This is a genomic window from Pseudomonas sp. RL_5y_Pfl2_69 (assembly GCF_963970465.1).
In the GTDB taxonomy this organism is placed as follows: domain Bacteria; phylum Pseudomonadota; class Gammaproteobacteria; order Pseudomonadales; family Pseudomonadaceae; genus Aquipseudomonas.
Genome location: NZ_CAXAOU010000010.1, coordinates 1 through 210,778, shown reverse-complemented (window position 1 = coordinate 210,778; position 210,778 = coordinate 1). Strand labels below are relative to the sequence as shown.

Annotated in this window: 200 protein-coding genes and 4 tRNA genes; 68 read left to right on the top strand and 136 right to left on the bottom strand. The window is 58.0% G+C overall.

The features are described from left to right. Nucleotides 1-133: 133 nt before the first annotated feature. Entirely contained in the window at nucleotides 134-2,572 is a 2,439-nt protein-coding gene (locus AACY07_RS17920; RefSeq protein WP_133078599.1) for a Lon protease family protein, read from the bottom strand. Nucleotides 2,573-2,845: 273 nt separating this feature from the next. On the opposite strand from AACY07_RS17920, the gene AACY07_RS17915 reads away from it, so the two are divergent. From AACY07_RS17915 to AACY07_RS17905, 3 genes are all read left to right on the top strand, one after another. After that, nucleotides 2,846-3,334, top strand: a complete 489-nt coding sequence (locus AACY07_RS17915) for a DUF3015 domain-containing protein (RefSeq protein ID WP_019824032.1) — start codon at nucleotides 2,846-2,848, stop codon at nucleotides 3,332-3,334. A gap of 78 nt (nucleotides 3,335-3,412) precedes the next feature. After that, nucleotides 3,413-5,266 carry an Lnb N-terminal periplasmic domain-containing protein gene (locus AACY07_RS17910; RefSeq protein ID WP_339476518.1) on the top strand — a complete coding sequence of 618 codons (1,854 nt, stop codon included), beginning with the start codon at nucleotides 3,413-3,415 and terminating at the stop codon, nucleotides 5,264-5,266. Between the two features lie 15 nt (nucleotides 5,267-5,281). Continuing rightward, complete coding sequence (locus AACY07_RS17905; protein ID WP_339476516.1) at nucleotides 5,282-5,575, top strand: chorismate mutase; 294 nt, start codon at nucleotides 5,282-5,284, stop codon at nucleotides 5,573-5,575. A gap of 113 nt (nucleotides 5,576-5,688) precedes the next feature. Here the strand turns inward: AACY07_RS17905 and gdhA are convergent, their stop codons facing one another. Then, on the bottom strand, nucleotides 5,689-7,026 hold the full coding sequence (gene gdhA, locus AACY07_RS17900) for an NADP-specific glutamate dehydrogenase (protein WP_339476514.1): 1,338 nt from the start codon (nucleotides 7,024-7,026) through the stop codon (nucleotides 5,689-5,691). Nucleotides 7,027-7,306: 280 nt separating this feature from the next. Beyond that, nucleotides 7,307-8,974: an energy-dependent translational throttle protein EttA gene (gene ettA / locus AACY07_RS17895; protein WP_133078604.1), complete on the bottom strand. Its 1,668-nt coding sequence runs from the start codon at nucleotides 8,972-8,974 to the stop codon at nucleotides 7,307-7,309. 277 nt (nucleotides 8,975-9,251) lie between these two features. Between ettA and AACY07_RS17890 the strand changes: the two genes are divergently transcribed. From AACY07_RS17890 to AACY07_RS17880, 3 genes are all read left to right on the top strand, one after another. After that, complete coding sequence (locus tag AACY07_RS17890) at nucleotides 9,252-13,112, top strand: sensor domain-containing protein (RefSeq protein WP_339476511.1); 3,861 nt, start codon at nucleotides 9,252-9,254, stop codon at nucleotides 13,110-13,112. A 99-nt stretch (nucleotides 13,113-13,211) separates the two neighbouring features. Then, a complete protein-coding gene (gene glyA / locus AACY07_RS17885) occupies nucleotides 13,212-14,465 on the top strand; it encodes a serine hydroxymethyltransferase (RefSeq protein ID WP_133078606.1) in 1,254 nt (417 codons plus the stop codon). 143 nt (nucleotides 14,466-14,608) lie between these two features. Then, nucleotides 14,609-15,163, top strand: coding sequence for a hypothetical protein (locus AACY07_RS17880; protein WP_339476508.1), 555 nt, complete (start codon nucleotides 14,609-14,611; stop codon nucleotides 15,161-15,163). Between the two features lie 189 nt (nucleotides 15,164-15,352). Here the strand turns inward: AACY07_RS17880 and yjiA are convergent, their stop codons facing one another. The 4 genes from yjiA to radA all read right to left on the bottom strand — a co-directional run bounded on the left by yjiA (nucleotide 15,353) and on the right by radA (nucleotide 20,333). Then, nucleotides 15,353-16,327 (bottom strand): GTPase, encoded by a 975-nt coding sequence (yjiA, locus tag AACY07_RS17875; protein WP_339476505.1) that lies wholly within the window; start codon nucleotides 16,325-16,327, stop codon nucleotides 15,353-15,355. Nucleotides 16,328-16,470: 143 nt separating this feature from the next. Beyond that, nucleotides 16,471-16,668 carry a YbdD/YjiX family protein gene (locus AACY07_RS17870; protein ID WP_007937254.1) on the bottom strand — a complete coding sequence of 66 codons (198 nt, stop codon included), beginning with the start codon at nucleotides 16,666-16,668 and terminating at the stop codon, nucleotides 16,471-16,473. 15 nt (nucleotides 16,669-16,683) lie between these two features. Continuing rightward, nucleotides 16,684-18,750, bottom strand: a complete 2,067-nt coding sequence (locus AACY07_RS17865; RefSeq protein WP_339476502.1) for a carbon starvation CstA family protein — start codon at nucleotides 18,748-18,750, stop codon at nucleotides 16,684-16,686. Between the two features lie 215 nt (nucleotides 18,751-18,965). Then, complete coding sequence (radA, locus tag AACY07_RS17860) at nucleotides 18,966-20,333, bottom strand: DNA repair protein RadA (protein WP_019824057.1); 1,368 nt, start codon at nucleotides 20,331-20,333, stop codon at nucleotides 18,966-18,968. A gap of 122 nt (nucleotides 20,334-20,455) precedes the next feature. Here radA and mscL point away from each other — a divergent pair, with 122 nt between their 5' ends. Then, on the top strand, nucleotides 20,456-20,869 hold the full coding sequence (gene mscL, locus AACY07_RS17855) for a large-conductance mechanosensitive channel protein MscL (RefSeq protein ID WP_133078611.1): 414 nt from the start codon (nucleotides 20,456-20,458) through the stop codon (nucleotides 20,867-20,869). A gap of 72 nt (nucleotides 20,870-20,941) precedes the next feature. Here the strand turns inward: mscL and AACY07_RS17850 are convergent, their stop codons facing one another. Then, the gene (locus tag AACY07_RS17850; RefSeq protein ID WP_339476498.1) at nucleotides 20,942-21,718 is read right to left on the bottom strand and encodes a ferredoxin--NADP reductase; all 777 of its coding nucleotides are present in this window, start codon (nucleotides 21,716-21,718) and stop codon (nucleotides 20,942-20,944) included. Between the two features lie 368 nt (nucleotides 21,719-22,086). Between AACY07_RS17850 and AACY07_RS17845 the strand changes: the two genes are divergently transcribed. Continuing rightward, nucleotides 22,087-22,800 carry an autoinducer binding domain-containing protein gene (locus tag AACY07_RS17845; protein WP_339476496.1) on the top strand — a complete coding sequence of 238 codons (714 nt, stop codon included), beginning with the start codon at nucleotides 22,087-22,089 and terminating at the stop codon, nucleotides 22,798-22,800. Between the two features lie 155 nt (nucleotides 22,801-22,955). Then, entirely contained in the window at nucleotides 22,956-24,080 is a 1,125-nt protein-coding gene (locus AACY07_RS17840) for a class I SAM-dependent methyltransferase (RefSeq protein WP_339476494.1), read from the top strand. A gap of 187 nt (nucleotides 24,081-24,267) precedes the next feature. Here the strand turns inward: AACY07_RS17840 and AACY07_RS17835 are convergent, their stop codons facing one another. Genes AACY07_RS17835 through AACY07_RS17825 form a run of 3 tightly spaced genes read right to left on the bottom strand, consistent with a single transcriptional unit; the run spans nucleotide 24,268 to nucleotide 26,943 of the window. Then, a complete protein-coding gene (locus tag AACY07_RS17835; protein WP_133078615.1) occupies nucleotides 24,268-24,435 on the bottom strand; it encodes a DUF2474 domain-containing protein in 168 nt (55 codons plus the stop codon). 57 nt (nucleotides 24,436-24,492) lie between these two features. Next, entirely contained in the window at nucleotides 24,493-25,500 is a 1,008-nt protein-coding gene (gene cydB, locus AACY07_RS17830; RefSeq protein WP_133078616.1) for a cytochrome d ubiquinol oxidase subunit II, read from the bottom strand. A gap of 3 nt (nucleotides 25,501-25,503) precedes the next feature. Beyond that, nucleotides 25,504-26,943: a cytochrome ubiquinol oxidase subunit I gene (locus AACY07_RS17825; protein WP_133078617.1), complete on the bottom strand. Its 1,440-nt coding sequence runs from the start codon at nucleotides 26,941-26,943 to the stop codon at nucleotides 25,504-25,506. A 405-nt stretch (nucleotides 26,944-27,348) separates the two neighbouring features. On the opposite strand from AACY07_RS17825, the gene AACY07_RS17820 reads away from it, so the two are divergent. Then, entirely contained in the window at nucleotides 27,349-28,578 is a 1,230-nt protein-coding gene (locus AACY07_RS17820) for an MFS transporter (RefSeq protein ID WP_339476490.1), read from the top strand. A gap of 105 nt (nucleotides 28,579-28,683) precedes the next feature. On the opposite strand, the gene AACY07_RS17815 is transcribed toward AACY07_RS17820, so the two are convergent. Continuing rightward, nucleotides 28,684-29,121 carry a DUF4879 domain-containing protein gene (locus AACY07_RS17815; RefSeq protein ID WP_133078619.1) on the bottom strand — a complete coding sequence of 146 codons (438 nt, stop codon included), beginning with the start codon at nucleotides 29,119-29,121 and terminating at the stop codon, nucleotides 28,684-28,686. A gap of 210 nt (nucleotides 29,122-29,331) precedes the next feature. On the opposite strand from AACY07_RS17815, the gene AACY07_RS17810 reads away from it, so the two are divergent. Beyond that, nucleotides 29,332-30,627, top strand: coding sequence for an NCS2 family permease (locus AACY07_RS17810; protein ID WP_133078620.1), 1,296 nt, complete (start codon nucleotides 29,332-29,334; stop codon nucleotides 30,625-30,627). After that, complete coding sequence (gene trmA / locus AACY07_RS17805) at nucleotides 30,624-31,712, top strand: tRNA (uridine(54)-C5)-methyltransferase TrmA (protein ID WP_219263151.1); 1,089 nt, start codon at nucleotides 30,624-30,626, stop codon at nucleotides 31,710-31,712. Before AACY07_RS17810 ends, trmA begins: the two co-directional genes overlap by 4 nt. Before the next feature lie 118 nt (nucleotides 31,713-31,830). Here trmA and AACY07_RS17800 read toward each other — a convergent pair whose 3' ends face one another. The 9 genes from AACY07_RS17800 to quiC all read right to left on the bottom strand — a co-directional run bounded on the left by AACY07_RS17800 (nucleotide 31,831) and on the right by quiC (nucleotide 44,419). Continuing rightward, nucleotides 31,831-33,117 (bottom strand): TolC family outer membrane protein, encoded by a 1,287-nt coding sequence (locus AACY07_RS17800; protein ID WP_019824080.1) that lies wholly within the window; start codon nucleotides 33,115-33,117, stop codon nucleotides 31,831-31,833. 29 nt (nucleotides 33,118-33,146) lie between these two features. Beyond that, nucleotides 33,147-34,475, bottom strand: coding sequence for an HlyD family type I secretion periplasmic adaptor subunit (locus tag AACY07_RS17795; protein WP_339476486.1), 1,329 nt, complete (start codon nucleotides 34,473-34,475; stop codon nucleotides 33,147-33,149). Then, nucleotides 34,472-36,217 carry a type I secretion system permease/ATPase gene (locus tag AACY07_RS17790; protein ID WP_339476483.1) on the bottom strand — a complete coding sequence of 582 codons (1,746 nt, stop codon included), beginning with the start codon at nucleotides 36,215-36,217 and terminating at the stop codon, nucleotides 34,472-34,474. The genes AACY07_RS17795 and AACY07_RS17790 overlap by 4 nt, the downstream gene beginning before the upstream one ends. Nucleotides 36,218-36,330: 113 nt before the next feature. After that, nucleotides 36,331-36,960 (bottom strand): heme acquisition protein HasA, encoded by a 630-nt coding sequence (locus tag AACY07_RS17785; RefSeq protein ID WP_339476481.1) that lies wholly within the window; start codon nucleotides 36,958-36,960, stop codon nucleotides 36,331-36,333. A 106-nt stretch (nucleotides 36,961-37,066) separates the two neighbouring features. Then, nucleotides 37,067-39,847: a TonB-dependent receptor gene (locus tag AACY07_RS17780; protein ID WP_339476480.1), complete on the bottom strand. Its 2,781-nt coding sequence runs from the start codon at nucleotides 39,845-39,847 to the stop codon at nucleotides 37,067-37,069. Between the two features lie 219 nt (nucleotides 39,848-40,066). Next, nucleotides 40,067-41,068 (bottom strand): FecR family protein, encoded by a 1,002-nt coding sequence (locus tag AACY07_RS17775; protein WP_339476528.1) that lies wholly within the window; start codon nucleotides 41,066-41,068, stop codon nucleotides 40,067-40,069. 86 nt (nucleotides 41,069-41,154) lie between these two features. Continuing rightward, nucleotides 41,155-41,661: an RNA polymerase sigma factor gene (locus AACY07_RS17770; protein ID WP_046810569.1), complete on the bottom strand. Its 507-nt coding sequence runs from the start codon at nucleotides 41,659-41,661 to the stop codon at nucleotides 41,155-41,157. A 102-nt stretch (nucleotides 41,662-41,763) separates the two neighbouring features. After that, nucleotides 41,764-42,441 carry a TetR/AcrR family transcriptional regulator gene (locus AACY07_RS17765; protein ID WP_339476479.1) on the bottom strand — a complete coding sequence of 226 codons (678 nt, stop codon included), beginning with the start codon at nucleotides 42,439-42,441 and terminating at the stop codon, nucleotides 41,764-41,766. Nucleotides 42,442-42,508: 67 nt separating this feature from the next. Then, entirely contained in the window at nucleotides 42,509-44,419 is a 1,911-nt protein-coding gene (gene quiC / locus AACY07_RS17760; protein ID WP_339476478.1) for a 3-dehydroshikimate dehydratase QuiC, read from the bottom strand. Nucleotides 44,420-44,663: 244 nt separating this feature from the next. On the opposite strand from quiC, the gene AACY07_RS17755 reads away from it, so the two are divergent. The 3 genes from AACY07_RS17755 to AACY07_RS17745 all read left to right on the top strand — a co-directional run bounded on the left by AACY07_RS17755 (nucleotide 44,664) and on the right by AACY07_RS17745 (nucleotide 47,523). After that, entirely contained in the window at nucleotides 44,664-45,992 is a 1,329-nt protein-coding gene (locus AACY07_RS17755; RefSeq protein WP_339476476.1) for an MFS transporter, read from the top strand. Between the two features lie 23 nt (nucleotides 45,993-46,015). Further along, nucleotides 46,016-46,900 (top strand): DMT family transporter, encoded by an 885-nt coding sequence (locus AACY07_RS17750; protein WP_339476475.1) that lies wholly within the window; start codon nucleotides 46,016-46,018, stop codon nucleotides 46,898-46,900. 353 nt (nucleotides 46,901-47,253) lie between these two features. Next, nucleotides 47,254-47,523 carry a short-chain dehydrogenase gene (locus AACY07_RS17745; protein ID WP_339476472.1) on the top strand — a complete coding sequence of 90 codons (270 nt, stop codon included), beginning with the start codon at nucleotides 47,254-47,256 and terminating at the stop codon, nucleotides 47,521-47,523. A 114-nt stretch (nucleotides 47,524-47,637) separates the two neighbouring features. Here AACY07_RS17745 and pcaG read toward each other — a convergent pair whose 3' ends face one another. The 4 genes from pcaG to AACY07_RS17725 all read right to left on the bottom strand — a co-directional run bounded on the left by pcaG (nucleotide 47,638) and on the right by AACY07_RS17725 (nucleotide 51,055). Then, nucleotides 47,638-48,243: a protocatechuate 3,4-dioxygenase subunit alpha gene (gene pcaG, locus AACY07_RS17740; RefSeq protein ID WP_339476471.1), complete on the bottom strand. Its 606-nt coding sequence runs from the start codon at nucleotides 48,241-48,243 to the stop codon at nucleotides 47,638-47,640. An 11-nt stretch (nucleotides 48,244-48,254) separates the two neighbouring features. Next, nucleotides 48,255-48,974, bottom strand: coding sequence for a protocatechuate 3,4-dioxygenase subunit beta (gene pcaH, locus AACY07_RS17735; protein WP_326425221.1), 720 nt, complete (start codon nucleotides 48,972-48,974; stop codon nucleotides 48,255-48,257). 98 nt (nucleotides 48,975-49,072) lie between these two features. Beyond that, nucleotides 49,073-50,002, bottom strand: a complete 930-nt coding sequence (gene pcaQ, locus AACY07_RS17730; protein WP_133076966.1) for a pca operon transcription factor PcaQ — start codon at nucleotides 50,000-50,002, stop codon at nucleotides 49,073-49,075. Nucleotides 50,003-50,026: 24 nt separating this feature from the next. Further along, a complete protein-coding gene (locus tag AACY07_RS17725; RefSeq protein WP_339476466.1) occupies nucleotides 50,027-51,055 on the bottom strand; it encodes a PDDEXK nuclease domain-containing protein in 1,029 nt (342 codons plus the stop codon). A 233-nt stretch (nucleotides 51,056-51,288) separates the two neighbouring features. Here AACY07_RS17725 and ypfJ point away from each other — a divergent pair, with 233 nt between their 5' ends. Beyond that, complete coding sequence (gene ypfJ, locus AACY07_RS17720; protein WP_339476464.1) at nucleotides 51,289-52,182, top strand: KPN_02809 family neutral zinc metallopeptidase; 894 nt, start codon at nucleotides 51,289-51,291, stop codon at nucleotides 52,180-52,182. 47 nt (nucleotides 52,183-52,229) lie between these two features. Here the strand turns inward: ypfJ and AACY07_RS17715 are convergent, their stop codons facing one another. The 3 genes from AACY07_RS17715 to AACY07_RS17705 form a co-directional block, all read right to left on the bottom strand. Then, nucleotides 52,230-52,820: an HAD family hydrolase gene (locus AACY07_RS17715; protein ID WP_133076968.1), complete on the bottom strand. Its 591-nt coding sequence runs from the start codon at nucleotides 52,818-52,820 to the stop codon at nucleotides 52,230-52,232. Next, the gene (gene tesB, locus AACY07_RS17710) at nucleotides 52,817-53,686 is read right to left on the bottom strand and encodes an acyl-CoA thioesterase II (RefSeq protein ID WP_133076969.1); all 870 of its coding nucleotides are present in this window, start codon (nucleotides 53,684-53,686) and stop codon (nucleotides 52,817-52,819) included. The genes AACY07_RS17715 and tesB overlap by 4 nt, the downstream gene beginning before the upstream one ends. 87 nt (nucleotides 53,687-53,773) lie before the next feature. Beyond that, entirely contained in the window at nucleotides 53,774-54,343 is a 570-nt protein-coding gene (locus tag AACY07_RS17705; protein WP_133076970.1) for a GNAT family N-acetyltransferase, read from the bottom strand. A gap of 91 nt (nucleotides 54,344-54,434) precedes the next feature. Between AACY07_RS17705 and AACY07_RS17700 the strand changes: the two genes are divergently transcribed. Continuing rightward, a complete protein-coding gene (locus AACY07_RS17700; protein WP_133076971.1) occupies nucleotides 54,435-55,355 on the top strand; it encodes a histone deacetylase family protein in 921 nt (306 codons plus the stop codon). Nucleotides 55,356-55,633: 278 nt separating this feature from the next. Then, nucleotides 55,634-56,875 carry a TIGR03862 family flavoprotein gene (locus AACY07_RS17695; protein ID WP_339476460.1) on the top strand — a complete coding sequence of 414 codons (1,242 nt, stop codon included), beginning with the start codon at nucleotides 55,634-55,636 and terminating at the stop codon, nucleotides 56,873-56,875. A gap of 105 nt (nucleotides 56,876-56,980) precedes the next feature. On the opposite strand, the gene AACY07_RS17690 is transcribed toward AACY07_RS17695, so the two are convergent. The 4 genes from AACY07_RS17690 to AACY07_RS17675 form a co-directional block, all read right to left on the bottom strand. Then, the gene (locus AACY07_RS17690) at nucleotides 56,981-58,318 is read right to left on the bottom strand and encodes a DEAD/DEAH box helicase (RefSeq protein WP_133076973.1); all 1,338 of its coding nucleotides are present in this window, start codon (nucleotides 58,316-58,318) and stop codon (nucleotides 56,981-56,983) included. Between the two features lie 67 nt (nucleotides 58,319-58,385). Then, a complete protein-coding gene (yedA, locus tag AACY07_RS17685) occupies nucleotides 58,386-59,276 on the bottom strand; it encodes a drug/metabolite exporter YedA (RefSeq protein ID WP_339476456.1) in 891 nt (296 codons plus the stop codon). A 477-nt stretch (nucleotides 59,277-59,753) separates the two neighbouring features. Beyond that, nucleotides 59,754-60,365: a 3'-5' exonuclease gene (locus AACY07_RS17680; protein ID WP_133076975.1), complete on the bottom strand. Its 612-nt coding sequence runs from the start codon at nucleotides 60,363-60,365 to the stop codon at nucleotides 59,754-59,756. A gap of 27 nt (nucleotides 60,366-60,392) precedes the next feature. Beyond that, nucleotides 60,393-60,869, bottom strand: coding sequence for an NYN domain-containing protein (locus tag AACY07_RS17675; protein WP_133076976.1), 477 nt, complete (start codon nucleotides 60,867-60,869; stop codon nucleotides 60,393-60,395). A 192-nt stretch (nucleotides 60,870-61,061) separates the two neighbouring features. Here AACY07_RS17675 and AACY07_RS17670 point away from each other — a divergent pair, with 192 nt between their 5' ends. From AACY07_RS17670 to AACY07_RS17660, 3 genes are all read left to right on the top strand, one after another. Then, complete coding sequence (locus AACY07_RS17670; RefSeq protein WP_339476453.1) at nucleotides 61,062-61,721, top strand: YciC family protein; 660 nt, start codon at nucleotides 61,062-61,064, stop codon at nucleotides 61,719-61,721. A 90-nt stretch (nucleotides 61,722-61,811) separates the two neighbouring features. Further along, nucleotides 61,812-62,894, top strand: a complete 1,083-nt coding sequence (locus AACY07_RS17665; protein WP_339476450.1) for an endonuclease/exonuclease/phosphatase family protein — start codon at nucleotides 61,812-61,814, stop codon at nucleotides 62,892-62,894. Between the two features lie 121 nt (nucleotides 62,895-63,015). After that, entirely contained in the window at nucleotides 63,016-64,461 is a 1,446-nt protein-coding gene (locus tag AACY07_RS17660) for an aldehyde dehydrogenase family protein (protein ID WP_339476447.1), read from the top strand. Between the two features lie 187 nt (nucleotides 64,462-64,648). On the opposite strand, the gene hrpB is transcribed toward AACY07_RS17660, so the two are convergent. Next, entirely contained in the window at nucleotides 64,649-67,168 is a 2,520-nt protein-coding gene (gene hrpB, locus AACY07_RS17655; RefSeq protein WP_339476444.1) for an ATP-dependent helicase HrpB, read from the bottom strand. A gap of 98 nt (nucleotides 67,169-67,266) precedes the next feature. Between hrpB and AACY07_RS17650 the strand changes: the two genes are divergently transcribed. Then, the gene (locus tag AACY07_RS17650; RefSeq protein ID WP_339476441.1) at nucleotides 67,267-67,686 is read left to right on the top strand and encodes a polyribonucleotide nucleotidyltransferase; all 420 of its coding nucleotides are present in this window, start codon (nucleotides 67,267-67,269) and stop codon (nucleotides 67,684-67,686) included. Between the two features lie 29 nt (nucleotides 67,687-67,715). Then, nucleotides 67,716-68,609 carry a cation diffusion facilitator family transporter gene (locus tag AACY07_RS17645; RefSeq protein WP_339476438.1) on the top strand — a complete coding sequence of 298 codons (894 nt, stop codon included), beginning with the start codon at nucleotides 67,716-67,718 and terminating at the stop codon, nucleotides 68,607-68,609. A gap of 98 nt (nucleotides 68,610-68,707) precedes the next feature. Here the strand turns inward: AACY07_RS17645 and AACY07_RS17640 are convergent, their stop codons facing one another. Continuing rightward, complete coding sequence (locus tag AACY07_RS17640; protein ID WP_339476435.1) at nucleotides 68,708-69,811, bottom strand: DUF6515 family protein; 1,104 nt, start codon at nucleotides 69,809-69,811, stop codon at nucleotides 68,708-68,710. A gap of 412 nt (nucleotides 69,812-70,223) precedes the next feature. Between AACY07_RS17640 and AACY07_RS17635 the strand changes: the two genes are divergently transcribed. Together AACY07_RS17635 and AACY07_RS17630 are read left to right on the top strand one after the other, a co-directional pair. Continuing rightward, nucleotides 70,224-70,703: an Lrp/AsnC family transcriptional regulator gene (locus AACY07_RS17635; protein WP_019824171.1), complete on the top strand. Its 480-nt coding sequence runs from the start codon at nucleotides 70,224-70,226 to the stop codon at nucleotides 70,701-70,703. A gap of 185 nt (nucleotides 70,704-70,888) precedes the next feature. After that, nucleotides 70,889-71,098 (top strand): DUF2788 domain-containing protein, encoded by a 210-nt coding sequence (locus AACY07_RS17630; protein ID WP_016779292.1) that lies wholly within the window; start codon nucleotides 70,889-70,891, stop codon nucleotides 71,096-71,098. Here AACY07_RS17630 and AACY07_RS17625 read toward each other — a convergent pair. The 4 genes from AACY07_RS17625 to AACY07_RS17610 all read right to left on the bottom strand — a co-directional run bounded on the left by AACY07_RS17625 (nucleotide 71,093) and on the right by AACY07_RS17610 (nucleotide 77,496). Then, complete coding sequence (locus AACY07_RS17625; RefSeq protein ID WP_339476525.1) at nucleotides 71,093-71,659, bottom strand: pseudouridine synthase; 567 nt, start codon at nucleotides 71,657-71,659, stop codon at nucleotides 71,093-71,095. The genes AACY07_RS17630 and AACY07_RS17625 overlap by 6 nt on opposite strands. Before the next feature lie 136 nt (nucleotides 71,660-71,795). Further along, entirely contained in the window at nucleotides 71,796-73,268 is a 1,473-nt protein-coding gene (amn, locus tag AACY07_RS17620) for an AMP nucleosidase (RefSeq protein WP_219262642.1), read from the bottom strand. Between the two features lie 115 nt (nucleotides 73,269-73,383). Continuing rightward, entirely contained in the window at nucleotides 73,384-75,033 is a 1,650-nt protein-coding gene (locus AACY07_RS17615; protein ID WP_339476431.1) for an acyl-CoA dehydrogenase family protein, read from the bottom strand. A 75-nt stretch (nucleotides 75,034-75,108) separates the two neighbouring features. Beyond that, nucleotides 75,109-77,496 (bottom strand): hybrid sensor histidine kinase/response regulator, encoded by a 2,388-nt coding sequence (locus AACY07_RS17610; RefSeq protein ID WP_339476428.1) that lies wholly within the window; start codon nucleotides 77,494-77,496, stop codon nucleotides 75,109-75,111. 285 nt (nucleotides 77,497-77,781) lie between these two features. Between AACY07_RS17610 and AACY07_RS17605 the strand changes: the two genes are divergently transcribed. The 4 genes from AACY07_RS17605 to AACY07_RS17590 all read left to right on the top strand — a co-directional run bounded on the left by AACY07_RS17605 (nucleotide 77,782) and on the right by AACY07_RS17590 (nucleotide 81,308). Further along, the gene (locus AACY07_RS17605) at nucleotides 77,782-78,579 is read left to right on the top strand and encodes a hydroxymethylpyrimidine/phosphomethylpyrimidine kinase (protein WP_133077002.1); all 798 of its coding nucleotides are present in this window, start codon (nucleotides 77,782-77,784) and stop codon (nucleotides 78,577-78,579) included. Nucleotides 78,580-78,596: 17 nt separating this feature from the next. Further along, the gene (gene thiE / locus AACY07_RS17600; RefSeq protein ID WP_133077003.1) at nucleotides 78,597-79,220 is read left to right on the top strand and encodes a thiamine phosphate synthase; all 624 of its coding nucleotides are present in this window, start codon (nucleotides 78,597-78,599) and stop codon (nucleotides 79,218-79,220) included. A 31-nt stretch (nucleotides 79,221-79,251) separates the two neighbouring features. Beyond that, the gene (gene hemL, locus AACY07_RS17595; protein WP_339476426.1) at nucleotides 79,252-80,535 is read left to right on the top strand and encodes a glutamate-1-semialdehyde 2,1-aminomutase; all 1,284 of its coding nucleotides are present in this window, start codon (nucleotides 79,252-79,254) and stop codon (nucleotides 80,533-80,535) included. A 224-nt stretch (nucleotides 80,536-80,759) separates the two neighbouring features. Then, entirely contained in the window at nucleotides 80,760-81,308 is a 549-nt protein-coding gene (locus AACY07_RS17590; protein ID WP_019824185.1) for a tetratricopeptide repeat protein, read from the top strand. A gap of 75 nt (nucleotides 81,309-81,383) precedes the next feature. Here AACY07_RS17590 and AACY07_RS17585 read toward each other — a convergent pair whose 3' ends face one another. Continuing rightward, on the bottom strand, nucleotides 81,384-81,710 hold the full coding sequence (locus AACY07_RS17585) for a DUF1820 family protein (protein WP_019411970.1): 327 nt from the start codon (nucleotides 81,708-81,710) through the stop codon (nucleotides 81,384-81,386). Between the two features lie 132 nt (nucleotides 81,711-81,842). Here AACY07_RS17585 and miaB point away from each other — a divergent pair, with 132 nt between their 5' ends. The 5 genes from miaB to lnt all read left to right on the top strand — a co-directional run bounded on the left by miaB (nucleotide 81,843) and on the right by lnt (nucleotide 87,262). After that, nucleotides 81,843-83,171 (top strand): tRNA (N6-isopentenyl adenosine(37)-C2)-methylthiotransferase MiaB, encoded by a 1,329-nt coding sequence (gene miaB / locus AACY07_RS17580; RefSeq protein ID WP_133077005.1) that lies wholly within the window; start codon nucleotides 81,843-81,845, stop codon nucleotides 83,169-83,171. A 194-nt stretch (nucleotides 83,172-83,365) separates the two neighbouring features. After that, nucleotides 83,366-84,385 (top strand): PhoH family protein, encoded by a 1,020-nt coding sequence (locus AACY07_RS17575; RefSeq protein WP_019824188.1) that lies wholly within the window; start codon nucleotides 83,366-83,368, stop codon nucleotides 84,383-84,385. Further along, nucleotides 84,378-84,839 (top strand): rRNA maturation RNase YbeY, encoded by a 462-nt coding sequence (gene ybeY, locus AACY07_RS17570; RefSeq protein WP_133077007.1) that lies wholly within the window; start codon nucleotides 84,378-84,380, stop codon nucleotides 84,837-84,839. Before AACY07_RS17575 ends, ybeY begins: the two co-directional genes overlap by 8 nt. A 38-nt stretch (nucleotides 84,840-84,877) precedes the next feature. Then, nucleotides 84,878-85,717: an HlyC/CorC family transporter gene (locus AACY07_RS17565; RefSeq protein WP_019824191.1), complete on the top strand. Its 840-nt coding sequence runs from the start codon at nucleotides 84,878-84,880 to the stop codon at nucleotides 85,715-85,717. 21 nt (nucleotides 85,718-85,738) lie between these two features. Next, entirely contained in the window at nucleotides 85,739-87,262 is a 1,524-nt protein-coding gene (lnt, locus tag AACY07_RS17560; RefSeq protein ID WP_339476421.1) for an apolipoprotein N-acyltransferase, read from the top strand. 75 nt (nucleotides 87,263-87,337) lie between these two features. Here the strand turns inward: lnt and AACY07_RS17555 are convergent, their stop codons facing one another. Beyond that, entirely contained in the window at nucleotides 87,338-88,099 is a 762-nt protein-coding gene (locus tag AACY07_RS17555; RefSeq protein ID WP_339476419.1) for a YdcF family protein, read from the bottom strand. Between the two features lie 167 nt (nucleotides 88,100-88,266). Next, nucleotides 88,267-88,551, bottom strand: a complete 285-nt coding sequence (locus AACY07_RS17550) for a hypothetical protein (RefSeq protein ID WP_133077010.1) — start codon at nucleotides 88,549-88,551, stop codon at nucleotides 88,267-88,269. Nucleotides 88,552-88,785: 234 nt separating this feature from the next. Between AACY07_RS17550 and leuS the strand changes: the two genes are divergently transcribed. The 5 genes from leuS (at nucleotide 88,786) to AACY07_RS17525 (ending at nucleotide 94,766) form a co-directional block, all read left to right on the top strand. Beyond that, complete coding sequence (gene leuS, locus AACY07_RS17545) at nucleotides 88,786-91,392, top strand: leucine--tRNA ligase (RefSeq protein WP_339476417.1); 2,607 nt, start codon at nucleotides 88,786-88,788, stop codon at nucleotides 91,390-91,392. Between the two features lie 89 nt (nucleotides 91,393-91,481). After that, entirely contained in the window at nucleotides 91,482-92,087 is a 606-nt protein-coding gene (locus AACY07_RS17540) for an LPS-assembly lipoprotein LptE (protein WP_339476414.1), read from the top strand. Between the two features lie 43 nt (nucleotides 92,088-92,130). Continuing rightward, nucleotides 92,131-93,168, top strand: a complete 1,038-nt coding sequence (gene holA / locus AACY07_RS17535; RefSeq protein ID WP_219262638.1) for a DNA polymerase III subunit delta — start codon at nucleotides 92,131-92,133, stop codon at nucleotides 93,166-93,168. Nucleotides 93,169-93,255: 87 nt separating this feature from the next. Further along, nucleotides 93,256-93,405, top strand: a complete 150-nt coding sequence (gene arfA / locus AACY07_RS17530) for an alternative ribosome rescue factor ArfA (protein WP_003444166.1) — start codon at nucleotides 93,256-93,258, stop codon at nucleotides 93,403-93,405. A 50-nt stretch (nucleotides 93,406-93,455) separates the two neighbouring features. After that, nucleotides 93,456-94,766 carry a lytic murein transglycosylase gene (locus AACY07_RS17525; RefSeq protein ID WP_339476410.1) on the top strand — a complete coding sequence of 437 codons (1,311 nt, stop codon included), beginning with the start codon at nucleotides 93,456-93,458 and terminating at the stop codon, nucleotides 94,764-94,766. A 103-nt stretch (nucleotides 94,767-94,869) separates the two neighbouring features. Here AACY07_RS17525 and AACY07_RS17520 read toward each other — a convergent pair whose 3' ends face one another. The 13 genes from AACY07_RS17520 to AACY07_RS17460 all read right to left on the bottom strand — a co-directional run bounded on the left by AACY07_RS17520 (nucleotide 94,870) and on the right by AACY07_RS17460 (nucleotide 107,277). Continuing rightward, nucleotides 94,870-95,823 (bottom strand): S66 peptidase family protein, encoded by a 954-nt coding sequence (locus AACY07_RS17520; protein ID WP_339476408.1) that lies wholly within the window; start codon nucleotides 95,821-95,823, stop codon nucleotides 94,870-94,872. Nucleotides 95,824-95,827: 4 nt separating this feature from the next. After that, nucleotides 95,828-96,868, bottom strand: coding sequence for a lipoyl synthase (gene lipA, locus AACY07_RS17515; protein ID WP_133077016.1), 1,041 nt, complete (start codon nucleotides 96,866-96,868; stop codon nucleotides 95,828-95,830). A gap of 1 nt (nucleotide 96,869) precedes the next feature. Beyond that, nucleotides 96,870-97,523 (bottom strand): lipoyl(octanoyl) transferase LipB, encoded by a 654-nt coding sequence (gene lipB / locus AACY07_RS17510; protein ID WP_339476404.1) that lies wholly within the window; start codon nucleotides 97,521-97,523, stop codon nucleotides 96,870-96,872. Then, nucleotides 97,523-97,798, bottom strand: a complete 276-nt coding sequence (locus AACY07_RS17505) for a DUF493 domain-containing protein (protein ID WP_019824211.1) — start codon at nucleotides 97,796-97,798, stop codon at nucleotides 97,523-97,525. The genes lipB and AACY07_RS17505 overlap by 1 nt, the downstream gene beginning before the upstream one ends. Before the next feature lie 79 nt (nucleotides 97,799-97,877). Next, nucleotides 97,878-99,035 (bottom strand): D-alanyl-D-alanine carboxypeptidase family protein, encoded by a 1,158-nt coding sequence (locus AACY07_RS17500; protein WP_133077018.1) that lies wholly within the window; start codon nucleotides 99,033-99,035, stop codon nucleotides 97,878-97,880. Nucleotides 99,036-99,210: 175 nt separating this feature from the next. Continuing rightward, nucleotides 99,211-100,200, bottom strand: coding sequence for a septal ring lytic transglycosylase RlpA family protein (locus AACY07_RS17495; RefSeq protein ID WP_219262637.1), 990 nt, complete (start codon nucleotides 100,198-100,200; stop codon nucleotides 99,211-99,213). Further along, complete coding sequence (mltB, locus tag AACY07_RS17490; RefSeq protein WP_339476399.1) at nucleotides 100,200-101,210, bottom strand: lytic murein transglycosylase B; 1,011 nt, start codon at nucleotides 101,208-101,210, stop codon at nucleotides 100,200-100,202. The genes AACY07_RS17495 and mltB overlap by 1 nt, the downstream gene beginning before the upstream one ends. A 17-nt stretch (nucleotides 101,211-101,227) precedes the next feature. Then, the gene (gene rodA, locus AACY07_RS17485; RefSeq protein WP_219262646.1) at nucleotides 101,228-102,331 is read right to left on the bottom strand and encodes a rod shape-determining protein RodA; all 1,104 of its coding nucleotides are present in this window, start codon (nucleotides 102,329-102,331) and stop codon (nucleotides 101,228-101,230) included. Nucleotides 102,332-102,362: 31 nt separating this feature from the next. Further along, complete coding sequence (mrdA, locus tag AACY07_RS17480) at nucleotides 102,363-104,258, bottom strand: penicillin-binding protein 2 (RefSeq protein WP_219262636.1); 1,896 nt, start codon at nucleotides 104,256-104,258, stop codon at nucleotides 102,363-102,365. Nucleotides 104,259-104,271: 13 nt separating this feature from the next. Beyond that, nucleotides 104,272-104,739 carry a 23S rRNA (pseudouridine(1915)-N(3))-methyltransferase RlmH gene (rlmH, locus tag AACY07_RS17475; protein ID WP_003444191.1) on the bottom strand — a complete coding sequence of 156 codons (468 nt, stop codon included), beginning with the start codon at nucleotides 104,737-104,739 and terminating at the stop codon, nucleotides 104,272-104,274. A 9-nt stretch (nucleotides 104,740-104,748) separates the two neighbouring features. Continuing rightward, nucleotides 104,749-105,243, bottom strand: a complete 495-nt coding sequence (rsfS, locus tag AACY07_RS17470) for a ribosome silencing factor (protein WP_219262635.1) — start codon at nucleotides 105,241-105,243, stop codon at nucleotides 104,749-104,751. A gap of 71 nt (nucleotides 105,244-105,314) precedes the next feature. After that, entirely contained in the window at nucleotides 105,315-106,037 is a 723-nt protein-coding gene (nadD, locus tag AACY07_RS17465) for a nicotinate-nucleotide adenylyltransferase (RefSeq protein WP_257623002.1), read from the bottom strand. Continuing rightward, on the bottom strand, nucleotides 106,006-107,277 hold the full coding sequence (locus AACY07_RS17460) for a glutamate-5-semialdehyde dehydrogenase (RefSeq protein ID WP_219262634.1): 1,272 nt from the start codon (nucleotides 107,275-107,277) through the stop codon (nucleotides 106,006-106,008). Before AACY07_RS17460 ends, nadD begins: the two co-directional genes overlap by 32 nt. 176 nt (nucleotides 107,278-107,453) lie before the next feature. Between AACY07_RS17460 and AACY07_RS17455 the strand changes: the two genes are divergently transcribed. Beyond that, the gene (locus AACY07_RS17455) at nucleotides 107,454-108,122 is read left to right on the top strand and encodes a DNA-3-methyladenine glycosylase (RefSeq protein WP_339476522.1); all 669 of its coding nucleotides are present in this window, start codon (nucleotides 107,454-107,456) and stop codon (nucleotides 108,120-108,122) included. Between the two features lie 125 nt (nucleotides 108,123-108,247). Continuing rightward, complete coding sequence (locus AACY07_RS17450) at nucleotides 108,248-109,564, top strand: bifunctional DedA family/phosphatase PAP2 family protein (RefSeq protein WP_339476393.1); 1,317 nt, start codon at nucleotides 108,248-108,250, stop codon at nucleotides 109,562-109,564. A 31-nt stretch (nucleotides 109,565-109,595) separates the two neighbouring features. Here AACY07_RS17450 and AACY07_RS17445 read toward each other — a convergent pair whose 3' ends face one another. Genes AACY07_RS17445 through AACY07_RS17435 form a run of 3 tightly spaced genes read right to left on the bottom strand, consistent with a single transcriptional unit; the run spans nucleotide 109,596 to nucleotide 111,275 of the window. After that, nucleotides 109,596-110,189, bottom strand: coding sequence for an LON peptidase substrate-binding domain-containing protein (locus AACY07_RS17445; RefSeq protein ID WP_339476390.1), 594 nt, complete (start codon nucleotides 110,187-110,189; stop codon nucleotides 109,596-109,598). Nucleotides 110,190-110,199: 10 nt separating this feature from the next. After that, nucleotides 110,200-110,910 (bottom strand): LrgB family protein, encoded by a 711-nt coding sequence (locus AACY07_RS17440; RefSeq protein ID WP_445261390.1) that lies wholly within the window; start codon nucleotides 110,908-110,910, stop codon nucleotides 110,200-110,202. Between the two features lie 2 nt (nucleotides 110,911-110,912). Continuing rightward, nucleotides 110,913-111,275, bottom strand: coding sequence for a CidA/LrgA family protein (locus tag AACY07_RS17435; RefSeq protein ID WP_339476384.1), 363 nt, complete (start codon nucleotides 111,273-111,275; stop codon nucleotides 110,913-110,915). A gap of 166 nt (nucleotides 111,276-111,441) precedes the next feature. Here AACY07_RS17435 and AACY07_RS17430 point away from each other — a divergent pair, with 166 nt between their 5' ends. Together AACY07_RS17430 and AACY07_RS17425 are read left to right on the top strand one after the other, a co-directional pair. Next, a complete protein-coding gene (locus AACY07_RS17430) occupies nucleotides 111,442-113,124 on the top strand; it encodes a C13 family peptidase (protein WP_339476383.1) in 1,683 nt (560 codons plus the stop codon). A 49-nt stretch (nucleotides 113,125-113,173) separates the two neighbouring features. After that, nucleotides 113,174-113,815: an oxidoreductase gene (locus tag AACY07_RS17425; protein WP_133077031.1), complete on the top strand. Its 642-nt coding sequence runs from the start codon at nucleotides 113,174-113,176 to the stop codon at nucleotides 113,813-113,815. A 15-nt stretch (nucleotides 113,816-113,830) separates the two neighbouring features. Here the strand turns inward: AACY07_RS17425 and AACY07_RS17420 are convergent, their stop codons facing one another. The 4 genes from AACY07_RS17420 to AACY07_RS17405 form a co-directional block, all read right to left on the bottom strand. Further along, on the bottom strand, nucleotides 113,831-114,118 hold the full coding sequence (locus tag AACY07_RS17420) for a YceK/YidQ family lipoprotein (RefSeq protein ID WP_133077032.1): 288 nt from the start codon (nucleotides 114,116-114,118) through the stop codon (nucleotides 113,831-113,833). After that, nucleotides 114,111-114,740, bottom strand: a complete 630-nt coding sequence (gene ubiX / locus AACY07_RS17415) for a flavin prenyltransferase UbiX (protein ID WP_133077033.1) — start codon at nucleotides 114,738-114,740, stop codon at nucleotides 114,111-114,113. Before ubiX ends, AACY07_RS17420 begins: the two co-directional genes overlap by 8 nt. Beyond that, nucleotides 114,737-116,086, bottom strand: coding sequence for a UDP-N-acetylmuramate:L-alanyl-gamma-D-glutamyl-meso-diaminopimelate ligase (mpl, locus tag AACY07_RS17410; RefSeq protein ID WP_339476381.1), 1,350 nt, complete (start codon nucleotides 116,084-116,086; stop codon nucleotides 114,737-114,739). Before mpl ends, ubiX begins: the two co-directional genes overlap by 4 nt. Nucleotides 116,087-116,233: 147 nt before the next feature. Continuing rightward, nucleotides 116,234-118,120, bottom strand: coding sequence for a sigma-54-dependent Fis family transcriptional regulator (locus AACY07_RS17405; protein WP_339476379.1), 1,887 nt, complete (start codon nucleotides 118,118-118,120; stop codon nucleotides 116,234-116,236). A 346-nt stretch (nucleotides 118,121-118,466) separates the two neighbouring features. Here AACY07_RS17405 and exaC point away from each other — a divergent pair, with 346 nt between their 5' ends. The 10 genes from exaC to AACY07_RS17355 all read left to right on the top strand — a co-directional run bounded on the left by exaC (nucleotide 118,467) and on the right by AACY07_RS17355 (nucleotide 130,957). Beyond that, nucleotides 118,467-119,987: an acetaldehyde dehydrogenase ExaC gene (gene exaC, locus AACY07_RS17400; RefSeq protein ID WP_133077036.1), complete on the top strand. Its 1,521-nt coding sequence runs from the start codon at nucleotides 118,467-118,469 to the stop codon at nucleotides 119,985-119,987. A gap of 187 nt (nucleotides 119,988-120,174) precedes the next feature. Further along, nucleotides 120,175-121,620, top strand: a complete 1,446-nt coding sequence (gene eat, locus AACY07_RS17395; protein ID WP_219262629.1) for an ethanolamine permease — start codon at nucleotides 120,175-120,177, stop codon at nucleotides 121,618-121,620. Nucleotides 121,621-121,672: 52 nt separating this feature from the next. Continuing rightward, nucleotides 121,673-123,073, top strand: a complete 1,401-nt coding sequence (locus AACY07_RS17390) for an ethanolamine ammonia-lyase subunit EutB (RefSeq protein WP_133077038.1) — start codon at nucleotides 121,673-121,675, stop codon at nucleotides 123,071-123,073. Nucleotides 123,074-123,075: 2 nt separating this feature from the next. After that, nucleotides 123,076-123,885, top strand: a complete 810-nt coding sequence (gene eutC, locus AACY07_RS17385) for an ethanolamine ammonia-lyase subunit EutC (protein ID WP_339476375.1) — start codon at nucleotides 123,076-123,078, stop codon at nucleotides 123,883-123,885. 310 nt (nucleotides 123,886-124,195) lie between these two features. Then, nucleotides 124,196-124,849 (top strand): DedA family protein, encoded by a 654-nt coding sequence (locus AACY07_RS17380; protein WP_133077040.1) that lies wholly within the window; start codon nucleotides 124,196-124,198, stop codon nucleotides 124,847-124,849. A 16-nt stretch (nucleotides 124,850-124,865) separates the two neighbouring features. Further along, nucleotides 124,866-125,678, top strand: a complete 813-nt coding sequence (locus AACY07_RS17375; protein WP_133077041.1) for a M90 family metallopeptidase — start codon at nucleotides 124,866-124,868, stop codon at nucleotides 125,676-125,678. 101 nt (nucleotides 125,679-125,779) lie between these two features. Continuing rightward, nucleotides 125,780-126,307 carry an inorganic diphosphatase gene (gene ppa, locus AACY07_RS17370; RefSeq protein WP_016779241.1) on the top strand — a complete coding sequence of 176 codons (528 nt, stop codon included), beginning with the start codon at nucleotides 125,780-125,782 and terminating at the stop codon, nucleotides 126,305-126,307. 207 nt (nucleotides 126,308-126,514) lie between these two features. Beyond that, nucleotides 126,515-127,252, top strand: a complete 738-nt coding sequence (locus tag AACY07_RS17365; protein WP_339476371.1) for a LexA family transcriptional regulator — start codon at nucleotides 126,515-126,517, stop codon at nucleotides 127,250-127,252. A 1,362-nt stretch (nucleotides 127,253-128,614) separates the two neighbouring features. Then, nucleotides 128,615-129,919 (top strand): YcaO-like family protein, encoded by a 1,305-nt coding sequence (locus AACY07_RS17360; protein WP_339476368.1) that lies wholly within the window; start codon nucleotides 128,615-128,617, stop codon nucleotides 129,917-129,919. A gap of 27 nt (nucleotides 129,920-129,946) precedes the next feature. Then, entirely contained in the window at nucleotides 129,947-130,957 is a 1,011-nt protein-coding gene (locus AACY07_RS17355; protein WP_339476365.1) for a TauD/TfdA family dioxygenase, read from the top strand. 542 nt (nucleotides 130,958-131,499) lie between these two features. Here AACY07_RS17355 and dld read toward each other — a convergent pair. From dld to AACY07_RS17305, 10 genes are all read right to left on the bottom strand, one after another. Beyond that, complete coding sequence (gene dld, locus AACY07_RS17350) at nucleotides 131,500-133,224, bottom strand: D-lactate dehydrogenase (protein WP_339476362.1); 1,725 nt, start codon at nucleotides 133,222-133,224, stop codon at nucleotides 131,500-131,502. A 109-nt stretch (nucleotides 133,225-133,333) separates the two neighbouring features. Further along, nucleotides 133,334-134,128, bottom strand: a complete 795-nt coding sequence (locus AACY07_RS17345; RefSeq protein WP_133077044.1) for an SDR family NAD(P)-dependent oxidoreductase — start codon at nucleotides 134,126-134,128, stop codon at nucleotides 133,334-133,336. 13 nt (nucleotides 134,129-134,141) lie between these two features. Further along, nucleotides 134,142-136,025, bottom strand: a complete 1,884-nt coding sequence (locus AACY07_RS17340; RefSeq protein WP_133077045.1) for a TRAP transporter large permease — start codon at nucleotides 136,023-136,025, stop codon at nucleotides 134,142-134,144. Further along, nucleotides 136,022-137,053 (bottom strand): TRAP transporter substrate-binding protein, encoded by a 1,032-nt coding sequence (locus AACY07_RS17335; RefSeq protein WP_133077046.1) that lies wholly within the window; start codon nucleotides 137,051-137,053, stop codon nucleotides 136,022-136,024. Before AACY07_RS17335 ends, AACY07_RS17340 begins: the two co-directional genes overlap by 4 nt. A 487-nt stretch (nucleotides 137,054-137,540) precedes the next feature. Beyond that, nucleotides 137,541-138,869 (bottom strand): OprD family porin, encoded by a 1,329-nt coding sequence (locus AACY07_RS17330; protein ID WP_339476358.1) that lies wholly within the window; start codon nucleotides 138,867-138,869, stop codon nucleotides 137,541-137,543. 109 nt (nucleotides 138,870-138,978) lie between these two features. Continuing rightward, on the bottom strand, nucleotides 138,979-139,374 hold the full coding sequence (locus tag AACY07_RS17325) for a PPC domain-containing DNA-binding protein (protein ID WP_339476355.1): 396 nt from the start codon (nucleotides 139,372-139,374) through the stop codon (nucleotides 138,979-138,981). Then, nucleotides 139,371-139,922 (bottom strand): hypothetical protein, encoded by a 552-nt coding sequence (locus AACY07_RS17320; RefSeq protein ID WP_339476352.1) that lies wholly within the window; start codon nucleotides 139,920-139,922, stop codon nucleotides 139,371-139,373. Before AACY07_RS17320 ends, AACY07_RS17325 begins: the two co-directional genes overlap by 4 nt. After that, nucleotides 139,922-141,499, bottom strand: a complete 1,578-nt coding sequence (locus tag AACY07_RS17315) for an acyl-CoA synthetase (RefSeq protein ID WP_339476349.1) — start codon at nucleotides 141,497-141,499, stop codon at nucleotides 139,922-139,924. Before AACY07_RS17315 ends, AACY07_RS17320 begins: the two co-directional genes overlap by 1 nt. Then, nucleotides 141,496-142,665, bottom strand: coding sequence for a thiolase domain-containing protein (locus AACY07_RS17310; protein ID WP_133077051.1), 1,170 nt, complete (start codon nucleotides 142,663-142,665; stop codon nucleotides 141,496-141,498). Before AACY07_RS17310 ends, AACY07_RS17315 begins: the two co-directional genes overlap by 4 nt. A gap of 231 nt (nucleotides 142,666-142,896) precedes the next feature. Beyond that, nucleotides 142,897-143,805, bottom strand: coding sequence for a LysR family transcriptional regulator (locus AACY07_RS17305; RefSeq protein ID WP_133077052.1), 909 nt, complete (start codon nucleotides 143,803-143,805; stop codon nucleotides 142,897-142,899). A 152-nt stretch (nucleotides 143,806-143,957) separates the two neighbouring features. Between AACY07_RS17305 and AACY07_RS17300 the strand changes: the two genes are divergently transcribed. The 6 genes from AACY07_RS17300 (at nucleotide 143,958) to AACY07_RS17275 (ending at nucleotide 151,247) form a co-directional block, all read left to right on the top strand. Continuing rightward, nucleotides 143,958-145,028, top strand: coding sequence for a sigma-54-dependent Fis family transcriptional regulator (locus AACY07_RS17300; RefSeq protein ID WP_133077053.1), 1,071 nt, complete (start codon nucleotides 143,958-143,960; stop codon nucleotides 145,026-145,028). Between the two features lie 100 nt (nucleotides 145,029-145,128). After that, nucleotides 145,129-145,911: an SDR family NAD(P)-dependent oxidoreductase gene (locus AACY07_RS17295; protein ID WP_219262624.1), complete on the top strand. Its 783-nt coding sequence runs from the start codon at nucleotides 145,129-145,131 to the stop codon at nucleotides 145,909-145,911. 128 nt (nucleotides 145,912-146,039) lie between these two features. Continuing rightward, the gene (locus AACY07_RS17290; protein WP_133077055.1) at nucleotides 146,040-146,282 is read left to right on the top strand and encodes an exodeoxyribonuclease VII small subunit; all 243 of its coding nucleotides are present in this window, start codon (nucleotides 146,040-146,042) and stop codon (nucleotides 146,280-146,282) included. Next, nucleotides 146,279-147,166 carry a (2E,6E)-farnesyl diphosphate synthase gene (gene ispA, locus AACY07_RS17285; protein WP_339476344.1) on the top strand — a complete coding sequence of 296 codons (888 nt, stop codon included), beginning with the start codon at nucleotides 146,279-146,281 and terminating at the stop codon, nucleotides 147,164-147,166. The genes AACY07_RS17290 and ispA overlap by 4 nt, the downstream gene beginning before the upstream one ends. A gap of 131 nt (nucleotides 147,167-147,297) precedes the next feature. Continuing rightward, nucleotides 147,298-149,196: a 1-deoxy-D-xylulose-5-phosphate synthase gene (gene dxs / locus AACY07_RS17280; protein WP_339476342.1), complete on the top strand. Its 1,899-nt coding sequence runs from the start codon at nucleotides 147,298-147,300 to the stop codon at nucleotides 149,194-149,196. A 179-nt stretch (nucleotides 149,197-149,375) separates the two neighbouring features. Continuing rightward, nucleotides 149,376-151,247 (top strand): TonB-dependent receptor domain-containing protein, encoded by a 1,872-nt coding sequence (locus AACY07_RS17275; RefSeq protein WP_339476340.1) that lies wholly within the window; start codon nucleotides 149,376-149,378, stop codon nucleotides 151,245-151,247. Between the two features lie 98 nt (nucleotides 151,248-151,345). On the opposite strand, the gene AACY07_RS17270 is transcribed toward AACY07_RS17275, so the two are convergent. The 10 genes from AACY07_RS17270 to nrdR all read right to left on the bottom strand — a co-directional run bounded on the left by AACY07_RS17270 (nucleotide 151,346) and on the right by nrdR (nucleotide 158,851). Beyond that, nucleotides 151,346-152,140 (bottom strand): cobalamin-binding protein, encoded by a 795-nt coding sequence (locus AACY07_RS17270; protein ID WP_339476338.1) that lies wholly within the window; start codon nucleotides 152,138-152,140, stop codon nucleotides 151,346-151,348. Beyond that, complete coding sequence (locus AACY07_RS17265; RefSeq protein WP_339476336.1) at nucleotides 152,140-152,559, bottom strand: MFS transporter; 420 nt, start codon at nucleotides 152,557-152,559, stop codon at nucleotides 152,140-152,142. Before AACY07_RS17265 ends, AACY07_RS17270 begins: the two co-directional genes overlap by 1 nt. Further along, nucleotides 152,556-153,173, bottom strand: a complete 618-nt coding sequence (gene ribA, locus AACY07_RS17260; RefSeq protein WP_219262620.1) for a GTP cyclohydrolase II — start codon at nucleotides 153,171-153,173, stop codon at nucleotides 152,556-152,558. The genes AACY07_RS17265 and ribA overlap by 4 nt, the downstream gene beginning before the upstream one ends. A 225-nt stretch (nucleotides 153,174-153,398) precedes the next feature. Further along, on the bottom strand, nucleotides 153,399-154,358 hold the full coding sequence (gene thiL, locus AACY07_RS17255; RefSeq protein ID WP_339476332.1) for a thiamine-phosphate kinase: 960 nt from the start codon (nucleotides 154,356-154,358) through the stop codon (nucleotides 153,399-153,401). A gap of 15 nt (nucleotides 154,359-154,373) precedes the next feature. Further along, on the bottom strand, nucleotides 154,374-154,874 hold the full coding sequence (gene nusB / locus AACY07_RS17250; protein WP_133077063.1) for a transcription antitermination factor NusB: 501 nt from the start codon (nucleotides 154,872-154,874) through the stop codon (nucleotides 154,374-154,376). Further along, entirely contained in the window at nucleotides 154,871-155,347 is a 477-nt protein-coding gene (ribH, locus tag AACY07_RS17245; RefSeq protein ID WP_003444275.1) for a 6,7-dimethyl-8-ribityllumazine synthase, read from the bottom strand. Before ribH ends, nusB begins: the two co-directional genes overlap by 4 nt. 92 nt (nucleotides 155,348-155,439) lie before the next feature. Next, a complete protein-coding gene (gene ribBA / locus AACY07_RS17240; protein WP_339476329.1) occupies nucleotides 155,440-156,531 on the bottom strand; it encodes a bifunctional 3,4-dihydroxy-2-butanone-4-phosphate synthase/GTP cyclohydrolase II in 1,092 nt (363 codons plus the stop codon). Nucleotides 156,532-156,547: 16 nt separating this feature from the next. After that, nucleotides 156,548-157,210: a riboflavin synthase gene (locus AACY07_RS17235; RefSeq protein WP_019824314.1), complete on the bottom strand. Its 663-nt coding sequence runs from the start codon at nucleotides 157,208-157,210 to the stop codon at nucleotides 156,548-156,550. A gap of 46 nt (nucleotides 157,211-157,256) precedes the next feature. Next, nucleotides 157,257-158,390, bottom strand: coding sequence for a bifunctional diaminohydroxyphosphoribosylaminopyrimidine deaminase/5-amino-6-(5-phosphoribosylamino)uracil reductase RibD (gene ribD, locus AACY07_RS17230; protein ID WP_219262618.1), 1,134 nt, complete (start codon nucleotides 158,388-158,390; stop codon nucleotides 157,257-157,259). Next, the gene (nrdR, locus tag AACY07_RS17225) at nucleotides 158,387-158,851 is read right to left on the bottom strand and encodes a transcriptional regulator NrdR (RefSeq protein ID WP_019824317.1); all 465 of its coding nucleotides are present in this window, start codon (nucleotides 158,849-158,851) and stop codon (nucleotides 158,387-158,389) included. The genes ribD and nrdR overlap by 4 nt, the downstream gene beginning before the upstream one ends. A 139-nt stretch (nucleotides 158,852-158,990) precedes the next feature. Between nrdR and AACY07_RS17220 the strand changes: the two genes are divergently transcribed. Genes AACY07_RS17220 through trxA form a run of 3 tightly spaced genes read left to right on the top strand, consistent with a single transcriptional unit; the run spans nucleotide 158,991 to nucleotide 161,033 of the window. Beyond that, the gene (locus AACY07_RS17220; protein ID WP_219262617.1) at nucleotides 158,991-159,440 is read left to right on the top strand and encodes a hypothetical protein; all 450 of its coding nucleotides are present in this window, start codon (nucleotides 158,991-158,993) and stop codon (nucleotides 159,438-159,440) included. Next, nucleotides 159,437-160,126, top strand: a complete 690-nt coding sequence (locus AACY07_RS17215) for a class I SAM-dependent methyltransferase (protein WP_339476324.1) — start codon at nucleotides 159,437-159,439, stop codon at nucleotides 160,124-160,126. The genes AACY07_RS17220 and AACY07_RS17215 overlap by 4 nt, the downstream gene beginning before the upstream one ends. 31 nt (nucleotides 160,127-160,157) lie before the next feature. Beyond that, nucleotides 160,158-161,033, top strand: coding sequence for a thioredoxin (gene trxA, locus AACY07_RS17210; protein ID WP_133077067.1), 876 nt, complete (start codon nucleotides 160,158-160,160; stop codon nucleotides 161,031-161,033). Nucleotides 161,034-161,146: 113 nt separating this feature from the next. Here trxA and AACY07_RS17205 read toward each other — a convergent pair whose 3' ends face one another. Beyond that, nucleotides 161,147-161,488 (bottom strand): hypothetical protein, encoded by a 342-nt coding sequence (locus AACY07_RS17205; RefSeq protein ID WP_339476321.1) that lies wholly within the window; start codon nucleotides 161,486-161,488, stop codon nucleotides 161,147-161,149. A gap of 134 nt (nucleotides 161,489-161,622) precedes the next feature. Between AACY07_RS17205 and AACY07_RS17200 the strand changes: the two genes are divergently transcribed. The 5 genes from AACY07_RS17200 to AACY07_RS17180 all read left to right on the top strand — a co-directional run bounded on the left by AACY07_RS17200 (nucleotide 161,623) and on the right by AACY07_RS17180 (nucleotide 165,674). Next, nucleotides 161,623-162,186, top strand: a complete 564-nt coding sequence (locus tag AACY07_RS17200; protein WP_339476318.1) for a DUF2796 domain-containing protein — start codon at nucleotides 161,623-161,625, stop codon at nucleotides 162,184-162,186. Between the two features lie 139 nt (nucleotides 162,187-162,325). Beyond that, on the top strand, nucleotides 162,326-163,036 hold the full coding sequence (locus AACY07_RS17195) for an ABC transporter ATP-binding protein (RefSeq protein ID WP_339476315.1): 711 nt from the start codon (nucleotides 162,326-162,328) through the stop codon (nucleotides 163,034-163,036). 1 nt (nucleotide 163,037) lies between these two features. Continuing rightward, nucleotides 163,038-164,303 carry an ABC transporter permease gene (locus AACY07_RS17190; RefSeq protein ID WP_133077071.1) on the top strand — a complete coding sequence of 422 codons (1,266 nt, stop codon included), beginning with the start codon at nucleotides 163,038-163,040 and terminating at the stop codon, nucleotides 164,301-164,303. A 10-nt stretch (nucleotides 164,304-164,313) separates the two neighbouring features. Next, complete coding sequence (locus AACY07_RS17185) at nucleotides 164,314-164,838, top strand: DUF3299 domain-containing protein (RefSeq protein ID WP_133077072.1); 525 nt, start codon at nucleotides 164,314-164,316, stop codon at nucleotides 164,836-164,838. A gap of 137 nt (nucleotides 164,839-164,975) precedes the next feature. Beyond that, nucleotides 164,976-165,674, top strand: coding sequence for an OmpW/AlkL family protein (locus AACY07_RS17180; protein WP_219262613.1), 699 nt, complete (start codon nucleotides 164,976-164,978; stop codon nucleotides 165,672-165,674). Between the two features lie 57 nt (nucleotides 165,675-165,731). Here AACY07_RS17180 and AACY07_RS17175 read toward each other — a convergent pair whose 3' ends face one another. The 5 genes from AACY07_RS17175 to AACY07_RS17155 all read right to left on the bottom strand — a co-directional run bounded on the left by AACY07_RS17175 (nucleotide 165,732) and on the right by AACY07_RS17155 (nucleotide 172,000). Continuing rightward, the gene (locus AACY07_RS17175) at nucleotides 165,732-166,661 is read right to left on the bottom strand and encodes an NAD-dependent epimerase/dehydratase family protein (protein ID WP_339476311.1); all 930 of its coding nucleotides are present in this window, start codon (nucleotides 166,659-166,661) and stop codon (nucleotides 165,732-165,734) included. Beyond that, on the bottom strand, nucleotides 166,654-167,538 hold the full coding sequence (locus tag AACY07_RS17170) for a sugar nucleotide-binding protein (protein WP_219262612.1): 885 nt from the start codon (nucleotides 167,536-167,538) through the stop codon (nucleotides 166,654-166,656). Before AACY07_RS17170 ends, AACY07_RS17175 begins: the two co-directional genes overlap by 8 nt. 144 nt (nucleotides 167,539-167,682) lie before the next feature. Beyond that, nucleotides 167,683-169,797 carry a mechanosensitive ion channel family protein gene (locus AACY07_RS17165; RefSeq protein ID WP_339476308.1) on the bottom strand — a complete coding sequence of 705 codons (2,115 nt, stop codon included), beginning with the start codon at nucleotides 169,795-169,797 and terminating at the stop codon, nucleotides 167,683-167,685. 271 nt (nucleotides 169,798-170,068) lie between these two features. Further along, nucleotides 170,069-170,599, bottom strand: coding sequence for a single-stranded DNA-binding protein (locus tag AACY07_RS17160; protein WP_046810341.1), 531 nt, complete (start codon nucleotides 170,597-170,599; stop codon nucleotides 170,069-170,071). 9 nt (nucleotides 170,600-170,608) lie between these two features. Next, nucleotides 170,609-172,000, bottom strand: a complete 1,392-nt coding sequence (locus AACY07_RS17155) for an MFS transporter (protein WP_019824342.1) — start codon at nucleotides 171,998-172,000, stop codon at nucleotides 170,609-170,611. 197 nt (nucleotides 172,001-172,197) lie between these two features. Between AACY07_RS17155 and uvrA the strand changes: the two genes are divergently transcribed. Next, nucleotides 172,198-175,032 carry an excinuclease ABC subunit UvrA gene (gene uvrA / locus AACY07_RS17150; protein ID WP_339476304.1) on the top strand — a complete coding sequence of 945 codons (2,835 nt, stop codon included), beginning with the start codon at nucleotides 172,198-172,200 and terminating at the stop codon, nucleotides 175,030-175,032. Nucleotides 175,033-175,098: 66 nt separating this feature from the next. On the opposite strand, the gene bfr is transcribed toward uvrA, so the two are convergent. The 49 genes from bfr to birA form a co-directional block, all read right to left on the bottom strand. After that, the gene (gene bfr / locus AACY07_RS17145; protein ID WP_133077078.1) at nucleotides 175,099-175,563 is read right to left on the bottom strand and encodes a bacterioferritin; all 465 of its coding nucleotides are present in this window, start codon (nucleotides 175,561-175,563) and stop codon (nucleotides 175,099-175,101) included. Nucleotides 175,564-175,718: 155 nt separating this feature from the next. Further along, the gene (locus AACY07_RS17140) at nucleotides 175,719-177,167 is read right to left on the bottom strand and encodes a catalase (RefSeq protein WP_339476302.1); all 1,449 of its coding nucleotides are present in this window, start codon (nucleotides 177,165-177,167) and stop codon (nucleotides 175,719-175,721) included. A 173-nt stretch (nucleotides 177,168-177,340) separates the two neighbouring features. Beyond that, nucleotides 177,341-177,727 (bottom strand): 50S ribosomal protein L17, encoded by a 387-nt coding sequence (gene rplQ / locus AACY07_RS17135; protein WP_003444357.1) that lies wholly within the window; start codon nucleotides 177,725-177,727, stop codon nucleotides 177,341-177,343. Between the two features lie 42 nt (nucleotides 177,728-177,769). Next, on the bottom strand, nucleotides 177,770-178,771 hold the full coding sequence (locus tag AACY07_RS17130) for a DNA-directed RNA polymerase subunit alpha (RefSeq protein ID WP_003176403.1): 1,002 nt from the start codon (nucleotides 178,769-178,771) through the stop codon (nucleotides 177,770-177,772). Nucleotides 178,772-178,793: 22 nt separating this feature from the next. Next, complete coding sequence (gene rpsD / locus AACY07_RS17125; RefSeq protein ID WP_003444359.1) at nucleotides 178,794-179,414, bottom strand: 30S ribosomal protein S4; 621 nt, start codon at nucleotides 179,412-179,414, stop codon at nucleotides 178,794-178,796. An 18-nt stretch (nucleotides 179,415-179,432) separates the two neighbouring features. Beyond that, nucleotides 179,433-179,822 (bottom strand): 30S ribosomal protein S11, encoded by a 390-nt coding sequence (rpsK, locus tag AACY07_RS17120; RefSeq protein WP_007924177.1) that lies wholly within the window; start codon nucleotides 179,820-179,822, stop codon nucleotides 179,433-179,435. Between the two features lie 30 nt (nucleotides 179,823-179,852). Continuing rightward, complete coding sequence (rpsM, locus tag AACY07_RS17115; RefSeq protein ID WP_016779184.1) at nucleotides 179,853-180,209, bottom strand: 30S ribosomal protein S13; 357 nt, start codon at nucleotides 180,207-180,209, stop codon at nucleotides 179,853-179,855. Between the two features lie 129 nt (nucleotides 180,210-180,338). Continuing rightward, on the bottom strand, nucleotides 180,339-180,455 hold the full coding sequence (gene rpmJ, locus AACY07_RS17110) for a 50S ribosomal protein L36 (RefSeq protein WP_002555468.1): 117 nt from the start codon (nucleotides 180,453-180,455) through the stop codon (nucleotides 180,339-180,341). Between the two features lie 32 nt (nucleotides 180,456-180,487). Next, the gene (gene secY / locus AACY07_RS17105) at nucleotides 180,488-181,816 is read right to left on the bottom strand and encodes a preprotein translocase subunit SecY (RefSeq protein WP_019409908.1); all 1,329 of its coding nucleotides are present in this window, start codon (nucleotides 181,814-181,816) and stop codon (nucleotides 180,488-180,490) included. Further along, nucleotides 181,817-182,254 (bottom strand): 50S ribosomal protein L15, encoded by a 438-nt coding sequence (rplO, locus tag AACY07_RS17100; RefSeq protein WP_003444362.1) that lies wholly within the window; start codon nucleotides 182,252-182,254, stop codon nucleotides 181,817-181,819. It abuts the gene before it with no gap. A gap of 3 nt (nucleotides 182,255-182,257) precedes the next feature. Next, nucleotides 182,258-182,434, bottom strand: coding sequence for a 50S ribosomal protein L30 (gene rpmD, locus AACY07_RS17095; RefSeq protein WP_003444363.1), 177 nt, complete (start codon nucleotides 182,432-182,434; stop codon nucleotides 182,258-182,260). A gap of 2 nt (nucleotides 182,435-182,436) precedes the next feature. Further along, nucleotides 182,437-182,937 (bottom strand): 30S ribosomal protein S5, encoded by a 501-nt coding sequence (gene rpsE, locus AACY07_RS17090; RefSeq protein ID WP_003186035.1) that lies wholly within the window; start codon nucleotides 182,935-182,937, stop codon nucleotides 182,437-182,439. Nucleotides 182,938-182,940: 3 nt separating this feature from the next. Next, entirely contained in the window at nucleotides 182,941-183,291 is a 351-nt protein-coding gene (rplR, locus tag AACY07_RS17085) for a 50S ribosomal protein L18 (RefSeq protein WP_003444364.1), read from the bottom strand. Nucleotides 183,292-183,301: 10 nt separating this feature from the next. Beyond that, complete coding sequence (gene rplF / locus AACY07_RS17080; RefSeq protein WP_003444365.1) at nucleotides 183,302-183,835, bottom strand: 50S ribosomal protein L6; 534 nt, start codon at nucleotides 183,833-183,835, stop codon at nucleotides 183,302-183,304. Nucleotides 183,836-183,847: 12 nt separating this feature from the next. Further along, nucleotides 183,848-184,240 (bottom strand): 30S ribosomal protein S8, encoded by a 393-nt coding sequence (gene rpsH, locus AACY07_RS17075; RefSeq protein WP_003444366.1) that lies wholly within the window; start codon nucleotides 184,238-184,240, stop codon nucleotides 183,848-183,850. A gap of 212 nt (nucleotides 184,241-184,452) precedes the next feature. Continuing rightward, nucleotides 184,453-184,758 (bottom strand): 30S ribosomal protein S14, encoded by a 306-nt coding sequence (gene rpsN, locus AACY07_RS17070; protein WP_019409906.1) that lies wholly within the window; start codon nucleotides 184,756-184,758, stop codon nucleotides 184,453-184,455. Nucleotides 184,759-184,771: 13 nt separating this feature from the next. Continuing rightward, entirely contained in the window at nucleotides 184,772-185,311 is a 540-nt protein-coding gene (gene rplE / locus AACY07_RS17065; RefSeq protein ID WP_003444368.1) for a 50S ribosomal protein L5, read from the bottom strand. 22 nt (nucleotides 185,312-185,333) lie between these two features. Then, complete coding sequence (gene rplX / locus AACY07_RS17060) at nucleotides 185,334-185,648, bottom strand: 50S ribosomal protein L24 (RefSeq protein ID WP_133077080.1); 315 nt, start codon at nucleotides 185,646-185,648, stop codon at nucleotides 185,334-185,336. 11 nt (nucleotides 185,649-185,659) lie between these two features. Beyond that, complete coding sequence (gene rplN, locus AACY07_RS17055; protein ID WP_002555479.1) at nucleotides 185,660-186,028, bottom strand: 50S ribosomal protein L14; 369 nt, start codon at nucleotides 186,026-186,028, stop codon at nucleotides 185,660-185,662. A gap of 23 nt (nucleotides 186,029-186,051) precedes the next feature. After that, nucleotides 186,052-186,318, bottom strand: coding sequence for a 30S ribosomal protein S17 (gene rpsQ / locus AACY07_RS17050; RefSeq protein ID WP_003194644.1), 267 nt, complete (start codon nucleotides 186,316-186,318; stop codon nucleotides 186,052-186,054). Nucleotides 186,319-186,320: 2 nt separating this feature from the next. Next, a complete protein-coding gene (gene rpmC / locus AACY07_RS17045) occupies nucleotides 186,321-186,512 on the bottom strand; it encodes a 50S ribosomal protein L29 (protein ID WP_003444371.1) in 192 nt (63 codons plus the stop codon). Further along, nucleotides 186,512-186,925, bottom strand: coding sequence for a 50S ribosomal protein L16 (gene rplP, locus AACY07_RS17040; protein ID WP_016779178.1), 414 nt, complete (start codon nucleotides 186,923-186,925; stop codon nucleotides 186,512-186,514). Before rplP ends, rpmC begins: the two co-directional genes overlap by 1 nt. Before the next feature lie 12 nt (nucleotides 186,926-186,937). Continuing rightward, nucleotides 186,938-187,624 (bottom strand): 30S ribosomal protein S3, encoded by a 687-nt coding sequence (gene rpsC, locus AACY07_RS17035; RefSeq protein ID WP_003176422.1) that lies wholly within the window; start codon nucleotides 187,622-187,624, stop codon nucleotides 186,938-186,940. A gap of 13 nt (nucleotides 187,625-187,637) precedes the next feature. Continuing rightward, entirely contained in the window at nucleotides 187,638-187,970 is a 333-nt protein-coding gene (rplV, locus tag AACY07_RS17030; RefSeq protein ID WP_003444373.1) for a 50S ribosomal protein L22, read from the bottom strand. A gap of 13 nt (nucleotides 187,971-187,983) precedes the next feature. Further along, nucleotides 187,984-188,259 (bottom strand): 30S ribosomal protein S19, encoded by a 276-nt coding sequence (gene rpsS, locus AACY07_RS17025; RefSeq protein WP_003232420.1) that lies wholly within the window; start codon nucleotides 188,257-188,259, stop codon nucleotides 187,984-187,986. A 16-nt stretch (nucleotides 188,260-188,275) separates the two neighbouring features. Beyond that, a complete protein-coding gene (rplB, locus tag AACY07_RS17020) occupies nucleotides 188,276-189,100 on the bottom strand; it encodes a 50S ribosomal protein L2 (protein ID WP_019824364.1) in 825 nt (274 codons plus the stop codon). Between the two features lie 14 nt (nucleotides 189,101-189,114). After that, nucleotides 189,115-189,414, bottom strand: a complete 300-nt coding sequence (gene rplW, locus AACY07_RS17015; RefSeq protein WP_003444375.1) for a 50S ribosomal protein L23 — start codon at nucleotides 189,412-189,414, stop codon at nucleotides 189,115-189,117. Continuing rightward, entirely contained in the window at nucleotides 189,411-190,013 is a 603-nt protein-coding gene (gene rplD / locus AACY07_RS17010; RefSeq protein WP_003444376.1) for a 50S ribosomal protein L4, read from the bottom strand. Before rplD ends, rplW begins: the two co-directional genes overlap by 4 nt. Before the next feature lie 12 nt (nucleotides 190,014-190,025). Continuing rightward, entirely contained in the window at nucleotides 190,026-190,661 is a 636-nt protein-coding gene (rplC, locus tag AACY07_RS17005) for a 50S ribosomal protein L3 (protein ID WP_003444377.1), read from the bottom strand. Between the two features lie 81 nt (nucleotides 190,662-190,742). Then, nucleotides 190,743-191,054 carry a 30S ribosomal protein S10 gene (gene rpsJ, locus AACY07_RS17000; RefSeq protein ID WP_003186070.1) on the bottom strand — a complete coding sequence of 104 codons (312 nt, stop codon included), beginning with the start codon at nucleotides 191,052-191,054 and terminating at the stop codon, nucleotides 190,743-190,745. Between the two features lie 142 nt (nucleotides 191,055-191,196). After that, nucleotides 191,197-192,390 (bottom strand): elongation factor Tu, encoded by a 1,194-nt coding sequence (gene tuf, locus AACY07_RS16995; protein WP_003444379.1) that lies wholly within the window; start codon nucleotides 192,388-192,390, stop codon nucleotides 191,197-191,199. 35 nt (nucleotides 192,391-192,425) lie between these two features. Continuing rightward, the gene (gene fusA, locus AACY07_RS16990) at nucleotides 192,426-194,531 is read right to left on the bottom strand and encodes an elongation factor G (protein ID WP_019824367.1); all 2,106 of its coding nucleotides are present in this window, start codon (nucleotides 194,529-194,531) and stop codon (nucleotides 192,426-192,428) included. A gap of 30 nt (nucleotides 194,532-194,561) precedes the next feature. Continuing rightward, complete coding sequence (rpsG, locus tag AACY07_RS16985; RefSeq protein WP_019824369.1) at nucleotides 194,562-195,032, bottom strand: 30S ribosomal protein S7; 471 nt, start codon at nucleotides 195,030-195,032, stop codon at nucleotides 194,562-194,564. A 123-nt stretch (nucleotides 195,033-195,155) separates the two neighbouring features. Continuing rightward, nucleotides 195,156-195,527, bottom strand: coding sequence for a 30S ribosomal protein S12 (gene rpsL / locus AACY07_RS16980; RefSeq protein ID WP_002555494.1), 372 nt, complete (start codon nucleotides 195,525-195,527; stop codon nucleotides 195,156-195,158). Nucleotides 195,528-195,743: 216 nt separating this feature from the next. After that, entirely contained in the window at nucleotides 195,744-199,943 is a 4,200-nt protein-coding gene (gene rpoC / locus AACY07_RS16975; protein ID WP_019824371.1) for a DNA-directed RNA polymerase subunit beta', read from the bottom strand. A gap of 64 nt (nucleotides 199,944-200,007) precedes the next feature. Beyond that, a complete protein-coding gene (rpoB, locus tag AACY07_RS16970) occupies nucleotides 200,008-204,081 on the bottom strand; it encodes a DNA-directed RNA polymerase subunit beta (protein WP_133079711.1) in 4,074 nt (1,357 codons plus the stop codon). A 219-nt stretch (nucleotides 204,082-204,300) separates the two neighbouring features. Next, the gene (gene rplL / locus AACY07_RS16965) at nucleotides 204,301-204,666 is read right to left on the bottom strand and encodes a 50S ribosomal protein L7/L12 (RefSeq protein ID WP_003444390.1); all 366 of its coding nucleotides are present in this window, start codon (nucleotides 204,664-204,666) and stop codon (nucleotides 204,301-204,303) included. 80 nt (nucleotides 204,667-204,746) lie between these two features. Then, entirely contained in the window at nucleotides 204,747-205,247 is a 501-nt protein-coding gene (gene rplJ, locus AACY07_RS16960; protein WP_003444392.1) for a 50S ribosomal protein L10, read from the bottom strand. A 196-nt stretch (nucleotides 205,248-205,443) separates the two neighbouring features. Next, nucleotides 205,444-206,139, bottom strand: a complete 696-nt coding sequence (rplA, locus tag AACY07_RS16955) for a 50S ribosomal protein L1 (protein WP_003444394.1) — start codon at nucleotides 206,137-206,139, stop codon at nucleotides 205,444-205,446. Then, nucleotides 206,139-206,570 (bottom strand): 50S ribosomal protein L11, encoded by a 432-nt coding sequence (gene rplK / locus AACY07_RS16950; protein ID WP_008008888.1) that lies wholly within the window; start codon nucleotides 206,568-206,570, stop codon nucleotides 206,139-206,141. The genes rplA and rplK overlap by 1 nt, the downstream gene beginning before the upstream one ends. A 116-nt stretch (nucleotides 206,571-206,686) precedes the next feature. Then, nucleotides 206,687-207,220 carry a transcription termination/antitermination protein NusG gene (gene nusG / locus AACY07_RS16945; RefSeq protein WP_003444397.1) on the bottom strand — a complete coding sequence of 178 codons (534 nt, stop codon included), beginning with the start codon at nucleotides 207,218-207,220 and terminating at the stop codon, nucleotides 206,687-206,689. A 9-nt stretch (nucleotides 207,221-207,229) separates the two neighbouring features. Further along, complete coding sequence (gene secE, locus AACY07_RS16940) at nucleotides 207,230-207,598, bottom strand: preprotein translocase subunit SecE (protein WP_003444399.1); 369 nt, start codon at nucleotides 207,596-207,598, stop codon at nucleotides 207,230-207,232. Nucleotides 207,599-207,643: 45 nt separating this feature from the next. Further along, nucleotides 207,644-207,719, bottom strand: a tRNA-Trp gene (locus tag AACY07_RS16935). A 240-nt stretch (nucleotides 207,720-207,959) separates the two neighbouring features. Further along, nucleotides 207,960-208,035: transfer RNA gene (locus AACY07_RS16930), tRNA-Thr, on the bottom strand. 26 nt (nucleotides 208,036-208,061) lie between these two features. After that, nucleotides 208,062-208,135 (bottom strand) — tRNA-Gly (locus AACY07_RS16925). A gap of 25 nt (nucleotides 208,136-208,160) precedes the next feature. Further along, nucleotides 208,161-208,245, bottom strand: a tRNA-Tyr gene (locus tag AACY07_RS16920). 110 nt (nucleotides 208,246-208,355) lie between these two features. Beyond that, complete coding sequence (locus AACY07_RS16915; RefSeq protein ID WP_339476295.1) at nucleotides 208,356-208,832, bottom strand: hypothetical protein; 477 nt, start codon at nucleotides 208,830-208,832, stop codon at nucleotides 208,356-208,358. 7 nt (nucleotides 208,833-208,839) lie between these two features. Continuing rightward, on the bottom strand, nucleotides 208,840-209,583 hold the full coding sequence (locus tag AACY07_RS16910) for a pantothenate kinase (protein WP_339476293.1): 744 nt from the start codon (nucleotides 209,581-209,583) through the stop codon (nucleotides 208,840-208,842). After that, nucleotides 209,573-210,520 (bottom strand): bifunctional biotin--[acetyl-CoA-carboxylase] ligase/biotin operon repressor BirA, encoded by a 948-nt coding sequence (gene birA, locus AACY07_RS16905; RefSeq protein ID WP_133079708.1) that lies wholly within the window; start codon nucleotides 210,518-210,520, stop codon nucleotides 209,573-209,575. Before birA ends, AACY07_RS16910 begins: the two co-directional genes overlap by 11 nt. Nucleotides 210,521-210,778 lie beyond the last annotated feature (258 nt).

Sequence of the window (210,778 nt, the reverse complement as noted above, 5' to 3'; positions counted from 1 at the left end):
AAAAACCCCCAAAAAAAAACCCCCCATCCCCCCCCGGTTTTTTTGGTTGGGTTGGGGTTTTTGGGGGGGGGGGGGGGGGGGGGCGGGGGCCCCCCCCCCCCCCCCGCCCCCACACATGACATCTTTCAGGGGGTCAGGCCGGTTTCTTTGCTGCCAGGGCCTCAGCCAGCAACTCTTTCTCGGCCTCCTTGAGGTCGTCGTCGTTGATCATTTCAGCGATCACCCGCAACCGCTCTACCACGCGCGCATTGACGCTGCCTTCAGGGAACTGTCCCTCTTCATCCGGCTCACCGGCAGGCTCACCCACCAACAGGCTCAACGCCTCATCAGCCTGACGCACCGCGTACACGTGGAACTTGCCATCACGCACCGCCTGCAGCACCTTCTCATCCAGCATCAGGGTCGCCACGTTGGCCTGCGGGATAATTGCCCCCTGCTCGCCTGTAAGCCCCCGAGCTTCACAAAGTCGGAAGAAGCCCTCGATCTTCTCGTTGACCCCGCCCACCGCCTGCACTTCACCAAACTGGTTGATGGAACCGGTGATGGCAAAACACTGTTTGAGTGGCGTTTTGGACAGCGCCGAAATCAACGTACAGGCCTCACCCAGCGAGGCACTGTCGCCATCGACATAACCGTAGGACTGTTCCAGCGCGATACTGGCTGAAATCGCCAGCGGGAATTCCTGTGCATAACGGCTGCCCAGGTACCCGGTCAAAATCATCACGCCCTTGGAGTGAATCGGCTGACCCAGGTTAACTTCACGCTCGATATCGACGATACCGCTGCCTCCCGGATACACCGTGGCGGATATCCGCGCAGGTACACCAAAGGCCGAGTCGCCGACTTCCAGCACGGTCAGGCCGTTGCACTTGCCCACGGCCGCGCCATCGGTGTCGATCAGAATGATCCCTGCCAGCATGTCATCAAGAATGCGCGCAGACACTCGACCGGTACGCGTGGCCTTGGCCTTTAGCGCACGCTCGATATGGCCGGCATCGGTCATCTCATCGCCCGCCAGGTGACGAATGAAATCAGCCTCGCTGACCAGCTGGAACAGATCACCGATACGCGCCGACAAACGCCCCTGATGCTCGGCCAGGCGTGCGCTGTAGGTCGCCAGACGCGCTACCGCATCGGCGGTCAGCGGCGCCATGCCTTCTTCTGAAGTCCGGGTGGTCAGCAACTGAGCGAACTGCTCAAGGCTTTCATCGACCATCGGGATGTCTTCGTCGAAGTCCACCAGCACCCGGAACATCTCCTGGAAGTCCGGATCAAGGTCCTGCAGCGTGTAATACAGCTGGCGGGCACCAATGATCACGACCTTGACCTGCAAGGGGATGACTTGCGGGTTGAGGGTGACGGTCGCCAGACGGCCCATCTCGCCCAGCGGGGACTCCATCTTCAACTTGCGCGATTGCAGGGCACGCTTCAGGGCATCCCACACAAAGGGCTCACTGAGCATTTTCTCGGCTTCAAGAATCAAAAACCCACCGTTGGCACGATGCAGCGCGCCCGGGCGCAACTGCCGGTACGTGGTGTAAAGCGCGCCTTGGTCGGTGCTGTACTCAATACGGCCGAACAGATTGTCATACGTGGGGTGCGGCTCAAACACTACCGGCGCACCACCGCTCAGCGGCTGGCCTACCACCAGGCTGGGCAGGTACTGCTCTTCGAGCAACTTGCGGGCCTGGGCGTCGGTCTTGCTGTCGTCGACCAATTGCTCGACCACGGTTTTCAGCAAGTACACCTGCATGGCCTGCAGATAACCGCAGACCGCACCATTTTCGGCGTACTTCTGCGACAACGGCGACAGCAACGGTTGCAACGCCAGGGTGATGGTTTCTTCGTTCAGTTGGCGCAGCTGATTGTTCGACTCGCGCTTCCATTGCGGCAGGCTGGCCAGTTCTTCGTTCAGCCGCTCTTCCAGTCCGGAAATATCCTCATGGAAGCGCTCTCGCTCAACCTCAGGCAATTGCGAAAACTCGGCCTCATCCAGGGCCTTGCCATCACTCATCGGCGTGAAGGCCACGTTGCTGCTGTCGCGATACAACGCAACGCCTTTTTCCAGCGCCAGCCGCTCGATCACATCCAGCGCACGGTCGTACCGCTGATTGAAGCCACGATCGATCGCGCTCTTGCGCTGTTGATACGTCGGGTGCTCAAACACCGCCGGAAAGGTCGCCAGCAGGTTGTCGATCAGGTGGTTGATATCGGCAATAAATGCACCCGCGCTGCTCGAAGGCAATTCCAGGGCACGCGGCTCACGGGGCTCGTCAAAATTATTGACGTACACCCAATCGCTCGGGGACTTCAGGCGCTTGCCCTCGGCCTTGAGGTAGCGTTTGACGAATGAGAAGCGGCCCGTACCCGGCTCGCCCATCACAAAAACGTTGTAACCCGGACGTGGCATGGCCACGCCAAACTGCAGGGCTTCGACCGCACGCTCCTGGCCGAGAATGCCGCGAAAAGGTTCTAAATCATTGGTATTCGAGAAGCTGAACTGTTCAGCAGAGAAAGGACGGGTTAGCGCATCAGGCGCTAGACGCAAGCTGGTGGCAACAGAATCAGGCATCGGGCTTCCTTACATCGGGCGGGGCAGATGGCAGCATTCTGGCGCTGGCTGTACATCACTGGCAAGGCGTACAACACGGTAAAGCTCACCCCATCGTGTTTACGGGCAAAAAATGTGCGCCAACAGAGATTGTTTTACAAAAAACCACGGAACCTGCCGATCGAGCCTAGACTCCAAGCTGTTACGCGGCTGGAAGGCATAACCGGCTCGTACTGGCGCTTCAGGGCCAGAAACCCTTGTCCATTGGTTGCACACATATAGAGAACAAAGCTTATGAAACGGATTCTTCTCGGTACTCTCTTTACAGTTGTTTCCCTCAATGCCATGGCGCAAGCCCCGGGCGGTCCGAACTGCGGTTGGGGCAACATGCTGTTTGAAGGTCAGCGCGGCACCCCTGCTCACTTCCTGGCATCCACCACCAACGGCACGTCCGGTAACGCCACCTTCGGCATGACCTCCGGCACCAACGGCTGTACGACCAAGGACGCCCTGACCTACGGCGGCAAATCGTGGATTGCCATGAATGGCATGATCAACGAACTGTCCGAAGACATGGCCAAAGGCAATGGCGAAGCACTGACCACCTACGCGGTGGTACTGGGCGTCGCCCCTGAAGATCGCGCGCATTTTGCCGCCGTCACCCACGAGCACTTCCAGCAAATTTTCAGCAAGGCCGATGTAACGGCTGAAGATGTTCACAACAACACCCTGGCTATCCTCAAAGGCGATGCCCGCCTGGCCAAATACGCCACTGCTGCGTAGTAAATGAGATCTGCCCGCTCCTCCGGGAGCGGGTATTCTCCTGCGTCACCCCTCTTCGTCTGACAACAGTTGCCGAACATGCTCAAACGCCTTGCCTATCTGGCGCTCTGTGCCTGCGCCCCGCTGTATGCCGCACCCCATATCGACGATCAACGTGTTCAGCAGTTGGCCAACGACCCGTTCTGGATCTCTCTGGGACACTATGAAGCCGGCAAGTTGAGCGGCTGGCGCAGCTATGTCAGCGACGACAAATTCTTTCTGGCCCCCGACGGCGCCCATCACCCGGACGCCGAACTGCGTGCCACCGTCCAGGCCTTGTATTCGCCCTTGAGCCTGGGGGACAAACACCCGCAGTGCGTGTACCCGGCCCGCACCCGCTGGCTCAAGGCCCAGTTGAACCTGACCGACCTGCCCAAGGCCGAATGCGCAGAGTTCACGCAATGGTTCAAGGACGTTGCACCGCACAGCACGGTGATGATTTTCCCGGCGGCCTACCTGAACAGCCCGTCCTCGATGTTCGGCCACACCTTGTTGCGTATCGACCAGGCCGATGTGCAGAACAACAAGACCGCCCTGCTCAGCTACGCGATCAATTTCGGCGCCTACATTGAGGGTTCCGACAACAGCATTTTGTATGCCTGGAAGGGGTTGGCCGGTGGCTATCCCGGCCTGTTCGCGCTGGTGCCCTACCAGGAAAAGCTCTCCGAGTACCGCAGCCTCGAAAACCGTGACCTGTGGGAATACCGACTCAATCTGACTCCCGAAGAAACCCAGCGCATGGTCGAGCATGTGTGGGAGCTCAAACAGATCCAGTTCGACTATTTCTTCTTTGACGAAAACTGCTCGTATCGCCTGCTGGAGTTGTTGCAAGTGGCACGTCCCGGCTTGCAACTGACCACCCAGTTCCCGCTGACCGCGATCCCCACCGACACCGTGAAAGCGGTCAAGGAAGCGGGCTTGGTTGAAAGTATCGAATACCGCCCTTCCCGGGAACGTGAACTGCTGGATCGCGCCAAAACCCTCGATCCCGAGGAACAGCAATGGGTGCTGCAGATCAGCGCCGATCAGGCCCAATTGCAAAACACGACCTTCAAGGCGCTGCCAAAAGAACGCCAGGCGCTGATTATCGACGCCGCTTATCGTCTTGAACGCTACCGGGCAAACGGTCTCGAACGTGACCCGGCGCGCTCCCAGCGCAGCTTCGAACTGCTGCGCGCCATCAACCAGAATCCAGCTCCTGAACTGCAGGTCGAACAACCCGAGTTGCCCGAAAACGGACACGAATCGCGCACCTGGCAACTGGGGGCCGGTAGCCGTGACGACAAGGCCTTTGCCGAGTACGGCCTGCGCATGGCTTACCACGACTTGAACGACAACGCGCCCGGCTTTCCGCTGGGCGCGCAGATTGAAATCCTGCAACTCAAGCTGCGCCAGTACGAAGGTAACAAGTGGCAAGTTCAGCAACTGGACCTGGCCAACATTCGCTCCCTGACCCCGCGTAACGACTTGCTGCAACCCTGGTCCTGGCAAGTGGGCGGCGGGCTGGAACGGGTGCTGGGCAAGCATGGCGACGAAAGCCTGGTCAGCCACGTCAATGGGGGCGCGGGCGGCACCTGGCAGTTGGGCGAAAACCTGCTGGGCTTTGCCCTCGGCACCCTGCGCGTGGAGCACAACAACGATTTCGCCGCCTTTGTTTCACCGGCAGCGGGGTTTAACACAGGGCTTCTCTGGCGCAATCCGGTGGGTAACCTGAGTCTTGAAGCCAAAGGTGATTACTTCACCAACGGTGAAGTCCGCCGCAGCCTCAGCCTGAACCAGCAATGGGAAGTTTCGCGCAATCTGGGCCTGCGACTGAGTGCACAACGTGAGTTCAGTAAGTTGACCTCACCCGTCAACGAAGTGATGCTGGAGTTGAAGTGGTATCACTACTGAAAGGAGGTTTAAGACATGGCTGTTAACTACGATTCCCTTGAGCAGGTGCGCGAGAAAATCGACGGGCTGGATCGCCAGATTGTCGGCTTGATCGCCGAACGGGGTGCCTGCGTATCGCAAGCGGCGCGGTTCAAAAAAGACAGCGATGCGGTCAGAGCGCCGCAACGGGTTGAGCAGGTGATTGCAAAAGTCCGGGCGCTGGCCTCAGAACTGGGCGCTAACCCGAACGTCACCGAAGCAGTTTACCGCGCCATGATTGCAGCCTTTATCGAGCAGGAACTGGCTGAGCACAAGGCGCTAGCCAATTAGATAGAGACAGTCTGGGGGCGGGCTTGCTCGCGATTGGATCGACGTGATGCAACAGATACACCGCGTCGCTTGCATCGCGAGCAAGCCCGCTCCCACAGAAGAACGGAACCGGCTTACACCACGCCCTGGGCCAGCATCGCATCAGCGACTTTGACGAAGCCCGCAATGTTCGCGCCTTTGACGTAGTTGATCCGACCGTTTTCTTCGCCGTAGTGAACGCACGCATGGTGGATCGACTGCATGATGTTATGCAGCTTGCTGTCGACCTCTCCTGCCGTCCACAGCAGGCGCATGGCGTTTTGCGACATTTCCAGACCGCTCACCGCCACGCCGCCGGCATTGGATGCCTTGCCCGGTGCAAACAAGATACCGGCCTCGATAAACAGATCGACCGCTTCGAGGGTAGTCGGCATGTTCGCGCCTTCTGCCACGCACACACAGCCATTGCTCAACAGTGTACGGGCCGCTTCAGCGTCCAGTTCGTTCTGAGTGGCGCATGGCAATGCGATGTCGCACGCCAGACTCCACGGATGCTGGCCCGCCAGAAACTCCAGACCAAACTGCCCGGCCAATTCGCTGATACGACCGCGCTTGACGTTTTTGAGGTCCATCAGCGCTTCCCACTGCTCCTCGCTCAAACCGGCTTCGCAGTACAACGTGCCTTCGGAGTCCGACAACGAGATCACTTTGCCGCCCAGGTCCATGACTTTGCGCGCCGCATACTGCGCCACGTTACCGGAGCCAGAGATCGCTACGCGCTTGCCATCGATACGTTGGCCGCTGCGCTTGAGCATTTCCTGCGCGAAGTACACACAACCAAAGCCGGTGGCTTCAGGGCGGATCAGGCTGCCGCCGTAGCTCATGCCCTTGCCGGTCAGCACCGAGGTGAACTGGTTGCTCAGGCGCTTGTACTGGCCAAACATAAAGCCGATTTCACGGGCGCCTACACCGATATCGCCTGCCGGCACGTCAACGTCCGAACCAATGTGGCGGTACAGTTCGCTCATGAAGGCCTGACAGAAACGCATGACTTCAGCGTCGCTCTTGCCCTTGGGGTTGAAGTCAGAGCCGCCCTTGCCGCCGCCCATAGGCAGCGAGGTCAGGGAGTTCTTGAAGGTTTGCTCGAACGCCAGGAACTTCAGAACGCCCAGGTTCACCGACGGATGGAACCGCAGACCACCCTTGTAAGGGCCAATGGCGCTGTTCATCTGGATACGGAAACCACGGTTAACCCGCACTTTGCCTTCATCATCAACCCAGGATACGCGGAACACGATCGCGCGCTCAGGTTCACAAATGCGCTCAAGAATGCCTGAAGTGAGGTAATGGGGATTGGCTTCAAGAAACGGCCACAAACTGCGCAGGACTTCTTCTACTGCCTGGTGGAATTCAGGCTGGTCCGGGTCACGTTTTTTCAGGCGGGCAAGGAACTGGTCGACGGATTCGATCATGGTTAATTCTCGGCAAATTTATTGTCGTTAAACAGAGATTGACCGGAACTTTATCAATTCATGTGGCACCGCGACAGCGCAAAATGTCGCAGTTCTGAATTTAAATGGTGCATTTATATAAATTAAACCGATTTCACGGGCTTTTGCGCACCAAAAAAAAGCTTCTTGTACCCACTTTTGCACCACTAAAAACCCACCTACTGTTCCCACAGGGACAGTATTGCTCTGCCAAAAAAAAAACGGAGCCCCGAGGGGCTCCGTCTTTTCTTGCAAACCGGCCTTACTGGGCCAGTTTTTTGTGACGCACACGGTGCGGCTGAGTGGCCGCTTCGCCGAGGCGCTTTTTACGATCAGCTTCGTACTCGGTGTAGTTACCTTCAAAGAAGATTGCTTGCGAGTCGTCTTCGTACGCCAGGATGTGAGTCGCAACGCGGTCAAGGAACCACCGATCGTGAGAGATCACAATGGCGGCGCCAGGGAAGTCCAGCAGCGCTTCTTCGAGCGAACGCAGCGTCTCAACGTCAAGGTCGTTGGACGGTTCGTCGAGCAGCAGCACGTTGGCGCCCTCTTTCAAGGTCAGGGCCAGGTGCAGGCGACCACGCTCACCACCGGACAGGTCCTTGACGAACTTCTGCTGATCGCCACCTTTGAAGTTGAAACGACCTACATAGGTACGCGACGGGATTTCATAGTTACCGATGCGGATCACATCGGAACCGTCAGAAATCGCCTGGAATACAGTCTTGCTGCCGTCCAGATCGTCACGGCTCTGGTCCACGCACGCCAGTTGCACGGTTTCACCGACTTCGATGCTGCCTGAATCCGGCTGTTCCTTGCCCATCAGCATGCGGAACAGGGTCGACTTACCGGCACCGTTACCGCCGATCACGCCAACGATGGCGCCTTTAGGCATCGCGAACGACAGGTTGTCGATCAACACGCGATCGCCGTAACCCTTGGACACGTTCTTGAACTCGATAACCTTGTCACCCAGGCGCGGACCGGCCGGGATGTAGATTTCGTTGGTCTCGCTGCGCTTCTGGAATTCCTGCGATTGCAGTTCCTCGAAACGCTGCAGACGAGCCTTGGACTTCGACTGACGCGCCTTGGCACCTTTACGGACCCATTCCAGCTCGTCTTTCATGGCCTTTTCATGGGCCGACTGCTGCTTAGATTCGGCAGCCAGACGATCGGACTTGGCTTCAAGCCAACCCGAATAGTTGCCCTCGTAAGGAATGCCCGCGCCACGGTCAAGCTCAAGGATCCAGCCCGCCACGTTATCCAGGAAGTAACGGTCGTGCGTAATCGCAACCACGGTACCCGGGAAGTCGTGCAGGAAGTGCTCAAGCCAGGCTACCGAGTCGGCATCCAGGTGGTTGGTTGGTTCGTCGAGCAGCAGCATGTCCGGGGCCGACAGCAGCAGGCGGCACAAGGCCACACGGCGCTTCTCACCACCCGACAGGTGCTCAACCTTGGCATCCCAGGCTGGCAAACGCAGGGCGTCGGCAGCGACTTCCAGCTGGCGCTCCAGGTTGTGACCGTCGCTCGCTTGCAGGATCGACTCAAGCTTGGCCTGTTCAGCAGCCAGCTTGTCAAAATCGGCATCCGGGTCTGCGTATTCGGCGTAAACCTGATCCAGGCGCGCTTGAGCGTCCTTGATGACGCTCACGGCTTCTTCAACCACTTCGCGCACGGTTTTGCTCGGATCCAGCTGCGGTTCCTGCGGCAGGTAACCGATGTTCAGGTCGGGCATCGGACGGGCTTCGCCGTCGAACTCGGTATCGACACCCGCCATGATTTTCAACAGGGTGGATTTACCCGAACCGTTCAAGCCGAGTACGCCAATCTTGGCGCCAGGGAAAAACGACAGGGAGATGTTTTTCAGGATTTCCCGCTTCGGCGGAACAACTTTGCTCAGCCGATGCATGGTGAAAACGTATTGAGCCATGGAGAACCTAGGGTCAGAGACGAGTGAATAAGGTGCGAGCAATGCCCGGATCAGGCCATAGCAGAAAGTCAGGGACTGATCGAAATCAATGCCTGCTCGCAGAAAATGCATAAATGTAGACGCCCGAATCTACCTGAATGCGCTGAACAGGGCAAACCAGTGCAGACCAGTGCAGACCAGAGGGCTGGCACTTTGCCACAACCCAAGGCATGCTAGGCGCCCTCTGGGCGTCTTTAGGGGGCCTGGCGCCAATGCCGCCAAATTGCAGGATCACACGTTGCCCAATGTCACGCCGCCCACTCTGAATAAAGCGTCCAACCCACTTCTTGGGACGCCTGTGCGCGGAACGTTGAAAAGTGCGTTGGCCACTCTGGTTCTGTTGCTGCTGGCGATGTTGTTCTGGTTGTTGATTGAGCAGTTCCAGGAAACGCTCCAGCAAGAGCGTCAAAACAGCATCAACTACAGTGCCGATCTGGCCGACCACATCAGCCTGAGCATGGAAGTACGGGCCGAAACCGCCCTTAATCTGCTTCCTGTCGATACGCTGCCGAAAAACCTGCGCCAACAGCAGGCACTGGTCAATCAACTGCATCAATACGTACCCTCGCTCCAGAGCCTGGTCTTGCTCAGCACTGCCGGGCAGGTCGTGTTCGACAGCGCAGGCACCACCCCCGACGCCGCATTCCTGGCTGAATGGGCAAGCCTGATCCCCTCGCGAAAACGTACCGACGGCTATTACTTCAGCAATAACGCTGACGCCAGCGTGTTCTATTTGTTACTGCGCCAGCCCGCAGGCGATATCGGTGGTTACTGGCTGCTGCGCATGAGCCCGGAACTGCTGCAAAACATGACACACCAGAATGCCAGCAGCAGTCGGCCACAATGGCTGATTGAAAACGTCAAAACCCGCAAGGTCCTGAAGCGTGCCTATAGCCCCGTTTCGCCAGGCTCAACCCTGAGCCAGCAGGATGAAAGCGACACCGTACAACTGAGCCCCATCAATCACAGCGACTGGCAGTTGCGCGGGCTGTTCAATGAACGCCAGGCGGTTGAACGACTGCTGCCCGGACTGATCGTCAAATGCCTGCTCGGCTTGCTCTTTTCGTTGCTGCCGATCATTGCGCTGCTGAACATGCGCCGCCGCCAACGCCAACTGCATGAAGGCCGCCGCCGTTATCACGATATTTTCGAAGGCACCGGGGTTGCCCTGTGCGTGCTCGACCTGTCCAGCTTGCCGGGATTTCTTGAGCGCGAAAAACTCCACGACAGCAGTGACCTCAAGCAATGGCTAAGCGATCACCCCCAGCTTCGTAGTCAATTATTCGCGCAACTGCGCATCACTGAAGTCAATCAGGTCGCCATGCAGCTGCTGGAGGTCGAATCCGGGGACGGTGCCTGGCTAAAGCTGATTAACGGCTGCCCCCAAACCAGTTCGGCCATTGGCTATCAAATCGTCGAAACCGTACTGGATCAACAGCAGCAACTTGAACTGGAAGTAAAGCTGAGCGATGCCAGCGGCCGGGATCAACATGTGTGGCTGGTACTGCGCCTGCCTGAAGACCCTCAGGACTATCACGCGGTCATCCTGAGCATCAGCGACATCACAAGCCGCAAGCTGATCGAATTGTCCCTGCAAGAGCGCGAAAGTTTCTGGTCGGATGTCGTACGCACCGTACCTGACCACCTCTATGTGCAAAATGTAATCAGCCAGCGGATCATATTCAGCAACCATCACCTTGGGCAGACCCTGGGCTACAGCGCCATCGAACTTCAGGAAATGGGCGCGTATTTCTGGGAACTGTTGCTGCACCCGGATGACGCCGAACGTTATCACCAGCTGCGCCAGCAGCAACGGGAAGATGGCTATAAGCACTTGATGCAGTGCCAGTTGCGCTTTCGTCATCAGCAAGGCACCTGGCGGCGCTTTGACATCCGTGAACAGGCCTTTGCCCGTGACACCGGGGATCAAGTCACGCGCATTGTCGGGGTGGCCAAAGACATCACCGACCAGATCGAAGCCAGTGAGTCACTGCGTGACAGCGAGCAGCGCTACCGGATGCTGGCCGAAAGCATCAGCGATGTGATTTTCTCCACCGACAGCACATTGCGCATGAACTACCTCAGCCCCTCCATCCAGACCGTGCTGGGGTACGACGCACAATGGGTGTTCGACAATGGCTGGCAGTCAATTATCGCGACCCCGCAACAACTGGAGGGTATCTACAGCCTGATCGAACGTATCCGCGCCGCCCTGCACTCACCTCGACAACTCTCGGCCCTGCGCGCCCAGGTGCAAACCCAGTTGTTCCTGTTCGACTGCTTGCGCGCCGACGGGCATAAAGTCCCCATCGAGCTGCGGCTGGTACTGGTGTGGGATGAAAACGATGGCTTCGAAGGCATTCTGGGCGTTGGCCGTGATATCAGTCAGCAACGTCGTGCTGAAAAAGACCTGCGCATGGCCGCTACGGTGTTTGAGCACTCCACCTCGGCCATCCTGATTACCGACCCCGCCGGTTATATCGTGCAGGCCAACGAAGCCTTTAGCCGGGTCAGCGGCTACGCCGTGGCCCAGGTGCTTGACCAATTGCCGAGCATGTTGACCGTTGATGCCCAACAACGCGCGCACCTGACCTATGTGCTCAAGCAACTGCATGTCAATGGCACATGGGAGGGCGAAGTCTGGCTCAAGCGTCTCAACGGCGAACACTACCCGGCGTGGGTCGGCATCACTGCCGTGCTCGATGACGAGGGTGATCTGGCCAGCTACGTGTGCTTCTTCAGTGACATCAGCGAGCGCAAAGCCAGTGAACAGCGAATTCACCGCCTGGCTTACTACGACGCCCTGACCCACCTGCCTAACCGGACGCTGTTTCAGGATCGCCTGCACACTGCGTTGCAACAGGCCGAACGCAACAAGTCGTGGGTTGTGCTGATGTTCCTCGACCTCGACCGTTTCAAGCCGATCAACGATTCCCTGGGCCACGCCGCAGGCGATCGAATGCTCAAGGACATGGCCATCCGCTTGCTGGCCTGCGTCGGTGACGACGACACCGTGGCGCGTATGGGCGGTGACGAATTCACCCTGCTCCTGCAACCACGAGCCACCCGTCAACTGGCCTTGAACCGGGCCATCAGCGTGGCCGAGCACATCCTTGCCAGCCTGGTAAAACCCTTTGTACTGGAAAGTCGCGAGTTCTTTGTAACCGCCAGTATTGGCATTGCCTTGAGCCCGCAAGACGGCAACGAACTCAGCCAGTTGATGAAGAACGCCGACACCGCGATGTACCACGCCAAAGAGCGCGGCAAAAACAACTTCCAGTTCTATCAGGCAGACATGAACGCCAGCGCCCTTGAGCGACTGGAACTTGAGAGCGACCTGCGCCACGCCCTTGAACAGCAAGAGTTCATCCTTTTTTACCAGCCGCAATTCAGCGGCGACGGCAAACGGCTGACCGGGGTTGAAGCACTGCTGCGCTGGAACCACTCCAGGCGCGGACTGGTGCCGCCCGGTGACTTTATCCCGGTACTCGAAGAGCTGGGCCTGGTGGTCGAAGTGGGTGACTGGGTGCTGGCCGAGGCCTGTCGCCAGCTCAAGCTCTGGCACCAGGCCAAAGTGCGCGTGCCCAAAGTCTCGGTCAACATCTCGGCGCGCCAGTTTTCCGATGGCCAACTGGGCACGCGCATCGCCACGATCCTCAAGGAGACCGGCCTGTCCCCTGCCTGCCTGGAGCTTGAGCTGACCGAAAGTATCCTGATGCGCGAAGTCAGCGAAGCCCTGCACATTCTGGCCAGCCTGAAAAACCTCGGCCTCAGCATTGCCGTGGACGACTTTGGCACCGGTTATTCGTCGCTCAACTACCTCAAGCAATTCCCGATCGATGTCTTGAAAATCGACCGTACCTTTGTCGATGGCCTGCCCTCAGGCGAACAGGACGCGCAGATTGCCCGTGCAATCATTGCAATGGCCCATAGCCTAAACCTGGCCGTCATCGCCGAAGGCGTGGAGACCCAGGAGCAGTTGGATTTCTTGCGCGAGCATGGGTGCGATGAAGTGCAAGGCTATCTGTTTGGTCGCCCGATGCCAGCACATCTACTGGTCAAGCAACTGCAAGCGGCCAGTGATGAACTGCACATGTGAATCCTGCCTCTCATCACCGTGAATCGCATTCATATGCCAGATAAAACCCATTGAGTTAGAATGCCCTCCTTTTCTGCCCCCCGATCCCTGAGGACCGCCATGTTCAGCCGTGATTTGACACTTGCCAAGTTCGACGCCGACCTTTTTGCCGCCATGGAGCAAGAAGCTCAGCGCCAGGAAGAACATATTGAGCTGATCGCTTCGGAAAACTACACCAGCCCAGCGGTCATGGAAGCTCAAGGCTCGGTTCTGACCAACAAATACGCCGAAGGCTACCCGGGTAAGCGCTACTACGGCGGCTGCGAATACGTCGACGTCGTTGAGCAACTGGCTATCGACCGTGCAAAAGAGCTGTTCGGTGCCGATTACGCCAACGTTCAGCCACACGCCGGTTCCCAGGCCAACAGCGCTGTCTACCTGGCCCTGCTGTCGGCTGGCGACACCATCCTAGGCATGAGCCTGGCACACGGCGGTCACCTGACCCACGGCGCCAGCGTTTCGTCCTCGGGCAAGCTGTACAACGCCATCCAGTACGGCATCGACGCCAACGGCCTGATCGACTACGACGAAGTAGAGCGTCTGGCCGTTGAGCACAAGCCAAAAATGATCGTGGCCGGTTTCTCTGCCTACTCGCAGATCCTGGACTTCCCGCGTTTCCGCGCTATCGCTGACAAGGTTGGCGCCTACCTGTTCGTCGACATGGCTCACGTAGCCGGTCTGGTAGCGGCTGGCGTTTACCCTAACCCGGTTCCGTTTGCTGACGTGGTCACCACCACCACTCACAAAACCCTGCGCGGTCCACGTGGCGGCCTGATCCTGGCCAAGGCCAACGCCGACATCGAGAAGAAGCTGAACTCGGCTGTCTTCCCGGGTTCGCAAGGCGGCCCACTGGAGCACGTCATCGCCGCCAAGGCCGTGTGCTTCAAAGAAGCTCTGCAACCAGAGTTCAAGGCTTACCAGCAACAAGTCGTGAAAAACGCCCAAGCCATGGCATCGGTGTTTATCGAGCGCGGCTTTGACGTGGTATCGGGCGGTACTGAAAACCACCTGTTCCTGCTGTCGCTGATCAAGCAGGAAATCTCCGGCAAAGACGCTGACGCCGCACTGGGCAAAGCGTTCATCACCGTGAACAAAAACTCCGTGCCGAACGATCCACGCTCCCCGTTCGTGACCTCGGGTCTGCGTTTCGGTACTCCGGCTGTTACCACTCGCGGCTTCAAAGTAGAAGAGTGCCGTGAACTGGCTAACTGGATCTGCGACATCCTGGCTGATATCAACAACGAAGCCGTTATCGACGCCGTTCGCGAAAAAGTCAAAGCCATCTGCGCCAAGCTGCCGGTATACGGCAACTAAGTGTAAATAGCTGAATAAAAAGCCCGGCTCTTGAGCCGGGCTTTTTATTGTCCCAGTTATTTTGAAACATATAGCCATATGTCCATGGGTGATAACGACCTAACCTGAACTTTATGCTTTTCACCAACAGCAGAGTTCAGACAATGACTAACGATACACAACAATCATTCATCGCCACCTTACAAGTACCGAACCATAACCTTCATCTATTAGGGACGCTTCACGGCCAGCCTGTAACAGTCACAGACGTATTTGCCAGCGGCGGTTTCTTCACCGGCCGACCGCAGACCAGAGACGACTCCGCAGCCTTGGGCATTCAGGCCCACGCCACAGGCGGGGTCAAGGCGGTAGTCAAACTTTATTTCCGGCATACCGTAAAAGGGTATGAAATACATATCAAACACGCTGGCCAGTATGATCGGCACCGGCTGGCCAGAAACCATATGGATATACTCTATGCGAGAAGTCCGACACTAAAACACCCACTTACCTTCACGCTGCTTGATGAAAACAATATGACCGTTACAGCGGACAACTTAAGTCAAGCTCATACGCTGATCACTCTAAAAACTCACAACAATAAGTATATAGGGGTTAAAAGAGCCAAGGGATCGCCTCACTCATACTTGGGGGAAACCGCTGAAAACCACAAAATGGTATTTCTTTTAAGTGTGATAGAAAGAAACGGGGCTTATTAACCCACTCCGGTTCATTTTTATGTGGGAGCGGGCTTGCTCGCGATTCAGGCAATGCGGTCTTTCAGACAAACCGCGTCGATATCATCGCGAGCAAGCCCGCTCCCACACATGTAGTACGTGACGTTTTTATTCGGGTAGCAAACGCCAGCCCAATACGTTCAGCAGGTCACAACTGGCGCGAAAAACCCGCTATTTTCGTGAGGCAAGAACATCAAACCCCTCGCGAATCTTGGCTTCAGGCAAATCATCTGCAATAAACACCATCACGCTGTCGCGCACCTCACCCTCAGCCCACTCAGTGTCCCAGTCGAAGCCATAGAGCTTGAGCACGCCCTGAAACACCAACCGTCGATCTTCACCGGCAATGCTCAGCACGCCTTTGTAACGCAACAATTGCTTGCCGTGATCTTCCAGCAGTTCGTTCATGAACGCGCTGAGGCTGTCGATATCCAGCGGTGTTTCGGTGCGCAGCACAAGGCTTGAGATGCGGTCGATAGATGACGCTGGTTGCACCGGACGCAAACTCAGGCCACCGCCCAAGTCTGCGTTGAGATTGAACCCTCGGACATCCAGCAACTCGGCCAGATCTATCTTGCCGTGCTCAACCACACGTATCGGCGCCCGGCGGTTGATACGGGTCAAGCGTTCGCTTAAGGCATCAAAGGTGGCGTCATCCACCAGGTCGCGCTTGCTCACCAACAGGCGGTCAGCAAAACCGATTTGTGCCTGGGCGATGGTTTGGCTCAGGTGTACATCGGCGTGCGCGGCGTCCACCAGGGTGATGATGCCGTCCAGCAGGTAACGCTCGCGCAGTTCTTCGTCGATGAAAAAGGTTTGCGCCACCGGTGCCGGGTCGGCCAGGCCGGTGCATTCGATCACCAGGCGGTCGAACGCTATTTCGCCACTGTCCAGACGCTCCAGCAGCAGGTACAGCGCCTTGGTCAGGTCGGTGTGAATGGTGCAGCACACACAGCCATTGGCCAGTGTCATGACTTGCACGGGCTCATCACCCAACAACTGGGTATCGATCCCGGCATCGCTGAATTCGTTCTCGATCACGGCGATTTTCAGGCCATGTTCGGCCTTGAGCAGGTAACGCAACAAGGTGGTTTTACCGGCACCCAAAAAGCCACTGAGGATGGTGACGGGGATTGGAGAGGACATGCACAGTCTCCTTGAAATGACGCAAAAAAAAGTGGGAGCGTGCTTGCCCGCGACTCAAGCAGCGCGGTGTAACGGATACACCGCAGAGCACTCATCGCGAGCAAGCCCGCTCCCACAGTCAGATGCAACTTAGCCCTGACGGGCTAGCAGCACTTGGGCCCACCCTTGCCGCCGTAACGGGCTTCCTGGCGTTCGCGGAAGAACGCCTCGTAGCTCATGACAGGCTTGTCCGGGTGCTTGGTTTGCATATGCTCGACGTAGTTGTCGTAGTCGGGCATGCCGACCATCAGACGCGCGGCCTGACCGAGGTATTTACCGAGGCGACTCAGGTCATTGAACATGATTGCAACCCTCTGTTATGCATCCGGCATGACTTGGTACGGCGACTCTTTATCCGTACGTACTTTACTGCCCCATGCTGCCACGCCCACCTTGATCGCAAAGAACAGAATGCTGAACACCACGAACAGGAACAGCACGGTCAGACCGGCGTTGGTGTAGGCGTTGATGATCACGTGCTGCATCTGGTCGATGTTTTTCGCCGGGGCAATGACTTGGCCCGCTTCCAGCGCAGTGCTGTACTTTTTGGCCAGGGCCAGGAAGCCGACCGCAGGGTTGGCGTCGAACAGCTTGATAAAACCTGCAACGGTGGTGCAGATCAGCAGCCAGATCGCTGGCAGCATGGTCACCCAAATGTAGCGTTGACGCTTCATTTTGATCAGCACAACGGTTGCCAGCATCAGCGCGATACCCGCCAGCATCTGGTTAGAGATACCGAACAGCGGCCACAGGGTGTTGATGCCGCCCAATGGATCAATCACGCCCTGATACAGCAGGTAACCCCACATCGCCACACAAAGGCCTGTTGCCAGCATGTTGGCGCCCCAGGACTCGGTGCGCTTGAGTGCAGGCACAAAGCTGCCCAGCAAGTCTTGCAGCATAAAGCGACCGGCACGGGTACCGGCGTCAACCGCCGTCAAGATAAACAGGGCTTCAAACAAAATGGCGAAGTGATACCAGAACGCCATTGTGTTCTCGCCCGGCAACACGTTATGCAGGATCTGAGCGATACCCACAGCCAGTGTCGGTGCGCCGCCGGCACGGGCCAGAACGGTGGTTTCACCAATATCCTTGGCCAGTGCGGTCAGTGCATCCGGGGTAATTGCAAAGCCCCAGCTGCTAACGGTCTGCGCAACAGTCACCACATCACCGCCGACGATGGCCGCCGGGCTGTTCATGGCGAAGTACACGCCCGGCTCGATGACCGAGGCGGCAACCATCGCCATGATGGCCACGAAGGACTCCATCAACATCGCGCCGTAGCCGATGTAACGGGAGTTGCATTCGTTATCCAGCAACTTGGGTGTAGTACCCGAAGAAATCAGTGCGTGGAAACCCGATACCGCACCGCAGGCAATGGTGATGAACAGGAACGGGAACAGACCGCCTTTCCAGACGGGGCCAGTACCGTCGGTGAACTGGGTCAATGCTGGCATTTTCAGCTCAGGCATGGTGACCAGAATGCCGATGGCCAGTGCCACGATGGTGCCGATTTTAAGGAAGGTCGACAGGTAGTCACGCGGTGCCAGAACCAGCCACACCGGCAGCACGGCTGCAACAAAACCATAACCGATCAGCATCCAGGTGATCTGCGTACCGGTGAAGGTAAACACCGGAGCCCATTCAGGGCTTGCCGCAATCTGGCCCCCCAGCCAGATCGAGCCGAGCAACAGCAGCACACCGACAATGGAGATTTCACCGATGCGGCCCGGGCGGATGTAGCGCATGTAAATGCCCATGAACATCGCAATCGGGATGGTCGCCATCACGGTGAACATGCCCCACGGGCTTTCGGCCAGGGCCTTGACCACGATCAGCGCCAGCACCGCCAGGATGATGATCATGATCAGGAAGCAACCAAACAGCGCGATGGTGCCCGGGATCTTGCCCATTTCCTCACGCACCATGTCACCCAAAGAGCGACCGTTGCGGCGGGTGGACATGAACAGGACCATGAAGTCCTGCACCGCACCGGCCAGAACAACACCGGCGATCAGCCAGAGTGTGCCCGGCAGATAGCCCATTTGCGCGGCCAAAACCGGCCCCACCAACGGTCCGGCGCCAGCAATGGCGGCAAAGTGGTGACCAAAAAGAATGTGCTTGTTGGTCGGCACATAGTCCAGACCATCGTTGTTGAGCACTGCAGGGGTAGCGCGACTGGGGTCGAGCTGCATCACCTTGGTGGCAATAAACAGACTGTAATAACGGTAAGCAACCAGATAAATGGCAACCGCTGCCACTACGATCCACAAGGCGTTGATCGCCTCGCCCCGGCGTAACGCAACTACGCCAAGGGCGCAGGCTCCTACAATTGCCAGCACCAGCCACGGAATGTGGCGTAGCAGGCTATTTTTATTATTCATTTTTTAATTCCGGCCAGTTGGACAAGAAAGACTGCCCCCGGAGTTTAGCGCTCTTGGCTCTAAAGACCAGCCCCTAACGTTGGTCTAGAGCCTTCTTTTGTGGGTTTGTGCTGGATGGCGCTGCATAGTTGTCCCGTGCAACGCCACTGTCAGTTCCGGCCTCCTGGCCAAGCCCCGCGATCAAACCCTGCAGATTTTTTTACAGGTATGAAACCCTATTCAAACAACGCATCCAGTGCCTGCTCAAGGCGGGTCACACCGATGACCTTCAAGCCCGGCGGAGACTCTTTGGGGGCGTTGCCCTTGGGCACGATGGCACGCTTGAAACCGTGCTTGGCCGCTTCTTTAAGCCGCTCCTGACCGCTGGGTACCGGGCGCACTTCGCCGGACAAGCCAACCTCACCAAACACCAGCAGATCATGGGGCAGCGGGCGATTGCGCAGACTGGACATCACCGCCGCCATCAGCGCCAGGTCGGACGCGGTTTCCAGCACCTTGACCCCGCCCACCACGTTAAGGAATACATCCTGATCATGAGTGGGAATACCGCCGTGGCGATGCAGGACAGCCAGCAGCATGGCCAGTCGATTCTGATCCAGACCCAGGGTCACACGGCGCGGGTTGGACATATGGCTGTCGTCCACCAGTGCCTGCACTTCCACCAGCATCGGACGGGTGCCCTCCCAAGTGGCCATGACGACGCTGCCCGGCACTTCTTCCTGAGCACGGGTAAGAAAAATAGCTGACGGGTTAGAGACTTCTTTCAGGCCTTTGTCGGTCATGCCGAATACACCCAGCTCGTTGACCGCGCCAAAACGGTTTTTCACTGCGCGCAACAGACGCAAGCGACCGTCAGACTCCCCCTCGAAATACAGCACGGTGTCGACCATATGCTCCAGCACCCGCGGTCCGGCCAGCGCCCCCTCTTTGGTCACGTGGCCCACCAGGAAAATGGCCGTGCCGCTCGACTTGGCATAGCGCACCAGCAATGCCGCACTTTCTCGCACCTGGGACACACCGCCCGGCGCCGACTGCAGTTGCTCGGTGAAGATGGTCTGGATTGAGTCGATCACCATGACCTTGGGTTTTTCGAGCTTGGCGGTGGCGATGATGTTTTCGATACAGGTTTCGGTCATCACCTTGAGCTGATCCTGGGGCAAGCCCAGGCGTCGGGCGCGCATGGCCACTTGCTGCTGGGACTCTTCGCCGGTGACATACAGCGCAGGCATGCGCGTAGCCATCTGACACAAGGTTTGCAGCAAGATAGTGGACTTGCCGATACCCGGATCACCGCCGATCAACACCACCGAACCATCGACCAGACCGCCCCCGAGCACCCGATCCAGCTCACCGGAAGCGGTGGAGAAGCGCGGGATTTCTGCAATGCTGACTTCGGCCAGGGTTTTGATCTGGGCCTGTTGCCCTGTCCAGCCGGTACGACCACTGGGCGGCGCGGCGGCGCCGCTTTCTACAATGGTCTCGACCAGGGTGTTCCAGACGCCGCACTCGCCGCACTGCCCTGCCCACTTGGGAAAGGTTGCGCCGCACTCTGTGCAGCCGTAAATGCGCTTGGGCTTGGCCATCTGAACTCCAGGGAAAAAACGCGATGATAGCCCACTGAGCTTTGATCAGTGCGGCGCGGGCATGATCTGCCATGCTGAATTACACTGCACCCACCAACTTCATCTGTAACAAGGAATATCCAATGAGCGTGATAAGTGAGTTCAAGGCCTTCGCGGTCAAAGGGAACGTGGTCGATATGGCCGTCGGTATCATCATCGGCGCGGCATTTGGCAAAATCGTTTCGTCCTTCGTGGGTGACGTGGTCATGCCACCGCTGGGGCTGTTGATTGGCGGTGTGGACTTCAGTGACCTGGCCATTACGCTGAAAGCCGCCGTTGGCGATGCCCCGGCCGTGGTGGTGGCATATGGCAAATTCATCCAGAGCGTGATCGACTTTATCATCGTCGCGTTTGCCATCTTTATGGGTGTAAAGGCAATCAACCGCCTGAAGCGCGAAGAAGCGGTCGCACCAAGTGCCCCGCCTCTTCCGTCTAAAGAAGAAGAACTGCTGGGCGAAATTCGTGACCTGCTTAAAGTTCAAAACAACCGACCTTAACTGCCCGACATGAATAACGGCGCCCCAGGGCGCCGTTATTTATTTCATGCTGTTCGACATATAAAATTTACACTACCAGTAGTTCTCAACAGCAACTTGCCCGGGCCGACGACTCAGGCTCAACTGCATGTCACGGGCCTTCAACAACTTGCGTGTGTCATCAATCATTTGCGGATTGCCACATAACATCACCCGCGAATGTTCGCAGGTCATTTCAACACCCGCCGCCTGCTCAAGTTCACCATTTTCGATCAAGGTGGTCATGCGTCCGTTCAATGCACCGGGCACTCGCTCACGGGTGACGATCGGAACATACACAAACTTGTGTGCATACTCAGCAAGGTAATCACGGGAACATAAGCCGGCGATGAGATCCTGATAGGCCAGTTCGCGCGCTTCGCGGGCACTGTAAACCAGCACAATGCGCTCGAATTTTTCCCAGACTTCAAAATCCTGGAGGATCGACAGGAACGGTGCGATGCCGGTCCCCGTTGCCAGCAACCACAGATCACGCCCGTCAACAAAACGATCCAGGGTCAAAAAACCAAAGGCCTGGCGCTCCACCAGCAAGGTGTCACCGACCTCAAGACGACTGAGCTCACTGGTAAACTCTCCCCCGGGCACCACAATCGAAAAGAACTCCAAGAACTCGTCATGGGGTGAAGAGACCATGGAGTAGGCGCGCCAAACCGTACTGCCATCCGCCTTGGTCACGCCAAGCCTTGCAAACTGGCCCGCGGTAAAGCGAAAGCCCGGGTCGCGAGTGGTACGCAATGTGAACAGGCTGGGGGTCAGCGGTGTGACATCGAGAAGCGTCTGCTGGGTAAATTTTTCTGCGCTGGCAGTCATGGGGCACTCCATTGACGAATGCCTCTAGTGTCGCCCAAAGACGCCAGGAGAAACACCGATGGTTTGTGATGGCTTTAAGACAGCCTTCAGGGGCAAACAAGGGGTCGCCGACAAGGTGCGTGCTAATTAACGCATACAGTTCCTGGATCCAATTTATCTAAAACCGCACAACAGCTATATATATAAACCCGAAAAAGCATAATTAAACTTACTGTTTAAATTATCGTCTGCATTTATAAACACACCCTACTACCTGCCCCCCATTTATATTTTTTAATCAACAACAACATCTCAAACACCATCTAGAATAAACTTATTAACACACCATCTAGTGCCACCCACTTACTGTCGGGCCGCCGGAGCGCCTTATGACCGCACATCATTTAATCAGCCAGAACCAACACCTCGCCTGCAGAAGCGAAGCTGAATTGGGTTCCGACACACTCAAACGAATAGAAGAGTGCGGCTTTAATTATTTTTTCTTTCGTATGATCCCTCGACATGGAAACATAACAACAAATAGCAAGGTAATAACCAACTATCCAAATGATTATGTCGAGCGGTATGAAAAAGGGCCTCTTACGCAAAAAAAACCACTCATGACTCACTGCCAACTCTCGATCCTGCCCATTATTTGGAGCGCCGATGTTTTTCGTGATGCTCCCGACCAGTGGAAAGCCACCCAAACCTGCGGGCTGACCTATGGCTGGTCGCAGTCGGTGCATGACCCCAATGGCGCAGTGAGCATGTTGAGCCTTGCCAGAAAAGACCCTCCTGTGTCGCAGGACGAGTTTTCGGGCAAAGCTGCCAGCGTGCTCTGGCTGTGCAATCAGTTACACAGCGCCATGCTCGAACGCTTCCACCTGCGCCACAGGCTGACGATCAACATCATGCGTTTGTCCGAACGTGAGTTAGAAGTTCTCAAGTGGACTGCAGAAGGCAAAATCGCTTCCGACATTGCCATGATTCTGAGCCTGAGCACCCGCACCGTGAACTTCCATATCAGTGGTGCAATGAAAAAACTGGGGGCCAGCAACAAAACCTCGGCCGTGGTCATGGCGGCCAGGTTTGGCCTGCTGTAGACGGACACTGCGCTAAAGTAGATAAACCCGTCAGGCAATCTGCGGCAAAAAAAAGTAAAATCACGCCTACCTGTAAAACCACGGACTCCTCTGTTTGCCAGCCTCCCCCCTCAGGGGCAAGACATGCAGTTGTCGATTCCTCAGAGTTTGTATAAATGCCTGTGCTAGAAAGCCCCTTCGCCCAACTTCGCCTGATCCGCCAACCCGAGCAGCAAAACGAGCCCTTGCAGGCCTTTGATGCGGCAGATGAGTATTTGCTTAATCACCTGGCTGAGCAGGCGTTGCCCGCAAACAGCCGGGTGCTGGTGCTCAATGACAGTTTTGGTGCCCTGGCGGTCAGTCTGGTCAACACCCTGCATGTCACCAGCAGCAGCGACTCCTTTCTCGCCATTCAGGCGCTGGAAAAGAATCTGGTGCGCAATGGCCATGCTTACGATGCGGTATCGATCATCCCTGCCAGCCAGCCTCTGGTCGGGCCTTTCGACTGTGTACTGGTGCGTGTTCCCAAGACCCTGGCGCTGCTTGAAGAGCAACTGATCCGCCTGCAAGGCCAATTGGCACCCGGAGCACAGGTCATCGCAGGCGCGATGGTCAAACACTTGCCCCGCGCTGCAGGCGATCTGCTGGAGCGCTACATTGGCCCGGTACAGGCCTCGCTGGCGGTCAAAAAAGCCCGTTTGCTGGTGTCCACGTCCCATGCCCTGGGGCCATTTACATCGCCGTACCCCACGCGCTATCGGCTGGAAAAACCGGCCATCGAGCTGCTCAACCACGCCAACGTGTTCTGCCGCGAAGACCTCGATATCGGCACTCGGGCATTCCTGCCCCACCTGCCAAAAAACCTGGGCACTGCACGGGTTGCCGACCTGGGCTGCGGCAATGGTGTACTGGCCATTGCCAGCGCGCTGAATAACCCGCAAGCGCAGTACACGCTGGTCGATGAGTCGTTCATGGCCGTGCAGTCTGCCCGCGAAAACTGGCAGGCCGCATTGGGTGATCGCGAGGTCATTGTGCGGGCTGACGACGGTTTGGCGAGCCAGGCACCGGACTCACTGGACGTAGTGCTGTGCAATCCGCCGTTCCATCAGCAACAAGTGGTGGGAGACTTTCTGGCCTGGCGCATGTTCCAGCAAGCCCGTGAGGCGCTGGTAGTGGGGGGTGCGCTGTACATCGTCGGCAACCGTCACCTGGGCTATCACAGCAAGTTGGCCAAACTGTTTCGGGGCGTCGAACAAGTGGCCGCCACTCCCAAGTTTGTGATCCTCAAGGCGCGCAAGTAATCACTGGAAATGAGAGCTGTGGGAACGGGCTTGCTCGCGATGCAGGCGACGCGGTCAGATAGTCAAACCGCGCTGCTCCAATCGCGAGCAAGCCCGCTCCCACCAGGATCAAACCTCCCCGCTTAACCGAATGGCATTAGCCAAGGCGGGTCATAAAACCGTAGCCGCAAGGCTACGGGATGGGAAGTCAGTGGCTCTTCATGCCTGCGGCGGTCATGAACAGGCGGATCAGCCAGGCAAATACTGCCAGGCTCGCCACACTGGCGGTCCAGATCACCAGCAACCAGCCAATGCGTTGCCACAAGGGCTTTTTTTCGCACTCTTGAACGTCGTTTAGATAATCCTTGCCAGCCATGTTCGGGCCTCCTCTGGGGAAAAGGCTGTGGCCCTCAGGCCACAGCGGCATGTACGACTAGTGATAACCGTCTTCGTGAGTCACCTTGCCGCGGAACACGTAGTAGCTCCAGAAGGTGTAACCGAGAATAAACGGGATGATAAACAAGGTGCCTACCAGCATGAAGCCCTGGCTTTGAGGCGGTGCCGCTGCATCCCAGATCGAGATCGAAGGCGGAATGATGTTCGGCCACAAGCTGATACCCAGACCGCTGTAACCCAGGAAGATCAACACCAGGGTCAACAGAAACGGCGTGTAGTGAGCCTTGCGCGCTATCGCCTTGAGCAGGCCATACATCGTCACCAACACCAGGATCGGCACCGGCAAGAACCAGAACAGGTTCGGCAGTGTGAACCAGCGTGCAGCAATGTCAGTGTGCGCCAGTGGCGTCCACAGGCTGACGATGCCCATCAGCACCAGTACGGCCAACGCCAGCGGGCGACCCAACTTGTGCATGCGCTCCTGCAAGTGGCCTTCGGTTTTCATGATCAGCCAGGTGCAGCCAAGCAATGCATAGGCCACGATCAGGGCAATCCCGCAGAACACAGTGAACGGTGAAAGCCAGTCCAGCCCGCCCCCCGCATACTGACGGTTAACCACCGGGATCCCATCAATGAAGGCCCCCAGCGCCACCCCCTGGAAGAAGGTTGCCACCAGCGAGCCACCAATAAAGGACTTGTCCCAGAGATGGCGTTTTTCTGGCCGTGCCTTGAAGCGGAACTCAAAGGCGACGCCCCGAAAGATCAACCCCATCAGCATCAGCATCAGTGGCAGGTACAGTGCCGACAACACGACCGAGTAGGCCAGCGGGAAGGCACCAAACAATGCCGCGCCGCCCAGTACCAGCCAGGTTTCGTTACCGTCCCAGACAGGGGCGACCGTGTTCATCATCACATCGCGGTCGCTCTCGCCCTTGATAAAGGGAAAGAGGATGCCGATCCCTAGATCGAAACCATCCATGACCACATACATCATGATCCCGAAGATGATGATGATTGCCCAGATAAGTGGCAGATCAATACCCATGACTCAATTCCCCTTAGTCAGGCTGTCGCTGTGGCCTTCATCTGTACCCTCATGGGCCGCAGACAGAGGACGGGCAGGCGTGCGTTGCTGGCCTGGGCCACCGTGGGTGTCTTCTTCGCCTTCGTGGGTAATCGGACCTTTGCGTACCAGACGCATCATGTAACCCAGACCCGCACCAAACAGCGCGAAATACACCACGACAAACATGACCAGCGTGACGCTCATTTGCATGACGCTGTGGTTGGACGACGCATCCGAAGTGCGCATCAGCCCGTAAACCACCCACGGCTGGCGACCGATCTCGGTGGTGAACCAACCCGCAAGGATCGCGATCAGACCCGATGGTCCCATCCACAGCACCATACGCAGGAACCAGCGGTTCTCGTACAGGGTGCCGCGCCTGCGCAGCCATACGCTCCAAAGCCCGACGAAGATCATCAACATGCCCAGCGCCACCATGATGCGGAAGCTAAAGAACACGATGGTCGAGTTGGGGCGATCCTCTGGCGGGAACTCCTTCAACGCAGGGATTTGCTTGTCCAGGCTGTGCGTCAGAATCAGGCTTCCCAGGTACGGGATCTGAATCTTGTAGTCCGTGGTTTCGGTCTTCATGTTCGGGATACCAAACAGAATCAGCGGCGTTGGCTCACCGGGTTTGTTTTCCCAGTGACCTTCCATGGCCGCGATTTTTGCTGGCTGATACTTGAGGGTATTCAAACCGTGGGCATCACCGATCAGCGCCTGTACCGGCGCAACCACCAGGGCCATCCACATGGCCATCGAGAACATGCGGCGAATGGCCGGCGTGTTACGACCGCGCAACAGATGCCAGGCCGCTGACGCGCCGACAAAAAATGCCGTGGCGACAAAGGCAGCCGTGGCCATATGCGCCAGACGGTAAGGGAACGACGGGTTGAAAATGACCGCCAGCCAGTCCACCGGAATCACCCGACCATCAATGATTTCGAAGCCTTGCGGGGTTTGCATCCAGCTGTTGGAGGCCAGGATCCAGAAGGTAGAGACCAGCGTTCCCAGGGCCACCATCGCGGTCGAGAAGAAGTGCATCCCCCGGCCCACGCGATTCCAGCCAAACAGCATGACGCCCAGAAAACCCGCTTCAAGGAAGAATGCAGTCAGTACTTCATAGGTCAGCAGCGGCCCGGTAACAGCACCGGCGAAGTCCGAGAACCTCGACCAGTTCGTGCCGAACTGGTAGGCCATGACCAGGCCCGATACCACGCCCATGCCGAAGTTGACGGCGAAAATCTTCGACCAAAAGTGGTACAGGTCGCGGTAGGTATCGTCACGGGTTTTCAGCCACATGCCTTCGAGCACCATCAAATAACTGGCGAGACCGATGGTAATGGCGGGAAAAATGATGTGGAACGATATGGTAAACGCGAACTGAATTCGGGCGAGCTCGAGAGCATCCAAACCGAACATAAGTCTTCCTCTATCAGGTATCAGGTCGTTGAGGACCCAGACTTCGCGCCTGAATCCAACTACCCTGCACGCCGTGGCCACCGCGAATCGCTGCTCGCTTTCAAACCACAACACCAAGGGATCTGGCCGGCTGGCCACCCAGACAAAACCCCAAAGGCTTTGATCTGGATCAAGCATGGATGAAAGAGTAGTCCATTCCTGACACACGGCTAATGTGGTTTGTTGTCGCGTGACACGATGCCTCAGGCCTTGAAATAGACCGTTGCGAGAACCACAAGGAATCGCGCAAAAGCCCTGTTTGACCCAACGTGGGGCACTGGGGATATGTGATATATCGAGTCATTATTTGTTACAAAACAATGATAATCTCGACGCCCCCCCACCCTCGGCCACGACCTCTTTTAAATGACCAGCCAGCCCCTTCTGCTCCGCCATCACCGGCCATTTGTGGCCTTCTGGTTTGCCCGTATCTTCACCGCCAGTGCATTTCAAATGCTCACCGTGGCCATTGGCTGGAACCTCTACCAACTGACTGGCAACGTGATGGACCTGGGATGGGTGGGCTTGATCGAGTTCGCGCCGCGCCTGCTGTTTATGTTGCACACCGGGCATGTGGCCGACCGCTATGATCGTCGCAGGGTGGCGGCCCTGTGCCAGTCGGTACAGGCAATGATTGCCCTGACATTGGCCATCAGCAGTGCTGGCGATCACATTACCCGGGAAATGATCTTTATCCTGGCGTTTTTGCTGGGTGCCGCCCGCTCCTTCGAAATGCCCGCCACCCAGGCGCTGCTGCCTTCGATCGTGCCGGTTGAGCTGTTCCCGCGCGCAGTGGCGGCGGCACAAGCGGCGCAACAATCGGCCACCATTGTCGCGCCAGCGTTTGGGGGCTTGTTGTATGCGTTTGGCAGCGTCTGGGTGTATGGCCCGAGCGTTGCGCTGTATCTGATTGCGGCACTGCTGATGAGCAACCTCCCCGCCCGCCAGTTGCCGCTGAACAAAGCCAAGGCCACGCTGGACTCCCTGCTCGCGGGCATTCGCTTCATTCGCAGTCGCCCTGACGTCCTCGGCGCCATCTCCCTGGATCTGTTTGCCGTCCTGCTGGGCGGGGCCACGGCGCTGCTGCCTGTGTTTGCCAAGGATATTTTGCTGACCGGCCCCTGGGGCCTGGGCATGCTGCGCTCGGCACCGGCAGTCGGCGCCCTGCTGATGTCATTGTGGCTGGCCAGATTCGCGGTGCAGCGCAAGGTGGGGCGCGTCATGTTTACCGCGGTGGGGATATTCGGAGTCGCCACCATCGCGTTCGGCCTGTCGACCTCGTTCTGGTTTTCAATGGCAGTGCTGGTGGTACTTGGCGCGGCGGACATGATCAGCATGGTGATCCGCGCCTCGTTCGTGCAACTGGAGACCCCGGATGAAATGCGTGGCCGGGTGAGTGCGGTCAACGGATTGTTTATCGGCGCGTCCAACCAGCTGGGGGAATTCGAATCCGGAGTGACGGCCCACTGGCTGGGCACAGTGCCCGCCGTGGTGTTGGGCGGGGTTGGCACGCTGGTCGTCACCGGGCTGTGGATAAAACTGTTCCCGGGGCTGGCCAACCGGGACCGGATGGTGGAAGAGCACAAAACCCTGTAGTCGCTGCCGCAGGCTGCGATAAGGGCCGAAGGACCTTCGCTCTTTAAAAAGAGCGGCCCCTGCGGGCCCGATCGCAGCCTGCGGCAGCGACTACAGGTGAGGATCTCACTTTATATATAGCCGCACACCCAGCCGGTTGTGCGGCGGCACCAGTGAGGTGTTACTGAACTCGAACCAGCCACCGTCCTTGTTACCCAGGTCAAAGGTATACACGTGCCCCACCGTGGTGCCCGCACCGTTGCAGGCCACCAGCCCCTCGCCCTGGTTACAGACCGCAGCCCGCACACCGTCCACTTCCTGGCCATCGAGCGTGACATTCGGCTGGCCGCCGTAACCGCGCTCCAGCACATAGACCTTGATACCAGGGCCCTTGTGGTCGCAGCGGGTCTGCTCACGACCATCGGACACATCCTCTACAGCGCAGGAAACAGACGCCACTTTGAGAATTTCCAGGGTGCTCAGGGGTGTCGCGGGCGCGGCGCTGATCGCGGCACTTATAAGGAAGCCGACACAGGCTGAAATCGACGTGATGACGTGCTTCATGGATCCCTCCTAAAACTGGCACGCAGTATGCCTGCGACATCAAGGTTATAAAACAAGGCCCAGCAGGGTAACCAAAGCAGCCATATGTACGAGCTGCTGGTATGATGCGCGGCTTTTTCCGACAGACAGAAATTCTTCAGACGGTCCACGTCTGTGCTTTGCTGTTGAAAACGATTTAATCACGGCGCATTTGGCGCCACGGGGACTGGCATGCTGGAAAGGCTGTTTCAACTCAAAGCACACAACACCAATGTGCGTACCGAGATTCTTGCGGGTATCACCACCTTCCTGGCGATGGCCTACATCCTGTTCGTCAACCCGAGCATTCTCGGCGAGACGGGCATGGACAAAGGCGCCATATTTGTTGCCACCTGTCTGGCGGCGGCTATCGGTTCGGCGACCATGGGCATTATCGCCAACTACCCGATTGCACTGGCACCGGGCATGGGCCTGAACGCCTTCTTCACCTACACCGTGGTGCTGCACTTGGGCCACACCTGGCAGGTAGCGCTGGGTGCGGTGTTTATCTCGGCGGTGCTGTTCTTCCTGTTGTCGATCTTTCGCATCCGCGAATGGATCATCAACAGCATCCCCCTGCCACTGCGCTCGGCCATTGCCGCCGGTATCGGCCTGTTCCTGGCGCTGATTGCCCTGGGTAACGCCGGCATCGTGGTTGCCAACAAGGCAACCCTGGTCGGCATGGGCGATCTGGCTCAGCCAAAAGTGATCCTGGCCTCCCTGGGCTTTGCCCTGATTGTTGCCCTTGAGGCAATGAAAGTCCGTGGCGCGGTGCTGATCGGCATTCTGGCCGTGACCATTGCTTCCATTGCAATGGGCGTCACCGATTTCGGTGGCGTCGTGTCGATGCCACCTTCCCTGGCCCCGACCTTCCTGCAACTGGACATCAAGGGCGCCCTGGACATCGGCCTGATCAGCGTGATCTTCGCCTTCCTGTTCGTTGACCTGTTCGACAACTCCGGCACATTGATCGGCGTCGCCAAGCGCGCTGGCTTGATGGGCAAAGACGGCCACATGCCAAAAATGGGCCGCGCCCTGATCGCTGACAGCACCGCGGCCATGGCCGGTTCGCTGCTGGGCACCTCGACCACCACCAGCTACATCGAGTCGGCGGCAGGCGTGAGCGCCGGTGGCCGTACCGGTCTGACGGCCATCGTGGTCGGCATCATGTTCCTGCTGGCGTTGTTCTTCTCGCCATTGGCGGCCAGCGTTCCAGCCTTCGCCACCGCACCTGCGCTGATGTTTGTTGCCGTGCTGATGATGAGCGGCCTGGCCGAAATCGAATGGGACGACGTCACCGTTGCCGCACCGGTGGTGATCACCGCACTGGCCATGCCGTTTACCTACTCCATCGCCAACGGCATTGCCTTCGGCTTTATTTCCTGGACCGTGATCAAGCTGCTGTCGGGCCGCGCCCGTGAGCTGAATGCGCCGCTGATCATTCTGTCGGTTCTGTTTGTCGTCAAGCTAGGTTGGTTTCCTGCATGAGTGCTCTGCCATTTGATCCTGCTACCTACGCCGTTGAGCTTGAGGCCAAGGCCAATCGTCTGCGCGAGTTGCTGGCGCCTTTCGATGCGCCAGAACCCCAGGTGTTCGATTCGCCCCTGAAGCACTTTCGTCTGCGGGCCGAATTTCGCCTGTGGCGCGAAGGGGGCGAGCGTCACTACGCCATGTTCGCGCAAGATGACAAGCGCACACCGATCCTGATCGAAGAGTTTCCGATTGCCAGCCTGCGCATCAACCAATTGATGCCCCAACTCAAGGCCGCCTGGAAAGCCAGCTCAGCCCTGAGCCACAAGCTGTTCCAGGTTGAGTTCCAGACCACCCTGGCAGGCGATGCGATGGTCACTCTGTGCTATCACCGCCCGCTGGACGAGCACTGGCAAACCGCTGCCGAGCAGTTGGCCAAAGACCTCGATATCAGCGTGATCGGCCGTTCCAAGGGCAAACGTGTCGTGATCGGCCGCGATCATGTGGTCGAAGCGCTGGAAGTGGCGGGTCGCACCTTCACTTATCAACAGCCCGAAGGCGCGTTCACCCAGCCCAACGGCACGGTCAACCAGAAGATGCTCAATTGGGCATACGAAGCGCTGGGCGAACGTTCGGATGATCTGCTGGAACTGTATTGCGGCAACGGCAACTTCACCCTGCCGCTGGCCACTCGCGTGCGCAAAGTGCTGGCTACCGAAATAAGCAAGACATCGGTGTACGCCGCGCTCAACAACCTGCGCGACAACGCTGTGGATAACGTCACGCTGGTGCGCCTGTCGGCAGAAGAACTGACCGAAGCCCTGAATGAAGTACGCCCATTCCGTCGCTTGCAGGGCATTGACCTGAAAAGCTACGAGTTCGGCAGCGTTTTCGTTGACCCGCCGCGTGCGGGCATGGACCCGGACACCTGCGAACTGACACGCCGCTTCGATAACATCCTGTATATCTCGTGCAACCCTGCAACATTGGCCGAGAACATCGCCCAACTGCACGATACTCACCGGATTGAGCGCTGCGCAGTATTTGACCAATTCCCGTGGACTCACCACATGGAGTCGGGCGTGTTGCTGGTTCGCCGGTAAACACAGGTTCTGATACACCGTGTCGACCGAATCGCGGGCAAGCCCGCTCCCACAGGATCAGCGCAATACCTGTGGGAGCGGGCTTGCCCGCGATGGCCACACCGCAATATGGCCATGTTTAATGGGCCCGAAAATACCCCGCCACCTGCCGCAAATCCCCTTCATTCAATAACCCCGCGTAGTACTTGAGCTGCACCCGCGCCAGCAAATAGGCATAGCGCGCCTCAGCCAAATCCCGCTTGGCACTGAACAGCTGCTGTTCGGCATCCAGCACATCCAGATTGACCCGCTCGCCCCCACTCACGCTTTTCTGCGTCGCCTGCACCAGGGCACCGGCAGACTCAACTGCCATTTCATATGCCCGCACCTTGGCCGCCGCGCTGCTATTGAGGTTGTATTGCTTGCGCAGGTCCACCAGCGTGGTCGCTGTTTGCGCGTCCAGTTCGTACTGAGCCTGGGACAGTTGCCGCGCAGCCTGACGGGTCGATGCCGACACCGATCCCCCTGCAAACAACGGTACGGTGAGCTGAATGCCCACGCTGTTGGTGTCGTATTTCTGGTTGTAGGTGCTCTCCGAATCGGAGCTGGTCTGACGGCTGCTGGCATACAAGCTGAGCTTGGGCAGATGCCCGGCCCGCTTGCGCTCCACCTCATACTCGGCCGAGGTCAACGCGTGATGCTGCGACGCCAGCTCCGGGTTATTGGCCAACGCCAGTTCGCGCCAGCTTTCGAAGCGCTGAGGTTCCAGTGGCAGAATCACAAAATGCGCCACCAGCGGGGCAAGCTGCTCGACCTGCAGCGGCTCACCAAGCATCGCCTCCAGCTCACGCAAGGCTGCGTCCTGATTATCTTGCGCCTCGATTTCTTCAGCCACCGCCATGCTCAGGCGCGCCTGGGTTTCCAGCACATCGGTGCGAGTACCCTCACCGCCTTCAAGAAGCCGTTGGTTGAGTTGCAGGCGCTCGGCAAAGGCGCGCTTTTGCGCCCGGCTCAATTCGATCCGCTCCTGCGCCAGCAGCGCCTGGCTGTAGGCACTGAGCACGCGCACCGCCAGATACTGGCTTTTGCTGCGAAAGCGCTCATCCGAAAACAGCGCCTGCGCTGCCCCCTGTCGGAATCGTGCGTAGGCTTCGTAGTCCAGCAGCGGTTGCTGCAAGGTCAAGGTCGCCGCATAACTGCGGTAGTCGCGGTCGGTCCGAGTGCTGGCCTGGGTGACTTCGGACTCGTTGCGCGAATTGTTGTAGTTCCACGACAGAGTGGGCAGCAACGCCGAGCGACCCAGGGCGCGGTTCTCCTCCCCTGCCGCCCGCTCTTCAATGGCGGCCTGAAAGGTCGGGTCGTTGCGAATCGCCAGATCGTAGGCTTCCAGCAACCCCATCGCCTGTACCGGCCCAGCACACGCCATCAGTAATCCACATAAGAACTGGCGCACCGTCATTCCTCCACCAACGCCATATGCGTGCGGTCGAGCAACGGCTTGAACAGATAATTGAGCATCGAACGCTCGCCCGTGCGCACAAATGCTTCAACCGGCATGCCCGGGCGAATCTGCAGCCCGGCCAGTTGGGCCATGCCCGCATCGCTGACCTGTGCGCGCAGCGTGTAATACGGCTCGTCCGTGCGCTCATCGACCTGGCGATCCGCCGACACCAGTATCACCTCGCCCGCAACCCTTGGCGTGGTGCTTTGGCTGAAGGCCGAGAACATCAACTCCACCGGCAAGCCCGGGTGAACCTTGTCGGCCAGTTCAACCGGCACGCGCGCCTCGACCAGCAGGGGTTCTCCCTGGGGCACGATTTCCATCAGTGCCTGACCGGGCTTGATCACGCCGCCCTCCGTAAACACATCCAGCCCCACCACAATTCCGGCCACGGGAGCGCGCAACTGGCTGTTGGCCAACTCAAACTCGGCCGAAGCCAGCCGGTTGCGCAGATCCTCGGTGCGCACTCGGGTGTCGGCCAGCTGAGTACGGACTTCCTTTTGATACTCCTCGGCCAGTTGCCGAATTTTCAGACGCATCTCCAACACTTGTCGCTGCAATTGACCGATGCGACCGTAGTCTTCGCTGATGGAGCCCAGTACCTGGGCGTACACCCGCTCGCTGTCCAGCAGGCGATTGCGCGGGATATACCCTTCCCGCGCCAGCTCACGCAAACCTTGCAGTTGTTCGGCAAGGGCCGTGCGTTGCAAGACCTTGCTGGCCTGGGATTCACGCACCCCGCGCAACTGCGCCTCGGCGCCCGCGATACTCTCGTCGACCCCTTGCTGATCCAGCAGCAACGCCTGACGGCGGCTATCGAACAGTTGCCGCTGCAATACCAGATTCGATGCCACTTCCGGCTCGGTCACCAAGGCCGTCAACTCGACAGGAAAGCTCACGCTGGCGGCGCCATCGCGCTCGGCATTGAGCCGCGCCTCACTGGCCAACGAGCCATAAAACTGGCTGCGCAACGACTGGGCCTGCCCCAGCAGCGGGGTTTCCTTCAACCGGATCAAGACCTGACCGGCATCCACCTTATCGCCGTCACGCACGTCGATCCGTTCAACAATCCCTCCGCTGGGGTGTTGCACCACTTTGCGATGGCCCGAAACCATCACCTTGCCCGACACCGCGACGCCCTTGTCCAGCGGCGCCAAAGCGGCCCAGCCGAGAAACCCGAGAAAGCCGCCGAGCATCAGCAGCCAACCCAAACGCGAATAGCGGGTGTCATCCAGTTGCAGCACATTGCTGTCCCCTGGAACCTTGGCGTTCGAATACTTCATGCCTTGCCCGCCTCTGCCGTACCGAGCCGATAGCTCACATTCATGGCGGGCTTGGGCGCCGCAGGTTTCGCTGCAGCGGGCGCCCCAAGCACCTTGGCCGTCGGGCCAAAGGCTTGGAGCTGGCCTTCGCGCAGAATCAACAGGTAGTCGGTGAGGGTCAGCACATTGGGTTTGTGGGTGATCAAAATCAGTGTTCGCTTGTGCTGTTTGAGCTGGGCAATGGCCTGTAGCAAGGCCTGTTCCCCGGCTTCATCGAGGTTGGAATTGGGTTCGTCGAGCACGATTACCGCTGGCAAGCCGTAAAGTGCACGGGCCAGGCCGATGCGTTGCTTCTGCCCGCCGGACAGCCCCGCGCCGCCTTCACCCAGGCGCGTTTCATAGCCCTCGGGCAATTGCAGAATCAGCTGATGCACTCCGGCCAGTTGCGCAGCGGCCAACACCTTGTCGGCATCCACCTCGGCAAAGCGTGCGATGTTTTGCGCGATGGTCCCGGCAAACAACTGAATGTCCTGGGGCAAATACCCCAGATGCGGACCGAGCTGATGCTTGTCCCACTGCGATAACTCAGCCCCGTCCAGCCGCACCTTGCCCGCCAGCGGCTGCCACACCCCGATCAACAGCCGGGCCAGGGTCGACTTGCCGCAGCCAGAAGGCCCGATCACCCCCATCACTTGCCCGGCCGGCAGGGTGAAGCTCAGGTTGACCAGGGTGGCGCGACGGGTGCCGGGAGCGCTGGCGCTCAATTGCTCCACCGCCAGTTCGCCCCGAGGCGCAGGCAATGCCATGCGCCGGGCTCGCGGCGGATAGCTGTGCAGCAATGCTTCGAGGCGCTGATAGGCCAGCCGTGCCGACGTCCATTGCTTCCATACACCGATCAACTGGTCGATGGGGCTCAGTACCCGGCCCATCAGAATGGAGCCGGCAATCATCATCCCGGCCGTGATCTGGCCTTGCACGGCCAGGAGCGCGCCCAACCCAAGCACCAGGGATTGCAGCGCCAGGCGCACGCCTTTTGACCAGGCGCTGACGGTGGCGGTTTTTTCACTGGCCAGATTCTGCTGCGCCAAAAAGGCCGTGTGCTGTGCCAACCAACCCTCGCGCAAGGTATCGAGCATGCCCATTGCCTCGATGGCCTCGGCATTGCGCAGATGGGCGCTGGCTTGCTGGGTGGCTTGCACTGACAACTCACTGGCGGCTTTAAGTGGGGCTTGAGAGACGCGTTGATTGACCCACGCCAGTATCATCAACAGCACCGCACCGCCCAGGGCCAACAGTCCCAACCACGGGCTGAACATAAAAATCACAAACAGGTACACCGGAAACCACGGCGCATCGAAGAACGCGAACAGGGCATTGCCGGTCGCAAATTGACGCAGGCTGGTGAGGTCATTCAGCGCCTGCCCGGCCGCCGGGTTGCCGGTGCGCAATTGCGCTTCGAACGCGGCGTCGTAGACGCGCTGATTCAAGCGCATATCCATCTGCGTGCCGAGGCGGATCACCACCTGACTACGCACCCATTCCAACGCGCCCATCAGGCCAAAGAGGCCGAGGATCATCAGCGTCAGCATCAACAGGGTCATTTGATTGCCTGATGCCAGCACCCGGTCATACACCTGCAACATGTACAACGCCGGCGCCAGCATCAGTAAATTGATCACGGCCGAGAACAGGCCGATATTGAAGAAAGCACGTTTGTAGGCCGTCAAGGCAGCCAGCATCTCGTTGGCTTTGGGCCGGGTCATGGAAGGATTCCGAGGAAGTGGGCCGAAAACCCTGTGGGAGCTGGCTTGCCTGCGATGCAATCGCGGGCAAGCCCGGCTCCCACAGGATTGGAGTTCACTGAAGTGAGCGGGAGTTACGCCGCCAGAGCCCAGTCCTGAGCCACTTCTTGCACGCCCACCAGGCTGATATCAGCCGCTAGCGGTGCATCGGCGTGAGCCAGGCCAGCTGCCGCCAGTTGGTCGAAGGTTGAATCGGTGCTCAGGCCGAACCCGCTCAGCAGGTTGTTGAGCACGCCTTCCAGACCCAATACGTCGCCTTTCATCAGGCCGTAGATCACGTCCTGAACAGCGTTGCCTGCACGGCCGGCATCGCTGGCGGCGGACAGGTCGAGGCCGTTGAAGGAGACGGTGTAGTCGCCCAGGCCAAACGCGCTGCCCGAACCACCAGTCAGCACTTCACCCAAACTCACGCTGTCCAGTTCACCCCACAGGTAGTGGTTCATGTTGTCGCCAGCAGAGACTTTAGGGTCATACACATAATGCAGGCCATTGCTGGTATCGCTTCCTGCGATAAAGGCGTAGTCCGAATTATTGGCACCATGCGTCGCATACTGCTCACCATCTTGAGCACGGCCGCCACTATTGAAACCACCGGTATTGCTTAGACCGTGACCCGCAGTTTTAAAACCCTGGGCCCAATCGCTAAGCACGTCACCAATCGAATCAGAACCAACAAACGAACTATAGTTAATTGAAATAGTCATGACTTGAACTTCTTCCTTAGATAGTTTCAGTGAAGTGGCGCACAGCGATGCACGCCTTTGCTCACAACGAGCAATCTTTTATATAACGAAGCAAACAGTCCGTTATTTAGAATTTATATTCGAGCATGCCACTCAATGTCCGACCGCGCGCCATGCTCAAGTTATTGGCATCACCCATGGCCACAAAGTAGGCTTCGTCGGTAGCGTTCTCTAATGACAAGGTAATATTCAACGTGTCCGTCGGCCAGTAACTTGCATACAGGTCGTACACGCTGTATTTAGGCCAGTGTGCTTGCTCTATACCGGAGTAACTCCATTCATTCAGACCCGCGCCATTACCAGGGCTGTAGCGAAAGCGTATCCCCGTGTCCAGGCGCCGCTCAAGGAAACGAGCCCCCACTGTTAGAGACCCTCGATCTGCGGGCATATATGCCGCATTACCCATAGTAGATCCGCAATCGATTTTGTTGTTTCTGTCCGGGTCATCGAGCCATTCAGAAACTCTAGTATTGATGTAGCCAATCTTGCCATTAGGCCGGGTGTAGGGCGTCCTGATTATCTTAATAACCTCGCCCCTTTTCTTGGCGCCGCCCATATAGTACCCACTTGAGCAAAATTCATTACTGCCAATCATATGCGTGTAACTCAGGTTGGTATACAACCGTCCCATATCGTAATTCAACTGATATTCAACGCCGCGAAACCGGGTCTCCGCCTGGTTATTCACATACGCAGAGCGACCCGATGCGACGACATCCGCCGACCCTGGAAGAGAGACACCATAGTGTAAAAATGAGAAGTTCTTGATGTTATTATCAAAATAAGCAACTTTTACTCCAAGCCGGTCATTATTAAAGAACAGGGATTCTTTAAAGATATTTAAACCGAACTCCCATTCCCGGTTTTCCTCAGCTTTCAGGTATGGATTGGGGTAAACCCGCTCCGGTGCATTCCCCCCATGGGGGCGCCCGGTCATAAACACCTCAGTCACCGCCGGCGGGCGCCAGCCTTGGCCCCATCGCCCATAGAACTGCAACCAGTCAACTCCGGGCTTTATCCCTATACCAAACGTCGGTGAAAACTTGCCGTCTTCACGATCTGAATCATAGAAATAAACATTTCTTACAGAAGTCCCCGAGGTCATCACCTCGCCACCATTCTCCCCTGGAGTGACCGGCGCTTGCCATAAACTCATGCCCGTTTTGCCTTCCAGGCGATAGCGGTCATAACGCAACCCGGCATCCAGCGCCAGCCAATAGCTGTACTGGTAGTGCAGGTTATTGAACAGGCTGGCCATGGTGCGTTTGCCTTCCGGGTCTGCCCCCTCGACCCAGGGCAGATCGTTCTCGTTCTCGGCCGGCACCAGATTGTTCTTGGATTTCAAAATGTCCTGATAGCTTTCCAGGCCATAGTTCCAGCTCAGTTGCCCGTAGTTGTTGAAGTCAAACCGGGACGTGTTTTCTACCTGAAAACCCCATGTGCTGGTGCGAAACTCATCTTCGTAACCATCAAATGCATTACCACTATTAGCCGACGCTTTGTGGGGGGCATTACGCCGATCAAGCTGCGTATTGACGTAATAAAGTTTACTTTTGAAGTCGATCAGCTCGTTATCCGGGTTGTAGCTGTAATCCAGCGCCAGGTTGCCGGTATTGATATTGCTTTTACCGGTACGCACATAGTCGTAACCATCCTGCGTCGCATTGAGGTTGGTCCATGCGTCAGCGCTATCGCTGTCGGTTTCCAGGTAAGTGAACTGCGCTCGCTGGTCGTTGGGCAGGTTCAGCCCGAGCTTGACCATCTGCGAACGGGTCACGCTGCCGGTATCGCCTACTTCACTGGTCAGCCAGTCTGTCCAGGCTTCGCGATATTTGTTCTTGTTGCGAATATTTACGCCCAGGTTATCGGCGTTTTGCCGACCGGTACGGTAGTCACCAAAATGGCGTTCGCTATAAGCAACCAAAATATCGCCAAGATCATTGCCAAATGCGAAGACGCCACCGCCATTGAAATAGGTGCCGTTACCCAATTTACCGATACCGCTGCCGGCCCGGATGCGCCCGCCGTACTCTTTGCCGTCTTCCAGGAACTCGCTGGCTTGCAGGGTGTTAAAGCTGGCAATGCCCCCCAATACGCCCGCACCGCCCATGCCGGACTGGGCGCCTTTATCGATTTCAACGCTGGAGACCATTTCCGGGTCGATCAACATCACGCCGTTGCGCTGCTGGTGGCCGTTAACGTTGAAATTCTGGCGCATGCCGTCAACGTTCATGTTGACCCGGCCGTAGTCCTGAATACCGCGGATGTTGACCGACAGGCCTTGATCACGCTGATTGACGGCGGTGTACACGCCCGTGGTTTCTTCGAGCATGTCCGCTGCGTGGCGTGGGGCGCGCTTGTTGATTTGCTCGCGAGTGATGACCGCTACAGAAGATGGCGTCTGATACACCCAATCCCCACTATTGCCTTCACTGGCCGTCACCGAAGTAGTGCCCAATGCCAGTGCGCCATTGTGTTCGCCGCTGACGCGGGTCAGGGTGACCTGGCGTTCGCCGGTAAAGCGGTACTCCACCGGATTGCCACCCAGTAAACGGGCCAGACCTTCCTGTACGCCGAAGTCGCCATTGAGCGCTACGGATTTCAGGCCTTGCAGCATCTGGCTGTCAAACAGCACTTGCAGGCCAGCCTGTTCGGCAAAAATCAGCACGGCCTTGTCCAGCGGCTGAGCCGGAATATGGAAGGCGATAAATTCTTGTTGCACGGCGCTGCTGACTTTTTCAGCGGCCTGTACCGGCGCTTGCACCGCCAGCGACGCAAACAGTGCGACATGAACAGCAAAGGCTAACCGGCTTGCGGACTGCACCCCTTTGCGCTGACTACCCATCATTTTTATTTTCCCCAGGCTACGAGCTGCTTTGCGAATGAATCTCAATAGCAAGACGTAACATCGGGGTGAAGTCAGTAAAGGTTTTTGCGATTAATTTTCAAAAAGCGCTGGAGGGCCCTGTGGGAGCGGGCTTGCTCGCGATAGCCGCACTGCAGTCTGCCTGACACACCGCGCCGCCTGCATCGCCGGCAAGCCAGCGCTCACAGGATGGGTGGTGGCTCAATACACCAGGCTGACGCCCGCCAGTTCGACGCGCTGCACATGCAGCTCCTGGGTGAGGGTGTGCAGTGCGCTGTCGAGCATTTCGAGGCGGAATACGCCGCTGACCTGTCGACTGGCCAGGGCCGGGTTGGCCAATATGATCTGGCCGGGGCGATAGCGGTTGAGCTGTTCGATCACATGCCCCAATGGCTGGCGGTCAAAGACCAGTACACCACGGCGCCAGCTGGTGGCCGCGTTGAGGTCGAAGCCGGGCAGTTTTTGTACACCCTCCTGTGCGCTGTAGCGGGCGCTTTGGCCTTCTTCCAGGGTTTGCTGCGCCGCGCCTTGAACCGGCGGGGTCAACAGGCTGACCGCAACGCTGTGCTGCAACACCCCGACCCATGCCTGGTCGCTGCTTTCCCGACCAACCACAAATTGCGTGCCCAGCGCCCGGGTTCGCCCACCCGCACTCTGCACCACAAAAGGCCGGGTTTCGGCTTCGCCCATGGGCGATACGTCAAACACGGCCGATCCCGAAAGCAATCTGATCCGCCGCTCGCGGGTGTCGTAGTCGATGCTGATTGCACTGGATGCGTCCAGCTCGACCGAGCTGCCATCGGCGAGTTGAACGGTGCGGATTTCGCCTGCACCCGTGCGGTAGTCCGCCTGCATTTGAAGCAGCAGGGTTGGGCCGCTGATCCAGCCGACCGCCAGCACCAGCGACAGTACCGCCGCACGCCCGACCCAACGCAGCGGGCGCCGGCGTCGAGTCACCGGCACGGGGCGTGCGGCGGGCGGTGACAGGCGATGCCCGGCAGGCCTGGCCTCCAGCGCCAGCGCCCCCAACGCCGCCCAGGTCTGCTCGGCGAAACGTAACGCCGGGGCATGGCGCTCATCGGCTGCCAGCCACAGGTCCAGTTGCGCCCGGGCGTCTTCGCTCAACGCACCCGCGTGCAGACGCACCGCCCACTCGGCGGCCGCTTCAGTAATGATCTGCTGTTCGGGGCCTTGGCTCATCAGGTGTGAATCTCTATTTCTCGTTATATATAAGCAGTGACGTCTCGCCGGCTAAAACTCAGTAAGCCATTCATCTACATATTTGAATGTTATTTCTCAGGCTCTTGTAGGCGCTGCATGACGTAGGCCAAGGCTTTTGACAGATGCTTTTGCACTGAGCTGTCAGAAATTTCAAGATGGCGCGCAACTTGAGCATGGGTCATGCCCTCGATGCGGTTGAGACGGAAGATTTCCTGAGTCCTTTCGGGCAACTCGGACAATGCCTGCTTTAGAGCCATGCGCTGTTGTTCAGCCATCGCCTGGGCCTCCAGCCCTGCCAGTTCATCTTCGATTTCGGCCAGTGCTTCGTGGGCAACCGAGTCGGTCTTGCGTCGGGTTTCCTGGCGAATGTGATCGACCAACAGGTTGCCCGCGATGCGGTACAGATAGCCGGGGGTGTTGTCGATGTGCTCCTTGCGCCCACGCTCGGCCATGCGCAGAAAACTTTCCTGCACCAGGTCTGCGGCCAGCTGAGGGTCTCGCACCTTGCGCGCCAGATACCCGCGCAGGGTACCGGCATGCTTGAGGAACAAGCCTTTGAGATCCATATCCGACAAACCGACTCCCTGAGCATGAAGGAAAGGGGCGGCTATCTTACTTTTTGTCGAGAATGATTTTCAATTGGTATTGGATTTCATTTCCAGAAATGTGGCGCCCGGTCATGCCTGTAAATAACGCAACACTGCGTCACACATCATGTCGCGCTGACGCTGCTTGACCTGCAGATCGGAAAAGTCGACCTGGAAAATCTCACCCAGGGTGTACCGGTTCGACACTCGATAAAAACAGAATGAGCTGACCAGTAAATGAACATCCAGCGGGTTCAGCCCCGCACGGAATACCTTTTGTTCAACGCCGCGTCGCAGGATGTTTTCCAGTGCATGCACAATCGTGTCGTTCATGGCCTTGATGCCATCCGAACGCTTGATGTACTCACCCTTGTGGATATTTTCGATGCTGACAATGCGTACAAAATCCGCGTTCATGTCGTGGTGGTCGAAGGTGAACTCCACCAGCCGCAGAATGGCTTCTACCGGTTCAAGCTGATCCAGGTTCAAGCGACTTTCGATGCTGCGGATTTCGCCGTAGAGCTTCTCCAGCACCTCGACGTAGAGCTGCTCCTTACTGGTGAAGTAGTAATAGATCATGCGCTTGGAGGTCTTGGTACGCTCTGCGATGGCGTCCACGCGCGCGCCCGCCAACCCTTGTTCCACGAACTCGACAATGGCTTCTTGCAGGATATTTTCCCGCGTCTTCTCAGGGTTGTTCTTACGGCTCTTGCGCGGTTCGACGACCGGTGCCGTGGCGCCGGTGTCGAGTTCTGGAATGTCGGTCATGTAAGGTTCACGGCCATATTGGAATGCCCGCGATTATGGGGCGCCCTGCTCAATGAAGGAAGTCGCCCTACAGTTTTGCCTGACGCGCCGCGCCACTGCGCGACTTGGCCATGGCGGCCAGACGCACCGCTACGTTTGCAGCACCGTACCCGGCATAGCCATTTTTGCGCTGCAGAAGCTCGAAGAAGAAACGCCCCTCAAAGGCTTCCGTATACACATGAAACAACTCGCCGCCTTGGGCATCCCGGTCGTACAGCACGTTGAAATAGGCCAGTTCGCTCAAGAACTCATCATCAAAATCAAACCGCGCGGCCAGGTCGTCGTAGTAGTTGAGCGGGATATCCAACAGCGGCACGCCCGCAGCCTTGGCACGGCTGACTTCAGCAAACAGGTCGTCACATTCAAAGGCAATGTGATGCACACCTGAGCCACGATAACTCGACAGGGCATGTGAGATGGCGGTGTTTCTGTTCTCTGAAATATTCAACGGCAAACGAATCGAGCTGCATCGACTGCGCAATGCCCGGCTCTTGACCAGCCCATAAGGGTCCGGCAGCACCACTTCATCATCAGCCTCGAAATCCAGAAGGCTTTTATAGAACAGTACCCAGCTGTCGAGGCTGTCGGCGGGCAAAGCCATTGCCATGTGGTCGATGCGCTTGAGCCCGCCCTGGGCTGACGGAGTTGGCGTGATAGTGAAGTCCGACTCATACAGCGGCTTGCCGGCAGCGTCTTTGTCCACCAGATAAATCAGGCTGCCATCCGGTGCGCGCACCGCCGCCAGCTCCAGCTCATTGGGGCCGACCAGCCCGCGATAGGGCTGCCCCTTGTAGGCCACGGCACGGGCCAGGGCGCTGCTGCTGTCCTGCACACGCAGTGCAGTGGCGCACAACGATGGGCCGTGGGCCTCAAAAAAGTTATGGGCGAACGAATAGGGTTCAGCGTTGAGGATCAGGTTGATGTCGCCCTGGCGCAGCAAGCTCACGTTCTTTGAACGGTGCTGCCCGGCCTTGCTGAACCCCAGGCGTTCGAGCCAGTGAGTCAGCTGCGCGCCCTGGCTTTCATCCACGGCAAATTCGAGGAACTCGATACCGTCGTACTGACTGGCTTGAGGCGGTGCAAACAAGGGTTCAAGCGTGGCGGCCGGGGTCGCTTGCTGCACAAGCCGTTCGCGGGTCTTCTCTTCGAGGTACAACAACGAACGCAAGCCATCGGCCGCATTGGCCCGCGGCGGAGCAGCCCGAAAACCGTCATTGAAGATTTCCAGCGACAGAGGGCCTGTGTAGCCACTTTGTATGATCGGCGCCAAAAAGCCCGGCAGATCAAACTCGCCCTGCCCTGGGAAACAACGGAAATGACGACTCCACTCCAGCACATCCATGACCAGAATCGGTGCGTCAGCCATTTGTACAAAGAAGATCTTGTCGCCGGGAATCTGCGCAATGCCGCTTGGATCGCCCTTGAGCGACAGGGTGTGGAAGCTGTCGAGCAATACCCCAAGATTCGGATGGTCGATCTGGCGCACCAGATCCCAGACCTGTTGCCAGGTATTGACGTGACGCCCCCAGGCCAGCGCTTCGTAACCAATGCGCAGGTTGCGCGCCCCCGCACGTTCGGCGAGCAGGCTCAGGTCATCCAGCAGAATCTGGCGATCGCCCACCGAGTCGGGCGAAGCGTTACTGCACACCAGCACCAGGTCGGTGCCCAGTTCCTGCATCAGATCAAACTTGCGCTCGGCGCGATCAAGGTTGCGGGCAAGGCGATCGCGGCGGCACCCCTCGAAATCACGAAACGGCTGGAACAGGCTGATTTCAAGCCCCAGATCGGTGCACATCTGACGGACTTCACGGGGGCTGCCGTCGTAATACAGCAGGTCGTTCTCAAAGATCTCGACCCCGTCAAAACCTGCCGCCGCAATGGCGTCCAGCTTCTCTGGCAGGGTGCCGCTCAAGGAAACCGTGGCGATCGAACGCTTCATTTAAAACTCCCAGGATTGGCGCAGCCTGCAGGCGACGGCATTTCTTAATGGCTTGATTATTAAGGGCGCCCTATTATTGAGCAACCAATCTGTACCAACCGGTTAGTTTTGCGTGCGATTATCGAACATTATGGCCTATCTTGAATTGACGATTTTTTGTCCACTCGCCACCATCAACCCCGTACTTCTTGCGTCAACTGTTGTGCAACACCACATAAAAATTCCAAGAAACGGGTAAACATCCATGGTCCCTTCTCCGACTGCACGCACTACCCCTGCCCACGCTCCAAACGCAGGAATGGGTGACAAGATTCGCGGCACCCTGGCGACTGGCAAAACCCGTTGGGGCATGCTCGCACTGGTGTTTTTCGCCACCACACTGAATTTTATCGACCGCGCCGCCCTGGGCGTCATGCAACCGATCCTGGCCAAAGATATGAGCTGGACGGCGATGGACTACGCCAACATCAACTTCTGGTTTCAGGTGGGCTATGCCATTGGCTTCGTGCTGCAAGGCCGCCTGATCGACCGGGTTGGGGTCAAGCGCGTGTTCTTCTGCGCCGTGTTGCTCTGGAGCCTGGCCACCGGTGCTCATGGCCTGGCCACGTCAGCGGTGGGCTTTATGATTTGCCGCTTCATTCTCGGCCTGACTGAAGCCGCCAATTACCCGGCCTGCGTAAAAACCACGCGGCTGTGGTTCCCGGCCAGCGAGCGGGCCGTGGCCAGCGGGATCTTCAACGCCGGTACCAACGTGGGCGCCATGTTCACCCCCATGATGCTGCCATTGGTGCTGCACGTGTGGGGCTGGCAGGCAGCCTTTTTGTGCATGGCGGCCTTGGGCGGTATCTGGCTGATCTTTTGGGGCTTGAAGTACTACAACCCTGAAGATCACCCAACCGTTAGCAAAGAGGAACTGGCTTACATCCAGCAAGAGAAAGAGCCTGAGCAAACCACCGTCTCTTTCGGCACCATCCTCAAGATGCGCGGCACCTGGGCATTCGCCTTGTCCTACGCCATGACGGCTCCCGTGTTCTGGTTCTACCTGTACTGGCTGCCGCCGTTTCTCAACCAGCAATACAACCTGGGCATCAGCGTGACCCAAATGGGCATCCCGCTGATCATCATCTACATCACCGCCGACTTCGGCAGTGTGGGCGGCGGGATTCTGTCTTCGGTCCTGATCAAGCGCGGCATGGCGGCGGTCAAGGCGCGACTGGTGTCGATGCTGTTGTGCGCGATCAGCATCATCGGCGTGGTAATGGCCGCAGGCTCCAGCGAACTGTGGGTCGCCGTGGGTGCCATTGCCCTGGCACTGGGTGCGCACCAGGCCTGGACGGCCAACGTGTGGAGCATGGTGATGGACTACACGCCCAAGCACATGATGGGCACCGTGTTCGGCTTTGGTGGCATGTGCGCCGCCATCGGCGGGATGTTCATGACCCAGTTTGTGGGTTATGTGCTGACCGTCACGAACAATAACTACACCTTACTGTTCACCATGATTCCAGCGATGTACTTCATTGCGTTAGTGTGGATGTACTTCATGGCGCCGCGAAAAATCCCACAGGTTTAGCGCATAGAACAACGAGGTATTCGATGACACTACCCACACCCCTCTCGGGGGTGAACCAACCCCTGAAGGGCATCCTGCTGATTGTGACAGCCACAGCGCTGTTCTCCAGTCACGATGCGCTGTCCAAGTACCTCAGTGGTTTCTACCCGGTGGTGATGGTGGTGTGGGCACGTTACCTGGTGCATACCGTATTGATGGCGGGGATCTTTCTGCCCCAGTCCGGATTGCGTGTACTGCGCAGCAAACGGCCTTTGCTTCAGGTGTTGCGGGCTATTTGCCTGCTGGGCTCAGGGCTTTTTTTCACCTATGGGTTGCTGTTTATCCCACTGGCTGAAAATACGGCGGTCAACTTTCTGGCGCCGCTGCTGGTGGCGGCATTGTCCGGGCCATTACTGGGCGAGACAGTGACTCGCGGGCAATGGATGGCCGTGGTGTGCGGGTTTATCGGGGTGGTGATCATCATTCACCCGGGAGGCGAGTTGTTTACGCCTGCGGTGTTATTGCCCATGACGGCAGCGCTGTGTTTCAGCTGCTATCAGATCCTCACGCGCAAACTCAGTGCGTACGACAGCCCCACCACCAGCAACTTTTTTGCCGGGCTGTTCAATGTGCTGGTGATGAGTGCGCTGGTGCCGTTTTTCTGGCAAACGCCGACTCTGATCCACGGTTTGCAAATGCTGGCGCTGGGCAGCCTGGGCATGACCGCGCATTTGCTGCTGACCCAATCTTTTCGTGTGGCAGCGCCCGCATTGCTGGCGCCGTTCAGCTACTGCCAGATTGTGTTTTCAGGGGTGTTGGGCTGGTTGCTTTTTGACCACACGCCTGACCTGGCCAGCCGCATCGGCATTGCGATTATCTGCATCAGCGGGCTGGCGGCGGCATGGCAGCAGCGGCGCGCACGAGGCTGAGGTACTCATCGCAGCCTTCGTTCCTCGGCAGCGACTACAGGATCACGGGTTTTACCTATGTTTCCCACAGGCTTGCCAATTGCTGGGGCCGCGACACGATGCCTATAGTCAGCGCTCGCCAAAATGGCGACCGGGTTTGGCGATCTGGTAATGGAATCGGATACGTAATGGTTGTTGTATTGAGCTAAGCGTGTATTTTGCTCGCAATGCTTAATGGCAGCTGTGCGTGGGAGATCTTCGGGTCTGCCGGGTTTTCCTGATTCTTCCGGTTCGCCAACCCGCGCACAGCGGCCACCCTTTTCGTTTGGCGACGAAAGAACGGTGGTCATTGCCAGCAATCAGGAGCGTTAACCATGAACAACTCACCCTATATCCCCCTCACCGCCATCGACTGCCTTTCCCCCGCCTTGCTGATCGACCGCAACGCCCCCCTCGACGTGTTGCACGCCAACGCCGCCGCCCGCGTTCTGGCGGTGACTCAACTGATGGAAACCTTCTCCAGACGCGAGGTGCAAAACGCGGACTCGGTAGACCTCAAGCATCTGGCCATGACCGCGACGCTATTGCTGCGCGATGGCTGCGACCTGCTCGACGTATTGGGCTGGCGATTGCAGCCGAGGTAGGACAACGTGTGCTGTGGGAGCGGGCTTGCTCGCGATAGCATCACCGCGGTCTGTCAGAACGAGCGAGGTGGCTCAATCGCGAGCAAGCCCGCTCCCACAAGAGGCAGGGTGCGCTTAAAAGTCGAAGAACACCGTCTCCCCTTCGCCCTGAATGCGGATATCAAACTTGTAGGCTGTTTTGCCATTGAGTTCGCAACGATGGGCGATCAAGGTTTCGCGCCGTTGCGGCTGCTCGATCAGGTTGAGCACCGGGCACTTGGCATTCGCCTCGGGCTCGTCGCTGAAGTACAGGCGAGTTTGCAAATGGATGTTGATGCCACGGGCAAACAGCGACACGTTGATATGCGGCGCCATCGGCACACCGCCTGCGTTGTTCACCACCCCCGGCTTGATGGTGTTCAGCGTCCACTCACCCGCATCGAAGGTGGTGGCGGTACGACCAAAGCTGTTGAACGCTTTTTCCGAGTCAAACGCTTCGTCATAGACCCCTTCATGGTTGGCCTGCCACAGCTCCAGAAAGGAGTCGCGCACCAGATGGCCATTGCCGTCATAGACGTTGCCAAACAGCACGATAGGCTCGCCCGCAGCACCGGGCTTGGCCATCTCGCTCCAGATTTCTTCAGGTCGCGACGGGTTGCCGGCCGCAGCCAGAGCCAGGCCGATATGCACGTAGGGGCCAGCCGTTTGCGATGGGGTTTCGGGTAGCAGTTCGATAGGCATGACGGAGCTCCTCAGCAGTTTTCGAAGTGAGTCTGGCGCTGACCGCGCAGCACGATGTCAAAACGATACGCCAGACAATCCATCGGATTGGCCGCACCCATGTCCAACCGGGCGATCAGGCTTTGCACGGCATCGGCGTTGGTAATCGATTTGACGATCGGGCACATGGGGATCATCGGATCACCTTCGAAATACAGCTGGGTAATCAGCCGCGTGGCAATTGCCGGGCCACTGATGGAGACGTGGATATGCGCCGGGCGCCAGTCGTTTGGTCCGTTGCGCCAAGGATAGGGCCCCGGTTTGACGGTGCGAAAACTGTAATACCCTTCGCTATCGGTCAGGGTGCGGCCCACGCCGCCAAAGTTTGGGTCCAGCGGCGCCAGGTAACGGTCGTTTTTGTGGCGATACCGGCCGCCTGCGTTGGCCTGCCAGATTTCAACCAGGGTATGAGGAATCGGCTTGCCGTACTGATCGCGCACGCGCCCCGCCAGGATGATCCGCTCACCTATCGGCAAACCACCATTGTTGAAATTAAGCAGCAGGTCGTTGTCGAACTTGCCGAACTTCAGATGGGAAAAGTCAGGCCCGCTGGTTTCACTGACCGATTGCGGGATGCTCACCAGCGCCTGGCGCGGGGAACGGGCAATGGATGTCTTGTAATCGGGGGTCAGGGCTTTGGGGTGCCAGTTGCGGTCACGGATGATAAAGCGCCGGCTGTCTGCATCAGACATGTCGATCTCCTGTTGTTTTTATAAAGGCCAGGCGCCAGTTTCAAACAACAGGGGTGGCAGGACTACTGAAAAGGCCAGCTCCAAACATAACCATTTGGTTATGGATAAATACCTTCACCGTAGGCCTGCCCCAATTCGCGCAAGACCTCCACACAGCCCTGTGCCGCCACCGACATCGGTACATGGGCGTTACTGCAAATACCGATCGAACCGCCCGGCTCGCGCTGGCCCAGGTCGATTTCCTGGAGTTCGCCACTGGCCAGATCCAGACGCACGGCGTCCAGCGGTGCAATCCACACCGCATCGTTGCGCAGCACATAACGCCGGCTCAGAGTAATCGACAGGGTTTCCAGACGCTGGCGGGACTGGCTGATGCCGCACTGTACAAACAGGCTGTCGGCAAAGGCGCGAATGGTGGTGTTGGCCAGCGGCAAAACCAGCGGATAGTTTTCAAGCAGGGTACGGTCCAGCGGGCCCTGGGTCAGGGGATGACCCGCGCGGGCTACCAGGGTCATGGATTCGCTGTAGAGATGTTCAAAATTCATACCCTGAATTTCCGGGCTGTCGGTCATGCGCCCTACGACCAGATCGACATCGCCTACCCTTAACTGCGATAACAGATAGGCGCTTGGCCCGGTGACAACGCTGACCACCAGCGATGAATGCCGTGCATGCAGACGCTGCACCAGTTCGGGTATCAGCAGGCTTTCGACCGTCGACAAGACCCCCAGCCGCACCGTGCCGCCTACATACTCACCGCCGCGCAGGGCATTGACGCCCTCGCGCAATGCCTGCACTGAGGGCGTCGCATACCGCAGGAACGCCACGCCGGCTTCGGTCAGGGTGATCCCGCTTTTGCTGCGAACAAACAGGCTGACCGTCAGCAGCGCCTCAAGCTCCTTGAGGGTTTTGGACATGGCTGGCTGGCTGACCGCCAGCACATCGGCTGCCCGCGCCAAACTGCCCTGGCGCGCCATTTCCAGAAAGCACACAAGGTGGCGGTACTTGATGCGGGTATCAATGTTCACAGGGCTAACAACTCCGGGGCGGGGTTACGCGTCATCAACGGGGACGTTTTGCAGATAAAACTCGTGCAACTTGGCTTGCAGTATTTTCTTGTCCGGCAGCCTGGTCTGATACTCAGCGATCAAAGCGGGCGATAGTGAACGGTTCAGTGCGTATTCAACCACTTCATCTTCCTTGCTGGCACACAGTAAAACACCGATGGCCGGATTTTCGTGCGACTTGCGGTGGTCGCGGTCCAAGGCCTCGAGATAAAAGTTGAGTTTGCCCAGATGTTCGGGTTCAAAGCGCCCCACCTTCAGCTCAATCGCTACAAGAGAATTCAAGCCACGATGAAACAAAAGCAGATCAACTGCAAAGTCCCGGCACCCTACCTGCAGCGGATACTCCGAGCCCACAAAGCAGAAATCATGGCCCAACTCAGTCAAGAACTCCCTTAACCGCCCAAGCAAGCCTTGATGCAACCCAGACTCACTGTGGCCTTTAGGGAGCTGAAGAAACTCAATGCAATAAGCGTCTTTGAATACATCCGCCACACCTGCGACACGCGCCTGTAAAGCTGGGGAAAGTTTGGCTGGACGAGTCACCATCCGTTCAAACAATGCGCTCTCCAATTGACGGTTCAACTCACGACTCGACCACTTTTGAGCAATCGCGTTGCGCATGTAAAACTCTCGCTCCTGCAATGATTTACATTGGCTCAGCAGCATCAAATGGTGAGTCCATGGCATTTGTGTCAGCAGCGCTGACACAAAGTTTTCATCCTTTTTATAGACCTCGTAAAACTGACGCATGCGAAACAGATTTCGGCGGGTAAACCCCCGCAGCCCAGGCTGGGTAGCTGCGATGTGTTCGGCCAATTGATCGACTACAGAGTCACCCCATTCAGCCCGCGCCAACTTTTGATTGATAAAAGCCCCCACTTGCCAGTAGAGCCCGATGAGCTGTGTATTCACTGCAACCGCTGCATTTTGTTGGGCGTTTTTAATCAATTGCACCACATGGGCGAAATCAACGACTGGAGTCTGTTCCGATGTATCTAAAGGGCTCGAGCTCACTGAAACCTCGATAAAGCGTGCGAAATGGAGCAACACACACTACGACCCGCCTCTTCCCTCGTCAGTCAGCCCCGCCCCACAAAAAGCAGATACGTTCTGTAGTCCTCACCTGCAACCCCCAACTCTCAAATGCCATACTCTCTCACCGCTCAGTAAGCGTCTGACAGCCGGGCTGGCGCTGCCCCGACTCAGCAACAACACTTGTGACTACGATTCATCAGAGGATTACCCCCATGCTTTGGAAAAAAGGCCGACGCAGCGATAACGTCGAAGACGTGCGCGATCAAGGCACCGGTGGCGGTGGCGGCATGCGGATTGGCGGCGGCAAGGGACTGAGCCTGATGGCCGTGGTGCTGATTGTCGGCTTCGGTCTGTTAACCGGGCAGGACCCCATGCAGATACTCGGACAGTTAAGCGGTGAGTTCACCGGGCAGTCCTCGCCCCAGGTCACTCAGCAGGCCGGGCGTGCGCCTGCGGCCAATGATGAACAGGCCGATTTTGTACGCGCAGTGCTGGGCGATACGGAAGACACCTGGCGTCAGATTTTTCAGCAGGCCGGTCGCACCTATAAAAACCCGACCCTGGTGCTGTTTCGCGGCCAGGTCAATTCGGCCTGCGGCTTTGCAACGGCAGCCAGCGGGCCGTTTTATTGCCCGGCCGACCAGAAGGTCTATCTGGACATGAGTTTCTTCCAGGAAATGACGCAACGCTTCAAGGCCGGGGGTGATTTTGCCCAGGCGTATGTGATCGCTCACGAGGTGGGCCATCACGTGCAGACCCTGCTGGGTGTCTCGTCGAAAATGCAGATGGCTCGCCAGCAAGGTAAACGCATGGAAGGCGATGGCGGCCTGCTGGTGCGTCAGGAGTTGCAAGCCGACTGCCTGGCAGGGGTGTGGGCCAATCATGCGCAAAAACGCCTGAACTGGCTGGAACCCGGTGACATTGAATCGGCCTTGAATGCCGCAAACGCCATTGGCGATGATCGCTTGCAGCAACAAGGCCAGGGCCGTGTAGTGCCCGACTCCTTTACCCACGGCACATCGGCGCAACGGGTGAAGTGGTTCAAGACCGGTTTTGCGCAAGGCAATATCAATCAGTGCGATACGTTTTCGGCTGCACGGCTTTAGCGAGCAACGCTGTGGGAGCCGGGCAAGCCCGCTCCCACAGCGTCCTGTCAGTCGAGCAACTGGCGCAACTCGAAGCAGTCTTTGGCGTGCCAGTCAGTCAGTTCGGGCCACGGGTTTTCGGGGACGTTGACCAGTACGGTTTTGCTGCCGGCAGCGCGACCACAAGCCAGGTCAAAGTGATAATCCCCCACCATCACCATCTTAGCCGGGGATATGTCCCACGCCCGCGCCAGCTGTAGGAGGCCATCGGGGTCAGGTTTGTGTGCCGCGTTGTCACGGCCCAACACATCCTGTGGCGCAAAGCACTGGTCCAGGCCAATGGCCTTGAGCGTGATATGTGCCAGTTCCTGAGCGTTACGGGTCAGTACACCCAGACGACATCCCTGGGCAACCAGATCGCGCACCAGTTCGACCGCCCCCGGCGCAGGCGTTGAGGCCAGCGCCAGTTCGCGTTCGTGCTCCAGCAACCAGGCGTGCTTGGCCGCCGCCACCTCGGCGGGCAAGCCGTTGAGGTGGGTCAGGATGTCTTCACCCACGGGGATCTCCAGCTCCCGACGAATCACGGCAAAATCATGCACGGCGACGGTCAGGGTGCCGTCCATGTCGAAGACCCAGTGTTTGACGTCCTTGAGTGTCATGCCCAGTCCTTGCGGTGGCGAATCAAACCTTCCTGCGTGACCGACGCGACCAGTTGGCCTGCGCGGTTGTAGACGCTGCCACGGGAGAATCCGCGAGAATTGCCGGCCCACGGGCTGTCCATTGCATAGAGCAACCAGTCATCGGCGCGCAGGTCAGCGTGAAACCACAGTGCGTGATCAAGACTGGCGACCTGCATATCCTTTTGCCACACGCCTTTGCCGTGGGGCAGCAAGGAGGTGGTCAGCAAGCCAAAGTCCGAGGCGTAGGCCAGCAGGTATTTATGCAGCGCAGGCGTGTCGGGCAATGTGCCGTCGGCGCGAAACCATACGTACTTGATCGGGTCACTGACCTTGGGGTTGAACGGGTCTTCGCCCACCACCGGACGAAACTCGATGGGCTTGGCGCACAGCAGTTTTTCACGCATAGACTCAGGAATCAGATCCGCGCGCTGGCGAATCATGTCGAGCTCCGAAGGCAGGTTCTCAGGTCCTACAACATCAGGCATAGGGATCTGATGTTCAAAACCGCCCTCGTCGTATTGAAACGAAGCGCTGCTGGTAAAGATCGGCTGGCCCTTTTGAATGGCGGTCACCCGGCGCGTACTGAAGCTACCGCCGTCACGCACCCGGTCAACCTGATACACCACGGGCAAGCTTGCATCGCCCGGGCGCAGAAAATAGCCATGCATCGAGTGCACATGGCGGGCGTCTTCAACCGTCTGGCTCATGGCTGACAGTGATTGACCGAGTACCTGACCACCGAACAGCTGGCGAAATCCCAAGTCCTGGCTGCTGCCGCGAAAGAGGTTCTCTTCGATCGGTTCCAGGGTCAGCAAATTGACCAGATCATCCAACACTTGGCTCATTCAGATTCTCCTCACACAGAGCAATACCGTCGCAATCTTCGTTACGTCGGTCAAAAATTCCGGCTTTCGCCGCTCTACTGCACCTGCTTAACCGTGCAGGGTTTGCAACCACTGCGCCCGCGAAATGCGGTACAGCACGTGGGGCTTTAACACGTCACCTTCAAGCAGCCGTGGATGTTCAAAGTCAGCGTCGGGATCGTGCTGCATGCCAATGGCCTGCATGACTTTCTGGGAGGCCAGGTTCACCTGGCTGGTAAACGACACGACCTGATCCAGCGCCAATCGATCGAAGGCACAGCGCAATGCCGCCCATGCCGCCTCACTGGCGTAGCCCAGGCCCCAATGCTCGGGCGCCAGGCGCCAGCCGATTTCGACGGCCGGGGCGAACGAGGCGTCAAAAGAGACATTCATCAGCCCGGTAAAACCGATAAAGGCCCCCGTGTCCTTGCGCTCCAGCGCCCACAACCCGTAGCCGTATTCGGCAAAGTGGCCGCGAATCCGCCCAATCAGCGCTGCGCTTTCGAGGCGGCTCAAGGGCGCCGGAAAATAGCGCATCACCTGGGGGTCAGCACACATGGCAGCGAACTCGGGCAAGTCTGTGTCTCGCCAGGGGCGCAAGTGCAAACGGGCACTCTCGAGCTCTTTGATTTGCTCCATCGGTTCTCTCCGATTTGTTACCGGGCTTTACATATGTCGGCAGTGTACAGCGCTGTTAATATCCAGCGCTCGTTACGACGCGAAAATCCCTATGCCTGTACCGCTGATTTACCACGATGACTACAGCCCGCAGTTCCCGGCGGATCATCGATTCCCTATGGACAAATTCCGCCTGTTGCGCGATCACCTTGTGGAGTCCGGGCTGACCAGCGATGCGGCCCTGCTGCGGCCCGAGCTGTGCCCTGTGGATATCCTTGCGCTGGCCCATGACCGCGACTATATCGAGCGCTATATGGCGGGCGAACTGGCCCGCGAAGATCAGCGCCGCCTGGGTTTGCCCTGGAGCGAGGCGCTGGCGCGACGCACCATTCGTGCGGTAGGCGGCTCACTGCTGGCCGCCGAGCAGGCGCTGGAGCACGGGCTTGCCTGCCATTTGGCGGGCGGTACCCATCACGCCCACTACGATCACCCGGCCGGCTTTTGCATCTTCAATGATCTGGCCATTATCAGCCGCTATATGCTGGAAAGCGGCCGGGTCAACCGGGTGCTGATTTTTGACTGTGACGTGCATCAGGGCGATGGCACTGCGCGGATCCTTGAACATACCCCGGACGCCATTACCGTTTCCCTACACTGCGAAAAGAACTTTCCGGCGCGCAAGGCCCAAAGTGACTGGGATATCGGCCTGCCGATGGGGATGGGTGATGCCGACTATTTGCAAGTGGTCGACGAGGCGCTCAATTACCTGCTGCCCCTGTATCAGCCGGACCTGGTGCTTTACGACGCGGGCGTGGATGTGCACAAAGACGATGCCCTGGGTTATTTGAAGCTGACCGATGAAGGGGTTGGCGCCCGTGACGAGAGCGTGATGCGCCACTGTCTGGGCCGCGATATTCCGGTAGTGGGCGTGATTGGCGGTGGTTACAGCAAGGACCGCAAGGCGCTGGCCCGGCGGCACGGCATTCTGCATCACCGTGCGCAAAAGGTCTGGCTGTCATCGGGTTGTCATTAGGGTGTGATTTTTTACCCACAATGCCTGTGGAACTGCCTGTGGATAACCTGAGTGGAAACACCTGCAGGCCACAGAGCACATGGCTCTCAGAGGGCTGTATGTTTTTCGTACAACTGCAGCACATGTAGTCGCTGACGAGGCACGAGGCTGCGATAAGGGCCGACGGTCTTTTATATTTTCGGGCCTGCTTCGCAGGCCATCGCAGCCTCGTACCTCGTCAGCGACTACAGGGTTTGGGGTAGAATGGCCGGCCTATTTCGCCGATTTGCAGCCCTGCCATGACTGATTCCACTGCCTCCCTTCCCCATCACGTCGCCATTATTGGCGGTGGACCGGCCGGTTTGATGGCCGCCGAAGTGTTGAGCCAGGCTGGCGTGCGAGTTGATCTGTACGACGGCATGCCATCGGTGGGCCGCAAGTTCTTGCTGGCCGGGGTGGGCGGGATGAATATCACCCACTCCGAAGCCTACCCGGCGTTCCTGTCGCGCTACGCCGAACGTGCTCCGCAGATTGCACCGCTGCTGCGCGCCTTCAATGCCGATGCGTTGTGCCAGTGGATTCATGAACTGGGCATCGAGACCTTTGTCGGCAGCTCAGGCAGGGTGTTCCCCACCGACATGAAAGCCGCGCCGCTGCTGCGCGCCTGGCTCAAGCGCCTGCGTGAGTCCGGCGTTGTTATCCACACCCGCCATCGCTGGCTGGGCTGGGACGCCGATGGCCCGTTGCGGATCCACAGCCCTGAAGGCGAGAAGCACGTGAAGCCGGACGCGGTGTTGCTGGCGCTGGGCGGCGGCAGTTGGGCCCGACTGGGATCGGACGGTGCCTGGATGCCATTACTGGCCGAGCGCGGTGTTGAACTGGCGCCGTTGCAGCCGAGCAATTGCGGGTTTGATGTGGCGGGCTGGAGCGAGGTGCTGCGCAGCAAGTTTGCCGGTGCCCCGCTGAAAAACATCGCCATTGCCCTGGAGCACAGCCCGCCGCGCTTGGGCGAGTGCGTGATCACCGCCAGCGGGATTGAAGGGAGTTTGATTTACGCCTGGTCGGCGCCGATTCGCGAGGCGATCAATCAACGGGGTGAAGCCACGATCCTGATCGATCTGTTGCCCAACAAGCCTGTGGATAAAATCCAGGCCGCACTGGCCAAGCCCCGTGGCTCGCGCTCGATGAGCAAGCACTTGCACAGCCAGTTGGGGCTCGATGGCGTGAAAGCCGCGTTGTTGCGCGAGTTAGCGCCAGCGGAGCACTTCAACGACCCGGCGCTATTGGCCAAGGCCATCAAGGCATTGCCCCTGAAACTGATTAAGGCCCGCCCGCTGGACGAAGCCATCAGCAGCGCCGGTGGGGTGAGGTTTGAGGCTGTGGATGAAAACCTGATGCTCAAGGCATTGCCGGGGGTGTTCTGTGCGGGCGAAATGCTTGATTGGGAAGCCCCCACCGGCGGCTACTTGCTCACAGGCTGTTTTGCCAGTGGCCGTGCCGCAGGGTTGGGGGTTTTAAGCTGGCTGAAAGCACAACGCTAATCAAACGGTGGGAGCGGGCTTGCTCGCGATGGCGTCAACGCGGTGGCTCAGCCAGACCGCGTTGCCTGCATCGCGAGCAAGCCCGCTCCCACAGGTTCAGAGTGCTTAAGGCTTGCGCTTGCGCGGGCCGGTGTTGAACACAGGCACTTTACGCACCGGCTTGACCGATGGCTCGGCCGGTGCTGCTTCGCCGCTGTCCACCCATTTGCCCAGGTTGCGCTTGCCGCCACCGCCCGAGGTTTTCGGCTTTTTCGGCTTCTTCGGCTTTTTGACCACCTGACCCGAAGCATCCGTCTCGGGCACACGGTGCTCCGGCTCGAAGTCTTGCTCTTCGTGGCGCTTCAAGGTCTGGCGGGTCAGCATCTCGATCGCCGACAGCATGTTCACTTCGTCAGCACAGACCAGCGAAATGGCTTCGCCCTTCTGCCCGGCGCGACCGGTACGACCAATGCGGTGAATGTAGTCTTCGGCCACGATTGGCAAGTCGAAGTTGACCACCAGCGGCAGGTCTTCGATGTCCAGACCGCGTGCGGCGACATCGGTGGCCACCAGGATTTGCACTTCGCTGGCCTTGAAGCGGTCCAGCGCCCGTTGACGCGTGGCCTGCGGCTTGTCGCCGTGGATGCCGTCAGCGTTGATTCCCAACGCTTGCAGCTTGCCCACCAGTTCATCCACACCGTTACGGGTTTTGGCGAACACCAGTACCTGCTTCCAGTGCTGGGTGCGCAGCAAGTGCAAAAACAGCTCTGCCTTGCGCTTTTTGTCGACCGGGATAACCCATTGCTTGACGCTGCTGGCCGCCACGTTACGCGGGCTGACTTCGATGCTCAGCGGGTTGTCGAGCATCTGCTCGGCCAACAGGCGAATCGCGTCAGAAAAGGTGGCCGAAAACAGCAGGGTCTGGCGCTTTTTTGGCAAGGCGCGGTAGATGTCGCGCAGCTCTTCACTGAAGCCCAGATCGAGCATGCGATCCGCTTCGTCGAGAATCAGGGTTTGCAGCTGGTTGAACTTGATCGCCTTCTGGCGATACAGATCCAGCAGACGGCCAGGGGTGGCAACCAGCACATCAACGCCTTTACGCATTTTCATCATTTGCGGGTTGATGCTGACGCCACCGTACACCGCGTAGGTGCTCAACGGCAGGTGCTCGGCGTACTGGCGAATGCTCTCGTGAACCTGTTCGGCCAGTTCACGGGTCGGCACCAGCACCAGTGCACGCACCGAGTTGCTGGCAACTTTCGGGCCTTCCATCGTCAGCGACTGCAACAACGGCAGGGCGAAACCGCCGGTTTTGCCGGTGCCGGTCTGGGCTGCAGCCATCAGGTCGCGGCCAGCCAGTACTGCGGGAATCGCTTGGGCCTGAACCGGGGTTGGGGTCTTGTAGCCGAGCGTCTCAAGGGCGCGCAGCAGGGGTTCGATCAGGCCAAGGGTGGCGAATGTCATGGGGATACCGTCGAAAAAGGTCTGCGCAGGGGTGCATACGTTGCAATGGCGCGCAGTTTACCCTAATTCACACGGGTTTCTGCTTGCGCCACTGCGGCAACCCGATCAACACCACGGCGCTGATGATCACGGCCATGGCCAGGCACTCTTCAAAACCAATGGTCTCACCCGCAAAGGCGATCCCCAGCATCACTGCCACCGCCGGGTTGACGTAGGCGTAGCTGGTGGCTGCGGCCGGGCGCACGTTTTTGAGCAGGTACATATACGCGCTGAAGGCGATGATCGAGCCAAAGAACACCAGATACAGCAAAGCGCCCCAGCCTGCGGCCGTCGGCATTTGGGTCATGCGCTCGCCGCTGACCAGGCTGCCCACCAGCAGTACCGCACCTGCGGTGAGCATTTCAGCGGCGCTGGCCATTGGCCCGGGGGGCAGCGGCAGGTGCCGGCTCCAGACCGAACCAAACGCCCAGGCAGCGGCGGCAAAAATCACCATTGCCGCGCCCATCGGGCTGGCTTGCAGGTTGGAGCCCAGGTTGAGCATGCCGATGCCCACCAGCCCAAGGGCGATACCCGCCCATTCCAGGCGGGTGTTGCGTGCGCCCCAGAAGTAGCCGAACAGCAAGGTAAACAACGGCACGGTGGCCACGGCCAGCGCGGCGACGCCAGACGCTACTCCCGAGTGCTCGGCCAGGGTCACGCCACCATTGCCGCAGGCCAGCAGCAGAAAGCCGATCATGGCAGCCGAACGCCATTGCACCCCTGTCGGTGCAGGCGCGCCCCGCCAGCGCATGAAGGCGTACATCAAACTGCCCGCTATCAGAAACCGCACCCCGGCCATCATCAAGGGAGGCCAGGACTCAATGCCGATGCGAATGGCCAGGTAGGTCGAGCCCCAAATCACGTACAAGGCAAAAAAAGCACCAATCAGTTGTAGCGGAAAACGACGCGCGGCAGGCATGGGGCAGCTCAAGGGCAGAGGCAGGGGACTGGGGAGTTTAGACAAGGGAGTGCGTAATAATAAGTAACAGAACGCACCAAAAGTGACCGTACACTTTTATACCTGCCTGAGGGAGCAACACAAAACCCGTGGGAGATTGGCTTGCCTGCGAGGCTGGCAACGCGGTCTGACTGACACCCCGTGGCGATGCCATCGCGAGCAAGCCCGCTCCCACACCATGGCTCTGCAAGCATCGAATTCAGTGAGCGCTACAAAACCCGTGGGAGCTGGCTTGCCTGCGAGGCTGGCAACGCGGTCTGACTGACACCCCGTGGCGATGCCGTCGCGAGCAAGCCCGCTCCCACACCATGGCTCTGCAAGCATCGAATTCAGTGAGCGCTACAAAACCCGTGGGAGCTGGCTTGCCTGCGAGGCTGGCAACGCGGTCTGACTGACACCCCGTGGCGATGCCATCGCGAGCAAGCCCGCTCCCACCGTTTAAAACCCGCGATAGCGCTTCAGATGTTCGTTGACCTTCGCTGCCGGGACTTTTTGCAAACCACACAGCAGGTCGTGACTGAGCTCTTTCAACCCATGCTTCTGGCGCAGTTGCTCAGCCAGATAGGCCGTCAGGTTGGCCGCCATTTCAGCATCGGCCATGGCCCGGTGAGCCTGGCCGGTATGGGGCAAGTCGGCAAAGGTGGTCAGGGTCCCCAGCTTGTGATTGGGCGCCGCCGGCATCAGGCGTCGCGCCAGCAACAAGGAGCAGGCGAAATTCTGCAAACGGGTGCGCTTGATGCGGCCCATTTCAAAATCCCAGAATTTTTGGTCAAAGGCGGCGTTATGGGCCAGCAACGGTGTGATGCCAACGAACTCGTTAACCTCGTTCATCACCTGTTCGGCCGACGGCGCAGTGCGCAGCATGGCATTGCTGATGCCGGTCAATTGCTCGATAAAACCCGGGACGCGTACGCCCGCGTTCATCAGGCTTTGGTAACGCTCGACAATGCGACCGCGCTCAAGAATCACCACGGCAATTTCGGTGGCCCGGCAACTGCTGCTCGGTGAGATGCCGGTGGTTTCAAAGTCAATAACCGCGATGCGTTCCAAACCTGATCAATCCTGTAAAAGTGAGGGTTACTTAAGCAACAAATTGCCTTCAATCGGCACGTAGCGGCTGGCCGCGCGAATCAATGAGTTGGCGGTCAGGCCGGGCACGCCATAGGCCACGGTTTCGACGCCGTGCTTGCTGGCAATGCGTTCGAGCAACAGGTCGAAATCGCCGTCACCCGAAGCCAGCACCACTTCATCCACATGGGCGGCAACGTCCATGATGTCGATGGTGATGCCTACGTCCCAGTCGCCCTTGGCCGAGCCGTCGCTGCGCTGGATGTAGGGTTTGAGTTTTACCGTGAAGCCGAGGTTGCGCAGGATCTGTTGAAACTGCTGCTGCTTGCTGTCACCCCGGTCGATCGCATAGGCGTAGGCCTCGACGATTTCACCGCGTTTGGTGATATCTGCCCACAGGGCCGCGTAATTGAAATGGCAGCCATAGGCCTGGCGGACCGTGTAATAGAGGTTCTGCACATCCGCGAAGACCGCAATTTTTTTCACCGGCAAACCTCATGACGCCCGGGCAAGCGGGCCGCGACTGAAAACAAGCTCGCAGTATGCCAGCCTGCCAGGGGTTTGCGCGGATAAACCGCCCGGCGTGAACCCGCTGACTTTCAGCCGCGTTAACATTTGCTCATATCGACCCCTCATCGGTTAAAGTGGCGCACCGCTTTTGACTGCTGACAACTGCCAATGAATCCGCTGACCGTTATTCGCGACTCCCTGTACTTCTTCCAGCGCAATCTGAGCCAGATCGTGATGCTGTGCTTGCCGCTGGTCATCCTTGAAGCCGTGTTGCAGCACATCGTTGACAACGCCGTGGGCCCGGATCCGTCGCCCGGCTACAGCCTGATTGTCGGGCTGCTGCTCTATCCGCTGTACACCGGCGCCCTGATCCTGTTTCTCGATGCCCGCAGCCGGGGCGAAAGCCCGCGCAACCGCGACCTGCTGGCACTGGCCATCAATCTGTGGCCCAAGTTCGCCCTGCTCTCGGCAATCAGCACATTGCTGATCGTGCTGGGGCTGTCGATGTTTTTTATTCCGGGCATTTTCCTGACCGTCGTGCTGGCATTTGCCGAGTACCGGCTGGTATTGCGCGGTGATGCTCCGCTGGCAGCCATGAAGTCGAGCTTCACCCTGACCCGGGGTCATTTCTGGCGGATCTTTGTCTGCATCCTGGCCGTTCTGGGGCCGCTGATGCTGCTCAAGGAACTGAGCTACTCACTGTTTTCCAAGGACGACAACACACTGCTATCGCTGACACTCGACAGTGCGAACAGCTTTTTGCAGTTATTTGTCTCTGTAGTCCTGTTCCGTTTATTTATGTTAATTAGCGAAAAAACTGACCCATAAAAACAATCAGCTCCTACAAAAAGAGCCTTGGAGTGGCCCACTGCCGTCGGGTATGTTCGGACACTCCCTGTAACGTCATAAGCTGAGCCCATGCCACGTTTCTTGCGCCGCACCGTATTTGGTCTGCTGCTGATATCAGCATTGCTGGCATGCCTGATTTATAGCGTGACATGGCGACCCGATCCCAGGGAGGTGCTGACCTACAGTTGCCCGATCACGGCTCCCGTGCTGATGCCCGGCCAGGCACTCAAGGTCATGACGTGGAACATCCAGTACCTGGCCGGCAAGCGTTATGTGTTCTGGTACAACCTGGAAGACGACAGCGGCCCCGATACTCGCCCTACCCGTGATGACATGGCGTACAGCCTGGATGAAGTGTCGCGGGTCATTCGTGACGAACGCCCTGATCTGGTGCTGCTGCAAGAGGTCGATGACAACGCCAAGGCCAGTGACTACCAGGATCAACTGGCCCTGCTGCAAGAGCGCCTGATCGATATTTACCCCTGCAGTACCCAGGCGTTTACCTGGAAAGCCGACTTTGTGCCCGACTGGCATATTTTCGGCAGCGTCGGGCGCACCCTCGTGACCCTCAGTCGCTTCCAGATCGAACACGCCGAGCGCTTGCAATTGCCCGTGGCTGACGCCAACGTCATCAGCCGCCAGTTCCAGCCCAAACCTGCATTGCTGGTCAACTACCTGCCGCTCAACGACGGCGGGCAGCTGGCTGCGATCAACACTCAACTGGATCCCCCTTCGCACGACAACAGCAACCTTCGCGCACAGATGCAGACCGTCGCCACCCTGGTCGACAAGCTCGAAAGCCAGGGCACGCCCTGGTTGATCGGGGGGGATTTCAACCTGCTGCCCATAGGCCAGTTCTTGCGCCTGCCCGCCCCTCTGCGGCTGGGCTACTCAGCGGACAGCGAGTTGCACCTGCTGTGGGAAAAATACCCGATGATCCCCAGCAACCCCGAAGCCACCGGCATCGACCGCGAACTGTGGCTGACGCACTTCCCCAACGACCCCCGTGTCGAAGAACCCGACCGCACCCTCGACTACCTCTTCCACAGCCCAAAGCTGCAGCGCATTGAAGGCTACGTTCGCCAGGAAGACACCTTGACCATCTCGGACCACTTGCCGGTGCTGGGGCGGTTTTTGTTGCCTGCGGACTGAATCAGGATCGCCCTCGCCGTAACCTGCCATCCAGAGTGAAGTGCTGATTGTTTTGCCTGTAGTTGTACGATGACGTATAACTACAGGCACTCAACGGTTGTCCCGCGTGTGGAGAAACTTCATGACTGATTCAAAGCGTTTCGACAATTACATTGCTGGCGAATGGGTCGCAGCCCCCGCCTACAGCTCAAACATCAATCCATCTGACCTGTCCGATGTGATTGGCGAATATGCCCAGGCAGATGTCAACCAGGTTCAGGCCGCCATCGATGCTGCCCGCACAGCGTTCCCGGCCTGGTCGACGTCCGGTATTCAGGCGCGCAGCGACGCACTGGACAAGGTCGGCAGCGAAATCCTCGCGCGCAAGGAAGAGCTGGGCAACCTGCTGGCCCGTGAAGAGGGCAAGACCCTGCCTGAAGCGATCGGTGAAGTCAGCCGCGCCGGTAATATCTTCAAGTTTTTCGCCGGTGAATGCCTGCGCCTGTCGGGCGACTACCTGCCCTCGGTGCGCCCGGGCGTGCATGTGGAAGTCACCCGTGAAGCCCTGGGCGTGGTCGGTTTGATCACCCCGTGGAACTTCCCCATTGCCATCCCTGCCTGGAAAATTGCCCCGGCCCTGGCCTATGGCAACTGCGTGGTGTTCAAACCCGCCGATCTGGTACCGGGCTGTGCCTGGGCGCTGGCCGAGATCATCTCCCGCGCAGGCTTCCCGGCAGGCGTGTTCAACCTGGTGATGGGCAGTGGCCGGGTGGTGGGTGAAGCCATCGTCAGCAACCCGAAAGTGGACGGGGTCAGCTTCACCGGCTCCGTGGGCGTGGGACGCCAGATCGCGATCAGCTGTGTTTCGCGTCAGGCCAAAGTCCAGTTGGAAATGGGCGGCAAGAACCCGCAGGTTATTCTTGACGATGCCGATCTCAAACAAGCCGTCGAGCTGGCCGTGCAGAGCGCGTTTTACTCCACTGGCCAGCGTTGCACCGCGTCAAGCCGCCTGATTGTCACGGCCGGGATTCACGACAAGTTCGTCGAGGCCATGGCTGAACGCATGCGCTCGATCAAGGTTGGACATGCCTTGCAGGCGGGCATCGATATCGGTCCGGTCGTGTCCCGCGCCCAGTTGGACCAGGACCTTGGCTACATCGATATTGCCCGGAACGAAGGCGCCCGACTGGTCGCCGGTGGCAGCCTGGTGACGTGCGACACCGAGGGGTATTTCCTCGCCCCGGCCCTGTTTGCCGACAGCACGGCCAACATGCGCATCAGCCGCGAAGAAGTCTTCGGCCCGGTGGCCAACATCATCAAGGTCGCAGACTACGAAGCGGCCCTGGCGATGGCCAATGACACCGAATTTGGCCTGTCGGCGGGTATCGCGACCACCTCGCTCAAATATGCCAATCACTTCAAGCGTCACTCCCAGGCCGGGATGGTGATGGTCAATCTGCCGACGGCAGGTGTTGATTACCACGTGCCGTTTGGCGGGCGCAAAGGCTCGTCCTATGGCTCCCGTGAACAGGGCCGTTATGCGCAGGAGTTCTACACCGTGGTCAAAACCAGCTACATCGGGTCTTGATACGCTGATCCTGCACTGTAGTCGCTGACGAGGAACGAAGGCTGCGTCCGATTGCGAAGCGATCGTAAAACCTGAATGCGCGATCTAACTGAAATACCGCGCCGCCTGTTTTTACGACGGCTTCGTCGGAGTGCCGCACCACGCGGACGCAGCCTTCGTTCCTCGGCAGCGACTACAGGTAGTTGCGCTAGGCTTTACGCGGCTTGATCCGGGCCGTGGCTTCGGCCACCAACGGATCATCGGGCCAGTAGTGCTTGGGGTAACGCCCCTTCAGGTCTTTCTTCACCTCGGCATAGGTGCTGCGCCAGAAGTTGGCCAGATCCTGGGTCACTTGTACCGGTCGCCGTGCAGGCGACAACAGGTGCAATTTGACCACCTGACGCCCGCCCGCAATGCGCGGGGTATCCGCCAGGCCGAACAGTTCTTGCAGGCGTACCGCCAAAATCGGTGGGTGCTCGCTGTAGTCCAATCGCACCGATGAACCCGACGGCACCTTGATGTGATGGGGCGCCAGTTCGTCGAGGCGCTGGGGCAGCGGCCATTTGAGCAAGTTATGCACAATGCTCGACAGGTCCAGGCCGGCAAAATGACTCAGCCGCGAAACCCGTCCCAGGTAGGGCGCCAGCCACTCCTCAAGCCCGGTCAATAGCGCAGTATCGCTGACGTCCGGCCATTCGCTGTGGCCTTGAGCCTGCATCTCAAGCTGACGCAACAGGGCCACTCGCGCCTGCCATTGACGCAGTTCGGGCGTCCACGGCAACAACTCCAGGCCTTTGCGCCGCACCAGATTGATCAGCGCTTGCGTGCGCGCCGCCTCGTCCAGACCGGTCAACGGTTCGCGACTGAGTACCAGTTCGCCCACTTTGCGCTGGCGTTCAGCACGCAACACGCCTTCACGTTCATCCCAGTCAAGCTGATCGACAACGCTGACCTGCTCACTCAGCACGCCATCCAGCAGCGCGGGATCAAACTCGGCGGCCAGGTAGATACGCTCTTCGCGCTGACCCTGACGGCTGCCCAGGTCTGCGATGACCAACCAGGGCTGCTTCATCAGGCCGTCGACTTCGCTGAACAGCGCTGCCCGGCCATTGGCCAGCCGATACTCCGCACCACCGGGCTTGCGTTGCTGGGCAATTCGGTCGGGGTAGGCCAGCGCCAGCAAGGCGCCCAGCCAGCGCGGGTGGTCGGGGTCGGTCACCGGCTGAGTGGCCTTGGCCCGCAAATAGCCCCGATACTGACGGGCCAGTTGTTTGGCGCGCTGCACGCCTCCTTGACCGCCCCGTGAGGCGCGGCTTTCACCCGAGAGCAAGGCCAGGCGGCTGTGCACATCCGCCCCGGCGCCGCGCAAGATATCGCGCTCACCCAATAACGCCGCCACGTCGCTGGCCATGTCAGCCAGGCCCAAGTCTTGCCCGCGAAGTAACAGATGGGCGATACGCGGGTGCGCAGGCAGTTCGGCCATCGTTTCGCCATGCGGCGTGAGTTTTCGGTCGCGCAAGGCCCCCAGGCATTCCAGCAATTGCTGAGCCTGTGCATAACTTGCCGCGGGAGGCACATCGAGCCAGATCAATTGCTCCGGCGTCACGCCCCAGCGCGCCAACTGCAACGCCAGCCCGGCAAGGTCTGCCTGAAGGATTTCAGCACTGCCGTAGGCGGCCAGTTGCCCGTGCTGGTCTTCTGACCACAGGCGGTAACACACACCGGGTTCCAGTCGCCCGGCACGACCAGCGCGCTGGGTGGCACTGGCACGGGAGATACGCTGGGTATCGAGACGGGTCATGCCGCTGCCCGGGTCAAAACGCGGCACCCGTGCCAGCCCGGCATCGATGACCACGCGCACGCCGTCAATGGTCAGGCTGGTCTCGGCAATGTTGGTGGCCAGCACCACTTTACGCAGGCCCTTGGGCGCCGGTTCGATGGCCGCCCGCTGAGCCGCCAGATCCAGCTCACCGTGCAGCGGGCACAGCAAAATATCGCTGCGCGAGCCCAGCGCGTCAGCCAATTGCTGATTGACCCGGCGAATCTCTGCCTGCCCGGGCAAGAACACCAGCAGGCTACCGCTTTCATCGTTGATGGCATCGAGGACGGTCTGCACCACTCGCGGCTCGATAAACTCGCCGGGCACAAAGGGCCGCCCCCAGCGCATCGTTACGGGGTACATGCGCCCTTCACTGCGCAGGATCGGTGCATCGCCCAGGATGCTGGCCAGGCGCTCGCCCTCAAGGGTGGCGGACATCAGCAGGATTTTCAGCGGTTGCTCGTCGCGAAACAGCTCACGGCCATTGAGGCTCAAGGCCAACGCCAGGTCGGCATCCAGACTACGCTCATGGAACTCGTCGAAAATCACCAGGCCTACCCCTTCCAGCGCCGGGTCGTGCTGCAGGCGGCGGGTGAGGATGCCTTCGGTGACCACTTCGATACGGGTATCGGGACCGACTTTGCTGTCGAGACGAATCCGATAGCCCACGGTTTCGCCGACTTTTTCACCCAGTTCACTGGCCAAACGCTCGGCGGCTGCACGGGCAGCAAGACGCCGGGGTTCGAGCATCAGAATTTTCTGACCGGCGAGCCACGGTTCATCGAGCAGGGCCAGCGGAACACGGGTGGTTTTACCAGCGCCGGGGGGCGCTTCAAGCACGGCTTCATGGCGCTCGGCCAACGCCAGGCGCAGTGCAGGTAAAACTTCATCAATCGGCAAAGAAATCATGGTGGCTCCAGAACAGAGCGGCGAGTATAACGGCGAACAGTTGAGCATTAAGCGCGGTCTTAATGATTCAGTCCTTTAAGCGTCTTCGAGGTTTTTGTATGCGTATGTCTTCCCGTGTGATCGGCGGTGTCGTGGTTGCGGCCCTGCTCAGCCAATTGACTGCCTGCGGCAGTATTTTCTTTCCCGATCGTCGTGGACAGATCGACGGCAAGATCGATCCCATGATTGCTGTGCTCGATGCCGTAGGCCTGCTGTTTTATGTGATTCCGGGCCTGATCGCATTCGGTGTCGATTTCGCCACCGGCGCGATTTACTTCCCGCCAGGCAAAACCGCACAAATCGCCCCGGAAAAACTGCGCGAAGCCATTGGCCAAGACGGCAAGGTCGATAACGCCAAGCTTCAGGCCATTCTCGAAAGCGAGTTGGGCCGCAGTTTCCCGCTGAACGACCCGCGCCTGATCCAGCACAAGGGCAGCGCACAGCAGTTGGCCATGTACGGTTTGCAGCCCGCCGCCTGAAGCCCGTCGCCCATGAACAAGGAAGCGCCATGACTAGCAGCACGGAACACGCCCGCCTGTTACGCCTGGCCACCCGTGCGTCGGTGGCGGTGGCGAGTCTGTTGATCGTGACCAAGGCAATCGCATGGTGGCTCAGTGGCTCGATCAGCATGCTCGCCGGGCTGACCGACTCGCTGCTCGATGGCGTGACCTCGTTTCTCAATTTGCTGGCCGTGCATTACGCCTTGCGCCCCGCCGATGAAGATCACCGCTACGGTCACGGCAAGGCCGAGTCGCTGGCCGGCATGGGACAAGCACTGTTTATCGGGGTGAGTGCAGTATTGATCGCCTTTCAGGCCGTCGAACGGCTGAAAAACCCCGAGCCGGTGGGCGCACCGTGGATCGGAATTGGCGTGATCGTATTTTCGCTGGTGATGACCGTGGCACTGCTGATGCTGCAACACCGGGTGATCAAGGCCACAGGCTCCAATGCCGTGCGTGCCGACTCGCTGCACTATCGATCGGACCTGATGCTCAACGGCAGTATTTTGCTGGCGCTGGTGCTCGCCAGTGTTGGCTTTCCTCAACTGGATGCCTGGTTTGGTCTGGGGATTGCGGTGTATATCCTCTGGAGTGCGATCCAGATCGGGCGTGAGAGTTTTGCCGTGTTGATGGATCAGGAGTTACCGAGTGACATCAGCGAAAACATGCTGTCATTGGCCTGTGCCGTGCCGGGGGTACTCGGCGCTCACGACTTGCGCACACGTATCTCGGGCACTGTCTGGTTTGTGCAGTTTCACCTTGAGCTGCCGGGCGAGCTGACCCTGTCCGCAGCCCATGCCATCTGCGACCACGCCGCCGACGCCATCAAGCAGGTTTACCCCCAGGCTGAGGTGCTGGTGCACGCCGACCCGAAGGAAGTGGTTAGGGGCAAAACCTTGTAGTCGCTGCCGCAGGCTGCGAAGGGGATCGCGGAGTCTTTGAGACAACGGGTTGCTACGCAACCCTTCGCAGCCTGCGGCAGCGACTACAGGTGTTCAGGTCAATACGTCACCTGATACCCGCGGCTGCTCAGGCAATTGCCTTGCGCCTGACGATAAGCTTGCACCAGGGCCGGGTCAGGTGCGTAGGTGAGTCTGGCAGGGTCAAACCCGCTTTGATCAACAGCCCAGCGGTAGCAGTCATAGCGATCCTGATCGACTTGCGCCGGGCTCTGGCCATTCATCGGGTAAGCCACCACGTCATAGCCATTGCTCACCGGTTGCTGGGCAGTCGGGGGTTGAACCACGATGTAGTCCTGGGTTGCGGGTTGATACGCGTAGTACGCACCCGCCGCCAGGAACATCAACGTGCTGCCAAACCATACTTCCCGCGCAAACTCAGGCAAATACCCTACGCGAATCCCATAGGGCGGTTGAACCACGATGTACCGCGGGCCTTGTGGGCGATACCAGTAGCCGCCGGAAAAGAAGTAATCCTGACCGCGATAGGGCACTTGCCGGTACTGACCGGGAAAACGGTCAATCACGTAACCGGGCCTGTGTTGAGGCCCCGGACCCCAGCCATTTCCGTTCCCCGGGGGGCGCCCGACCCAACGCTGGTCGTTGGGGTGACGATTATTGGCGCCCGGGTAGTAACCGCCGCCGTGCCAATTCTGATTGCCACCCCGGTTCGGGGCCTGGGTCTGCTGCACTGTATCTGGACGAGACTGAATCGACAGGTTATTACCGGGCTGGACCGGGCGCGCTTGAACAGGGGCTGCGCCCTGTGGACGCCCTTGCCATTGACCGCCATGAGACTGCGCATTCTCTTGTGACGGCCTGTTTTCAGGGCGGGGCGAGTTGTCTGGATGACCCTGCGGGCGCCCTTGCCATTGACCGCCATGGGACTGCGAATTCTCTTGTTGCAGCCTGTTTTCAGGGCGTGGCTGGTTGTCTTGATGGCCTTGGGGGCGCCCTTGGTTGAACTCCTGGCGCGGCTGATTATTACCGCCCTGCCCTTGCTGCCCGTGTTGCTGACCACCATTGGAATGGGCGGGGCGAGCTTCTTGAGGACCGCCTTCACCTCGTTCATCGGCCAATAACTGTCCGCTGACACTCACACAGAGCACGCCAACTGTAGCCAGATGCCAGATGCGCGGTTTCATGCTGTTCCTCACTGCGGGTTAGGTCTTACAAATAAGACTAGGATTTATAGAACCAGTTCTGTGGGAAACAGCCGGGTAAAACTTATTTTTGGCAAACGAAAAAAGGGCGACCCGTCGGTCGCCCCTTGAATTTTCAGTCCTGGCTCAACACTTGTGATGTTGGCTCACCTCGCGCCGTCTTCTGGACAGTGCGTAGCCCGGGGGCCGGGACACCCCTGTGGGGTTGGCGGCCGCGGCTGGCCTGATTCGGCGGGCCGCTGTGGACTCTATGTCCGGGCAGTGATTCTGTTAATAAGAATAGGCTTGAGGGCACAGCAGGCGATTGCGAATATTGCTCGATAAAACATTACTTGCGCAATTTTTGACTTAAGGTGGATACTTTCACGCAATAGTTATGACAAAGGGTAACTTCGTGAGCAAACTCGACCGGTATGACCTGAGCATTTTGGCGGAATTGCAGCGTGACGCACGCATCTCTAACCAGGAACTGGCCGAGCGCATCGGCCTGTCGCCATCACCTTGCTCACGCCGGGTTAAACAGCTGGAGGATGATGGCTACATCAGCCGGCAGGTGGCGCTGCTCGACCGTAAGCTGCTGGGTTTAAGCCTTACGGCCTACGTGCTGATCGGCATGGACCGACACACGCCAGAGCGTTTTGAGAATTTCGAAGCCTGTATTCGCAACCTGCCCCAGGTGTTGGAGTGCAGCCTGGTGACCGGCATGGACGCGGACTACCAGCTCAAAGTGGTGGTAGCCGACATGGATCACTACCAGAAACTGCTGCTGGGGGAGCTGACCCGTATCGAAGGCGTGACCAGCGTGCGCTCGAGCTTTGTGCTCAATCAGGTGCTTAACAGCACCGAGTTGCCGTTGACTCACTTGCGCACGTAATCCTGTGGGAGCGGGCTTGCTCGCGATGCAGGCAACGCGGTTTGACTGAAAAACCGCAGCGCTCCCATCGCGAGCAAGCCCGCTCCCACAAAGGCGCTGATACCCAGTACCCAGATCAATAGCCGCGTCGGCGCCTTGACGTATACTCCTACGGCTTTTTCCCACGATGACGCCGGAGAATACCGATGGATCCTGCCGTACTTGAAGAATGGATGATGACGATTCTGGTCAGTGTGCTGATCATTTTCATGGCCTTTATCGTCTGGGATCTGGCGAAGAAGTCCAAAGCCGGGCGCTTCGGCTCAATGATTCTGTTTTTCGTACTGGGCCTGGGTGTTGCGGCGTTCATCATCAAAAGCGTGGTGATCGGGCTGATCGAATCCGGCGCGCTATAGCCGCGCTGGCACTTCCTTGTATTGCCCCTGCTCCAGCCCTTCAATCGTCCAGTCGCCAATCCGCACCCGCACCAGACGCAAGGTCGGCAGGCCCACCGCGGCCGTCATGCGCCGTACCTGACGATTGCGCCCTTCGCGAATCACCAGCTCCAGCCACGACGTGGGAATGCTTTTGCGAAAGCGCACCGGCGGGTTGCGCGGCCATAGCTTCGGCTCTTCCAGTGCCCGTGCTTCGGCTGGCAGGGTCTTGCCATCGTTGAGCTCCACACCCTCACGCAACTGCTGCAATTGCTCTGGCGTGGGCTCGCCTTCCACTTGTACCCAGTAGGTCTTGGGCAATTTGTGCTTGGGGTCGGCAATCCGCGCCTGTAGCTGGCCATCATTGGTCAGCAGCAGCAAACCTTCACTGTCCCTGTCCAGTCGACCGGCCGGGTAAATGCCCGGTATGGGGATAAAATCCTTGAGCGTCGCCCGCCCGCCTTCGTCGCTGAACTGGGTCAGCACATCGAAGGGTTTATTGAACAGATAGAGCTTGGGATCAGACGGCGGCGCCTTGGCCACACGGCGATTGGCAGTTTGAGGGTTTGGACTTTTCGAGGCCGGGCGGCGTGGGGCGGGACGAGACATGACAAAAAAGGACATCTAGCGATCAGGGCTGGCAATGCTAGTCCCCCGATCGCTAAATGACCATCACCGATCAACGGAACGGCGGTTCGTCGAAGCTGCGCAGTTTGCGCGAGTGCAGGGAGTTGAGCTGGCTGCGCATCAAGTCCACGGCGGCAATACCGATTTTCAAGTGCTGGCTCACGGCCCGCTCATAGAAAGCGTTGGCCGAGCCCGGCAGTTTGATTTCGCTGTGCAAGGGTTTGTCCGACACGCACAGCAGCGTGCCGTACGGAACGCGCAAGCGATAGCCCTGGGCCGCAATGGTGCCGCTTTCCATGTCAACGGCCACGGCGCGGGACAGGTTGATCAGCGGGCGCTCCTGAGCCCAGCGCAGTTCCCAGTTACGGTCGTCATAGGTCAGTACGGTGCCGGTGCGCAGGCGTTTTTTCAGTTCTTCGCCGCGTTCGCCGGTGACCTGTGCCGCCGCTTCCTGCAACGCCAGTTGCACTTCTGCCAGAGCCGGAATCGGAATATTGGGCGGTACGACCCGATCCAGAATCCCGTCGCGACGCATGTAGGCGTGGGCCAACACGTAGTCGCCGATGGTTTGCGACTGACGCAGGCCGCCGCAGTGACCAATCATCAACCAGCAATGGGGACGCAGCACGGCAAGGTGATCGGTGATGTTTTTCGCGTTGGACGGGCCGACGCCAATGTTCACCAAGGTCACGCCGTGACCATCGCTGGCCTGCAGGTGATACGCCGGCATCTGGTAACGATGCCACACCACTCCTGCCGCAATGGCCTGGGCTTCGCCGTAGTCCATCGATTTTTCGATGATCACGTTGCCCGGCAACACCATGCGCACAAAGCGCGGGTTGTCCCGCAGTTGCTCAAGGCCGTGCAAGATGAACTGATCGACATAGCGATGGTAGTTGGTCAGCAGAATCCACGGCTGCACATGGCGCCAGTCGCTGCCGGTGTAGTGCACCAGGCGGCGCAGCGAGAAGTCGACCCGGGCAGCGTCGAACAGCGCCAAGGGCAGCGGATCGGTGTTTTCCCAATCGTACAGGCCATCTGCGATGCCGTCGGTGGCGGCGGACAGGTCGGTGCTGGGGAATACGCGCGCCAACGCGGCCGCGGTCACTCCGGAACCGGCAAGTTCATCCCCTTGTTCGACCACATAGGGATACGGAATATTTTGCTGGCTGACACCGACTTCCACCTCAACGGTGAAATCGCGCATCAACGGCACCAACTGCTCCAGCAGGTAGTTACGGAAAGAGGCGGGATGGGTGACGGTGATGCTGTATGTGCCCGGCAATTGCACTTTGGCGTAAGCACGGGTCAGGGTGGGGATTTCACCGTGAATGGTATTGGTCAGTCGCAGTTCCGGGTAGCGGAACAGGGCGCGCTCTTCGGCACTGGGCTCGACTCGGTCTTTCAGGTAACGCTTGAGTGCCTGGCTCAACGCGGTGGTTGCGCGCTCGTGGAGGGCAGCGAGGCGATCAACGGCCTCTTCAGCGGTGGAAACGACAATAAAAGCTTCGGTCACGATAAGCATCCTGTCTTCTGAACGGGCAGGCCTTTATCTTGCCTGTATCGAGGGGCAAAGACAGCTACAAATGTAGGCATGCCACTGATTTTATGTGGGTGATTTCCTGTGGGACCTCACATGTTCAGGGGATCCCAGGGGTTGAGCGAGCAACGATCGCAGCCACATTCAAACCCCTTGGCAACGTACCGTAAACCCGGCCGCTGTTTTGCAGGCGACTGGCGATAAAGGCGTCGCTGACATCACTGTTTCCCGCTTCCAGCAATAACTTTGCCTGCAGGCCCAGGGCGATATTTTCTGTCAGTTGCCGCGCGCGGTATTGAATGTCATCGGTGTCTTTAAAGTCGGTTTTAAGCTGTGCAATGTGCTGCGCCAGACGCGCATCACCGTGCCCGTCACCCAGCTCGGCAAACAGCGCATCCAGGACTCCGGGCTCTTTGGACAGGGCTCGCAGCACGTCCAGGCATTGCACATTCCCCGAACCTTCCCACGTTGAATTCACCGGCGCTTCGCGATACAGACGCGGCAGAATGCTGTCTTCTACATACCCCGCGCCGCCCATGCATTCGGCCGCTTCGTTGATCATGGCCGGAGCCCGTTTGCAGATCCAGTACTTGCCCACCGCCGTCACCAGCCGGGAAAACCGGGCTTCTTGCGGGTCGTCCAGGTGATCCAGCGCGCGCCCCATGCGCAAGCTCAAGGCCAGCGCGGCTTCACTTTCAAGCGCCAGGTCTGCCAGTACGTTCTGCATCAACGGCTGCTCTGCCAACACCCGCCCTCCCACCAGACGGTGAGCACAATGATGGCTCGCCTGGGTCAGCGCCTGACGCATCAAGGCGCTGGAGCCGACCATGCAATCGAAGCGGGTCATGGCGACCATTTCAATAATCGTCGGCACGCCGCGCCCTTCTTCGCCGATCATCCAGGCCAGCGCCCCACGAAATTCGACTTCACTGGAGGCGTTGGAGCTGTTGCCCAGTTTGTTTTTCAGGCGCTGGATATAGAACTCATTGCGGCTGCCGTCCGGGCGATGGCGCGGCAGCAAAAAGCAGCTCAGGCCCTTGTCGGTCTGCGCCAGGGTCAGGAAGCCGTCACACATCGGCGCCGAACAAAACCATTTGTGGCCCAACAGTTCGTAGGCCTGCCCCGCTCCCTTGGCTCCCACCGGATACGCCCGCGTGGTGTTGGCGCGCACATCGGTACCGCCCTGTTTTTCAGTCATGGCCATGCCCAGGGTCACGCCGGCCTTTTGGCTGATATCGACATTGCGCGGGTCATAGTCAGTGGCCAGCACTTTGGGCAGCCAGACAGCAGCCAGCTCGGGTTGCAGGCGCAAGGCCGGCACGCTGGCGAAGGTCATGGTCAAGGGGCAGCCGCTGCCTGCTTCGGCCTGGCTGTGCAGGTAGGTCATGGCGGCGCGGGCCACATGGGCACCGGGTTGCGGGTGCGTCCAGGGCAAGGACGGCAAGCCGTGCTCAATCGCCGTGCGCATCAGTTCGTGGTACGCCGGGTGAAACTCCACCAGATCGATCCGATGCCCATAACGGTCATGGCTGACAAACTGCGGTTTGTTTTCATTGGCCAAAAAGCCCGCGACCATCAACGGGCCACCCGCCAGTGCACCGTACTCATCGATCCGCGCCTGTGCCCAGCCCGCACCAAAGTGCTGACTCCACTGTTGCAGCACCCGATCGATCCGGTACAGGTTCACGCCGTCCAGAGACGGCGGCTGATTGGTCACTTGGTGGGTTTCAGCGTATTGATGCAGGTTCATTGCGCGGGCTCCTCTGGCGCTTGCCAATAGAGCCAGTGAAGCACGCATCTGCACCTAAACAAGTGGCATAAACGCCTAAAACTCTGCGTTCTTGCTGCCTTCCTGAATCAAAAGCCGCTGTGCCAAGGCGTGTTGCAGCGCCTCAAACCGTAGCGGCTTGATCAGGTAATCGGTGATTCCGTCGACCTGATCACGGGCCTGATGGGCCTCGAGCTCGGACTCGAACAACGCCAGCACGGGTAGTTGCGCGCACGCAGCCAGTGTCAGCAACTGGCTGCCTATCGATGTACCCGACACCAGCGCCAGCGGGCACGCCAGCAACACTGCATCGACCCGCTCGCGGCGCAGTGCCTCTATCGCCGCCTGCCCGGTGTCGACACTCAGCACGCGATAACCCAGCTTGAGCAACATGCCTCGCACCATCGCAGGGTTGGAGGGTTCCTCAACCAGCAGGACAACACACTCCCCGGGGGTGCGAACCAGGGTCTGGGCGTGGGCCGATACGGGGTGCGGCTGCGGGACTTGAACCGGTGACTCAAGCTCCAGCAACAGTTGGAACTGTGAGCCCTGCCCGGGCTGTGAATGGTGAGTCAGTCGCCCGCCAAGCAGCTCCACCAGACGTCGACAAATCGCCAGGCCGATGCCTAAACCACCATATTCGCGCGTCATGGAACCATCGACCTGGAAGAAGTGCTGGTACAACTCGGCTTCCTCCTGATGTACGAAACCGATGCCGCTGTCGATGACATTGAACGCCAGCGCCCAACGCCCGGCGTCTGCGGCTTTGCCGGTAACTCGCAGGACCACGCCACCTTCACGGGTGAACTTGATGGCGTTATCCAGCAGGCACTCAAGGCACTGTCGAATTTTCTCGGCATCGCTTACCCAGTGATCGGGTAGGTTGCGTGCCACTTCGTACGAAAACTCCAGGCCTTTTCTACGCGCCGCTGGCCCGAACTGATCACTCAGCCCTTGCAGCAGTTCATTCAGACTGAACGGGCGAGGACGGGCCACCAGTCGACCCGCTTGCAGTTCTGTCAGCACCAGGATGCCATTGACCATGTGCATCATTTCGCGCGCAGAACCTTCTGCCGTCTGGGTGTACTGCGCAAGCTCAGGGCTCATGTCCAGGGTTTTGATCAGCTCCAGAGAGCCAATCACGCCGTTCATGGGGGTGCGCAACTCATGGGTAACGGTTGCCAGAAATTCATCTTTCAATTGGTTGGTACGCGCCAGCTGCTGGTTCATGGCGGCCAGCTTTTGCCCGGACTCTTGCAGCGTGCGCGCCTGCAGGTCACGCATGGCATTGATCCGGTCGGCAAGCGCCAGCGACAGCAGCCCCACCTCAATCGCCGAGCCGATCTGGCTCGCGTACATGGTCAGGAACACGTTTGGCAGATAGCCCAGCACCATCAGCGTATTGACCAGCCCCCCGAGCAAAAAGGCCGACCAGGCGATCACAAAGTAGCGCGCGACCCGCAGCCCTCGTATCCAGGCCACCACGCCGGCGGTAAAAATGGTGACGATAAACGCCAGCGCCAGGCCAGTGGCCAGGCGCAACGACACGGCATAGCTGGTGGTCAATGCCAGCACCATCACTAGGGCACCCACTGCCATCAGGAGCATCAGCGCCCGATCAAGCCAGCGACTGTGGGAGGCGGTGTGCAAAAAGGAGCGGGCAAACTGGCAACCGAAAAACGCCGACGCCCCAATCAGGAACGGTGTGGACGCATTGGCCCACCACGGGTTGTTCGGCCAGAAGTACTGCACCGCTGCGCCATTGACTGACAGCTGATACAAGCCAAAGGAGCCGATGTAGAAGATGTAGTAGAGGTAACTGGTGTCGCGCACGCTGAGGTAAATGAACAGGTTGTAAACCAGCATCCCCAGCAATACGCCATAAATCAGGCCCAGGATATAAATCCGTACGGGCTGTTCTTCGAGGTACGCCTGGGCTGACCACAGCGTTAACGGCGCCTGGACCGAGCCCTGGCTGGCCAGGCGCAAGTACAGGGTCTGGCTTTGCCCCGGGGTGAAGTTGAGTTCAAACAGGTAGTTGTTTTCTTTGATCTGACGATTGTCAAAGGGCAGCGCATCGCCCGTACGTTCGGCGAGTCGGTAGTTGCCTGCGGCATCAGCCAGGTACAGTTCGATGGAATCAAGCGGCGGATAGGCCAATTCCAGCAGCCAGGTGCGATGTACCTGCGGGTCTAGTGGCTGATAGTGCAAATCCACTTTGACCCAGAAGGCCGAGTGCGAGTAGCCCTCGTTCAGCGTGTCTTTGGTGTGTGGCTTGAACAGCTCGTCGCGGGCGGTCACCTCTGCCAGAGTCGCTTCGCCGTCCACGTCTTCGAAGACTTGCATCACGCGGCCCAAGGGCAGGCTTTGTGTGGTTTCGTCAAACGTGACTGCGCCAGCCAGCATCGGTAGCCAGCCCAACAACATCATCAACAAATAGCGCATACAGCCCCAACGTAGCTCACTCGATAAACTGCGTCAGCCCATACTCCCTCTGGGATGACGTCGCCCGAATGACCGGTTATTAATTTGAAGGCACTCTAACATAGCCATTAATGGCACATACACACCATGCCAAAAATCAATGCAAAGGCTCTAGATCGGGCATTACAGCGATAAGCGAGTTTTCAAAAGGAAAATTTGTCAGGGCAATCAAAAGCTTATAACCAACATTTAACTGCACACGGACCAAGCGCCCCAAAAAACCGTTTGGTGGTAAGCTCGCGCACCATGAATATCTACAGCTCTCGCCCCGTTGTCCTCTGTCTCTCCGGCCATGACCCCAGTGGGGGTGCCGGCTTGCAGGCAGATATCGAAGCCCTGCTGGCTCAAGGCTGTCACGCCGCCCCGGTGGTGACCGCCCTGACTGTGCAGAACACCGTCAATGTCCGCGACTTCCGCGTGCTGGATCGTGAGTGGGTGCTGGCCCAGGCCGACGCCGTGCTCAGCGACTCCACCGTTGCGGCGGTCAAGCTGGGCATGCTCGGCTCACTGGAAATGGTCGACACCGTGGTCGAACTGCTTCAGGCCCACCCGCATCTGCCAATGGTCTGCGACCCGGTGTTGCGCGCAGGCGGCGGCGGGCGACTGGGCAAGGACGAAGTGGGCTACGCAATGCGCGAACGCCTGCTGCCCCTGGCCACCATTGCCACCCCCAACCTTCCCGAAGCCCGCATCCTGGCCGAACTGCCCGAGGGCAGCGCTGATGAATGCGCAGAAAAACTCCTGCCCTTTTGCAAGCACCTGCTGATCACCGGCGGTCACGGTGATGAACACGAAGTCCATAACCGCCTGTACAGCCGCGACGGTAGCCGTCATACCTTTACCTGCCATCGCTTGCCCGGCAGCTATCACGGCTCGGGTTGCACCCTGGCCAGCACACTGGCCGGACGGCTGGCCATCGGTGAAGAACTGGTCAGCGCCGTGCAGACCGCGCTCAACTACACGTGGCGCACCCTGCGCGATGCCGAGCAACTGGGGCAGGGGCAGTTTGTACCGCGCCGCTTGCCGCTGGACTTCTGCTCGTAACGAATGAGGCACGAACCATGACACTGCGCGGCCTGTATGCAATCACTGACAGCCAACTGCTGGCCGGCAAACTGCTGCCCTACGTTGAGGCGGCCCTGGATGGCGGCCTGACGCTGTTGCAATATCGCGACAAAAGCAACGATGACGCCCGTCGCCTTCGCGAAGCCGAGGCCTTGCGCGGTTTGTGCGAGCGCTACAAGGCGCACCTGATCATCAACGACGATGCCGAGCTGGCCGCGCGCCTGGGCGTGGGCGTACACCTGGGGCAAACCGATGGCCCGCTGACACCGGCCCGGGCACTGCTCGGGCGCAATGCCATCATTGGTTCCACCTGCCATAGCCAGATTGAGCTTGCCGAGCAGGCCGCCAAGGAAGGGGCAAGTTATGTCGCCTTTGGCCGCTTTTTCAATTCCAGCACCAAGCCCGGCGCCCCGACCGCAACCCTGGACGTGCTGGACCAGGCTCGCGCCCGGCTCAACCTGCCGATTTGCGTGATTGGCGGCATTACCCTGGACAACGCGGCCCCACTGGTTGCCCACGGCGCCGACCTGCTGGCCGTGGTGCATGGCCTGTTTGGCGCCCGGGACGCCCAGGAAGTCACCCGCCGCGCCAAGGCGTTCAACACCTTGCTGTCTATTTAAATACCGAATCCTGATTCAGAGAGAGCCCACCATGTCTCGTTCCGAAACCCTGTTTGCCAATGCCCAGAAACACATCCCCGGCGGCGTGAATTCGCCTGTGCGTGCGTTCAAGAGCGTGGGCGGCACCCCGCTGTTCTTCAAGCATGCTGAAGGCGCCTACGTCACTGACGAAGACGAAAAACGCTACGTGGATTACGTCGGCTCGTGGGGCCCGATGATTCTGGGTCACAGCCACCCGCAAGTACTGGATGCGGTGCGTGCGCAACTGGAACACGGTTTGTCTTACGGTGCTCCGACCGCCATGGAAACCGAAATGGCAGACCTGGTGTGCTCCATCGTGCCGTCGATGGAAATGGTGCGCATGGTCAGCTCCGGCACCGAAGCCACCATGAGCGCCATCCGCCTGGCCCGTGGTTTCACCGGCCGCGACAATATCCTCAAGTTTGAAGGCTGCTACCACGGCCACTCCGACAGCCTGCTGGTCAAGGCTGGCTCAGGCCTGCTGACTCAGGGCGTACCGAGCTCGGCCGGGGTTCCGGCTGACTTTGCCAAACACACCCTGACCACCGCGTTCAACGACATTGAAGCGGTTGAAAAACTATTGGGTGAAGTCGGCGACACCGTGGCCTGCATCATCGTCGAGCCGGTGGCCGGCAACATGAACTGCGTACCGCCTGCGCCAGGTTTCCTGCAAGGCCTGCGCAGCCTGTGCGACAAACACGGCGTGGTGCTGATTTTTGACGAAGTGATGACCGGTTTCCGTGTTGCCCTGGGTGGCGCTCAAGCCCATTACGGCGTCACCCCGGACCTGAGCACCTTCGGCAAGATCATCGGCGGCGGCATGCCGGTTGGCTGCTTCGGCGGCAAACGCGAAATCATGCAGCACATCGCACCACTGGGCCCGGTTTACCAGGCGGGCACTCTGTCCGGCAACCCGCTGGCAATGGCTGCTGGCCTGACCACCTTGCGCCTGATCAGCCGTCCGGGCTTCCACGCCGAGCTGAGCGATTACACCACCCGTTTGCTGGATGGCTTGCAGCAGCGCGCCGACGCGGCAGGCATTCCATTTGTCACCACCCAGGCCGGTGGCATGTTCGGCCTGTACTTCAGCGGCGCCGACGACATCGTCACCTTCGATGATGTGATGGCCAGCGATGCCGATCTGTTCAAGCGTTTCTTCCACCTGATGCTCGACGGTGGCGTGTATCTGGCACCCAGTGCTTTTGAAGCCGGTTTCACCTCGATCGCCCACGGCGAGACCGAGCTGCAACTGACCCTGGATGCTGCAGAGCGTGCATTTGCCGCACTGAAGTGATCCACAAAAACGGCAAGGGTTGATGCCCTTGCCGTTTTTTTATGCCCGTAATGGCATGATCTTTTACCCCGCCCGTCCAAAATCGTCTTAAATCAATGGATATCGCGGTCACGCAGCAGAAAAACGAGTAAAGACTTTGTAAGGTTGCCTCTGCTTATTTCATAATGCGCGCCTACACATCCCACGGTCGGGTTAACCCGCCTTTCAGAGGTACGTCGATTCCCATGAACCGCACCGGCCGCGCCCTTGCACTGGGCTGCCTGTTGCTCCTACAACCGCTGCTTGTCCAGGCAGGCGGTAACTCGTTGTTGATCCCAGCGATGGGTCGCTGCACCCTCAATACTCAGCCTGAAGACCTCGCCGAGGCGCTTGCGGCATGCGTTGAAGCGGCAAAAGCCGGGGATGCAGAAGCCGAATACGAGTTAGGCGAGTTCTATTACGACGGTAAAAACACCCCTCGCGATCTTAATCAGGCACTGAGCTACTTCGAGCAAGCGTCGCTGCAAGGTCACGCCATGGCTCAATTCCAGCTCGGCACCATGTTCTTCAAGGGCGAAGGTGTACCGGCCAATAACATTCAGGCGTATATCGTGCTGAAGATGGCCGCGGTTAACGGCGCCGAAGACGCACTGGACACTGCCGACCTGGTAGCCGAGCAAATGCCTCGCGACCAGCTGGAAACCGCCACCCAGATCCTGGGGCAGATTTTCCGCAAGTACTTGCAGGAACTGCAATCGACCGATGCCCGCTCGCCGTTTTCGCCGCTGCCTTAAATCAAGGCCAGCACAAAGCCTGCAGTCGCAGCCTTAGCCCATCCCGGCAGACGATTCCCGACAGAATAAACGGCCTTACTTTTCCGGCATCGGAAACGGAAACGGCATCACGTTGCTCACGCCACGGGCTTCGCTGATTTTGGGAGTGCCCAAGCGCTCAACCTCGTCGATACGCACAATCGAGTGCATCGGCACAAAACTGCGCACCACACCTTCGAACTGGGCCTTGAGCTTTTCTTCACTCGGGTCGACGACCATTTGCGTGCGCTCACCGAAGACGAATTCCTCAACTTCCAGGAAACCCCACAGATCACTTTGATAGATCTGCTTGGCGTACATTTCGAACACCTGGCCCTGGTTAAGGAAAATCACCTTGTAGATTGGAGCTTCACGTTTGGTCATGGTGGGCGGGTAAGCATCTGGAGGTATAAAAGAGGGCGCGAACTATAGCATAGCCGTCAGACGCACAACGCTAGGAAGCAACGGCTATGACCCCTATAATGCGCGGTTCTTTGAATCACTTGATGAACACCCATGGCCAAGAAGCTTTACATCGAAACCCACGGTTGCCAGATGAATGAGTACGACAGCTCGCGCATGGTCGACCTGCTGGGTGAACATCAGGCCCTGGAAGTCACAGCGCGCGCCGAAGACGCTGATGTCATCCTGCTTAATACCTGTTCGATCCGTGAACGCGCCCAAGACCGCGTGTACTCGCAACTGGGTCGCTGGCGTGAATTGAAACTGGCCAACCCCGACATGGTGATTGCCGTGGGCGGCTGTGTTGCCAGCCAGGAAGGTGCGGCGATTCGCGATCGCGCCCCTTACGTGGATGTGGTATTTGGCCCGCAAACCCTGCATCGCCTGCCAGAAATGATCGACGCTGCGCGCATCACCAAGCTGCCGCAGGTCGACGTGTCGTTCCCCGAGATCGAGAAGTTCGACCATCTGCCAGAACCGCGCATCGACGGCCCAAGCGCCTACGTCTCGGTCATGGAAGGTTGCAGCAAATACTGCACATTCTGCGTGGTGCCTTATACCCGCGGCGAAGAAGTCAGCCGCCCGTTCGATGACGTGCTGGCCGAAGTGATTCACCTGGCCGAAAACGGCGTACGTGAAGTAACCCTGCTCGGCCAGAACGTCAACGGCTACCGCGGCCTGACCGAAGGCGGTCGTTTGGCCGATCTTGCCGAACTGATTCGCGTGGTTGCCGCGATCGACGGGATCGAGCGCATTCGCTACACCACCTCCCACCCGCTGGAGTTCTCCGACAGCCTGATCCAGGCCCACGCCGAAGTCCCGGAGCTGGTCAAACACCTGCACTTGCCGGTGCAATCGGGCTCGGACCGCATCCTGTCGGCCATGAAGCGCAACCACACGGCACTGGAATACAAGTCCAAGCTGCGCAAACTGCGCGCTGCAGTACCGGGTATCTGCATCAGTTCCGACTTTATTGTTGGTTTCCCGGGCGAGACCGAAAAAGACTTCGAACAAACCATGAAGCTGATCGAAGACGTAGGTTTCGACTTCTCCTATTCCTTTGTGTACAGCCAGCGCCCGGGCACCCCGGCAGCAGACCTGACGGACGACACGCCGGAAGAGCGCAAGAAGGAGCGCCTTAACGCGCTGCAACATCGCCTCAACCAGCAGGGTTTTGAGATCAGCCGCCAAATGGTGGGTTCCATCCAGCGGATTCTGGTGACCGACTACTCGAAAAAAGACCCTGGCGAACTGCAGGGCCGCACCGAGAACAACCGGATCGTCAACTTCCGCTGTGACAACCCGCAGTTGATCGGGCAATTCGCCGATGTGCACATCGATGCAGCCCAGCCGCACTCGTTGCGGGGCTCGCTGCTGAACTGACCACACGCAATCAACTTCTGTGGGAGCGGGCTTGCTCGCGATGCATGCAACGCGGTCCGGCTGGACCAGTGCGGTGATGCAATCGCGAGCAAGCCCGCTCCCACATCAAACATTTGGTTAAGTCCTTTCACGCTTGACCTGCTAGCGTTATCCTTAATTCCATCTCAATTGCCTAAGGGCGGCTAAATACGACCTTGAACGCACCCATCGAACCACATCGCTTTCTTCTCGAGCCATTTGAGGCTCGCCGTTTCGCCAATCTGTGCGGGCAATTCGACGAGCATTTGCGCTTGATCGAACAACGCCTGACGATCGAAATCCGCAATCGCGGTAATCAATTCGAGCTGATCGGCGACCCCAAGCTGACCTCTTCCGCAGAACATCTGCTGCGCCGTCTGTACCGTGAAACCAAGGCTTCCGAGCTTTCACCGGACATGGTGCACCTGTTCCTGCAGGAATCTGCCGTCGAAGACCTGGCCAGCAATCCGGTGGCTGAAGCCAGCGTTTCGCTGCGTACCAAAAAGGGCATGATTCGCCCCCGAGGCATCAACCAGCAGCGCTACGTCAAAGAAATCCTGGGGAACGACATCAACTTCGGGATTGGCCCAGCGGGTACGGGTAAAACCTATCTGGCCGTGGCCTGCGCCGTTGATGCCCTGGAACGCGAGCAAATCCGCCGCATCCTGCTGGTGCGCCCGGCCGTTGAGGCCGGCGAAAAACTCGGTTTCCTGCCAGGCGACCTGTCGCAAAAAATCGACCCGTACCTGCGCCCGCTCTACGACGCGCTGTACGAAATGCTGGGCTTTGAATACGTGGCCAAGCTGATCGAGCGCCAGGTGATCGAAGTTGCGCCACTGGCCTACATGCGTGGTCGTACGCTGAACAACAGCTTTATCATTCTCGACGAAAGCCAGAACACCACCGTCGAGCAAATGAAGATGTTCCTGACCCGTATCGGCTTCGGCTCGACCGCCGTGATCACCGGTGACATCACCCAGATCGACCTGCCTAAAGGCACCAAATCAGGGCTGAACCACGTCATTGAAGTGCTCAAGGATGTACCGGGCATCAGCTTTACTCACTTCCAGTCCAAAGACGTCGTGCGCCACCCGCTGGTGCAGCGCATTGTGGAAGCCTACGGGCGCTACGAACAGGAAGCCGCCGACAAGCTGGCCGCACTGCCCGCTGCAAAGGATTACCGTCACGATGCTTGAGCTTGACCTGCAACTGGCCACCGAGGCAGCCGCCCCCACCGAAGCCCAGTTCCGCCAATGGTGTGAACTGGCCCTTCGTCAGCGTACCGCCGATTCGGAAATGACCATTCGCCTGGTAGACGAAGCCGAAGGCCGCGAGCTCAATCACACCTGGCGCCAGAAAGACTACGCCACCAACGTGCTTTCCTTTCCGGCTGACGTGCCTGACGAATTCCTCGATATCCCGTTACTGGGCGATCTGGTGATTTGCGTGGCCGTGGTTGAACGCGAAGCCACCGAACAAGGCAAAAGCCTCGAGGCCCATTGGGCCCACCTGGTGATTCACGGCTGCTTGCATCTTCTGGGTTACGACCATATAGAAGACGAAGAAGCCGAAGAAATGGAAGCACTGGAACGAACGTTGCTTGCTGAACTGGGTCATCCAGACCCGTATGCAGACGACGAAACCGAATAACACCCACTGAAACGACCAAGGGATACGAGTAAATCGCTATGAGCGAAGACCGATCGAGCAACGGGCAAAAGTCATGGTTAGGTAAGCTGACCCAGGCCTTTGCCCATGAGCCGAAAAACCGCCAGGAGCTGCTTGAGCTGCTGCGCGAAGCACACCAGAACAAACTATTGGACAGTGAAGCGCTGGCCATCGTCGAAGGCGCCATTCAGGTGGCTGACCTGCAGGTACGGGACATCATGGTTCCGCGCTCGCAGATGATCAGCATCAAGGCGACCCAGACCCCCCGTGAATTTCTCCCGGCGATCATTGAGGCTGCGCACTCGCGCTACCCGGTGATCGGCGAAAGCCATGACGACGTCCTGGGCGTCCTCCTGGCCAAAGACTTGCTGCCGCTGATCCTTCAGGAGAACGGCGACAAGTTCAACATCAAGGATTTGCTGCGTCCGGCGACGTTTGTCCCTGAGTCCAAGCGTCTGAACGTGTTGCTGCGTGAGTTCCGTGCCAACCACAACCACATGGCCATCGTGATTGACGAATACGGCGGCGTGGCGGGCCTGGTAACGATTGAAGACGTTCTGGAGCAGATCGTCGGCGACATCGAAGACGAGCACGATGTCGAGGAAGACAGCTACATCAAGCCGCTGCCCAGCGGTGACTTCCTGATCAAGGCCCTCACCCCCATCGAGAACTTCAACGAGTTCTTTGACACCGAATTCTCCGACGATGAATTCGACACTGTCGGCGGCCTGGTCATGAGTGCATTCGGGCACTTGCCAAAACGCAACGAAACCACTGAAATCGGTCCTTACCGCTTCCGCATCCTCAATGCGGACAGTCGCCGGATTCATTTGATTCGCCTTACGCCTATCGCCCGCTAAACCTCAACACCAAGGATTGAAATGCGCTGGATAACCTCCCCCGGCTGGCCCGGTAACTTGCTGGCCGTGGTGGCCGGCGCACTGACAACCCTGGCGTTGGCACCTTTCGATATCTGGCCACTGGCACTGGTTGCCCTGGCCATTTTCTATCTTGGCTTGCGTGACCTGTCCCCAAGACAGGCGCTGGGCCGTGGCTGGTGCTACGGTTTTGGTCTGTTTGGCGCCGGCACCAGCTGGATCTACTACAGCATTCACCACTTCGGCGGCGCGTCTGTGCTGCTGGCCGGACTGCTGATGCTGGCGTTCACGGGAGCTATTGCATGGTTCTTCGCCCTCCCCGCCTGGCTCTGGGCACGCTGGATTCGCCGCAACGAAGCGCCACTGGCCGACACATTGGCGTTTGCGGCCCTGTGGGTCGCACAGGAAGCTTTTCGTGGCTGGTTCCTCACCGGTTTCCCCTGGTTGTACTCCGGCTACAGCCAATTGGACGGCCCACTGGCCGGCCTTGCCCCGCTGGGCGGCATGTGGCTGATCTCCTTTACCCTGGCCCTGACCGCAGCACTGCTGTGCAATCTGCCGCGCCTGATCAAGGCCAAACGCAAAGCCTTTGTAGCGGCTGGTTTAGTGTTACTGATCGGTCCGTGGTGCCTCGGCCAGGCACTCAAGCATCACGCCTGGACCAGCCCTTCGGGTGATCCACTGAGCGTCGCGGCCATCCAGGGCAATATCGAACAAAGCATGAAATGGGACCCGGCGCAGCTCAACGCGCAACTGGCCCTGTACCGCGACATGACATTGAGCTCAAAACGCGTTGATCTCATCGTTTGGCCAGAAACCGCCATTCCCGTACTCAAAGAAAACGCTGAAGGCTTCTTGAGCATGATGGGGCGGTTTGCCGCTGATCGAAACTCGGCACTGATTACAGGCGTGCCTATCCGCCAGGAAGTACGTCACGAGCCGCGCTACTTCAACGGTATTACCGCCGTTGGTGAGGGAGACGGTGTTTATCTGAAACAGAAGCTGGTGCCATTTGGCGAATACGTGCCGTTGCAGGATGTCCTGCGCGGCCTGATCGCATTCTTCGACCTGCCGATGTCGGACTTCGCCCGAGGCCCGTCTGATCAGGCCATGCTGCAAGCGAAGGGTTATCAGATCGCGCCGCTTATTTGCTATGAAGTGGTCTACCCGGACTTCGTGGCCAACCTCGCCGCCCAAAGCGATATTTTGCTCACCATCAGTAACGACACCTGGTTCGGCACGTCGATTGGCCCGCTGCAACATTTGCAGATGGCACAAATGCGCGCCCTGGAAGCAGGCCGCTGGATGATCCGGGCAACCAACAATGGCGTAACGGCTCTGATCAATCCGTTCGGCCAGATCACCACTCAGATACCGCAGTTTGAGCAGGGCATCATGTATGGCGAAGTAGTCCCCATGCACAACTTCACGCCTTACCTGCAATGGCGCTCATGGCCGCTGATCATCCTGTGCAGCCTGCTGATTGGCTGGGCACTGATCACCAGCCGGATTGCCAAGACGGTGTAGTGGCTACCAGGCTTGCTCGCGAATGCATCGCGAGCAAGCCCGCTCCCACAAACAGCCAGACGCCCCGCCTCTCAGTTACCGGTAAAAAAGCGGATAGGACATCTGCCCGACCGCTTCATTGATCAACAACCCGGACTGCCAGAACGATTTGTATTCGGGCATCCAGCCCCCCAGAGGCCGAGCGTTGTCAGCACTCAAGAACCCAACGGGGGCGGGTACAACCTCAAACCCGGCCTTTTCAAAGCTCCACACCGAACGCGGCATGTGCCAGCCGTGGGTGACTACGACCACGCGCTTGATACCCAGCGGCAGCAGAATGTCTGCAGTCATTTTGGCGTTTTCCCACGTGGTACGGCTTTGCTCTTCTTTCCAGCGCACGCTCACACCAAAGTCATCACGCAACGAGTCCGCCATCAATTGCGCCTCGCTGGGGGGCGCGCCGTAGTGCAAACCTCCCGTGGTCAGTACCGGCAAACCTGAAGCCTTGGCCAGCCGGGCCGCATATCGCTGGCGTTCCAGGCCTATTCCCGTCGGTTGATCGCTGCCCCATGCCGGGTCTCCCCGCTCACGGCCCGAGCCCAGCACCACGATTGCATCCGCCCGCTGCGCAAGCCTGGACCACTCGCTTTGGGCCAACGGCGGCTCGCTCTCGAGCACCCGCGCACCCCATTCCACCATCACGGGCAAACTCATCAGCCAAAAACCGCCCACGCCCAAGGCGAACAGGACACCCGCCAAACGCGGGCGCGAACGACGCAACCACCAGGCAAGCACCAAGAGGAGTAAAAGAATTCCAGGAGGTAATAGAAGTTGTTTTAAAAAATATCGAATAGGCATCGAGCATCTCCAAAGATGCCCGAAGCCTAAGGGGGTTGAGTGAACGCATCAACAGCGCAGGTGAGAAACCCAAACACAAACGCCTGATGCATCAACCCGGGGTACAACCTTTCTTGATGCGACTTTTTCTGAAGGCCCGGCCTGAATCGTTGAATCGCCGTAAGGCCCTAAGCTCCCTGCACCCTGTCTTTAAGCCAGATGACCTTGGCCTTGGGGGCATCCTGCATGTTCCTGCTGCCTTGCGAGCGTTCAATCGCCTCACGCCCCATCCGATTCAAATAGAGGTTGATCAACTCTAGCTCGGCACGACTCAAGCCTCGCAACTCCAACTCGACTGGACGTTCATCACGTAATTGGACAGCCGTCTTTGCTGAATCAAGAGCCACACTTAAACGATCAATCAGCCGCTCATACACTTGCGATGTTGTTGCGCTGCGTTGCAACTCTGCCATCCGTCCACCTCATTAAAGGAAATGTATCTCCCCCAAAGAGAGCTTAGCTGTGCCTGTAAAACCGGCGTGCTGCCGCGACCAACGGAGTGATGAGGCAATCAGGGTTTCCCTCGATAGAGCGGGGTCATGTATGCTACGGGACTTCCTGTAACCCCTGCTCCAACCTGACCGGGCAACACCAAAGCCGATCTATGTTGAAGAGGATTAGGCCACCCTTTATCAGTACAAGTAGCCATGCACGAACAATATCAGCCCCGTGAAATAGAAGCCGCCGCCCAATCATTCTGGGACAACCAAAAGTCCTTCGAAGTCAGCGAAGATCCAGGTAAAGAGACTTACTACTGCCTGTCGATGTTCCCGTACCCAAGCGGCAAGCTACACATGGGGCACGTGCGTAACTACACCATCGGTGACGTGATCTCCCGTTACCAGCGCATGCTCGGTAAAAACGTCCTGCAACCGATGGGTTGGGACGCCTTCGGCATGCCGGCCGAAAACGCCGCGATGAAAAACAATGTCGCCCCGGCCAAGTGGACTTACGAAAACATCGCCTACATGAAAACCCAGCTGCGCAGCCTGGGCCTGGCAGTGGACTGGTCCCGCGAAATCACGACCTGCCAGCCGGATTACTACCGCTGGGAACAATGGCTGTTCACTCGCCTGTTCGAAAAAGGTGTGATCTACCGTAAAAACGGCACCGTGAACTGGGACCCGCTGGACCAGACCGTTCTGGCCAACGAGCAGGTCATCGACGGCCGCGGCTGGCGTTCGGGCGCGCTGATCGAAAAGCGCGAAATCCCGATGTACTACTTCAAGATCACCGCTTATGCGGATGAACTGCTTGAAAGCCTCGACGACATGCCGGGTTGGCCCGAGCAGGTCAAAACCATGCAGCGTAACTGGATTGGCAAATCCCGCGGCATGGAAGTGCAGTTCCCTTACAACGTCGACTCCATCGGCGAAGCGGGCGCACTCAAGGTCTTCACCACCCGTCCCGACACCCTCATGGGCGCTACCTATGTAGCCGTGGCTGCAGAGCACCCGCTCGCCACTCTGGCTGCACAAGGCAATCCTGAGCTGCAAGCGTTTATCGCTGAATGCAAAGGCGGCAGCGTGGCCGAAGCCGATATGGCGACCCAGGAGAAAAAGGGACTGCCAACCTCGCTGTTCGTTGAGCACCCACTGACCGGTGAAAAGCTCCCGGTATGGGTCGCCAACTATGTATTGATGCATTACGGCGACGGCGCGGTGATGGCCGTTCCAGCACACGACGAGCGTGATTTCGAGTTCGCTACCAAGTACAACCTGCCGATCAAAGCAGTCGTTCGTACCAGCGCAGGCGACGAATCACCTGCTCCGTGGCAAGACGCCTACAACGAACACGGCACGCTGATCAACTCCGGCGAATTTGACGGCCTGGATTTCGACGCGGCATTCGCTGCCATCGAAGCCGCCCTGACCGCCAAAGGCCTTGGCCAGTCGCGTACCCAGTTCCGTCTGCGTGACTGGGGCATCAGCCGCCAGCGCTACTGGGGCTGCCCGATCCCGATCGTGCACTGCGACACCTGCGGTGACGTTCCGGTCCCTGAAGACCAGTTGCCCGTCATCCTGCCAGAAGACGTCGTGCCCGATGGCGCCGGCTCGCCATTGGCGCGCATGCCTGAATTCTATGAGTGCAGCTGCCCTAAATGTGGCGCACCGGCCAAACGCGAAACCGACACGATGGACACCTTCGTCGAGTCCTCGTGGTACTACGCCCGTTACGCGTCCCCGCACTATGAAGGCGGCCTGGTCGAGAAATCGGCGGCTGACCACTGGCTGCCGGTTGACCAGTACATCGGCGGTATCGAACACGCCATCTTGCACCTGCTGTACGCGCGCTTCTTCCACAAGCTGATGCGTGACGAAGGCCTTGTCAGCTCCAACGAGCCGTTCAAGAACCTGCTGACCCAAGGCATGGTGATTGCCGAGACTTACTACCGTCGCGAAGCCAACGGCGCCCTGACCTGGTTCAACCCGGCAGACGTCGAGCTGGAGCGTGACAGCAAAGCCAAGATCATCGGCGCCAAACTGATCAGCGACGGCCTGCCCGTTGAAATCGGTGGCACTGAAAAAATGGCCAAGTCCAAGAACAACGGCGTTGACCCGCAATACATGATCGAGCAATACGGCGCAGACACCTGCCGCCTGTTCATGATGTTTGCCTCGCCACCTGACGCGAGCCTGGAATGGTCCGACTCGGGTGTTGAAGGTTCTCACCGCTTCCTCAAGCGCGTATGGCGCCTGGCCTATGCCCTCGTTGGCCAAGGCCTGCCGGGCACGCTGGACATCGCCGGCCTGAACGACGAACAAAAAGTCATTCGCCGTGCTATCCACCAGGCGATCAAGCAAGCGAGCCAGGACGTCGGCCTGCATCACAAATTCAACACCGCCGTCGCCCAGGTGATGACCGTGATGAACGTGCTTGAAAAAGCACCGCAAGTGACTGAACAAGACCGCGCACTGCTGCAGGAAGGCCTTGAAACGGTTGCACTGGTACTGGCCCCCATCACTCCGCACATCAGCCATGAGTTGTGGAACAAACTGGGCCATGCGGGCGCCATCATCGACGCGCCTTGGCCAACCCTGGATGAAAGCGCACTGATTCAAGACACCCTGCAACTGGTTATCCAGGTCAACGGCAAACTGCGTGGGCATATTGAAATGCCAGCCAGTGCCAGCCGTGAAGACGTTGAAGCCGCAGCCCGCACCAACGAAAACGTACTGCGGTTTACCGAAGGCCTGACGATTCGCAAAGTCATCGTGGTGCCCGGCAAACTGGTCAATATCGTCGCGAGCTAACTGGAACAGGCGCCCGGGCCATGCCCGGGCGCCCAATAAGACCTTCAGGGCCGCCTAGTCGGCCTATCTGGTTTCAAGGGGAGCAACACATGATCAAACGCAACCTGCTGGTGATGGGTCTCGCTATTTTGTTGAGCGCCTGCGGCTTCCAGCTGCGCGGCACCGGCACCAATCAGCTGACGATCACCGAACTCGACGTGAGTGCTCGCAACGCCTATGGCGATACCGTGCGCCAACTGCGTCAGGTACTGGAAAACAGCGGCGTAAAACTGACCGCCAATGCTCCGTACAAAATGGTTCTGACCAGCGAAAAAGAAACTCAGCGCGCCGCCAGCTACTCTGGCAACGGCGGAACCGCCGAGTATCAGCTGACCAACGTGGTGAATTACGAAATCCTGGGTCACAACAATCTGACGCTGCTGAGCAATCGGGTTGAAGCGAACAAGGTTTACCTGCAGGACGGCAGCAACATCGCTGGCTCCACCCAGGAAGGCCAAATGATCCGTAAAGAGATGCGTCGCGACCTCGTACAGCAACTGGTCCTGCGCCTTGAGCAACTGACGCCTGAGCATCTGGAAAAGCTGCAACAGCAGGCCGATGCGAAGGCCAAGGCTGAAGCCGACGCCATCGAAGCTGCACGCAAGGCTCAAGAGGAAACCCCTCAACAGTCGCCTCTCGAACTGCAAAACCAGTAAGGCATACGGGGCGCTCAGGCGCCCCGCTATCGTTATAGCCCCTATGAAACTCGCCCCCGCCCAACTCGCCAAACACTTGCAAGGCAATCTCTCGCCGATCTACATCATCAGCGGCGATGACCCGTTGCTGTGCCAGGAAGCGGCAGACGCCATTCGCAGCACTGCTCGCCAACAAGGTTTTGATGAACGCCAGGTGTTCAGCGCAGACGCCAGCTTTGACTGGGGCACGTTGCTGCAAGCGGGCGCCAGCATGTCGCTGTTCGCCGAAAAGCGCCTGCTGGAACTGCGCCTGCCCTCGGGCAAACCCGGCGACAAAGGCGCCGCGGCACTGATCGAGTACAGCTCACGCCCGGCCGAAGACACCCTGTTGCTGATCAGCCTGCCCAAGCTTGATGGCAGCGCGCAGAAGACCAAGTGGGGCAAGGCGCTTGTCGAGGGACCCCATACCCAGTTCGTTCAGATCTGGCCCGTCGACGCCAACCAGTTGCCTCAATGGATTCGCCAGCGCCTGTCACAGGCAGGCTTGTCTGCCAGCCAGGACGCGGTCGAACTGATTGCCGCAAGGGTTGAGGGCAACCTGCTGGCGGCGGCCCAGGAAATCGAAAAGCTCAAATTGATGGCCGAAGACGGGCAGATCACCGTCGAAACCGTACAGGCTGCGGTGGCTGACAGTGCGCGCTTTGATGTGTTTGGCCTGGTCGATGCCGTACTTAACGGCGAGGCTTCCCACGCCTTGCGCATGCTGGAGGGTTTGCGCGGTGAAGGTGTAGAGCCTCCGGTGATCCTCTGGGCACTGGCCCGTGAACTGCGGGTTCTGGCCAATATTGCGCTGCAATACAGCCAGGGCATTCCTCTGGACAAAGCTTTCAGCCAGGCACGCCCCCCGGTCTGGGACAAGCGTAAGCCGCTGATGAGCAAGGCCTTGCAACGCTACTCGGCACAGCGCTGGGCACAGCTGTTGATGGACGCACAGCGTATCGATGCGCAAATCAAGGGTCAGGCCGCGGGCTCGGCCTGGAACAGCCTGAGTCGTCTGGCACTGCTGATGTGCGGACAACGCTTGAGTCTGCCTGCGGAGTAACCCCTGCTCTCACTCACCCGTGGCTGGACAACCGCAAAATTCTGGCCGATGATTTGCGCTTGTTCACATCAAGCGAGAGTACCTGCCATGAGCAAGCGCCCCAACAAGGCCAAATCCATCGTCGCCCAACCCCTGTTCCGCAGCCGCCAGGAACGCCCCGCCAAAGGCAAAGGCAGCTACCGCCGCGAAGCCTTCCAGTCGAGAGACCGGGAGGCTTTTTACTTTCTGGCTGCCTGACAGCGGGGATGATAAGGTCTGCATCTGATTTGCATTACCTGGACCTGCGCATGCCCTTAAGTCATAAACGTGGTTGGCCGATGCGCCAACTGATCGCTGCTTCCAGCGTCATCCTTTTAGTCGCCTGCGCCGAGAAACCTACCGCAGCCGATGCCCAACCCTTGCCTGTGACGCCTCCCGCCCCAGCGGTGACCACCAGCGCGCCAGGCACCACCGACACACCGTTTGTCCAGCCCGCCCAGAGCTTCAGCGAGTGGCAGGCCAACTTCCGCGTTCAGGCCCTCAAAGCCGGAATCAGCCCGCAGGTGTTCGATAACGCCTTTGCTGGCGTCACACCCGACATGAGCGTGATCAAGGCCGACCGCAGCCAGCCTGAATTCAGCCGCCCTGTCTGGGAATACCTCGACGGCGCCCTGTCACCCTTGCGTGTGCGTAATGGTCAGCGTTTGCTGGAGCAAAACGCCGAGTTGCTGAGCCGCATCGAACAGCGTTATGGCGTCGACCGCCAGGCACTGGTGTCGGTCTGGGGCATGGAGAGCAACTTCGGCTCGTTCCAGGGCAACAAATCCGTCATCCGATCGCTGGCCACCCTGGCCTACGAAGGGCGTCGCCCGGAATTCGCCCAAAGCCAATTGATCTCGGCGCTGAAGATCATTCAGCAAGGTGATATCAGCGCCGACAAAATGCTCGGCTCCTGGGCTGGCGCAATGGGCCAGACCCAGTTCATTCCGACGACCTATGAAACCCACGCCGTGGATTTCGACGGTGACGGTCGTCGTGACATCTGGAACAGCTCGGCCGACGCCCTGGCCTCGACTGCGCATTACCTGCAAAGCTCTGGCTGGAAACAAGGCCAGCCGTGGGGCTTTGAAGTCATGTTGCCTGCCAGCTTTGACTACGCGCTGGCGGATGGCACTGTCAAAAAGAGCGTCGCCGAATGGCAGCAACTGGGGGTATTAGTGCCCGAAAGTTCTGCAGCCGGCTCAGAGCAGTTGAGCGCCACCCTGCTGCTGCCGGCAGGCTACCGTGGCCCGGCGTTCCTGGTGCTGGATAACTTCCGCGCTATCTTGCGCTACAACAATTCATCGTCCTATGCGCTGGCCGTCGGCCTGTTGTCTCAGCGCTTCAACGGGGGCGGAACCATTTTGGCTGCGTGGCCAAAAGATGACCGACCGCTGAGCCGTTCCGAACGCGTAGAGCTGCAAACGCTGCTGAGCCAGCGCAACTACGATGCGGGCAATGCGGATGGCATTATTGGCGCCAATACCCGCAAAGCAATTCGCAGCGCGCAGCAAGCTATGGGTTGGCCAGCAGATGGCTACCCGAGTCACAAGTTGCTGGAGAGTTTGCGTAGCCGCTGAGTCGCGACTCAACCGGTAGGAGCGGGCTTGCTCGCGAGGCTATCAACTCGGTATTTCTGACTAAACGAGTCGATGCAATCGCGAGCAAGCCCGCTCCCACGGCTCAGGTTTTGACTGTGACCACAGCCTGCTCAAGTACCAATAACTGCTGATCAGCATCCAGCCGCACTTGAGCCCCCATCGGCAAGGTCAGGTTTGGATCACAATGCCCGCTGCGCCATCCGGCCAGCACGGGAATGCCAAGCCCACCCAATTCCTGTGTGAGCAACCGCTCCAGCGCCCGTACATCAACCCCAGCCACATCCCCTACAAGGACGCCACGCACCTTGTCGAGCTTGCCTGCCAGACGTAAATGCGTGAGCAGGCGGTCGACCCGGTACAGCGGCTCATTCACGTCTTCGATAAACAGGATGATGCCTTCGCCATCCAGCTCAAACGCCGTCCCGAGGGTGGCGCAGATCATGGATAGATTGCCACCCAGCAAACGGCCACTGGCGCAACCTGGCGCAAGGGTTGTCAGCGGGTAAGCTGCAGGATGCTCCAGCACAGGCAGTTGCTGCCCGCCAAGCATGCGTAGCAGTGAGGATTCTGTCGGCGGTTGCTTGTTGCCCAGCAGGTCGGCGTTCAGCATCGGCCCGTGGAAAGTCACAAAGCCTGCGTAACGTGTAATCGCCAGATGCAGCGCGGTGATATCGCTATACCCCACAAAAGGCTTGGGATGGTTGCGCAGAAGCTCGAAATCGATGCCATCAAGCAAGCGTGGGGAGCCGTAGCCACCGCGCAGGCAAAAAATGCCATCAATGCTGTCATCGGCAAAGGCGTCGTGCAGGTCGCGTAAACGCACGGCATCAGAGCCTGCGAGGTAGCCGTCCTTTTCCCACACGCCCGGAAATACGCGCAACTGATAGCCGCGGTCATGCATCCATTGGGTGGCGAGTTTCAGATCAAGTTCGGCGGGACCGGCCGGGGCGATCAGGGCGATCACCCCACCAGCGGGCAACGCGGGCACCGCGCTGTGGGTCTTGAAAGACACGGGCGCGGTGCTCCGGTTTGTCATGGAATCAGGCACTCACCAGCATGGATTTGACCAGCTTGGCTTGTTCATCCGCGTGATACGAAGAACGTACCAACGGGCCGGATGCCACGTTTTTGAAGCCCATTTTGTAGCCTTCTTCGGCGAACCAGGCGAAAACGTCCGGGTGCACGAAACGCTGTACCGGCAAGTGGTTGCGCGATGGCTGCAAGTACTGACCCAGGGTCAGCATGTCGATGTCGTGTTCGCGCATGCGCTTCATGACTTCGATGACTTCTTCATCCGTCTCGCCCAGACCCAGCATCAGGCCGGACTTGGTCGGGATGTGCGGCATCATCTGCTTGAAGCGCTGGAGCAAGGTCAGCGACCACTGGTAGTCAGAACCAGGGCGGGCGGCCTTGTACAGGCGCGGCACGGTTTCGAGGTTGTGGTTGAACACGTCAGGCGGCTCGGCTGCGGTGATTTCCAGCGCAACGTCCATGCGGCCACGGTAATCCGGCACGAGGGTTTCAAGCAGAACACCCGGCGACAGTTTGCGGATCTCGCGGATGCAATCGGCAAAGTGCTGGGCACCGCCGTCACGCAGGTCGTCGCGGTCTACCGAGGTGATCACCACGTACTTCAGGCGCAGGTCAGCAATGGCGATGGCCAGGCTTTCAGGCTCGTTGACGTCCAGTGGCTTCGGTCGACCGTGCCCCACATCGCAGAACGGGCAGCGGCGGGTGCAGATGTCGCCCATGATCATGAAGGTCGCGGTGCCACCCGAGAAGCACTCGCCCAGGTTCGGGCAGGAAGCTTCTTCGCACACGCTGTGCAGCTTGTGCTTGCGCAGCAATGACTTGATGCGGTCGACTTCAGGCGAAACCGGAATGCGTACACGAATCCAGTCAGGCTTCTTCGGCAGCTCGGTGGTCGGAATGATCTTTACCGGGATACGCGCAACCTTTTCGGCACCGCGCAACTTGACGCCGGTCTCAACCTTGGAACGGGCCTCGCTGGCGCGGGCTGCACGTTCTGAGATATCCAGCGTTGGGATCAGGGTTTGAACAGCGTCTTGCGCAGTAGTCATATCAGTCGATTCCGCCCGTCAGGGTCGTCTGCTCAGCATAGTCGAGGTGTTTGACGAGCTGCACACGCAGCCGGGCACCTACCTCGGCAAATTCAATCGGCCCTGCATGGTCACGCAGCTGGGTCATCGCCAGCCCCGCATAACCACAGGGGTTAATCCGTCGAAACGGTTCCAGGTCCATGTCCACATTCAGGGCCAGACCATGGAAGGAGCAGCCATTGCGGATCCGCAGCCCCAGAGAAGCGATTTTCGCGCCGTCAACATATACACCGGGCGCATCGGGTTTGGCCGCAGCGCTCACGCCATAGCTGGCGAGAAGGTCGATCAGGCACTGCTCCATCCGCGTGACCAGCTCACGCACGCCATAACCCAGCCGACGCACGTCAAGCATCAGGTAAGCAACCAGTTGGCCAGGGCCATGATAGGTCACCTGGCCACCGCGATCCGACTTCACCACCGGGATATCACCCGGTAACAGCAGATGCTCGGCCTTGCCTGCCTGGCCTTGGGTAAACACCGGCGGATGCTGCACCAGCCAGACTTCATCTTGCGTGTCCGGCTCAAGCTTGCGCTCATCGGTGAAGCGCTGCATCGCCAGCCAGGTGCGCTCGTAATCAAGCTGACCCAGTTCGCGAATACCCAAGACCTGCGACATCACAGCACCATGTGTACGAAGCCGGTGGCTCGCAGTTCGCTGTTGATGTTGTAGAGCTGATCCTGGTCTGTTGCCACGATGTGCAACTGGATGGTCGTGTACTTGCCGTTGGTGCTCTGGCGCTCGTCGACACGATCATCGTTGACCGTCGCGTGTTTCTTGACGATGTCGATGATCCTGTCTTTGTTGCCCACACCCGTGTCGCTGATCACCTTAACCGGGTAATCAACGTTGGGGAATTCGATCTTTGGCGCCTTTACTTCGGTATCGGTCATGGCGTATTGGCCTCGTAAGCCTTGAGCTACAGAGATAACCCCGCGCCGTGTAAGCGCGGGGCCATGCAGGTGGGTGCTATCAGTTGAACAGACCGTAGAAGAATAGACGGATGCTGTCCCAAACGCGTCGGAAAATACCGCCTTCCTCAACGGGCTCCAGTGCGATCAGGTCGGCACTGTGCACAACCTTGTCGTCCAGCTTGACCTCAACCTTGCCGATCACATCGCCTTGGGCGATAGGGGCCATCAGTTGCGGGTTCATGGTCATGCTTGCAGCCAGCTTTTTCAATTGGCCTTTAGGCAGAGTCATGGTCAAGTCTTCGGCCAGGCCGGCCTTGACTTGATTGGTGGTGCCTTTCCAGACCGGGGCCTGAGCCAGCTCTACACCCTTCTGATAGAACGTCTGGGTTTCGAAGAAGCGGAAACCGTAGGTCAGCAGTTTCTGTGTTTCGGCAGCACGGGCGACTTCGCTGTTGGTACCAAACACCACGGCAATCAGGCGCTGACCATCACGAACAGCCGACGACACCATGCAGTAGCCTGCTTCGTCGGTGTGACCGGTTTTCAGACCGTCAACGGTCTTGTCACGCCACAGCAACAGGTTGCGGTTAGGCTGCTTGATGCCGTTCCAGAAGAACTCTTTCTGCGAGTAGATCGCGTAGTGAGTCGGGTCTTCGTGAATGATGGCACGGGCCAGCAACGCCATGTCGTGGGCCGACGAGTAATGCTCAGGGTTTGGCAGGCCAGTCGGGTTCATGAAGTGGCTGTTGGACATGCCCAACTCGCCGGCGGTCTTGTTCATCATGTCGGCAAAGGCGTCTTCGCTGCCGGCGATGTGCTCGGACAAGGCCACGCTTGCGTCGTTACCCGACTGAATGATGATGCCGTGCAGCAGGTCGCTGACCGACACTTGAGTGCCGACCTTGATGAACATCCGCGAACCACCGGTACGCCAGGCGTTTTCGCTGACGGTGACAGGATCGTTTTCGCCGATCTGGCCGCGACGGATTTCCAGGGTCGCGATGTAAGCAGTCATCAGCTTGGTGAGGCTGGCTGGCGGCAGACGCTGGTCGCCGTTGTTCTCAACCAGCACGTTACCGCTGCTGGCATCCATCAGAACATAGGACTTGGCTGCAAGTTGTGGCGGCGACGGCATCATCTCGACTGCCCAGGCGGCAGGAGTGACGATCAGCGGTACAAGCAGGCACAGGCGTTTGGCTAAAGTGGTGATGTTCATCCGTCTCTCGAAGTTGTTAATTGAAACTTACCCTCACGGGCAAAACTGTACAGGCAGTCGTATGACTGACTGCCGCGTATTCAGTTGCAGTCCCGGCCCCTGGAAGGGCTTTTATTCTTGACCTCTGCAACTGCGTTTGGGCCCTTGATGCTCCGGCCCAACGCTTTGATCGGTGTTACTGATCCGACGTCACAACGCTTGGCTGACCCAAATTGGCCTGGCGCACGCTGTTTTGCGTTTGCTGTACTTCACCCGCCGAGGCAATGGGCCCCAGGCGCACTCGATGCAAGGTTTGCTGATTGCGCACAATCGAGCTGATGAATACTGGGGTGCTGACCATGCCACTGAGCTTGGAACGAAGCAACTCGGCGGCGTCCGGATTGGCAAAGGCGCCTACCTGCAAATACGTACCCTGACCCTTGGGCAGTGTGCTGACCGGTACCACATCGGCGGCGTGCTGCTGGGCCGGCGGCGTCCATTGCTCAATCTTGCCGGTAGAGACGGTCGGCCCGGTGTTCTGGGCCATTTTCGGCTCATTGAGCATCAAGGGGGCCGGGCGGCCACGCTGGGCCCACCAGGCTTGCGGGTCAATCCCTTCAACCTTGACCCTTGCCGTACCGGTTTCGGCATAGCCCAGTTTCTTGGCGGCAGCGTAGGAGAGGTCGATGATGCGATCCGAATAAAACGGGCCACGGTCGTTGACCCGCAGGACCACGGCCTTGCCGTTATCGAGGTTGGTCACTTTGACGTAGCTGGGCAACGGCAGGGTTTTGTGCGCCGCGCTCATGCCGTACAGGTCATACACTTCGCCATTGGCCGTGTTCTGACCGTGAAACTTGGTGCCGTACCAGGACGCAGTGCCAGAAGCCACATAGGTCTTGGACTCTTGCATCGGAAAGTAGGTCTTGCCCAGCACCGAATACGGCGCGGCCTTGTAAGGACCGCTGTGCAGGGTCGGCGTGGCATCCGGGATACGGGATACGTCGACATCCCACCACGGCGCACCATCTTTATGGGCGCGGTTGATGTCCAGGCCCGGCTTGGAACTGACACCGCCAGAGGTTTGCGGGGTCGTCGAACGGCTGCTGGAGCAGCTCACCACCAGCAACGCCAGGGCGGCGCAGGCAGCGAGTTTCAAAGGTGTGCGGATCGCTAGAAACGGCATTACTTGTTGCCCCGTGCTTGAACCAGCAGGTCGGACAGTTGATGCACTGCCATGGCGTACATCACGCTTCGGTTATAGCGCGTGATCGCATAAAAATTCTTCAGGCCCATCCAGTATTCAGGGCCATTGGCGCCTTCAAGACGGAACGCCGTGACCGGCATATCGTCGGGCAGCGCATCATGACTCGACCAGCCCAGCGCTCGCAACTCCCCGACGGTCTTGACCGGCTCAATGCCCTGGGTCAGACCTTCATCGGCCCGATCACCGGTCACATCGGCGCGAATCACCACCGGCTCACCGGCTACCCAGCCGTGACGCTTGAAGTAGCTGGCAACACTGCCGATGGCATCGTCCGGATTGCTCCAGATATTGATATGGCCATCACCGTCGAAGTCCACGGCATAGGCGCGAAAGCTGCTTGGCATAAACTGCGGCAAGCCCATCGCCCCGGCATAAGAGCCTTTAAGGGTGAGCGGGTCAACTTGCTCTTCGCGGGTCAGCAGCAGGAACTCACGCAGCTCCTTGCGAAAAAACTCGGCGCGCGGCGGGTAATCGAACCCCAGGGTCGACAGCGCATCGATCACCCGGTAGTTGCCGGTGTTGCGGCCATAAAAGGTTTCGACGCCGATGATCGACACAATCACCTGGGCCGGAACCCCGTACTCCTGCTCGGCGCGGGCCAGTACGGCTTCGTGTTCACGCCAAAAATCCACACCACGGGCAACCCGGGCGTCGGTCAGGAACATCGGGCCGTACTCTTTCCACTGTTTAACGCGTTCGGCCGGGCGAGAAATGGCATCGAGGATGCTCTGTTTACGCTCTGCCTCATGGAACACGCCCATCAGTTGCTCGCCGGCAAATCCGTAGTCGCGGGTCATCTCACCGACGAACTCAGCCACCTGGGGCGAGCCTTCGTAGTCACCGGCTACCGCGCCCTGCGCTGCCCCGAACAGACCCAGCAGGCCCACCCATGACGCGTATCGAGCGGCCCAGCCACGCATTGCTTGCATTGAATAATTCACCTTAATCAAACTTGTGCGATCCACTTGCGATGTGTGTGAATCGACATCAAAACCCCAAACGCTGACAACAGCGTCACGAGCGAAGTGCCGCCGTAACTGATAAATGGCAATGGCACGCCCACCACCGGTAGCAAGCCACTGACCATACCGATGTTGACGAAAACATAAACAAAAAACGTCATGGTCAGGCTGCCCGCCAGCAATTTGCCGAACAGGGTCTGCGCCTGGGCCGTGATCACCAGGCCGCGACCAATCAACAGCAAGTAAATCAGCAGTAACGCGCAGATGCCGACCAGGCCGAACTCTTCGCCCATCACCGCAATAATGAAGTCGGTGTGGCTTTCGGGAAGAAAGTCCAGGTGCGACTGGGTGCCCAGCAGCCAGCCCTTGCCAAACACCCCGCCCGAGCCGATGGCGGCCTTGGACTGGATAATGTTCCATCCGGTGCCCAGCGGATCGCTCTCAGGATCGAGGAAGGTCAGAACCCGCTGTTTCTGATAGTCGTGCATCACGAACATCCACATGGCAATCGCCACGGGCACCGTCGCTGCCAGCACGCTGAGGATCCAGCGCCAGCGCAGCCCGCCCATAAACAGCACGAACGCACCGCCCGCCAGTACCAGCAAGGCCGTCCCCAGGTCGGGCTGGCGCACAATCAGGGCAAAGGGCACCCCGATCAGCATCAGGCTGACCGCCACATGCTTGAGTTGCGGTGGCAAGGTCCGCTTGGACAGATACCAGGCGATGGTCGCCGGCATGAGGATTTTCAGGAACTCCGAGGGCTGGAAGCGAATCACACCCGGAATATTGATCCAGCGTGTGGCGCCCATGGCGTTGTGGCCCATGACGTCCACCACCACCAGCAGCAACACGCCAGCCAGATAACCGATCGGTACCCAGCGGGCCATAAAACGCGGTTCAAGCTGAGCGATGATGAACATCGACACCAGCCCGATCCCGAATGAAGTCGCCTGCTTGCTGAGCAAGTCCCAGTTCTTGCCACTGGCCGAATACAGGACAAACAGGCTGCCGGCCGCCAGGGTCAGCAGCAAAATCAGCAGCGGGCCATCCAGGTGCAGACGCTGAAGCAGCGTGGCACGCCGACGCATCACATCCTCGCTGGAGAGGATGCGGTCAAAATTACTGATCATTGGCCGTAACCTCTGCCTTTACGGGACCGCCGTACTCGGGTTTGAGTTTGCCGTCTTCACCCAGCAACCAGGCGTCCATGACCTTGCGCACCACAGGCGAGGCTACGCGGCTGCCGGCTTCGCCGTTTTCAATCATGACCGAGACCGTGATCTGCGGGTTGTTGGCCGGGGCAAAGCCGACGAACAAGGCGTGGTCTCGGTGACGCTCCTGAACCTTGGAACGGTCGTATTTTTCGCCCTGCTTGATCGCCACCACCTGTGCCGTACCGCTTTTGCCTGCAATCAGGTATTGCGCGCCAACGCCCGCAACCCGCGCCGTGCCGCGTGCGCCATGCACCACTTGCTGCATGCCGTGGTTGACCTTGGCCCAGTTGGACGGGTCACGCAGGACGATGTCCGGTACCGGATCCGGGTCCACCGGCGGCACGCCTTCGATGGTCTTGGCCAGGTGCGGACGAATCCACTTGCCTTTACTGGCAATCAGCGCCGTGGCCTGGGCCAGCTGCAGGGGCGTGGACTGCATGTAGCCCTGACCGATCCCCAGAATCAATGTCTCGCCGGGGAACCAGGCCTGACGCCGGGTGGCCCGTTTCCACTCGCGGGACGGCATCAGCCCGGCGGATTCCTCGAACATGTCCAGGGAGACCTTTCGCCCGATACCGAACTGATTCATGTAGGTCGACAGACGATCAATCCCCAGCTTGTGGGCCAGGTCATAAAAATAGGTGTCGTTGGAGCGCATGATCGCGGTGTCCAGATCGACGTAGCCGTCACCGGTGCGATTCCAGTTACGATATTTGTGATCGTAATTGGGCAACTGGTAATAGCCGGGGTCATACACGCGTGAAGTACCACTGATCACGCCACTGTCCAGCCCCGCAATTGCGACGGCGGGTTTGATGGTCGAACCAGGTGGATACAGGCCGCGCAGGATGCGGTTGAACAATGGGCGATCAATCGAATCGCGCAGCTCGGCATAAGCCTTGAAGCTGATGCCGGTCACGAACAGGTTGGGGTCGAAACTCGGCTGGCTGACCATGGCCAGCACTTCCCCCGTCATCGGGTTAAGTGCAACCACCGCGCCACGACGCCCTGCCAGGGCCTCTTCGGCCGCCTCTTGCAGCTTGATATCGAGGCTGAGCACGATGTCTTTGCCGGGGATCGGGTCGGTACGCTTAAGCACCCGCAATACCCGGCCCCGGGCATTGGTTTCGACTTCTTCGTAACCCACCTGACCGTGCAGCTCGGCTTCGTAGAAACGCTCGATGCCGGTTTTGCCGATATGGTGCGTGCCGCTGTAGTTGACCGGATCGAGGGTTTTAAGCTCTTTCTCGTTGATCCGCCCCATGTAACCCACCGAGTGCGCAAAGTGCGCGCCTTGCGGGTAATGGCGCACCAACTGCGCAACCACCTCCACCCCGGGCAGGCGGAACTGGTTTACGGCAATCCGGGCGATCTGCTCTTCGTTAAGCTCAAACAGAATGGGCACCGGCTCAAATGGCCGCCGCCCCTGCTTCATGCGCTTTTCAAACAGGGCGCGATCTTCAGGCGCAAGCTGCAGCACTTCAACAATGACGTCGAGCACTTGCTGCCAGTCGCCGGAGCGCTCGCGGGTCATGCTCAGGCTGAAGCTGGGACGGTTGTCCGCAATAACCACGCCATTACGGTCAAAGATCAAACCCCGTGTAGGCGGGATCGGCTGCACATGCACCCGGTTGTTTTCTGACAAGGTGGAGTGGTACTCGTACTGCACCACCTGCAGATAATAAAGTCGCGCGAGCAATACGCAGATCAAGCCCACCACGACAAATGCGCCGACCACGACGCGTCCGCGCACAAGGCGTGAGTCTTTCTCGTGGTCTTTAAGGCGAATCGGCTGAGACATTCAGGGCGCTGAGCTATTTGTGATACGGGTGCCCGGACAACACTGTCCAGGCGCGATACAACTGCTCACCGATCAGAATCCTTACCAACGGGTGCGGCAACGTCAATGGCGACAGCGACCAGCGCTGGTCAGCGCGGGCGCAGACTTCCGGCGCCAGCCCTTCCGGGCCACCGACCATAAAGTTCACCGTGCGCGAATCCAGGCGCCAGCGGTCGAGTTCAACCGCCAGCTGCTCGGTACTCCACGGTTTGCCGTGCACTTCCAGGGTTACGATCCGCTCACCGGGGCCGACTTTGGCCAGCATGGCCTCGCCTTCCTGACGGATGAATCGAGCCACGTCGGCATTCTTGCCACGGGTATTGAGCGGTATTTCCACCAGTTCAAGGGCCAGCTCGGATGGCAGACGCTTGGCATATTCATGCCAGCCTTCTTCCACCCATTTAGGCATACGTGAACCGACAGCGATCAAACGCAGGCGCACAGCGAACCCTTACTCTTGGTCTTTGTTGAGCTTCAGGAAGTGCTCATGGGTGTTTTCCGGGCTGTGGTGAGCAGCACTGCCAGCACGGCTTTGTTCAGCACCGGCCCACAGACGCTCCAGGTCGTAGAACTGACGGGCACTGGCGGTCATCATGTGAACGATCACGTCGTCCATGTCCAGCAGAACCCAGTCGCTGTCGCCCTTGCCTTCTTCGCCCAAAGGCTTGACGCCCAGAGCCTTGACCGCTTCACGAATCTTGTCGAGCATCGCGCCGATCTGACGGTTCGAAGTACCGGTAGCGATGATCATGAAGTCAGTGATGCTGTGCTTGTCACGAACGTCGATGACCTGAATGTCCTGGGCCTTGACGTCTTCCAGAGCGCTAACCGCTACCTTGACCAGCTCTTCGCCCTTGAGCGGCTCGTTGGTGAAGGTTTTTTCTGGCAGAGGGGCGCTTTTGAACGTGCCTTTGCGCTTTACTTTGCTTACATCTTTGTCAGTCATATAAAACTCGTTTTGCTCGTATGTTCGGGTGTTTCAATACACGTCAATTCGCGCCTTGAAACACGCCCTTTTTAGTTCGACGCACGGTAAAGCCCGTGCGCATCGATGTAGGCCAGGACCGCGTCGGGCACCAGGTAACGTACCGACTTACCGCTGGCCAGCAGTTGACGGATCTGGGTGGCGGATACCGCGAGCGGCGTCTGCCAAACGAATGCAATCTGTCCGCTTGCCCCCTTCAGGGCCAGCGGGTCGCTTACCGAGCGCGCTGCCAGCAGGTTGCGCAAGGCATCCGGCGGTTCGCTGTCGGCATCCGGGCGCTGTAGCACCAGGATATGGCAATGCTGGAGCAACTCTTCCCAGCGATGCCACGTGGGCAGGCCGCAAAAAGCGTCCCAACCCAACAGTAAAAACAACTGGTCGTGCGCGGCCAACTCGGCCCGCATCAGTTCCAGCGTATCGATCGTGTAGGACGGTTTGTCCCGCTGCAGCTCCCGGGCGTCCACTACCAGCGTAGCCACTCCTGCGACAGCACACTCGACCATCGCCAAACGGTCATGAGCCGACACCTGGGGCGTATCGCGATGGGGAGGCCTAGCGTTGGGTGTCAGACGAAGCTCGTCGAGCTCCATCATTTCAGCCACTTCAAGTCCGCCACGCAAATGCCCGATATGCACCGGATCGAAGGTTCCACCCAGCACGCCTATGCGCAGGGGTAACGCTTCGATTTTCGGTGCCGGCCCTGACGCTTTAAGAGCGACCAAGTCAGACCGGCTCCTGACCGCGCAACTGGCCATCACCGACCACAATGTACTTCTCGCAGGTCAGACCTTCGAGACCGACCGGTCCGCGGGCGTGCAGCTTATCAGTAGAAATGCCAATCTCCGCACCCAATCCGTATTCAAATCCATCGGCAAAGCAGGTTGGTGTGTTGAGCATCACGGAACTGGAGTCCACTTCGGCCATAAAACGCCGGGCTTCGCCCTGATGTTCGGTCACGATCGAGTCGGTGTGGTGGGAGCCATAGTGATTGATGTGTTCAATCGCCTGATCAAGCCCGTCGACAACACGAATCGACAAAATCGCGTCCAGGTACTCGGTGTTCCAGTCATCTTCGGTCGCCGCCACCACGTCGATCAGCGCCTGGGTGCGTTCGCAACCGCGCAGTTCGACGCCCTTGGCGCGAAATTGTTCAGCCATTGCCGGCAGAAACTCAGCAGCCACCGCCTGATCCACCAGCAGGGTTTCCATCGCCCCGCAAATGCCATAACGGTAGGTTTTGGCGTTGAACGCAATGCGTCGGGCCTTCTCCAGATCAGCATGGGCACTGACGTACACATGGCAAATCCCGTCCAGATGCTTGATCACCGGCACCCTGGCGTCACGGCTGACACGCTCGATCAGGCCTTTGCCACCCCGTGGCACGATCACGTCAACGTACTCGGGCATGGTGATCAATGCGCCCACTGCGGCGCGGTCCGTCACTTCAACCACTTGCACCACGGCTGGCGGCAGACCGGCCTCGGCCAGCCCTCGCTGAATGCAGACCGCAATGGCACGGTTGGAGTGAATGGCTTCGGAGCCACCGCGCAAGATCGTCGCATTGCCTGACTTCAGGCACAGACTGGCGGCATCAATGGTCACGTTCGGACGCGACTCATAGATGATTCCGACTACACCCAACGGCACGCGCATCTTGCCTACCTGAATACCCGAGGGGCGGTAGCTCATGTCGCGGATCGCGCCAATGGGGTCTGGCAGGCTGGCCACCTGACGCAAGCCGACAATCATGCTGTCGATGCGTGCAGGGGTCAGCGCCAGGCGCTCCAGCATGGCCGGCTCAAGGCCGTTGGCCCGGCCAGCGGCCAGGTCCAGTTCGTTGGCGGCAACAAGTTCCAGGCGAGCGGCATCCAGTGCAGCGGCAGCGCCGTGCAAGGCACGGTTTTTCTGCGCAGTGCTGGCACGGCCAATCACGCGGGAAGCTTCGCGAGCAGCGCGACCCAGGCGGGTCATGTAGTCAAGAACGGACTCAGTCATGGTCTCAAGGGTCTTGGCAGGGAGGAAAGCGGCCGATTATAGCGGTCCAACCGCCTTACGCACAGCGGTGGCAGGCGGATGGTCGAAATGGACTACAAATACACGGCGTTCAGCCCCGATTAAGCATGACTTGCTATTATCTGCCCCTTTTCAGCTATCCACTGACCGCCCTGAAAATGCCCATGATGCTGCCTGATGCCTTTTTCGACCGCGACGCCCAGCTTCTGGCCCGTGAACTGCTGGGCAAAGTCATCCGCCATCGGGTCAACGGCCTGTGGCTCAGTGCACGGATTATCGAAACCGAAGCCTATTACATGGCCGACAAGGGCAGCCACGCTTCGCTGGGGTACACCGAAAAACGCAAGGCGCTGTTTCTGGATGGCGGGCACATCTATATGTATTACGCCCGTGGAGGCGATTCTCTGAACTTTAGCGCCCACGGCCCCGGCAACGCGGTACTGATTAAATCGGCTTTCCCGTGGCTGGATGAACTGTCGGGCCCGGAAAGCCTGGCGCAGATGCAACTCAACAACCCCGATGCCCAAGGCAACCCTCGCCCCGAGCAGAAACTCTGCGCCGGGCAAACCCTGCTGTGCAAAGCACTGGGCCTCAAAGTACCCGTATGGGATGCAAAATGTTTCGACCCCGAACGTTTATGGGTCGATGACGTCAGAGAAAAACCTTCGCGGATCATCCAGACCACTCGCCTGGGCATACCCCACGGACGGGACGAGCATTTGATGTACCGCTTTGTTGACGCTGACTACGCTGGGTATTGCACCCGAAACCCCCTGCGCCGCGGTCAGGTCGAGGGGCAGGATTATTTGATTGTGCAAAACCCGTAACCCCTGTTGCGGGAGCGGGCAAGCCCGGCTCCCACCGGCTCTACACGGGTTCACACACTGACCCGAGCCCGCTTCAAGACTGCTGCTCCCACAAGAAACCAGAAAGCGAATAAGGAAATTGAAACATGGGCCCGTGGCTCGATAGCGTAACCGGCTGGCTGACAGCCAACCCGCAGTGGCTGGGCCTTGCGGTGTTTATTGTGGCGTGCGTGGAGTGCCTGGCGATTGCCGGGATCATCGTTCCCGGCACCGTACTGTTGTTCGCCATTGCCGTGATGGCTGGCAGCGGCGCCCTGTCACTGGGCCAAACGTTGCTGCTGGGATTTCTCGGCGGGCTACTGGGAGACGCGGTGTCTTACGCCTTGGGCAGACGCTTCCACCAGAACATTCGACGCTTGCCACTCTTGCGCACCCACCCTGAGTGGATGAACGGTGCCGAGAGCTATTTCCATCGCTATGGCATTGTCAGCCTGTTGATTGGTCGTTTTATCGGCCCATTGCGCCCCATGTTGCCGATGGTGGCCGGGATGTGCGACATGCCGCTGCCTCGATTCATCGGCGTCAGCCTGCTGGCGGGTGCAGGCTGGGCGGTTGCGTATCTGCTGCCAGGCTGGGCAACCGGCGCAGCCATTCGCCTGCCGCTGCCCGAGGGCTTCTGGCCTCAGGCAGCCATCGTTGCCGTGGGGCTGGTTGCCCTGCTGGGTCTGAGCATCAATGCCAGCATCCGCCGCCAACCCAGGGCCACACTCCTGATCGGTGCATTAAGCCTGACCCTGCTGCTGGCCGTTTTCATTGGCTACCCGCACATGACCGCTTTCGACCAGGGCATCACTGCGCTGGTACAAGAGCACCGCAGCAGCGCCATGGACACCGCGGCGGTATTGGTGACGCAAATCGGCAACTTCCGCACGCAGTTTTTAGCGGCGGCGCTGGTGTGCGTCATTCTGCTGTTTGCAAGGCAGTGGCGGGCGATGTGGTTCTTTGGCGGGGTCACGCTGTTTACGGCCTTGGCCAATACGGCGACCAAACACTTTTTCGCCCGGGTGCGCCCCGAAGTACTGGTCGACCCGTTGACCAGCTACAGCATGCCCAGCGGCCACAGTTCGGGAGCATTTGCGTTTTTTGTAGCCCTGGCGATTCTGGCCGGACGCAATCAGCCGCAGCGCATGCGCGTCACCTGGGTACTACTGGGGTGCTTGCTGGCAATTACCGTGGCGATGTCGCGGGTGTACCTGGGGGCTCACTGGCCAACCGATATCACCGCAGGCGCCCTGCTCGCCATCACCGTCAACGCACTTGCCCTGGCGTTGAGTCAGCGATTCATGCCGCTTGAGCCCGTGCCTCAGAAAATCTGGTGGCTGATCTTGCCATCGGTGACTGCGCTCTACGGCTTTTTCATGCTGGCCCATCTGTCCAAAGAGCTGCTGCGCTACGCCTATTGAACCGAGCACGGCATGACGCCCGCGAGGTGCTCTATAAATTGAACGCCTCGCCCTGGATCTCATCGAGCAACACTTGAATCCCGTCCAGACGCTGCTGCGGGTCATCGACCTGCAGCAGTTCGATCTTGTCCGCTTCGGCAAAAGGCAACAGGTACGCCAGTTGATTGGCCAATGACTGCTGCCCGGCCACTTCGGTATTCATGTTCAAGGCGGCGACCATCGGATGCTCGGCCAGCGCCTTGAGCAAGGCCAGCAGATCCTGATCCTCGTCCTGAAGCGGTTGCTCGGGGATCTCGCTCAGCCACTCAACCTGTGCCACCAGCAACTGGTCGCGCTGCAACTCAGTGCTCAGCACCTCAAAGCGACGCCCGCCTTCGACCCGAATCCCCAGCAGCCCATTGTCCTGCTGCTGAAAGTCGCGGATCAGCGCTTCGCAGCCGATCCCGGCGATGTCCTGGGGCGCATCACCGACTTCTCGCCCCTCAAGGATGCACACCACGCCAAAGCCTGTGCCCTGCTTCATGCAGCGGGCAATCATGTCCAGGTAGCGCGCTTCAAAAATCTGCAAATCCAGTACACACCCCGGAAATAGCACCGTCTTCAAAGGAAACAGCGGCAACGTCATACACTCACCCTTACACCACGAGGGTCACGGCCAACGGCAAGAAGACTGCCGTGGCAACGCCCATCAGACTCATCGCCAACGCCGCAAAAGCGCCGCATTCTTCACTCTCCTGCAACGCCACCGAGGTGCCGACGGCATGCGCCGTCATGCCCAGCGCCATGCCACGGGCCTCCGGGCTATGAACCCCCAAAAGCTGTAGCAGGGCCGGCCCGCAAATTGCGCCTATCACCCCTGTAATCAATACAAACACTGCTGCCAGCGCGGCGACACCGCCAATCTGTTCAGCCACCAGCATGGCAATCGGCGAGGTGACCGATTTGGGCGCAAGGGTCATCAGCATCATGTGTTCGGCCCCGAACCACCAGGCCAGCCCCACCACCAGCCCGGTGGCGAACACACCACCAATCATCAGCGTAGTAAAAATGGGCCAGAACAATTGACGAATTCGCCGCAGGTTCAAGTACAACGGCACCGCCAGCGCCACCGTCGCAGGCCCCAGCAAGATACTCAGGATGTCCGTGCTTTTGCGGTACTCGGCATAGCTCAAGCCGCAACTGAGCAATACACCGATCACCAGCAGCATCGACGCCAGTACGGGCTGCAGGAAGAGCCAGCGGGTTTTTTCGTAGGCGGCAAGTACCAACTGATAGGCACCCAAGGTGATGCCAATGCCAAACAGTGGATGGTGGATAACTGACTCCCAGGCGCCTTGCCATTGAATACTCATGGCCGCTCCTCAGGGTGGCTGTGACGCTTGAGCAGGCGCTGCATCAGCACCCCCACAAACCCCATCGAGATCAACAGCGACAGCACCAGCGCACCGACGATGGCCCAAAAGTCAGCGGCAATATCGGCGGCATACACCATGACGCCCACCGCGGGTGGCACCAGCAACAAGGGTAGATAACGCAACAGACTGCTGGCCGCCTGGCTCAATGGCTCGCCGACCTGACCCCGCACCATCAAAAAGCCCAGCAACAGCACAAGCCCAATAATGGGACCGGGCAACACAGGGACGAACAAGTGATTGAGCGCAGTGCCCAGCAATTGAAACAGCACCAGCCAAGTCAAGCCGCGTAACAACATCTCACCTCTCCAGCGATTTTTTTTGTGCCGCATTATAAGCACGTCCCGCCGACCAACGGCCCTGGCTTGCACCCTGGCATGCAATAACTGTGGATGTTTCATCCGGGCCTATAGACAGTCCCCATTGCTACGGCATACTCGGTGGCTTAATTATCCGGATCCCGTTATGCGCCCATTTGCCCCCCTTGCTTTGACCCTGCTGCTGACGGCCTGCGGTGACGGTGAATCACTGTTACCGCCAGACGCACGCCTGCCCGATGGCGGGCGTTATCGTGGCGAAGTGGTCAACGGGTTGTTGCAAGGCCAGGGCCGCATCGACTACCCGAACGGCAGTTGGTACGCAGGGGATTTCAAAAATGGCCTGTGGCAAGGCCAAGGCGAATGGCACGCCAGCAATGGCGATGTGTATCGCGGAGGCTTTGAACAAGGGCTGTTTAGCGGCCAGGGCAGCCTGACCGCTCACGACAGCACCTATGTAGGCGGGTTCAAGCAGGGCCGGCGCGAAGGTGAAGGCACTCGCAAAGAGCCAGGCTTGAGCTATCGCGGCGAGTTCAAGGATGACCAGTTCTCTGGCAACGGCCAGCTCGAACTGGAAGACGGCAGCCAGTACAAAGGCCAGTTTGCCCACGGCAAGCCCCACGGCGAAGGGATGCGCAGCGATGCCAGCGCCAATGAATTTACCGGTCAGTTCGTCAATGGCGAGCTGGAAGGCAACGGCGTGTTCAACAGCGCAGACGGCGACCAGTACGAAGGCGCGTTCAAGCACAACCAGCTGAACGGCAAAGGCCGCTATGAAAATGCCGACGGTGATGTCTGGGTCGGGGAATTCAAGGACGGTGCACTGACCGGCAAGGGCGAACTGATCGGCATCGATGGCAGCCATTACCGCGGCATGTTCAACGAATGGCGCTTCAACGGACCTGGCCATTTGAGCCTGCCCGACGCCAGCACCTATGTGGGTGAGTTTGCCGCAGACACCTATCAGGGCCAGGGCACCCTGACCCTGGCCGATGGCACGGTGCAAAGCGGTTTCTGGCTTAACGGCCAGCGGGTACGCGATGCCAATGGCAAGGTCTTGCCCGATCCGCTGGAGCTGGGGCTACTCAATCAGGGCACGCTGCTCAACGAGGCACTGGCAGGCATTGCACCCTCAACACCGGCCATTGAGCTGTACAGCCTGGTGCTGGCAGGCGACGGCAAACAGAGCGTGTTCAAGCGCGAAGCCGATTACGTCAACGACATGCTCGCCAGCCGCTTTGGAAGCCGTGGCCAGATCACGCTGGTGAACCACCGCGATCACCTGCTCGATCGCCCCATGGCTACCCGCGAGAACCTGCACCGCGCAGCCCTTACCCTGGCCGAGCGGACCGGACCGGAAGACCTGATCTTTATTTACCTGACCAGCCACGGCACCCAGGAACACGAACTGGTACTGGATCAGCCCCGTCTGGAGCTGGCAGACCTGCCCGCCGACGACCTCGCGGCGGCACTGGCCCCACTGAAAAACCGCGACAAGATCATCGTGATTTCATCCTGCTATTCAGGCGGTTTTATCCCCGCACTCAAGGATGAAAAGACCCTGATCATGACCGCCTCCAAGGCTGATCGCGTGTCCTTCGGTTGCTCGGAAGAAGCCGACTTCACTTACTTCGGCAATGCCTTGTTTGCCCAGGCGCTGAACCATACAGACGATTTGCAAAAAGCCTTCAAACTGGCCAAAGGCTATGTCGCCGAGCGCGAGGTGGCTGATGGCTACGAACCTTCTGAACCGCAGATCTGGGCGCCAAAAGGCGTTCTGAACCACTGGCAACGCTTGCGTCAGCAACAAGCAAAACAGGCTTTGCAGTAAGCAAATAACCCTGGAATGGCTACGCTGGTTGTATCAAGGGAGAAACACTATGCACTTGACGCCTTCACATATTCTGCTCGCAGGAGCCACCGGCCTTACGGGTGAGCTGTTGCTCGACCGCCTGCTTAATGAACCGACCATCACCCGAGTGCTTGCCCCTTCGCGCAAGCCTCTGGCAGCGCATCCGCACCTGGAAAACCCGGTAGGGGATCCAGCCGTATTCCTGCCCCAGCTGAGTGGGCGGGTCGATGTGGCCTTCTGCTGCCTGGGCACCACCATCAAACAGGCTGGCTCGGAAGCGGCATTCCGCGCAGTCGACCATGACATGGTGGTGGCTTTCGCCAAACGGGCACGGGAAATGGGCGCCCGGCACCTGATTGTGATCAGTGCCATTGGCGCCGATCCCAAATCTTCGGTGTTCTATAACCGGGTCAAAGGCGAGATGGAGCAATCGCTGCGCGCCCAGAACTGGCCGCAACTGACCATCGCACGCCCTTCGCTGTTACTTGGCGACCGCGTTGAACCGCGACTGGCCGAGCAGATCGCGGGGCCATTATCCAAACTGATTCCGGGCAAGTACCACGGCATCGAAGCGTGCCAACTGGCCCGGGCCCTTTGGCGCCTGGCGCTGGAAGAGCAGGACGGCATACGGGTGATTGAGTCCGATGAACTGCGCAAGCTGGGCAAATAGCCCGCAACCCGTTCGCTACAAACCGCCACTGGCCTGAAACCCGACACCCAGCACGGTCAGCACTGACAACGGCAACACCACCGTGTCGAGCAACGCACTGGCGGGCAGGTCCAGCCCGGGATATCGCGGAGCATCGGCGCCAAAGCGATCCTTGGCGCAACACCCTCCCTGCAACGCATACAGGTCAAGCCGGGTGCCCGAATAGACAATCGGAGCACCCGGCTTGGCTGCGTTAAGCGTACGTACGCTGGCGCAACCACACACCAGAGCCGCCACCAGCAAGGCCAGCAGCGCCTTATTCATCGCCGCCCACATGGTGTTCACCCCAACGCGGGAGCATGTCCTGGGGGATATTGAGCAGGTTGAGAATGCGCGCCACCACAAAATCCACCAGATCATCGATAGTCTGTGGCTGATGATAAAAGCCGGGGGACGCTGGCATGATCACCGCGCCCATATTGGACAGCTTGAGCATGTTCTCCAGATGGATGCTGGAGTACGGCGCTTCACGGGGCACCAGAATCAACTGGCGGCGCTCCTTGAGGGTCACGTCGGCCGCCCGCTCCACCAAGTTATTGCAGGCGCCAGTGGCAATCGCCGACAGCGTGCCGGTCGAACAGGGCACCACCACCATCGCTGCCGGAGCACCCGACCCCGAAGCCACCGGCGACATCCAGTCTTCCTTGCCGTACACCCGAATCTGGCCGGCAGCAGCCCCGGTGTATTCAGTCAGGAACGCCTGCATCGCCTGCGGTTTGGCCGGCAGGCTGACGTCGGTTTCAGTGGCCATCACCAACTGCGCCGCCTTTGAGATCAGGAAGTGCACTTCGCGATCCTCTCGCACCAGGCAATCGAGCAAGCGCAAGGCGTACTGCATGCCCGATGCGCCGGTGACGGCCAGGGTTATACGCTCCGGGCCGCTCATTGCAGCGCGTCCGCCAGCTTGCCATGCAGGCCGCCGAAGCCACCGTTGCTCATGATCACCACATGGGCGCCCGGCTTAACCTGAGCCTTGACCTCGGCAATGATGGCTTCCAGCGAATCGCACACCTTGGTCGGTACAGGACTCGACGCAACCGTCGCCGCCAGATCCCATCCCAGATTGGCCGGTGCGTACCAGACCACGTGATCGGCCTGCACCACACTTTGCGGCAGACCATCACGGTGGGCACCAAGCTTCATGGAATTGGAGCGCGGCTCAATCACGGCAATCAGCGGTGCGTCACCAATGCGCTTGCGCAGGCCGTCGAGGGTGGTCGCAATCGCGGTCGGGTGGTGGGCAAAGTCGTCGTAGATGGTAATGCCGTTAACTTCTGCGACTTTTTCCATACGGCGTTTCACGCTTTTGAAGGCGCTCAAGCCATCAATTGCCAGGCTCGGTACAACACCCACATGGCGTGCAGCAGCCAAGGTCGCCAAGGCATTGGCCACGTTGTGCTGGCCGGTCATGTCCCAGTCGACGGTGCCCTGCAGGACGCCGTCAAACATCACCTCAAAACGCGAACCATCGTCACTGAGCAGGCGAGCTTGCCATTGGCCGCCCTCGCCCGTGGTTTGCACCGGCGTCCAGCAACCCATCTCGATCACACGCTGCAAGGCAGGCTCTGTGGTCGGATGGATCACCAGCCCTTCGCTCGGAATGGTGCGCACCAAATGATGGAATTGACGCTCAATGGCCGGCAAGTCCGGGAAGATGTCGGCATGATCGAACTCAAGATTGTTGAGGATCGCCGTGCGCGGGCGGTAGTGAACGAATTTCGAACGCTTGTCGAAAAACGCGCTGTCATATTCGTCGGCTTCCACCACAAAGAACGGGGTGTCACCCAAACGGGCCGACACGGCGAAGTTTTGCGGCACGCCACCAATCAGGAACCCCGGCGCCATGCCCGCGTGTTCCAGGACCCAGGCCAGCATGCTGCTGGTGGTGGTTTTGCCGTGGGTGCCGGCCACGGCCAACACCCAGCGACCCTGCAGCACATGGTCGGCCAGCCATTGCGGGCCCGAGACATAGGGCAGGCCCTTGTTCAGCACGTACTCCACTGCCGGGTTGCCCCGCGACAGCGCGTTGCCGATCACCACCACATCCGGAGCCGGATCGAGCTGAGACGGGTCATAGCCCTGAGTCAATTCGATACCTTGAGCCTGCAGCTGGGTGCTCATTGGCGGATAGACGTTAGCGTCAGAGCCGGTAACGTGATGGCCCAGTTCTTTGGCCAGAACCGCCAGCGAACCCATGAAAGTGCCGCAAATACCAAGAATATGAATGTGCATAGTCGACCTCGTAAATCATCGGCGAAGGGTAGCGCAGGGGGGTTCTTTTCGCACCTGATGATTCATGTGGGAGCGGGCTTGCTCGCGATGACATCACCGCGGTTTGCCAGGCAGACCGCAGCTCCCACACACGTAAAGTCGCTCAGCTCAGCGTTCAATCCCATGCTTGCGCAGCTTTCTATAAAGGGTATTGCGGCTAACCCCCAATTGCAGCGCCGTATGGGTCATGTGCCAGCGGTGCAGTTCGAGCGCCAGCAACAAGGCCTGCTTTTCGGCATCCTCAAGCGGGTGCTCACAAGGTTCGGGGACCCTGGACGGAGCCAGGCGAATAGTGGCAGGCAAGTCGCCGAACTGGATTACGTCGTCATCACACAAAGCCGCCAGGGTGCGCAGCACATTACGCAATTGGCGCACGTTGCCCGGCCAGGCAAACTCCAGCAGCGCCTCGCGCGCTCCCTGACTGATCCGCAACGGTTGCCCGCCCGCCTCCTCTGCCAGCAAGAAGTCCAGCAACTGCGACTTGTCAGTGCGATCGCGCAACGCAGGCAGGCCGACTTCCAGCCCGTTGAGACGGTAGTACAAGTCCTCGCGAAAACTGCCGTCGGCCACCCGCTCCTGCAAGTTACGGTGAGTCGCGCTGATGATGCGCACGTTGACCTCCAGCGGTTCGCCCCCGATCGGCACCACCTGACGGTCCTCCAGCACTCTTAATAGACGGGTTTGCAGCGCCAGTGGCATATCGCCAATTTCGTCGAGGAACAAGGTGCCGCCATCGGCCTGCTGCAATTTGCCTTGCATGCCTTCCTTGCGGGCCCCGGTGAAGCTGCCGCCGCGATAACCGAACAGCTCGCTCTCGATCAGGCTCTCCGGAATCGACGCGCAATTGAGTGCCACGAAAGGCTGGCTGCTGCGCAAACTGGCCTGGTGCACGGCCTTGGCAAAGGCTTCCTTGCCGGAACCGGTTTCGCCGTTGATCAGCAGCGGCACATCCCGCTCAAACACCCGCAGCGCACGGCGAAAATCGACCTGCAGGGCCTCATCCCCCAGACAAATCCCGCTTGGGCGCGCGCGAACGGGTTCAACGTGCACGGCGACCGGGGCAGGCCCTTGTCGCGGCTGCCCGCGCAGCGCCGCAAACAGTCGGCGACCATCGCGGGTGCGCAGCGGCCAACTGGTGCTCGCATGGGCAGTGGCCCGAGAAAAAAGCTCATCACGCTGGCAATCGAAAACACTTTCAACCACGTGCCCAAGCAGCCCCCCACGTACGTGGCCCAGCAAGTTCAAAGCACTTTGGTTAACCGCGCAAATAATCCCGTCACCATCAAACGCCAGCATGCCCTCACTGAACAGCCCGACGGACTCTGCCTGCAGGTGAAAGCGCAACAGCCACTGGTTTTCGAAATGCCCCAGGAAGTAGCTGTTCTCGATGATCTTGGCCGACAGGTTGACCAGCGCCATTGTATGAAACTGGCTCTGACGCGAAGCCTCATGCCGTGCCGACGACACATCCAGCACCGCCAGCAACTCGCCCTGCGGATCAAACACAGGACTGGCCGAGCAGGTCAGCCCGGTGTGCCGACCGCGAAAGTGTTCGTCCTGGTGGATCGTCAGCGCCTGACGCTCCACCAGGCACGTGCCGATACCATTGGTGCCCTCCCGCGCCTCGCTCCAGTCAGCTCCCAGCCACAACCCGGCCTGCTCGAAGACCTTGCGTTCGGAAGGTGCGGTGACACAGTTGAGAATCACGCCACGGGCATCGGTCAGCAACACTGCGTGCCCGGCACCGGAAAGCTGCTGATGCAGGCTGTTCATTTCGTGACCGGCAATTTTCAGCACCTGCTGCAACCGCTCGCGGCCTTCGAGAATGCGCCCTTGTTCAAGCACGGTCGGGGCAATGGTCTGCGCGGGATCGAGATGGTAGTCCTCCAGGCAACGTTGCCAGGAGCGAACGATGGACGGGTCACACCCTTGAGGGCGGCCCTGGGTGACATCAATCACTTGCCGTGCATGACGGCTCAAATCGGTACTGTGCATTTCTTATTGTTCTCCGCTCTGTCTCGGTGGTCTCCCGCTCGACGGAGGCAACTCGCCCTCAGCGACTACAGAGATCCAGTCCAAACCGAACATCCAGCATCCTCTCGCCTGCAGCCCTTTGCAATCACGAACTGACCCGCCGGTCATCGGTTGCGCCAAGAACGGTACATATTGTCACAGCCACTGTGTCACAGCTGTCACAGCGCCCCTCCCCCAACCACTGGCTAAAACCTGCAAAGCCCCGGCCTGCAAGGCTTTCACAAATATGGCCCAGCCCTTGCTCCTGCTTCTGCCAGCGCCACAGCGCGTCCTCCCATAAGCACAATAAAGCCAGGAGACACACCCCATGCGTTACGCACAACCCGGTACAGAAGGCTCGATCGTCTCGTTCAAGAGCCGCTACGGTAACTACATCGGCGGCGAATTCGTGGCGCCCGTCAAAGGCCAGTACTTCACTAACACCTCGCCTGTGAACGGCAAAGCCATCGCCGAATTCCCGCGCTCGACCGCAGAAGACATCGACAAAGCCCTCGACGCCGCCCATGCCGCTGCCGATGCATGGGGCGCGACCTCCGTGCAGGCGCGCTCTCTGGTACTGCTGAAAATCGCTGACCGTATCGAACAAAACCTCGAACTGCTGGCCGTGACCGAAACCTGGGACAACGGCAAAGCCGTGCGCGAAACCCTGAACGCCGACGTGCCCCTGGCCGCCGACCACTTCCGTTACTACGCCGGTTGCATCCGCGCCCAGGAAGGCAGTGCCGCCGAAATTGACGGCAATACCGTGGCCTACCACATCCACGAGCCGCTAGGTGTGGTCGGACAGATCATCCCGTGGAATTTCCCGCTGCTGATGGCCGCCTGGAAGCTTGCGCCAGCACTGGCTGCCGGTAACTGCGTGGTGCTCAAACCCGCCGAGCAAACTCCGCTGAGCATCACCGTGCTGATGGAACTGATCGGCGACCTGCTGCCACCGGGCGTGCTCAACGTGGTGCAAGGGTTCGGCAAAGAAGCGGGCGAGGCACTGGCCACCAGCAAGCGCATTGCCAAGATCGCCTTCACCGGCTCTACGCCAGTGGGCTCGCACATCATGAAATGTGCTGCCGAGAACATCATTCCGTCGACCGTTGAGTTGGGCGGCAAATCGCCGAACATCTTCTTCGAAGACATCATGCAGGCAGAGCCAACCTTCATTGAGAAAGCCGCTGAAGGTCTGGTGCTGGCGTTTTTCAACCAGGGGGAAGTCTGCACGTGTCCGTCCCGGGCACTGATTCAAGAGTCGATCTACGACGACTTCATGAAAGTGGTGATGAAAAAGGTCGAATCGATCAAGCGTGGCGACCCGCTGGACACGGACACCATGGTCGGCGCCCAGGCGTCTGAACAGCAGTTCGATAAAATCCTCTCCTACCTTGAAATCGCCAAGAAAGAAGGCGCGCAACTGCTGACCGGCGGTGCCGTGGCCAAGCTCGAAGGCGACCTGGCTACCGGCTATTACATCCAGCCGACCCTGCTCAAGGGCACCAACAAAATGCGTGTTTTCCAGGAAGAAATCTTTGGCCCGGTGGTCAGCATCACCACCTTCAAAGACGAAGCCGAAGCACTGGCGATTGCCAACGACACCGAGTTCGGCCTGGGTGCAGGTCTGTGGACCCGCGACATCAACCGCGCCTACCGCATGGGCCGCGCAATCAAGGCCGGTCGTGTGTGGACCAACTGCTATCACCTGTACCCGGCACACGCCGCGTTCGGTGGTTACAAAAAATCCGGCGTTGGCCGTGAGACCCACAAAATGATGCTCGACCACTATCAGCAGACCAAAAACCTGCTGGTGAGCTACGACATCAACCCGCTGGGCTTCTTCTAACCCCCCCAATTCCTGTAGTCGCTGCCGCAGGCTGCGAAGGGTTGCACAGCAACCCGTTATCCGGAGCCTGCGCAGTCCAATCGCAGCCTTCGGCAGCGACTACAAGGGATGTGTCAGCTCCTGTGGCCCAGCTCTTGCTTTGCTCCCTGTCATATTTTCTCAAACTATAAAAGAACAGGTGAACCCCATGCCTAGCGAACCTACTCCCGCTTCGGCGGCATCCTCTGTCGACTTTGAAAAGGTCGGCAGCGAATATTTCCAACAACGAGAACTGAAAAAAGGCGCTGCCGGCTGGGTCCTGCTGGTGGGCCTGGGCGTGGCCTATGTGATTTCCGGCGACTATGCCGGCTGGAACTTTGGTCTGGCCCAAGGCGGCTGGGGCGGAATGTTTATCGCCACATTGCTGATGGCCACCATGTACTTGTGCATGTGCTTTTCGCTGGCTGAACTGTCTTCGATGATCCCCACCGCTGGCGGCGGCTACGGCTTCGCACGCAGCGCCTTCGGACCTTGGGGCGGGTTTCTGACCGGTACCGCGATCCTGATCGAATACGCCATCGCACCCGCGGCCATTGCCGTGTTCATTGGCGCCTATTGCGAGTCGCTCTTCGGGATTGGCGGCTGGATGATCTATCTGGCGTTCTACATCATCTTTATCGGCATCCACATTTTCGGGGTCGGTGAAGCGCTCAAGCTGATGTTTATCATCACTGCCGTGGCCGCCATTGCCCTGGGGGTATTTCTGGTCGCGATGGTGCCGCACTTCAGTGTCGCCAACCTGCTGGATATCCCGGTCACCGAAGCCAAGGGCGCCAGTCCCTTCCTGCCGTTCGGTTATGTCGGCGTCTGGGCGGCCATTCCTTACGCGATCTGGTTTTTCCTCGCGGTCGAAGGCGTGCCGCTGGCTGCTGAAGAAACCAAAAACCCCAAGCGTGACCTGCCTCGCGGCCTGATCGGCGCCATGCTGGTGCTGGCCACCTTCGCCCTGCTAATCCTGGTGATCGGTCCGGGTGGCGCGGGCGCGAACAGCTTGATGGCCTCGGGCAACCCTTTGGTTGAGGCACTGAGCAAGGCGTATGGCGGCTCCACCTGGATGGGCGGTTTTGTGAACCTGGTGGGCCTGGCCGGTTTGATCGCCAGCTTCTTCTCGATCATTTACGCCTACTCGCGCCAGATCTTCGCCTTGTCCCGCGCAGGCTACTTGCCGCGCAAACTGTCCGAAACCAACAAGAGCAAGGCCCCGGTACTGGCCTTGATCATTCCCGGCATTATCGGTTTTGGCCTGTCGCTGACCGGTCAGGGTGACTTGCTGATTCTGGTGGCGGTGTTTGGTGCAACGATTTCTTACGTGCTGATGATGGCCGCGCACATCACCCTGCGCATTCGTCGCCCCAAAATGGAGCGTCCGTATCGTACGCCGGGCGGTATTTTCACTTCAGGCATCGCTTTGGTGCTCGCCTGCGTCGCGGTCGTCGCCGGTTTCCTGGTAGACCCACGGGTGGTGATTGGCGCTGCGGTGATCTATGGAGTATTAATTGCCTACTTCGCGTTCTATAGCCGACATCACTTGGTGGCCGGTACGCCGGAAGAGGAATTCGCGGCTATTCAACAGGCTGAAAAAGCCCTGCACTAACCGCTGAGAAATCCGCCAGGCGCACTGCGCCTGGCGTCATGGAGCACCCTGAATGGCAACTTTCTCCCATGCGGTTGGCACCCAGACCTACCGTTTCGACAGCCTCAAAGACGTAATGGCCAAAGCCAGTCCGGCACGTTCCGGGGATTTTCTGGCAGGCGTGGCCGCACTCAACGACGGCGAACGCGTCGCCGCACAAATGGCGCTGGCTGATATCCCGCTCGCGTATTTCCTGCAAGAAGTGCTGATCCCTTACGAGTCCGACGAAGTCACCCGGCTGATTATCGACAGCCATGACCTGCAAGCCTTCTCTGCAGTGAGCCATCTGACCGTGGGCGGCTTTCGCGACTGGCTGCTCAGCGACGCGGCCGATGAACACAGCCTGCGTGCCCTGGCACCGGGCCTGACGCCCGAGATGGCCGCTGCCGTATCGAAGATCATGCGCGTGCAGGACCTGATCCTGGTGGCCCAAAAGATCCGGGTCGTTACCCGGTTTCGCGGCACCATGGGCCTGCGCGGCCGGCTTTCTACCCGCCTGCAGCCCAACCATCCCACCGACGACCCGGCGGGAATTGCCGCCAGCATTCTTGACGGGCTGCTGTACGGCAACGGCGACGCCATGATCGGCATCAACCCGGCCACCGACAGCATCGCCTCGATCTGCGACTTGCTGAACATGCTCGACGCGATCATCCAGCGCTATGAGATCCCCACCCAGTCTTGCGTGCTGACCCACGTCACCACGTCAATCGAGGCGATCAACCGCGGAGTGCCGCTGGATCTGGTGTTTCAGTCCATTGCAGGCACCGAAGCGGCCAACGCCAGTTTCGGCATCAACCTGAATGTTCTGCAGGAGGGCTATGAAGCGGGTTTAAGCCTCAATCGCGGCACGTTGGGCAACAACTTGATGTATTTCGAAACCGGCCAGGGCAGCGCGCTGTCAGCCAACGCCCATTTCGGCGTGGATCAACAGACCTGCGAGACGCGGGCCTACGCGGTTGCGCGACATTTCAAGCCGTTTCTGGTCAATACCGTGGTCGGCTTTATCGGCCCCGAGTACCTGTACAACGGCAAGCAGATTATCCGGGCCGGTCTTGAGGACCACTTCTGCGGCAAGCTGCTGGGTGTGCCCATGGGCTGCGACATCTGCTACACCAACCACGCCGAAGCGGACCAGGATGATATGGACAACCTGCTGACGCTGCTGGGCGTGGCCGGGATCAACTTCATCATGGGCATTCCAGGGTCGGACGACATCATGCTCAACTATCAGACCACTTCCTTCCATGATGCGTTGTATGCGCGCAAAACCCTGGGACTCAAGCCTGCACCCGAGTTTGAACAGTGGCTGAGCAAGGTCGGAATTTTCACTCAGGCTGACGGCCGGATTGAGTTCGGTCATCAATTGCCCCCCGCATTTCGCCAGGCGCTGGCTCACCTGGGAGGACGCTAGACATGGCCAACACCCCGACCGACAGCCCAAACCCGTGGCTGGAACTGCGCCGACTGACCCCGGCGCGGATTGCCCTGGGCCGCACCGGTACCAGCATGCCGACCCAGGCCCAGCTCGATTTTCAGTTTGCTCACGCCCAGGCCCGCGATGCGGTGCATTTGCCGTTTGATCACCCGGGCTTGAGCGCGCAGTTGAGCGAGCGCGGGCGCGAAAGCCTGTTGCTGCACAGCGCCGCCATTGACCGCCACAGCTACCTGCAGCGACCGGACCTGGGGCGCAAGCTTAACGACGGTTCCGCACAGCAATTGCGCGACTACGCCCAGGCCAACCCGGGGGGGATCGATGTGGCAGTGGTGGTCGCCGATGGTTTGTCGGCACTGGCCGTTCATCGCCACACCCTGCCGTTTTTGGCGCGCATGGAAGAGCACACGGCGACCGAAGGCTGGTCACTGTCCCCCGTCATATTGGTGGAGCAAGGCCGTGTGGCCGTGGCCGACGAAATTGGCGAACTGCTGGGGGCACGAATGGTGGTGATGCTGATCGGCGAACGCCCCGGTCTGAGCTCACCCGACAGCCTGGGGCTGTACTTCACCTACGGGCCCAAGATCGGCCTGACCGATGCGTATCGCAACTGCATATCCAATGTACGGCTCGAAGGCTTGAGCTATGGCATGGCCGCTCATCGGCTGGCCTACTTGATGCGCGAAGCCTGCCGTCGGCAATTGTCGGGGGTCAACTTGAAGGATGAGGCACAGGTACAGACCCTGGACGTGGACGCCCCCAGCGAAAATTTCCTGCTAAAGGGCGATTGAAACTCGCTCTGCCTGGCTGTGCCTGGCTGTGCTTGGCTGTGCTTGGCTGTGTAGTCGCTGCCGAGGAACGAAGGCTGCGAGCCTTGAATGCATAGGCCCACAACAGCTCGCAGCCTTCGTTCCTCGGCAGCGACTACAGGGTTTTGAACATCAATACACGCCTCGCTACAAACTCAATCTGCAGAATTCATCTCAATCCGTATAATCCAATTCTTTAAAAAAGTACGAAAAAACTACATTCGTTGTAGTTAACTACGCCTCCCTACCCGCACAGACCTGCAGAGCCGGGTCATCAACACAGGTGCTTTACATGGATTTCAACCCGATCGACATTATCCTGCACCTCGATGTGTACCTCGACATGCTGGTGAACAATTACGGGCCATGGATCTACGCCATCCTGTTTCTGGTGATTTTTTGCGAAACCGGCCTGGTGGTCATGCCGTTCCTGCCGGGTGATTCGCTGCTCTTTATCGCAGGCGCTGTAGCTGCAGGCGGCGGCATGGACCCTGTATTGCTCGGGGGCTTGCTGATGCTGGCTGCGATCCTGGGCGACAGCACCAACTACGTGATCGGACGAACGGCAGGGGAACGCTTGTTCAGTAACCCGGACTCGAAAATCTTCCGTCGCGACTACCTGGAAAAAACCCACGACTTCTACGAACGTCATGGCGGTAAAACCGTGACGATGGCGCGCTTCCTGCCGATTTTCCGTACCTTCGCCCCGTTTGTTGCCGGTGTGGCACGGATGTTCTACCCGCGCTTCTTCATGTTCAGCGTGTTTGGCACCATCTTGTGGGTCGGCGGCCTCGTGACCCTGGGTTACTTCTTCGGCAACGTACCTTTCATCAAGAAAAACCTGTCCCTGCTGGTAGTAGGCATCATCTTGCTGTCGCTGGTACCGATGATTATCGGCGTGATCCGCAGCCGCATGGGCCGCACTCCGGCAAAAGCCAAAGCCTGATCGGGACTCGCCTACCATGTGGTCTCTAACTGAATGGCGGCGCCAGCGGATTCTGGCGCAGCACCCGGTGGCATCCGATGTCTGGCACAGCGTGCGCCAGCGGTTGAGCATTCTCGACGGCCTGGATGACGAGCAGGACAAATGGCTGCGCGACAACAGCGTGCTGTTTCTGAAAGACAAGCACCTGACGCCGATGCCCGGTGTTGAACTGACTGAAGAAGGCCGGCTGCTGCTGGCCGCTCAGGCTCAATTGCCCCTGCTCAACTTGGGCGACCTGGACTGGTATCAGGGGTTTCACGAAATCGTGCTGTACCCCGACGACTTCATCAGCCCCCAGCGCCATCGTGACTCCAGCGGCGTAGAGCATGAATGGGAAGGCCATCACAGCGGTGAAGCCTGGGAACATGGCCCGGTGGTTCTGGCCTGGCCCGGGGTTCTGTCGAGCGGCGGCTGGGAAGGTTACAACCTGGTCATCCACGAACTGGCCCACAAACTGGACATGCTCAACGGCGCCGCAAATGGCATGCCGCCATTGCACAGCAGCATGCACGTCAGCGACTGGACCAAGGCCATGCAACAGGCCTACGACCACCTCAATCACTATCTTGATCACCACAACCCCGATCACGCACCGATCGACCCGTATGCAGCCGAAAACCCGGCGGAGTTCTTTGCGGTCACCAGCGAATACTTTTTCAGCGCGCCAGACCTGTTGAACCATGCTTACCCGCTGGTCTATCAACAACTGAGCCTGTTTTATCGCCAGGACACGCTTGCACGCCTCAAACAGCTGCAAAGCGAACACCCCGAATACCGCGCACAGCACTGATCGCCCAAGGGTGACGTCCTTATAGGAATACGCCTATAATCGCCGCCACTTTTTGGCCAAATCGGCCAACCAAACTGGCCTACTAACGGGGGCACCGCCCAATGAGCTACAGCAAGATTCCGGCTGGCAAAGACCTGCCGAATGACATCTACGTCGCTATCGAGATTCCGGCTAACCACGCGCCGATCAAATATGAAATCGACAAAGACAGCGATTGCCTGTTCGTTGACCGCTTCATGGCTACCCCGATGTTCTACCCGGCCAACTACGGCTTTATCCCGAACACCCTGGCCGACGACGGTGATCCGCTGGACGTGCTGGTTGTTACCCCTTACCCGGTAGCTCCAGGTTCGGTTATCCGTGCTCGCCCGGTTGGCATCCTGCACATGACTGACGACGGCGGCGGCGATGCCAAAGTTGTTGCAGTACCTCACGACAAGCTGTCCCAGCTGTACGTTGACGTGAAAGAGTACACCGACCTGCCACCTCTGCTGATTCAGCAAATCCAGCACTTCTTCGAGAACTACAAAGATCTCGAAAAAGGCAAATGGGTGAAGATCGAAGGTTGGGGCGATGCTGAAGCCGCCCGTGCCGAAATCACCAAATCGGTTGCTGCCTACAAAGGCTAAGCAACCCGTTAAAAAAACCTCGGCTCGCCGGGGTTTTTTTATGCCCGTATAAACGCAATGCAACAACCCGTTTACGGGATTTAAAATGCCCAGCCAAGACTTGTAGGAAATTTCGCCGAAAGACTCGGAAATTTCTTGTTTTTATAGCGCTTTTTTGAACGTTTAGTTTATTTAAACAGCCGAGTCTTGCCCGTAGACTCTGTGTTCATGAATACATCCGGTGATCGCCTGAAAGCCCTCCTGCGGGAGTGCCATTTAACCGCTTCGGACTTCGCAGCCAATCGCCGCGTTACGCCGCAGCACGTCAACAACTGGTTCAAGCGAGGCATCCCGATGGCTCGGCTGGACGAAATCGCCGAGCTGCTGTGCGTCCACAGCCGCTGGTTGCGTACCGGCGAAGGAAACAAGCATCCGGGGCTTGCCGACAGCCACGACGAAATGGCGCCCTTCCAGGCGCCGGAGCAGCACAAGCCTGCTGCCAGTCTTGAAGTTGAAGTGCCTTTCTACAGCGAAGCCCTGCACCCGGATGGCTCGGGCAGAACCCGAGTGATGCACATTCCTGGCTGTACCGTGCGATTGAGCTGCTCGGTTCTGGAGGCCATGGACGTCAGCCCCGACCACGCCCTGTGTGTTGCCATGATCGGCAACCACATGGCGCACAAGATCCAGGACGGCTCCACTGTCGCCATCGACCGCAGCCTGACCCACATCGTCGACGGCGAACTATATGCCCTCGAACAGGACGGCATGCTGCGAATCAAATACGTCTACCGCCTGCCCAACAATGGCCTGCGCTTGCGCAGCCACAACCCTCTGGAATCTGCGGACGAAGTGTTCAGCGCCGGCGAAGTTCAGGCGCAGCAGATACGCATATTGGGCTGGGTATTTTGGTGGTCCACGCTCAACCGCCGCCGCCCCCAAGTGCCATACACGCTGGAGGAATAACATTGAGGCGGGCTTTTAGTGGGAAAAGCACCTGAATCCCAGTATGATTCGCCGCACTTGCGCATCCCTCCTCGCTTCAGGCGAGCCGGAATGCAGGGCCAGACCGCAAAAAGCCGTCACGCCCCACACCCAGTCGCAACGCGCTGGATGTCCCGATTGAAGGCGAGTACGGCTTACCAAAAATAAGCCAAACCCGCCCCCGAGAAGCCGGCCACAAGCCGGCTTTTTAATGCCTTTTTTAAAGCCCTCTCCCTCAAAAACCCTATGTGGCGCTAGCGTTTCAGGGGGCATGTCGCCCTCCCTTTATACAGAAGCTACCAGGCATGAAAGACTCTCTGGAGTTCTCGCCCGTTTGACCATCATGACCTGCGGCAATTAAAGGCAACGCATTTCATTGAATTGCGCCCCTGCGTGCAGGGGGGGGGGGAACATATTTCCGCAAAAAAAGCATCTAAGAAAACGTAACGTACTCGCCTAATACTTTATTACCGCTACTTGTACGAAACAGTGGAACCGAACAGTGAAACCTGCGACTAAGAGAACATAATCTTCCGACTTAATCGTAGGATCTTGGAGTCGACCAAATGTCTAGATGTAACCAAGAAGCTGACCTCAAGTCTTTCGCTAACAAGCAGCCCCGTCGCCAATCGATCTCACGAGCCACATCAAAACGATTTCATCGCTCAGAAAAAAATCCGCCCGATGTCAGAGTCTCGCCATTGGAAGCAACTGAGCCAATAGCATTAGCCCGCTCAATATTCCAGGTGAAATGCAACCTTCGATGAATCAATAAGAGCAAACGACCGTCATATAAAGGCACTCTTTATGAGGCAGTTCACGATATTAAAAACAAATCAAAAGCACCGGCGTGGCAAGCATGTAGCCGGGCTACATCAGATCGGAAATCATCAAATACCATCGGTTAGCTTTTACTTATCAGTCCCTCTCACTCCGAGGCGGACACCTAGGGAGGATGTGCAAAAAACTATCAACCCTGAAGAAACATAAAAGGAGGGTGCACGAACCCTATTCGTGCCTACAACATTGGGAAGGTTACGACAGCACACCCAACACCTTAACAATTTACACAGCAAATTTTTATTAAAAACCCAAACGTATTGTTTCAAAAAAAGGAGAATGTAATGGGATGTCCAAATGACATATATGTCATCGCCGTAATGCAGTCCGCCCGACATAAAAAACACATGTCCGCAACCGAAAAGCAAATAGTCCGAAATATCGGAGTGGAGATCTATAAAAAAATACACCCCCTAAAAATCAAATAGCGCCCTCTCCGAAAATATATAAATACTGCCCCCCCTTTAAATAGAGAGGAGGGGGCGCTCAACACAAAGGTCAAATATGAAAAACACATTGCCATTTGAAAGAACCATAGGGCTGGATGAAGCATTGCATCTCGCACAAAAATACTTAGGCAACAAGAATATCACGCTCCAATTTGAGGCGTATGGCGAAGCTCCCGAGTCTTATATCTGTACGCTGCGCAAGGACGGGGAAGAAATCAGTACCGGTGGCGGAAAGGGCATTAATGCCATGCAGTCAATGGTCTCCGCGATATTTGAAGCCATAGAACATAGTGCCCTGCACTATGATTTTATAAAAGAACAAATAAAATTAGTAACCTCGACAGCCTTACTGAAACCTGAATGGTATGAGGATATTCCGTACTCCTTGCTTTCTGATGACGCTGGGGATGTCATGTGCACGGCGTATAGAAGACTGGGCGATCACGATGAAGTTTATCTGCCACTTGCCCTGATCAATCCGTCCTTTATCGAAGCAGAAGAGGGATACCCCAAACACCGTGCTTTTACAAAAGAACAGAGACAGGGTGATACATTTGATTACTCATCTTTAATGAAATACAGTACCACCAATGGAATTTCAGCAGGAACAAGCGCTAATGAGTGCCTCATTCATAGTATCTCCGAAATTATTGAGCGCTATACACTCGGCGAATTTATAATTAACTTTGTCGCGTTCAACAAACATAACAACTACACACGCATTCGCCCTTCAAGCCTTCCTGATGACTTAAAAGCACTGTATTTCTCTTGCAGCAAGGAGCTTCATGGAAGCAAGCTGCATATTGTCGACATCACCTCGAAGCGCTGGAAAGTTCCGACTTACCTTGCTTTCCTTGACCACCCTGAACCCGCTTTTAGAACATTCTCTGGAGGAGCGTCTCTCCATAATAAATATGCGCTTGAAAGAGCATTGACGGAAATGATGCAGCGCCGAACACATCCACACTCAATATTGAACAGCGCTGAGGAAGGAAGGCAAGCAATCATGGAGGCATGGTACGAGAAAGAATATGGAGACATGAATAAAGATGACGTGATGAAATTCTTCAACATTACAGATATTCGCGGAGACTTTTTTGATATCGTAGAGCGCGACTACACTGACAATTGCGAGAGCATTGGCGAACTGAATATCTCGCAGCACCTAGACCAACTCACTAACAAGGTGACCCAAGCAAAAGGAGAAATATATTACACCCCCCTTATAGACGATGACAGCATCAAAGTCTATTCGTGCTTTATACATCCGTTCGAGCCTGCCTTTATACTTTCAAGTGGCCGAATAGTCAGCCTTACTCGTAAAAACCTCACCATGATCAAAGAGATGAGTATTGGGTGATTAATAGCCTAACTAGGAAATAAAACAGTGAAAACGATAATTTGCCCGCCTATCTACAATGAAGACTACCAAGAGTTTAATGAGGACGCCTACTTCGCCAGCTTTTTTAAGGCCAGTAAACTAAGTGCGCCCATGATGGACATAGCCGAAAAAATCGTAAGCGAACTTGAGACAGGCAGTGGATGTGTTGTTTTAAAAAACTCATACAGCGGGCATAATCTTAATCGCGCAAAGTCTGTGCTCATCAATGTCTGCCGGCATATCGGATGGCCAGTCTCGCAAACCCCAAACCCCAACTTCTTAGAGGAGATCACCTTTAAGCCGTCGAGCAATATATTATCTACGAGCAGGGGCTACAGATCCAGAGCATCAATACCTCTTCATACCGACAGGTGTGATTTAAATGTCCTGCTTTGTTTTGCACAGGCAGGCAATGGTGGCACTACCAGAATAGTCAATTCAGTAAAGCTATATGACAAGATCAAAGAAAACATACCGACATCAAAACACAATATCATCGACAGCTACTTCCCCTTTAGTCGGCACGGAGAGACTACTGAGCGCGAGAAAGCTTTTTATCTCTCAAAAATATTTCACTCTGCCTCAAGCACTTCCAAATTTGTGGCGCATTATATTCGTTGCTTTATAGAAAACGACAATGTCAAAAAAGACTACCCGCTAAATGGACCAATGATTGAGCTTCTTGACGCCATTGACCAGCATGCTAAATGTACAGACGTTGGCTTCAATCTCACGCTTAGTAAAGGCGATATACTTTTTTTGAATAGTCATACCACTTTGCATTCGCGGGAAGCGTACCAAGATCAGAAAAACGAAAGGCTTCTATTGCGCATGTGGCTTTCGCACCCCTTTAGCCGGCCTCTGCCAGATGACTTTTCGCACGCATTCAAAAATATTGCTCCGGGTTCATACCGTGGTGGCATCTGGGACAATGATAAAGTAAGAATTTTCTATCAGACACAGTTTTTACACGCACAACATGAAGATCAACTGCTGCATGCTCAACATAGAAAGTAAATAGCGCCTACTTGATCAATGAATTATTTATTTTGTCCCGCGAGAATATAGTAGCCGCCTAATCAAGCTCGATTAAAGTCCTTCTACCAATAAATGCGGCACTCTATACAGGCTGTTGAACACATCCATTTACCCCAGCATTTAGCATCGACACGCCCCAGCATGGAGCGCACGTCGCGATGGGTTCGATGGATAGGCAGCTGACCGTCAGTTCACATTCGATCTATTCGATGCTAAGCACACACGACTGTAGCTTCGCCGCAAAGGAAACCTGCGACCAGCTAAAAACCCATCGGTCCAAGGTACTCAGGTTTAACTCTTCCAGCCTTTAGTTCACTACGGCATAGCAACGAAGTTGAGGTGATAGAACAGTAGACCGATTTAAAGCTCCCCCCTCATACATTAAAAGCACTTTTTTGCCTACAACAGCATTTGACCTGTTCCGAAAATGAAGTGGGAAGTAGCAAGGATGAGGGGGAAGTTCATCGCTAAAAAAAAGTGCCATGATGCTGATCGCCTCACCGCATTTTTGCCCGCCCCGCTCAGCCCTCCCCCTGCCAATGTCGACACTTCGAGGTCTTTCCCACGCCCGGATTGAAGGCATTGCACGGATCCAGCTGCTTGTAGAACGCCTTCAGATCGGCTTTCGCAGGATAGAGATGGCCGACATTGTGCTCTGCCGGGTATTCGGCACCACGCTCGTCCAGAAGCGCCCACATCGCATGCTCCACCGCCAGGCAATCGCTGCCCTTGCGCACGATGTAATCCTGATGGAAGACGTGACAGAAGAAATGCCCGTAGTACAACTTCAGTACCAGTTGCTGCTCAATGGATGCCGGTAGCGTCTCGAACCAGTCGCGGTCGTTGCGCGCCAGGGCGATGTCCAGCGCCACGATATCTTCAACCGTTTTGTCATGGATCGCCCGATACCGAATCGCCGCACCGGCTGCCGCGAACCGATGCAGGAACGCCTTGCTGCCCTCCTCTGCAGTGCAGCGAAAATAATCACCCTCGCGCCCCTCGAACAACTGACTCAGGTAAGCCTCGGCCGGTTCAAGGGAAGCCGCCGAGACCTTGAGCATCAAGTAATGCTCATACCGCTGACGAAAGTTGGCCATGCGCTTGGGAAGGTGATCGGGAAAGCAACGTGCGATGCCTTGCAGGACGCGGTCTGATAAGTGCGGTCGCAACCCGCTGAACCGCCCGAGAAAGTTGTCCACCCGGCTTTTGAGGGCAAACATTTTCGGCAGGCGCCGGGTGCCCAGGTGATGGATCATCAGGAAGGTGTCCTTCCCGTACTCAGCCGCCACGTCATAGGCATCGCGGTGCATGTATTCACCGGCGATGGGCAGCTCGGGAAAATGTTCGAGCATGTGCCGACGGATGTCGGTCAGGTCTGCGGAGTCGTTGGTGCCAATGTATAAGACCGCGGTATCGCATTCGGCGGCAAAGGTGTCCAGGCGCACCGCGAACACCGCCAACTTGCCCGCGCTGCCGCTGGCCTCGTGCAGGCGCTGTTTGTCGGCATTGAACCGGGCGGGTGTGGACGCGTCGATATCACGCACATGGTCCGCATAGCCATGATCGGACCCACGCCCGGCGTCGGCCTTGATATCCGCCTCGCTGTACCGACCGGCATCCAGGCTGCTCAGGATCTGCTCGGGGGTATCTCCCAGATTGACCCCCAGGTGGTTGACCAGATGCAACTGGCCCTGTGCATCGAGTTGGGCATACAGCGACATCTCGGTATAGGCCGGGCCGCGGCGTATCAACGAGCCCCCGGAGTTGTTGCAGACGCCACCGAAGACCGAGGCCCCAATGCACGACGAACCGATTACCGAGTGCGGTTCGCGGCCCAGGGGCTTGAGCACTGCTTCCAGCTGATCAAGGGTTGAGCCGGGAAAACAGATCACCTGCCGCCCCTCCTCGATCACCTGGACCTTGCGCATGCGCAGGGTATTGATGATCACGACCTTGCGATCGTATACGCCATCTGGGGTCGAGCCGCCGGTCAAGCCGGTATTGGCCGCCTGCATGATGACGATCAGGTCGGCGCCGACACAGGCTTTGACCACCTGCCATTGCTCAAGCAACGAACCCGGGCATACCACAGCGACGGCGTTGCCCTGACCAAAACGAAAGCCCTGGCGAAAACGCACCGTGTCGCTGGCTTGCGTCAGCACATGGCTGGGACCAACGATGGTTTTAAGGTGGGCAATCAGGTCGGGGATGGCAGCTTGATTCAAAGGCGTAACAATGGCGTTCATGGGTATTTCCGAAAATTCAGGCGCGATCAGGCAGGCGCAGTGCTCAGGGAGCGACGCGTTTGACAAGCAGGTGCGGCGTCCACCGAATGAGTGGACGCGCCACGGTCCCTTAGATTTCCAGAATGCCCGACGCCATGTAGCCGCCGTCCACCGGAATCACGTGACCGCTGATATACGAAGAATCGTCGGACGCCAGAAACGCAACCGCCCCTGCCATTTCCGCAGGCGTTCCGTATCGACGCATCGGCACTGACCGAGCGTAGGAGTCCCGGGTTTTGGCCGAGTGCAGCCTCTGGGTCAACGGTGTGTCCACCGGGCCAGGCGCGATGCCGTTGACGGTGATACCCAAGTCGGCCAGCTCCACGGCCATCTGCCGGGTCAGGCCGATGATCGCCGCCTTGGAGGTGCCGTAAGCCGTACGACCCATGCTCGCCCGCATTCCACTGATGGACGCGACATTGATGATCCGCCCCCAGCCGTTGGACTCCATCAGGCGGGCCGCATGCTGGCCGCACAACAGGGAGCCGGTGAGGTTGATGTTCAATACCCGCTGCCAGTCAGCCAGGTCACACTCTAGGAAGGCCTGGGTCTTGGCGATCCCGGCGTTGTTGACCAGGACATCGCAACGACCGAAGCGCTGGTGCAGCTCCTCGAATGCCGCAGCAATAGACTGCGCGTCGCCCACATCGATGGCCAGCGCCAGCGCTTCAATGCCTTGAGCCTTGAGACCGGCAACCATTTCTTCGGCCGCAGCCAGGTTGATATCGGCAACCACCACGGTATGCCCGTCGTGCCCCAGCCGTTCGGCAATGGCAGCACCAATCCCCATCGCCGCTCCCGTGACCAGGGCCACACGACCCAGCGCTGCAACAGGCGTGATTTTTCTGTTCGCTAATTGGCTCATGACAAATGCTCTCTTAAAGGAAACCGATGGAGATCCACGGGAAACAGGCAACGATGATCAACGCCACGATCAGTGCGCCGAGGTAACCCCAGACGCGGCGGATAACATGGTCCGAGGACACTTTGCTGATGGCGCAGGCAGCGTAGAAACCGACGCCCAGGGGCGGTGCGAACAGACCGATACCCATGGCCAGGATCACCACCATGGCGTAGTGCACCGGGTGGATCCCGAGCATTTCCGCCAACGGGAACATCAGCGGACCGAACAGCACGATCGCCGGGATCCCCTCCAGGACGCTGCCCAGAATCACGAACACAAGAATGGTCACGACCATGAAGCCAATCGTACCCCCCGGAATCTCGCTGATCAGGTCCACCAGCGCGGCCGAGAACCCGGACTGCGTGAGTGCCCAGGCCATTGCAGATGCCATACCGATGATCAGCAAAATCGAGCCGGACAATGCCCCTGCCTCGAGCATCATCGGGTACACCCTTCTGAACTCGATGTGGCGCATGAACAGGTGCATCACCAGTCCGACCATCACCACATAAGCCACACCGATGGTTGAGACTTCGGTGGCGGTGGCCGCGCCTTCCAGCACGGCCACTCGAATCAGCAATGGCAGCGCCAGAGCAGGCAAGGCGATCATGAACGTACGGGCGATGACCGACAGCGGTGCGCGCTTGACGGTGGGCATGGCCTCCTTGCGTGAACGCCACCAGCACACCAGCGCGATGACCACGGTGGCAACCACCGCCGGCATCAGGCCGCCGATGAACAAGGCCGTAATGGACACACTGCAGACTGCCCCGATGGTGATCAACACCAGGCTCGGCGGGATCGTCTCGGTCATGGCTCCGGTGGCTGCCAGCAACGCCGCCAGTTCTTCAGGTTCGGAGCCACGCTTCTTCATTTCAGGAAACAGCGCCGGAGCCACCGCTGCCATGTCGGCAACCTTGGAGCCGGAAATCCCCGACACCAGAAACATCGCCCCCAGCAACACATACTGCAACCCGCCCCGCACATGCCCCAGCAGTGAGGCCATGAAATCGATCAACGTCTTGGCCATGCCCGAAAGCTGCAGCACCACCCCCAGCATGACGAACAGCGGCACCGCCAGCAGCACCATGTGCGACATGCCTTCGTCCATGCGCCCGACCACGATCGACAACGGCGCGTGGGTGACCAGCGCCAGATAGGCGATGGTTGCAGTACCGAAGGCGAAGGCGATCGGGATGCCACCAAACACGCAGGCGCCCAGCAGCACCAGGAAGAAGATGATCAGGTTGTAGTTACCCATCCCCACCAGCAGCGGCTGGCTGAGCCACAAAGCAGCGGCAACGACCGCCACCACGCCGACCCCGGCCATGAACTGGCGCATCGTGGAATACCGCGCCATGCGCGACACCGCAGCCAGCAGCATCAGGATCGCGCCGACCGGCAACGCCGCAGCCCGCAAGCCGTCTGGGATGCCCAGGGCCGGAGTCGTGATCGACATCTGCTCATGGGAGTGCTCCATGGCTGGCCCGATGATCACCAGCACGAACAGGCACACCACCAGCGCCGAAAGCGTTTCACAGAATCCGCGCCAGGCCACCGGAAGCTTGTTCACCAGGGCGGACATGCGCATGTGTTCGCCGCGGTCCAGGGCCAGCACCGAGCCGAACATGGCCAGCCAGATGAACAGCGAAGAGGCCAGTTCGTCCGCCCAGATCAACGGGTTGTGCATCACGTAGCGGGAAATCACACCCGCCAGCAACACGCAGGTCTCGATCACCAGCAGAGCAACGGTGATCGCTCCGACCACATGAATGGACCAGGTATTGAGAAACACGAGCGCCCGGGCCGGCAGGCGCATGGAAGTAGTGGGGGCCACTGCCACCGACGCGCCCATCATGCGAGTTTCCCGGAGTATTTTTCGAGGATTGCCCAGGCAGCGTCGCCGAACTTTTCGTGCCAGTCGGCGTAGTAGTTGGCGGACTGCAGGCGCTCACGGAACGGCTCCGGCGGCGACTCGACCAACTCCAGGCCCTGCTGTTTCAAAGTCTCGCGGATGGTGCCTTGAAGCTTGGCGAGGTCATTGCGCTGGGACATGACGGCAGTGTTGATGTGCTTGCTGACAATGGCTTGCAAATCCGCAGGCAGGCGGCTGAACGAGGCATTGTTGCCCAGCATCCAGAAGCCATCCCATACGTGGTTGGTCAGCGAGCAGTATTTTTGCACTTCGTAGAGTTTGGCCGACGAGACCAGGGTCAGGGGGTTTTCCTGGCCTTCGACAATGCGGGTCTGCAGCGCCGAATACACTTCCGAAAAGTTGATGCTGGTGGGGGCGGCCTCAAATGCGCGGAAGATCGACATGATGATCGGGCTGGGCGGCACGCGCAGTTTCATGGCCTTCAGGTCGTCAGGGGTCACGATCGGCCGGGTACTGGTGGTGGTTACCCGAAAACCGTTGTCCCAGATCTTGTCGAAGGCGAACAGGGTATCGGTCTTGGCAATTTCAGATCGAACGTGGGCACCCAGCTCGCCGTCCATCGCGCTCCAGACTTGATCGTAATCCTTGAAGGCGAACCCCACCGCGCTGATCTGCACCGACGGCACCAGGGTGCCGAGAATCACCGGCGACAGGGCGAACATGTCGACGGCGCCAGAGCGCACCTGCGCCAGGGTGTCGGTGTCGCTGCCCAACTGGCTGCTGGGGAATACCTGGATCTGTACCGCACCGTTGGTTTCTTCGCGTACCGCTTTGGCCATTTCCCGTGCCCGCACATTCATCGAATGGGTGATAGGCAGGTTGTTGGCAAATTTAAGCTTGAACTCGGCGGCCTCACTCTTGCCGCTGTAAAGGCCAAGCCCTGCGGTCGCGACGGCAGCGGACGCAAGGGAGGCCGTTTTGAGAAAATTGCGGCGAGTAAAGTCGCTCATTTGGTTCTCCTGACTTTATTATTTTTATGGATCAATGACCGTGAAATAGGCACTGGATACGCAAGCTATAGCAATTCAGGTGCCACGAAAGACGCAGCCCTGGTGGAGGGGAACCAGGTTTGTATTCAACTGGCTGTTTTCACTAGGAAAAATATCCTACTCACTAGTGTTTCAATTTCTTACAGCACTCAGGGTAGGACGGGTGATGTGACAGGTGTCTCCCTCAACTGTCTCGCTGGCCAGCGCAACAAGTGACACCTGTCCTCATCTGATCAAATTTCAACGATGGGTAAACAACAAGGGGCTCTGGCAGCCGACAATGTTGTTCACTTAAGCGATTTTTTGCCTCTGTGGGAGCGGGCTTGCTCGCGATGGTCGTTAACGATGACGCGTATTTACTGAGTAAATGTGGCGCTCTGGAGACCATCGCGAGCAAGCCCGCTCCCACACTTGAGCAGCATTGCTCTGGCAGCCGAGCCCCTCTGGACTAGAACAACGCCAGGGTATAGTTGATAGATACCCGATTCTGATCCTGGGCATATTCGCTGGGCACGCCACTGCGCATCGTTCCGTTACGCCAGCTGAACCCGACGCCCTTGAAGGTCCCTGTCTGCACCACGTAATCCAGGGCCAGATCGCGCTCCCACTCTTTCTCGGTGCCACCGCTCGCCATGCGGATATTAGTGCCTTTGAGGTAGGTCACGGACGCCACCAGCCCCGGCATGCCCAGCCCGGCGAAGTTGTAGCCGTACTGCCCGAATGCCGTACGCTCACCTGCCCGGGTGAAGCTGGTGATCAGGCGATCGGTGAACAGGTAAATGCTGCTGCCTGCTGCCCCCTCGTTGGTATTGCCCTGGTTAAGCTGCACGAAGTTGCCGCTGTCGGACACACTCTGGTATCCGAGCAGGAAAGAGTTGCCCCCAAGGGCATAGGTAAACATCGCACTCCAGGTGTCGTTGTCGATTTTGCCAGCGGTATCACCCAGGCCACTGACCCGATAACCGGCTGCGCGACCCGAGGCCGAGTCGTTGCGACCGTCGGCGTCAGTCTTGAAGTAACGCAGATCAGTCGTCAGCGACTGCCCCTCGCCCAACGGCAGCACATGCACCAGCCCGCCAAAATGCTGCACGTAATAGTCTTCCAGCCGGGATGTGTAGTATTGCAGCGTGAGGTCCTTGGTCAGCTTGTAGTCGGCACCGGCAAACAGGAACTCATTGCTCTGCTGCGTGCCGCCAGCAACCGCGAACCCCGAGCGGTTGCTTGATCCGCGACCGGTGGCGTGTTCCAGGCGACCGCCAACCAGAGTCAGGTTGTCCACTTCTTTGGAAGTAATCATGCCGCCTTCGAAGGTTTGCGGCAGCACTCGACCATCGTTGGCCACCAGGATCGGCAACTTGGGCTGCAGCGTTCCGTAACGGGCTTCAGTCTGGGAAAAGCGCATCTTCCCGGTCAGCCCCAGGCGACTCCAGTCATCCACCGCACCGCCATCGCTGTCATCAGGGATCATCGAGCTGCCGCGGTGATTGCCTTTGCCGCCATCCAGGCGCACACCCTGCAAACCGAGCACGTCCAGTCCAAAACCGACGGTGCCTTCGGTGAAGCCGGATTTGTAATCGAGGAAGAACCCCTGAGCCCATTCCGCCGTCTTGCTTTGCCCGGCGGGACCGGCGCGATAACGGTAATCATTGTTGAAGTAGTAGTTGCGAAAACCCAGGGTGGCCTTGCTGTCCTTGACGAAGTCCGCATACGCCAAGGGCGACAGGACAATCCCCGTAGTGGCGAGCATGGACAGTCGAACGAAAGGAGTTTTTTTCATTATTGTTTTCCTGATGGGCGTGGCAATACGAACGAAAGGCCGCGAACACAGGGCTGCGGGACAACCCTGTGTGTGCGGTTTCGATTTTCTTGTTATGGGTTGCGAGGGTTCAGTCGGGCAGCCACTCCTGCAGCGTCAACTCGACCGTGATGAACGTGAGGTTTTTGCCGCGCTCCAGGCGACCGGCGTAGAGCTTGCCGTCCGCATCGGCAAGCACCGCCTGCAGACGACTTTCACCGCTGAGAATTTCGCCGCTGATGCTGAGGATTTCCACCCCCGGACCTTCGACAGGGATCTTGATCATGCCTTCGCGGCCCTGGTAGCTGAGCTGACCATCAATCAGGCTGCCCAGACCGCCGCGCACCACGGCCAGATGGATTCCGTGCTCTTTGCACAGGGCTTCGGCACTGTCGATGATGTCTTCATTGGGCTTGAGGCGTGCGATGACCAGACGGCCCAGTCGGCCGCCCTGAACTTGTGATTCCTGGACTGCAGCGACGTTCATGACACCTCCTGGAGAACGGGGTGAAGCAGGTTGAAGTGGGTTTCAGCGTCAGGCTGCACCTGATAGGCCACCTGATTGAACAGGCAAAGACTGATCGTCATGGGCTCGCTGCCCACGATGAGTTTGTCCAGTACCAGATGCCCGCCGTGCTGCTCGCCATTGCTGTCCAGAAACCCGGCATGGCCGTGCAGCAATGGAGCCCCCCGGACATCGCGCCCGACGGTGATGGCGCCGCTGATAAAGGTGATATGGCCTTCAAGAACCACCGGCTGACCGTAGTCATAGGGCCGCTCCGGCTTGTCGGTGACGATCATGCGGTGATAGCTCAGGTGCGCGGCGCCGCCACACACAATGCGACCCACGGCACTGGCGAAGCGTCGACCTTCAAGCACCTTGAGCAGGCTGGCGCCGACATTACTGCCCAGCGGCAGGACGATGCGTATCTCTTCGCTGCCGGGCACTTCCAGGTCAAGCAGTCGCGGGGCCAGGGACGGGCCTGCGTGGATGAACGTGCGCACGCCGCTGCGCTCGGCAAAATGAGCATTCATCAGGCGACCTCCTGCCGTTCTTCGAGCAGCGCACGGATCTGCTTCTTGACGATTTTGCCGTAGCCGGACTTGGGCATTTCGGCCCAGCGCACAAAGCGCTTGGGCCATTTGTAGCGCGCAATGCGTGGCTCCAGGTAGGCAAGCAGTTGTTCGTCCGTAACCTCGGCAGTGGTGACAATGACGGCGTAACCGGACTCACCCCACTTGGCGTCGGGCATGCCCAGCACCGCAGCCTCGGTTACCGCGGGATGGCTGAGCAGGGCTTCTTCGATCTCCCGTGGATACACGTTCGACCCGCCGGAAATGTACATGTCCGAAGCGCGCCCCGTGATGAACAGGTAGCCCTGTTCATCCAGATGACCGAGGTCACCCGTGTGGAACCAGCCGAACTTGAAACAGCTTTCGTTGGCCTTCGGGTTGTTGTAGTAACCGCTGAACACCGCGGGCCCGCGCACGCAGATTTCACCGTCTATGCCCGTGTCCAGTTCGTTGCCCGCTTCGTCAAGAATCGCCACTTGCATGCCGGTTCGAGGGTAGCCGCAGCTGCCGACCTTGGCGTCTGGCGAGTCTTCACTTTCATGGCGATCGGCAGGCAGCACGGTGATGTTGCCGGTCACTTCGCCCAGGCCGTAATACTGCACCAGGACCTTGCCCAGTTTGTTCAGGGCATGGCGTTGATCCGCGCGGTACATCGGCGCGCCCGCGTAGATCAGGTGTTGCAGGCTGCTGTGGTCGTAGCGGTCGACGGCATCGCTTTCGGTGAGCATTTTGACGATGGTCGGCACGGTGAACAGGTTGTCCACGCGGTACTCCTGCACCAGGCGCCAGGCCTCATCGCAATCGAGCTTGTCGCTGGCCGGCAGGACGCAGGCAGCCCCTCGGGCGACATTGACCAGCGCATGGATACCGGCGCCGTGGGAGAGCGGAGCGAGCACCAGCGAACGCGAGTGCTGGTTCAGGCCGGGCATCAGGTCGGCGATGTGGTTGGTAATGACAAAAGCCATCTGGCCGTGGGTCAGCACCCCGGCCTTGGGGTGGCCGGTGGTGCCTGAGGTGTAGAAGAACCACAGCGGGTCGTGGTACCTCACTTCGGCCGCACGGAAAGCCGCATACGAAGCGCGGCCCTCATCCAGCAACTGCTCGTAACCCAGCTCACCGCTGCGGGGCTGACCGATGGCAATGACCGTCTGCAGGCTGGGCGACGCTTCGCGCACAGCGTCGACGTAATGTTCGAGACCTTCGTCGTAAAGCATGGCCACCGCGCCGCTGGAGCTGCCCAGGTAAGCCGCCTCCACCGGGGTGATCCGCACATTGGTCGGGACCCACACAGCGCCCAGACGAAACGCGACCCAGGCACTTTCGAACAGCGGCAAGTTATTGCGCGAATGCACCAGCAGTTTGTCGCCCTTACCGATACCGCGGTCGCGCAACGCGGCGGCGACGCTATCGACCCGCATGGAAATTTCTTTCCAGGTGTATTCACGTCCACCCCGGATAAAGCCGGGCGCATCGGGATAGCGACGTGCGATCTGGTTGAGTATTTCCCCCAGGTTCATGACGTTGTCGATACCTTTCATTGCACGGTCTCCAGGATGCTCACGTAGTTGGTCACCGCCGCGCCCCCCATGTTGAACACCCCGGCGCGATCGGCCGTGGGCAGTTGCATGTCCCCCGCCTGGCCCGTGAGCTGCATGGCGGCCATGACGTGCATCGACACCCCGGTGGCGCCGATCGGGTGGCCCTTGGACTTGAGGCCGCCAGACGGGTTGATCGGCAGGCGCCCGTCCTTGCGGCTGATGCCTTCGGCGATGACACGCGCGCCCTGGCCGCGCTCGGCCAGGCCCATGGCTTCGTATTCCATCAATTCAGCGACCGTGAAGCAGTCGTGGGTCTCGACCAGCGACAGGTCGTCCAGGCTCAGACCTGCTGTTTGCAGGGCCTGCTGCCAGGCGCGGGCGGCCCCTTCGAAGAACGTCGGGTCTCGCCTGGACAGCGGCATGTAGTCGTTGACTTGCACCGCAGAACGGAAGCGCACGGCTTGACCGCGACCGCCCACCAGATCCTCGCGGCTGATCACCAGCGCGGCCGAGCCATCGGTGATCAGAGAGCAGTCGGTACGTTTCAGTGGCCCGACCACAAACGGGTTTTTCTCGGAGGGATGACGGCAGAAGTCATAGCCGAAATCCCGGCGCATGTGAGCGTACGGGTTCAGTACACCGTTGGCATGATTCTTCGCGGCAATCATCGCCAGCGCATCGGACTGGTCGCCGTAACGGTCGAAGTAACTCTGTGCAATGTTGCCGAACACGCCTGCAAAGCCGCCCTCAATGTTGGCTTCTTCCTTGGCGTAACAGCACTTGAGCAGGATCTTGCCGACCTCGGCGGTGGGCAACGTATTCATCTTTTCGAAGCCCACCACCAGGGCGTGCTTGCTCTGGCCGCTGAGCACGGCCTGCAGCGCCGAGTGGATGGCAGCGGAGCCGGTAGAGCAGGCGTTTTCCACGCGAACTGAAGGCGTGAAGCGCAATTGCGGAATGTGATTGGCCAGCAGCGCAGATGGAAAATCCTGATAGAGAAAGCCTGCGTTGAAATGGCCGACGTGAACGGAGTCGATCTGCTCCGGCGCGATATCAGCGTGAGCCAGCGCGCCCAACGCGGCCTCGGCCATCATGAGTTCAGGGTCGAGTTGGTCGAACTTGCCGAATGGCGAGTGATACCAGCCAGTAATAACAGGCGATCGCATAAGGTGTTCCTTGCATTAATTGTGTTTGCAAGGTCGATAGCAAGAGCGGTGCCAAAGCCCGGCCAAGTTGGCGCAGGCCTTATGCAGCAAGGGGTGCAGGGGAATCAGGGTTGCCGGGGCAACTGTCGCCTGAGCGCAGGCGGGAGACACTCAGGGAGACAGCTGTCACTTCAGATCCGTGTACGGGGGGGTTGCGACCGGTCGAGGCGCGCGCCCGTCAGCAACCACGGCTCAACTCACCACCTCTTCACAAGACACCAGCGCACAGGATTGTCGGGCGCTCTCGATGAAGGTCTCGATGCAGGGGTTGTGATTGTCGGCCTTCCACACCGCCACCACTTCAATCACCGGTGCAGCGCGCAACGGTTTGAAGGTGGTGGTGGTCAGGCGCATGTTGCGCATCGAGCGCGGCACGATCGCAATCCCCAGGCCTTCACCCACCAGGTTGACGATGGTTTGCTGCATATTGATTTCCAGTCCGATGTTCGGGGTAACACCGTGCTGCAGGCAGTAGCTGTAGATCATGTCGTGCAGCGCCGGGGCAATCCGCCGAGGCACGATGATGAAGGTCTCCCCGGCAAGCTCGCTCGGGTCGATGATGGCCTGTTCGAGGAGTCGATGACCCGGCGGCAGCACCACGGTCATTTCTTCCCGGTAGAGGGTCACGGATTCGAGCCCGGAGCAGTCCTGGGGGCGGTACATGATGGCAACGTCTTTGTTGCCGCTGCTGATGTCCTCGGCCAGGTCCAGGGGCAAGGTCTCGGTGAGTTTGAGGCTGACCTGGGGAAACTGCGCCGCGTAGCGCCGGGTAATCGCCGGGGTAACGCTGTAGGCCGTTGACATCATGAAGCCCACTGACAGCTCCCCCGCAGCGCCCCGCGCCGCAGCCAGGGCGTTGCGCTTGGCCTGTTCGAACGCAGCCAGCACCGTAGCGGTATCCAGGTAAAAGCGCTGGCCCGCCTCCGTCAGCTCTACCCGTCGACTCGATCGATCAAAGAGCTTTACCCCGAGTTCCTCCTCCAACATGGCAATTTGCCGCGACAGTGGCGGCTGCGAAATATGCAGGCGTTCTGCTGCGCGACCAAAGTGCAGTGTTTCGGCGAGCGTGCGGAAATAGTTCAAGTGACGGAGCTCGATCATGATGCTCTCAAAGGTATCAATGGATGATTTATTATGGATTGGAAAATATCGGTGCGCCTCGTTACTGTCATTTAACGCCATATCGACGGCTGTATCACAAGTGCGGCGAGTCGACATAGTCACAAGCTATACAATAATAAAAGGTGACGCTGATGCCTTCCGTATACGAACAACCTTCGTTTACCCAAGACCGTACAACTGCTGTCCACCCTGAATGCGACATTTCCCACGATACTGATCCGCAAGTGCGTCAGGCTTTTCGCCGCGCATTGCTCCTGATGGAGCGGGGCATTGCTGTGCTCATCCAGGGCGAAACAGGGACGGGTAAAGAAGTGCTGGCCCGTGCGCTGCACGAACACAGCCGGCGCCATGCCGCGCCGATGGTTGCCCTCAATTGCGCGTCCATCCCCGAAACCCTGATCGAAAGCGAGCTGTTCGGTTATTCCCGTGGCGCGTTTTCCGGCGCCCTGCCGGGGGGCAAAAAAGGCAAGGTCGCGCAGGCAGACGGCGGCACCTTGTTCCTCGATGAAATCGGGGACATGCCATTCGAGCAGCAGACCCGCCTTTTACGCGTGATCGCCGAACGCGAGATCACCCCCTTGGGTGCCGAGCGCAGTGTGCCGGTGAATTTCGCGCTGATCTGTGCGACCCACCAGTCCCTTACGCAACTGGTGGAGAACGGCAGCTTTCGCGAAGACCTGTTCTATCGCATTGCCACGGGCGTGGTGCAATTGCCGCCGCTGCGCGATCGCACTGACCGTGCTGAGTTGGTGTGCCGAATGGTCGCCACCGAGATCCCCGGCTGCGATCCGCGCCAGATGATAGCCAACGATGTCTGGACCTTGCTCCTCGGGCATGCCTGGCCTGGCAACCTGCGCCAGATGCGGGCCGTCATTCGCTATGCCTGTGCCGTCATGGAAGGCGCGCGCATCCAGCGCTGTGATCTGCCTGCGGATTTTCTGGCACAAACGGGAGAGCAGCCTGCGCAACCGTCCCGTGCACACCCGCACAACGTCACACCGATTCGCCTGGGCAGAATCCCCGCGCCCCCACTGGGTGAGCGCGAAGATGTACTGGGCGTACTCGTCGACTGCCGCTGGAACATGACGGCTGCGGCGCGGGCGCTGGGCATCTGCCGACCTTCGCTGTATCGCGTGCTTCGGCGGCTGAACATTGCCCCGCTCAAAGACCAGTTGGCACTGGGCCGCTACGCCCCTTCCTGACTGCTTTCACCGACTGACTCAACCGACTGACATAACCGGAGCCGGCCATTCTCCATCAAGGGGGAAGGCCGACATGCGCCCAGACCAAAGGATAATAATAATGAATGCTCCCGCCAATTTTGCGCCGATCAGCCTTTCGCTGGAGGGCCGTAACGCACTGGTCACCGGGTCTGCCCGCGGGATCGGGTATGCCATCGCCGTCGCCCTTGGCCAATGCGGAGCAAGGGTCGCGATCTGCGACCTCGACCACAGCGCCGCCGAGCGTGCCGTTGCCCAACTGGGCGAACTGGGCATCCATGCCATCGGGCTGGGGGTCGACGTGGCCGACGAACAGCAGGTGGAGGCAATGGTCAGCCAGGTTGAACGGGTCTTGGGCAGCGTCGATATCCTGGTCAACAATGCCGGGATCGTCTCGACCTTGCCCCTGCTGCAGGTGAGTGCAGCCGAGTGGAAACGGGTCATGGCCATCGACCTGAACAGTGTTTTCTACTGCGCCAAGGCGGTATTGCCAGGCATGATGGCCCGGCGGTCGGGACGCATCATCAACATAGCCTCTGTCGCCGGAAAACGTGGTGGCGGGCTGCTGGGCAACAGCTGCTACGCCGCCGCCAAAGGGGGCGTGATTGCACTGACCAAAGGCCTGGCACGTGAAGCCGGGCCGTTCAATATCACCGCCAATGCCGTTTCCCCGGCCTTGACCGATACCGACATGACCAGTGCACTGAGCCCTGAAGCACGGGCCAGGGTGCTGGCAGACATGCCCCTGGGACGTGCCGGCACACCGCGGGACATTGCCGCTGCAGTGTGTTTCCTGGCGTCGGATGCGGCCAGTTTTGTGAGCGGCGAAATCATGGACGTGGACGGTGGGTACATGCGCGACTAATGGGTCGCCATGCCGGTTTTCCGGGTTTTATCGGTCAAATTGAACCGGGGGCAAGCCGCCCCCGATTTGCCCCAAAACCCGCTGTCTGCTAGTGTCGGCCGGTTTTAACGCCTACCGAGAATGCCGCCATGGCCCGCAAAAAAGCTTCACCGGATTTCGAACAGTCGCTCTCTGACCTGCAAACACTGGTCGAGCGTCTGGAAAATGGCGAGCTGTCGCTGGAAGACTCTCTGACTGCCTTCGAACAAGGCATCCGCCTGACCCGTGACTGCCAGGGCGCATTGGCCCAGGCCGAGCAGAAAGTCCAGATCCTGCTTGAGCGTGATGGTGAGTTGGCACAAGAGCCTTTTGATGCGGAACAGTCCGAATGATTGATGCTTACCAGATCAGCAGCCAGGCCCGCGTCAATGCGGCGCTTGAATGTTTGCTTGATGCTCCGGCTCCTGAGCTGGCCCGTCTTTACGAGGCCATGCGCTACAGCGTCATGAATGGCGGCAAGCGCGTTCGCCCGCTACTGGCCTATGCCGCTTGCCAGGCCCTGGGCAGCGCCCCGGAGCAAGCCAATGGCGCGGCGTGTGCCGTCGAACTGATCCACGCCTATTCGCTGGTGCATGATGATTTGCCCGCAATGGATGATGACGATCTGCGACGCGGCCAGCCGACCACCCACAAGGCCTTCGACGAAGCCTGCGCCATTCTGGCTGGCGACGGTTTGCAAAGCCTTGCGTTCAGCGCCCTGCTCGACCCCCGACTCAACACCCTGGACGCCGAAACGCGCTTGCGCATGGTGACTGCCCTCGCACAGGCTGCAGGCCCGGCGGGCATGGTCGGCGGCCAAGCCATTGACCTGGGTTCTGTAGGCATGAAGCTCGATCAGGCGGCGCTGGAAAACATGCATCGGCACAAGACCGGGGCCCTGATCGAAGCCAGTGTGCAACTGGGCGCCCTGGCCAGCAGCAACGCGACTGCCGAAAATCTGCAGGCACTGAACATCTACTCGCGGGCCATTGGCCTGGCGTTTCAGGTTCAGGACGACATTCTGGATGTTGAAAGCGATACCGCGACGTTGGGCAAACGCCAAGGCGCCGATATCGCACGTGACAAACCGACCTACCCGGCGCTGATGGGTCTGGAGCAGGCCAAAGGCTATGCACTGGATCTGCGCGACCAGGCACTCAACGCCCTGCGGCATTTTGATGCAGGCGCCGAACCGCTGCGTGAACTGGCGCGATATATCGTTGAGCGCCGCCATTAATCGTCACACTCGGTAATTATTTCTGACAGCTCTAATGCCAAGGTCTTACTAACGAGTGCCAGACTGCGTGGGCAGCTTACGTTCCTTAAGGTAAACTGCCGCCTCTTCTTATACCTATAACGATTCGCCTGATGCCAACGACGTTTCAAGAGATTCCCCGCAACCGTCCGACTACGCCCCTGCTCGACCGGGCAGGCACGCCTGCGGGCCTGCGCCGCCTGGCCGAAGCCGAGCTGGAAACCCTGGCCGATGAGTTGCGCCTGGAATTGCTCTATACCGTCGGCCAGACGGGCGGGCATTTCGGTGCCGGCCTGGGTGTCATTGAGCTGACCATTGCGTTGCACTACGTGTTCGACACCCCGGACGACCGACTGGTGTGGGATGTGGGTCATCAGGCGTATCCGCACAAAATCCTCACGGGCCGTCGCGAGCAAATGGCGACCTTGCGCCAGAAAGACGGCGTAGCCGCTTTCCCGCGTCGCTCCGAGAGCGAGTACGACACCTTTGGCGTTGGCCACTCCAGCACCTCGATCAGCGCAGCGCTGGGCATGGCCATTGCCGCCCGCCTGCAGAACAGCGACCGCAAGGCGATCGCCGTGATCGGTGACGGCGCGCTGACCGCCGGCATGGCCTTTGAAGCCCTGAACCACGCGCCGGAAGTGGATGCCAACATGTTGGTGATCCTCAACGACAACGACATGTCGATTTCGCGCAATGTGGGGGGGTTGTCCAACTACCTGGCCAAGATCCTGTCGAGCCGCACTTACGCCAGCATGCGCGAAGGCAGCAAAAAGGTGCTCTCGCGTCTGCCTGGCGCGTGGGAAATCGCTCGCCGTACCGAAGAATATGCCAAGGGCATGTTGGTACCCGGCACGCTGTTTGAAGAGCTGGGCTGGAACTACATCGGCCCTATCGATGGCCACGACCTGCCGACCCTGATCGCGACGCTGCGCAATATGCGCGACCTCAAAGGGCCGCAGTTCCTGCATATCGTTACCAAGAAAGGCAAAGGGTTTGCTCCCGCCGAAGCTGACCCGATCGGCTATCACGCCATCACCAAGCTTGAGCCGCTGAACGCCCCGAAAGCGGCGCCAAAAGTGGCGAGCGGGCCGAAGTACTCGGCCGTCTTTGGCGAGTGGCTGTGTGACATGGCCGCCGCCGATGAACGCTTGATGGGCATCACTCCGGCCATGAAAGAAGGCTCGGACCTGATCGCTTTCAGCGAACGTTTCCCCAAGCGTTATTTCGACGTGGCGATTGCCGAACAGCACGCTGTGACGTTCGCTGCGGGCATGGCCTGCGAAGGCGCCAAGCCTGTCGTGGCTATTTATTCGACATTCCTGCAGCGCGGTTACGACCAGTTGGTGCATGACGTCGCCGTACAGAATCTGGACGTACTGTTCGCCATCGACCGTGCAGGTCTGGTGGGCGAAGACGGCCCGACCCACGCAGGCAGCTTCGACCTGTCGTTCCTGCGTTGCATCCCGGGCATGGTCATCATGACCCCGAGCGACGAGAACGAACTGCGCAAGATGCTCACCACCGGCCATCTGTACAACGGCCCGGCGGCCGTGCGCTACCCGCGCGGGACCGGCCCGAACGCACCCATCGAAAAAAACCTCGAGCCGCTGGAAATCGGCAAAGGCGTGATTCGTCGCCAGGGCTCCAAGGTCGCCATGCTGGTTTTTGGCGTGCAACTGGCCGAAGCCTTGCTCGTGGCAGAAAAAATCGACGCCACCGTGGTCGATATGCGCTTCGTCAAACCGATGGATGAAGCACTGGTACGCGAAATGGCTGCTAGCCATGAGCTGCTGGTGACCATCGAAGAAAACGCCATCATGGGTGGCGCAGGTGCGGGTGTCAGCGAGTTCCTGGCCCGTGAAAACGTGCTCAAGTCAGTCCTGCACCTGGGCCTGCCGGACATCTACGTTGAGCACGCCAAACCGAGCCAGATGCTGGCCGAGTGCGGCCTGGATGCGCCAGGCATTGAAGCCTCGGTGCGCCAGCGCATGGCATTGCTGGGGCTGTAGAAAAGCTGAAAATGTACTCGCACATGTAGCAGCTGCCGAAGGCTGCGTTCGATTGCGAAGCAATCGTAAAATCAGAACATGCGGTGTAACTGAAAAACCGCGCATGCTGATTTTACGACGGCTACGCCGCCGAACGCAGCCTCGTTCCTTCGCCAGCGGCTACGGAGTTTTTAACACCCATGAAACACCTTCGTCTGGTTTTAATCCTCAGCAGCCCGTTGCTGGCGAACGCCGCTGAGCGCGAAGACGCGCTCAAACTCCCGCAAACACTGATTACCGGCAATCGCCAGGTTGAAGCGCGCTCCGACAGCAGCAGCGCCAACAGCGTGTTCACCCGTGAAGATATCGACCGCCTGCAACCCACCAGCCTGACCGACCTGCTGGGCCGGGTACCGGGTGTTCAAGTGGCGCGCAGCGGCGGGCGCGGCGGTTTGCCGGGGATTTATATTCGCGGCACCAAGTCGGCACAAAGCCTGGTGCTGGTGGACGGCCAACGCATGGCCAATGCCACTTCGGCCGACAGCAACTTGCAGTACCTGAATATCGATCAGATCGAACGCGTGGAAGTGCTGCGCGGATCGCGATCAGTGATCTACGGTAGTGATGCGATCGGCGGGGTGATTCAGATTTTCACTCGCCGTGGCGCCAATCAGGCCCCGCAGCTTCGAGTCCGCAGCGCGATGGGCAGCTATGGCAGCTCAGACAACAGCGTCGGGATATCCGGCGGTGATGCGCAAACGCGCTACAACTTGAGCGCCAGTCTCGAACAGACTGCGGGGATCAACCGTACTCACGAGTCCTTCCCCAGCGACAACGACCATGATGCTTATCGCAACAAGTCACTCAGCCTGAACCTGAGCCACTACCTGAGCGAAGACCTTGAGGTCGGATTGACGGCGATGAAGAACATCGGCAAGACCGAACTCGACAACTCGTTCGGGCGCTGGGACCCGAGCACCATGACAGTCAGCGGCCAGCAACTTTACAGCGACTTCGATATCAGCAGCGTCGCCAGTTTTATCGACGCCCAACTCGCCGAACGCTGGAATTCACGCCTGGAGCTGGGCCACAGCGAGAACCGTGAAAAAACTCGGGACAAGCTCAGCCCGGACCTCTACAGCTTCAATACCTATCGCGACTCGCTGAACTGGCAAAACAACCTGACGCTGGACGATCAAAACACCCTGATCCTGGGCGCAGACACCTATGAAGACCGCGTGCGCAGCAGTACCGTTTTCGACGTAGACAGTCGCTGGAATCGCGCCGCCTTTATCCAGCACCGCTTTCACGGTGATTACTTTTCGACCGAGCTGGGCCTGCGTCACGACCAGAACCAGCAATTCGGCAGCCACAACACCTGGAGCGCCAGCCTGACTGTACCGCTCAACGCCGACAACGATGTGCTGCTGTCTTACAGCGAAGGATTTCGCGCACCTACGTTCAATGATTTGTACTACCCACAATTCGGTAACCCGAATCTCAAACCGGAATATTCCAAGAGCTACGAACTGCAGTGGCGCAGCCAGCTGAGTGAAACCAGCCGCCTGGAAACCTCGCTGTACCGTACCGAGATTCGTGACGCGATTGTGGCCGATGCCGACTTCATCCAGCAGAACATCGGCGCGGCACACATCACTGGTTTCGAAAATGCCTTGCAGCAGGAGTGGTTCGGCTGGCAGAGCAGTCTGGGCATCGCGATCATCGACCCTCGCGATAAAGACACCGGCCACACGTTGGGCCGTCGCGCACGCCGGACGTTGAGCCTGGATCTGGATCGGCAATTCGACAAGGTGGGTGTCGGCGCCAGCTGGCAAGCGGTGAGCCGCAGCTTCAACGATGAAGACAACAAGCAACCCATTGGCGGGTATGGCGTGCTGGGGCTGCGCGGCAACTGGCAGGCCAGTTCAGAAGTGCGGTTCGATGTGAAGGTCGACAACCTGCTGGACAAGCGCTTCACCCGCGCGCTCTACAGCTATGACGGCAACTACTACGGCTATCGCGAAGAGCAGCGTAGCTTGCAACTGGCCATCACCTGGACCCCAACGCTCTGACTTTGTGGGAGCGGGCTTGCTCGCGATTCAGGCGCCACGGTGTGCCGGGCAGAGCGGGTTGATGCTATCGCGAGCAAGCCCGCTCCCACAGGGGGTGGTTAGTGTGACGCCAGTTGTTCACACAGTTTCGCCGTCGCTTCCAGCATCTGCCCGCTTGGGCGTTCCAGGCCTTTGTCGGCCAACAACAGCAAACGCCCATGCTTGACCGCATCAATCTGCGGCCAGGCTTTCCAGGCATCCAGCTGCGCCTGGGTGCTGGCAATGATCACCTCGGGATTGCGCTGCAGAACGGACTCAATACTGACTTGCGGCGCAGGCAGCTTGAGGTCGTCAAATACATTTTTCGCCCCGCACACGGCCAGCGCATCACTGATGATTTGCCCGCCACCGATGGTGTACAGAGGCTGATCCCATACCTGATAGAACACTCGCACCGGCTTGTCGCTCTGATACTGCGCCCGTAACCCGGCAAGACGCTGACGCAACTGGCCAGCCAACTGGTGCCCCCGTGCCGGACGCCCGAGGGCAGCGGCCAGGGCTTCAACCTGATCCGCCAGTTGTTCGAGGCTGACGGGCTCAGCAATGTAGGTCGGGATCTTCAGGTTACGCAGCTGTTCGCGCTGTGCGATGCCCACACTGCCCGGCCAGAGCAACAGCAGGTCGGGTTGAAGGCTGAGCAGGCGCTCCATGTCCAATTGCCCGTAGCGGCCCACCGAGGGCACGCTGACCAGCTCCGGTAATGGCTCGCCCGCATCCAGACGCCCCACCAGTACATCGGCAGCGCCCAGTTCGACAACCATTTCAGACAAGGAAGGTGAAAGGCTGACCACACGGAGGGTGGCCAGAGAAGGCATGCTGGCGCTCAGCAGCAGAGCCGCCAGCCAGACGCGCATCAGCCGACCTGGCGGGGAATGCGGTAAAGGTAAAACAGGACCAGCGTCGACAAGGCCAGCAGCAACAGGGGCACACCTTCAAGCCCGACAAACACTGCCAGGGCGGCGATCCAGGTGGGCAAACCCGCTGCCAGCAAGGCACGATGACGCACACGGGCCAGCTCATCCCAGGCCGCCGGTTCTTGCGGGGTGTCGAGGGCTTTTTGCAGGTTGATCAGGCCATGTTTGTAAGGCCCGAACGTGCGCAGGGTCGCGAACATGGATGCCACGCCAACAATAAAGAACGGCATCGTCAGATCAGGCAACAGCGGCTCGGAGTCGCCAAAAAACCAGTTGGCCAGCACCAGCGGGAGCAGGGTCAGTATCAACTGTTGCCACCAGCTGAAGCTCAGGCGCCGACGGCGCTGACCGCGGGTCACGCCGGGTCAGCCTCGTTTTGATGCTGGTTGCCCATCATGTGACCGAGCTTGTTGGCCTTGGTCGCCAGGTACAGTTTGTTGTGCGGGTTGTGCCCCGTGTGCAGCGGAACACGCTCTGCCACGGTGATACCCATATCGGTCAAGGCTTTGACCTTGCGCGGATTGTTGGTCATCAAACGCAACGACTGCACGCCTACATGCTCAAGCATCGGCAGGCAGATGGCGTAATCGCGCTGGTCGGCAGCAAAGCCAAGACGCTCGTTGGCTTCAACGGTATCGGCGCCTCCATCTTGCAGCTCGTAGGCACGGATTTTATTCAACAAACCAATGCCACGGCCTTCCTGGCGCAGGTACAACAGCACTCCACGCCCTTCGCGGGCAATGGCCTGCAAGGCCGCTTCGAGCTGAGAACCGCAGTCACAGCGCTGGCTGAACAGGGCATCACCCGTCAGGCATTCAGAATGAACCCGCCCCAACACCGGAGCACCATCGGCCACGTCGCCCAAACTGAGCACAACGTGTTCACGGCCCGTGGTTTTCTCAAGGAAGCCATGCATGGTGAATTCGGCAAAGGGGGTAGGCAACTTGCAAGCGGCAACGAAAACGACGGGCACCGTGTGCTCCTGATCAGTTTGAGGACTGGAAATTCGCAGAGGCGGCATTGTAACAGGAGGTTCCAACAGACGCTTAGGCTGAATTACCGAGGATAAATATCTAAAAGTTTGATGACTTGTGGCACACACATTACCTGTGGGAGCGGGCTTGCTCGCGAAACAGACGATGGGGTGTATCAGGCTGAACGTGGCGATGTCATCGCGAGCAAGCCCGCTCCCACAGGGTCAAGCGTGAAAATGTTGATATCCGCGCACTGCAGGGGTGATGTCTGAGCCATCCGTATCCAGCAGAGTCACGCCCTGCCCTTCGACCACGCGGCCAATCACATGGATCGGCCAGCCATCGGCCAGCAACGTCGGCAGTTCAAGCGCGGGCAAGGTGAACGCCAGAACATAATCGTCACCCCCGCTCAACGCCGCTTGCTGCGCACCGCTATCGCCCAGGAACTCTTCCAGCGCCAATGACACGGGCACCCGGTCCAGCTCAATCACCAGACCCGCCTGTGACGCCAAGGCAATATGGCCACAGTCGGCGAGCAGGCCATCGGAGATGTCCAATGCCGAAGTGGCTTTGCCGCGCAATGCCTGACCCAGTGCCAGCTGCGGCTGCGGCGACCAGTAATGGGCCAGCAACGGCTCGCTGATGATCGGCTCGGCGGTACGCTGCCCCAACACCAGCGGCAACGCGCCAGCCCCATTGCCCAGCTCACCGCCCACACACAACAGGTCGCCGGGTCGGGCACCGCTGCGGGTCAGGGCCTGGCCGCTGGGTACCCGGCCGAACACCGTGAGCGTCAGGCATAACGGGCCGCGCGTGGTGTCGCCGCCAATCAGGCGCAGGCCACAGGCTTGGGCCATCAGGTTTAAACCGCGGGCATACGCCTCCAACCAATCGGCTTCAACCGCCGGCAAGGTCAGGGCAAGGGTAAAAGCAAGGGGTGTTGCGCCCATGGCCGCCAAATCACTGGCCGCCACCGCCAGCGAACGCTGACCGAGCAAGAAAGGGTCGCAAGGATCTGCGAAGTGCACCCCGGCTACCAGGGTGTCGGTGGAAATTGCCAGCTGTTCCCCGAAGGGAACATCCAGCAGGGCGCAGTCGTCGCCAATCCCCAGGGCAACACCCTCGCCGCGCTGCGCACAGGGCGCGGCAGCGAAGAAGTTGCGGATCAGCTCAAACTCGCCCATGGCCGACAGCGCCGTTTAGCGCTTGTAAGCCTTTACTTCAGCTTCACGCAAGCGTGGCGCCAGTTTGTCGAGCACACCGTTGACGAACTTGTGGCCGTCGGTGGAACCGAACACTTTAGCCAGCTCGATACCTTCGTTGATCACAACGCGGTAAGGCACGTCGACACGCTTGATCAGCTCCCAGGTGGACAGGCGCAGAACAGACAGCTCAACCGGGTCGAGTTCTTCGATGGTGATGTCCAGGCACGGAATCAGCGCAGCATCGATCTCGCCTTTGTGCGCAGGTACGCCGTGCAGGATTTCACGGAAGTAAGCGGCGTCAACGTCGGTGAAGTCGTTATCGACGCGAAACTGCGCTTCGATCTCGTTCAACGACTGCTTGGCCATGTGCCATTGATACAGGGCCTGAGTCGCGAGTTGACGCGCTTCACGGCGCTTGGCGCTCTTGGAGGGTTTGCCAGCGTCCGCAGGTTTTGGATCGCGCGGGTTGAAACGATCGCTTTCGTCGGAAATCACTTGGCCTCCAACTGTGCCAACAGGCTGACCATTTCAAGGGCGGACAAGGCAGCTTCAGCGCCTTTGTTGCCGGCTTTGGTGCCGGAACGCTCGATGGCTTGCTCGATCGAATCAACAGTCAGTACACCGAATGCTACCGGTACGCCGAACTGCATGGACACCTGGGACAAGCCCTTGGTGCATTCGCCAGCAACGTATTCGAAGTGCGGAGTACCGCCACGAATCACGGCGCCCAGGGCGATGATGGCGGCGAACTCGTTGCGCTGGGCAACTTTTTGCGCAACCAGCGGGATTTCGAACGCACCCGGCGCACGAATGATGGTGATGTCGCTTTCGTTCACACCGTGGCGAACCAGGGCATCAACGGCACCACTCACCAGGCTTTCGACAACAAAGCTGTTGAAACGGCCAACTACCAGAGCGTAGCGCCCTTTGGGGGCGATGAAGGTACCTTCGATGGTCTTCAGGGTCATTCGGTATGTCTCGTATTAAAGAGCCAGAACGCACTCGCGTGCGTTCTTTAAGGATATTGGGCCACGAATTTCGGACAGGACACGACCGGTCTTTATTCGGAGGGCACGTATTCTACAACTTCCAGATCGAAACCGGATATGGCATTGAACTTCATTGGTGAACTCATGAGGCGCATTTTGCGCACGCCCAGGTCACGAAGGATCTGCGAACCGGCACCGACGATGCTGTAGGTGGTCTGTTTTTTCACCGGCGCGTGGTCCGCGGTTTCGCGGATATTGGCCAGCAATACGTCGCCGTCCAGCGGATGCCCCAACAACAGCACCACACCGCTGCCCGCCTCTGCTACCGCGGTCATGGCGGCGCGCAAGCTCCAGCGGCCCGGCTGTTTGACCATCAGCAGGTCACGCAGCGGGTCCATGTTATGTACCCGAACCAGGGTCGGTTCTTCGGCGCAAATCTTGCCCAGGGTCAGGGCCATGTGCACATCGCCTTCGACTGAATCACGATAGGTCACCAAATTGAATTGGCCCAGTTCGCTGTCCAGTGGCTGCTCGGCAATCCGCTGAACGGTACGTTCATGGATCATCCGGTAGTGAATCAGGTCGGCAATGGTGCCGATCTTGATGCCGTGCTCGGCCGCAAAGGTCTCCAGTTCCGGACGACGAGCCATGGTGCCGTCATCGTTCATCACTTCGCAGATCACGCCGCTTGGCTCGAAACCGGCCATGCGCGCCAGGTCGCAGGCCGCCTCGGTGTGACCGGCGCGGGCCAGGGTGCCGCCCGCCTGGGCCATCAGCGGGAAGATGTGGCCAGGGCTGACGATGTCTTCGGCCTTGGCGTCCTTGGCCGCAGCCGCTTGCACGGTGCGCGCGCGGTCAGCGGCGGAAATGCCGGTGGTCACACCGGTAGCCGCTTCGATCGATACGGTGAACTTGGTGCCAAAGCCGGAGCCATTGCGCGGCGCCATCAATGGCAGCTTGAGCAGTTCGCAGCGCTCGCGGCTCATCGGCATGCAGATCAGCCCACGGGCGAAGCGCGCCATGAAGTTGATGTGCTCGGCCTTGCAGCACTCGGCGGCCATGATCAGGTCGCCTTCGTTCTCGCGGTCTTCGTCATCCATGAGGATGACCATCTTGCCTTGGCGGATGTCTTCAACCAGTTCTTCGATGCTGTTGAGCGCCACGCGGCACCCCCTTAAGTCAGGATTTGAGGTAGCCGTTGGCGGCCAGAAAACTTTCGCTGATGCCACCCGAGGTCGGCTCGGCGGCTTTGTCGCCCAGCAGCAGACGCTCAAGGTAACGCGCCAGCAAATCGACTTCGAGGTTGACCCGGCGACCCGGACGGTAGTCGTCCATGATGGTTTCGCTCAGGGTGTGCGGAATGATGGTCAGGGAGAACTCGGCGCCATTGACCGAGTTCACGGTCAGGCTGGTGCCGTCGACCGTGATCGAGCCTTTGTGGGCGATGTACTTGGCCAGTTCCTTGGGCGCACGGATACGAAACTCGATGGCACGGGCGTTCTCTTCACGGGAGATCACTTCACCCACGCCATCAACGTGACCGCTCACCAGATGACCACCCAGGCGCGTGGTCGGCGTCAGGGCTTTTTCCAGGTTGACCCGGCTGCCGCTTTTCAGGTCGTTGAACGCGGTGCAGTCCAGGGTTTCGCGGCTGACGTCAGCCGCAAAGCCGTTGCCCGGCAGTTCAACGGCGGTCAGGCACACGCCATTGATCGCGATGCTGTCGCCGAGTTTGACATCGCTCAGGTCGAGCTTGCCGGTGTCGATGGAAACTCGCACATCACCGCCCTTGGGGGTCAATGCACGGATGCTGCCGATGGATTCGATGATGCCGGTAAACATGGCGTTCCCCTTGAGAACAAAGCCTGCGTAAAACGAAGACTGAGAATTATACGCTCGCTGGCGGCACGGGAATGGCGGTGACTCGCCAGTCATCGCCCACCGCGCGCATTTCAGTGATTTTGAGCAATGGTGCTTCGCTCATGTGGGTCAACGGCAGCTCAAGCAGTGGCCGGGCTGTGGAGCCCAAGAACTTGGCCGCGACGAAGATCTGGTACTCATCGACCAGGCCTTGATCGGCAAATGCCCCGGCCAGGCGCGGTCCGGCCTCGACCAGCACTTCGTTGACGCCGCGTGCCGCCAGCGCAACCAGCAATTTGCGCAGATCAACCTGGCCGTTGGCACCGTGGATCACCAGGCATTCGGGCCCCGTGCGGTACTGTTCGGCAGGCGGCACGCAGGTGGCGACCAGCGCCGGGCCAGCCTTGAAAAACGGCGCATCCAGCGGCACCCGCAAACGCCCGTCGATCAGTACCCGCAGCGGCGGCCGGCTGAGCGCCAATGCCGTCAGCTCAGGGCTCAGACCCAGCTCGGGGCCACGCACGGTCAGACGCGCGCCGTCGGCCAGAACCGTGTCGGCACCGGTCAGTACGACGCTGGCCTGGGCCCGCAGACGCTGTACCGCAGAGCGCGCCTCGGGACCGGTGATCCACTGGCTTTCGCCATTGGCCATCGCGGTGCGACCATCAAGGCTCATCGCCAGCTTGACCCGCACAAACGGCAGGCCATGTTCCATGCGCTTCAGGAAGCCCGGGTTCAGCGCCCGGGCATCGGCTTCCAGCACACCGCTGAGCACTTCAATCCCGGCGTCGGCCAGACGCTTGAGGCCGCGCCCGGCGACTTCCGGATTGGGGTCCTGCATGGCCGCAACCACACGCGCCACGCCAGCCGTGATCAGGCCTTCGGCGCACGGCGGGGTGTGGCCGTGATGGCTGCACGGCTCAAGGGTGACATAGGCCGTGGCGCCACGGGCCAGCTCGCCCGCTGCGCGCAGGGCGTGGACTTCGGCATGGGGCTCGCCGGTGCGCACATGCCAGCCTTCGCCAACGATCTGCCCGTCACGCACGATCACGCAACCGACACGCGGGTTGGGATGGGTGGTGTACAAACCGTTGCGCGCCAACTCGATGGCGCGGGCCATGTAATGGATGTCTAAAATCGATTGTTCAGGGGACTGGGTCATTCTTTGGAAGGCTCACGGGCAAGTCGGTCGATCTCTTCGCGGAACTCGTTCAAGTCCTGGAAGCGTCGATAGACCGAGGCAAAGCGGATATAGGCCACTTCGTCGAGCTTTTGCAGCTCGCCCATGACCAGTTCACCAACAACCAGCGATTTGACTTCACGTTCGCCGGTGGCGCGTAGCTTGTGCTTGATTCGGGCAAGGGCGGCTTCAAGGCGCTCGACACTCACCGGGCGCTTTTCCAGCGCCCGCTGCATGCCGGCGCGCAGCTTATCTTCGTCGAAGGGCTGACGACTGCCGTCTTGCTTGATCAGACGGGGTAACACCAACTCGGCTGTTTCAAAGGTGGTGAAACGCTCACCACAGGCCAGGCATTCGCGCCGGCGACGCACCTGGTCGCCCTCGGCGACCAGACGCGAGTCGATGACTTTAGTGTCGTTGGCACCGCAGAAGGGACAGTGCATGGTGGCAGCCAACAAAAATGGGGAGCGCCATGTTAGCGCATCCCACTGGCAAGACAAGCCATAGGCTTTACGGTATACAGACGGGCTACTATGTTTTACACCATCTGTTACATCGACTGACCTGCTGCTGGAGCCGTGTATGCCGCTACGAACGCTTGTTTTGCTGTGCCTTGCCAGTTTGCTGGTGGCCTGTAGCAGTGAGCCACCCAAATCGGCACAGCCCCAAGTGCTGACGCAGCCAAAAACCGACGCCCCGGCTGACCTTGGCCCGCTACCGGCGTATCAGCGCGAGTTGAGTGGCGTACTGACTGGCGTGCCGGCAGGCGCCGAGGTTGAGCTGGCCATACTGATCGTCGACGACCGCGGACGACCCCAAGGACTGATGGCCAGCAGCAAAATCATCGGCAACAACCAGGCCCTGCCATTCAAGCTGCGATTCAACCCCGAGGCCTTCCCGGCCGGTGCACGGGTCGAACTGCGCGGACGCGCCAGCCAGTCCGGGCAACTGATCCTGCACCTGCCTTCACGGATTATCAGCCAGCCCACTACGCAGGCGCTGGGGACCCTGGCACTCGTCAAAGCGCCATGAACACACCGCTAGACCTGCAGCAGTCGCTAGGCGAGTTATTGGGTGATGCGCAACTGGTCATCACCGACTTGCCCGACACCGCGCTCAAGCTCTGGTTGATCAATGCGCACAATATGGATCGCGCCTTCACCCCTGACGAAACCCGGCGCATTCTCTACGAGCCGCCCTATTGGGCGTTTTGCTGGGCCAGCGGGTTGGCGTTGGCGCGCTTTCTGGCCGATCGGCCGCACTGGGTCAAAGGCAAGCGCGTACTGGATTTTGGTGCTGGCTCCGGCGTAGCGGGGATTGCTGCTGCCCGGGCCGGGGCGCTGGAAGTCGTGGCCTGCGACCTTGACCCGCTGGCGCTGGCAGCATGCCGGGCAAATGCGCAACTCAATGATGTGCAGCTCGGCTATTCCAGGGACTTTTTTGCCGAGGCCGACCGGTTTGACCTGATCCTGGTGGCTGACGTGCTGTATGACCGCGAAAACCTGCCGCTGCTGGATCACTTTCTCGCCCGCGGCCAACAGGCGCTGGTCGCTGATTCCCGGGTGCGTGACTTCAGGCATCCGCTGTATCGGCAGTTGGAAATGCTCAAGGCACTGACCTTGCCCGATCTGGCCGAACCCCACGAATTTCGCAACGTCAGCCTGTATCACGCGCAACGCGAACCAACGCCTTTCAGCGCTCGCGTCCAGCCTTTATAGTTGCCCTCATTTACCTGCTTCGAGACACATAATGAATCAGCCTACGCCCTCTTTCAGCTTCGACGTAACCTCCGCTGACTTCGACAAACTGGTTGTACAGGCGTCTTTCGAGCAGCCCGTGCTGGTGGATTTCTGGGCCGAGTGGTGCGCGCCCTGCAAGGTGATGCTGCCGATCCTGGAGCAAATCGCCGAGGACTATCAGGGCGAGTTGCTGCTGGCCAAGGTCAATTGCGATGTTGAGCAGGACATTGTGGGCCGTATCGGCATTCAGACTTTACCCACGGTCGTGCTGTTCAAGGACGGCAAGGTGGTCGACGGGTTCCAGGAAGCACAGCCTGAATCGGCGATCCGCGCCATGCTCGCCCCCCACGTGGTCATGCCTGAACCTGAGGTAGAAGACCCGCTGGTACAGGCCCAGGCGCTATTTGCCGAAAGCCGTTTTGCCGATGCCGAAGCCCTGCTCAAAAGTATCCTGACCGAAGACAACAGCAACGCCAAGGCACTGATCCTGTACGGCCGTTGCCTGGCCGAGCGCGGTGAGTTGACTGAAGCGCAGGCCGTGCTGGATGCCGTCAAAAGCGACGAGCACAAAGCCGAGCTGGCAGGAGCCAAGGCTCAGCTGACGTTTTTGCGTCAGGCGGCAGACTTGCCGGATGTTGCCGATTTGAAAACCCGCGTGGCGCAAAACCCGCAGGACGATGAAGCGGCGTACCAACTGGCGATTCAGCAATTGTCGCGCCAGCAATATGAAGGGGCTCTGGACGGCTTGCTGAAGTTGTTTACCCGCAACCGCAGCTATAACGAAGGCATCACCCACAAGACGTTGCTGCAAGTGTTCGACCTGCTGGGCAACGACCACCCGCTGGTCACCACGTACCGCCGCAAACTGTTTGCTGCGCTGTACTGAACCTGATCGTGGGAGCGGGCTTGTTCGCGATGGTGTCACTGCCGTTCAACTGTAAAACCTCAGCGCCTGAATCGCGAGCAAGCCCGCTCCCACCAAGCTGGGTGACAACTGTTCTACACAACCCAGCTATAGATCGGTGAGTCTGCACCGCTGATCACCTTGACCTCGGCACAATGACGCAGGCGCACCAACAAGCGCTTGCCTGCGCCCGTACTGCCGGTCAGCGCTTCAAGCTGGCCCAGCAGTTCAGGCCCGGTCATCTGGCCAGCCTTGCGCAGCAAGTCTTTGGTCGTTTCCCATACAGCATCGTCCTGACTCGCCGGCTTGGCAGGTGGCGCAGTGGCCGGCGCATCACCCACGGGCAACTGCGCACCCAGCTTCGCCCAATCGCTATCATCCAGCTCCACCGTCAAATCGACCGGCCAGTCACCTATCGTTCCGCGAATGCGCACCATCGTTGTGCTCCTGAAATTTCATGAAGCCATGCTCCCATGCGTCTTGCGTAACGCCAAGCACACGGGCAAACTCTCGCAACACTTGTTATAAGATCACATAACAAAACATTCATATTTCTTGCTGGAGTGCTCCCATGCGCCGTTTGCTTCTTGCTTTGCCGTTTGCCTTGTTGCCGCTGGCGATGGCTCACGCCGCCGACGATCACGATCACGACCATGAACACGGCAGCCTGGCGCCCCATGAGCATGGCGTGGGAAGCTTGAATGTGGCGCTGGACGGCCAGACACTGGAGCTGGACCTCGACGGTCCGTCAATGAATCTGGTGGGCTTTGAACACGTGGCCACGACCCAAGATGATAAAGCCAAGGTCAGTTTGGCCCGTAAACAACTGGAAGACCCGCTGGTACTGTTCAGCATCCCGAAGGCAGCTGGCTGCATAGCTGACGATCAGGAACTCAAGAGTCCGCTGTTCGACCCGGCTCCTGAAGAAGGCGCAGCCAAGGGCGAGCACCACCATAGCGATATCGAAGCCCATTACGCGTTTACGTGCAGCAAACCGGATGCTCTGAAAGCCCTGGACCTGACCCAGTTTTTCAAGACATTCCCCGGCACTCATAAATTCAAGGTACAACTGATCGGCCCAAGCGGTCAGCAAGCGGTGGAAGTGACGGCCAAGGCACCTACGCTGAAGTTTTAAATACCCGCCCCTCTGTGGGCGCGGGCTTGCTCGCGATGGCGTCACGGTGCTTTCACTGAAAGCCCGCAGCGTATGAATCGCGAGCAAGCCCGCTCCCACAAAAAACACCCCCCGATGACACAGGCGATTTCCTCCCCCCATGACCCAAGCACTTATCGAATTGAGCGACCTGAGTTTCAACTGGCCGGGACACCCCGTGCTGCTGGATATCCCGGCGTTTCGCCTGGAACCCGGTGAAACCCTGTTTCTCAAAGGCCCCAGCGGTAGCGGTAAAACCACTCTGCTGGGCTTGCTGGGCGGGGTGCAAAAAGCCAACCGGGGCACGATCCGCTTGCTGGGCCAGGAACTGAGCGAACTAGGCTCGGGGGCGCGCGATCGTTTTCGGGTTGATCACACGGGCTATATCTTCCAGCAGTTCAATCTGCTGCCGTTTTTATCGGTTCGCGAGAACGTTGAACTGCCTTGCCACTTTTCCAAACTACGCGCCAGCCGTGCCGTGCAGCGTCATGGCAGTGTGGATAACGCCGCTCAAACCCTGCTCGCACATTTGGGCCTCAAAGACCCGGCGCTGCTGGAGCGACGCGCAGATTCACTATCGATTGGCCAGCAGCAGCGTGTCGCCGCCGCCCGCGCATTGATCGGACAGCCCGAACTGGTGATTGCCGACGAACCCACTTCCGCGCTGGATGCCGACGCTCGTGAAGCCTTTATCCAGTTGCTGTTTACCGAGTGCCGCGAGGCTGGCGCCAGCCTGCTGTTTGTCAGTCACGATCAAAGCCTGGCCCCCCTGTTCGACCGCAACCTGTCGTTGTCGGAACTCAATCGTGCTGCAACAAAGGTAGAGGTCTGAGATGTATCTGTTTCGTCTAGCGCTGGCCAGTCTGGCTAACCGTCGCTTTACCGCACTGCTGACTGCCTTCGCCATTGCCCTTTCGGTGTGCCTGCTGCTGGCAGTCGAGCGGGTGCGCACCGAAGCCCGGGCCAGTTTTGCAAGCACCATCAGCGGCACAGACCTGATCGTTGGCGCCCGCTCGGGCTCGGTCAACCTGCTGTTGTATTCGGTGTTTCGCATCGGCAATGCCACCAACAATATTCGTTGGGACAGCTTTGAGCACTTCGCCAACAACCCGAAAGTGAAATGGGCAATTCCCATGTCCTTGGGGGATTCTCATCGTGGTTATCGGGTGATGGGCACCAACGAGAACTACTTTGAGCACTACCAGTACGGCCACAAGCAAAACTTGAAACTGGACAGTGGCCGCGCCTTTGCAACCGACCCGTTCGAGGTGGTACTGGGCGCCGAAGTCGCCGAGGCCCTGCACTACAAACTGGGGGACAAGCTGGTGCTGGCCCATGGCGTGGCAGCAATCAGCCTGGTCAAGCATGACGACAAACCGTTCACCGTGGTCGGTATTCTCAAGCGCACCGGCACCCCGGTTGACCGCACACTGCATATCAGTCTTGGCGGCATGGAAGCGATTCACATCGACTGGCATAACGGGGTGCCCGCCCAGGGTAGCGGACGTGTCAGCGCGGACCAGGCACGCAATATGGACCTCACGCCACAGGCCATCACCGCTTTCATGCTGGGCCTGAACAGCAAGATTTCAACCTTTGCCCTGCAACGTGAAATCAATGAGTTTCGCGGCGAGCCCATGATGGCCATTTTGCCGGGCGTGGCCCTGCAAGAACTCTGGAGCCTGATGAGCACCGCTGAAAAGGCGCTGTTTGTGGTTTCGCTGTTCGTGGTGTTGACCGGGTTGATCGGCATGCTCACGGCGATTTTGACCAGCCTCAATGAGCGTCGGCGCGAGATGGCGATTCTGCGCTCCGTGGGCGCACGGCCCTGGCACATCGCAACCCTGCTGATCTTCGAAGCGCTCGCGCTGGCATTGGCCGGAGTAATTGCTGGCGTTGGTTTGCTGTATGTGTGCATTGCCATTGCACAAGGCTACGTGCAATCCAATTACGGGCTGTATTTGCCACTGGCATGGCCAAGTGAATATGAATGGACGCTGCTGGGCGGTATTCTGGCGGCGGCCCTGCTGATGGGCTGCGTGCCCGCATGGCGCGCCTACCGACAATCGCTGGCCGATGGCCTGTCCATTCGTTTATGAGCTTATGTTTATGAAAAGGTCTGCACTGTCACGCGCAGTACTGGCGCTGTTACTGCTGGTGGCCACACCGCTGTGGGCGGCCGAGCCAAAAGAGCTGACATGGTCAGAGATGATCCCGGCGGATGCGCCGCCTGAAGCCCCGGACATGACGCCCTTGCACGACTTGTCTCAAATGGGTGACATGGAGACCGCACCGGCAGCCAGACAGGACTTGCCCAATGCGCCGGTGGTCCCGGCGCTGGACGGCCAACTGATCCGCCTGCCGGGCTATATCGTGCCCCTTGAAGTCAGCGAAGACGGCCGTACCACCGACTTCTTACTGGTGCCCTACTTCGGCGCCTGTATCCACGTACCACCACCACCATCCAACCAGATCGTGCATGTAACCAGCAAAGAGGGCGTCAAACTCGAGGAGCTGTACCAGCCGTACTGGATCGTAGGCGCGATGCAGGTCAAGGCCAGCACCAGCGAACTGGCCGATGCGGGCTATCAGATGGATGCGCAGAAAATCGTGGTCTACGAGTTGCCGGAGTAAATCAAAAGTGCCGGGTACTCGTGGCAACTAACGAATTTTTCACAACTTCATCTTTTCATTGAGCTGGGTCAACTGAACGGAGCTGCGGGCTCATTACCATTGGTTATATAAATTTTAAATATCCCAATGGAGCTCCCATGCACAAGTCTTTGCTCAGCGCAGCCGCCCTTGCGCTCGCTGTCGTCGCCCCTCTTGCCCACGCACACACCGAAGGCGACATCATCCTGCGTGCTGGTGCCATCACCGTAAACCCGAAAGCCGACAGCTCCAGCGTCAAGGTTGATCAGGGCCCATTGGCAGGCACCGATCTGGGCGGCAAGGCGACCATGAGCAGCGACACGCAACTGGGTCTCAACTTTGCTTACATGATTACCGATCATGTGGGTATTGAACTGCTGGCGGCAACGCCGTTTGAACATGACGTCAAACTCAAGGGCACCGGCCTGGATGCGGCCAACGGTAAGCTGGGCAGCCTCAAGCACTTGCCGCCGACCCTGAGCGTTGTTTACTACCCACTGGATTCCAAGTCGGTGTTCCAGCCTTACGTCGGTGCCGGTATCAACTACACCTGGATCTACGACGAGCACGTCGGCAGCAGCGCCAGCGCCGCAGGTTTCGACAACTTCAAGGCGAAAAACTCCTGGGGCATGGCATGGCAGCTGGGTGCTGACTACATGCTGACCGACAACATCATGATCAACGCCCAGGCGCGCTATATCGATATCGATACCCGCGCGACCGTAGAAAACAACGGCGTTGCACCGGGCACACGCGCCAAGGTCAACGTTGATGTAGACCCGTGGGTTTACATGGTAGGTCTGGGCTACAAGTTCTAAGCCAGCCACCCATAAAAAAGGCGCCCGAAAGGCGCCTTTTTTTGTGGGCAAAAACCCTTAGCGGCCCAGCAGGCGCGCCAGCCCGACACTCATCGGTGTGGTTTCGCCCAGCGTGAAGCGCTGCAACAGACGGGTGTTATCGGCACGGGAATGACGGATATCGCCAGAGCGGGCCGGACCGTGGCTGATAGGTGGTAACTCTCCAACGACTTCGCTCAGGGCTGCAAGCATCTGATTGAGCGTTGTGGCCTTGTTCAAGCCAACGTTGATCGCGCCCTCTTCAGCCGTTGTGGCTTCCACGGCCTGCACCAGAATCTTGACCAGATCACCCACGTACACGAAGTCACGTGTTTGCTCGCCATCGCCAAAAATGGTGATGGGCAGGCCCTTTTCAGCACGCTCGCTGAAAATGCTGATCACGCCGGAGTACGGCGAGGATGGATCCTGGCGTGGGCCAAAGATATTGAAGAAGCGAAAAATGACCGGTTCCAGGCCGTGTTGGCGGCGGTAGAAATCCAGGTAGTACTCGCTGGACAGCTTGTCGGCTGCGTAAGGCGTCAACGGCGCTTTTGGCGTGTCTTCGACGATCGATTCACCTTCGCCATTATTGCCGTACACCGCAGCACTGGACGCGAATACAACACGCTTGATGCCCGTTTCGCGCATGGCTTCGCACACGTTCAGGGTGCCGATGAAGTTGCTTTGATGCGTGCGTACCGGATCGTCCACCGACGCCTGTACCGAAGCGACCGCGGCCAGATGAACCACGGCACTGCAACCGGCCATGGCCTTGGTCACCAGTGCGGCATCAGCCACATCACCTTCAATCAGTTCGAGACGCGAGTTGTCCATTGGCAGATTGCTGCGCTTGCCTGTGGACATGTCATCGAGAATTCTTACGGAGTAGCCCTTGGCCAGCAAGGCGTCTACCAGATTGGAACCAATAAAACCGGCGCCGCCGGTGATTAAAACGGGAGCATCAACCATGACGATAAAACCTGTCCAGTAAAGCGGGAAGAGCCGCACGCCATGCGCGAGGCTTGATCCCGAAGGTGTGTAGAATTTTTTTGCAGGCCAGCACCGCGTGCTGGGGCTCTTCAGCCGCATCCGGCCGCGCGGCATGGGCCTGGGGCGTAGGTGCCTCGACTGCCAGCGGGTGCAGATTGCGCGCCTCGGCCAGAATCGCCTGCCCCAGCGCCAGCGGCGTCGTCGCTTCATGTCCGGCGTAGTGGTAAGTGCCCCACAGAGGCGCCGCACAATCAAGCTGCTTGAGTACAGAGATAATAACCCGTGCGGCGTCGTCCACCGGTGTCGGGTTGCCCCGTCGGTCATCGGCCATCAGCAGTTCGCCCGGCTTTTCGGCCTGGGCCAGAAACCGCCCAAGGGTGCCGTCGGGACTGTCATCAAGTAACCAGCCAAAACGCAACAGCACGTGTTGTGGGCAAATGGCCCTCACACTTTGCTCTATGCGCCACAGGGCCTGACCGCGCAATCCGAGCGGAACGGGCTCGTCTTTCTCGCTATAGGCCGTGGCTCGCGACCCATCGAAAACTCGATAGCTGGAAGGCTGCAGCAAGGTGATGCTGTGGTGCTGGCACAACTCGGCCAGACGCTCGACAGCACGCTCTTGGGCGCCAAGGCGTGCCTCGCTCACGGACTGCGCCTGAAACCAGTCGAAGTAGTACGCAAGGTTGATGACAGCATCCGGGCGGGTGTCATCGAGCAGCTGCGTGAGGCTCGCGGCGTCCCAACCGTCTTGCGGTGGACGCGGGGCAAGGAAATTAATGTCTTCCTCGGCACCCAGACGAATCAGCGCCTGCCCGAGGGCATTTCCGCCGCCCAATAACATAAGGCGCATTCGCATAAAGTATGCAGACTCAGTCTATTCAGAACGGTGATGTATACCAGAAAATCAGCCGTGAAAGCTGCTGACCATGATCAAGATAGCCGCATTTTGCGGGTTTCTGCCCCGCGCGTCACTGACAAACTGCCCCCATGCAGTTGGTCCTCACTGTGATCTCGGCGGGATGTCTGACAGCAATACCGTAGGCCGTTGAGCCAAAGAGTCCGTTTGCGATGCTTGTTCCGACTCACGCACGGGCATCAGAAACCCCTGTGGATAATGTTGCGCAAAATGCACGTCCGGCGACTTATCCACAAGCTTTTTAAGCCGGTCATTGAACGCCCGGCTAACGGTGTTCTGCGCCCCGGACAGGGTGCGGAACTGGGCAGTAATCGTCACCCCGTCCAGGGTCATGCTGTCGACACCAAAGATGGTCAACGATCCCTGCAAGCTGAGACTCAGCAATGGATCGCCAGTGATCTGATTCCCCGCCTCCCGAATCAGAGCCGTCGCTTTATCCATGTCGGTGTCGTAGGTGAACTGCACTGAAAAAAATGCGTAGGCAAACTGCCGGGAGTGGTTGATCACCGCCTTGATCTGACCAAACGGCACCGAGTGGACAAAGCCTCGCGAGTCCCGCAGGCGCAACGTACGGATGGTCAGCCCCTCGACCGTACCCGCGTGGGAAGAGTCGACCACCACCCAATCGCCGACTGAAATGGTGTCTTCAATGATGATGAACAACCCGGTAATGACATCTTGCACCAACTGTTGAGAGCCAAAGCCGATCGCCAGGCCGATAACCCCGGCCCCCGCCAGGAAGGGAGCTACGTTCACCCCCAGATTGGCCATAGTGGTGATGGTACAGATCACCACCAACACCACTTTGATCGCATTGCGGGCCAACGGCAGGATGGTTTTGATCCGCGTGCTGGGTTCGTGGGTGCCACGCCGGTTGGTCGTGGGCTCCAGTGCTTGTTGAATGGCCGTGTCGAGCACGACCCATGACAGCCAGGTCACCAGGAAAATCAGCAGGATGTGCCCCAGTGAGTCACTGATAACCCTGCCGGTGCTGCTGTCCGATGCAAAGGCCAGCAACGAGAAACCCCAGATTTTCGCCAAGAGCTCAATAAAGCTCACTGCCAGGACAATGCGCAACAAGGCGTAAACCACATTTATAAAGCGATCTTTGTAGGCTCCGGCGCTTCGAATTCTCGTGCGAAATGAATGATGCAAAATCGTACTCAGAAATACCGTGCCGATCAGCAATCCGGATGTCAGCAGCGCATTGCGCAAAGCACGCTCACTGCCCTCACCCACGCCCAGCAAGTTGAGCGCCGTTGCCAGCAGCATCAGCAACAGGGGCCAATACCAGAGCACCGAAAAAATGCGCAATGACTCTTGCAATGCGGGCTGCCCCAGACGCTGGGCCAAGGCCCTGTTACGAAACAGATGAGCGACGGGCCGGCGAAGCCGGACTGCCAAAAAGGCCAGAATGGCGCATGCCAGCAACCCTGAAAAAACCGAGAGGCAACTGGTAATGTTGCCGCCAATTTCCTGAGTGATTTGCGGGCTGTTCATGGCATCACTCAGGGCTGCCAAAAAGCCGATGAAAAATAGCGGACGCATGGCGTACTCGCGAATGATCTGGACTGCGATCCGCTTGTGTTCCACCTCAAACATCGTATTCAGTGACAGCACCAGTGCCGAGCAGAACACCCCTGCACTGCTCGCATAGGACAGGCTGAGCGCCAGCGAACGGCCAAGGGTGTCGTTCAGAAAACGACTGACATACAGCGTCAACACTATGCTCAGCAGCGCCGGCACCAGATAAGGCAGCCCGAAACCGATAAACGCTTGTATCCGCTCCCGGCTGTTAATGCGTCGGCTCTTGCCCAGATAAATTGCCAGCCAACGTCCCGCGAGCATTAATCCGGTGAACGCGCCTGCCCAGATCAAGGACAACAGGAAAAAGTCCCACACACCGTTCCACGAAGGATGAGTCGATGCCTGGATTACCAGGGCCTCAACCTCTTCTGCAGCCCGCTTGGAACGCAAACTCCAGGCGCTCAACTGCTCCACACTGGAGCCCAGCTGGCTCTGCACCTCATCCATACCGGCACCCAAGGCACCCAGCAAGCCGCCATCGACCAGAACCGGCGGCTTACCGTCAGACTCTTCGGCTTTCATGATGGAGGCCAGCGTAGGCGCTGCCTGAACAATACCGTTGCCTGTTAACAACAGGATGAGGAACAAACATGCTGTTTTGAATGTGAGCAAACCCGAAGATCCTCCTGGACAAGTCTGGCGTGCAGATCGCAACCAGCCGGAAATTCAGCTGGCAACTCGACGCGCAGTTCCCGGTACAGCGTAGTCAATACACGGATGAACCCCGCACCTTCGTGCGAAAACTCTCTCATATGTAACTCAAGCGCGCCCTGTCACGGGTCAACCGTGCCCTCCCTTCCAAATGCGCGGCACAAAAAAAGGCCCGTCGCTGTGTCAGCGACGGGCCTTTCTCAGTACTTCAATGCAGCTCGAAAGCTACAAATCAAAACGGAATATCATCATCGAAGCTGTCGAAGTCCGGAGCAGGTTGTGGTGCCTGCTGTTGCGGCGCTGGACGCGACTGCTGCTGAGGCTGCTGTTGCGGCGCAGGGCGTTGAGCCTGCTGACGCGGAGCGGATTGCTGTTGCTGGTAGTTGTTACCACCGCCCTGGTTTTGCTGGTCGCCCTGTGGACGGCCACCCAACAGCTGCATGGTGCCTTGCATGTCGACCACGATTTCGGTGGTGTAACGCTTGATACCGTCTTTTTCCCACTCGCGGGTCTGCAGCTTGCCTTCGATGTAAACCTGCGAACCCTTACGCAGGTATTCGCCAGCGATTTCGGCAACTTTGCCGAACATCGATACACGGTGCCATTCAGTCTTTTCGACTTTCTGGCCGGTCTGCTTGTCAGTCCACTGTTCGCTGGTTGCCAGACTCAGGTTGGTCACGGCATTACCGTTAGGCAAGTAGCGAACTTCGGGATCCTGGCCGCACGTGCCGACCAATATAACTTTGTTAACCCCACGGGCCATAACGTTCTCCTAGGCTTCGCACGTCGGCGCTGGGTTAACCAACTGCTCGAGTGTCGCGCGATCCAATAGTTCGGTGTCCAATTTGATATAAATCGCAGCTTCTTCAGCCACGATCACTGCATCTGTAACGCCAGCAACTGCCTTCAAACGCTCGGTCAGACCTGCTTCGCGGAGCGCCTCAGGCGATAACGGCAAGCGCAGGCTGGTTACATATGGTGGTTCACGCATGGTAACAGCAAAGGCCAACCAGAGTGCAGCCAGACCTGCGCCTCCAAGGAACACAACCGACAAACCGCCATGCTGGAATAACCAGCCGCCGAGTATGCCACCCAGTGCCGAACCCAGGAATTGGCTGGTGGAATAGACCCCCATCGCTGTGCCCTTGCCACCCGCCGGTGACACTTTGCTGATCAGCGAAGGCAATGAAGCCTCAAGCAGGTTGAACGCGGTAAAGAACACTACGGTACCAATCACCAATGCGCGCAAGCTGTCGCCAAACTGCCAGAAGAATAGCTCAGTGAGCATCAACGTCGCGACGGCACCGAGTAAAACTCGTTTCATTTTGCGTTTCTTTTCGCCATAGATAATGAACGGGATCATGGCGAAGAAAGAAATCAGCAAGGCTGTCAGGTACACCCACCAGTGCTGCTCCTTGGGCAGTCCGGCCTTTTCGACCAGAGCCAGCGGCAACGCGATAAAGCTCGACATCAACATGGCGTGCAACACAAAAATGCCAAGATCCAGACGCAGCAGGTCGGGATGGCGCAAGGTTGGCAGCAAAGCCTGCCTGGCCACGCCGGACTCGCGGTGCTGCAGGGTCCCGGTCGAGCGCGGCACCATGAACATGACAATCACGATCCCCAGCAGTGCCATGGCACCGGTCGCCAGAAACAGGCCAGACAGTCCAAAGGCACGGGTCAGCAGTGGCCCCACGACCATTGCAACCGCAAATGACAAACCAATGGTCATGCCGATCATGGCCATCGCCTTGGTGCGGTGCTGCTCACGGGTGAGGTCAGACAAAAGCGCCATAACGGCAGCAGAAATTGCACCCGCCCCCTGCAGGATTCGTCCCGCGATAACGCCCCAAATCGAATCTGAGTTAGCCGCCAGCACGCTACCCAAGGCGAAGACAATCAGCCCCAGATAAATGACCGGGCGCCGTCCAATACGGTCGGAAATCACACCAAACGGGATCTGAAAAATGGCTTGGGTCAGGCCATAAGCGCCAATTGCCAGACCTATCAGGGCGGGCGTTGCACCGGCAAGGTCCATCCCATAGGTTGCCAAAACCGGCAACACCATAAACATGCCTAGCATACGGAAGGCGAACACCAGGGCCAGACCGCTTGCCGCTCGGGTCTCGCCGCTACTCATGCGTTCGCTGTGGGGATCGTGCATGGAAAAACCTCATGTGAACCGGCGGCGATTCTATCAGTCCCATCGAGTAACAGCACATACGCGAGAGAGCCGCGACGCTTTGTCACGCAAAAGTTATAAAGGCTGCTTGAATGACATCGTGCCATCAAGGCCTGCACAGCTTTCATACAGATCCGTATACTCATTCGTTTACGTTATGCCCGCCAAGCGAGGCCGCAGTGGACAAGATCCTGATACGTGGGGCACGAACCCACAACCTGAAGAACATCGACCTGACCCTGCCAAGGGACAAACTGATCGTCATCACCGGACTGTCTGGCTCCGGCAAATCATCCCTGGCGTTTGACACTTTGTATGCTGAAGGCCAGCGCCGTTATGTCGAGTCGTTGTCCGCCTATGCGCGGCAGTTCCTTTCCATGATGGAAAAGCCTGACGTCGATACCATCGAAGGTCTGTCGCCAGCGATATCCATCGAGCAAAAATCGACTTCGCACAACCCGCGCTCCACGGTTGGCACCATTACCGAAATTTACGATTACCTGCGCTTGCTGTACGCCCGCGTCGGCATCCCCCGCTGCCCGGATCACGACATCCCCCTTGAAGCACAGACCGTCAGCCAGATGGTCGATCTGGTGCTGGCGCAGCCTGAAGGCAGCAAACTGATGTTGCTGGCTCCGGTCATTCGCGAGCGCAAGGGTGAACACCTCTCCGTATTCGAAGAGCTGCGGGCCCAGGGCTTCGTGCGGGCTCGCGTCAACGGCAAGCTCTGTGAGCTGGATGAACTGCCCAAACTCGACAAGCAGAAGAAGCACACCATCGACGTGGTGGTCGACCGCTTTAAAGTGCGGGCAGACCTGCAACAGCGCCTGGCCGAATCATTCGAGACCGCGCTGAAGCTGGCCGATGGCATTGCCCTGGTCGCGCCGATGGAAGACGAGCCGGGCGAAGAGATGATCTTCTCCGCACGCTTCGCCTGCCCGATCTGCGGCCACGCTATCAGCGAGCTGGAGCCCAAGCTGTTCTCCTTCAACAACCCGGCTGGCGCATGCCCGACCTGTGACGGGCTGGGGGTCAAGCAGTTTTTTGACATCAAGCGCCTGGTCAATGGCGAGCTAACCCTGGCAGAGGGCGCGATTCGCGGCTGGGACAGGCGTAACGTTTATTACTTCCAGATGCTGGGAGCGCTGGCCAAGCATTACGACTTCAGCCTTGAAGTACCGTTCAGCGAGCTGGCGGCTGACAAACAAAAAGTCATCCTGTACGGCAGCGGCACGCAGAATGTCGATTTCCGCTATCTGAATGACCGTGGCGACATCGTTAAACGCGCGCATCCGTTTGAAGGCATCGTGCCGAACCTTGAGCGGCGCTACCGTGAAACTGAATCGGCCACCGTGCGCGAAGAGCTGGCCAAGTTCCTTAGCACCCAAGCATGCCCGGACTGCCGCGGCACCCGTCTGCGCCGCGAAGCCCGTCATGTGTGGGTCGGTGAAAAAACCCTCCCGGCCGTGACCAATATGCCTATTGGCGACGCGACCGAGTACTTCAGCACCCTGAGCCTGACCGGGCGTCGCGGCGAAATTGCCGACAAGATTCTCAAGGAAATCCGCGAGCGTCTGCAGTTTCTGGTGAATGTGGGGCTCGACTATCTGTCACTGGATCGCAGTGCCGATACGTTGTCTGGCGGTGAAGCCCAGCGTATTCGTCTGGCCAGCCAGATTGGCGCAGGACTGGTCGGGGTGCTGTACATCCTCGATGAGCCCTCCATTGGCCTGCATCAGCGCGATAACGACCGATTGCTGGGCACCCTCAAGCATCTGCGCGATATCGGCAACACGGTGATTGTGGTGGAGCACGACGAGGATGCAATTCGTCTGGCGGACTACGTAGTGGACATTGGCCCGGGCGCGGGCGTGCATGGCGGACATATCGTCGCGCAGGGCACACCGGCCGAGGTCATGGCGCACCCTGACTCGCTGACTGGCAAGTACTTGTCGGGCCGGGTGAAGATCGCCGTGCCGGCCAAACGCACCCCACGCGACAAGAAGCTGACGCTGTCGCTCAAGGGCGCTCGCGGCAACAACTTGCGCAACGTGGACCTGGAAATCCCTATAGGCCTGCTGACCTGCGTGACCGGGGTTTCAGGCTCGGGCAAGTCGACACTGATCAACAACACGCTCTACCCGCTCAGCGCCACGGCACTCAACGGCGCAACCACGCTGGAAGCCGCGGCTCACGACAGCATCAAAGGCCTGGAGCATCTGGACAAGGTCGTCGACATCGACCAGAGCCCGATTGGCCGCACACCGCGCTCGAACCCTGCGACCTATACCGGGCTGTTCACGCCGATACGCGAGTTGTTCTCCGGCGTACCGGAATCCCGCTCGCGGGGCTATGGTCCAGGGCGTTTTTCCTTCAACGTGAAAGGTGGGCGCTGCGAGGCCTGTCAGGGTGATGGCTTGATCAAGGTAGAAATGCACTTTCTGCCTGACATCTACGTGCCTTGCGATGTGTGCAAGAGCAAGCGATATAACCGTGAGACCCTTGAAATCAAATACAAGGGCAAGAGCATTCACGAAGTGCTGGAGATGACCATTGAGGAAGCACGCGTGTTCTTCGATGCAGTGCCAGCCCTGGCGCGTAAGCTGCAAACGCTGATGGATGTAGGTCTGTCGTACATCAAGCTGGGGCAGTCCGCCACAACGCTGTCAGGCGGCGAGGCACAACGGGTGAAACTGTCCCGCGAACTGTCCAAGCGCGATACCGGCAAAACGCTGTATATCCTCGATGAACCTACAACAGGTTTGCACTTTGCCGATATTCAACAGTTGTTGGATGTGTTGCATCGTCTACGCGATCACGGCAATACCGTGGTGGTGATCGAGCACAACCTGGATGTGATCAAGACTGCTGACTGGCTGGTTGACCTGGGACCTGAAGGCGGTTCCAAGGGTGGTCAGATCATCGCAACCGGCACTCCGGAAGAAGTAGCCGAGATGTCGCAATCTCATACGGGCTTCTATCTGAAACCGTTGTTGATTCGCGACAAAGCTTAAATCGCAGTAAGAAAAAGCCCCTACCATCGTGAGATGGCAGGGGCTTTTTGTTGAGGCTTACGCCGATCAGAACTGCGATTGCAGGTAGTTCTGCAGACCTATCGTCTTGATCAGGCCCAGCTGTTTTTCCAGCCAGTAGGTGTGATCTTCTTCGGTGTCTGCCAGCTGAATGCGCAACATGTCACGGCTTACGTAGTCCTTGTGCTGCTCACACAGTGCAATACCTTTGCACAGCGCAGCGCGGACCTTGTACTCAAGGCGCAGGTCGGCCGCGAACATATCCGGCACGGTGGTGCCCACATCCAGATCATCCGGGCGCATGCGCGGAGTACCTTCAAGCATCAGAATCCGGCGCATCAACGCATCAGCGTGTTGTGCCTCTTCTTCCATTTCGTGGTTGATGCGCTCGTAGAGCTTGGTAAATCCCCAGTCCTCGTACATGCGGGAATGGACAAAGTATTGATCACGTGCAGCCAGCTCGCCGGTGAGCAACGTGTTGAGGTAATCGATTACGTCCGGGTGCCCTTGCATCGCCGCACATCTCCCTGCTTGAAAGCCTGTAGTTTGAACCAAGCTGACTGAGAGGTCACGACTCAATCGCTATAAAATCCTGTATTTGTAGAGAAAACAGACCTAAATAACGCAAAAACCGCCCTATTGAGGGCGGTTCTGCTTCTCACTTAGACTTACTTAGCCTTTACGCCCAGCGCTTTGGCGACACCGTCACCGTAAGCCTGATCGGCATTGTAGAAATGTTGCAACTGACGCTCCACGACGTCGGCCGAAACCCCGTCCATTGCCCCTGCGATGTTATTGATGAGCAGGGCTTTCTGCTCGTCATTCATCAGACGGAACAATGCACCCGCGTGACTGTAGTAATCGCTGTCAACGCGATGATCGTAACGATCCGCCGCACCACTCAGGGGCAAAGGCGGCTCGGCGAACTGCGGCGCTTGTTTTGGCGCATCAGCGTAGCTGTTGGGCTCGTAGTTCGGCGCAGCACCACCATTGTTGCCAAAAGCCATTGAGCCATCACGCTGATAGTTATGCACAGGCACCCGCGGTGCGTTGATCGGCAGGTGCTGATGGTTGGTGCCTACACGGTAGCGATGGGCATCGGCATAAGCGAACACACGGCCTTGGAGCATGCGATCCGGAGACAACCCGACACCTGGGACCATATTGCTGGGACCAAATGCGGCTTGCTCGACTTCTGCGAAGTAGTTGAGCGGATTACGGTTCAACTCAAGTTCACCGATTTCAATCAATGGAAACTCTTTCTGCGACCAGGTCTTGGTCACATCGAACGGATTTTCGTAGTGTGCGGCGGCTTGCGCTTCGGTCATGATTTGCATGCAGACACGCCATTTCGGGAAATCACCGCGCTCAATGGCACCAAACAAATCACGCTGTGCGTAGTCCGGGTCAGTACCTGCAAGTCGTGCAGCCTCGGCAGGCGGCAGGTTTTTGATCCCTTGCTTGGTCTTGTAGTGCCATTTGACCCAGTGACGCTCACCCGCTGCATTAATCAGGCTGTAGGTATGACTGCCAAACCCGTGCATGTGACGGTAGCCATCGGGAATTCCACGATCAGAGAACAGGATGGTGACCTGGTGCAGCGACTCCGGCGAGTGCGACCAGAAGTCCCACATCATCTGCGCGCTTTTCAGGTTGCTTTGCGGCAGACGCTTTTGGGTGTGGATAAAATCAGGAAACTTAAGTGGATCACGAATGAAGAACACGGGGGTGTTGTTACCCACGATGTCCCAGTTACCTTCCTCGGTGTAGAACTTAAGCGCAAAGCCGCGAGGATCGCGTTCGGTATCGGCCGAGCCACGTTCTCCACCTACGGTTGAAAAACGCAGAAAAGTGGGGGTTTGCTTGCCGATGGTGTCGAACAGCTTGGCACTGCTGTACTGAGCCATGTCACGGGTCAGTGTGAAGGTGCCGTGTGCACCTGAACCCTTGGCGTGCACACGACGCTCCGGAATGTTTTCCCGGTTGAAGTGCGCGAGCTTCTCGATCAGATGAAAATCGTCGAGTAGCAAAGGGCCGCGAGGGCCAGCAGAACGAGAATTCTGGTTATCAGCAACTGGAGCGCCGCTGGCGGTTGTAAGCGTTTTGGTCTGGCTCATGTGTTTGCTTCCTCAGTCAGTCTTTGTGCTGCCGGCTAATCGGCTGAGGAGGAGTATTGACCATGATCTACTCACGGGCAAATGCATTAAATGATCAGAATCAATAGAAAATACTAATCTAACAGGCACAAAAAACCGGGCACTAGGCCCGGTTCTTTGTAGAGATTGACGTCTTACTCAGCGGATACAGCTTCACCGCCAACTGGACGATCAACCAACTCGACGTACGCCATAGGCGCGTTGTCGCCAGCGCGGAAACCGCACTTGAGGATGCGCAGGTAGCCACCCTCACGAGTTGCATAACGCTTGCCCAGATCGTTGAACAGCTTACCAACGATGGCTTTCGAACGCGTACGGTCGAATGCCAGACGGCGGTTAGCCAGACAATCATTCTTGGCCAGAGTAATCAGCGGCTCAGCAACGCGACGCAATTCTTTGGCTTTCGGCAGAGTCGTTTTGATCAGCTCGTGCTCAAACAACGACACTGCCATGTTTTGAAACATAGCCTTGCGGTGGGAGCTAGTGCGGCTCAGGTGACGACCACTTTTACGATGACGCATGGTTCATTCCTTACCAAACACAACGTTCGGTGATTACGACGATCAGGCAGTCGCCTTGTCGTCCTTCTTAAGACTTGCAGGCGGCCAGTTGTCGAGGCGCATGCCGAGGGACAGACCACGGGAGGCCAGAACGTCCTTGATTTCAGTCAAGGATTTCTTGCCCAGGTTCGGAGTCTTCAACAGTTCTACTTCGGTGCGCTGAATCAGGTCACCGATGTAGTAAATGTTCTCCGCCTTAAGGCAGTTGGCCGAACGCACGGTCAGTTCCAGATCGTCAACCGGACGAAGCAGGATCGGATCGATCTCGTCTTCCTGTTCGATTACCACTGGTTCGCTGTCACCTTTGAGGTCGACGAATGCAGCCAACTGCTGTTGCAGGATGGTTGCAGCACGACGAATGGCCTCTTCAGGATCCAGTGTACCGTTGGTTTCCAGATCAATAACCAGCTTGTCCAGGTTAGTACGCTGCTCGACACGGGCGTTTTCCACCACGTATGCGATACGGCGAACCGGGCTGAACGAAGAGTCAAGCTGCAAGCGACCAATGCTGCGGCTTTCATCTTCATCGCTCTGACGCGAGTCTGCTGGTTCATAACCACGACCACGAGCTACGGTGAGCTTCATGTTCAAGGCGCCGTTAGACGCCAGGTTGGCGATTACGTGATCGGGATTAACGATCTCGACATCATGATCCAGCTGAATATCGGCAGCGGTAACCACCCCCGAACCCTTCTTCGACAAGGTCAGCGTAACTTCGTCACGGCCGTGCAGCTTGATAGCCAGACCTTTAAGGTTCAACAGGATTTCAATTACGTCTTCCTGTACACCTTCGATGGCGCTGTACTCGTGGAGCACACCGTCAATCTCGGCCTCGACTACTGCACAGCCTGGCATTGAGGACAACAGGATGCGGCGCAGCGCGTTGCCCAGGGTGTGGCCAAAACCACGCTCGAGAGGCTCGAGAGTGATTTTAGCGCGGGTTGGACTGACAACTTGCACATCAATATGGCGAGGTGTCAGGAACTCATTTACCGAAATCTGCATGGATGCACCTATTTTCTAGCCCTTACTTGGAGTAGAGCTCGACAATCAGGCTTTCGTTGATGTCGGCGGACAGATCACTGCGAGCAGGAACGTTCTTGAAAACGCCCGACTTCTTCTCAGTGTCTACTTCTACCCATTCTACGCGGCCACGTTGGGCACACAGATCGAGAGCTTGGACAATGCGAAGCTGGTTCTTTGCTTTCTCGCGGATAGCGACCACGTCACCAGCACGAACCTGGTAGGACGGAACGTTTACGGTCTGACCGTTAACGCTGATCGACTTGTGCGATACCAACTGACGAGATTCGGCACGAGTAGAACCGAAACCCATACGGTATACGACGTTATCCAGGCGGCATTCGAGCAGTTGCAGCAGGTTTTCACCGGTTGCACCTTTCTTGCCAGCAGCTTGTTTGTAGTAGCCGCTGAACTGACGCTCGAGAACGCCATAGATACGACGGACCTTCTGCTTTTCACGCAGTTGGGTACCGTAGTCGGATTGGCGACCGCGGCGTTGGCCGTGGATGCCTGGAGCAGCTTCAATATTGCACTTCGATTCGATAGCGCGCACACCACTCTTCAGGAAGAGATCGGTGCCTTCACGACGTGCCAGTTTGCATTTTGGACCAATGTAACGAGCCATTCTTTACAGTCTCCTGGATTACACGCGGCGCTTCTTCGGCGGACGGCACCCGTTGTGCGGGATAGGCGTCACGTCGGTGATGCTGGCGATCTTATAGCCACAGCCGTTCAAAGCACGGACAGCGGACTCACGACCTGGACCTGGGCCCTTAACGTTAACGTCAAGGTTTTTCAGGCCATATTCCAGCGCAGCTTGACCAGCACGTTCAGCAGCTACTTGAGCAGCGAACGGGGTGGACTTGCGAGAACCGCGGAAACCCGAACCACCGGAGGTAGCCCAAGAAAGCGCGTTACCCTGACGGTCGGTGATGGTCACGATGGTGTTGTTGAAAGACGCGTGGATGTGGGCGATGCCATCAACCACTGTCTTTTTAATTTTCTTACGAGGACGAGCAGCAGGTTTTGCCATGACTAAATTCCTGTCGATTCGCTGGTGCGATTACTTGCGGATCGGCTTACGCGGACCTTTGCGAGTACGCGCGTTGGTCTTGGTACGCTGACCGCGTACTGGAAGACCACGACGATGGCGCAGACCGCGGTAGCAGCCCAAGTCCATCAAGCGTTTGATTTTCATGTTGACTTCACGACGCAGGTCACCTTCAGTGGTGAACTTCGCCACTTCGCCACGCAGCAACTCAATCTGCTCGTCGCTCAGATCCTTGATCTTAGCGGCTGGGTTTACACCAGCATCCGCACAGATTTTCTGTGAGGTAGTGCGACCAACACCATAGATGTAGGTCAGCGAGATAACAGTGTGCTTGTTATCTGGAATGTTAACGCCTGCAATACGGGCCATTCAGTGGGACTCCAATTGACAGCTACCTACGCCCCGGAAGCCAAGAAATAGGGCGCGAGATAATATCGCTGTAATAACAAATAATCAACCCAGCAGCGCACTAGCTGCTGGGCTTCAAACAGATCACACTCAGCCTTGGCGCTGTTTGTGACGTGGTTCCGCGCTGCAAATTACCCGAACAACACCTTCGCGGCGAATAATCTTGCAGTTACGGCACAGCTTTTTCACCGATGCACGAACTTTCATCACCAACTCCTCTCACCTTACGGGGTAGTACTTCAGCGGAGCATGCCGCTGCCGTAGCCCTTCAGGTTGGCTTTCTTCATCAGGGATTCGTACTGGTGCGAAACGAGGTGCGATTGTACTTGGGACATGAAGTCCATAACAACCACGACCACGATCAGCAACGAGGTCCCGCCAAGGTAGAACGGAACGTTTGCCGCAACCACCAGGAACTGGGGCAACAGGCACACGGCCGTCATATAAAGAGCACCGAACAGAGTCAAACGAGTCAAAACGCCATCAATATAGCGTGCCGACTGCTCGCCTGGACGGATACCCGGAATAAAGGCACCGGACTTCTTCAGGTTTTCCGCTACGTCTTTCGGATTGAACATCAACGCCGTATAGAAGAAGCAGAAGAAAATAATCCCTGCACTAAACAGCAGAATATTCAACGGCTGACCAGGAGCGATCGACTGCGAGATGTCCTGCAACCAGCCCATACCTTCAGACTGACCGAACCAGGCACCCAGCGAAGCCGGGAACAGCAAAATGCTGCTCGCAAAAATAGCCGGAATAACACCGGCCATATTCACTTTCAGCGGTAGGTGGCTAGTCTGCGCAGCAAAAACCTTACGGCCCTGCTGACGCTTGGCGTAATGAACAGCAATACGACGCTGACCACGCTCAATGAACACCACGAAACCGATAATCGCTACTGCCAGCAAACCGATAGCAACCAAAGCGAAAATATTGATATCGCCCTGACGTGCAGACTCGAAAGACTGCCCTATTGCTCTCGGAAGACCGGCGACGATACCCGAAAAAATCAACATCGAGATACCGTTGCCAACACCACGCTCAGTAATCTGCTCACCCAGCCACATCATGAACATTGCACCCGCCACAAAAGTGGTTATTGCAACGAAATGGAAGCCTAGGTCACCAGTGAACGCTACGCCCTGCCCCGCCAAGCCAATGGACATGCCAATAGCCTGGACGAGAGCAAGAACGACAGTGAGGTAGCGGGTGTACTGGCTTATCTTGCGACGACCAGCTTCACCTTCCTTCTTCAACTGCTCCAGTTGCGGGCTGACAGCGGACATAAGCTGCATGATGATCGATGCCGAAATGTACGGCATGATCCCCAGCGCAAAAATACTCATCCGCTCCAGCGCGCCGCCGGAAAACATGTTGAACAAGCTAAGTATGGTCCCCTCATTCTGTCGAAACAGGTCCGCCAGCCGGTCCGGGTTGATACCTGGAACTGGGATGTGTGCGCCTATTCGATAGACGATAATCGCCAGGAATAGAAAACGCAGTCGAGCCCAGAGCTCGGATAACCCGCCTTTGCTGAGCGCTGAGAGAGCACCTTGCTTAGCCATTTATTCCTCGAACTTGCCGCCAGCTGCTTCGATAGCCGAACGCGCACCTTTGGTGGCGCCGATTCCCTTGCCGATTGTGACAGCGCGAGTAACTTCACCGGACAGCATGATTTTCACACGCAGCACGTTGACGTTGATCACGTTGGCATCTTTCAGGGTCTGCACAGTAACGATGTCGCCTTCCACTTTAGCCAGCTCGGACAAACGCACTTCTGCGCGATCCATGGCTTTCAGGGAAACGAAACCGAACTTAGGCAGACGGCGATGCAGCGGCTGTTGACCGCCTTCAAAGCCTGGAGCAATTGTGCCACCGGAACGGGAGGACTGACCTTTGTGACCACGGCCACCAGTCTTGCCCAAACCGCTACCGATACCACGGCCCGGACGATGCTTTTCGCGACGGGAACCCGGCGCTGGACTCAGATCATTGAGTTTCATCGATTAACCCTCTACACGCAGCATGTAGTAAGCCTTGTTGATCATCCCGCGATTCTCGGGAGTATCAAGTACTTCTACAGTGTGACCGATGCGACGCAGACCCAGACCCTTAATGCACAGTTTGTGATTAGGGATACGGCCGGTCATGCTTTTGATCAGCGTTACTTTAACGGTAGCCATGATCAGAAGATCTCCTTGACGCTTTTGCCACGCTTGGCGGCAATAGATTCAGGAGACTGCATAGCTTTCAAACCTTTAAAAGTGGCGTGAACCACGTTTACTGGGTTAGTCGAGCCGTAGCACTTGGCCAGTACGTTCTGAACGCCAGCAACTTCGAGGACAGCACGCATAGCGCCGCCAGCGATGATACCGGTACCTTCAGAAGCAGGCTGCATGTAAACCTTGGAAGCGCCGTGGGCGGATTTCATGGCGTACTGCAGAGTGGTGCCGTTCAGGTCCACTTGAATCATGTTGCGGCGAGCAGCTTCCATTGCCTTCTGGATCGCAGCAGGCACTTCACGTGACTTGCCACGGCCGAAGCCAACGCGCCCTTTACCATCACCAACCACGGTCAACGCGGTGAAAGTGAAGATACGGCCGCCTTTAACGGTTTTGGCTACGCGGTTAACTTGAACCAGCTTCTCAATGTAGCCTTCGTCGCGCTTTTGGTCGTTATTTGACATAACTTAGAACTCCAGCCCAGCTTCACGAGCAGCCTCAGCCAGCGCTTTCACGCGGCCGTGGTACTTGAAGCCAGAGCGGTCGAAAGCCACCTGCGAGACGCCAGCGGCTTTTGCACGCGTAGCGACCAGCTGGCCAACCTTTGTGGCCGCGTCGATGTTGCCAGTGGCAGCATCACGCAGTTCTTTGTCCAAAGTCGAGGCGCTTGCCAGGACTTTGCTGCCGTCGGCCGAGATGACCTGGGCGTATATATGCTGAGACGAGCGGAACACGCAGAGACGCACGACTTCTAGTTCGTGCATTTTCAGACGTGCTTTGCGAGCGCGACGCAGTCGAGTAACTTTTTTGTCGGTCATTTGCTATGCCCTACTTCTTCTTGGCTTCTTTACGACGGACGACTTCGTCCGCGTAACGTACACCCTTGCCTTTATAAGGCTCTGGCGGACGGAAACCGCGGATCTCAGCGGCCACCTGACCTACCAGCTGCTTATCAATACCCCGGATCAGGATATCGGTTTGGCTAGGAGTCTCAGCGGTGATGCCTTCCGGCAATTCGTAATCCACTGGGTGCGAGAAGCCAAGAGCCAGGTTCAGCACTGTGCCTTTTGCTTGCGCTTTGTAACCAACACCGACCAGCTGGAGCTTACGCTCGAAGCCTTGGCTTACGCCTTGGACCATGTTGTTTACCAACGCACGAGTGGTACCAGCCATTGCGCGAGTTTGTTGATCGCCATTGCGAGCAGCGAAACGCAGCTCACCAGCTTCTTCAACAATCTCAACGGACGAATGGATGTTCAGTTCTAGAGTGCCCTTGGCACCCTTCACCGAAAGCTGTTGGCCGGCGAATTTTACTTCGACACCAGCTGGCAGCTTAACGGGGTTCTTAGCGACGCGTGACATGCTTATCCCCCCTTAGAACACAGTGCAAAGAACTTCGCCGCCGACACCGGCAGCGCGCGCAGCACGATCCGTCATCACACCTTTGCTGGTGGAGACGATAGACACACCTAGACCGCCACGAACTTTCGGCAGATCTTCGGAGGACTTGTACTGACGCAGGCCTGGACGGCTAACGCGCTTAACTTCTTCGATAACCGAACGGCCTTCGAAGTATTTCAGCTCGATAGACAGCAGTGGTTTGATTTCGCTGCTGATCTGATAATCCGCGATGTAGCCTTCGTCTTTAAGAACTTTGGCTACAGCTACCTTCAACGTGGAAGATGGCATGCTTACGACGGACTTTTCAGCCATCTGGGCATTACGGATTCGAGTTAGCATGTCCGCTAACGGGTCCTGCATACTCATGGGCTAGACGCTCCTGATACAAAAAGAATTAGCCTTGCGGCTACAACTGTCGCCGAGTGACTCAATGCTTAAAAAGCACGGGCTCAGGCGAGCCGGTCATTCTAGACACACGCCAGAAATGAATCAAGCCCCAATAGGGGCTTGATTCATATTCAAGGTCACCGGCTGTCAGGATCTTACGACCCTGACAGGGGTAACTTTGCCTGTACGCCTTACCAGCTGGCTTTAACCAGACCTGGTACGTCACCGCGCATTGCTGCTTCACGCAATTTGTTACGGCCAAGGCCGAACTTGCGGTAAACACCATGCGGACGACCAGTGAGGCGGCAGCGGTTACGCATGCGCGCAGCGCTTGCGTCACGTGGCTGCTTCTGCAGAGCAACTTGAGCTTCCCAACGTGCTTCTGGACTTGCGTTCAGATCAACGATGATAGCTTTCAGCTCAGCACGCTTCTTGGCGAACTTGGCAACCGTAAGCTGACGTTTCAGCTCGCGGTTTTTCATGCTCATCTTAGCCATGGTCCTACTCCAATCAGTTGCGGAACGGGAATTTGAATGCACGCAGCAATGCGCGACCTTCATCATCCGTTCGAGCAGTGGTGGTCAGGGTAATGTCCAGACCGCGGAGGGCATCGATTTTGTCGTAGTCGATTTCCGGGAAGATGATCTGCTCTTTAACGCCCATGCTGTAGTTACCACGACCATCGAAGGACTTGGCATTCAGGCCGCGGAAGTCGCGAACCCGAGGCAGGGAGATCGACAGCAGACGATCCAGGAATTCATACATACGCTCACGGCGCAGAGTTACCTTAACGCCGATCGGCCAGCCTTCGCGAACTTTAAAGCCTGCGATGGACTTGCGAGCGTAGGTCACTACACATTTTTGACCCGTGATTTTTTCCAAATCAGCTACAGCGTGCTCGATGATTTTCTTATCACCGATCGCTTCGCCCAAACCCATGTTCAGGGTGATTTTGGTAACGCGCGGAACTTCCATCACGTTCGAAAGCTTAAGTTCTTCCTTAAGTTTCGGAGCGATTTCCTTCCGGTAAATCTCTTTTAGTCGTGCCATGGTCTCATCTACCTAGCAGTGTTCAAGCATCAACCGCTTTTTGGGTCGACTTGAAGACACGAATTTTTTTGCCGTCTTCTACTTTAAAACCAACGCGATCTGCTTTGCTGGTTTCGCTGTTGAAGATGGCCACGTTAGAAGCGTCCAGTGGAGCTTCTTTCTCGACGATACCGCCTTGTACGCCCGACATCGGGTTAGGCTTGGTATGACGCTTAACCAGGTTCAGACCGCCAATAACCAGACGGTTGTTAGCGAGAACCTTAAGCACCTTACCGCGCTTACCTTTGTCTTTGCCGGCGATCACGATGATCTCGTCGTCACGACGAATCTTTTGCATGTCGGATCTCCTTACAGCACTTCTGGGGCGAGCGAGACGATCTTCATGAACTTCTCAGTACGAAGTTCACGGGTCACTGGCCCAAAGATACGGGTGCCGATCGGCTCTTGCTTGTTGTTCAGAAGAACAGCAGCGTTGCCATCAAAGCGGATAATGGAGCCATCAGCACGACGTACGCCGTGACGAGTGCGGACTACAACAGCAGTCATCACTTGGCCTTTTTTCACTTTACCGCGAGGAATTGCTTCCTTCACGGTAACTTTGATGATGTCACCGATACCAGCGTAACGACGATGGGAGCCACCCAGCACCTTGATGCACATAACGCGGCGTGCGCCGCTGTTATCGGCCACATCGAGCATGGATTGAGTCTGAATCATATAATTTCTCCGACCCCTAGTCCTTAGACTTCCACAGCGCGTTCGAGAACATCAACCAGTGCCCAAGACTTGGTCTTGGCCATCGGACGAGTTTCACGAATAGTGACTTTGTCGCCGATGTGGCACTGATTGGTTTCGTCGTGCGCGTGCAGCTTAGTCGAACGCTTAACGTATTTACCGTAGATCGGGTGCTTAACGCGACGCTCGATCAGAACGGTGATGGTTTTGTCCATCTTGTCGCTGACAACACGGCCAGTCAGCGTACGGACAGTCTTTTCGGCTTCAGCCATGATTACTTACCTGCCTGCTGTTTGAGCACAGTCTTCACGCGAGCGATGTCACGCTTAACTTGCGAGAGCAGATGCGACTGCCCCAACTGGCCAGTTGCTTTCTGCATACGCAGATTGAACTGGTCGCGCAGCAAGCCGAGCAGTTGCTCGTTCAGCTGCTGTGCGGATTTTTCACGAAGTTCATTCGCTTTCATCACATCACCGTCCGTTTAACAAAGGAGGTGGCGAGCGGCAGCTTTGCAGCAGCCAGGGCGAAAGCCTCACGCGCCAGCTCTTCAGTAACACCCTCGATTTCATACAGGACTTTGCCTGGCTGAATCTGGGCAACCCAATATTCCACGTTACCCTTACCTTTACCCATACGAACTTCTAGGGGCTTTTTGGAAATAGGCTTGTCCGGGAATACACGGATCCAGATCTTACCGCCACGCTTAACGTGACGGGTCAGTGCACGACGCGCTGATTCGATCTGACGAGCGGTGAGACGACCACGAGCAACAGACTTCAGCGCATATTCGCCGAAGCTGACTTTGCTACCGCGCAATGCCAAGCCACGGTTGTGGCCAGTCATTTGCTTGCGGAACTTCGTACGCTTAGGTTGTAACATTTGGCGTACCCCTTACTTAGCAGCTTTTTTACGAGGCGCTGGTGCTTGTGGCTTCAGCTCTTCTTGGCGACCACCAATTACTTCGCCTTTGAAGATCCAAACCTTTACACCGATCACACCGTAAGTGGTGTGAGCTTCGTAGTTGGCATAGTCGATGTCGGCACGCAGGGTGTGCAATGGCACACGACCTTCGCGATACCATTCAGTACGTGCGATTTCAGCACCGCCGAGACGACCGCTCACTTGGATTTTGATGCCTTTGGCACCAATGCGCATAGCGTTCTGTACAGCGCGTTTCATCGCGCGACGGAACATTACACGACGCTCCAGCTGCTGAGCTACGCTCTGCGCAACCAGCATACCGTCGAGTTCCGGCTTGCGGATCTCTTCGATATTGATGTGCACAGGCACACCCATTTGCTTGGTCAGGTCCTGACGCAGTTTCTCAACATCTTCACCTTTCTTCCCGATAACGATACCTGGACGAGCGGTGTGGATGGTGATACGTGCAGTTTGGGCCGGACGATGGATATCGATACGGCTTACGGACGCGCTTTTTAGTTTGTCTTGGAGGTATTCACGCACCTTCAGATCAGCGAACAAGTAGTCCGCATAAGTCCGGCCGTCTGCGTACCAGACGGAGGTGTGCTCCTTGACGATTCCCAGGCGAATGCCAATGGGATGTACTTTCTGACCCATCTCTTCGACTCCGTTACTTGTCAGCAACCTTGACAGTGATATGGCAAGACCGCTTGACGATGCGATCAGCGCGGCCTTTGGCACGCGGCATGATGCGCTTCAGCGAACGCCCTTCGTTGACGAAAACGGTGGCGACTTTAAGGTCGTCAACGTCTGCGCCTTCGTTATGCTCGGCGTTGGCTACGGCCGACTCCAGCACTTTCTTGATGATCTCGGCGGCTTTCTTGTTGCTGAAAGCCAACAGGTTGAGCGCTTCGCCCACCTTCTTCCCGCGGATCTGGTCGGCGACCAAGCGGGCTTTCTGGGCGGAGATTCGAGCGCCCGACAACTTAGCGGCTACTTCCATCGTTCCTTACCCCTTAACGCTTGGCTTTCTTGTCTGCCACGTGCCCACGATAAGTGCGGGTACCGGCAAACTCGCCTAGTTTATGGCCAACCATGTCTTCGTTCACAAGAACTGGGACATGAAGACGACCGTTATGCACAGCGATGGTCAAACCGACCATTTGTGGCAGGATCATCGAACGACGCGACCAGGTTTTCACCGGTTTGCGATCGTTCTTTTCCGCCGCCACTTCGATCTTCTTCAGTAGGTGAAGATCAATAAAAGGACCTTTTTTCAGAGAACGTGGCACTGTCGTATCCCTCTATTTACTTGCGACGACGGACGATCATTTTGTCGGTACGCTTATTACCACGAGTCTTCGCGCCCTTAGTCGGGAAGCCCCATGGCGATACCGGATGACGACCACCAGAGGTACGACCTTCACCACCACCATGTGGGTGGTCAACCGGGTTCATGGCAACACCACGAACGGTTGGGCGAACGCCACGCCAGCGTTTGGCACCAGCTTTACCCAGCGAACGCAGGCTGTGCTCGGAGTTCGAGACTTCGCCAAGCGTTGCACGGCATTCAGCCAATACTTTACGCATTTCACCGGAACGCAGACGCAGGGTCACGTAGACACCATCACGAGCGACCAGCTGAGCCGAAGCACCAGCGGAACGAGCGATTTGTGCGCCTTTGCCCGGCTTCAATTCGATGCCGTGTACGGTGCTACCAACTGGAATGCTGCGCAGTTGCAACTGGTTGCCTGGCTTGATCGGAGCCAAAGCACCCGAAATCAGCTGGTCGCCAGCGCTCACGCCTTTAGGGGCGATGATGTAACGGCGTTCGCCGTCTGCGTACAACATAAGAGCAATGTGAGCAGTACGGTTTGGATCGTATTCGATACGCTCAACAGTGGCTGGAATGCCATCTTTGTCGTTGCGACGGAAGTCGACCAAACGATAATGCTGCTTATGACCACCACCGATGTGACGCGTGGTAATACGGCCATTGTTGTTACGACCACCAGTCTTCGATTTCTTCTCGAGCAGCGGTGCGTGAGGAGCGCCTTTATGCAGCTCCTGGTTGACCACCTTGACCACATGACGGCGGCCAGGGGAAGTCGGTTTGCATTTAACGATTGCCATGATGCACCCCTTCCTTACTCAGCACTGCTGCTGAAATCGAGATCTTGGCCTGGCTGAAGGGAGATTACTGCCTTCTTCCAGTCATTACGCTTGCCCACGCCGCGAGCGGTGCGCTTGCTCTTACCCAGAACATTCAGGGTAGTAACACGCTCAACTTTCACGCTGAACAGGCTTTCGACGGCCTTCTTGATTTCCAGCTTGGTTGCATCAGTAGCAACCTTGAAAACGAACTGGCCTTTCTTGTCTGCCAGAACCGTAGCCTTCTCGGAAACGTGCGGGCCAAGCAGAACTTTAAATACGCGTTCCTGGTTCATCCCAGCAGCTCCTCGAATTTCTTCACGGCCGACACGGTGATCAACACCTTGTCGTATGCGATCAGACTAACTGGGTCGGAACCTTGCACGTCACGTACATCAACGTGTGGCAGGTTACGAGCAGCCAGGTACAGGTTCTGATCAACAACTTCAGACACGATCAGGACGTCTGTCAGACCCATGCCATTCAGTTTGTTCAGCAGATCTTTGGTTTTCGGCGCTTCAACTGCGAAGTCCTGAACCACGATCAGACGATCAGTACGAACCAGTTCAGCAAGGATGGAACGCATTGCTGCGCGATACATCTTCTTGTTGAGCTTCTGAGAGTGATCTTGTGGACGAGCTGCGAAAGTAGTACCACCGCCACGCCAGATTGGGCTACGGATAGTACCGGCACGAGCACGGCCAGTACCTTTCTGACGCCAAGGGCGCTTACCGCCACCACGAACGTCGGAACGGGTCTTTTGCTGCTTGCTACCTTGACGACCGCCAGCCATGTAGGCCACGACTGCCTGGTGAACCAGCGTCTCGTTGAACTCGCCGCCAAACGTCAGTTCGGAAACTTCGATCGCTTGAGCATCATTTACATTTAATTGCATGTCAGCTTCCCCTTAACCGCGAGCCTTGGCCGCCGGACGTACAACCAGGTTGCCGCCAGTAGCGCCAGGAACAGCACCCTTGACCAACAACAGATTGCGTTCAGCGTCGACGCGCACTACTTCGAGGGACTGCACGGTCACGCGCTCAGCGCCCATATGACCGGACATTTTTTTGCCCTTGAATACACGACCAGGAGTCTGGCACTGGCCAATAGAGCCCGGGACGCGGTGGGAAACGGAGTTACCGTGAGTGTTATCTTGGCCACGGAAATTCCAACGCTTGATCGTACCCTGGAAGCCTTTACCTTTGGACTGACCGGTCACATCGACCATCTGACCTGCGGTGAAGATTTCAGCGTTGATCAGATCGCCTGCTTGGTACTCGCCTTCTTCAAGACGGAATTCCATTACGGTACGACCAGCTGCAACGTTTGCTTTAGCGAAGTGACCCGCTTGAGCAGCAGTTACACGCGAAGCGCGACGCTCGCCGACAGTGACTTGCACTGCACGATAGCCATCGGTTTCTTCAGTTTTGAACTGGGTGACGCGATTCGGCTCGATCTCAATGACCGTAACCGGAATGGAGACACCTTCTTCGGTGAAAATACGGGTCATACCGCATTTACGACCGACTACACCAATAGTCATGTTGTAAACCTCATGAGTGTACGGGGCTTTCACCCGCTATGGCCGCCCATTTCAGAGCGTTACACGACTAAGACCCAAGTCTTAGCCGAGGCTGATCTGCACTTCCACACCGGCCGCAAGATCAAGCTTCATAAGTGCATCAACGGTTTTATCCGTTGGCTGGACGATGTCCAGAACGCGCTTATGAGTACGGATCTCATACTGGTCACGCGCGTCTTTGTTGACGTGCGGGGAGACCAGAACGGTGAACCGCTCTTTACGGGTAGGCAGTGGAATTGGACCACGCACTTGAGCACCAGTACGTTTCGCGGTTTCCACGATTTCCTGGGTTGATTGGTCGATCAGGCGATGGTCAAAAGCCTTCAACCTGATACGGATTTGCTGATTTTGCATTGGATTTCAGACTCCGATTGCTATTCCCACCGAGCGCAATACGCCCGTTTAAAGGAGGCGCAATTCTATAGATGGCCCAACTGGGTGTCAACTCAATAAAAAAAGCCCCCGCTGAGCGGGGGCTTTTTCAGGCAATCAAAGCTTAAGCAATGATTTTGGCTACTACGCCAGCGCCGACGGTACGACCGCCTTCACGGATTGCGAAACGCAGACCGTCTTCCATTGCGATGGTTTTGATCAGGGTGACAACCATTTTGATGTTGTCGCCTGGCATTACCATTTCAACGCCTTCCGGCAGTTCGCAGTTACCGGTCACGTCAGTGGTCCGGAAGTAGAACTGTGGACGGTAGCCTTTGAAGAACGGAGTGTGACGACCGCCTTCTTCTTTGCTCAACACGTACACTTCAGCTTCGAAGGTAGTGTGCGGCTTAACCGAACCCGGCTTAACCAGAACCTGGCCACGCTCTACGTCGTCACGCTTGGTGCCGCGCAGCAGCACGCCGCAGTTCTCGCCAGCACGACCTTCGTCAAGCAGTTTACGGAACATTTCAACGCCGGTGCAGGTGGTAACAGTAGTGTCACGCAGACCAACGATTTCCAGCGGATCTTGAACGCGAACGATACCGCGCTCGATACGACCAGTTACAACAGTACCGCGACCGGAGATCGAGAATACGTCTTCGATTGGCATCAGGAACGGCTTGTCGATAACACGAACTGGGTCCGGAATGTAAGTATCCAGAGTTTCAACCAGTTTACGAACGGCAGTGGTGCCCATTTCGTTGTCGTCTTTGCCTTCCAGAGCCATACGAGCAGAACCGATGATGATCGGAGTGTCGTCGCCTGGGAAGTCGTAAGTGCTCAGCAGATCGCGCACTTCCATCTCAACCAGTTCCAGCAGCTCAGCGTCGTCTACCAGGTCAGCCTTGTTCAGGAAAACCACGATGTACGGAACGCCAACCTGACGGGACAGCAGGATGTGCTCACGGGTTTGTGGCATCGGACCATCAGCGGCCGAACAAACCAGGATAGCGCCGTCCATCTGAGCAGCACCGGTGATCATGTTCTTCACATAGTCAGCGTGACCTGGGCAGTCAACGTGAGCGTAGTGACGGATCAGCGAGTTGTATTCAACGTGCGCAGTGTTGATGGTGATACCACGAGCTTTTTCTTCTGGCGCGCTGTCGATTTTATCGAAGTCAACGATTGCCGAACCGAAAATCTCGGAGCAAACACGAGTCAGAGCTGCAGTCAGCGTGGTTTTACCATGGTCAACGTGACCGATAGTGCCAACGTTGACGTGCGGTAGGGAACGATCAAATTTTTCTTTAGCCACGACAATTAACTCCTTGCCTAAAGGACTGAACTAAATCAGCCTTGTTTTTTAGTAACAGTTTCGACGATGTGCGCCGGAGCTGTATCGTATTTTTTGAATTCCATAGAGTAGCTTGCGCGACCCTGAGACATGGAACGAACGTCGGTCGCATAACCGAACATTTCACCCAACGGAACCTCGGCACGAATAACTTTGCCGGAAACCGTATCTTCCATACCCTGGATCATGCCGCGACGACGATTCAAGTCGCCCATCACGTCACCCATATAGTCTTCAGGTGTAACAACCTCTACCGCCATGATCGGCTCAAGCAGCTCACCGCCACCTTTGGTAGCCAGTTGCTTGGTCGCCATGGAAGCAGCCACCTTAAACGCCATCTCGTTGGAGTCGACGTCGTGGTAAGAACCATCAAACACGGTAGCCTTCAGGCCGATCAGCGGATAGCCGGCAACAACACCGTTCTTCATCTGCTCTTCGATGCCCTTCTGGATAGCCGGGATGTATTCCTTAGGAACCACACCACCTACCACTTCGTTCACGAACTGCAGACCTTCCTGACCTTCGTCAGCAGGTGCAAAACGGATCCAGCAGTGACCAAACTGGCCACGACCGCCGGACTGACGAACGAACTTGCCTTCGATCTCACAGTTCTTCGTGATGCGCTCACGATACGAAACCTGAGGCTTACCGATGTTGGCTTCGACGTTGAACTCACGGCGCATCCGGTCAACCAGGATGTCCAAGTGCAGCTCGCCCATGCCCGAGATGATCGTCTGACCAGTCTCTTCATCAGTTTTAACGCGGAAAGATGGATCTTCCTGAGCAAGCTTGCCCAGTGCAACACCCATTTTTTCCTGGTCATCCTTGGTCTTAGGCTCTACGGCAACCGAAATAACCGGCTCCGGGAAGTCCATGCGAACCAGAATGATTGGCTTGTCAGCGTTGCACAAAGTCTCACCAGTGGTGACGTCCTTCATGCCGATCAAGGCCGCGATGTCACCAGCGCGTACTTCCTTGATTTCTTCACGGGCGTTTGCGTGCATTTGCACCATACGACCCACACGCTCTTTCTTGCCTTTAACCGAGTTGATCACGCCGTCGCCGGAGTTCAACACGCCCGAGTAAACACGGACGAAGGTCAAGGTACCCACGAATGGGTCGGTAGCGATCTTGAACGCCAGAGCCGAGAACGGCTCGCTGTCGTCAGCATGACGCTCCAGTTCGATGCTCTCGTCATCAGGGTCAGTACCCTTGATGGCAGGAATATCAGTCGGAGCAGGCAGGAAGTCGATAACGGCGTCGAGAACCAGGGGAACACCCTTGTTCTTGAAGGAAGAACCGCAAACAGCCAAGACGATCTCACCAGCGATAGTACGCTGACGCAGAGCAGCCTTGATTTCCGCGATGGTGAATTCTTCACCTTCGAGGTACTTGTTCATCAGCTCTTCATTGGCTTCGGCCGCAGCCTGAACCATGTTGTCGCGCCATTCGTCAGCAAGATCTTTCAGCTCAGCTGGAATTTCTTTGCGAACAGGAACCATACCCTTGTCAGCATCGTTCCAGTACACAGCTTCCATGTTGATCAGATCAATCTGACCCTGGAAGTTGTCTTCAGAACCGATAGCCAGCTGGATTGGAACCGGAGTGTGGCCCAGACGCTTCTTGATCTGCTCAATAACGCGCAGGAAGTTGGCGCCAGCACGGTCCATCTTGTTTACGTAAACAAGACGTGGAACGCCGTATTTGTTGGCTTGACGCCATACGGTTTCCGACTGAGGCTCAACGCCCGAGGTACCACAGAACACAACGACAGCGCCGTCGAGTACGCGCAGGGAACGTTCAACTTCAATAGTGAAGTCTACGTGGCCCGGGGTATCGATTACGTTGAAGCGATGCTCGTCCTTGTACTGCTTGGCAGAACCTTTCCAGAAGGCGGTGATAGCAGCAGAAGTAATGGTAATACCACGCTCCTGCTCCTGAACCATCCAGTCTGTGGTCGCGGCGCCATCATGCACCTCGCCCATTTTGTGACTTTTGCCAGTGTAAAACAGTACGCGCTCGGTGGTAGTGGTTTTACCAGCATCCACGTGAGCGACGATACCGATGTTACGGTAGCGACTAATCGGAGTAGTACGAGCCATAAAGCCCTCGCAAAATTAGTGAAGCTGAATTTAGAAGCGGTAGTGCGAGAAAGCTTTGTTAGCTTCGGCCATACGGTGCACGTCTTCACGCTTCTTAACAGCAGCACCTTTACCTTCAGCTGCGTCCAACAGTTCGCCAGCCAAACGCAGAGCCATAGACTTCTCGCCGCGCTTACGGGCGAAGTCTACCAACCAGCGCATTGCCAGGGCGTTACGACGGGACGGGCGAACTTCGACCGGAACCTGGTAAGTAGCACCGCCTACACGGCGCGACTTCACTTCGACCAGCGGAGCGATGGCGTCGAGAGCTTTCTCGAAGATTTCCAGGGGATCGCTGTTCTTGCGTTCTTTAACCTTTTCCAGCGCGCCATAAACGATACGCTCGGCAACGGCTTTTTTGCCGCTTTCCATCACGTGGTTCATGAACTTGGCCAGGATTTGGCTTCCGTATTTTGGATCGTCAAGCACATCGCGCTTGGCTGCTACGCGTCTTCTTGGCATGGATAAGCCCTCAAACGGTCTTCAGGTTAGCTCGGAACCATTACATCCAAAAGATGCACGTCCGACCTTACTCTTATCGACTCAGAAAAAAAGAAATCTGCATTTTTTACCAGCAACCGAATACTACTTCGGCTTCTTGGTACCGTACTTCGAACGACCTTGGTTACGACCTTTAACGCCGGAAGTATCCAAAGAGCCGCGAACGGTGTGATAACGAACACCTGGCAAGTCTTTTACACGACCGCCACGAATCAGTACCACGCTGTGTTCTTGCAGGTTGTGACCTTCACCACCGATGTACGAGGAAACCTCGAAACCGTTGGTCAGGCGCACACGGCATACTTTACGCAGTGCCGAGTTAGGTTTTTTCGGCGTAGTTGTATACACACGGGTGCATACGCCACGACGTTGCGGGCAGTTTTGCAGCGCAGGCACGTCGGATTTCTCGACGATACGCTTACGCGGCTGACGTACCAGCTGGTTGATAGTTGCCATCTACTAGCTCCACTGTTGTCTTGCGACGCTATTGTCTTGCAAGAAAAGCAAAATGGCAGGAACGAATTCCCGCCAAATTTAGGGGTACAAGAGTCTAAAGAGGATCTTGCCCCCAGTCAAGACAAGGCCCCGACCTTCCCACTCATCAAACCCCGACAAAATGTCTCGATTCGACGAACGGAACTGCCGGGGCCCATCTCTCATTTACCGCAGAACTCAGTTACCGCTCGAGTTCAGCGCTTCGGTCAGTGCAGCTTCCACTTCACTGGCGCTCACGCGCAACGGCTTGTCAGCTTCACGGCGGCGCTTACGCTCGCTGTGGTATGCCAAACCGGTACCTGCCGGGATCAAACGACCCACGACAACGTTTTCTTTCAGGCCACGCAGGTAGTCGCGCTTGCCGGTTACCGCTGCTTCGGTCAATACGCGGGTAGTCTCTTGGAAAGAGGCCGCGGAGATGAACGACTCAGTCGACAACGACGCCTTGGTGATACCCAGCAGGACGCGAGTGAACTTGGATACGAATTTATCTTCGCCACCCAAACGTTCGTTCTCGGTCAACACCTGGGTCAACTCCATCTGGTCGCCCTTGATGAAGGTGGAATCACCAGACTCGGCAATCTCAACTTTACGCAACATCTGACGCAGAATGGTCTCGATGTGCTTATCGTTGATTTTTACGCCTTGCAGACGGTAAACGTCCTGAATCTCGTTAACGATGTACTTGGCCAGCGCACTTACACCCAGCAGACGCAGGATGTCGTGTGGATCGCTTGGACCGTCGGAGATAACTTCGCCGCGGTTCACTTGTTCGCCTTCGAAGACGTTCAGGTGACGCCACTTTGGAATCAGCTCTTCGTACGGATCAGTACCGTCGTTCGGGGTAATAACCAGACGGCGCTTGCCTTTGGTTTCTTTACCGAACGCGATGGTGCCGCTGACTTCAGCCAGAATCGAGGCTTCTTTCGGACGACGCGCTTCGAACAAGTCAGCAACGCGTGGCAGACCACCGGTGATGTCTCGAGTTTTCGAAGTCTCTTGCGGAATACGAGCGATAACGTCACCGATCGCGATTTCCGCACCATCCGCTACACCGACCAGGGCGTTGGCTGGCAGGAAGTACTGAGCCGGTACGTCGGTACCAGGCAACAGCAGATCCTTGCCATCCACACCAACCATCTTAACGGCTGGACGGATGTCCTTGCCTGCAGCTGGACGGTCTTTGGCGTCGAGGACTTCAATGTTGGTCATACCGGTCAATTCGTCAGTCTGACGCTTGATCGTGATGCCTTCTTCCATGCCCACGTAGGTCACGGTACCTTTCATTTCGGTAACGATTGGGTGAGTGTGCGGATCCCACTTGGCTACGATCGAGCCAGCGTCAACCTTGTCACCTTCTTTAACCGAAATCACGGCGCCGTACGGCAGCTTGTAGCGCTCACGCTCACGACCGAAGTCATCAGCGATGGCCAGCTCACCGGAACGGGATACAGCTACCAGGCAGCCATCTACACGCTCAACGTGCTTGAGGTTATGAAGACGGACAGTACCGCCATTCTTCACCTGAACACTGTCAGCAGCAGAGGTCCGGCTTGCCGCACCACCGATGTGGAACGTACGCATTGTCAGCTGAGTACCCGGCTCACCGATCGACTGAGCAGCGATTACGCCGACAGCTTCACCGATGTTCACCTGGTGACCACGAGCCAAGTCACGACCGTAGCACTTGGCACAGATACCGAAGCGAGTTTCACAGCTGATTGGCGAACGCACGATTACTTCGTCGATGCTGTTCAGCTCGATGAATTCAACCCACTTCTCGTCAACCAGAGTGCCCGCAGGAACGATAATGTCCTCGGTACCCGGCTTGTACACGTCACGGGCGATTACTCGACCCAGAACGCGCTCACCCAACGGCTCTACAACGTCGCCGCCTTCGATGTGCGGAGTCATCAGCAGACCGTGTTCGGTACCGCAGTCAACTTCAGTCACAACCAAGTCTTGCGCAACGTCTACCAGACGGCGAGTCAGATAACCGGAGTTAGCTGTCTTCAAGGCGGTATCCGCCAGACCCTTACGAGCACCGTGAGTAGAGATAAAGTACTGAAGTACGCTCAGGCCTTCACGGAAGTTCGCAGTAATCGGCGTTTCAATGATGGAACCGTCCGGCTTGGCCATCAGACCACGCATACCGGCCAGCTGACGGATCTGCGCTGCAGAACCCCGTGCGCCGGAGTCGGCCATCATGTACATCGAGTTGAACGACTCTTGCTCAACCTCAACGCCGTGACGGTCGATAACCTTCTCTTTCGAGAGGTTGGACATCATTGCCTTGGATACTTCGTCGTTAGCTTTCGACCAAAGGTCGATCACTTTGTTGTACTTCTCGCCCTGGGTTACCAGGCCGGAGGCGTACTGACTTTCGATCTCTTTCACTTCATCGGTTGCAGCCGCGATGATGCGAGCTTTTTCATCCGGGATAACGAAGTCGTTAACACCGATGGAAACGCCGGAAATGGTCGAGTAAGCAAAACCTGTGTACATCAACTGGTCAGCGAAGATCACGGTCTCTTTCAAACCAACCACGCGGTAGCACTGGTTGATAAGCTTGGAGATCGCTTTTTTCTTCATCGGCAAGTTGACGACGTCGTACGACAGACCTTTTGGCACAACCTGGAACAACAGCGCACGGCCGACAGTGGTGTCGACAATCCGAGTGTTGCTCACGCTGCCGCCATCACGATCGTTGACGGTTTCGCTGATGCGAACCTTGACCTTGGCATGCAGTGCGGCTTCGCCGGCACGGAATACACGGTCAACTTCTTGCAAGTCAGCGAATACACGACCTTCGCCTTTGGCGTTGATCGCTTCACGAGTCATGTAGTACAGACCCAATACAACGTCCTGCGACGGAACGATGATTGGCTCACCGTTGGCTGGCGACAGAATGTTGTTGGTCGACATCATCAACGCGCGCGCTTCCAACTGGGCTTCCAGTGTCAGCGGTACGTGCACGGCCATTTGGTCGCCGTCGAAGTCGGCGTTGTACGCAGCACAGACCAACGGGTGCAGCTGGATAGCTTTACCTTCGATCAGAACCGGTTCAAAGGCCTGGATGCCCAGACGGTGAAGAGTCGGTGCACGGTTGAGAAGCACTGGGTGTTCGCGGATAACTTCAGCGAGAACGTCCCAAACCTCTGGCAGCTCACGCTCAACCATTTTCTTGGCTGCTTTGATGGTGGTCGCAAGACCGCGCATTTCAAGCTTGCCAAAAATGAATGGCTTGAACAGCTCGAGAGCCATTTTCTTAGGCAGACCGCACTGGTGCAGACGCAGGGTCGGACCTACGGTAATTACCGAACGACCCGAGTAGTCAACACGCTTACCGAGCAAGTTCTGACGGAAACGACCCTGCTTACCCTTGATCATGTCAGCCAAGGATTTCAGAGGGCGCTTGTTCGAGCCGGTAATAGCGCGACCACGACGGCCGTTGTCGAGCAATGCGTCGACCGCTTCTTGCAACATACGCTTTTCGTTGCGCACGATGATGTCCGGAGCGGACAGATCAAGCAGGCGCTTCAAGCGGTTGTTACGGTTGATTACCCGACGATACAGATCGTTGAGGTCGGAAGTCGCGAAACGACCACCATCAAGCGGAACCAAAGGACGCAGATCTGGCGGCAGAACCGGCAGAACGGTCAGTACCATCCACTCAGGAAGGTTGCCGGAGCCCAGGAAGGCTTCCATCAACTTCAGGCGCTTGGACAACTTCTTGATTTTGGTTTCGGAGTTGGTTTGCGGAATTTCTTCGCGCAGACGGCCAATCTCGTGCTCCAGGTCGATAGCGTGCAGCAGTTCACGGACAGCTTCAGCACCCATACGGGCATCAAAGTCGTCGCCGAACTCTTCCAGCGCTTCGAAGTACTGCTCATCGTTCAGCAGCTGACCTTTTTCCAGAGTGGTCATGCCTGGATCGATAACGACATAGCTCTCGAAGTAGAGAACGCGTTCGATATCACGCAGGGTCATGTCCATCAGCAAGCCGATACGGGACGGCAGCGATTTCAGGAACCAGATGTGAGCAACCGGCGAAGCCAGTTCGATGTGAGCCATGCGCTCGCGACGGACCTTGGCCAGTGCGACTTCAACGCCACACTTCTCACAGATCACACCACGGTGCTTCAAGCGCTTGTACTTACCGCACAGGCACTCGTAATCCTTTACCGGGCCAAAGATCTTGGCGCAGAACAGGCCGTCACGCTCAGGTTTGAACGTACGGTAGTTGATGGTTTCCGGCTTTTTAACTTCACCGAACGACCACGAACGGATCATCTCAGGCGATGCCAATCCAATACGGATGGCGTCGAACTCTTCGACTTGACCCTGGTTTTTCAGCAAATTCAGTAGGTCTTTCAAGGCCTTTCCTCCTGGCGGAGCAGAGAGCGGGCTAAACAGCCCCGCTCTCGATTCGCGTCACGTGTTATTCGGTTTCCAGATCGATATCGATGCCGAGGGAACGAATTTCTTTGATCAACACGTTGAAGGACTCGGGCATGCCCGGCTCCATACGGTGATCGCCGTCCACGATGTTTTTGTACATCTTGGTACGACCGTTCACATCGTCCGACTTCACTGTGAGCATTTCTTGCAGAGTGTATGCCGCGCCGTAGGCTTCCAGCGCCCAGACCTCCATCTCCCCGAAACGCTGACCACCGAACTGTGCCTTACCACCCAGCGGCTGCTGGGTAACCAGGCTGTAAGAACCGGTAGAACGAGCATGCATCTTGTCGTCTACCAAGTGGTTCAGCTTCAGCATGTACATGTAGCCAACGGTAACCGGACGCTCAAACTGGTTGCCGGTACGACCGTCTGTCAGCGTCATCTGGCCGCTGTCCGGCAAATCTGCCAAACGAAGCATTGCCTTGATTTCGCTTTCTTTGGCACCGTCGAACACCGGGGTAGCCATCGGCACACCGCCACGAAGGTTCTTCGCCAGATCCAGGATTTCCTGATCGGAGAAGTCATCCAGGCTTTCTTGACGACCGCCAATTTCGTTGTAGATCTCATGCAGGAACTTGCGCAGGTCAGCGACCTTGCGTTGTTCTTCAATCATGAGGTTGATCTTCTCGCCCAAACCTTTAGCCGCGAGGCCCAGGTGAGTTTCGAGAATCTGACCAACGTTCATACGCGAAGGTACGCCCAACGGGTTGAGGACCACATCAACCGGGGTGCCATTGGCATCGTACGGCATGTCTTCAACCGGCATGATCACGGAGACCACACCTTTGTTACCGTGACGACCGGCCATCTTGTCACCCGGCTGGATGCGACGGCGGATTGCTAGGTAAACCTTGACGATTTTCAGCACGCCTGGAGCCAGGTCATCGCCCTGCTGCAGTTTGCGCTTCTTGTCTTCGAACTTGTCGTCCAGCAGACGACGGCGATCGATGATGTAGGCCTGAGCCTTTTCAAGCTGCTCGTTCAGAGCATCTTCAGCCATGCGCAGTTTGAACCACTGACCATGCTCAAGACCGTCCAGGATTTCATTGGTGATTTCCTGACCTTTCTTCAGACCGGCACCACCTTCGGCAATGCGGCCAACCAGAGCAGAGCGCAGACGTTCGAAGGTAGCGCCTTCAACGATACGGAACTCTTCGTTCAGATCCTTGCGAATCTCGTCCAGCTGGGTCTTCTCGATCGACAGCGCACGAGCATCACGCTCAACGCCGTCACGGGTGAAGACCTGCACGTCGATAACAGTACCTTTGGTACCGGTAGGTACACGCAGGGAAGTGTCTTTAACGTCGCTGGCTTTTTCACCGAAGATTGCACGCAACAGCTTCTCTTCCGGAGTCAGCTGGGTCTCGCCTTTCGGAGTGACCTTACCTACCAGAATGTCGCCAGCGCCAACTTCAGCACCTACGTAAACGATACCGGCTTCGTCCAGTTTGTTCAGTGCAGCTTCACCCACGTTCGGGATGTCTGCAGTGATCTCTTCAGGCCCAAGCTTGGTGTCACGTGCCACACAGGTCAGTTCCTGGATGTGGATCGTGGTAAAGCGATCTTCTTGAACAACTCGTTCCGACAGGCAGATGGAGTCTTCGAAGTTGTAACCGTTCCAGGCCATGAACGCGATGCGCATGTTCTGACCCAACGCCAGTTCACCCATATCGGTGGACGGGCCGTCAGCCATGATGTCGCTGCGCTGTACACGGTCACCCTTGCGGACCAGCGGACGCTGGTTGATGCAAGTGTTCTGGTTGGAACGGGTGTATTTGGTCAGGTTGTAGATGTCGACACCGGCTTCGCCAGTTTCAACTTCATCATCAGCAACGCGAACAACGATACGGCTGGCATCAACAGAGTCGATCACGCCGCCACGACGAGCCACGACGCAAACGCCGGAGTCACGAGCTACGTTACGCTCCATGCCGGTACCTACCAGCGGCTTGTCAGCACGCAGGGTTGGTACAGCTTGACGCTGCATGTTGGAACCCATCAACGCACGGTTGGCGTCATCGTGTTCCAGGAACGGGATCAGCGACGCTGCTACCGAAACAACCTGCTTCGGCGAAACGTCCATCAAGGTGACGTCTTCCGGCGCCTTAACGGTGAATTCGTTCAAGTGACGAACAGCTACCAGCTCGTCGATCAGGACTTTCTTGTCGTTCATCGTGGCCGAGGCCTGAGCGATCACGTGATCGGCTTCTTCGATGGCGGACAGGAAAACGATCTCGTCAGTTACCAGTGCGTCTTTAACCACACGGTACGGGCTTTCAAGGAAGCCGTACTGGTTGGTGCGCGCATAGGCAGCCAAGGAGTTGATCAGACCAATGTTCGGACCTTCCGGCGTCTCAATCGGGCAAACACGGCCGTAGTGAGTCGGGTGTACGTCACGAACTTCAAAGCCGGCACGCTCACGCGTCAAACCGCCCGGGCCCAGTGCAGAAACACGGCGCTTGTGGGTGATCTCGGACAGAGGGTTGTTCTGGTCCATGAACTGGGACAGCTGGCTCGAACCGAAGAACTCTTTCACCGCCGCAGCCACTGGCTTGGCGTTGATCAGGTCTTGCGGCATCAGGCCTTCGCTTTCAGCCATCGACAGACGCTCTTTGACCGCACGCTCAACACGCACCAAGCCAACGCGGAACTGGTTCTCGGCCATTTCGCCTACACAGCGAACACGACGGTTACCCAGGTGGTCGATGTCATCGACGATGCCTTTACCGTTACGGATGTCGACCAGAGTCTTCAGCACAGCAACGATGTCTTCTTTGCACAACACGCCCGAACCTTCGATCTCGGTACGACCGATACGACGGTTGAACTTCATCCGGCCGACCGCAGACAGGTCATAGCGCTCAGGGCTGAAGAACAGGTTGTTGAACAGGGTCTCGGCAGCGTCTTTGGTTGGCGGCTCGCCTGGACGCATCATGCGATAGATCTCGACCAGCGCTTCCAATTGGTTGCTGGTGGAGTCGATCTTCAGAGTGTCGGAAACGAACGGACCACAGTCGATATCGTTGGTGTACAACGTCTCGATGCGAACAACCTGGCCCTTGGCGATTTTTGCCAGGATTTCAGTCGTCAGCTCGGTGTTGCACTCAGCAATGATTTCGCCGGTAGCCGGATGCACGATAGCTTTGGCCGTTGTGCGTCCCAGGACATAGTCCAGAGGCATAACGAGCTCTTTGATACCGGCTTTTTCCAGCTGGTTGATGTGGCGAGCAGTAATACGACGACCCTGCTCAACAATCACCTTACCTTTGTCATCGGTAATATCGATGGCCGCGATTTCACCGCGCAGACGATGCGGAACCAGTTCCAGGCTAATGCTTTCGCCCTGAACGTGGAACACGTTGGTCGTGTAGAACGCGTCCAGCACTTGTTCAGTGGTATAGCCCAGCGCACGCAGCAATACCGATGCAGGCAGCTTGCGACGACGGTCGATACGCACGAACACGCAGTCTTTCGGATCGAACTCAAAGTCCAACCACGAACCGCGGTAAGGAATGATACGCGCAGAATAAAGCAGCTTACCGGAGCTGTGCGTCTTGCCGCGGTCGTGGTCAAAGAACACGCCCGGGGAACGGTGCAGCTGGGAAACAATTACACGCTCGGTACCGTTGATTACGAAGGTACCGTTTTCAGTCATCAGGGGGATTTCACCCATGTAGACTTCTTGCTCTTTGATGTCCTTGATCGCTTTGTTCGACGATTCTTTGTCGAAAATGATCAAACGAACTTTTACCCGCAAAGGTACGGCGTACGTTACGCCACGCAACACGCATTCTTTGACATCAAATGCCGGCTCGCCCAAGCGATAACCGACGTACTCCAGCGCAGCATTGCCGGAGTAGCTGATGATCGGGAAAACGGATTTGAAGGCCGCATGCAGGCCCACGTCGCGGAACTTATCTTTAGTCGCTCCCGCCTGCAAGAATTCACGATACGAATCCAGCTGGATTGCCAAGAGATACGGCACATCCATGACGTCCGGCAACTTGCTAAAGTCCTTGCGGATACGTTTTTTCTCAGTATATGAGTAAGCCATCAGCGTTCCCCAGCTTGGTCACCTGCTTGTTTGGCCTCTCCCGACGGGAGCAGCCAGAAAATCGTGCAAACCCCTTGGTTTGCTCCACCGCACAGGGTGGTTACAGCACGTTAAAGGCATCGACCTAGTCGACTGCCAATAACGGAAAAAGGCCGGTGGCAAGAGCCACCAGCCATCAGCCTCAGCTTAACGCTTGGGCTGGAGACGCAAGGTCGATGCTTACTTCAGCTCGACTTTAGCGCCTGCTTCTTCCAAGGCTGCCTTGGCTTTGTCAGCTGCGTCTTTCGCAACAGCTTCCAGAACAACGCTAGGAGCGCTGTCTACAACTGCCTTGGCTTCTTTCAGGCCCAGACCAGTCAGCTCACGAACAGCCTTGATCACGTTAACTTTCTTCTCGCCAGCTTCCAGCAGCATGACGTTGAATTCAGTTTGCTCTTCAACAACAGCAGCGGCAGCAGCAGGACCAGCAGAAGCAGCAGCAGCAGAAACGCCGAATGCTTCTTCCATTGCCTTGATCAGCTCAACGATTTCCAGAACGGATTTCGAACCGATTGCGTCGATGATTTCTTGAGTAGTCAGAGACATGACTATAAATTCCTGTATTGGGGTGACAGCCTAGGCGGCCATCGAAATAAACAATAAACGCTGAAAGGAGTTGCTCAGCCTTAGGCTGCAGCTGCTTCTTTCTGGTCGCGAAGTGCCGCCAGAGTACGAGCCAACTTGCTGGTAGCGCCTTGAATCACGCTCATCAGCTGAGAAATTGCTTCGTCACGGGTCGGCAGACTTGCCAGTACGTCGATCTGATTAGCTGCGAGGAACTTGCCCTCGAACGCAGCTGCCTTGATCTCGAACTTATCCTGACCTTTAGCGAACTCTTTGAACAAACGGGCAGCAGCGCCTGGATGTTCGTTCGAGAATGCGATCAAGGTCGGGCCTGTGAACACGTCGTTGAGGACACTGTATTCAGTGTCAGCAACAGCGCGCTTTAGCAGGGTGTTACGTACAACACGTACGTAAACGCCAGCTTCACGAGCCTCTTTACGGAGTCCGGTCATAGCGCCTACTGTCACACCGCGGGCATCAGCCACAACAGCGGACAGGGCAACTTTGGCAGCCTCGTTGACTTCAGCGACGATGGCCTTCTTGTCTTCGAGTTTAATTGCCACGGGTTTAACTCCTGCATGTTACCGTTTCATCCAACCGAGGCCGGATGTCGTTTTGGTGTCTGATTCGGTAAGGAACCGGGAGCACCATCTGCGTAGGCTTGAGGTTTAAGGCTTGCGCCGCCTACGGTCTTGGATAGCCCCCGCCAGGCAGGGACCCCAATCTTTCATTGGCGAGCTAAAAGCACGCCAATTTGTCTTACGCGTCCAAAGAACCTTGGTCGATGACCAAGCCTGGGCCCATAGTGGTGCTCAGGGTAACGCGCTTAACATAAATACCTTTCGAAGAAGCTGGTTTGATACGCTTCAGATCAGCGATCAGGGCTTCAACGTTTTCCTTCAGCTTGACGGCATCAAAACCGATCTTGCCAACGGAAGTGTGGATGATACCGTTTTTGTCAGTGCGATAACGAACCTGACCAGCCTTCGCGTTCTTAACAGCGGTAGCTACGTCTGGAGTTACAGTACCAACCTTAGGGTTAGGCATCAGACCACGTGGACCAAGGATCTGACCCAACTGACCTACAACACGCATTGCGTCCGGGGAGGCAATAACTACGTCATAGTTCAGGTCGCCGCCTTTCATTTCGGCAGCCAGGTCGTCCATACCAACGCGATCAGCGCCGGCAGCCAGAGCAGCTTCAGCAGCTGGACCCTGAGTGAACACAGCTACACGTACAGTCTTGCCAGTGCCGTGTGGCAGCACAGTAGCGCTACGAACAACCTGGTCAGATTTACGTGGGTCTACGCCCAGGTTAACGGCGATGTCAAAAGACTCGCTGAATTTTACAGTCGACAGCTCAGCCAGCAAAGCAGCAGCGTCTACAAAGTTGTAAGACTTGCCAGCTTCAATTTTACCGGCGATTGCCTTTTGACGCTTAGTCAGCTTAGCCATTACACACCCTCCACGTTAAGGCCCATGCTACGAGCAGAACCGGCGATAGTACGCACGGCTGCTTCCATATCAGCTGCAGTCAGATCCGCGTTTTTGGTTTTCGCGATTTCTTCCAGCTGAGCACGAGTCACAGTGCCAACCTTAACGGTGTTTGGACGAGCGGAACCGCTAGTCAGACCAGCAGCCTTCTTCAGCAGAACCGAAGCAGGGGTCGACTTGGTTTCGAACGTAAAGCTACGGTCGCTGTATACAGTGATGATCACTGGAGTCGGCAGGCCTGGCTCAATACCCTGAGTACGGGCGTTGAAAGCTTTGCAGAATTCCATGATGTTCACGCCGTGCTGACCCAGAGCCGGGCCTACGGGTGGACTTGGGTTGGCCTGAGCGGCCTTCACTTGCAGCTTGATGTAAGCGGTAATCTTCTTAGCCATGAGGCACTCCAATTACGGGTTCAAGCGCCTAAAGAGGCTCCCCGGTTACTTGCGCGTTTATCCCAGTGACGACAAAACCCCACAGCCTAGACCATGGGGTTGGGATTCGTGTCTAACTAGACCTTTTCGACCTGGCTAAACTCTAGCTCTACCGGAGTAGAGCGACCGAAAATGAGCACTGCCACTTGGATGCGGCTCTTTTCGTAGTTAACTTCTTCGACTGTGCCATTGAAATCAGCAAATGGACCGTCGGTAACACGGACAACTTCGCCCGGTTCGAATAGTGTTTTTGGCTTAGGCTTGTCGCTACCATCAGCAACACGACGCAGAATTGCTTCTGCCTCTTTATCAGTGATCGGTGCCGGCTTGTCGGCAGTCCCACCAATGAAGCCCATTACGCGCGGAGTGTCCTTGACCAAGTGCCAAGTACCCTCGCTCATATCCATCTGGACCAGCACATAACCAGGGAAGAACTTACGCTCGCTTTTGCGTTTCTGGCCATTACGCATTTCAACCACTTCTTCAGTGGGAACCAGAATTTCGCCGAAGCCTTCTTCCATGCCTGCCAGCTTAATACGCTCAATCAAAGAGCGCATAACATGCTTTTCGTAACCCGAATAAGCATGCACTACGTACCAACGCTTAGCCACGGGACACCCTTAGCCAACAATCAAGGAAACGAGCCAACCGAGCAGGGAATCTAAACCCCACAACAGCAACGCCATAACAAGAACAACAGCCACCACGATCAACGTGGTCTGCGTAGTTTCTTGGCGAGTTGGCCATACGACTTTACGAATCTCAGTACGAGCTTCCTTCACCAACACAGAGAACGACTTGCCTTTAGCCGTCTGCAAGCCTACATAGGCAGCAACAGCAGCAATCACAAGAAGTGCAATGACGCGATACAGGATCGGCGAACCAGAATAATACTGATTCCCAACAACGCCAACCACCACAAGAGCAACCACTACAAGCCACTTGAGGAGATCGAAGCGAGAGCCTTGAACTTCAGCCTTGGGAGTCATCTAAGAGGATCCTGTGAAAAGAAAGCCAGACGCAATGAGCGAATCTGGCAGGTCAGGAGGGAATCGAACCCCCAACCTACGGTTTTGGAGACCGTCGCTCTGCCAATTGAGCTACTGACCTAAAACATTATCGAGCCGCCGATTATGCCGACACGAGAGAGACTTTTCAACAACTTATGCAATTACTTTTGCAACCAGCCCTATCAGAGCGGAGATTGCCAGCGAGCAGCAGAATGCGAGCTACTCACAACCGTAACAACCAACCAGGGCAGCAGCACCAAAAGCACCACCAGCAAACACCCCAGACAGGCTATGCACCTGTTAAAACAAAGGCAGATATTTTCATATCTGCCTTGTTATATGGAGCTCTTGAGCGGATTTGAACCGCTGACCTCACCCTTACCAAGGGTGTGCTCTACCAACTGAGCTACAAGAGCAAAACACGTTGCGAAAACAGCTAGACTGGAGCGGGTGGCGGGAATCGAACCCGCATCATTAGCTTGGAAGGCTAAGGTTCTACCACTAAACTACACCCGCAAATCTTGCTGCTCTAGCTTAAATATGGTGGAGGGGGAAGGATTCGAACCTTCGAAGTCGTAGACGTCAGATTTACAGTCTGATCCCTTTGGCCGCTCGGGAACCCCTCCTGAGCTGGCTAGAATTCTACATCATTCTAACCTTATGTCAACCGCTTTCTTCAATTAAATCAGGAAGTTAGCAACTTGACTCGCTTCACACCTAGTAGCCTGTTCGGTGTTCACTGTGGAGCGGGCGCCATTCTATGCAAACTATCGGATGGCTGCAAGCCCTCACAGCGCATTTTTTTGTAATTTAACCCATTGAATTCATTGGCAAGGTTAGCCAAAGCCATTTCAGTGGCCACAGCACCGCTTTGAGGTGAGAGTTTTAGTACATATCCACCTGAATCATCTCGAACCACTGTAGACGGCAGTGACTGCACACCCACATCAGAAAGCTTGCTCTGAAAACTGCGAAACTGCTCTTCACTGGATAAGCCGCTTATATAGAAGCACTCCAGACTTTCTACACGGTCTCCAGAAACACTGCCGCTGACGACCTTGGGTCGCGCCTCACTGAGTAGGCGTATGTCCTGCTTATTCCCCTTATACAAGGACAAGGAAATGACCTCCTTCGCCCTGGGCGGCGCCTCTTGTTGATGCCAGACGTAATAAAAGATATTGAGTACAACTAGCAGAAGAAACAGCCAACGCATAAGAACCTCAAGGAAGGGGACACACTACCGCCAAGCCTACAAATACAAGGTCTTGCACCAAACGAGCATCAGGCACCATATCTCTCACCAAACTGGCGTCACCGCCCGTGAGAAAAACCTCAAAATCCTGCCCCCAATACTCGCGCGCCAACTCCAGCTGGGTCAAAACGAAGCCTCTCATCATCAGCAAACAACCACGCTCAACAGCCTCAGCCGTGGTACGACCCGGAGCCTGCCGGAGCAACGCCTGCTCCGCCGAAAAGTCGTCGTACCTGATACGCCGCGTGTGCGTACGCAATTGGTCCCGCATCAAGGGCATTCCAGGGCAGATAAATCCTCCCAGGTGCTGACCATCGGACGCAACAAAGTCCGCAGTGACCGCCGTACCGAAATCCAGAACAAGGCACGCATTCTTAGCCAGCTCAAATGCCCCAACCAGAGCCAACCAGCGATCCAGCCCCAAACGGGCAAACTCCTCATATCCGTTACTTACACCCGCGACTTCCCTTGCAGGCTTCGCACACTCCACCCCGATACCGAGCATCGAGGCAATTGATGCCACCAGGCTCGATGTTTCGTCATCACTGCGCACGCTAACCAAGCGGCAATGGGTTATGCGCAGCTCCGGAGCAGCTAGTATCGCGGCCATAAGCCCAGCATCTGAGTCCACGACTCCGCCGCTTACTACAACCGTGCCGTCTAGAGCGCGCCATTTTATGAAACTGTTTCCACAGTCCATTTCAAGAATCATCGCGCAACCTCAAACTAAGCTCACCGCCACTGAACACCTTCTCTTCACCATTTACACTCATACGCAGCGCACCCTGACGGTCAATACCCATGACCGTACCGTTCACCTGGTGCACCCCAGCGATCAAAGAGACTTCACGCCCTTGCCACAAATGATTCTGCTCCCACTCCGACTGAATAGCCGAAAAGCCTGAGAGCTCATGGCGCTTGAGATACATGCGCAGGCTATCGCTGAGCTTTGACACTAATTCATTACGGTTAGTCGCAACTCCAGACTCCAGGAAAACCGAAGTCCAGGCCTGATCGACCTCACTCGCCACTCTCATGTTAACGTTGATACCGATACCAAGGACTACATGACATACGTCGGCCGGATCTCCGACCAGCTCAAGCAAGATGCCAGCAATTTTTTTGTTGCTCACTAGCACATCGTTTGGCCATTTCAGCCCCGCATCCGAGACACCAACCGCTCTGAGCGCACTCAGCACCGCAAGGCCAACTACGAGGCTAAGCCCTTCCAGCTGACGCATACCCCCATCCATCCGGAGCACTAGACTGTAGTAAATATTCTCCGCGAAAGGACTAACCCACTTACGCCCGCGTCGCCCCCTGCCTGCCGTCTGTCTCTCAGCCAGTATTACAAATGGCGCCGTTACACCACGATCAACCGCGCGCAAGGCTTCAGCATTCGTAGAGTCTAACGAGTGGCTAATCGCAACAGGCCAAGGACTCGCAGCCAGCTGATCCAGCTCAAGCAGCTCAAGGGGGGCTGCCAACTGATAGCCACGACCACGAACCTTATGAATTGATAAGTTCAAGTCTGACTCCAAGTGCTGGAGCTGCTTCCATACAGCGCTGCGACTAACGCCGAGCGCAGCCCCGAGCGCTTGTCCCGAATGAAATCGACCGTCTTTAAGGAGTTTCAACAACGTCAGCATGCAAGTATCGCCTCACAATGAGGCACGCATAATAGCCATGAGGAGAGCTATTGCATAGAAACGCTGCTACGCACCGCAGCAGTAGCTCCTGCAAGGCGGGACCGCAACAAGTGCGGCTAGCCATAGCTGCAACTTTTCTCGGCCCAAAAACAAACCCCCTGTCTGCGTTAGCAGACAGGGGGTTTGGAATTTAATCTTGACGATGACCTACTCTCACATGGGGAAACCCCACACTACCATCGGCGATGCATCGTTTCA

What these genes read in the sequence shown, in the direction of transcription:
- AACY07_RS17920 (WP_133078599.1), bottom strand. Translation starts at nt 2,572, where the DNA reads ATGCCTGATTCTGTTGCCACCAGCTTGCGTCTAGCGCCTGATGCGCTA.
- AACY07_RS17915 (WP_019824032.1), top strand. Translation starts at nt 2,846, where the DNA reads ATGAAACGGATTCTTCTCGGTACTCTCTTTACAGTTGTTTCCCTCAAT.
- AACY07_RS17910 (WP_339476518.1), top strand. Translation starts at nt 3,413, where the DNA reads ATGCTCAAACGCCTTGCCTATCTGGCGCTCTGTGCCTGCGCCCCGCTG.
- AACY07_RS17905 (WP_339476516.1), top strand. Translation starts at nt 5,282, where the DNA reads ATGGCTGTTAACTACGATTCCCTTGAGCAGGTGCGCGAGAAAATCGAC.
- gdhA (WP_339476514.1), bottom strand. Translation starts at nt 7,026, where the DNA reads ATGATCGAATCCGTCGACCAGTTCCTTGCCCGCCTGAAAAAACGTGAC.
- ettA (WP_133078604.1), bottom strand. Translation starts at nt 8,974, where the DNA reads ATGGCTCAATACGTTTTCACCATGCATCGGCTGAGCAAAGTTGTTCCG.
- glyA (WP_133078606.1), top strand. Translation starts at nt 13,212, where the DNA reads ATGTTCAGCCGTGATTTGACACTTGCCAAGTTCGACGCCGACCTTTTT.
- AACY07_RS17880 (WP_339476508.1), top strand. Translation starts at nt 14,609, where the DNA reads ATGACTAACGATACACAACAATCATTCATCGCCACCTTACAAGTACCG.
- yjiA (WP_339476505.1), bottom strand. Translation starts at nt 16,327, where the DNA reads ATGTCCTCTCCAATCCCCGTCACCATCCTCAGTGGCTTTTTGGGTGCC.
- AACY07_RS17870 (WP_007937254.1), bottom strand. Translation starts at nt 16,668, where the DNA reads ATGTTCAATGACCTGAGTCGCCTCGGTAAATACCTCGGTCAGGCCGCG.
- AACY07_RS17865 (WP_339476502.1), bottom strand. Translation starts at nt 18,750, where the DNA reads ATGAATAATAAAAATAGCCTGCTACGCCACATTCCGTGGCTGGTGCTG.
- radA (WP_019824057.1), bottom strand. Translation starts at nt 20,333, where the DNA reads ATGGCCAAGCCCAAGCGCATTTACGGCTGCACAGAGTGCGGCGCAACC.
- mscL (WP_133078611.1), top strand. Translation starts at nt 20,456, where the DNA reads ATGAGCGTGATAAGTGAGTTCAAGGCCTTCGCGGTCAAAGGGAACGTG.
- AACY07_RS17850 (WP_339476498.1), bottom strand. Translation starts at nt 21,718, where the DNA reads ATGACTGCCAGCGCAGAAAAATTTACCCAGCAGACGCTTCTCGATGTC.
- AACY07_RS17845 (WP_339476496.1), top strand. Translation starts at nt 22,087, where the DNA reads ATGACCGCACATCATTTAATCAGCCAGAACCAACACCTCGCCTGCAGA.
- AACY07_RS17840 (WP_339476494.1), top strand. Translation starts at nt 22,956, where the DNA reads ATGCCTGTGCTAGAAAGCCCCTTCGCCCAACTTCGCCTGATCCGCCAA.
- AACY07_RS17835 (WP_133078615.1), bottom strand. Translation starts at nt 24,435, where the DNA reads ATGGCTGGCAAGGATTATCTAAACGACGTTCAAGAGTGCGAAAAAAAG.
- cydB (WP_133078616.1), bottom strand. Translation starts at nt 25,500, where the DNA reads ATGGGTATTGATCTGCCACTTATCTGGGCAATCATCATCATCTTCGGG.
- AACY07_RS17825 (WP_133078617.1), bottom strand. Translation starts at nt 26,943, where the DNA reads ATGTTCGGTTTGGATGCTCTCGAGCTCGCCCGAATTCAGTTCGCGTTT.
- AACY07_RS17820 (WP_339476490.1), top strand. Translation starts at nt 27,349, where the DNA reads ATGACCAGCCAGCCCCTTCTGCTCCGCCATCACCGGCCATTTGTGGCC.
- AACY07_RS17815 (WP_133078619.1), bottom strand. Translation starts at nt 29,121, where the DNA reads ATGAAGCACGTCATCACGTCGATTTCAGCCTGTGTCGGCTTCCTTATA.
- AACY07_RS17810 (WP_133078620.1), top strand. Translation starts at nt 29,332, where the DNA reads ATGCTGGAAAGGCTGTTTCAACTCAAAGCACACAACACCAATGTGCGT.
- trmA (WP_219263151.1), top strand. Translation starts at nt 30,624, where the DNA reads ATGAGTGCTCTGCCATTTGATCCTGCTACCTACGCCGTTGAGCTTGAG.
- AACY07_RS17800 (WP_019824080.1), bottom strand. Translation starts at nt 33,117, where the DNA reads ATGGCGTGTGCTGGGCCGGTACAGGCGATGGGGTTGCTGGAAGCCTAC.
- AACY07_RS17795 (WP_339476486.1), bottom strand. Translation starts at nt 34,475, where the DNA reads ATGAAGTATTCGAACGCCAAGGTTCCAGGGGACAGCAATGTGCTGCAA.
- AACY07_RS17790 (WP_339476483.1), bottom strand. Translation starts at nt 36,217, where the DNA reads ATGACCCGGCCCAAAGCCAACGAGATGCTGGCTGCCTTGACGGCCTAC.
- AACY07_RS17785 (WP_339476481.1), bottom strand. Translation starts at nt 36,960, where the DNA reads ATGACTATTTCAATTAACTATAGTTCGTTTGTTGGTTCTGATTCGATT.
- AACY07_RS17780 (WP_339476480.1), bottom strand. Translation starts at nt 39,847, where the DNA reads ATGATGGGTAGTCAGCGCAAAGGGGTGCAGTCCGCAAGCCGGTTAGCC.
- AACY07_RS17765 (WP_339476479.1), bottom strand. Translation starts at nt 42,441, where the DNA reads ATGACCGACATTCCAGAACTCGACACCGGCGCCACGGCACCGGTCGTC.
- quiC (WP_339476478.1), bottom strand. Translation starts at nt 44,419, where the DNA reads ATGAAGCGTTCGATCGCCACGGTTTCCTTGAGCGGCACCCTGCCAGAG.
- AACY07_RS17755 (WP_339476476.1), top strand. Translation starts at nt 44,664, where the DNA reads ATGGTCCCTTCTCCGACTGCACGCACTACCCCTGCCCACGCTCCAAAC.
- AACY07_RS17750 (WP_339476475.1), top strand. Translation starts at nt 46,016, where the DNA reads ATGACACTACCCACACCCCTCTCGGGGGTGAACCAACCCCTGAAGGGC.
- AACY07_RS17745 (WP_339476472.1), top strand. Translation starts at nt 47,254, where the DNA reads ATGAACAACTCACCCTATATCCCCCTCACCGCCATCGACTGCCTTTCC.
- pcaG (WP_339476471.1), bottom strand. Translation starts at nt 48,243, where the DNA reads ATGCCTATCGAACTGCTACCCGAAACCCCATCGCAAACGGCTGGCCCC.
- pcaH (WP_326425221.1), bottom strand. Translation starts at nt 48,974, where the DNA reads ATGTCTGATGCAGACAGCCGGCGCTTTATCATCCGTGACCGCAACTGG.
- ypfJ (WP_339476464.1), top strand. Translation starts at nt 51,289, where the DNA reads ATGCTTTGGAAAAAAGGCCGACGCAGCGATAACGTCGAAGACGTGCGC.
- AACY07_RS17715 (WP_133076968.1), bottom strand. Translation starts at nt 52,820, where the DNA reads ATGACACTCAAGGACGTCAAACACTGGGTCTTCGACATGGACGGCACC.
- tesB (WP_133076969.1), bottom strand. Translation starts at nt 53,686, where the DNA reads ATGAGCCAAGTGTTGGATGATCTGGTCAATTTGCTGACCCTGGAACCG.
- AACY07_RS17705 (WP_133076970.1), bottom strand. Translation starts at nt 54,343, where the DNA reads ATGGAGCAAATCAAAGAGCTCGAGAGTGCCCGTTTGCACTTGCGCCCC.
- AACY07_RS17700 (WP_133076971.1), top strand. Translation starts at nt 54,435, where the DNA reads ATGCCTGTACCGCTGATTTACCACGATGACTACAGCCCGCAGTTCCCG.
- AACY07_RS17695 (WP_339476460.1), top strand. Translation starts at nt 55,634, where the DNA reads ATGACTGATTCCACTGCCTCCCTTCCCCATCACGTCGCCATTATTGGC.
- AACY07_RS17690 (WP_133076973.1), bottom strand. Translation starts at nt 58,318, where the DNA reads ATGACATTCGCCACCCTTGGCCTGATCGAACCCCTGCTGCGCGCCCTT.
- yedA (WP_339476456.1), bottom strand. Translation starts at nt 59,276, where the DNA reads ATGCCTGCCGCGCGTCGTTTTCCGCTACAACTGATTGGTGCTTTTTTT.
- AACY07_RS17670 (WP_339476453.1), top strand. Translation starts at nt 61,062, where the DNA reads ATGAATCCGCTGACCGTTATTCGCGACTCCCTGTACTTCTTCCAGCGC.
- AACY07_RS17665 (WP_339476450.1), top strand. Translation starts at nt 61,812, where the DNA reads ATGCCACGTTTCTTGCGCCGCACCGTATTTGGTCTGCTGCTGATATCA.
- AACY07_RS17660 (WP_339476447.1), top strand. Translation starts at nt 63,016, where the DNA reads ATGACTGATTCAAAGCGTTTCGACAATTACATTGCTGGCGAATGGGTC.
- hrpB (WP_339476444.1), bottom strand. Translation starts at nt 67,168, where the DNA reads ATGATTTCTTTGCCGATTGATGAAGTTTTACCTGCACTGCGCCTGGCG.
- AACY07_RS17650 (WP_339476441.1), top strand. Translation starts at nt 67,267, where the DNA reads ATGCGTATGTCTTCCCGTGTGATCGGCGGTGTCGTGGTTGCGGCCCTG.
- AACY07_RS17645 (WP_339476438.1), top strand. Translation starts at nt 67,716, where the DNA reads ATGACTAGCAGCACGGAACACGCCCGCCTGTTACGCCTGGCCACCCGT.
- AACY07_RS17640 (WP_339476435.1), bottom strand. Translation starts at nt 69,811, where the DNA reads ATGAAACCGCGCATCTGGCATCTGGCTACAGTTGGCGTGCTCTGTGTG.
- AACY07_RS17630 (WP_016779292.1), top strand. Translation starts at nt 70,889, where the DNA reads ATGGATCCTGCCGTACTTGAAGAATGGATGATGACGATTCTGGTCAGT.
- amn (WP_219262642.1), bottom strand. Translation starts at nt 73,268, where the DNA reads ATGCTTATCGTGACCGAAGCTTTTATTGTCGTTTCCACCGCTGAAGAG.
- AACY07_RS17615 (WP_339476431.1), bottom strand. Translation starts at nt 75,033, where the DNA reads ATGAACCTGCATCAATACGCTGAAACCCACCAAGTGACCAATCAGCCG.
- AACY07_RS17610 (WP_339476428.1), bottom strand. Translation starts at nt 77,496, where the DNA reads ATGCGCTATTTGTTGATGATGTTGTTGGGCTGGCTACCGATGCTGGCT.
- AACY07_RS17605 (WP_133077002.1), top strand. Translation starts at nt 77,782, where the DNA reads ATGAATATCTACAGCTCTCGCCCCGTTGTCCTCTGTCTCTCCGGCCAT.
- thiE (WP_133077003.1), top strand. Translation starts at nt 78,597, where the DNA reads ATGACACTGCGCGGCCTGTATGCAATCACTGACAGCCAACTGCTGGCC.
- hemL (WP_339476426.1), top strand. Translation starts at nt 79,252, where the DNA reads ATGTCTCGTTCCGAAACCCTGTTTGCCAATGCCCAGAAACACATCCCC.
- AACY07_RS17590 (WP_019824185.1), top strand. Translation starts at nt 80,760, where the DNA reads ATGAACCGCACCGGCCGCGCCCTTGCACTGGGCTGCCTGTTGCTCCTA.
- AACY07_RS17585 (WP_019411970.1), bottom strand. Translation starts at nt 81,710, where the DNA reads ATGACCAAACGTGAAGCTCCAATCTACAAGGTGATTTTCCTTAACCAG.
- miaB (WP_133077005.1), top strand. Translation starts at nt 81,843, where the DNA reads ATGGCCAAGAAGCTTTACATCGAAACCCACGGTTGCCAGATGAATGAG.
- ybeY (WP_133077007.1), top strand. Translation starts at nt 84,378, where the DNA reads ATGCTTGAGCTTGACCTGCAACTGGCCACCGAGGCAGCCGCCCCCACC.
- AACY07_RS17565 (WP_019824191.1), top strand. Translation starts at nt 84,878, where the DNA reads ATGAGCGAAGACCGATCGAGCAACGGGCAAAAGTCATGGTTAGGTAAG.
- lnt (WP_339476421.1), top strand. Translation starts at nt 85,739, where the DNA reads ATGCGCTGGATAACCTCCCCCGGCTGGCCCGGTAACTTGCTGGCCGTG.
- AACY07_RS17555 (WP_339476419.1), bottom strand. Translation starts at nt 88,099, where the DNA reads ATGCCTATTCGATATTTTTTAAAACAACTTCTATTACCTCCTGGAATT.
- AACY07_RS17550 (WP_133077010.1), bottom strand. Translation starts at nt 88,551, where the DNA reads ATGGCAGAGTTGCAACGCAGCGCAACAACATCGCAAGTGTATGAGCGG.
- leuS (WP_339476417.1), top strand. Translation starts at nt 88,786, where the DNA reads ATGCACGAACAATATCAGCCCCGTGAAATAGAAGCCGCCGCCCAATCA.
- AACY07_RS17540 (WP_339476414.1), top strand. Translation starts at nt 91,482, where the DNA reads ATGATCAAACGCAACCTGCTGGTGATGGGTCTCGCTATTTTGTTGAGC.
- holA (WP_219262638.1), top strand. Translation starts at nt 92,131, where the DNA reads ATGAAACTCGCCCCCGCCCAACTCGCCAAACACTTGCAAGGCAATCTC.
- arfA (WP_003444166.1), top strand. Translation starts at nt 93,256, where the DNA reads ATGAGCAAGCGCCCCAACAAGGCCAAATCCATCGTCGCCCAACCCCTG.
- AACY07_RS17525 (WP_339476410.1), top strand. Translation starts at nt 93,456, where the DNA reads ATGCCCTTAAGTCATAAACGTGGTTGGCCGATGCGCCAACTGATCGCT.
- AACY07_RS17520 (WP_339476408.1), bottom strand. Translation starts at nt 95,823, where the DNA reads ATGACAAACCGGAGCACCGCGCCCGTGTCTTTCAAGACCCACAGCGCG.
- lipA (WP_133077016.1), bottom strand. Translation starts at nt 96,868, where the DNA reads ATGACTACTGCGCAAGACGCTGTTCAAACCCTGATCCCAACGCTGGAT.
- lipB (WP_339476404.1), bottom strand. Translation starts at nt 97,523, where the DNA reads ATGTCGCAGGTCTTGGGTATTCGCGAACTGGGTCAGCTTGATTACGAG.
- AACY07_RS17505 (WP_019824211.1), bottom strand. Translation starts at nt 97,798, where the DNA reads ATGACCGATACCGAAGTAAAGGCGCCAAAGATCGAATTCCCCAACGTT.
- AACY07_RS17500 (WP_133077018.1), bottom strand. Translation starts at nt 99,035, where the DNA reads ATGAACATCACCACTTTAGCCAAACGCCTGTGCCTGCTTGTACCGCTG.
- AACY07_RS17495 (WP_219262637.1), bottom strand. Translation starts at nt 100,200, where the DNA reads ATGCCGTTTCTAGCGATCCGCACACCTTTGAAACTCGCTGCCTGCGCC.
- mltB (WP_339476399.1), bottom strand. Translation starts at nt 101,210, where the DNA reads ATGCAAGCAATGCGTGGCTGGGCCGCTCGATACGCGTCATGGGTGGGC.
- rodA (WP_219262646.1), bottom strand. Translation starts at nt 102,331, where the DNA reads ATGCGTCGGCGTGCCACGCTGCTTCAGCGTCTGCACCTGGATGGCCCG.
- mrdA (WP_219262636.1), bottom strand. Translation starts at nt 104,258, where the DNA reads ATGTCTCAGCCGATTCGCCTTAAAGACCACGAGAAAGACTCACGCCTT.
- rsfS (WP_219262635.1), bottom strand. Translation starts at nt 105,243, where the DNA reads ATGACTGACAAAGATGTAAGCAAAGTAAAGCGCAAAGGCACGTTCAAA.
- nadD (WP_257623002.1), bottom strand. Translation starts at nt 106,037, where the DNA reads ATGGCCAGTTGCGCGGTCAGGAGCCGGTCTGACTTGGTCGCTCTTAAA.
- AACY07_RS17460 (WP_219262634.1), bottom strand. Translation starts at nt 107,277, where the DNA reads ATGACTGAGTCCGTTCTTGACTACATGACCCGCCTGGGTCGCGCTGCT.
- AACY07_RS17455 (WP_339476522.1), top strand. Translation starts at nt 107,454, where the DNA reads ATGCCCATGATGCTGCCTGATGCCTTTTTCGACCGCGACGCCCAGCTT.
- AACY07_RS17450 (WP_339476393.1), top strand. Translation starts at nt 108,248, where the DNA reads ATGGGCCCGTGGCTCGATAGCGTAACCGGCTGGCTGACAGCCAACCCG.
- AACY07_RS17445 (WP_339476390.1), bottom strand. Translation starts at nt 110,189, where the DNA reads ATGACGTTGCCGCTGTTTCCTTTGAAGACGGTGCTATTTCCGGGGTGT.
- AACY07_RS17435 (WP_339476384.1), bottom strand. Translation starts at nt 111,275, where the DNA reads ATGTTGTTACGCGGCTTGACTTGGCTGGTGCTGTTTCAATTGCTGGGC.
- AACY07_RS17430 (WP_339476383.1), top strand. Translation starts at nt 111,442, where the DNA reads ATGCGCCCATTTGCCCCCCTTGCTTTGACCCTGCTGCTGACGGCCTGC.
- AACY07_RS17425 (WP_133077031.1), top strand. Translation starts at nt 113,174, where the DNA reads ATGCACTTGACGCCTTCACATATTCTGCTCGCAGGAGCCACCGGCCTT.
- AACY07_RS17420 (WP_133077032.1), bottom strand. Translation starts at nt 114,118, where the DNA reads ATGAATAAGGCGCTGCTGGCCTTGCTGGTGGCGGCTCTGGTGTGTGGT.
- ubiX (WP_133077033.1), bottom strand. Translation starts at nt 114,740, where the DNA reads ATGAGCGGCCCGGAGCGTATAACCCTGGCCGTCACCGGCGCATCGGGC.
- mpl (WP_339476381.1), bottom strand. Translation starts at nt 116,086, where the DNA reads ATGCACATTCATATTCTTGGTATTTGCGGCACTTTCATGGGTTCGCTG.
- AACY07_RS17405 (WP_339476379.1), bottom strand. Translation starts at nt 118,120, where the DNA reads ATGCACAGTACCGATTTGAGCCGTCATGCACGGCAAGTGATTGATGTC.
- exaC (WP_133077036.1), top strand. Translation starts at nt 118,467, where the DNA reads ATGCGTTACGCACAACCCGGTACAGAAGGCTCGATCGTCTCGTTCAAG.
- eat (WP_219262629.1), top strand. Translation starts at nt 120,175, where the DNA reads ATGCCTAGCGAACCTACTCCCGCTTCGGCGGCATCCTCTGTCGACTTT.
- AACY07_RS17390 (WP_133077038.1), top strand. Translation starts at nt 121,673, where the DNA reads ATGGCAACTTTCTCCCATGCGGTTGGCACCCAGACCTACCGTTTCGAC.
- eutC (WP_339476375.1), top strand. Translation starts at nt 123,076, where the DNA reads ATGGCCAACACCCCGACCGACAGCCCAAACCCGTGGCTGGAACTGCGC.
- AACY07_RS17380 (WP_133077040.1), top strand. Translation starts at nt 124,196, where the DNA reads ATGGATTTCAACCCGATCGACATTATCCTGCACCTCGATGTGTACCTC.
- AACY07_RS17375 (WP_133077041.1), top strand. Translation starts at nt 124,866, where the DNA reads ATGTGGTCTCTAACTGAATGGCGGCGCCAGCGGATTCTGGCGCAGCAC.
- ppa (WP_016779241.1), top strand. Translation starts at nt 125,780, where the DNA reads ATGAGCTACAGCAAGATTCCGGCTGGCAAAGACCTGCCGAATGACATC.
- AACY07_RS17365 (WP_339476371.1), top strand. Translation starts at nt 126,515, where the DNA reads ATGAATACATCCGGTGATCGCCTGAAAGCCCTCCTGCGGGAGTGCCAT.
- AACY07_RS17360 (WP_339476368.1), top strand. Translation starts at nt 128,615, where the DNA reads ATGAAAAACACATTGCCATTTGAAAGAACCATAGGGCTGGATGAAGCA.
- dld (WP_339476362.1), bottom strand. Translation starts at nt 133,224, where the DNA reads ATGAACGCCATTGTTACGCCTTTGAATCAAGCTGCCATCCCCGACCTG.
- AACY07_RS17345 (WP_133077044.1), bottom strand. Translation starts at nt 134,128, where the DNA reads ATGAGCCAATTAGCGAACAGAAAAATCACGCCTGTTGCAGCGCTGGGT.
- AACY07_RS17340 (WP_133077045.1), bottom strand. Translation starts at nt 136,025, where the DNA reads ATGATGGGCGCGTCGGTGGCAGTGGCCCCCACTACTTCCATGCGCCTG.
- AACY07_RS17335 (WP_133077046.1), bottom strand. Translation starts at nt 137,053, where the DNA reads ATGAGCGACTTTACTCGCCGCAATTTTCTCAAAACGGCCTCCCTTGCG.
- AACY07_RS17330 (WP_339476358.1), bottom strand. Translation starts at nt 138,869, where the DNA reads ATGAAAAAAACTCCTTTCGTTCGACTGTCCATGCTCGCCACTACGGGG.
- AACY07_RS17325 (WP_339476355.1), bottom strand. Translation starts at nt 139,374, where the DNA reads ATGAACGTCGCTGCAGTCCAGGAATCACAAGTTCAGGGCGGCCGACTG.
- AACY07_RS17320 (WP_339476352.1), bottom strand. Translation starts at nt 139,922, where the DNA reads ATGAATGCTCATTTTGCCGAGCGCAGCGGCGTGCGCACGTTCATCCAC.
- AACY07_RS17315 (WP_339476349.1), bottom strand. Translation starts at nt 141,499, where the DNA reads ATGAAAGGTATCGACAACGTCATGAACCTGGGGGAAATACTCAACCAG.
- AACY07_RS17310 (WP_133077051.1), bottom strand. Translation starts at nt 142,665, where the DNA reads ATGCGATCGCCTGTTATTACTGGCTGGTATCACTCGCCATTCGGCAAG.
- AACY07_RS17305 (WP_133077052.1), bottom strand. Translation starts at nt 143,805, where the DNA reads ATGATCGAGCTCCGTCACTTGAACTATTTCCGCACGCTCGCCGAAACA.
- AACY07_RS17300 (WP_133077053.1), top strand. Translation starts at nt 143,958, where the DNA reads ATGCCTTCCGTATACGAACAACCTTCGTTTACCCAAGACCGTACAACT.
- AACY07_RS17295 (WP_219262624.1), top strand. Translation starts at nt 145,129, where the DNA reads ATGAATGCTCCCGCCAATTTTGCGCCGATCAGCCTTTCGCTGGAGGGC.
- AACY07_RS17290 (WP_133077055.1), top strand. Translation starts at nt 146,040, where the DNA reads ATGGCCCGCAAAAAAGCTTCACCGGATTTCGAACAGTCGCTCTCTGAC.
- ispA (WP_339476344.1), top strand. Translation starts at nt 146,279, where the DNA reads ATGATTGATGCTTACCAGATCAGCAGCCAGGCCCGCGTCAATGCGGCG.
- dxs (WP_339476342.1), top strand. Translation starts at nt 147,298, where the DNA reads ATGCCAACGACGTTTCAAGAGATTCCCCGCAACCGTCCGACTACGCCC.
- AACY07_RS17275 (WP_339476340.1), top strand. Translation starts at nt 149,376, where the DNA reads ATGAAACACCTTCGTCTGGTTTTAATCCTCAGCAGCCCGTTGCTGGCG.
- AACY07_RS17270 (WP_339476338.1), bottom strand. Translation starts at nt 152,140, where the DNA reads ATGCGCGTCTGGCTGGCGGCTCTGCTGCTGAGCGCCAGCATGCCTTCT.
- thiL (WP_339476332.1), bottom strand. Translation starts at nt 154,358, where the DNA reads ATGGGCGAGTTTGAGCTGATCCGCAACTTCTTCGCTGCCGCGCCCTGT.
- ribH (WP_003444275.1), bottom strand. Translation starts at nt 155,347, where the DNA reads ATGACCCTGAAGACCATCGAAGGTACCTTCATCGCCCCCAAAGGGCGC.
- AACY07_RS17235 (WP_019824314.1), bottom strand. Translation starts at nt 157,210, where the DNA reads ATGTTTACCGGCATCATCGAATCCATCGGCAGCATCCGTGCATTGACC.
- ribD (WP_219262618.1), bottom strand. Translation starts at nt 158,390, where the DNA reads ATGACCCAGTCCCCTGAACAATCGATTTTAGACATCCATTACATGGCC.
- nrdR (WP_019824317.1), bottom strand. Translation starts at nt 158,851, where the DNA reads ATGCACTGTCCCTTCTGCGGTGCCAACGACACTAAAGTCATCGACTCG.
- AACY07_RS17220 (WP_219262617.1), top strand. Translation starts at nt 158,991, where the DNA reads ATGCCGCTACGAACGCTTGTTTTGCTGTGCCTTGCCAGTTTGCTGGTG.
- AACY07_RS17215 (WP_339476324.1), top strand. Translation starts at nt 159,437, where the DNA reads ATGAACACACCGCTAGACCTGCAGCAGTCGCTAGGCGAGTTATTGGGT.
- trxA (WP_133077067.1), top strand. Translation starts at nt 160,158, where the DNA reads ATGAATCAGCCTACGCCCTCTTTCAGCTTCGACGTAACCTCCGCTGAC.
- AACY07_RS17205 (WP_339476321.1), bottom strand. Translation starts at nt 161,488, where the DNA reads ATGGTGCGCATTCGCGGAACGATAGGTGACTGGCCGGTCGATTTGACG.
- AACY07_RS17200 (WP_339476318.1), top strand. Translation starts at nt 161,623, where the DNA reads ATGCGCCGTTTGCTTCTTGCTTTGCCGTTTGCCTTGTTGCCGCTGGCG.
- AACY07_RS17195 (WP_339476315.1), top strand. Translation starts at nt 162,326, where the DNA reads ATGACCCAAGCACTTATCGAATTGAGCGACCTGAGTTTCAACTGGCCG.
- AACY07_RS17190 (WP_133077071.1), top strand. Translation starts at nt 163,038, where the DNA reads ATGTATCTGTTTCGTCTAGCGCTGGCCAGTCTGGCTAACCGTCGCTTT.
- AACY07_RS17185 (WP_133077072.1), top strand. Translation starts at nt 164,314, where the DNA reads ATGAAAAGGTCTGCACTGTCACGCGCAGTACTGGCGCTGTTACTGCTG.
- AACY07_RS17180 (WP_219262613.1), top strand. Translation starts at nt 164,976, where the DNA reads ATGCACAAGTCTTTGCTCAGCGCAGCCGCCCTTGCGCTCGCTGTCGTC.
- AACY07_RS17175 (WP_339476311.1), bottom strand. Translation starts at nt 166,661, where the DNA reads ATGGTTGATGCTCCCGTTTTAATCACCGGCGGCGCCGGTTTTATTGGT.
- AACY07_RS17170 (WP_219262612.1), bottom strand. Translation starts at nt 167,538, where the DNA reads ATGCGAATGCGCCTTATGTTATTGGGCGGCGGAAATGCCCTCGGGCAG.
- AACY07_RS17160 (WP_046810341.1), bottom strand. Translation starts at nt 170,599, where the DNA reads ATGGCCCGTGGGGTTAACAAAGTTATATTGGTCGGCACGTGCGGCCAG.
- AACY07_RS17155 (WP_019824342.1), bottom strand. Translation starts at nt 172,000, where the DNA reads ATGCACGATCCCCACAGCGAACGCATGAGTAGCGGCGAGACCCGAGCG.
- bfr (WP_133077078.1), bottom strand. Translation starts at nt 175,563, where the DNA reads ATGCAAGGGCACCCGGACGTAATCGATTACCTCAACACGTTGCTCACC.
- AACY07_RS17140 (WP_339476302.1), bottom strand. Translation starts at nt 177,167, where the DNA reads ATGAGCCAGACCAAAACGCTTACAACCGCCAGCGGCGCTCCAGTTGCT.
- rplQ (WP_003444357.1), bottom strand. Translation starts at nt 177,727, where the DNA reads ATGCGTCATCGTAAAAGTGGTCGTCACCTGAGCCGCACTAGCTCCCAC.
- AACY07_RS17130 (WP_003176403.1), bottom strand. Translation starts at nt 178,771, where the DNA reads ATGCAGATTTCGGTAAATGAGTTCCTGACACCTCGCCATATTGATGTG.
- rpsD (WP_003444359.1), bottom strand. Translation starts at nt 179,414, where the DNA reads ATGGCTCGTTACATTGGTCCAAAATGCAAACTGGCACGTCGTGAAGGC.
- rpsK (WP_007924177.1), bottom strand. Translation starts at nt 179,822, where the DNA reads ATGGCAAAACCTGCTGCTCGTCCTCGTAAGAAAATTAAAAAGACAGTG.
- rpsM (WP_016779184.1), bottom strand. Translation starts at nt 180,209, where the DNA reads ATGGCCCGTATTGCAGGCGTTAACATTCCAGATAACAAGCACACTGTT.
- rpmJ (WP_002555468.1), bottom strand. Translation starts at nt 180,455, where the DNA reads ATGAAAGTTCGTGCATCGGTGAAAAAGCTGTGCCGTAACTGCAAGATT.
- secY (WP_019409908.1), bottom strand. Translation starts at nt 181,816, where the DNA reads ATGGCTAAGCAAGGTGCTCTCTCAGCGCTCAGCAAAGGCGGGTTATCC.
- rplO (WP_003444362.1), bottom strand. Translation starts at nt 182,254, where the DNA reads ATGAAACTCAATGATCTGAGTCCAGCGCCGGGTTCCCGTCGCGAAAAG.
- rpmD (WP_003444363.1), bottom strand. Translation starts at nt 182,434, where the DNA reads ATGGCTACCGTTAAAGTAACGCTGATCAAAAGCATGACCGGCCGTATC.
- rpsE (WP_003186035.1), bottom strand. Translation starts at nt 182,937, where the DNA reads ATGTCAAATAACGACCAAAAGCGCGACGAAGGCTACATTGAGAAGCTG.
- rplR (WP_003444364.1), bottom strand. Translation starts at nt 183,291, where the DNA reads ATGACCGACAAAAAAGTTACTCGACTGCGTCGCGCTCGCAAAGCACGT.
- rplF (WP_003444365.1), bottom strand. Translation starts at nt 183,835, where the DNA reads ATGTCACGCGTCGCTAAGAACCCCGTTAAGCTGCCAGCTGGTGTCGAA.
- rpsH (WP_003444366.1), bottom strand. Translation starts at nt 184,240, where the DNA reads ATGAGTATGCAGGACCCGTTAGCGGACATGCTAACTCGAATCCGTAAT.
- rpsN (WP_019409906.1), bottom strand. Translation starts at nt 184,758, where the DNA reads ATGGCTAAGATGAGCATGAAAAACCGCGAGCTGAAACGTCAGCTTACG.
- rplE (WP_003444368.1), bottom strand. Translation starts at nt 185,311, where the DNA reads ATGGCACGACTAAAAGAGATTTACCGGAAGGAAATCGCTCCGAAACTT.
- rplX (WP_133077080.1), bottom strand. Translation starts at nt 185,648, where the DNA reads ATGCAAAAGATTCGTCGTGACGACGAGATCATCGTGATCGCCGGCAAA.
- rplN (WP_002555479.1), bottom strand. Translation starts at nt 186,028, where the DNA reads ATGATTCAGACTCAATCCATGCTCGATGTGGCCGATAACAGCGGCGCA.
- rpsQ (WP_003194644.1), bottom strand. Translation starts at nt 186,318, where the DNA reads ATGGCTGAAGCCGAAAAGACTGTCCGTACGCTGACTGGCCGTGTTGTC.
- rpmC (WP_003444371.1), bottom strand. Translation starts at nt 186,512, where the DNA reads ATGAAAGCGAATGAACTTCGTGAAAAATCCGCACAGCAGCTGAACGAG.
- rplP (WP_016779178.1), bottom strand. Translation starts at nt 186,925, where the DNA reads ATGTTACAACCTAAGCGTACGAAGTTCCGCAAGCAAATGACTGGCCAC.
- rpsC (WP_003176422.1), bottom strand. Translation starts at nt 187,624, where the DNA reads ATGGGTCAGAAAGTACATCCCATTGGCATTCGCCTGGGAATCGTCAAG.
- rplV (WP_003444373.1), bottom strand. Translation starts at nt 187,970, where the DNA reads ATGGAAGTAGCCGCTAAGTTGTCGGGCGCTCGAATCTCCGCCCAGAAA.
- rplB (WP_019824364.1), bottom strand. Translation starts at nt 189,100, where the DNA reads ATGGCAATCGTTAAATGCAAACCGACTTCCCCTGGCCGCCGTCATGTG.
- rplW (WP_003444375.1), bottom strand. Translation starts at nt 189,414, where the DNA reads ATGAACCAGGAACGCGTATTTAAAGTTCTGCTTGGCCCGCACGTTTCC.
- rplD (WP_003444376.1), bottom strand. Translation starts at nt 190,013, where the DNA reads ATGCAATTAAATGTAAATGATGCTCAAGCGATCGAAGTTTCCGAACTG.
- rplC (WP_003444377.1), bottom strand. Translation starts at nt 190,661, where the DNA reads ATGACTATTGGTGTAGTCGGTCGTAAATGCGGTATGACCCGTATTTTC.
- rpsJ (WP_003186070.1), bottom strand. Translation starts at nt 191,054, where the DNA reads ATGCAAAATCAGCAAATCCGTATCAGGTTGAAGGCTTTTGACCATCGC.
- fusA (WP_019824367.1), bottom strand. Translation starts at nt 194,531, where the DNA reads ATGGCTCGTACTACTCCGATTAGTCGCTACCGTAACATCGGTATCGTC.
- rpsG (WP_019824369.1), bottom strand. Translation starts at nt 195,032, where the DNA reads ATGCCAAGAAGACGCGTAGCAGCCAAGCGCGATGTGCTTGACGATCCA.
- rpsL (WP_002555494.1), bottom strand. Translation starts at nt 195,527, where the DNA reads ATGGCAACTATCAACCAGCTGGTACGTCAGCCGCGTAAGCGTATCGTC.
- rpoB (WP_133079711.1), bottom strand. Translation starts at nt 204,081, where the DNA reads ATGGCTTACTCATATACTGAGAAAAAACGTATCCGCAAGGACTTTAGC.
- rplL (WP_003444390.1), bottom strand. Translation starts at nt 204,666, where the DNA reads ATGTCTCTGACTACTCAAGAAATCATCGACGCAATCGGTTCGAAATCC.
- rplA (WP_003444394.1), bottom strand. Translation starts at nt 206,139, where the DNA reads ATGGCTAAGCTGACTAAGCGTCAAAAGGCAATCGCCGGTAAAATTGAA.
- rplK (WP_008008888.1), bottom strand. Translation starts at nt 206,570, where the DNA reads ATGGCTAAGAAGATTACCGCTTACATCAAGCTGCAAGTGAAGGCCGCT.
- secE (WP_003444399.1), bottom strand. Translation starts at nt 207,598, where the DNA reads ATGACTCCCAAGGCTGAAGTTCAAGGCTCTCGCTTCGATCTCCTCAAG.
- AACY07_RS16915 (WP_339476295.1), bottom strand. Translation starts at nt 208,832, where the DNA reads ATGCGTTGGCTGTTTCTTCTGCTAGTTGTACTCAATATCTTTTATTAC.
- AACY07_RS16910 (WP_339476293.1), bottom strand. Translation starts at nt 209,583, where the DNA reads ATGATTCTTGAAATGGACTGTGGAAACAGTTTCATAAAATGGCGCGCT.
- birA (WP_133079708.1), bottom strand. Translation starts at nt 210,520, where the DNA reads ATGCTGACGTTGTTGAAACTCCTTAAAGACGGTCGATTTCATTCGGGA.